At 60.7% G+C, this 229128-nt stretch carries 212 protein-coding genes, 8 tRNA genes, 2 pseudogenes and 2 riboswitches (2 of these 224 cut by a window edge); of the genes and pseudogenes, 93 read left to right on the forward strand and 129 right to left on the reverse strand.

Annotation, left to right across the window (positions count from 1 at the left end):
- Both SGN16_RS21360 and SGN16_RS21365 read left to right on the forward strand, forming a co-directional pair.
- A protein-coding gene (locus SGN16_RS21360; RefSeq protein WP_335945273.1) for a HAMP domain-containing sensor histidine kinase crosses the window boundary here: on the forward strand, positions 1-686 show its 3' portion. The gene continues 361 nt to the left of window position 1, outside the view; the window shows 686 of its 1047 coding nt (coding positions 362-1047); its start codon lies off the left edge, out of view; its stop codon occupies positions 684-686.
- A 248-nt stretch (positions 687-934) separates the two neighbouring features.
- On the forward strand, positions 935-1777 hold the full coding sequence (locus tag SGN16_RS21365) for an EF-hand domain-containing protein (RefSeq protein ID WP_335945274.1): 843 nt from the start codon (positions 935-937) through the stop codon (positions 1775-1777).
- Between the two features lie 123 nt (positions 1778-1900).
- On the opposite strand, the gene SGN16_RS21370 is transcribed toward SGN16_RS21365, so the two are convergent.
- The 8 genes from SGN16_RS21370 to SGN16_RS21405 form a co-directional block, all read right to left on the reverse strand.
- Positions 1901-2938, reverse strand: coding sequence for an AI-2E family transporter (locus SGN16_RS21370; RefSeq protein WP_210639872.1), 1038 nt, complete (start codon positions 2936-2938; stop codon positions 1901-1903).
- Positions 2939-3001: 63 nt separating this feature from the next.
- Positions 3002-3823 (reverse strand): DUF4892 domain-containing protein, encoded by an 822-nt coding sequence (locus SGN16_RS21375; protein WP_335945275.1) that lies wholly within the window; start codon positions 3821-3823, stop codon positions 3002-3004.
- 129 nt (positions 3824-3952) lie between these two features.
- Positions 3953-4804, reverse strand: coding sequence for an alpha/beta hydrolase (locus SGN16_RS21380; protein WP_335945276.1), 852 nt, complete (start codon positions 4802-4804; stop codon positions 3953-3955).
- Complete coding sequence (locus SGN16_RS21385; RefSeq protein WP_210639875.1) at positions 4801-5595, reverse strand: alpha/beta hydrolase; 795 nt, start codon at positions 5593-5595, stop codon at positions 4801-4803. The genes SGN16_RS21380 and SGN16_RS21385 overlap by 4 nt, the downstream gene beginning before the upstream one ends.
- Before the next feature lie 189 nt (positions 5596-5784).
- Positions 5785-6228, reverse strand: a complete 444-nt coding sequence (locus SGN16_RS21390; protein WP_210639876.1) for a hotdog fold thioesterase — start codon at positions 6226-6228, stop codon at positions 5785-5787.
- Between the two features lie 37 nt (positions 6229-6265).
- Positions 6266-6718, reverse strand: coding sequence for a phosphohistidine phosphatase SixA (gene sixA / locus SGN16_RS21395; RefSeq protein WP_335945277.1), 453 nt, complete (start codon positions 6716-6718; stop codon positions 6266-6268).
- Positions 6715-7062 (reverse strand): DUF4389 domain-containing protein, encoded by a 348-nt coding sequence (locus SGN16_RS21400; RefSeq protein WP_210639878.1) that lies wholly within the window; start codon positions 7060-7062, stop codon positions 6715-6717. The genes sixA and SGN16_RS21400 overlap by 4 nt, the downstream gene beginning before the upstream one ends.
- Before the next feature lie 30 nt (positions 7063-7092).
- Positions 7093-8118, reverse strand: coding sequence for an NAD(P)H-dependent glycerol-3-phosphate dehydrogenase (locus SGN16_RS21405; RefSeq protein WP_335945278.1), 1026 nt, complete (start codon positions 8116-8118; stop codon positions 7093-7095).
- Positions 8119-8317: 199 nt separating this feature from the next.
- Between SGN16_RS21405 and SGN16_RS21410 the strand changes: the two genes are divergently transcribed.
- From SGN16_RS21410 to fabB, 5 genes are all read left to right on the forward strand, one after another.
- A complete protein-coding gene (locus SGN16_RS21410) occupies positions 8318-10441 on the forward strand; it encodes a TonB-dependent receptor (RefSeq protein WP_335945279.1) in 2124 nt (707 codons plus the stop codon).
- A complete protein-coding gene (locus SGN16_RS21415; RefSeq protein ID WP_335945280.1) occupies positions 10442-11374 on the forward strand; it encodes an ABC transporter substrate-binding protein in 933 nt (310 codons plus the stop codon).
- The gene (locus SGN16_RS21420; protein WP_210639881.1) at positions 11371-13272 is read left to right on the forward strand and encodes an ATP-binding protein; all 1902 of its coding nucleotides are present in this window, start codon (positions 11371-11373) and stop codon (positions 13270-13272) included. Before SGN16_RS21415 ends, SGN16_RS21420 begins: the two co-directional genes overlap by 4 nt.
- A 236-nt stretch (positions 13273-13508) precedes the next feature.
- Positions 13509-14024 (forward strand): 3-hydroxyacyl-[acyl-carrier-protein] dehydratase FabA, encoded by a 516-nt coding sequence (fabA, locus tag SGN16_RS21425; protein ID WP_030138344.1) that lies wholly within the window; start codon positions 13509-13511, stop codon positions 14022-14024.
- An 11-nt stretch (positions 14025-14035) separates the two neighbouring features.
- Complete coding sequence (fabB, locus tag SGN16_RS21430; RefSeq protein WP_210639882.1) at positions 14036-15256, forward strand: beta-ketoacyl-ACP synthase I; 1221 nt, start codon at positions 14036-14038, stop codon at positions 15254-15256.
- Positions 15257-15454: 198 nt separating this feature from the next.
- Here the strand turns inward: fabB and SGN16_RS21435 are convergent, their stop codons facing one another.
- Together SGN16_RS21435 and SGN16_RS21440 are read right to left on the reverse strand one after the other, a co-directional pair.
- Positions 15455-15919, reverse strand: coding sequence for a DUF3859 domain-containing protein (locus SGN16_RS21435; protein ID WP_210639883.1), 465 nt, complete (start codon positions 15917-15919; stop codon positions 15455-15457).
- 131 nt (positions 15920-16050) lie between these two features.
- A complete protein-coding gene (locus tag SGN16_RS21440; protein WP_335945331.1) occupies positions 16051-17067 on the reverse strand; it encodes an amidohydrolase family protein in 1017 nt (338 codons plus the stop codon).
- A 120-nt stretch (positions 17068-17187) separates the two neighbouring features.
- On the opposite strand from SGN16_RS21440, the gene SGN16_RS21445 reads away from it, so the two are divergent.
- Entirely contained in the window at positions 17188-18048 is an 861-nt protein-coding gene (locus SGN16_RS21445; protein ID WP_335945281.1) for a pirin family protein, read from the forward strand.
- A 153-nt stretch (positions 18049-18201) separates the two neighbouring features.
- Here SGN16_RS21445 and SGN16_RS21450 read toward each other — a convergent pair whose 3' ends face one another.
- From SGN16_RS21450 to SGN16_RS21465, 4 genes are all read right to left on the reverse strand, one after another.
- On the reverse strand, positions 18202-18930 hold the full coding sequence (locus SGN16_RS21450) for a dienelactone hydrolase family protein (protein ID WP_210639885.1): 729 nt from the start codon (positions 18928-18930) through the stop codon (positions 18202-18204).
- A gap of 69 nt (positions 18931-18999) precedes the next feature.
- On the reverse strand, positions 19000-20904 hold the full coding sequence (gene htpG / locus SGN16_RS21455; protein WP_092348827.1) for a molecular chaperone HtpG: 1905 nt from the start codon (positions 20902-20904) through the stop codon (positions 19000-19002).
- 87 nt (positions 20905-20991) lie between these two features.
- Positions 20992-21453 (reverse strand): PaaI family thioesterase, encoded by a 462-nt coding sequence (locus SGN16_RS21460; RefSeq protein WP_210639886.1) that lies wholly within the window; start codon positions 21451-21453, stop codon positions 20992-20994.
- Positions 21450-21926 carry a PaaI family thioesterase gene (locus SGN16_RS21465; RefSeq protein WP_335945282.1) on the reverse strand — a complete coding sequence of 159 codons (477 nt, stop codon included), beginning with the start codon at positions 21924-21926 and terminating at the stop codon, positions 21450-21452. The genes SGN16_RS21460 and SGN16_RS21465 overlap by 4 nt, the downstream gene beginning before the upstream one ends.
- Before the next feature lie 157 nt (positions 21927-22083).
- Between SGN16_RS21465 and SGN16_RS21470 the strand changes: the two genes are divergently transcribed.
- On the forward strand, positions 22084-22335 hold the full coding sequence (locus tag SGN16_RS21470) for a hypothetical protein (RefSeq protein WP_210639888.1): 252 nt from the start codon (positions 22084-22086) through the stop codon (positions 22333-22335).
- Between the two features lie 69 nt (positions 22336-22404).
- On the opposite strand, the gene SGN16_RS21475 is transcribed toward SGN16_RS21470, so the two are convergent.
- From SGN16_RS21475 to sdhC, 11 genes are all read right to left on the reverse strand, one after another.
- The gene (locus tag SGN16_RS21475) at positions 22405-23142 is read right to left on the reverse strand and encodes a DUF599 family protein (RefSeq protein ID WP_256453559.1); all 738 of its coding nucleotides are present in this window, start codon (positions 23140-23142) and stop codon (positions 22405-22407) included.
- 234 nt (positions 23143-23376) lie between these two features.
- Positions 23377-24690, reverse strand: coding sequence for a branched-chain amino acid transport system II carrier protein (gene brnQ / locus SGN16_RS21480; RefSeq protein WP_335945283.1), 1314 nt, complete (start codon positions 24688-24690; stop codon positions 23377-23379).
- Between the two features lie 389 nt (positions 24691-25079).
- Positions 25080-25964: a succinate--CoA ligase subunit alpha gene (gene sucD / locus SGN16_RS21485; RefSeq protein ID WP_003179236.1), complete on the reverse strand. Its 885-nt coding sequence runs from the start codon at positions 25962-25964 to the stop codon at positions 25080-25082.
- A complete protein-coding gene (gene sucC / locus SGN16_RS21490; RefSeq protein WP_003179235.1) occupies positions 25964-27130 on the reverse strand; it encodes an ADP-forming succinate--CoA ligase subunit beta in 1167 nt (388 codons plus the stop codon). The genes sucD and sucC overlap by 1 nt, the downstream gene beginning before the upstream one ends.
- 196 nt (positions 27131-27326) lie before the next feature.
- Positions 27327-28763: a dihydrolipoyl dehydrogenase gene (lpdA, locus tag SGN16_RS21495; RefSeq protein WP_210639891.1), complete on the reverse strand. Its 1437-nt coding sequence runs from the start codon at positions 28761-28763 to the stop codon at positions 27327-27329.
- Between the two features lie 111 nt (positions 28764-28874).
- On the reverse strand, positions 28875-30098 hold the full coding sequence (odhB, locus tag SGN16_RS21500; RefSeq protein WP_092201798.1) for a 2-oxoglutarate dehydrogenase complex dihydrolipoyllysine-residue succinyltransferase: 1224 nt from the start codon (positions 30096-30098) through the stop codon (positions 28875-28877).
- Between the two features lie 44 nt (positions 30099-30142).
- Positions 30143-32974, reverse strand: a complete 2832-nt coding sequence (locus SGN16_RS21505; protein ID WP_122565957.1) for a 2-oxoglutarate dehydrogenase E1 component — start codon at positions 32972-32974, stop codon at positions 30143-30145.
- A gap of 262 nt (positions 32975-33236) precedes the next feature.
- Positions 33237-33941, reverse strand: coding sequence for a succinate dehydrogenase iron-sulfur subunit (locus SGN16_RS21510; protein ID WP_003204434.1), 705 nt, complete (start codon positions 33939-33941; stop codon positions 33237-33239).
- Positions 33942-33952: 11 nt separating this feature from the next.
- The gene (sdhA, locus tag SGN16_RS21515; protein ID WP_063324841.1) at positions 33953-35725 is read right to left on the reverse strand and encodes a succinate dehydrogenase flavoprotein subunit; all 1773 of its coding nucleotides are present in this window, start codon (positions 35723-35725) and stop codon (positions 33953-33955) included.
- Positions 35726-35728: 3 nt separating this feature from the next.
- Complete coding sequence (sdhD, locus tag SGN16_RS21520) at positions 35729-36097, reverse strand: succinate dehydrogenase, hydrophobic membrane anchor protein (protein WP_003204438.1); 369 nt, start codon at positions 36095-36097, stop codon at positions 35729-35731.
- Positions 36091-36465: a succinate dehydrogenase, cytochrome b556 subunit gene (gene sdhC / locus SGN16_RS21525; protein ID WP_003179220.1), complete on the reverse strand. Its 375-nt coding sequence runs from the start codon at positions 36463-36465 to the stop codon at positions 36091-36093. The genes sdhD and sdhC overlap by 7 nt, the downstream gene beginning before the upstream one ends.
- A 364-nt stretch (positions 36466-36829) precedes the next feature.
- Here sdhC and gltA point away from each other — a divergent pair, with 364 nt between their 5' ends.
- On the forward strand, positions 36830-38119 hold the full coding sequence (gltA, locus tag SGN16_RS21530) for a citrate synthase (protein ID WP_003172803.1): 1290 nt from the start codon (positions 36830-36832) through the stop codon (positions 38117-38119).
- Between the two features lie 312 nt (positions 38120-38431).
- Here the strand turns inward: gltA and SGN16_RS21535 are convergent, their stop codons facing one another.
- From SGN16_RS21535 to SGN16_RS21545, 3 genes are all read right to left on the reverse strand, one after another.
- The gene (locus SGN16_RS21535; RefSeq protein WP_210639892.1) at positions 38432-40090 is read right to left on the reverse strand and encodes a cation acetate symporter; all 1659 of its coding nucleotides are present in this window, start codon (positions 40088-40090) and stop codon (positions 38432-38434) included.
- The gene (locus SGN16_RS21540) at positions 40087-40398 is read right to left on the reverse strand and encodes a DUF485 domain-containing protein (RefSeq protein ID WP_335945284.1); all 312 of its coding nucleotides are present in this window, start codon (positions 40396-40398) and stop codon (positions 40087-40089) included. Before SGN16_RS21540 ends, SGN16_RS21535 begins: the two co-directional genes overlap by 4 nt.
- A 316-nt stretch (positions 40399-40714) precedes the next feature.
- Positions 40715-41569 carry a glycine betaine ABC transporter substrate-binding protein gene (locus tag SGN16_RS21545; protein ID WP_210639893.1) on the reverse strand — a complete coding sequence of 285 codons (855 nt, stop codon included), beginning with the start codon at positions 41567-41569 and terminating at the stop codon, positions 40715-40717.
- A gap of 425 nt (positions 41570-41994) precedes the next feature.
- On the opposite strand from SGN16_RS21545, the gene SGN16_RS21550 reads away from it, so the two are divergent.
- Entirely contained in the window at positions 41995-43293 is a 1299-nt protein-coding gene (locus SGN16_RS21550) for a serine/threonine protein kinase (protein WP_335945285.1), read from the forward strand.
- Positions 43286-44074: a VacJ family lipoprotein gene (locus tag SGN16_RS21555; RefSeq protein ID WP_210639895.1), complete on the forward strand. Its 789-nt coding sequence runs from the start codon at positions 43286-43288 to the stop codon at positions 44072-44074. The genes SGN16_RS21550 and SGN16_RS21555 overlap by 8 nt, the downstream gene beginning before the upstream one ends.
- A gap of 131 nt (positions 44075-44205) precedes the next feature.
- On the opposite strand, the gene SGN16_RS21560 is transcribed toward SGN16_RS21555, so the two are convergent.
- Positions 44206-45120 (reverse strand): DUF808 domain-containing protein, encoded by a 915-nt coding sequence (locus SGN16_RS21560; protein WP_210639896.1) that lies wholly within the window; start codon positions 45118-45120, stop codon positions 44206-44208.
- Positions 45121-45252: 132 nt separating this feature from the next.
- On the opposite strand from SGN16_RS21560, the gene SGN16_RS21565 reads away from it, so the two are divergent.
- Positions 45253-45861, forward strand: a complete 609-nt coding sequence (locus tag SGN16_RS21565) for a TetR/AcrR family transcriptional regulator (protein ID WP_335945286.1) — start codon at positions 45253-45255, stop codon at positions 45859-45861.
- Between the two features lie 61 nt (positions 45862-45922).
- On the opposite strand, the gene SGN16_RS21570 is transcribed toward SGN16_RS21565, so the two are convergent.
- Together SGN16_RS21570 and SGN16_RS21575 are read right to left on the reverse strand one after the other, a co-directional pair.
- Positions 45923-46381 carry a transposase gene (locus SGN16_RS21570; RefSeq protein WP_335945287.1) on the reverse strand — a complete coding sequence of 153 codons (459 nt, stop codon included), beginning with the start codon at positions 46379-46381 and terminating at the stop codon, positions 45923-45925.
- 213 nt (positions 46382-46594) lie between these two features.
- Positions 46595-47032 (reverse strand): heme-binding protein, encoded by a 438-nt coding sequence (locus SGN16_RS21575; RefSeq protein ID WP_210639899.1) that lies wholly within the window; start codon positions 47030-47032, stop codon positions 46595-46597.
- A gap of 265 nt (positions 47033-47297) precedes the next feature.
- Between SGN16_RS21575 and gcl the strand changes: the two genes are divergently transcribed.
- The 9 genes from gcl to SGN16_RS21620 all read left to right on the forward strand — a co-directional run bounded on the left by gcl (position 47298) and on the right by SGN16_RS21620 (position 58278).
- Entirely contained in the window at positions 47298-49073 is a 1776-nt protein-coding gene (gene gcl, locus SGN16_RS21580; protein WP_210639900.1) for a glyoxylate carboligase, read from the forward strand.
- Positions 49074-49209: 136 nt separating this feature from the next.
- Positions 49210-49992, forward strand: a complete 783-nt coding sequence (hyi, locus tag SGN16_RS21585; RefSeq protein ID WP_335945288.1) for a hydroxypyruvate isomerase — start codon at positions 49210-49212, stop codon at positions 49990-49992.
- Between the two features lie 160 nt (positions 49993-50152).
- Positions 50153-51043: a 2-hydroxy-3-oxopropionate reductase gene (locus SGN16_RS21590; protein ID WP_210639902.1), complete on the forward strand. Its 891-nt coding sequence runs from the start codon at positions 50153-50155 to the stop codon at positions 51041-51043.
- A gap of 145 nt (positions 51044-51188) precedes the next feature.
- Positions 51189-52469 (forward strand): glycerate kinase, encoded by a 1281-nt coding sequence (locus tag SGN16_RS21595; RefSeq protein ID WP_335945289.1) that lies wholly within the window; start codon positions 51189-51191, stop codon positions 52467-52469.
- Positions 52459-53874: a pyruvate kinase gene (gene pyk / locus SGN16_RS21600; protein ID WP_335945290.1), complete on the forward strand. Its 1416-nt coding sequence runs from the start codon at positions 52459-52461 to the stop codon at positions 53872-53874. The genes SGN16_RS21595 and pyk overlap by 11 nt, the downstream gene beginning before the upstream one ends.
- Before the next feature lie 123 nt (positions 53875-53997).
- Positions 53998-54900, forward strand: a complete 903-nt coding sequence (locus tag SGN16_RS21605; RefSeq protein WP_335945291.1) for an urea transporter — start codon at positions 53998-54000, stop codon at positions 54898-54900.
- A gap of 20 nt (positions 54901-54920) precedes the next feature.
- Entirely contained in the window at positions 54921-55745 is an 825-nt protein-coding gene (locus SGN16_RS21610; RefSeq protein WP_210639906.1) for an ion transporter, read from the forward strand.
- 94 nt (positions 55746-55839) lie between these two features.
- Positions 55840-56838, forward strand: coding sequence for a sulfate ABC transporter substrate-binding protein (locus SGN16_RS21615; protein ID WP_335945292.1), 999 nt, complete (start codon positions 55840-55842; stop codon positions 56836-56838).
- Between the two features lie 234 nt (positions 56839-57072).
- Positions 57073-58278 carry an MFS transporter gene (locus SGN16_RS21620; RefSeq protein ID WP_210639908.1) on the forward strand — a complete coding sequence of 402 codons (1206 nt, stop codon included), beginning with the start codon at positions 57073-57075 and terminating at the stop codon, positions 58276-58278.
- Positions 58279-58337: 59 nt separating this feature from the next.
- Here SGN16_RS21620 and SGN16_RS21625 read toward each other — a convergent pair whose 3' ends face one another.
- The 4 genes from SGN16_RS21625 to SGN16_RS21640 form a co-directional block, all read right to left on the reverse strand.
- The gene (locus tag SGN16_RS21625; protein ID WP_003223221.1) at positions 58338-58529 is read right to left on the reverse strand and encodes a PLDc N-terminal domain-containing protein; all 192 of its coding nucleotides are present in this window, start codon (positions 58527-58529) and stop codon (positions 58338-58340) included.
- Between the two features lie 71 nt (positions 58530-58600).
- Complete coding sequence (locus SGN16_RS21630; RefSeq protein WP_210639909.1) at positions 58601-59131, reverse strand: hypothetical protein; 531 nt, start codon at positions 59129-59131, stop codon at positions 58601-58603.
- Between the two features lie 142 nt (positions 59132-59273).
- Entirely contained in the window at positions 59274-59792 is a 519-nt protein-coding gene (locus SGN16_RS21635) for an ankyrin repeat domain-containing protein (RefSeq protein ID WP_210639910.1), read from the reverse strand.
- Positions 59793-59886: 94 nt separating this feature from the next.
- A complete protein-coding gene (locus SGN16_RS21640) occupies positions 59887-61713 on the reverse strand; it encodes a long-chain-acyl-CoA synthetase (protein WP_335945293.1) in 1827 nt (608 codons plus the stop codon).
- Positions 61714-62073: 360 nt separating this feature from the next.
- On the opposite strand from SGN16_RS21640, the gene SGN16_RS21645 reads away from it, so the two are divergent.
- Positions 62074-62352: a DUF3509 domain-containing protein gene (locus SGN16_RS21645; protein ID WP_025214961.1), complete on the forward strand. Its 279-nt coding sequence runs from the start codon at positions 62074-62076 to the stop codon at positions 62350-62352.
- Positions 62353-62482: 130 nt separating this feature from the next.
- On the opposite strand, the gene mtnC is transcribed toward SGN16_RS21645, so the two are convergent.
- The 5 genes from mtnC to aroC are packed head-to-tail and all read right to left on the reverse strand — an operon-like array spanning position 62483 to position 66623.
- A complete protein-coding gene (gene mtnC / locus SGN16_RS21650) occupies positions 62483-63166 on the reverse strand; it encodes an acireductone synthase (RefSeq protein WP_335945294.1) in 684 nt (227 codons plus the stop codon).
- Between the two features lie 4 nt (positions 63167-63170).
- Complete coding sequence (locus SGN16_RS21655) at positions 63171-63716, reverse strand: acireductone dioxygenase (RefSeq protein ID WP_210639913.1); 546 nt, start codon at positions 63714-63716, stop codon at positions 63171-63173.
- Between the two features lie 18 nt (positions 63717-63734).
- A complete protein-coding gene (locus SGN16_RS21660) occupies positions 63735-64355 on the reverse strand; it encodes a methylthioribulose 1-phosphate dehydratase (protein WP_210639914.1) in 621 nt (206 codons plus the stop codon).
- Positions 64352-65497 (reverse strand): MFS transporter, encoded by a 1146-nt coding sequence (locus SGN16_RS21665; RefSeq protein WP_210639915.1) that lies wholly within the window; start codon positions 65495-65497, stop codon positions 64352-64354. Before SGN16_RS21665 ends, SGN16_RS21660 begins: the two co-directional genes overlap by 4 nt.
- A gap of 34 nt (positions 65498-65531) precedes the next feature.
- Positions 65532-66623, reverse strand: coding sequence for a chorismate synthase (gene aroC, locus SGN16_RS21670; RefSeq protein ID WP_210639916.1), 1092 nt, complete (start codon positions 66621-66623; stop codon positions 65532-65534).
- A gap of 142 nt (positions 66624-66765) precedes the next feature.
- Between aroC and SGN16_RS21675 the strand changes: the two genes are divergently transcribed.
- Positions 66766-67731, forward strand: a complete 966-nt coding sequence (locus SGN16_RS21675) for an alpha/beta fold hydrolase (RefSeq protein ID WP_210645371.1) — start codon at positions 66766-66768, stop codon at positions 67729-67731.
- Positions 67732-67830: 99 nt separating this feature from the next.
- Positions 67831-68619: a hypothetical protein gene (locus SGN16_RS21680; protein WP_210639917.1), complete on the forward strand. Its 789-nt coding sequence runs from the start codon at positions 67831-67833 to the stop codon at positions 68617-68619.
- A 162-nt stretch (positions 68620-68781) separates the two neighbouring features.
- Here the strand turns inward: SGN16_RS21680 and prmB are convergent, their stop codons facing one another.
- Positions 68782-69690, reverse strand: coding sequence for a 50S ribosomal protein L3 N(5)-glutamine methyltransferase (gene prmB / locus SGN16_RS21685; protein ID WP_210639918.1), 909 nt, complete (start codon positions 69688-69690; stop codon positions 68782-68784).
- A 254-nt stretch (positions 69691-69944) separates the two neighbouring features.
- Between prmB and SGN16_RS21690 the strand changes: the two genes are divergently transcribed.
- The 5 genes from SGN16_RS21690 to SGN16_RS21710 all read left to right on the forward strand — a co-directional run bounded on the left by SGN16_RS21690 (position 69945) and on the right by SGN16_RS21710 (position 72876).
- Positions 69945-70535, forward strand: a complete 591-nt coding sequence (locus tag SGN16_RS21690) for a cysteine hydrolase family protein (protein ID WP_210639919.1) — start codon at positions 69945-69947, stop codon at positions 70533-70535.
- A 290-nt stretch (positions 70536-70825) separates the two neighbouring features.
- Positions 70826-71146: a hypothetical protein gene (locus SGN16_RS21695; protein WP_053124023.1), complete on the forward strand. Its 321-nt coding sequence runs from the start codon at positions 70826-70828 to the stop codon at positions 71144-71146.
- A 74-nt stretch (positions 71147-71220) separates the two neighbouring features.
- A complete protein-coding gene (locus SGN16_RS21700) occupies positions 71221-71778 on the forward strand; it encodes a Smr/MutS family protein (RefSeq protein ID WP_335945295.1) in 558 nt (185 codons plus the stop codon).
- A 78-nt stretch (positions 71779-71856) separates the two neighbouring features.
- Positions 71857-72402 carry a GTP cyclohydrolase I FolE gene (gene folE, locus SGN16_RS21705; protein WP_003204506.1) on the forward strand — a complete coding sequence of 182 codons (546 nt, stop codon included), beginning with the start codon at positions 71857-71859 and terminating at the stop codon, positions 72400-72402.
- Between the two features lie 102 nt (positions 72403-72504).
- Positions 72505-72876: a glutathione S-transferase N-terminal domain-containing protein gene (locus tag SGN16_RS21710; protein WP_335945296.1), complete on the forward strand. Its 372-nt coding sequence runs from the start codon at positions 72505-72507 to the stop codon at positions 72874-72876.
- Between the two features lie 128 nt (positions 72877-73004).
- Here the strand turns inward: SGN16_RS21710 and SGN16_RS21715 are convergent, their stop codons facing one another.
- On the reverse strand, positions 73005-74171 hold the full coding sequence (locus tag SGN16_RS21715; RefSeq protein ID WP_335945297.1) for a PLP-dependent aminotransferase family protein: 1167 nt from the start codon (positions 74169-74171) through the stop codon (positions 73005-73007).
- Positions 74172-74253: 82 nt separating this feature from the next.
- Here SGN16_RS21715 and SGN16_RS21720 point away from each other — a divergent pair, with 82 nt between their 5' ends.
- From SGN16_RS21720 to SGN16_RS21740, 5 genes are all read left to right on the forward strand, one after another.
- A complete protein-coding gene (locus SGN16_RS21720; protein WP_335945298.1) occupies positions 74254-74685 on the forward strand; it encodes a MarR family transcriptional regulator in 432 nt (143 codons plus the stop codon).
- Positions 74686-75029: 344 nt separating this feature from the next.
- Positions 75030-76379 (forward strand): NCS2 family permease, encoded by a 1350-nt coding sequence (locus tag SGN16_RS21725; RefSeq protein ID WP_210639922.1) that lies wholly within the window; start codon positions 75030-75032, stop codon positions 76377-76379.
- A 63-nt stretch (positions 76380-76442) separates the two neighbouring features.
- A complete protein-coding gene (locus SGN16_RS21730; RefSeq protein ID WP_210639924.1) occupies positions 76443-77072 on the forward strand; it encodes a LysE family translocator in 630 nt (209 codons plus the stop codon).
- Positions 77073-77200: 128 nt separating this feature from the next.
- Positions 77201-80926 carry a calcium-binding protein gene (locus SGN16_RS21735; protein ID WP_335945299.1) on the forward strand — a complete coding sequence of 1242 codons (3726 nt, stop codon included), beginning with the start codon at positions 77201-77203 and terminating at the stop codon, positions 80924-80926.
- Positions 80927-81107: 181 nt separating this feature from the next.
- Positions 81108-82688 carry a hypothetical protein gene (locus tag SGN16_RS21740; protein WP_335945300.1) on the forward strand — a complete coding sequence of 527 codons (1581 nt, stop codon included), beginning with the start codon at positions 81108-81110 and terminating at the stop codon, positions 82686-82688.
- Positions 82689-82784: 96 nt separating this feature from the next.
- On the opposite strand, the gene uraH is transcribed toward SGN16_RS21740, so the two are convergent.
- Positions 82785-83138: a hydroxyisourate hydrolase gene (gene uraH, locus SGN16_RS21745; RefSeq protein WP_058546670.1), complete on the reverse strand. Its 354-nt coding sequence runs from the start codon at positions 83136-83138 to the stop codon at positions 82785-82787.
- A gap of 412 nt (positions 83139-83550) precedes the next feature.
- On the opposite strand from uraH, the gene puuE reads away from it, so the two are divergent.
- The 6 genes from puuE (at position 83551) to SGN16_RS21775 (ending at position 89321) form a co-directional block, all read left to right on the forward strand.
- Positions 83551-84492, forward strand: coding sequence for an allantoinase PuuE (puuE, locus tag SGN16_RS21750; protein ID WP_210639929.1), 942 nt, complete (start codon positions 83551-83553; stop codon positions 84490-84492).
- Complete coding sequence (uraD, locus tag SGN16_RS21755) at positions 84489-85004, forward strand: 2-oxo-4-hydroxy-4-carboxy-5-ureidoimidazoline decarboxylase (protein WP_335945301.1); 516 nt, start codon at positions 84489-84491, stop codon at positions 85002-85004. Before puuE ends, uraD begins: the two co-directional genes overlap by 4 nt.
- Positions 85005-85072: 68 nt before the next feature.
- The gene (gene alc, locus SGN16_RS21760; RefSeq protein ID WP_335945302.1) at positions 85073-86068 is read left to right on the forward strand and encodes an allantoicase; all 996 of its coding nucleotides are present in this window, start codon (positions 85073-85075) and stop codon (positions 86066-86068) included.
- Between the two features lie 120 nt (positions 86069-86188).
- A complete protein-coding gene (locus tag SGN16_RS21765) occupies positions 86189-86692 on the forward strand; it encodes an ureidoglycolate lyase (RefSeq protein WP_018612495.1) in 504 nt (167 codons plus the stop codon).
- A gap of 51 nt (positions 86693-86743) precedes the next feature.
- Entirely contained in the window at positions 86744-88045 is a 1302-nt protein-coding gene (locus SGN16_RS21770) for a urate hydroxylase PuuD (protein ID WP_210639939.1), read from the forward strand.
- Between the two features lie 490 nt (positions 88046-88535).
- Positions 88536-89321: an outer membrane protein OmpK gene (locus SGN16_RS21775; protein WP_210639940.1), complete on the forward strand. Its 786-nt coding sequence runs from the start codon at positions 88536-88538 to the stop codon at positions 89319-89321.
- A 222-nt stretch (positions 89322-89543) separates the two neighbouring features.
- On the opposite strand, the gene SGN16_RS21780 is transcribed toward SGN16_RS21775, so the two are convergent.
- On the reverse strand, positions 89544-90698 hold the full coding sequence (locus tag SGN16_RS21780; RefSeq protein ID WP_210639942.1) for a patatin-like phospholipase family protein: 1155 nt from the start codon (positions 90696-90698) through the stop codon (positions 89544-89546).
- 36 nt (positions 90699-90734) lie between these two features.
- Complete coding sequence (locus SGN16_RS21785; RefSeq protein ID WP_335945303.1) at positions 90735-91667, reverse strand: lipid A biosynthesis lauroyl acyltransferase; 933 nt, start codon at positions 91665-91667, stop codon at positions 90735-90737.
- Positions 91668-91785: 118 nt separating this feature from the next.
- Between SGN16_RS21785 and minC the strand changes: the two genes are divergently transcribed.
- From minC to SGN16_RS21815, 6 genes are all read left to right on the forward strand, one after another.
- Entirely contained in the window at positions 91786-92523 is a 738-nt protein-coding gene (minC, locus tag SGN16_RS21790; protein ID WP_210639946.1) for a septum site-determining protein MinC, read from the forward strand.
- 201 nt (positions 92524-92724) lie between these two features.
- The gene (minD, locus tag SGN16_RS21795) at positions 92725-93537 is read left to right on the forward strand and encodes a septum site-determining protein MinD (protein WP_003179114.1); all 813 of its coding nucleotides are present in this window, start codon (positions 92725-92727) and stop codon (positions 93535-93537) included.
- Positions 93537-93791, forward strand: a complete 255-nt coding sequence (gene minE / locus SGN16_RS21800; RefSeq protein WP_003179111.1) for a cell division topological specificity factor MinE — start codon at positions 93537-93539, stop codon at positions 93789-93791. The genes minD and minE overlap by 1 nt, the downstream gene beginning before the upstream one ends.
- A 100-nt stretch (positions 93792-93891) precedes the next feature.
- Positions 93892-94527: an RluA family pseudouridine synthase gene (locus SGN16_RS21805; RefSeq protein WP_335945304.1), complete on the forward strand. Its 636-nt coding sequence runs from the start codon at positions 93892-93894 to the stop codon at positions 94525-94527.
- A 286-nt stretch (positions 94528-94813) separates the two neighbouring features.
- Positions 94814-96103, forward strand: coding sequence for a M18 family aminopeptidase (locus SGN16_RS21810; RefSeq protein WP_210639948.1), 1290 nt, complete (start codon positions 94814-94816; stop codon positions 96101-96103).
- 159 nt (positions 96104-96262) lie between these two features.
- A complete protein-coding gene (locus SGN16_RS21815) occupies positions 96263-96445 on the forward strand; it encodes a hypothetical protein (protein WP_210639949.1) in 183 nt (60 codons plus the stop codon).
- Positions 96446-96452: 7 nt separating this feature from the next.
- Here SGN16_RS21815 and SGN16_RS21820 read toward each other — a convergent pair whose 3' ends face one another.
- Entirely contained in the window at positions 96453-97184 is a 732-nt protein-coding gene (locus tag SGN16_RS21820; protein ID WP_210639951.1) for a UTRA domain-containing protein, read from the reverse strand.
- 349 nt (positions 97185-97533) lie between these two features.
- On the opposite strand from SGN16_RS21820, the gene SGN16_RS21825 reads away from it, so the two are divergent.
- The 6 genes from SGN16_RS21825 to SGN16_RS21850 all read left to right on the forward strand — a co-directional run bounded on the left by SGN16_RS21825 (position 97534) and on the right by SGN16_RS21850 (position 102932).
- Positions 97534-98601 carry an ABC transporter substrate-binding protein gene (locus tag SGN16_RS21825; RefSeq protein ID WP_210639955.1) on the forward strand — a complete coding sequence of 356 codons (1068 nt, stop codon included), beginning with the start codon at positions 97534-97536 and terminating at the stop codon, positions 98599-98601.
- A gap of 209 nt (positions 98602-98810) precedes the next feature.
- On the forward strand, positions 98811-99617 hold the full coding sequence (locus SGN16_RS21830) for an alkaline phosphatase family protein (RefSeq protein ID WP_335945305.1): 807 nt from the start codon (positions 98811-98813) through the stop codon (positions 99615-99617).
- 5 nt (positions 99618-99622) lie between these two features.
- Positions 99623-100459, forward strand: a complete 837-nt coding sequence (locus SGN16_RS21835) for an ABC transporter permease subunit (protein WP_178084325.1) — start codon at positions 99623-99625, stop codon at positions 100457-100459.
- Entirely contained in the window at positions 100446-101246 is an 801-nt protein-coding gene (locus SGN16_RS21840) for an ABC transporter permease (RefSeq protein ID WP_335945306.1), read from the forward strand. The genes SGN16_RS21835 and SGN16_RS21840 overlap by 14 nt, the downstream gene beginning before the upstream one ends.
- Positions 101243-102232, forward strand: coding sequence for an ABC transporter ATP-binding protein (locus SGN16_RS21845; protein WP_210639976.1), 990 nt, complete (start codon positions 101243-101245; stop codon positions 102230-102232). Before SGN16_RS21840 ends, SGN16_RS21845 begins: the two co-directional genes overlap by 4 nt.
- 46 nt (positions 102233-102278) lie before the next feature.
- Positions 102279-102932 (forward strand): HAD family hydrolase, encoded by a 654-nt coding sequence (locus SGN16_RS21850; protein WP_210639978.1) that lies wholly within the window; start codon positions 102279-102281, stop codon positions 102930-102932.
- 111 nt (positions 102933-103043) lie between these two features.
- On the opposite strand, the gene SGN16_RS21855 is transcribed toward SGN16_RS21850, so the two are convergent.
- From SGN16_RS21855 to SGN16_RS21865, 3 genes are all read right to left on the reverse strand, one after another.
- On the reverse strand, positions 103044-103844 hold the full coding sequence (locus tag SGN16_RS21855) for a DUF2182 domain-containing protein (RefSeq protein ID WP_335945307.1): 801 nt from the start codon (positions 103842-103844) through the stop codon (positions 103044-103046).
- A gap of 2 nt (positions 103845-103846) precedes the next feature.
- Complete coding sequence (locus tag SGN16_RS21860) at positions 103847-104482, reverse strand: DUF1326 domain-containing protein (RefSeq protein ID WP_335945308.1); 636 nt, start codon at positions 104480-104482, stop codon at positions 103847-103849.
- Between the two features lie 331 nt (positions 104483-104813).
- Positions 104814-105776: a zinc-binding dehydrogenase gene (locus SGN16_RS21865; protein WP_210639984.1), complete on the reverse strand. Its 963-nt coding sequence runs from the start codon at positions 105774-105776 to the stop codon at positions 104814-104816.
- 139 nt (positions 105777-105915) lie between these two features.
- Here SGN16_RS21865 and SGN16_RS21870 point away from each other — a divergent pair, with 139 nt between their 5' ends.
- A complete protein-coding gene (locus tag SGN16_RS21870; RefSeq protein WP_335945332.1) occupies positions 105916-107994 on the forward strand; it encodes a carboxy terminal-processing peptidase in 2079 nt (692 codons plus the stop codon).
- Positions 107995-108123: 129 nt separating this feature from the next.
- Complete coding sequence (locus SGN16_RS21875; RefSeq protein WP_335945309.1) at positions 108124-109911, forward strand: bifunctional diguanylate cyclase/phosphodiesterase; 1788 nt, start codon at positions 108124-108126, stop codon at positions 109909-109911.
- Positions 109912-110085: 174 nt separating this feature from the next.
- Here the strand turns inward: SGN16_RS21875 and SGN16_RS21880 are convergent, their stop codons facing one another.
- From SGN16_RS21880 to SGN16_RS21910, 7 genes are all read right to left on the reverse strand, one after another.
- Positions 110086-110394 carry a contact-dependent growth inhibition system immunity protein gene (locus tag SGN16_RS21880; RefSeq protein ID WP_335945310.1) on the reverse strand — a complete coding sequence of 103 codons (309 nt, stop codon included), beginning with the start codon at positions 110392-110394 and terminating at the stop codon, positions 110086-110088.
- Positions 110391-115040, reverse strand: coding sequence for an RNase A-like domain-containing protein (locus SGN16_RS21885; RefSeq protein WP_335945311.1), 4650 nt, complete (start codon positions 115038-115040; stop codon positions 110391-110393). Before SGN16_RS21885 ends, SGN16_RS21880 begins: the two co-directional genes overlap by 4 nt.
- 222 nt (positions 115041-115262) lie before the next feature.
- Entirely contained in the window at positions 115263-115664 is a 402-nt protein-coding gene (locus SGN16_RS21890) for a sel1 repeat family protein (RefSeq protein ID WP_335945312.1), read from the reverse strand.
- A complete protein-coding gene (locus SGN16_RS21895) occupies positions 115665-116036 on the reverse strand; it encodes a hypothetical protein (protein WP_003179080.1) in 372 nt (123 codons plus the stop codon).
- The gene (locus tag SGN16_RS21900) at positions 116033-116374 is read right to left on the reverse strand and encodes a helix-turn-helix transcriptional regulator (RefSeq protein ID WP_025215008.1); all 342 of its coding nucleotides are present in this window, start codon (positions 116372-116374) and stop codon (positions 116033-116035) included. The genes SGN16_RS21895 and SGN16_RS21900 overlap by 4 nt, the downstream gene beginning before the upstream one ends.
- 113 nt (positions 116375-116487) lie before the next feature.
- On the reverse strand, positions 116488-116943 hold the full coding sequence (locus SGN16_RS21905) for a YkvA family protein (protein ID WP_210639993.1): 456 nt from the start codon (positions 116941-116943) through the stop codon (positions 116488-116490).
- 299 nt (positions 116944-117242) lie between these two features.
- Positions 117243-117956 (reverse strand): FKBP-type peptidyl-prolyl cis-trans isomerase, encoded by a 714-nt coding sequence (locus tag SGN16_RS21910; protein WP_210639995.1) that lies wholly within the window; start codon positions 117954-117956, stop codon positions 117243-117245.
- A gap of 269 nt (positions 117957-118225) precedes the next feature.
- Between SGN16_RS21910 and SGN16_RS21915 the strand changes: the two genes are divergently transcribed.
- Both SGN16_RS21915 and SGN16_RS21920 read left to right on the forward strand, forming a co-directional pair.
- On the forward strand, positions 118226-120031 hold the full coding sequence (locus tag SGN16_RS21915; RefSeq protein WP_210639998.1) for a di-heme-cytochrome C peroxidase: 1806 nt from the start codon (positions 118226-118228) through the stop codon (positions 120029-120031).
- A 31-nt stretch (positions 120032-120062) separates the two neighbouring features.
- The gene (locus tag SGN16_RS21920; RefSeq protein WP_210640000.1) at positions 120063-121199 is read left to right on the forward strand and encodes a catalase family protein; all 1137 of its coding nucleotides are present in this window, start codon (positions 120063-120065) and stop codon (positions 121197-121199) included.
- 92 nt (positions 121200-121291) lie between these two features.
- Here SGN16_RS21920 and SGN16_RS21925 read toward each other — a convergent pair.
- The 4 genes from SGN16_RS21925 to SGN16_RS21940 form a co-directional block, all read right to left on the reverse strand.
- Positions 121292-121368: transfer RNA gene (locus SGN16_RS21925), tRNA-Asp, on the reverse strand.
- A 17-nt stretch (positions 121369-121385) separates the two neighbouring features.
- Positions 121386-121461, reverse strand: a tRNA-Val gene (locus SGN16_RS21930).
- A gap of 174 nt (positions 121462-121635) precedes the next feature.
- Positions 121636-121712: transfer RNA gene (locus SGN16_RS21935), tRNA-Asp, on the reverse strand.
- A 19-nt stretch (positions 121713-121731) separates the two neighbouring features.
- Positions 121732-121807: transfer RNA gene (locus tag SGN16_RS21940), tRNA-Val, on the reverse strand.
- Positions 121808-121967: 160 nt separating this feature from the next.
- On the opposite strand from SGN16_RS21940, the gene rdgC reads away from it, so the two are divergent.
- From rdgC to sugE, 3 genes are all read left to right on the forward strand, one after another.
- Positions 121968-122888: a recombination-associated protein RdgC gene (gene rdgC, locus SGN16_RS21945; RefSeq protein WP_003179064.1), complete on the forward strand. Its 921-nt coding sequence runs from the start codon at positions 121968-121970 to the stop codon at positions 122886-122888.
- Positions 122889-123035: 147 nt separating this feature from the next.
- Entirely contained in the window at positions 123036-124004 is a 969-nt protein-coding gene (locus tag SGN16_RS21950) for a bile acid:sodium symporter family protein (protein ID WP_335945313.1), read from the forward strand.
- Positions 124005-124120: 116 nt separating this feature from the next.
- Complete coding sequence (gene sugE / locus SGN16_RS21955; protein ID WP_212801308.1) at positions 124121-124435, forward strand: quaternary ammonium compound efflux SMR transporter SugE; 315 nt, start codon at positions 124121-124123, stop codon at positions 124433-124435.
- 106 nt (positions 124436-124541) lie between these two features.
- Here the strand turns inward: sugE and SGN16_RS21960 are convergent, their stop codons facing one another.
- The 4 genes from SGN16_RS21960 to SGN16_RS21975 form a co-directional block, all read right to left on the reverse strand.
- On the reverse strand, positions 124542-126416 hold the full coding sequence (locus tag SGN16_RS21960; protein WP_335945314.1) for an MFS transporter: 1875 nt from the start codon (positions 126414-126416) through the stop codon (positions 124542-124544).
- An 81-nt stretch (positions 126417-126497) separates the two neighbouring features.
- Entirely contained in the window at positions 126498-127646 is a 1149-nt protein-coding gene (locus tag SGN16_RS21965) for a TDT family transporter (protein ID WP_210640007.1), read from the reverse strand.
- Positions 127647-127749: 103 nt separating this feature from the next.
- Positions 127750-128061, reverse strand: a complete 312-nt coding sequence (locus tag SGN16_RS21970) for a cupin (RefSeq protein ID WP_335945315.1) — start codon at positions 128059-128061, stop codon at positions 127750-127752.
- A 69-nt stretch (positions 128062-128130) separates the two neighbouring features.
- Positions 128131-129324: an MFS transporter gene (locus tag SGN16_RS21975; protein ID WP_210640011.1), complete on the reverse strand. Its 1194-nt coding sequence runs from the start codon at positions 129322-129324 to the stop codon at positions 128131-128133.
- Positions 129325-129427: 103 nt separating this feature from the next.
- On the opposite strand from SGN16_RS21975, the gene SGN16_RS21980 reads away from it, so the two are divergent.
- On the forward strand, positions 129428-129967 hold the full coding sequence (locus SGN16_RS21980; RefSeq protein ID WP_210640012.1) for a TetR/AcrR family transcriptional regulator: 540 nt from the start codon (positions 129428-129430) through the stop codon (positions 129965-129967).
- Between the two features lie 251 nt (positions 129968-130218).
- Positions 130219-133689, forward strand: a complete 3471-nt coding sequence (locus tag SGN16_RS21985; RefSeq protein ID WP_335945316.1) for a NahK/ErcS family hybrid sensor histidine kinase/response regulator — start codon at positions 130219-130221, stop codon at positions 133687-133689.
- Between the two features lie 48 nt (positions 133690-133737).
- Here SGN16_RS21985 and rmuC read toward each other — a convergent pair whose 3' ends face one another.
- Together rmuC and SGN16_RS21995 are read right to left on the reverse strand one after the other, a co-directional pair.
- The gene (rmuC, locus tag SGN16_RS21990; protein ID WP_210645377.1) at positions 133738-135126 is read right to left on the reverse strand and encodes a DNA recombination protein RmuC; all 1389 of its coding nucleotides are present in this window, start codon (positions 135124-135126) and stop codon (positions 133738-133740) included.
- Between the two features lie 175 nt (positions 135127-135301).
- The gene (locus tag SGN16_RS21995) at positions 135302-135625 is read right to left on the reverse strand and encodes a sel1 repeat family protein (protein WP_210640017.1); all 324 of its coding nucleotides are present in this window, start codon (positions 135623-135625) and stop codon (positions 135302-135304) included.
- Between the two features lie 908 nt (positions 135626-136533).
- Here SGN16_RS21995 and SGN16_RS22000 point away from each other — a divergent pair.
- From SGN16_RS22000 to SGN16_RS22010, 3 genes are all read left to right on the forward strand, one after another.
- The gene (locus SGN16_RS22000) at positions 136534-136758 is read left to right on the forward strand and encodes a hypothetical protein (protein ID WP_007898912.1); all 225 of its coding nucleotides are present in this window, start codon (positions 136534-136536) and stop codon (positions 136756-136758) included.
- 275 nt (positions 136759-137033) lie between these two features.
- The gene (locus SGN16_RS22005; RefSeq protein WP_335945317.1) at positions 137034-137516 is read left to right on the forward strand and encodes a hypothetical protein; all 483 of its coding nucleotides are present in this window, start codon (positions 137034-137036) and stop codon (positions 137514-137516) included.
- A gap of 144 nt (positions 137517-137660) precedes the next feature.
- The gene (locus tag SGN16_RS22010) at positions 137661-138935 is read left to right on the forward strand and encodes an outer membrane protein transport protein (protein WP_210640020.1); all 1275 of its coding nucleotides are present in this window, start codon (positions 137661-137663) and stop codon (positions 138933-138935) included.
- Positions 138936-139024: 89 nt separating this feature from the next.
- Here the strand turns inward: SGN16_RS22010 and SGN16_RS22015 are convergent, their stop codons facing one another.
- The 3 genes from SGN16_RS22015 to SGN16_RS22025 all read right to left on the reverse strand — a co-directional run bounded on the left by SGN16_RS22015 (position 139025) and on the right by SGN16_RS22025 (position 141425).
- Positions 139025-139576 carry a glutathione peroxidase gene (locus SGN16_RS22015; RefSeq protein ID WP_335945318.1) on the reverse strand — a complete coding sequence of 184 codons (552 nt, stop codon included), beginning with the start codon at positions 139574-139576 and terminating at the stop codon, positions 139025-139027.
- Positions 139577-139759: 183 nt separating this feature from the next.
- Positions 139760-140968, reverse strand: coding sequence for an MFS transporter (locus tag SGN16_RS22020; RefSeq protein ID WP_135846723.1), 1209 nt, complete (start codon positions 140966-140968; stop codon positions 139760-139762).
- A gap of 52 nt (positions 140969-141020) precedes the next feature.
- Positions 141021-141425 carry a MarR family transcriptional regulator gene (locus SGN16_RS22025; protein WP_134925400.1) on the reverse strand — a complete coding sequence of 135 codons (405 nt, stop codon included), beginning with the start codon at positions 141423-141425 and terminating at the stop codon, positions 141021-141023.
- A gap of 370 nt (positions 141426-141795) precedes the next feature.
- On the opposite strand from SGN16_RS22025, the gene SGN16_RS22030 reads away from it, so the two are divergent.
- Positions 141796-142071, forward strand: coding sequence for a LuxR family transcriptional regulator (locus tag SGN16_RS22030; RefSeq protein ID WP_335945319.1), 276 nt, complete (start codon positions 141796-141798; stop codon positions 142069-142071).
- 58 nt (positions 142072-142129) lie between these two features.
- On the forward strand, positions 142130-142864 hold the full coding sequence (locus SGN16_RS22035; RefSeq protein ID WP_335945320.1) for a response regulator transcription factor: 735 nt from the start codon (positions 142130-142132) through the stop codon (positions 142862-142864).
- 4 nt (positions 142865-142868) lie between these two features.
- On the opposite strand, the pseudogene SGN16_RS22040 reads toward SGN16_RS22035, so the two are convergent.
- From SGN16_RS22040 to cobO, 11 genes and pseudogenes are all read right to left on the reverse strand, one after another.
- A pseudogene (locus tag SGN16_RS22040) lies at positions 142869-143183 on the reverse strand (transposase); the annotation flags it as partial.
- A 112-nt stretch (positions 143184-143295) separates the two neighbouring features.
- Entirely contained in the window at positions 143296-144033 is a 738-nt protein-coding gene (locus SGN16_RS22045; RefSeq protein ID WP_335945321.1) for an adenosylcobinamide-GDP ribazoletransferase, read from the reverse strand.
- 2 nt (positions 144034-144035) lie between these two features.
- Complete coding sequence (gene cobC, locus SGN16_RS22050; protein ID WP_335945322.1) at positions 144036-144611, reverse strand: alpha-ribazole phosphatase family protein; 576 nt, start codon at positions 144609-144611, stop codon at positions 144036-144038.
- Positions 144608-145663: a nicotinate-nucleotide--dimethylbenzimidazole phosphoribosyltransferase gene (cobT, locus tag SGN16_RS22055; RefSeq protein ID WP_335945323.1), complete on the reverse strand. Its 1056-nt coding sequence runs from the start codon at positions 145661-145663 to the stop codon at positions 144608-144610. The genes cobC and cobT overlap by 4 nt, the downstream gene beginning before the upstream one ends.
- Entirely contained in the window at positions 145660-146181 is a 522-nt protein-coding gene (gene cobU, locus SGN16_RS22060; RefSeq protein ID WP_210640056.1) for a bifunctional adenosylcobinamide kinase/adenosylcobinamide-phosphate guanylyltransferase, read from the reverse strand. The genes cobT and cobU overlap by 4 nt, the downstream gene beginning before the upstream one ends.
- A 132-nt stretch (positions 146182-146313) precedes the next feature.
- Complete coding sequence (locus SGN16_RS22065) at positions 146314-147765, reverse strand: cobyric acid synthase (RefSeq protein WP_335945324.1); 1452 nt, start codon at positions 147763-147765, stop codon at positions 146314-146316.
- The gene (gene cobD, locus SGN16_RS22070; RefSeq protein ID WP_210640060.1) at positions 147762-148754 is read right to left on the reverse strand and encodes a threonine-phosphate decarboxylase CobD; all 993 of its coding nucleotides are present in this window, start codon (positions 148752-148754) and stop codon (positions 147762-147764) included. Before cobD ends, SGN16_RS22065 begins: the two co-directional genes overlap by 4 nt.
- On the reverse strand, positions 148747-149655 hold the full coding sequence (gene cbiB, locus SGN16_RS22075) for an adenosylcobinamide-phosphate synthase CbiB (RefSeq protein WP_335945325.1): 909 nt from the start codon (positions 149653-149655) through the stop codon (positions 148747-148749). Before cbiB ends, cobD begins: the two co-directional genes overlap by 8 nt.
- Entirely contained in the window at positions 149652-150302 is a 651-nt protein-coding gene (gene bluB, locus SGN16_RS22080) for a 5,6-dimethylbenzimidazole synthase (RefSeq protein WP_335945326.1), read from the reverse strand. Before bluB ends, cbiB begins: the two co-directional genes overlap by 4 nt.
- Positions 150299-151699 (reverse strand): cobyrinate a,c-diamide synthase, encoded by a 1401-nt coding sequence (locus tag SGN16_RS22085; RefSeq protein ID WP_335945327.1) that lies wholly within the window; start codon positions 151697-151699, stop codon positions 150299-150301. Before SGN16_RS22085 ends, bluB begins: the two co-directional genes overlap by 4 nt.
- Complete coding sequence (gene cobO, locus SGN16_RS22090; protein ID WP_210640073.1) at positions 151696-152307, reverse strand: cob(I)yrinic acid a,c-diamide adenosyltransferase; 612 nt, start codon at positions 152305-152307, stop codon at positions 151696-151698. Before cobO ends, SGN16_RS22085 begins: the two co-directional genes overlap by 4 nt.
- Before the next feature lie 77 nt (positions 152308-152384).
- A riboswitch (cobalamin riboswitch) is annotated at positions 152385-152594 on the reverse strand.
- 153 nt (positions 152595-152747) lie between these two features.
- Here cobO and SGN16_RS22095 point away from each other — a divergent pair.
- Together SGN16_RS22095 and SGN16_RS22100 are read left to right on the forward strand one after the other, a co-directional pair.
- A complete protein-coding gene (locus SGN16_RS22095; RefSeq protein ID WP_335945328.1) occupies positions 152748-153332 on the forward strand; it encodes a hypothetical protein in 585 nt (194 codons plus the stop codon).
- A gap of 211 nt (positions 153333-153543) precedes the next feature.
- Positions 153544-154854 (forward strand): sorbosone dehydrogenase family protein, encoded by a 1311-nt coding sequence (locus SGN16_RS22100; protein ID WP_210640077.1) that lies wholly within the window; start codon positions 153544-153546, stop codon positions 154852-154854.
- A 44-nt stretch (positions 154855-154898) separates the two neighbouring features.
- Here SGN16_RS22100 and SGN16_RS22105 read toward each other — a convergent pair whose 3' ends face one another.
- The 5 genes from SGN16_RS22105 to SGN16_RS22125 form a co-directional block, all read right to left on the reverse strand.
- Complete coding sequence (locus SGN16_RS22105) at positions 154899-155435, reverse strand: C40 family peptidase (protein WP_210640079.1); 537 nt, start codon at positions 155433-155435, stop codon at positions 154899-154901.
- Positions 155436-155600: 165 nt separating this feature from the next.
- Positions 155601-156227 carry an NlpC/P60 family protein gene (locus SGN16_RS22110; RefSeq protein WP_210640081.1) on the reverse strand — a complete coding sequence of 209 codons (627 nt, stop codon included), beginning with the start codon at positions 156225-156227 and terminating at the stop codon, positions 155601-155603.
- Positions 156228-156439: 212 nt separating this feature from the next.
- Entirely contained in the window at positions 156440-157144 is a 705-nt protein-coding gene (gene hda, locus SGN16_RS22115; protein WP_003178999.1) for a DnaA regulatory inactivator Hda, read from the reverse strand.
- A 181-nt stretch (positions 157145-157325) separates the two neighbouring features.
- Positions 157326-158399 carry an AI-2E family transporter gene (locus SGN16_RS22120; RefSeq protein WP_210640082.1) on the reverse strand — a complete coding sequence of 358 codons (1074 nt, stop codon included), beginning with the start codon at positions 158397-158399 and terminating at the stop codon, positions 157326-157328.
- A gap of 32 nt (positions 158400-158431) precedes the next feature.
- Positions 158432-159490: a DUF2066 domain-containing protein gene (locus SGN16_RS22125; RefSeq protein ID WP_335945329.1), complete on the reverse strand. Its 1059-nt coding sequence runs from the start codon at positions 159488-159490 to the stop codon at positions 158432-158434.
- A 364-nt stretch (positions 159491-159854) separates the two neighbouring features.
- On the opposite strand from SGN16_RS22125, the gene purM reads away from it, so the two are divergent.
- From purM to SGN16_RS22145, 4 genes are all read left to right on the forward strand, one after another.
- Entirely contained in the window at positions 159855-160913 is a 1059-nt protein-coding gene (gene purM, locus SGN16_RS22130) for a phosphoribosylformylglycinamidine cyclo-ligase (protein WP_003204658.1), read from the forward strand.
- Positions 160913-161563: a phosphoribosylglycinamide formyltransferase gene (gene purN, locus SGN16_RS22135; protein ID WP_135846752.1), complete on the forward strand. Its 651-nt coding sequence runs from the start codon at positions 160913-160915 to the stop codon at positions 161561-161563. Before purM ends, purN begins: the two co-directional genes overlap by 1 nt.
- Before the next feature lie 8 nt (positions 161564-161571).
- Entirely contained in the window at positions 161572-162285 is a 714-nt protein-coding gene (locus tag SGN16_RS22140; RefSeq protein ID WP_134925419.1) for a DUF3108 domain-containing protein, read from the forward strand.
- A 397-nt stretch (positions 162286-162682) separates the two neighbouring features.
- Entirely contained in the window at positions 162683-162877 is a 195-nt protein-coding gene (locus SGN16_RS22145) for a hypothetical protein (protein ID WP_025215049.1), read from the forward strand.
- Positions 162878-163021: 144 nt separating this feature from the next.
- Here the strand turns inward: SGN16_RS22145 and SGN16_RS22150 are convergent, their stop codons facing one another.
- The 6 genes and pseudogenes from SGN16_RS22150 to SGN16_RS22175 all read right to left on the reverse strand — a co-directional run.
- The gene (locus SGN16_RS22150) at positions 163022-163561 is read right to left on the reverse strand and encodes a DUF2058 domain-containing protein (RefSeq protein WP_339101795.1); all 540 of its coding nucleotides are present in this window, start codon (positions 163559-163561) and stop codon (positions 163022-163024) included.
- A 26-nt stretch (positions 163562-163587) separates the two neighbouring features.
- Positions 163588-164421: a nucleoside triphosphate pyrophosphohydrolase gene (mazG, locus tag SGN16_RS22155; RefSeq protein ID WP_339101796.1), complete on the reverse strand. Its 834-nt coding sequence runs from the start codon at positions 164419-164421 to the stop codon at positions 163588-163590.
- Positions 164422-164485: 64 nt separating this feature from the next.
- Positions 164486-166732 (reverse strand): GTP diphosphokinase, encoded by a 2247-nt coding sequence (gene relA / locus SGN16_RS22160; RefSeq protein ID WP_339101797.1) that lies wholly within the window; start codon positions 166730-166732, stop codon positions 164486-164488.
- A gap of 101 nt (positions 166733-166833) precedes the next feature.
- The gene (gene rlmD / locus SGN16_RS22165; RefSeq protein WP_210640098.1) at positions 166834-168204 is read right to left on the reverse strand and encodes a 23S rRNA (uracil(1939)-C(5))-methyltransferase RlmD; all 1371 of its coding nucleotides are present in this window, start codon (positions 168202-168204) and stop codon (positions 166834-166836) included.
- Complete coding sequence (cysM, locus tag SGN16_RS22170; RefSeq protein ID WP_210640100.1) at positions 168204-169106, reverse strand: cysteine synthase CysM; 903 nt, start codon at positions 169104-169106, stop codon at positions 168204-168206. Before cysM ends, rlmD begins: the two co-directional genes overlap by 1 nt.
- Before the next feature lie 163 nt (positions 169107-169269).
- Positions 169270-169377 (reverse strand): annotated as a pseudogene (locus SGN16_RS22175) (DNA-binding response regulator); the annotation flags it as partial.
- Between the two features lie 198 nt (positions 169378-169575).
- On the opposite strand from SGN16_RS22175, the gene SGN16_RS22180 reads away from it, so the two are divergent.
- The 4 genes from SGN16_RS22180 to SGN16_RS22195 all read left to right on the forward strand — a co-directional run bounded on the left by SGN16_RS22180 (position 169576) and on the right by SGN16_RS22195 (position 174430).
- On the forward strand, positions 169576-172326 hold the full coding sequence (locus SGN16_RS22180) for a response regulator (RefSeq protein WP_339101798.1): 2751 nt from the start codon (positions 169576-169578) through the stop codon (positions 172324-172326).
- 66 nt (positions 172327-172392) lie between these two features.
- Complete coding sequence (locus SGN16_RS22185; protein WP_339101799.1) at positions 172393-173382, forward strand: 2-hydroxyacid dehydrogenase; 990 nt, start codon at positions 172393-172395, stop codon at positions 173380-173382.
- Positions 173383-173591: 209 nt separating this feature from the next.
- Positions 173592-174026 carry a hypothetical protein gene (locus SGN16_RS22190; protein ID WP_024619740.1) on the forward strand — a complete coding sequence of 145 codons (435 nt, stop codon included), beginning with the start codon at positions 173592-173594 and terminating at the stop codon, positions 174024-174026.
- Complete coding sequence (locus SGN16_RS22195) at positions 174026-174430, forward strand: META domain-containing protein (protein ID WP_339101800.1); 405 nt, start codon at positions 174026-174028, stop codon at positions 174428-174430. Before SGN16_RS22190 ends, SGN16_RS22195 begins: the two co-directional genes overlap by 1 nt.
- A gap of 58 nt (positions 174431-174488) precedes the next feature.
- On the opposite strand, the gene SGN16_RS22200 is transcribed toward SGN16_RS22195, so the two are convergent.
- Complete coding sequence (locus SGN16_RS22200) at positions 174489-174956, reverse strand: TlpA disulfide reductase family protein (RefSeq protein ID WP_210640107.1); 468 nt, start codon at positions 174954-174956, stop codon at positions 174489-174491.
- A 114-nt stretch (positions 174957-175070) separates the two neighbouring features.
- Between SGN16_RS22200 and arsC the strand changes: the two genes are divergently transcribed.
- The 3 genes from arsC to SGN16_RS22215 are packed head-to-tail and all read left to right on the forward strand — an operon-like array spanning position 175071 to position 176444.
- Entirely contained in the window at positions 175071-175424 is a 354-nt protein-coding gene (arsC, locus tag SGN16_RS22205; RefSeq protein ID WP_339101801.1) for an arsenate reductase (glutaredoxin), read from the forward strand.
- Positions 175421-176026 carry an NAD(P)H:quinone oxidoreductase gene (wrbA, locus tag SGN16_RS22210; RefSeq protein ID WP_210640111.1) on the forward strand — a complete coding sequence of 202 codons (606 nt, stop codon included), beginning with the start codon at positions 175421-175423 and terminating at the stop codon, positions 176024-176026. Before arsC ends, wrbA begins: the two co-directional genes overlap by 4 nt.
- Positions 176019-176444, forward strand: a complete 426-nt coding sequence (locus SGN16_RS22215) for a DUF2069 domain-containing protein (protein WP_339101802.1) — start codon at positions 176019-176021, stop codon at positions 176442-176444. The genes wrbA and SGN16_RS22215 overlap by 8 nt, the downstream gene beginning before the upstream one ends.
- Before the next feature lie 89 nt (positions 176445-176533).
- Here SGN16_RS22215 and SGN16_RS22220 read toward each other — a convergent pair whose 3' ends face one another.
- A complete protein-coding gene (locus tag SGN16_RS22220; RefSeq protein ID WP_339101803.1) occupies positions 176534-177208 on the reverse strand; it encodes a DNA-3-methyladenine glycosylase I in 675 nt (224 codons plus the stop codon).
- A 67-nt stretch (positions 177209-177275) separates the two neighbouring features.
- Positions 177276-178100: a tRNA 2-thiocytidine(32) synthetase TtcA gene (ttcA, locus tag SGN16_RS22225; protein WP_058542563.1), complete on the reverse strand. Its 825-nt coding sequence runs from the start codon at positions 178098-178100 to the stop codon at positions 177276-177278.
- Between the two features lie 293 nt (positions 178101-178393).
- On the opposite strand from ttcA, the gene SGN16_RS22230 reads away from it, so the two are divergent.
- Positions 178394-178996 carry a Yip1 family protein gene (locus SGN16_RS22230; protein WP_210640116.1) on the forward strand — a complete coding sequence of 201 codons (603 nt, stop codon included), beginning with the start codon at positions 178394-178396 and terminating at the stop codon, positions 178994-178996.
- Positions 178997-179154: 158 nt separating this feature from the next.
- On the forward strand, positions 179155-179649 hold the full coding sequence (locus SGN16_RS22235) for a SprT family zinc-dependent metalloprotease (RefSeq protein ID WP_210640118.1): 495 nt from the start codon (positions 179155-179157) through the stop codon (positions 179647-179649).
- A gap of 116 nt (positions 179650-179765) precedes the next feature.
- Here SGN16_RS22235 and SGN16_RS22240 read toward each other — a convergent pair whose 3' ends face one another.
- Together SGN16_RS22240 and SGN16_RS22245 are read right to left on the reverse strand one after the other, a co-directional pair.
- Positions 179766-180947, reverse strand: coding sequence for a CaiB/BaiF CoA-transferase family protein (locus tag SGN16_RS22240; protein ID WP_339101805.1), 1182 nt, complete (start codon positions 180945-180947; stop codon positions 179766-179768).
- Positions 180948-181134: 187 nt separating this feature from the next.
- Entirely contained in the window at positions 181135-182487 is a 1353-nt protein-coding gene (locus SGN16_RS22245) for a dicarboxylate/amino acid:cation symporter (RefSeq protein WP_210640122.1), read from the reverse strand.
- Positions 182488-182820: 333 nt separating this feature from the next.
- Between SGN16_RS22245 and SGN16_RS22250 the strand changes: the two genes are divergently transcribed.
- Positions 182821-183819 carry an AraC family transcriptional regulator gene (locus SGN16_RS22250; protein ID WP_210640124.1) on the forward strand — a complete coding sequence of 333 codons (999 nt, stop codon included), beginning with the start codon at positions 182821-182823 and terminating at the stop codon, positions 183817-183819.
- Positions 183820-183959: 140 nt separating this feature from the next.
- Here SGN16_RS22250 and SGN16_RS22255 read toward each other — a convergent pair whose 3' ends face one another.
- The 3 genes from SGN16_RS22255 to SGN16_RS22265 form a co-directional block, all read right to left on the reverse strand.
- Complete coding sequence (locus SGN16_RS22255) at positions 183960-185306, reverse strand: ATP-binding protein (protein WP_210640126.1); 1347 nt, start codon at positions 185304-185306, stop codon at positions 183960-183962.
- A complete protein-coding gene (locus SGN16_RS22260; RefSeq protein ID WP_210640128.1) occupies positions 185303-185980 on the reverse strand; it encodes a response regulator in 678 nt (225 codons plus the stop codon). Before SGN16_RS22260 ends, SGN16_RS22255 begins: the two co-directional genes overlap by 4 nt.
- A 105-nt stretch (positions 185981-186085) precedes the next feature.
- Positions 186086-186685 (reverse strand): hypothetical protein, encoded by a 600-nt coding sequence (locus SGN16_RS22265; protein ID WP_210640129.1) that lies wholly within the window; start codon positions 186683-186685, stop codon positions 186086-186088.
- 148 nt (positions 186686-186833) lie between these two features.
- Between SGN16_RS22265 and SGN16_RS22270 the strand changes: the two genes are divergently transcribed.
- Together SGN16_RS22270 and SGN16_RS22275 are read left to right on the forward strand one after the other, a co-directional pair.
- Positions 186834-187625, forward strand: coding sequence for a dienelactone hydrolase family protein (locus SGN16_RS22270; protein WP_210640132.1), 792 nt, complete (start codon positions 186834-186836; stop codon positions 187623-187625).
- An 89-nt stretch (positions 187626-187714) separates the two neighbouring features.
- Positions 187715-188440, forward strand: coding sequence for a 4'-phosphopantetheinyl transferase (locus tag SGN16_RS22275; RefSeq protein WP_339101806.1), 726 nt, complete (start codon positions 187715-187717; stop codon positions 188438-188440).
- A 113-nt stretch (positions 188441-188553) separates the two neighbouring features.
- Here SGN16_RS22275 and SGN16_RS22280 read toward each other — a convergent pair whose 3' ends face one another.
- Both SGN16_RS22280 and SGN16_RS22285 read right to left on the reverse strand, forming a co-directional pair.
- Entirely contained in the window at positions 188554-190164 is a 1611-nt protein-coding gene (locus SGN16_RS22280) for an ATP-binding protein (RefSeq protein ID WP_339101807.1), read from the reverse strand.
- Positions 190161-190883, reverse strand: coding sequence for a response regulator (locus SGN16_RS22285; RefSeq protein ID WP_339101808.1), 723 nt, complete (start codon positions 190881-190883; stop codon positions 190161-190163). The genes SGN16_RS22280 and SGN16_RS22285 overlap by 4 nt, the downstream gene beginning before the upstream one ends.
- An 857-nt stretch (positions 190884-191740) precedes the next feature.
- On the opposite strand from SGN16_RS22285, the gene SGN16_RS22290 reads away from it, so the two are divergent.
- Positions 191741-194632: a ribonucleoside-diphosphate reductase subunit alpha gene (locus SGN16_RS22290; RefSeq protein ID WP_210640141.1), complete on the forward strand. Its 2892-nt coding sequence runs from the start codon at positions 191741-191743 to the stop codon at positions 194630-194632.
- Between the two features lie 200 nt (positions 194633-194832).
- Here SGN16_RS22290 and SGN16_RS22295 read toward each other — a convergent pair whose 3' ends face one another.
- From SGN16_RS22295 to SGN16_RS22325, 7 genes are all read right to left on the reverse strand, one after another.
- Positions 194833-196311, reverse strand: coding sequence for a calcium-binding protein (locus SGN16_RS22295; RefSeq protein WP_339101809.1), 1479 nt, complete (start codon positions 196309-196311; stop codon positions 194833-194835).
- A 306-nt stretch (positions 196312-196617) separates the two neighbouring features.
- Positions 196618-197916 carry a flagellar hook protein FlgE gene (gene flgE, locus SGN16_RS22300; RefSeq protein WP_339101810.1) on the reverse strand — a complete coding sequence of 433 codons (1299 nt, stop codon included), beginning with the start codon at positions 197914-197916 and terminating at the stop codon, positions 196618-196620.
- A 30-nt stretch (positions 197917-197946) separates the two neighbouring features.
- A complete protein-coding gene (flgD, locus tag SGN16_RS22305; protein WP_210640150.1) occupies positions 197947-198669 on the reverse strand; it encodes a flagellar hook assembly protein FlgD in 723 nt (240 codons plus the stop codon).
- Positions 198670-198684: 15 nt separating this feature from the next.
- On the reverse strand, positions 198685-199128 hold the full coding sequence (flgC, locus tag SGN16_RS22310; protein ID WP_210640152.1) for a flagellar basal body rod protein FlgC: 444 nt from the start codon (positions 199126-199128) through the stop codon (positions 198685-198687).
- A gap of 3 nt (positions 199129-199131) precedes the next feature.
- Entirely contained in the window at positions 199132-199539 is a 408-nt protein-coding gene (flgB, locus tag SGN16_RS22315) for a flagellar basal body rod protein FlgB (protein ID WP_210640154.1), read from the reverse strand.
- Positions 199540-199879: 340 nt separating this feature from the next.
- The gene (gene cheR, locus SGN16_RS22320) at positions 199880-200707 is read right to left on the reverse strand and encodes a protein-glutamate O-methyltransferase CheR (protein WP_210640156.1); all 828 of its coding nucleotides are present in this window, start codon (positions 200705-200707) and stop codon (positions 199880-199882) included.
- 53 nt (positions 200708-200760) lie between these two features.
- Positions 200761-201687 carry a chemotaxis protein CheV gene (locus tag SGN16_RS22325; protein ID WP_210640157.1) on the reverse strand — a complete coding sequence of 309 codons (927 nt, stop codon included), beginning with the start codon at positions 201685-201687 and terminating at the stop codon, positions 200761-200763.
- Between the two features lie 78 nt (positions 201688-201765).
- Between SGN16_RS22325 and flgA the strand changes: the two genes are divergently transcribed.
- The 4 genes from flgA to SGN16_RS22345 all read left to right on the forward strand — a co-directional run bounded on the left by flgA (position 201766) and on the right by SGN16_RS22345 (position 204373).
- Positions 201766-202530, forward strand: coding sequence for a flagellar basal body P-ring formation chaperone FlgA (flgA, locus tag SGN16_RS22330; RefSeq protein WP_210640159.1), 765 nt, complete (start codon positions 201766-201768; stop codon positions 202528-202530).
- Between the two features lie 173 nt (positions 202531-202703).
- Positions 202704-203018 carry a flagellar biosynthesis anti-sigma factor FlgM gene (gene flgM / locus SGN16_RS22335; RefSeq protein ID WP_339101811.1) on the forward strand — a complete coding sequence of 105 codons (315 nt, stop codon included), beginning with the start codon at positions 202704-202706 and terminating at the stop codon, positions 203016-203018.
- A 48-nt stretch (positions 203019-203066) separates the two neighbouring features.
- The gene (locus SGN16_RS22340; protein ID WP_210640162.1) at positions 203067-203534 is read left to right on the forward strand and encodes a flagellar protein FlgN; all 468 of its coding nucleotides are present in this window, start codon (positions 203067-203069) and stop codon (positions 203532-203534) included.
- Positions 203535-203626: 92 nt separating this feature from the next.
- Entirely contained in the window at positions 203627-204373 is a 747-nt protein-coding gene (locus SGN16_RS22345) for a flagellar brake protein (RefSeq protein ID WP_210640164.1), read from the forward strand.
- Between the two features lie 63 nt (positions 204374-204436).
- Here the strand turns inward: SGN16_RS22345 and SGN16_RS22350 are convergent, their stop codons facing one another.
- The 5 genes from SGN16_RS22350 to SGN16_RS22370 form a co-directional block, all read right to left on the reverse strand.
- Positions 204437-205804, reverse strand: a complete 1368-nt coding sequence (locus tag SGN16_RS22350) for an MFS transporter (protein ID WP_210640166.1) — start codon at positions 205802-205804, stop codon at positions 204437-204439.
- A 70-nt stretch (positions 205805-205874) separates the two neighbouring features.
- Positions 205875-207116 (reverse strand): glutamine synthetase family protein, encoded by a 1242-nt coding sequence (locus SGN16_RS22355; protein ID WP_210645381.1) that lies wholly within the window; start codon positions 207114-207116, stop codon positions 205875-205877.
- A 341-nt stretch (positions 207117-207457) separates the two neighbouring features.
- On the reverse strand, positions 207458-208150 hold the full coding sequence (locus tag SGN16_RS22360; RefSeq protein ID WP_210640168.1) for a HAMP domain-containing sensor histidine kinase: 693 nt from the start codon (positions 208148-208150) through the stop codon (positions 207458-207460).
- Positions 208143-209750, reverse strand: coding sequence for a response regulator (locus SGN16_RS22365; RefSeq protein ID WP_339101813.1), 1608 nt, complete (start codon positions 209748-209750; stop codon positions 208143-208145). The genes SGN16_RS22360 and SGN16_RS22365 overlap by 8 nt, the downstream gene beginning before the upstream one ends.
- A gap of 275 nt (positions 209751-210025) precedes the next feature.
- Positions 210026-210102, reverse strand: a tRNA-Arg gene (locus tag SGN16_RS22370).
- 527 nt (positions 210103-210629) lie between these two features.
- On the opposite strand from SGN16_RS22370, the gene SGN16_RS22375 reads away from it, so the two are divergent.
- Positions 210630-210956 carry an Arc family DNA-binding protein gene (locus tag SGN16_RS22375; RefSeq protein WP_025215095.1) on the forward strand — a complete coding sequence of 109 codons (327 nt, stop codon included), beginning with the start codon at positions 210630-210632 and terminating at the stop codon, positions 210954-210956.
- Between the two features lie 123 nt (positions 210957-211079).
- Here the strand turns inward: SGN16_RS22375 and mgtE are convergent, their stop codons facing one another.
- Positions 211080-212522 carry a magnesium transporter gene (gene mgtE / locus SGN16_RS22380; RefSeq protein ID WP_210640171.1) on the reverse strand — a complete coding sequence of 481 codons (1443 nt, stop codon included), beginning with the start codon at positions 212520-212522 and terminating at the stop codon, positions 211080-211082.
- Between the two features lie 322 nt (positions 212523-212844).
- On the opposite strand from mgtE, the gene SGN16_RS22385 reads away from it, so the two are divergent.
- Positions 212845-213336 carry a cell envelope protein SmpA gene (locus SGN16_RS22385; protein WP_210640173.1) on the forward strand — a complete coding sequence of 164 codons (492 nt, stop codon included), beginning with the start codon at positions 212845-212847 and terminating at the stop codon, positions 213334-213336.
- 40 nt (positions 213337-213376) lie between these two features.
- On the opposite strand, the gene SGN16_RS22390 is transcribed toward SGN16_RS22385, so the two are convergent.
- The 7 genes from SGN16_RS22390 to ltaE all read right to left on the reverse strand — a co-directional run bounded on the left by SGN16_RS22390 (position 213377) and on the right by ltaE (position 219340).
- Positions 213377-213453 (reverse strand) — tRNA-Arg (locus SGN16_RS22390).
- Between the two features lie 72 nt (positions 213454-213525).
- Positions 213526-213602, reverse strand: a tRNA-Arg gene (locus SGN16_RS22395).
- A gap of 108 nt (positions 213603-213710) precedes the next feature.
- A tRNA-Ser gene (locus SGN16_RS22400) sits at positions 213711-213801 on the reverse strand.
- Positions 213802-213863: 62 nt separating this feature from the next.
- Positions 213864-214052: a carbon storage regulator CsrA gene (gene csrA / locus SGN16_RS22405; protein ID WP_003178872.1), complete on the reverse strand. Its 189-nt coding sequence runs from the start codon at positions 214050-214052 to the stop codon at positions 213864-213866.
- 184 nt (positions 214053-214236) lie between these two features.
- Complete coding sequence (locus SGN16_RS22410) at positions 214237-215478, reverse strand: aspartate kinase (protein WP_210640175.1); 1242 nt, start codon at positions 215476-215478, stop codon at positions 214237-214239.
- 89 nt (positions 215479-215567) lie between these two features.
- Positions 215568-218189 (reverse strand): alanine--tRNA ligase, encoded by a 2622-nt coding sequence (alaS, locus tag SGN16_RS22415; protein WP_210640177.1) that lies wholly within the window; start codon positions 218187-218189, stop codon positions 215568-215570.
- Between the two features lie 146 nt (positions 218190-218335).
- A complete protein-coding gene (ltaE, locus tag SGN16_RS22420) occupies positions 218336-219340 on the reverse strand; it encodes a low-specificity L-threonine aldolase (RefSeq protein WP_339101816.1) in 1005 nt (334 codons plus the stop codon).
- A gap of 264 nt (positions 219341-219604) precedes the next feature.
- Positions 219605-219772, forward strand: a riboswitch (FMN riboswitch).
- A 99-nt stretch (positions 219773-219871) separates the two neighbouring features.
- Between ltaE and SGN16_RS22425 the strand changes: the two genes are divergently transcribed.
- A complete protein-coding gene (locus SGN16_RS22425; RefSeq protein WP_339101817.1) occupies positions 219872-220381 on the forward strand; it encodes a 6,7-dimethyl-8-ribityllumazine synthase in 510 nt (169 codons plus the stop codon).
- Between the two features lie 122 nt (positions 220382-220503).
- Here the strand turns inward: SGN16_RS22425 and astE are convergent, their stop codons facing one another.
- From astE to SGN16_RS22465, 8 genes are all read right to left on the reverse strand, one after another.
- Positions 220504-221511 carry a succinylglutamate desuccinylase gene (astE, locus tag SGN16_RS22430; RefSeq protein WP_210640182.1) on the reverse strand — a complete coding sequence of 336 codons (1008 nt, stop codon included), beginning with the start codon at positions 221509-221511 and terminating at the stop codon, positions 220504-220506.
- Positions 221512-221523: 12 nt separating this feature from the next.
- A complete protein-coding gene (locus SGN16_RS22435) occupies positions 221524-221811 on the reverse strand; it encodes a hypothetical protein (protein WP_003178862.1) in 288 nt (95 codons plus the stop codon).
- A gap of 69 nt (positions 221812-221880) precedes the next feature.
- Positions 221881-223227: an N-succinylarginine dihydrolase gene (astB, locus tag SGN16_RS22440; protein WP_210640184.1), complete on the reverse strand. Its 1347-nt coding sequence runs from the start codon at positions 223225-223227 to the stop codon at positions 221881-221883.
- A 131-nt stretch (positions 223228-223358) separates the two neighbouring features.
- Positions 223359-224828: a succinylglutamate-semialdehyde dehydrogenase gene (astD, locus tag SGN16_RS22445; RefSeq protein WP_335943935.1), complete on the reverse strand. Its 1470-nt coding sequence runs from the start codon at positions 224826-224828 to the stop codon at positions 223359-223361.
- Complete coding sequence (astA, locus tag SGN16_RS22450) at positions 224825-225850, reverse strand: arginine N-succinyltransferase (RefSeq protein WP_210640186.1); 1026 nt, start codon at positions 225848-225850, stop codon at positions 224825-224827. Before astA ends, astD begins: the two co-directional genes overlap by 4 nt.
- A 54-nt stretch (positions 225851-225904) precedes the next feature.
- Positions 225905-226924 (reverse strand): arginine/ornithine succinyltransferase subunit alpha, encoded by a 1020-nt coding sequence (aruF, locus tag SGN16_RS22455; RefSeq protein ID WP_092201660.1) that lies wholly within the window; start codon positions 226922-226924, stop codon positions 225905-225907.
- 243 nt (positions 226925-227167) lie between these two features.
- Positions 227168-228388: an aspartate aminotransferase family protein gene (locus tag SGN16_RS22460; RefSeq protein WP_210640187.1), complete on the reverse strand. Its 1221-nt coding sequence runs from the start codon at positions 228386-228388 to the stop codon at positions 227168-227170.
- A gap of 359 nt (positions 228389-228747) precedes the next feature.
- Positions 228748-229128, reverse strand: the end of a protein-coding gene (locus SGN16_RS22465) for a GlxA family transcriptional regulator (RefSeq protein WP_335943897.1). The gene runs 600 nt beyond the window's last position; 381 of the gene's 981 nt are visible here — the last part of the coding sequence; the start codon falls outside the window, past its right edge — the gene reads right to left on this strand; its stop codon occupies positions 228748-228750.

Here is a 229128-nt window from a genome sequence, read left to right on the forward strand (position 1 = left end):
CTCGGGAAGCGCGACAGGCGGCCCATACGTTCAACCTGATGCAGCAGCGGATCCGCGAACAGGTGCAGCAGCGCTCGCGCATGCTCGGCGCGGTGTCCCATGACCTGCGCACCCCGCTTTCGCGGCTCAAGCTACGCCTGGAGCAGATCGATGACCTCAAGCTGCAAGGCCAGATGCGCCAGGATCTGAACGACATGATCGGCATGCTCGATGCCACCCTCACCTACCTGCACGAACAGCGCACCAGCGAAGCGTTGCAATGGATGGACGTGCAAGCCTTGGTGGAGTCGTTGAGCGAAAACGCACAGGACCAGGGTGCCGATGTGCAGGTCAGCGGTTTCTGCGCTCCACTGCAGGTGCAGCCGATGGCCCTGCGCTCGTGTCTCAACAACCTCATGGACAACGCCCTGCGCTACGCCGGCCATGCATTGATTACCCTGGAAGACAAGCATAAGCAGGTGCAGATTCGCGTCATCGATCATGGCCCTGGCATTGCGGCGGACAAACGCGAAGCCGTGTTCGAGCCGTTCTATCGCTTGGAAGGTTCGCGCAACCGCAATTCCGGTGGCGTCGGCCTGGGCATGACCATCGCTCGGGAAGCCGCCGAACGCCTGGGCGGGCAGTTGAGCCTGGAAGAAACGCCAGGGGGTGGGTTGACGGCGGTGGTCAGCCTGCCTCGCGCCTGAGAACACACCTCCCACCTGTGGGAGCGAGCTTGCTCGCGATGGCGCCAGCACATTCAACATGAATTGCAAGCTGACCCACCGTTATCGCGAGCAAGCTCGCTTGTATGTTTAGACTTGAAGGGGGGCCGGGGTTGATCCGAAGGTTTGTACCCCCACCGGTACAAACTCCACACACCCACGACAACTGTCCCGCCGACGCTGCATAAGCCGGTGCACCCACCGGCTATTCCAGCCCAAGGAGAGCGCCCATGATCGGTAGCGTCAGCAGTTACTCGACCTATACCAGCACCAGTAGTAACGCGACCAGCAGTGCCCGCAGCCAACAGTTTCAAAAGGAATTGCTTAGCAAACTCGACAGTAACGGTGACGGTTCGGTAGCTCAGGAGGAATTGAGCAGCGCCCTGTCGCAGAAGAGCGACGACGGTATCCTGGTCACCTTGAGCGAAAATTTCGGTGACCTGGACAGTGACAGCAGTGGTGACTTGAGCAGCGAGGAAATGGCTGCGATGGCTCCGCCACCTCCTCCGCCACGGGACCAGGCGCCGGATACCGAACTGGCCGATGCGCTGCTCAGCGCCTTGGACGCCGACGGTGATGGCGCGATCAGCAGCGATGAATTGAGCAGCGGCCTGACCAGCGCCGGCAGCAGTGCCGACAGTCAGCAAGTGTTCTCGGTCCTGGACAAGAATGAAGACGGTACCGTCAGTGCCGACGAACTCGCCGCCAGCCTCGCACCACCGCCTCCACCGCCGCAACAGGCCTCCAGCGAAGAGCTGTTCAGCCAGCTCGACAGCGATGGCGACGGCAGTGTGACCTCCAGCGAACTGACCAGCGCCCTGCAGGCCAGCGACAGCACCTCCACGAGCACCGACACCAGCGCGATGCTGATGAAAGCACTCGACGGCGACAGCAGCGGCGAGATCGACAGCGATGAGTTCAACAGCGCCTTGCAGGCCGGACGCAGCAGCGACAGCTCCACCGACCAGGCCAATGTCAGCCAAGCGCTGAACAAAATGATCGCCAACCTCAGCCGGCAATACTCGCTGGATAACGTCGCCACCGTGGGCAAACACCTGAACGTGGCGACTTGATTCACCCGTACACCTGGCCCTTCGGGAGCCAGGTTCGCCCATCTGGATCGAAGCTCACTTGTAGCGAGGGGATTTATCCCCCGCTACAGCAAGCTCCCTCGCCACAGGTGCTTGGCATTCAGACTACCGCGCCTGGCTCTTGCTCCAATCCGTCAGCAAGCTGTACGCCACCGCCAGCAAGGTCGGGCCAATGAACAGGCCGATGAAGCCAAAGGCAATCAACCCGCCAAACACCCCCAACAGCACGATCACCAATGGCAGGTTGCCGCCTCGGCTGATCAGATAGGGCTTGAGCACGTTGTCCACGCCACTGATGATGAAGGTGCCCCAGATACCGAGGAACACCGCCATTCCGTATTCGCCCTTCCACGCCAGCCAGGCCGTGGCGGGGATCCACACCAGGGGCGGCCCCATGGGAATCAGGCTGAGCAGGAAAGTGACGATGCCCAGCACCAGCGCCCCCGGCACCCCAGCGATCAGGAAGCCGATCAACGCCAGCACGGCCTGGGCCGCCGCAGTGCCGATCACGCCGTTGACCACTCGTTGCACCGTACCGGCCACCAGTTCGATGTAGTAACCGGCACGGTCACCAATCAGGCGCTCCAGCAACCCGTGGACGAATACCGCCAGTCGTGGACCGTCACGATAGAAAAAGAACACGAACACGATGCTCAGGGTCAACTCGAGAATGCCGCCGCCGATCTGCGCACTGCGGGCCAGCAGCCAATTGCCGACTTGCCCCAGGTACGGCTTGATGGACACCATCATCGCCGCACCCTGCTGGTCGATGCTGTTCCAGATACCCACCAGCCGCTCGCCCACCAACGGTACGCCGGCCAGCCAGGTCGGGGCTTCGGGCAAGCCATCGACCTGCACGTCCTTGATGAATGCTGTGGCATCGCGCACATGGTCGGCTAGGTTGAAACCAAGCCATACCAGTGGCACTGCCACCAACAGCATCCAGCCCATCGTCAGCAATGCCGCCGCCAGGGATTCACGGCCATTGAGCCAGCGGGTCAGCAGGCGCATCAGCGGCCAACTGGCAAACGCCAGCACCGCTCCCCAGAACAGCGCCGACCAGAACGGTGCCATCACCCAAAGGCTTGCGCCGAACAACACCAGGAGCAGGATTTGCACCAATAGCCGATCGTTATTGAGCATGTAAAGTCTCGAAAAATGGACAGGGCCCAGGGTCACGGCGTGAAGCCCGCCACCCGAAACAGCTTATCGCAGCAACTCAAAGTGCAGGCCCGCCGCATCGCCACGAGCATCTTCCATTCGCGCCGCCCGGACACCCTGGTCAATCAGCGCCTGACGCCAGCTCTCGGCCTGCGGGCCGGCGATACTGACGCGCAGGCCCGTGTCCAGGTTCAACGCCCGGGACAGCAGGCGCAACCAGGTCTCGTCCGGCTCACCGGCAAGACGCGGCAAGTCCAGCACCCCGGTGTCCTTGAGCTGACGTAACAGCGTGGCCGAGGTCGGTAGCAAATCCCCCAGCGTCGCGTTCGATTCGAACTGCTCGACATGCAGGTAGGCCTTGCGGTTACCGCGGGTGATACCGTACAGCGCGATCAGCGTGTTGTCCGCCGGTGGCGCCAGGCGCAACAACAGATAAGCCTGACCATTGTCGGCACCGTAGAGCTTGGAGTTGCCGAAGACTTCGTTGGCCCACAGGCTGCTTTCGCCGCAATCACGGGCCTGGCACCAGAACAGCAACTCGGCACCCTGTTTCTGCAACGCTTCGCGAGCGGCAGTAAAGGCCTGGGTGGCGGAGTGCTCCGGTGGCAGCTCATAAGTGACCGACGTGACATTGCCACGGCCATCGACCTGGCCGTCGAAGCGCAACTGGCCACTGATCTTGCGGATCGAGCCCATGGGGTAGACACGTTCCAGGTCGCTGGTTTGCCGGTAATCGACGATCTGCGCATCGGCCATGCGTGGCACCCGTTCCAGATCGTGACTGCCGGGCACATCGACGGCAAACGACCTCGGACTGAAGCATGCCAGCGCCAGCAGGGCGAGTGAATAATGAATGGATAATTTCATCGGAGCGGCTTGGCCTGAGTCTCGACGACGAAACGGACGTCTTCGAGGTGCCGCGAGGCGGGTAAACAGAGATCTGTCATGGTTGTCTCCCTTTCAACCCGCCCAGCCTCGACAGTTGCCCGGCGCAAGTCAAGGAACGGTGAAGAACCGATTGAAACAGTCTGCTACAAGCGCCGCACCGGCTTCGTCGTTCAAGTGCAAATGATGGCCGCCGGGCAACTGCTCATGACTGAAGGGTAGACGTTCCAACAGCTCAGGGTGCTGGGCGAGCATGCCCTCGGCCGCCACCACCAGATGCGCAGGACAAGCGACCCGCGCCACGAACGCCATTGCCTGCTCATCGGTCAGGCGTAATGGCGATGGCAGGGTCAGGCGGTTGTCGGTGCGCCAGGTATAGCCCCCCGGCACCGGCATAAGGCCGCGCTGGGCCAGCAACTCGGCGGCCTCGCGGCTGACTGCCACCAAGCCCTTCATGCGCGCTTCGATGGCCCGGTCGAGGGTTTTGTAGACCGGCTTGCGTTTTTGCTGCAAATCCAATTGTGCTTGCAGGGCCATGCCCATGCGTTCGGCGGCGTTATCGCCTTTGGCTGTCGGAGGAATCACGCCGTCGATCAGGCCCAGGTGCGTCACCCGCTCTGGCAAGGAGCCGGCCAGCACCAGCGAGACAATGGCGCCCATGGAGTGCCCCAACAGGGCGAACCGCTTCAAGCCCAGTTGTTCGGCGACTTGCAGCACATCATGGGCATAGTCCCACAGGGCGTAGCCAGCACCGGGCGGCCGATGCCCGGAGTAACCGTGGCCGGCCATGTCCAGGGCAATCACCCGCAGGCCCGCAAGCCTTGGAGCCAGGCGGGCGAAGCTGTTGGCGTTGTCCAGCCAGCCATGCAGGGCAATCACCGGCCGCCCGTCTTCCGGGCCAAACAGGTGAGCCGCCAGTTCGATGTGGGGCAGGCTCAGGCGGACTTCTTCGACCCCACTCATCGGCTGTGCCCTTCCCAACGCTGGAACAGTTCCTTGAGCAGGTTGGCCGTGTCTTGAGGCCGCTCCAGAGGGAACATATGACCGCCGGGCATGCTCAGGGATTCGCCATGGGGCATGCGCCCCACCGAACGGGCGTGATGACGCATCACCACCCGACTCTGCCGACCGCGCACCACCGCCAGCGGCACTTTGAGCTTACGGGCCCGCCCCGGGCTGGTGTGGGGCACGCCACGGTAGATGCTGATTTCCGTGGCCGGGTCAAAGCGCAGCCGCAAGCGGTCACCGACTTGTCGCAGGCCATGTTGCAGGTAGGCGTCGAAACACTCCGGGTCAAAACCACGAAACAGTGTCTTGCCGGCGAAATACTGCCGGGCCGATTCCAGGTCAGCGAACTCTTCGCGACGCCCCAGGGTCCGGCCGGCCGGGGTCAGGCGGTCGATGAAACCCAGGCGCTTGGCGGCCAGGATGACCCACTGGTCGGCGCGGGTCAGCACCGGCGAATCGAGCATGACCACGCCACGGTACAACTGCGGGCAACGCAGAGCCGCGTGCAGGTGCAGGACACCGCCCAGGGAATGCCCAACGCCCCACACCGGCTCCGGTTGCTGCTCCAGGTGATGGATGAGTTCATCCACCAGGTTGTGCCAGTTGTCGTCCACCGGGAAACGCGGGTCATGACCGTGTAATTCCAGATGCGCAACCTGGTACTGCGGCGCCAGCGCGGCGAACAACTTGCCGTAGGTGGCCGAGGGAAAACCATTGGCGTGGGCGAAAAACACCTGTTGCGACATGACAGCCGATCCATTGCGAGAACTGGGCCTGATTGTCCGCAGAACCCAGCGACGCGGCAATGACCGTAACTGACAGGAATGATGACAGTCGGGGTTGGGCTATGGGGTTGTATAAGCTGCGAAACCTGTGGCGATGGGATAAATCCCCTCGCCACAAAAGCCTCGCCTGCCCCGACAGGTTAGCCAGCCTCAACGCGCCGGTGGTTGCTCGCCCAGCGGCACCACGGCCATGGTCAGGCGCGATACGCAGTTGACCTTGCCCTCGTCGTTGGTCAGGCGGATGTCCCAAACCTGGGTGGTACGGCCCAGGTGCACCGCCCGGGCCGTGGCCGTCACCCGCCCGCTGCGCACACCGCGCAGGTGGTTGGCGTTGATCTCCAGGCCCACGCAATAGAACTTGCTGGCGTCCACACACAGGTAGGCGGCCATGGACCCGACCGTTTCGGCCAGCACCACCGACGCACCGCCATGCAACAGGCCAAACGGTTGGTGGGTGCGGTGATCGACGACCATGCTGGCGGTCAGGGACTCCTCGTCGAAAGACTCGAAGCGAATGTCCAGAACTTCGCTGATGGTGTTCTTACCGGCGGCGTTCAGTTTCTCGATGTCGGGGGGGGTGCGCCACAGACTCATCGTTGCCCTTCCTCTGTTATTTTCAGGGAGCTCAATCCTATGGGTGCTTGATGCCCTTGAGCATCATCGCCCCCGCCAACGGCAGGTCGCCTTCCAGCTCAGCCAGGCCAGCCGTTTTCACCTGCTCGGGTTGTTGCAGATGACCGTGTTGCAGCAAGCCCAACAAGCTACCTACCAGTGGGTTATGGCTGACCAGCAGCACATCGCCCTGATCATCGAGGTGTTCCAGGACTTTCTGCGGCCGGGTGTCCGGCGTGAGCCAATCCACCGTGATCAGTTCCGGCTGAAGCCCCAGGGCTTCGCGCACCAGGCCCGCAGTCTGCTGGGCACGCAGGTAAGGGCTGGCATAAATGGCGGTCAGCGGCTGGCCGATCAGGTGCGCGGCACTGCGCAATACTTCTTCGCGACCATGGGCGGTCAGGGCCCGGTCGGGATCGGGGCGGGCGCCGTAAGGCTCGGCTTCGCCATGGCGCAGTACCCACAGTTTCATAGCTTTGGCTCTTCGTCACGAACCGGATGCGGGGCTGGCGCGACGACGTGAGGCGCCTCCCCCTCCGGCGCGCGCGGGGTCGGCCAGTCCGCGAACGGCCAGGGTTTCTGGTCGCTGTGGAAGGTGCCGAAGCGACCGATCTGGGCCAGGAACTGGCTCAGGCTATCGCCGAAGTTCATCAGGCTGGCGCTGGGTGCGCCGTAGATCAGCCGATAGATCAGTTGCACCAGCACCACGGCGCCAAGCATGAACTGCGCCACCTGCCAGACCAACAGATAAATGACCATCCACAACACACGCAGCAGGATGGATTCGTATTGAGGCTGCCCTTTCGGATCGTTCATAGCTCGCTCCTGCTTGCGCTCGATAGAGGCTCAGTTGAAACCGCTGGTGGAAATGAAATCGACGTCGGTCTTCGGTTCGCCACGCATCAACAGTTCGATCACCTGTTCCAGCGTGCGCCCTTCGAACAGAATCGCATGCAGCCCCGCGACCAGCGGCATGTACACCCCGGCCTCCTGGGACTTGGCCTTGAGCACCTTGAGGGTATTCACCCCTTCGGCCACTTCACCCAGGCGCGACACGGCCTCGTCCAGGCTCAGGCCTTGGCCAAGGGCGAAACCGACCTGGTAGTTGCGGCTCTTGGGCGAGGAACAGGTGACGATCAGATCGCCCACTCCGGCCAACCCCAGGAAGGTCATCGGATTGGCACCCTGGCTGACGGCAAAGCGGGTCATTTCCGCCAACGCCCGGGTGATCAGCATGCTCTTGGTGTTCTCACCCATGCCCAGCGCTACCGCCATGCCAGCGATGATTGCATAGACATTCTTCAGCGCCCCGCCCAGCTCTACCCCAAACCGATCGGCGCTGGCGTAGACCCGAAAAGTACGGCCATGGAGCGCGGCCTGGACCCGCTGGCACAGTTCTTCGTCTTCGCTGGCGACCACCGTGGCGGTCAAGGCGTGCTCGGCGATTTCCCGGGCCAGGTTCGGCCCGGAAATCACACCGATCCGCGCCTTGGGGGCGATTTCCTCGAGGATCTCGCTCATCAGCTTGAAGGTCTGGGCCTCGATACCTTTGGTCAGGCTCACCAACAGCTTGCCGCTCAAGCGCTCGGCATGCGGTGCCAGGACCGAGCGCAAGGCACTGGAGGGCAAGGCGACGAAGAACAGCTCGCAAGCATCGAGGGTCGCCTGCAAGTCGGTGACCGGCTCCACTTCCGGGCGAATCTTGATGCCCTTGAGGTAACGCGGGTTCTCACGGTTGACCCGGATGGCCTCGGCCTGCTCAGGGTCACGCATCCATTGGCGTACCGAGTGGCCATTCTCGGCCAGCAGGTTAGCCACGGCGGTACCGAAACTCCCCCCCCCCAGGACCGCAATCGGGCGCTGTTCAGTCATATGCAATCCGTTCATCCATACCAAGTGGCAATGCCGGGCATTATACGGAGCGGCCAGATCGCGACCAGCCCCGGCAACAATTACCCGCAGGTGTAGCAAGCTGACCACCAATTCCTAGGAAAATGCTGTCAACGTGAATGGAAAAGTCGTTCAGCTCAGTTAACATGCCCGCCATCCTTCCATTTTCAAAGGTTGTTCCGTGCCCGTCGGCCCCTCCCGTTCAGGTTCGTCACTGCTATTGGCGCTGATCATCAGCCCGCCAGTGCTGGCCGACGACTTGTTCGTGGACAGCCAGGCCCTGCCGCAAGTGCTGACCGCCACACGCCTGAAACAATCGCCGGCGGCGGTGCCGGGCAGCATGACCGTGCTCGACAGCGAATTGATCAAGGCCAGCGGCGCCCGGGACATCAGCGAACTGCTGCGCCTGGTGCCGGGCATGATGGTCGGCAACATCAGCGGCAACCAGGCCACCGTGAACTACCACGGCACCAACGCCAGCGAAGCCCGCCGCATGCAGGTGCTGATCGATGGCCGCTCGGTGTATCGCGCCGGCCTGGCCACGGTGGACTGGAGCGACATTCCGGTGGCCATGGAAGATATCGAGCGGATCGAAGTCTTTCGCGGGCCCAACACCGTCAGCTACGGCGCCAACGCGCTGATGGCAGTGGTCAACATCATCACCCGCGCGCCCGCCGACAGCCACGGCACCCGGCTGAAAATCACCCGGGGCCAGCGTGGTATCAGCGATTGGTACGCCAGCCAGGGCAGCGGCTGGGAGGGCGGCGATCTGCGACTTTCGCTGTCCGGCCAGGAAGATGACGGCTTTGACAGCGACCGCAACGGCGCCGATTACCGCGACAGTCGTCGCTTGAACCGCTTCAACCTGTCCGTCAGCCAGACATTGAACGAGCAGCAAAGTATCGATTGGCAATTGAACGCCAAGGACGGGACCAATCAGCGGCCCTACACCTACCATCCAGTGTTCGCTGGGATTACAGCCGCTGGCGACAATTCCGACGTCATTGCCAAAGACTACGCCGGTTCGCTGCGCTGGAACCTGGACCTGGACCCCGACCACAGCCTTTATGTACAGGGCTCGATCCAGCACTGGGATCGCCAGCAGACCTGGCGCGCCTGCGACGCCGAGGTGTCCTTCAGCCCGCAACTGACCGACCTGTGGCAGCTCAACCCTTACTATGCCGAGAAGCTGGCGCGCAATATTCCCAGCTACCTCGGCAGCGGCGCGCCAGCCGGCACGCCACAGGAACAAGCGCTGGCCAATCAGGTGCTCGACCAATGGCGCAACGGCGCCTCGCAAACCCTGTGCGGCGATATCGACCAGAGCGCCCGGGAGTCGCGCTACGACCTGGAAATCCAGGACACCCTGAGCCTGTCCGACAGCCTGCGCCTGGTCACCGGGGCGAATTACCGCTATGACCGGGCCGACTCCGAGACGTATTTCAACGGCACGCTGGACGACACCACCTGGCGGCTGTTCGGCCAGCTCGAATGGCGGGCCAGCGAACACTGGCTGTTGCAGGGCGGGGCGATGTTCGAAGACACCCAACTGACCGGCAGCTCATTGACCCCTCGGGTGGCCGTCAACTACCTGATCACCCCGCGCCATGGCCTGCGGGCGGTATATTCCGAAGCCGTGCGCTCGCCGGACATGTTCGAGAACAACGTCAACTGGAGCTATCAGGTCACCAACCTGCAACCCACCGCCTTCGGCCAGAGCAGTGCCCGGTACTTTGTCCGGACCCGCGGCCCGGGGAACCTGGAACAAGAGCACATGCGCTCTCGGGAACTGGGCTACAACGGTTATTTCATGGAGCTGGGCCTGACAGTCGATGTGAAGCTGTTCCATGACGAAATCACCGGCATGATCAGCGAGCCGCTGCGCAACAATCAGTACATCGCCAGCAACAGCAACGAATCGCAATTCTCCGGGGCCGAGACCCAGGTCGACTGGCGCCTGACCAGCGCCGACCGCCTGCGCCTGACCTACGCCTACGTCGACGCCCTGGCCAGCAACCCCCTCGACGAACAACTGACCGCTCGCAATAGCGGTTCGGTCGGCTGGCTGCGGGATTGGGGCCAGGGCTGGAACAGTGCGCTGTTCTATTACGGAGCCGACGCCCTGAACGGCTATCGCTTCGAACGGGTCGACACCCGCCTCGCCCGGCGCATCCCGCTGGGCAAGGCCAGCCTGGAACTGGCCGGGGTCATGCAACAACGCCTGGACAACCAGCCGACGACGTTCGTCGACAACCGCTATGACGACCGTCATGTCCTGTATTTCAGTGCGGAGTTGTCCTTCTAGATGTTCCGGGGCCAACCACGCAAGACGCCATTGCATGGCCGCCTGGCGCTAGCGCTATGCCTGGTGTTTGCAGGGCTGCTGGCGACGATCGAGGCACGCGCCGCCGACATTCTGCTGACCGGCGCCGAGGATAGCCCTGCCGTGCAGTCCTTTACCCAGGCACTAAAAGCCCTGCGCCCCGAGGACACTGTGCGGTTCACCCCACTGGCCGGCTTGCCGGCGCCGGACAAGTTGCCAGGCAATGTCCGCCTGGTCCTGCTCGACCTGCCCAGCCTCGACTGGCGCCTGCAAGAAACCCGCGGGCCGGCCACGCTGGTGCTGCGCATCAGTCGCCAGCAAGCCCGGGATCGCTGGGGCGAGGCGACACCCGTGCACCTGAGCCTGCTGTGGAGCGACCCACCCATGGTGCGCCAGCTGCGGCTGATCCGCGCAATCCTGCCGCAGGTGCGACGGGTGGGCGTGCTGTTCGACGGGCACAGCGAGTTTTTGCTCAAGGACCTGCGTCAGGCCGCTCTGCCGCTGGGCCTGGAGATCGTGGCCGAGCGCTGGGACGACACCAGCGACAGCCGCCCCTTGCAAAACCTGCTGGGCCAGAGCGATGTGCTGCTGGGCCTCGACGATCCCGACCTGTACAACCCCAAGACCGTGAAAAACCTCTTGCTCAGCAGCTATGCCCGGCAACGTGCGCTGATCGGGCCGAGCGCCGCTTTCGTCAAGGCCGGTGGCCTGGCCAGTACCTACAGCGACCAGGACGATTGGCTGGCGATTCTCGACGAGCTGCTCGACCGCCCCGCCACCACCTGGCCGCGCACCCTGTATCCGGCCCGCTTCAAAGTCCTGAGCAACCGGCAGGTCGCCCGCTCATTGGGGATCGAGCCGATTGACGCCGAATCCGTCGCTGCAACGTTGGCCGAAGGAGAACACCGCCCATGACCTTGCGTCGCCGTTGGGACATCAATACCCGCACCCAGCTCATCGCCCTCGGCCCGGCGTTGCTGCTGACCGTGCTGTTGATCAGCTTCTTTACCTTCGTGCGAATCCAGGACCTGCGCCAGGAACTCAATCACACCGGGCAACTGATCGCCAACCAACTGGCCCCTGCCACGGAATACGGGGTGATTTCCGGCAACAAGGAGGTGCTGGAAAGCCTGCTCGCCGCCACCCTGGCGACACCCCACGTGCGTTTCCTGGAGATTCAGGACAACACGGACAAGGTGCTGGTGTACGTCGAGCAGTCCGAACAAACCCACGACCGAGCTCAACAGGTAGAAGTGTTCCAGGCCCCGGTTCGCCTGCAACGTATTGCCCTGAACAATGATTTCCTGCAAGGCAACAGCACTTCAACCGAGGCGTCCGGCGAGGATTATCTGGGCCGGGTGATCGTCGGCATGTCCAGTGACGCCTTTAGCCAGCGCCAGCAGGAGATTCTGTTCAAAGCCGCCATCCTTGCGCTGTTCGCCCTGCTGTTCACCTTCCTGGTGGCGCGGCGCCTGGCGGCGAACCTGTCCCGACCGATCCGCGACATCGGCAACGCGGTCAAGGCGATCCAGCAAGGCGACTACAGCACGCCGTTGCCCATCGTTGACGACGGCGAACTGGGCGCCTTGTCGCGGCATATCAACAACCTGGCCGACGGGCTGGAGCAAGCCAGCCGGGAACAGCACCAGGCCATGGCGCAACTGATCAAGACCCGGGAAGAAGCGGAAAAAGCCAACAGCGCCAAGTCCGAGTTCCTGGCGATGATGAGCCATGAACTGCGCACGCCCATGAACGGCGTACTGGGCATGCTGCAACTGCTGGAAACCACCCGCATGACCGACGAGCAGCATGAGTACACGGCGCTGGCGTGCGAATCCACCGAGCACCTGTTGAAGGTGATCAACGACATCCTCGACTTCTCGCGCATCGAGCGCTCGGCCCTGGAGCTGGAGCACATCCCGTTCAACCTGGCGGAGCTGGTGGGCAGTTGCGCCCAGTCGTTCCAGCACAGCGCCGCACAACGCAAACTGGCGCTGGAGCTGCTGATTCCCGAGGACATGCAGGCCCTGCAGGTCCAGGGCGATCCGACGCGCATCCGGCAGATCCTAGTGAACCTGATCGGCAATGCACTGAAATTCACCGAGCAAGGCCGTATCACCGTGCAGTGTCAGTGGCAGGCCCTGGATCACGAACTGCTGTGGTTCACCTGCACGGTACGTGACAGCGGCATTGGTATTCCGACCGAAAGCCTGGAGCGCATGTTCGACGCCTTCCAGCAGGCCGACAGTTCGATTTCCCGGCGTTACGGCGGCACCGGCCTGGGCCTGCCGATCGCCCGCACCCTGGCCGAACGCATGGGCGGCACACTGCGGGCTCAGAGTGAAGAAGGCCAGGGGTCGGTGTTCACCCTCGAGATCCCGCTGGCCCGCTCGCGGCAAATCCCACCCCCGCTGGTGCCGCGACTGCCCAGCGGCAAGGGCGACGGCGAGGGCCGCAATGTGTTGCTGGTGGAAGACAACCCAGTGAATCAGACGGTAATCGAAGCCATGCTGCGCAGCCTGGGCTTCACCGTCAGCGTCGCCGTCGATGGCGCCCAGGCCGTGCGCAGCGCCGAAAGCCTGATTTTCGAAGCGATCCTCATGGATTGCCGGCTGCCCATTATCGATGGCTACGAGGCCACCCGGCAGATCCGTCAGTTGCCCGGTTGTGCCGAGGTGCCGATCATCGCCCTGACCGCCAATGCCTTGCAGGGCGACCGCGAAGCCTGCCTGGCGGCAGGTATGAACGATTACCTGGCCAAGCCGTTCAAAAGAGTTGACCTGCAGCAAATTCTGCAACGCTGGGTGCATTAGTAGCCGGTGTGACTGGCGTGAAAGGCGAAAGTGCGGCAGTCTTAGGCACCCGAACAAGCCTCGATTGGGGCTTGAATAAAAATTTCAGTGCACAGGTGTACATTCATTTCCCGTGTGCTGTGACTTTCACTACAACGCAATAGTCTATGAGTAGGCTGTCGATTCGAGGCATGAACGCCTCGATCGGCCGGGAAGATTTGCCCCACCCTGCCGCATGGGACTATTGAGGAGCTCGCATGACCAAACAAAACGCCTTTACTCGGGAAGACCTGCTGCGCTGCAGTCGCGGTGAGCTGTTCGGCCCTGGTAACGCGCAACTGCCCGCCCCGAACATGCTGATGGTGGATCGCATCACCCATATCAGCGACGAGGGTGGCAAGTACGGCAAAGGTGAATTGGTCGCCGAGCTGGACATCACTCCGGACCTGTGGTTTTTCGCCTGCCATTTCGAAGGTGATCCGGTGATGCCGGGCTGCCTGGGCCTGGATGCCATGTGGCAACTGGTCGGTTTCTTCCTCGGCTGGCAAGGCCTGCCAGGCCGCGGCCGCGCCCTGGGTTCGGGCGAAGTGAAGTTCTTTGGTCAGGTCCTGCCGACCGCCAAGAAAATCACCTATAACATTCATATCAAACGCGTCCTCAAGGGCAAGCTGAACATGGCCATTGCCGATGGTTCGGTTGCCGTGGACGGTCGCGAGATCTACACCGCCGAAGGCCTCCGGGTCGGCGTTTTCACCTCCACTGACAACTTCTAAGGGTTATCCGCATGCGCCGCGTCGTTATCACTGGTCTGGGCATCGTTTCGTGCCTGGGCAATGACAAAGAGACCGTCTCCGCTAACCTGCGTGCAAGTCGCCCTGGCATCCGGTTCAATCCGGAATATGCCGAAATGGGTCTGCGTAGCCAGGTTTCCGGCTCCATTGACCTTCCCCTCGAAGAGCTGATCGATCGCAAGATCTACCGTTTCGTTGGCCATGCGGCGGCCTACGCCTACCTGGCCATGAAGGACGCCATCGCGGACTCCGGCCTGACCGAAGAGCAGGTATCCAACCCGCGCACCGGCCTGATCGCCGGTTCCGGTGGCGCCTCCACCCTGAACCAGATGGAAGCGTTGGACATCCTGCGCGAAAAGGGCGTCAAGCGTGTCGGCCCGTACCGCGTCACGCGGACCATGAGCAGCACCGTTTCCGCCTGCCTGGCCACGCCGTTCAAGATCAAGGGCCTGAACTACTCCATCGCGTCTGCCTGCGCCACCAGCGCTCACTGCATCGGCAACGCCATGGAACAGATCCAGATGGGCAAGCAGGACGTCGTGTTCGCCGGCGGCGGTGAAGAAGAACATTGGAGCCAATCGTTCCTGTTCGACGCCATGGGCGCCCTGTCCAGCCAGTACAACGACACGCCGGAAAAAGCCTCCCGTGCCTACGACGCCAAGCGTGACGGTTTCGTCATCGCCGGCGGTGGCGGCATGGTGGTGGTCGAGGAGCTGGAACACGCCCTGGCCCGCGGCGCGAAGATCTACGCGGAAATCGTCGGCTACGGCGCCACTTCCGACGGCTACGACATGGTTGCCCCAAGCGGCGAAGGTGCCATCCGCTGCATGCAGATGGCCATGTCCACCGTTGACACACCAATCGACTACCTCAACACCCACGGCACTTCGACCCCGGTTGGCGACGTCGCGGAAATGAAAGGTGTGCGCGAAGTGTTCGGTGACAAGGCGCCAGCCATCAGTTCCACCAAGAGCCTGTCCGGTCACTCCCTGGGCGCCGCCGGCGTTCACGAAGCGATCTATTGCATGCTGATGATGGAAGGCAATTTCATGGCCGGTTCGGCCAACATCGAAGAGCTGGACCCGGAAGTGGCCGACATGCCAATCCTGCTCAAGACTCGCGAAGACGCCACCATCAACACCGTGATGAGCAACAGCTTCGGCTTCGGTGGCACCAACGCTACCCTGGTACTGAAGCGCTGGCAGGGCAAGTAAGCCCCGCAATCAACGCCACACACAAAAACGCCCCGACTGGTTCGGGGCGTTTTTTTGCCTGCTCTGTACATCACGAAGTGCCTGTGGAGTTTCCCTTGTGGAGTTTCCCTCGCTCGCGATAGCTATCTGTCAGGCAACATTGATGTTGAATATCAGGTCTCTATCGCGAGCAAGCTCGCTCCCACAGTTGACTCCAATTCAGCGCACGACAAACCGCTGCTGCACCAACAACCGATCGCCCTGGAACACCATGAACCGCCACTCTCCCGGCACCACCTCATGGCTTTCGGTGAACTCGTAGGCCATGACATCCTGAGGCGCGCCGGGCACCAGTTTCTGGATGACTTCGAATTTATCGTGGCGCACACCATCGGGAGTACGGATGCCGGGGGTGAAGTACAACAGGGTCAACGGCTGGTCATCGGCGACCTTGCCCGCCAACTGATAGCGCATACCAAACTTGGTGCCCAGCTTCGCCGGCACGCTTTCGGTCTGGCGGATCTGCTCGTTACTACGCCGCAGGACCCGCTCCCCCGATTGCAGCTCGGCTTTTGGCCCTTCGAAAACACCGTACTCCACCGGGCCTTCGACACGGACTTCTGCCTGAGCCAGGCCACAGGCCAACAACAGCGCGACAAATGCGCTTGAACGGGTGAGGTGCATAGTGCGCTCCTTGATTGAGATGAGCGCGAGGGTATGACGCGGGGGTGACAGGCTGATGACATAGCAATGTCCAGGGTGCCCGTCGTTGCCCTTGTGGCGAGGGGATTTATCCCCTCGCCACAAAGTCCTTTTTATCTCGGGACAGCGCGGGGCAATACCGCCAGGAAATTATCCCGCGCCACCTTGCGCGCAACGTCTTCCGGCAAGGCATCCAGGAAGGGATCGAAGCCGTGCAATTCCTTTCCGAGCTGGTTGAATCGCCCAACCACATCCGAACCCACCATAAAGCGCTCCGGGAAGCGCTCCACCAGCTTTACCCATTCGTCCCGGGGCTTGCCCGCCTCGTCCAGCAAGTATGGCGTGAGCACGCTCCAGGACAGGTCTATGTACAGATTGGGGTAGGACTCGAGCATCCGGGTCAGGGTCGGCAAGAGAAAATCCAGCTGGGTCTGGTGACGATGGATTTCCATGCTCGTGCCAGCGTGGGCCCAGATAAAGCGCGTGTGTGGATGATTACGCAGGGGTCCTTCGATTTCGGCCAAGTACAGCGGATTTTTCTCACGCTTGGAGGTGATGTTGGAATGCAGCATCACCGGCAGGTCGTTCTCGGCCGCCAGATGATAGATCCGCGTCATCGCTTCGTTGTTGGCCCGCGGGGTGTCGCCCGAGGTCAGCGCCGTGAGGTCGTCATGGCGGGTGAACACTTCGCCGATGCCTTGCCACAACCCAGGGTACAGATCGAGCATGCGCTGGATATGCGCGGCGGAGTTCTTGTCGTTGGGATTGAAACCCGACAGGAAGGGATGGAAATACGGGCGCTGCTCGACAGTCAGCTTGCCCACCGCCGCCGCGACAATCACATCGGTGGCGCTGTACCAGTAGGCATCGGCATCGTCACCGGCGTAATAGCGTGGACGCTTGGGTTCGTCCTCATGCCATTTCTTGGCCACCGGAACGCCGGAAATCATCACATGCTCGATGCGATTGTCCATCATCGCCTTGAGCAGCTTGGGCATGCCGGCGGTTTCCTGAAAGAAATCGACGTAATGCAGGTGCGCATCGCTGTAGGTGTATTCGCGGGCCATGGCGCCGCTGCTGAAAACGGCCAGCAGCCAGGCAACGATCAGGCGGGTCAGGGGCACGGGCAGTCTCCAAAGGCCATAAGCAGCGTAGACCCCGCCCGTCCAGCCTGGGTTCAAGCGGCATGTGCCGCGGCTGGCGACGACGGGTTATGCTTTGCCCATTCGCCGTTCATCCTGGAAGACACCATGACCACGCCCCTGACCGTTCGCCCCCGCGCCGAAGACGTCGAAGGCCAGCCGATTCTTCGCCCGCTGCCGTCCGCCAAGTGCCGCAACGTCGGACCTTTCGTGTTTTTCGACCACATGCTGAAAACGGCCTACCCGGCCGGTAAAGGCATGAATATCCGGCAGCATCCCCACATCGGCCTGTCCACCCTCACCTACCTGTTCGAGGGCAAACTCCAGCACAAGGACAGCCTCGGCTCTGACCAGGTGGTGGAAGCTGGTGATGTCAGCTGGATGACCGCCGGCAGCGCCATTGCCCATGTCGAGCGTACGCCCGAATCACTGCTGGGCAATGATTTCGTCATGCACGGGTTGCAAGTCTGGCTGGCCTCGCCCAAAGCCCATGAACAGGGTCCAGGGCACTACAGCCATCATCCGGCAGACAGCCTGCCAGTCAGCGATAACCTGGGGGTAGGCATCCGCATGATCGCCGGGTCAGGCTTTTGCCTGGAATCGCCGGTGCCAGTACTGTCGCCTACGCTTTATGCCGAATTGAACCTGCAAACCGCGACGACGTTGCTGATTCCCACCGAACATGAAGAACGGGCGCTGTATGTACTGAGCGGTGAGCCGCGGCTTGAAGGTGAACCGGTGGAACCTCATTCGCTAGTGGTACTGCCGGTTGGCGAAGAGATGACGCTGTTTGCCGACAGTGACTGCCATGCCGTGCTGTTCGGCGGTGCGCCGTTGGATGGGCCGCGCCGGATCAACTGGAACTTCGTCTCCAGCGACCCGGCCCGGATCGATGAAGCCCGTCGGCGTTGGGCAGCCGGGGATTGGCCGACCGTGCCGGGGGAAAGTGAGCGGATCGAGTTACCCTGAGTTCAGGGTTGCCTGGCAGGCCGCCATCGCGAGCAAGCTCGCTCCCACACTGGATCGTTGCCGTTCGCAAATGCTGCGAACACCTCGGTCAAATGTGGGGGCGAGCTTGCTCGCGATGACTTCATGCCAGACGACAAGAAACCAGATCCAGACTCAGCCCTTGAACACCTCATCCAACAAGTTATGCATCGACCTGAACGCCCGCCCGGCGACCTTGGCGTTGTACATCATCTTGCCTGGTACATTGGCCTGCGGGTCGGTGAACGAATGCACCGCGCCGCCGTAGCTCAGCAGTTGCCAATCCACCCCGGCAGCGTTCATTTCGTCTTCGAAGGCCGGCAGTTGCTCTTTGGGCACCAACGGATCGGAGGCGCCGTGCATCACCAACACTGAACCCTTGATGTTCCGGGCATCCGCCGGGTTCGGTGTGTCCAGGGTGCCATGAAACGAGATCGCAGCTTTGAGCGGTGCGCCGGTACGGGCCAACTCCAGGGCACAGCAGCCACCGAAGCAGAAACCGAACGTGGCGAGGTTCGACGCATCGACCTGCGCATCGACCTGATCCTGCAACTGCTCGAGCGCCGCCTGCATGCGTTTGCGCAACAGCGCCCGGTCGTTCTTGAGCGGCATCATCGCGGCCCCGGCCTCATCGGCATTGCTCGGGCGCACAGCCTGGCCGTACAGGTCGGCAATCAACACGACATAACCGTTGGCCGCCACTGACTTGGCGATCTCCTCGGCCCCCGCCCCTACGCCCATCCAATTGGGCGCCATCAGCAAACCTGGACGCGAACCCTGCTGGCTAATATCAAAGGCCAGGCGGCCTTCATAGGTTTGACCTTCGATCTGATAGACCAGCGAACGAACCGTAACCTGACTCATGACGGACTCCTCTTGAACCGAACACCAGAAATGAAAAAACCCGCCGAAGCGGGTTTTTCCTGCACTTGATTAAGCTGACAGTTCAACCAACAGCTTGTTCAGGCGGCGAACATACGCCGCCGGGTCTTTCAGGCTGTCGCCGGCCGCCAGGGCCGCCTGGTCGAACAGGATGTGCGACAGGTCGCCGAAACGCTCTTCGCTCTGCTCGTTGTCGAGTTTTTCCACCAGCGGGTGAGCCGGGTTGAATTCGAAGATCGGCTTGGAGTCCGGGACCTTCTGGCCACTGGCTTCGAGGATCTGGCGCATCTGCAGGCCGAGGTCCTGCTCACCGATGGCCAGGATCGCCGGGGAATCGGTCAGGCGGTGCGAAACACGCACTTCGCTGACGGCATCGCCCAGGGCCGTCTTGATCCGCTCGACCAGGCCTTCCTTGCTCTTGGCGACTTCTTCAGCGGCCTTCTTGTCTTCTTCCGAATCCAGGTTGCCGAGGTCCAGGTCACCACGGGCCACGTCGACAAAGCTCTTGCCGTCGAACTCGTTGAGGTAGCTCATCAGCCACTCGTCGATGCGGTCGGTCAGCAGCAGCACTTCGATGCCTTTCTTGCGGAAGACTTCCAGGTGCGGGCTGTTCTTGACCTGTGCATAAGTTTCACCGGTCAGGTAGTAGATCTTGTCCTGACCTTCCTTGGCTCGGGCCAGATAATCGGCCAGGCCCACGACTTGTTCGCCATCGTCACCCTGGGTCGAGGCAAAGCGCAGCAGGCCGGCGATCTTCTCTTTGTTGGCAAAGTCCTCGGCCGGACCTTCCTTCATCACCTGGCCGAAATTCTTCCAGAAGCTCTTGTACTGTTCGGGCTCGTTCTTCGCCAGTTTTTCCAGCATGTCCAATACACGCTTGGTCAGCGCCGACTTCATGGAGTCGATGATCGGGTCTTTCTGCAGGATTTCCCGCGAAACGTTCAGGGACAGGTCGTTGGAATCGACCACACCCTTGATGAAGCGCAGGTACAGAGGCAGGAACGATTCGGCCTGGTCCATCACGAACACACGCTGCACGTACAGCTTCAAGCCGCGTGGTGCTTCGCGCTGGTACAGGTCGAACGGTGCACGGGCCGGCACGTACAACAGCGAGTTGTATTCCAGCTTGCCTTCGACCTTGTTATGGCTCCAGCTCAGCGGGTTCTCGTAGTCGTGGGCGATGTGCTTGTAGAACTCCTGGTATTCCTCGTCCTTCACCTCTGTGCGTGGACGGGTCCACAAGGCACTGGCGCGGTTGACAGTTTCCCATTCCACTTCCGGCTTTTCTTCGCCTTCGGCAGCGGTGACTTCCTTCGGCAGCTCGATCGGCAGCGCGATATGGTCGGAGTACTTCTTGATGATGTTGCGCAGGCGCCAGCCATCGGCGAACTCGTCTTCGCCGGACTTGAGGTGCAGCACGATGCGGGTACCGCGATCAGCCTTGTCGACGGTGGCGACTTCAAACTCGCCCTCGCCCTTGGACGACCAATGCACGCCTTCGCTCGCGGCGAGGCCGGCACGGCGGCTGAACACTTCGACCTGATCGGCAACGATGAACGCGGAATAGAAACCAACGCCGAACTGACCGATCAGGTGGGAATCTTTCTTCTGGTCGCCGGAGAGGTTTTTCATGAAGTCGGCGGTGCCAGATTTGGCGATGGTGCCCAGGTGCGTGATCACTTCTTCGCGGCTCATGCCGATGCCGTTGTCTTCGAGGGTGACGGTTTTCGCGTCCTTGTCGAAGCTCACACGGATTTTCAGCTCAGCGCCGCCTTCCAGCAGTTCAGGCTTGGACAGGGCTTCGAAACGTAATTTGTCGACAGCGTCAGAGGCGTTCGAAATCAGCTCGCGAAGGAAAATTTCCTTATTTGAATACAGCGAGTGAATCATCAGGTGCAGCAGTTGCTTCACCTCGGTCTGGAAGCCCAGGGTTTCCTTTTGAGTTTCCACGCTCATGGTCATCAAACTCCAAGTGGATGGTGGTGTCCGCCTCGCTGAGATTGGCGGCGGGATGTCCTCAAGGTGGGGGCAACGGTGATGATTTCAAGAGCGATCGGTTTTTGCCGGCTCCTGGATTTTGAAATGCGCCCGGGCGGTGGCAATGGGTTCCGCTTCGGCGTCCTGCCAAGCGGTGATCGCGACATTGGCCACCCGTCGGCCCTGACGCCAGACCTGGCACTTGGCATAGGTGTCGCGAAACTGCCCGGCGCGCAGGTAATCCAGGGAGAAGTCGATGATTTTTGGCACGCCCGGTGCGCCCGTGGTAACCAGTAGATAAACGGCAGCCGACAGTTCCATGAAACCGGCAATAACCCCGCCATGGATCGCCGGCAGTAAAGGGTTACCAATGTTGTCTTTGTTGGCCGGCAGGCGAAACAGCAGCCCGTCGCCCTGGCGCGAGCATTCCACGCCAATGAGTTGCGCATAGGGGATCGAGGCCAGCAGCAGCGTGTAGTCGCCCTGCTCACAGGCCTGGCGCAGTTGTTCCGGGGTGACATCGCTCATGGCTTGTCCACCACAGCCGTCGGGCCGCCCGTTCTGATGCCCCTGGCGTGCTGGCCCAGGCGCATGAAGGTGCCCACGACATGGGCGATGGGTTGCTCGGGGTCGTCCTGATAGGCGAAACCACGGCTGAAGATCACGTCCGGGGTGACTCGGTAGCATTGGGCGAAGCCGTAGACATCCTTGTGGGGCTCGGCGGCGTGCATGTAGTCGATGCGCAGGTCCAGGGTCGGACAGACCTCGAACTGCGGCAGCACACACAGGGTCGACATGCCGCATGCGGTGTCCATCAGCGAAGTCAACGCGCCACCATGGATGATGCCTGAGAGCGGGTTTCCGACGATCCGGGGGCTGTAGGGCAGGATCACAGTCAGCCCATCGCGACTGGCGCTGTGCAGTTTCAAGCCCAGTACCTGGCAATGCCTGAGTGCGGATAAAAAGCGTGTCGCACGCTCAAAAACGGGATCTTCGGCCATTCGGTTAACGCTCCAGTGAGTGACAAGACCTGACAACAGGCGCGATCCACAAAGTTCCATCGCAGTGCAAAGTTATATATCTGTTACGTAACAGGAACTTAATCCGAGGGCCGGCGTTCAAAAGGCCAGTAGTTATTTCCATAAGGAGAAACACCCCATGCGTAAGACTTTTGCTATTGCCTTGATGTTGGCCGCCTCCCTCGGTCTCGCTGCCTGCGATAAAAAATCCGAGGACAAAGCTCAAGATGCCAACCAACACGCTGAGCAAGCTCAGCAAGACATGAACAAAGCACAGGATAAAGTGAACGACGCGGCGAAAGAAAACGCCGAAGCCGCCAAAGCTCAGGCTGAATCGAACGAAGCCGCTGCGAAGGAACAAGCACCTGCTACCGCGCCTAAAACCAACTAATACGGTTTTAGTGACAAAAGGAAACCCGCCTGGTGCGGGTTTTCTTTTGCCTGGGATTTAGCTGATCGATCAGGCGGCCTCTTTACCGACTTCAGGCGCTGGCGCTTCTGTCGGGGTATAGACCATGACGTCGAGAACGTCGGAGTGAAACTCGCGCTGATACAACACAAACACCACACCAGCACTCATCAGCATGAATAACCAGGGGCTGACGAACCACGCCAACATGGTCATGCCGAAATAATAAGAACGCAGGCCGAAGTTGAACTGGTTGGCCGCCATGGAAATCACCCGCGCCGCCCTGAGTGCAAAGGCCTTGCGCTCCTGCTCCGAGACATGACGCTCGCCGATCATCGGCGCCGAACCGATCAGGACCGCCGCGAAGTTGTATTGACGCATACACCAACTGAAGGTGAAAAACGCGTAGACAAACACCAACGCCAGGCACAGCAACTTGACCTCCGCCATCCCCTGGGAAGCCTGCTGCACCATCGGCAGGTCCGCGAGCAACGACACCGCCCGATCGGACGCCCCGAGTACCGTCAGGATACCGGCCAGGATAATCAGCGTACTGGAGGCGAAAAATGACGCGTTGCGCTCCAGGTTACCGATCACGCTGGCATCGGCGATGCGGTTCTCGCGCAGCAACATGCGGCGCATCCAATCTTCGCGATACAGGTGCATCACGCTGGCCAGGCAGGCGGTGTCGCGAGCTTTCCAGGTGGCATAACGGGTGTAGCCGCCCCAGCAGATGATGAACCAGGCGGCGGCAAGCAGATGAATCAAGTTGGCTTGGATGAATGACATTCGATTTCCTGTGACGAAACAAACTCTGCGGCAATAATATCAGCGAACCCTGTGGGAGCGAGCCTGCTCGCGATAGCGATATAACTTTCACTTCTATGCCGACAGTTCTGACGCTATCGCGAGCAGGCTCACTCCCACAGTCCACGGAAAAAGACACTGCCCCCATAAAAAAATGCCCCGTATCGATTGATACGGGGCATTTCGGTTGTAACCGGTGGACCTGCCTGTAGCGGCTTAAGCCAAGGCTTCGCTGCGCTTGCCCAACAGTCGATCACACACCACAGCCAGCGCCAGGGTCATCACCGAAGGCACCAGCCAGGCCAGGCCTTGCTCGCTCAGCGGCAGATGGGCCAGTTGCGTCGGCATCCAGTCCGCCAAGCCGGCGCCCTTGAGCGCATCGATCAGGCCAAACAGGAACGACACCAGCATCACCGGACCGACAATGCGCCCCTGCTCGTGCCAGAAGTCCTTGCAGAAGCTCAAGGCCACCAGAGCGATGCACGGCGGGTAGATCGCGGTCAGGACCGGGATCGAGAAAGCGATCAGCTTGGTCAGGCCCAGGTTGGACACCAGCAGCGAAAACGCTGCAAGGATCACCACCAGGGTCTTGTAGGACAGCGGCAGCACGCGGCTGAAGTATTCGGCGCAGGCGCAAGTCAGGCCGACCGCGGTCACCAGGCACGCCAGGGAAATCAGCACAGCGAGGAAACCGCTGCCCAGACTGCCGAACGTGTGTTGCACGTAGGCGTGCAGCACAGCGGCGCCGTTGGTCGCGCCCGCCGCCACTTCATGGCTGCCCGAGCCGAGGCGAAACAGGCTGACGTAGACCAGCGCCAAGCCCACTCCGGCAATCAGCCCAGCGATGATGGCGTAACGAGTGATCAAGGCGGGCGACTCGACGCCTCGGGAACGGATCGCGTTGACGATGACGATGCCAAACACCAAGGCGCCCAGGGTATCCATGGTCAGGTAACCATTGATGAAACCTTGGGAGAACGGTGCCGCCACGTATTCAGGGGTGGCCACGCCGATGTCGCCGGCGGGCAAGGCAAACGCAGCGATGCCCAGCACGGCCAGGGCGATGATCTTCAGCGGCGCCAGGAAGCGCCCGACGGTGTCCAGCAGACGGCCCGGATAGAGCGAGATGAAGAACACCAGCAGGAAATACACCGCACTGTAGAGCAACAGCGCCAGCGGGCTTTCGCCGGTCAACGGCGCCAGGCCGACTTCAAACGAAACGGTGGCGGTACGCGGCGTAGCGAACAACGGGCCGACAGCCAGGTAGCACACCGCTGCCAGCACGCCGCCGGCGACCTTGCCGATGGGACTGCTCAAGGCATCCATCGCACCACCGACCTTGGCCAACGCAACGACCGTGATGACCGGCAGGCCGACCGCCGTGATCAGAAAGCCCAGCGCCGCCATCCAGACATGAGGCCCGGACTGCAAACCGACGATAGGCGGGAAGATGATGTTGCCAGCCCCGACGAACAGGGCAAATGTCATGAAACCAAGTGCCAGGATGTCCTGGCCTTTCAACACTTTCATTAAGGAAACCACACTACTGAATCGGAATTTAGAGAGGGATTTCCCCGAGGGTAGAGGGAAATGCTGCCGATCCGTATAGGACCGACCCGTTTAGCGCGTCGCTTCCTTGTGGGCAGCGGCCGCAAAATGGCTGCTAGCCTAACGAATTTAGCGATAAAACGCACTGTAAAGGGGCAAACTATCCGATGCACGACGTCCCCGTGTCGCGTTTTTGCATGTAAATGGTTGGCAACTGTCATTCCGTCATCGCGAGCAAGCTCGCTCCCACAATGAAATGCGCTCGACTGTGGGAGCGAGCTTGCTCGCGATGAGGCCCTCCCCGGTACCAGAAACGACAAAGGCCACCCGAAGGTGGCCTTTGTTGCTGGAACAAAAAAGTCAGCCGAAGCTTACTTCTTCATTTCCCAGCCAGTCAGCTCGGCCAGGGCCTTGCCGATGTCTGCCAGCGAACGCACGGTTTTCACGCCCGCGTCTTGCAGTGCAGCGAATTTCTCGTCTGCAGTGCCTTTGCCGCCAGAGATGATTGCGCCAGCATGGCCCATGCGCTTGCCCGGAGGAGCAGTCACACCTGCGATGTAGGAAACAACCGGCTTGGTCACATTGGCCTTGATGTAGGCAGCGGCTTCTTCTTCAGCGGAACCGCCGATCTCACCGATCATCACGATCGCTTCGGTCTTCGGGTCTTCCTGGAACAGTTTCAGGATGTCGATGAAGTTCGAACCTGGGATCGGGTCACCGCCGATGCCGACGCAAGTGGACTGACCGAAACCGGCGTCAGTGGTCTGCTTAACGGCTTCGTAAGTCAGGGTGCCGGAACGGGAAACGATACCGACCTTGCCTGGCAAGTGAATGTGACCTGGCATGATGCCGATCTTGCATTCGCCTGGAGTGATCACGCCTGGGCAGTTAGGGCCGATCAGGGTGATACCCAGCTCGTCGCACTTGACCTTGGCTTCCAGCATGTCGATGGTCGGGATGCCTTCGGTGATGCAGACGATCAGCTTGATGCCGCCGAACGCTGCTTCAAGGATGGAATCCTTGCAGAAAGGAGCTGGAACGTAGATCACGCTGGCGGTGGCGCCAGTGGCAGCTACAGCGTCTTTCACAGTGTTGAAGACAGGCAGGCCCAGGTGCTCGGTGCCGCCTTTGCCAGGAGTTACGCCGCCAACCATCTTGGTGCCGTATTCGATGGCTTGCTGGGTGTGGAAACTACCTTGCGAACCGGTAATACCCTGGCAGATAACCTTGGTGTCTTTATTGATCAGGACGCTCATTATTTGCCCTCCGCAGCTTTAACGACTTGTTGAGCAGCGTCGGTCAGGCTGGTAGCAGCGATGATGTTCAAACCGCTTTCTGCCAGTACTTTAGCGCCCAGCTCAGCGTTGTTGCCTTCAAGGCGAACAACAACCGGGATTTTCACGCCGACTTCTTTCACGGCGCCGATGATGCCTTCGGCAATCATGTCGCAACGAACGATGCCGCCGAAGATGTTGACCAGTACTGCGGCGACGTTAGTGTCGGACAGGATGATCTTGAACGCTTCGGTAACGCGTTCCTTGGTAGCACCGCCGCCCACGTCGAGGAAGTTGGCTGGCTTGCCGCCATGCAGGTTGACGATGTCCATGGTACCCATGGCCAGGCCAGCACCGTTGACCATGCAGCCGATGTTGCCTTCCAGGGCTACGTAGTTCAGTTCGAACTTGGCAGCGTGCGCTTCGCGCGGATCGTCCTGCGACGGATCGTGGAAAGTCTTCAGCTTAGGCTGACGGTACATGGCGTTGGCGTCGATGTTGATCTTGGCATCGAGGCAATGCAGATCGCCGTCGGCCTTGATCACCAGCGGGTTCACTTCCAGCAGGGCCAGGTCGTGGTCCTGGAACAGCTTGGCCAGACCTACGAAGATCTTGGCGAACTGAGTGACCTGCTTGCCTTCCAGACCCAGCTGGAATGCCAGCTCGCGGCCCTGGAATGGCTGTGCGCCAACCAGTGGATCGATGGTGGCCTTGAGGATTTTCTCAGGGGTGTCGTGAGCGATTTTCTCGATGTCCACGCCACCTTCGGTGGAAGCCATGAACACGATGCGGCGGCTCGAACGGTCAACGACCGCGCCCAGGTACAGCTCTTTAGCGATATCAGTGCACGATTCAACCAGGATCTTGGTGACTGGCTGACCGTTGGCGTCAGTCTGGTAAGTCACCAGACGCTTGCCCAGCCACTGCTGTGCGAAGGCTTTGGCGTCTTCTTTGCTGCGAACCAGCTTGACGCCGCCCGCTTTACCGCGACCACCGGCGTGAACCTGGGCTTTGACGACCCATTCGCTGCCGCCGATTTTGTCGCAAGCTTCTGCTGCCGCTTCCGGGGTGTCTACCGCGTAACCGGTGGATACTGGCAGGCCGTATTCAGCGAACAGCTGCTTACCCTGATACTCGTGAAGATTCATGCTTATTACCGTCTTCGTTAGGTACTGCGCATTCGGTGCTGCACCGTTCTGGTGCCGCACCACCTGTGACTGCTGCTTGCGTAGCTTTCCAGTTAACCGGTGCAGCTACGCAAGGCTGCGTCCAGCGGATATTCCGCGGTGAGTCTTGCTCGCAAGGCTCACGACGGGCCATACCGCCGTGGTTTCTTATTGTCTATTAACGCTTCTTGCGGTTGGCCACGTGGATGGCGCCGCCATTTACGGCCAGGGCCGCTTCGTGCAAGGCTTCGGACAGGGTCGGATGGGAGAAGACCATCATGCCCAGATCTTCAGCGCTGGTGCCGAATTCCATACCGATCGCGCCTTGCTGTACCAGCTCGGCAGCGCTTGGGCCAATGACGTGAACGCCCAATACGCGGTCCGTCTTGGCATCGGCGATCACTTTCACGAAACCACCGGTATCGTTGGCTGCCATGGCACGGCCACTGGCGGCGAACGGGAAGGTGCCGACGTTAACTTCAACGCCTTCGGCTTTCAAGGCCTGCTCGGTTTTACCGACCCATGCGATTTCCGGGTGGGTGTAGATAACCGATGGGATCAGGTCGTAGTTCATCTGGGCTTTGTGGCCCTTGATGCGCTCGACAACCATGATGCCTTCTTCGGACGCCTTGTGCGCCAGCATCATGCCGCGTACCACGTCACCGATGGCGAAGACGCCCGGGACGGCGGTAGCGCACTGATCATCGACGTGGATGAAACCACGTTCGTCGATCACGACGCCGCTGTCGGCAGCCAGCAGGTCGGTGGTCACCGGACGACGGCCGACCGCAACGATCAGCTTGTCGAAGGTGATGGTCTGTTCGCCGTTGGCGTCGGTGTAGTTCACCAGGACTTCTTCACCATTGACCTTGGAACCGGTCACGCGAGCGCCCAACTTGATGTCCAGGCCTTGCTTGGTCAGGGTCTTCAGCGCTTCCTTGGAAACCGCGGTGTCGGCGGCCATCAGGAAGGTGTCCAGGGCTTCAAGGACAGTCACTTGCGCGCCCAGGCGCGACCAGACCGAACCCAGCTCCAGGCCGATCACACCCGCGCCGATCACGCCCAGGCGTTTTGGCACGGATTGGAATTCCAGGGCGCCGGTGGAGTCGACGATCACTTTCTGATCGACTGGAGCCGGTGGAATGTCGATCGGACGCGAGCCTGGTGCCAGGATCACGTTCTCGGCTTCGATCACTTCAACCGAACCGTCTGGCTTGGTGACTTCGACTTTCTTGCCGGCCAGCAGCTTGCCGTGGCCCTGGATCGAGGTCACGCCGTTGGCCTTGAACAGGGTGGCAACACCGCTGGTCAGGTTCTTGACGATGCCAGCCTTGCGGCCAACCATCGCAGCGACGTCCATCTTCACTTCGCCGGTGGAGATACCGTGGACGTTGAAGCTTTCTTTCGCTTCCTTGTACTTCCAGGAGCTGTCCAGCAGCGCCTTGGATGGAATGCAACCGACGTTCAGGCAAGTACCGCCCAGGGCCAGTTTGCCCTCGCCATCGGTGTATTTCTCGATGCAGGCAGTGGTAAGGCCAAGTTGCGCGGCCTTGATGGCTGCTACATAGCCGCCAGGGCCCGCACCAATCACTACCACGTCGAATTTCTGAGTCATGAGTCATTCCTTTTCGAATCAAACCGGACGGCCACTTGTGGCGACCGTCGTGGGGACGAAACCGGTTGTTTCAGCAAGAGGCCGGTCGACAGACCGGCCCTCACGGCGAAATCAGATGTCCAGCAGCAGACGCGCAGGATCTTCAAGCAGGTTCTTGATGGTAACCAGGAACGTCACGGCTTCTTTACCGTCGATCAGGCGGTGATCGTAGGACAGTGCCAGGTACATCATTGGACGGATAACGACTTGACCGTTGATCGCCATAGGACGCTGCAGGATGTTGTGCATGCCCAGGATTGCCGCTTGCGGCGGGTTGACGATCGGGGTCGACATCATCGAACCGAATGTACCACCGTTGGTGATGGTGAACGTACCGCCGGTCATCTCTTCGATGGACAGCTTGCCGTCACGGGCCTTCTTGCCGAAGGTGGCGATGCCGCCTTCGATTTCGGCCAGGCTCATCAGTTCGGCGTTACGCAGTACCGGAACCACCAGGCCACGGTCGCTGGAGACCGCAACACCGATGTCGGCATAGCCGTGGTAAACGATGTCGGAACCGTCGATCGACGCATTGACGGCCGGGAAGCGTTTCAGCGCTTCGGTGGCAGCCTTGACGAAGAACGACATGAAGCCCAGGCGTACGCCGTTGTGGGACTTCTCGAACAGGTCCTTGTACTTCGAACGCAGGGCCATGACTTCGGTCATGTCGACTTCGTTGAAGGTGGTCAACATCGCCATGTTCGACTGGGCTTCGACCAGACGCTCGGCAACCTTGGCGCGCAGGCGGGTCATCGGAACGCGTTTTTCCACGCGGTCACCGGCAGCGAACACCGGAGCAGCGGCGGCAGGCGCGGCTGGCTTGGCCGGGGCAGCGGCTGGAGCGGCTTTCTTGGCGGCAACGGCTGCAACCACGTCTTCCTTGGTCACACGACCACCCTTGCCGGTGCCGGCAACGGAAGCGATGTTGATGCCGTTCTCTTCGGCGATCTTGCGCGCAGCAGGTGCCGCGACTGGATCGTCTTCACCATCGGCAGCTGGAGCAGCTGCTTGAGCGGCAGCCGGTGCAGCAGCGGCGGCTGGAGCGGCGGCAGCAGCGCCGCCCTCTTCGATCGAACCCAGGACCTGGTTCGACAGAACGGTAGCGCCCTCCTCGGCAACGATTGCGCCCAGCACGCCGTCTGCTTCGGCCAATACTTCCAGTACGACCTTGTCGGTCTCGATGTCGACGATCAGGTCGTCACGCTTGACGGCCTCGCCTGGTTTCTTGTGCCAGGTGGCAACGGTGCCATCGGCAACCGATTCCGGGAATGACGGGGCTTTGATTTCGATAGCCATTATCTGTGGGTCCTTAAAATTCGGTTTCAGTCAGCGCGAAGGCGTTAAACAGTGAAGGCATCTTGCAGCAGTTTTTCCTGCTGTTCGGCGTGCATCGACGCATAACCACACGCAGGTGCAGCGGAAGCATCACGGCCGGCATATTCCAGGCCCAGGGCCTTGTTATGGTTGCCAATGCTGCGACGCAGGTGATGCTGGCTGCTGTACCACGCGCCTTGGTTCATCGGTTCTTCCTGACACCACACCACGTGGGTGAGGTTGGTGTAAGGCGCGATGGCCTCCATCAGGTCTTCTTCCGGGAACGGGTAAAGCTGCTCGATACGCACGATGGCGATGTCTTCGCGGCCTTCGGCACGACGTTTTTCCAGCAGGTCGTAGTAGACCTTGCCGCTGCACAGGATCAGGCGAGTCACCTTCGCCGCGTCCAGGGTGTCGATTTCCGAAATGACGGTCTGGAAGGAGCCTTCGGCCAGATCCTCGAGCGTGGAGATCGCCAGTTTGTGACGCAGCAGCGACTTCGGTGTCAGCACGATCAACGGCTTGCGCAGCGGACGGATGACCTGACGACGCAGCAGGTGGTAGATCTGTGCCGGGGTGGTCGGTACGCAGACCTGGACGTTGTGCTCGGCACACAGTTGCAGGTAACGCTCCAGACGTGCCGAAGAGTGCTCCGGCCCCTGCCCTTCATAACCATGTGGCAACAGCATGGTCAGACCGCAGAGACGGCCCCACTTGTGCTCGCCGCTGGTGATGAACTGGTCGACAACCACCTGGGCACCGTTGGCGAAGTCGCCGAACTGGGCTTCCCAGATCACCAGCGCATTCGGCTCGGTGGTGGAATAGCCATATTCGAACGCCAGGACGGCTTCCTCGGACAGCAGCGAATCGTACAGGTCGAAACGTGGCTGGCCTTTGTACAGGTGCTGCAGCGGGATGTAGGTGCTGGCGTCTTTCTGGTTGTGCAGCGCCGCGTGGCGGTGCGAGAAAGTACCGCGGCCTACGTCCTGGCCGGTAATGCGAATCGGGTGACCTTCGAACGCCAGGGTCGCGTACGCCATGGTTTCGGCGTAACCCCAGTTGATCGGCAGGCCGCCGGCTTGCATCTTCTGCCGGTCTTCGTAGATTTTCGCGACCTGGCGCTGGACCACGAAGCCTTCCGGAATCTCCAGCAGCTTGGCGGACAGTTCCTGCAAGGTCTTGAGGTCGAAACGGGTGTCGTGACGCGCAGTCCAGGCGTGGCCCAGGTACGGACGCCAGTCCACGAACAGCTCTTTGTTCGGCTCTTTGACCAGGCTTTTTACAACATGCAGGCCGTTGTCCAGGGCATTGCGATATTCATCGACTTTTTCCTGGACGCGCTCTGCATCCAGCACGCCGCCTTGGGTCAGGCGCTCGGCATACAGCTCACGGGTAGTGCGCTGCTTGGCGATCTGCTGGTACATCAAAGGCTGGGTGCCGCTAGGCTCGTCGGCCTCGTTGTGGCCGCGACGACGGTAGCAGACCAGGTCGATCACCACGTCACGCTTGTACTGCATGCGGTAATCAATGGCCAACTGGGTCACGAACAGCACGGCTTCCGGGTCATCGCCATTCACATGGAGAATCGGCGCCTGGATCATTTTCGCGACGTCGGTTGCGTACTCGGTGGAACGCGAGTCCAGCGGGTTGCTGATGGTGAAACCGACCTGGTTGTTGATCACGATGTGCACGGTGCCGCCGGTCTTGAAACCGCGGGTCTGCGACATCTGGAAGGTTTCCATGACCACGCCTTGACCGGCGAATGCCGCGTCACCGTGGATGGAAATCGGCAGGACTTTTTCACCGGTCGGGTCGTTGCGACGATCCTGACGGGCACGGACCGAACCCTCGACCACTGGGGAAACGATTTCCAGGTGGGATGGGTTGAAGGCCATGGCCAGGTGCACTTCGCCACCTGTGGTCATCACGTTGGACGAGAAACCCTGGTGATATTTCACGTCACCGGAGCCCAGCTCGACCTTCTTCTTGCCTTCGAACTCGTCGAACAGCTCGCGCGGGTTCTTGCCGAAGGTGTTGACCAGCACGTTCAGGCGACCACGGTGGGCCATGCCGATGACAACTTCCTTGGTGCCGTAGGAACCGGAACGCTGGATCAGCTCATCGAGCATCGGAATCAGGCTTTCGCCGCCTTCCAGGCCGAAACGCTTGGTGCCCGGGTATTTGGTACCCAGGTATTTCTCCAGGCCTTCACCGGCGGTAACGCGCTCGAGCAAGTGGCTCTTGATGTCGGCGGAGTACGTCGGACGGCCACGAACGCTTTCCAGACGCTGCTGGAACCACTGGCGCTGCTCGGAATCGGTGATGTGCGTGAATTCAGCGCCGATGGTGCGGCAATATGTCTGCTGCAACGCTTCGTGAATTTCGCGTAGGCTCGCTTCCTCTTTGCCGATGAACAGGTCGCCGGCACGGAAGGTCGTATCAAGATCGGCATTGGTCAAGCCGTAGTGAGTGATCGACAGGTCTGCAGGTGCAGGACGCTGCCACAGCCCCAGCGGGTCAAGCTGGGCTGCCTGGTGGCCACGCATCCGGTAGGCCTGGATCAGTCGCAGCACTTCAACTTGCTTCTTCTCGTGCTCGCTGCTCACGCTGCCGGCAGACACCGGTTGAGCGCGGCGCTGGTTCTTTGCCAGCAACACGAAATGATCGCGAATCGTCGAGTGCGAAACATCAGTGGCAGAGTTACCGTCAGCCGGCAACTTCTGAAAGTAGGTGCGCCATTCTTCTGGCACAGCGTTAGGGTCGTGCAGGTAGAGCTCGTAGAGCTCTTCCACATAGGCAGCGTTACCACCGGAGAGGTGGGCACTGTTCCACATGCGCTGCATCACGCTTTCTTGCATGCTTGGTCACCCTCGATTAGGGGAACACCACCGGCGAAAACACCGAGCAAACTTGCAGAAGTCCGAGTGCAGCGACTAAAACAAGCCACTTAGGATCACGCTGATAGTCCGGGTACCAGCCCGGATGCCCCTGCTTGTCTCATTTCTTCAAAATAAGAACTGCCGCTTTGTGAGCGGCTGTTCTGGTTATAGCCCTGACGCGGGTTGAAGCCCGCGCCCTGGCCTTTACGGGTACAACGGTCCTACGGGTACAGCAGCTGAATCAAACGCCGCTTTGCAGCAGCATGTTACGAATGTGACCGATGGCCTTAGTCGGGTTCAGGCCTTTTGGACAAACGTTGACGCAGTTCATGATCCCGCGGCAGCGAAACACGCTGAACGGGTCATCCAGCGAAGCCAGACGCTCGGACGTCTTGGTGTCACGGCTGTCTGCCAGGAAGCGATAAGCTTGCAGCAGGGCGGCCGGGCCCAGGAATTTGTCCGGGTTCCACCAGAACGATGGGCACGAGGTCGAGCAGCAGGCGCACAGGATGCACTCGTACAGACCATCGAGCTTCTCACGCTCTTCTGGAGTCTGCAGACGCTCGATGGCCGGAGCCGGCGTGTCGTTCTGCAGGAATGGCTTCACCTTCTCGTATTGCTTGTAGAAGATGCTCATATCGACGACCAGGTCACGAATAACCGGCAAACCTGGCAGCGGACGAACGATCAGCTTGTTGCCCTTGACCACGGCAGACAGTGGCGTGATGCAGGCCAGGCCGTTCTTGCCGTTGATGTTCATGCCGTCGGAGCCGCAAACGCCCTCGCGGCAAGAACGACGATAGGAGAAACCCTCGTCCTGCTCTTTGATCAGGGCCAGCACGTCCAGCACCATCAGGTCTTTACCACCGGTATCGACCTGGAAATCCTGCATGAACGGCGCAGCGTCCTGATCAGGGTTGTAGCGATAAACACTGACTTGCAACATAGCGGTCACCCTTAATAAGTCCGGACTTTTGGTTCGAAAGTCGGAACAGTCTTCGGCGAGAAGTTCACGGCACGCTTGGCGACGCGTTTCTCACCCGGGAAGTACAAGGTGTGGCACAGCCAGTTTTCGTCGTCACGGTCCTCGAAGTCTTCGCGGGCGTGAGCGCCACGGGACTCTTTACGCACTTCTGCGGCGATGGCTGTGGCTTCGGCCACTTCCAGCAGGTTCTGCAATTCCAGCGCTTCGATACGGGCAGTGTTGAACGCCTGCGACTTATCGTTGATCTTCACGTTGGCGATTCGTTCACGCAATTGCGCCAGCTGGGCGATACCTTTCTGCATGTATTCGCCGGTACGGAACACACCGAAGTAGTTCTGCATGCAGTTTTGCAACTCGCGACGCAGGGTCGCCACGTCTTCGCCTTCGGTACGCTCGTTCAGAGCGGACAGACGCGCCAGGGCAGCTTCGATGTTGGCGTCGGTGGCATCGTCATATTCGATACCGTCGGACAGCGCTTTTTCCAGGTGCAGGCCGGCAGCACGACCGAAGACCACCAGGTCGAGCAGCGAGTTGCCGCCCAGGCGGTTGGCACCGTGGACCGATACGCAAGCCACTTCACCCACTGCGAACAGGCCAGGGATGATTTCGTCCACGCCTTCGGCGTTCTGGGTGATCGCCTGGCCGTGAATGTTGGTGGCAACGCCGCCCATCATATAGTGGCAGGTTGGAACGACCGGAACCGGCGCGACAACTGGGTCGACGTGAGCGAAGGTCTTCGACAGCTCGCAGATGCCTGGCAGGCGGCTGTGCAGCACTTCCTCACCCAGGTGGTCGAGCTTGAGCATCACGTGGTCGCCATTCGGACCGCAACCGTTGCCAGCGATGATTTCTTTCACCATCGAACGGGCAACCACGTCACGACCGGCAAGGTCCTTGGCGTTCGGAGCATAACGCTCCATGAAACGCTCGCCGTGCTTGTTGATCAGGTAACCACCTTCACCACGGCAACCTTCGGTCACCAGTACACCGGCGCCGGCGATGCCGGTCGGGTGGAACTGCCACATTTCGATGTCTTGGACTGGCACGCCAGCACGCAGGGCCATACCGACACCGTCACCGGTGTTGATCAGGGCGTTGGTGGTGGAGGCGTAGATACGGCCAGCACCGCCGGTCGCCAGTACGGTAGCCTTGGCGCGGATGTAGGTGGTCTCGCCGGTTTCGATGCAGATCGCGATCACACCGACGAAGGCGCCGTCCTGGTTCTTCACCAGGTCAACGGCGTAGTACTCGTTCAGGAACGTGGTACCGGCTTTCAGGTTGCCCTGGTAAAGGGTGTGCAGCAGCGCGTGACCGGTACGGTCGGACGCCGCGCAAGTACGCGCAGCCTGGCCGCCCTTGCCGTAGTCCTTGGACTGGCCACCGAACGGACGCTGGTAGATACGACCTTGCTCGGTACGCGAGAATGGCATACCCATGTGGTCCAGCTCGAACACCGCAGCCGGGCCTTCCTGACACATGTATTCGATAGCGTCCTGGTCACCGATGTAGTCGGAACCCTTGACGGTATCGTACATGTGCCAGCGCCAGTCATCGTTCGGGTCGGCCGAAGCGATGGCGCAGGTGATGCCGCCCTGGGCGGACACAGTGTGCGAACGGGTCGGGAAAACCTTGGTGATCACGGCAGTCTTGTGACCGCCCTGCGCCAGCTGCAGCGCTGCGCGCATGCCGGCACCGCCACCACCAATGATGATGGCGTCGAAAGAAATCGTTGGAATGTTAGCCATGGATCAGATACCCCAGAGAATCTGCACACCCCAGACGAAGTAAGCGAACATCGCAACGCCGCATACTGCCTGGAAGAGGAAACGTACGGCAGTCGCCGACTTGCCAAACGCCATCGGCGTCAGGTAGTCGGTCGCGATGGTCCACATGCCGACCCAGGCGTGAGCGCCCAGTGCGACAAGTGCCAGCAGACTGAAGATACGCATCCAGTTGTTTGCGAACAGTTCATGCCATTGGGCATAGCCCAGGCCCGGGTTTGCTACGACATATCCGATCAGGAAAATGAAGTAAGCCGCGAGAACGACCGCAGACACACGCTGCGCCATCCAGTCATAGAGGCCCGAACGCGAAAGGTTCGTGACGTTGGTTACCATATCCAGACTCCTGCCAGAACGATCAACACCGCAGACACGGCGATAATGATTTTTGAGCCCAGCTTGCCGCCTTCCAGCGTCTCACCGATGCCCATGTCCATGATCAAGTGGCGCACACCGGCGACCAAGTGATACAGCAAGGCGGACAGGATGCCCCAAATCACTAGCTTGGCTAGCGGACTGGTCAGACACGCTTTCACCTGACCGAAGCCTTCTTCCGAGTCGAGCGACTTGTCCAATGCATAAAGCATGATGGCCAGGCTGACGAAGAGAATGACACCGGAAATTCGGTGAAGAATGGACGTGTAAGCAGTGACTGGGAGTTTGATGGTCCTTAGGTCTAGGTTTACAGGTCGTTGGCTTTTCACGGCTTTTTTTCACACTGAAGAGCCCCTAACAATCAGGGCAAAGTTGTTGGGGCGCGCACTGGTCAGGTACTCACCACCCAGGGAGTGACGACCCCCAAGAAAGCAGGCCCAAAAGCCCCTGGCGGTCGGTGGCCGAGTATAGACAGTTAGGCTACTAATGACAACGCGTTCACCTTCCCCTAATAGCGCATTGCACATATCCGGCAAAAGGCGTAAACGGCAGGTAATTTCGCGGAAAAAGTCCGGTTAAAGCCTTCTGGAGCAAGACTTTAGGCAAATTGACATTCGGATTTATCTCACTATAGTGGTGCGGGCCCTGCGTGGGGGGTCTGTCTGATGATTTCAAGCATTAATAGGAGGCCACATGGCTGACAAAAAAGCGCAGTTGATCATCGAGGGCGCAGCCCCCGTCGAGCTGCCCATTTTAACCGGCACCGTTGGTCCCGATGTAATCGACGTACGGGGCCTGACGGCCACGGGCCGTTTCACCTTTGACCCAGGTTTCATGTCGACCGCTTCGTGCGAGTCGAAAATCACCTATATCGACGGCGACAACGGCATCCTGCTGCACCGCGGCTACCCGATCGAGCAACTGGCTGAAAAATCGGACTACCTGGAAACCTGCTACCTGCTGCTCAACGGCGAGCTGCCAACCGCAGAGCAAAAGGCCCAGTTCGTCAGCACCGTGAAGAACCACACCATGGTTCACGAGCAGTTGAAGACCTTCTTCAACGGTTTCCGTCGCGATGCTCACCCGATGGCCGTCATGTGCGGCGTTGTCGGCGCCCTCTCGGCCTTCTACCACGACTCCCTGGACATCAATAACCCCCAGCATCGCGAAATCTCCGCGATCCGCCTGGTGGCGAAGATGCCAACCCTGGCAGCCATGGTCTACAAGTACTCCATGGGCCAGCCCATGATGTACCCGCGCAACGACCTGACCTATGCAGAAAACTTCCTGCATATGATGTTCAACACCCCGTGCGAGATCAAACCGATCAGCCCGGTGCTCGCCAAGGCCATGGACCGGATCTTCATCCTCCATGCCGACCACGAGCAGAACGCCTCCACGTCCACCGTGCGCCTGGCCGGCTCCTCGGGTGCCAACCCGTTCGCCTGCATCGCCGCCGGTATCGCTGCACTCTGGGGCCCGGCCCACGGCGGTGCCAACGAAGCGGTACTGACCATGCTCGATGAAATCGGCGATGTCTCGAACATCGACAAGTTCATCGCCAAGGCCAAGGACAAGAACGATCCGTTCAAGCTGATGGGCTTCGGCCACCGGGTCTACAAGAACCGCGACCCGCGCGCCACCGTCATGAAGCAGACTTGCGACGAAGTGCTCAAGGAACTGGGGATCAAGAACGATCCGCAACTCGAACTGGCCATGCGCCTGGAAGAGATCGCCCTGACCGACCCGTACTTCATCGAGCGCTCGCTGTACCCGAACGTCGACTTCTACTCGGGGATCATCCTCAAGGCGATCGGCATTCCAACCAGCATGTTCACCGTGATCTTCGCCCTGGCGCGGACCGTGGGCTGGATCTCCCACTGGAAAGAAATGCTCTCCAGCCCGTACAAGATCGGCCGTCCGCGCCAGCTGTACACCGGCTACGAGTCGCGTGACATCACCAAGCTGGAAGACCGCAAGTAAGGCCTGCCTTGCAGTAACGTCTTAAGCTGCACCGAAACAGCCCCTGCTTCTTATATAAGAGCAGGGGCTGTTTTGTTTGTGCCTCTTTTCATCTGATCCAGAAGCGGCATTGACAGGCCCGACGCCATCGCGAGCAAGCTCGCTCCCCCACAGTTGACCTGTTTTGAACACAGAACCCGCGTTCACTGCAGATCCCCTGTGGGAGCGAGCTTGCTCGCGATGGCGGCAGCCCTGCCCTCCCCTTAAACCCGGCACAAAAAAAAATACCCCAGCCTCTCGACCGGGGTATTTCTTCAAGCACTTACCGCAACATCAATGGTTAACCGCCCCACTCGCCCCCAGGCCAGTCTGCGAACGCACGAACTGCGGGAAGAACAGCGCCCGCTCGTTTGCGCCTTCAGCCGACTTGTCGGTGATGGAGAAGAACCAGATGCCGACGAAGGCAATCGCCATCGAGAACAGCGCAGGGTATTCATACGGGAAGATCGCCTTCTCGTGACCCATGATCTGCACCCAGATGGTCGGACCCAGCACCATCAGACCCACGGCACTGACCAGGCCCAGCCAGCCGCCAATCATGGCGCCACGGGTGGTCAGCTTCTTCCAGTACATCGAAAGCAGCAGTACCGGGAAGTTGCAGCTCGCCGCGATGGAGAACGCCAGGCCCACCATGAACGCGATGTTCTGCTTCTCGAACAGGATTCCCAGGGCGATCGCCAGCACCGCCAGGGCGATGGTGGTGATTTTCGACACGCGAATCTCGTCCTTCTCGTTGGCCTTGCCTTTCTTGATCACGCTGGCATACAGGTCATGGGACACCGCCGAGGCACCGGCCAGGGTCAGGCCTGCTACCACCGCCAGGATGGTGGCGAACGCTACGGCCGAGATGAAGCCCAGGAAGATACTGCCACCCACGGCGTTGGCCAGATGCACCGCCGCCATGTTGTTGCCACCGAGCAAGGCACCTGCCGCGTCCTTGAAGGCCGGGTTGGTGCTGACCAACAGGATCGCGCCGAAGCCGATGATGAAGGTCAGGATGTAGAAGTAGCCGATGAAACCAGTGGCATACAGCACGCTCTTGCGCGCTTCCTTGGCATCACTCACGGTGAAGAAACGCATCAGGATGTGTGGCAGGCCAGCAGTACCGAACATCAACGCCAAGCCCAGGGAGAAGGCCGAGATCGGATCCTTCACCAAGCCGCCAGGGCTCATGATCGCCTCGCCTTTAGGGTGCACCTTGACCGCTTCGGCAAACAGCATGTTGAAGTCGAAGTTGACGTGCTTCATGACCATCAGGGCCATGAACGAAGCACCCGACAGCAACAGCACCGCCTTGATGATCTGCACCCAAGTGGTCGCCAGCATGCCACCGAACAGCACGTAGAGGCACATCAGGATACCCACCAGGATCACCGCGACGTGATAGTCCAGGCCGAACAGCAGCTGGATCAGCTTGCCGGCACCGACCATTTGCGCGATCAGGTAGAACGCCACCACGACCAGCGAGCCACAGGCCGACAGACTGCGGATCTGGGTTTGCCCCAGGCGATAGGACGCCACGTCGGCAAAGGTGTATTTGCCCAGGTTCCGCAGGCGCTCGGCGATCAGGAACAGAATGATCGGCCAGCCCACCAGGAAGCCGATCGAGTAGATCAGACCGTCGTAGCCGGAGGCGAACACCAGGGCGGAAATCCCCAGGAAGGACGCCGCCGACATGTAGTCCCCGGCAATGGCCAGGCCATTCTGGAAACCGGTGATCCGCCCGCCCGCCGCATAGTAGTCGGCCGCCGACTTGTTACGCTTGGACGCCCAGTAAGTGATGCACAGGGTCGCGCCGACGAAGGCCACGAACATGACGATGGCCGAGACGTTGAGGGGTTGTTTCTGCACGGCACCGGTCAGGGCTTCAGCCGCCCAGGCGCCCGGAGCGAACGCTGCGATGCTCAATAGAGCCAGTAGACGCCGGATCATTGCTGAGCCTCCTTGAGAATCGCATTGTTCAGGTCGTCGAACTCGCCGTTGGCGCGTCGCACGTAAATAGCGGTCAGGACGAAGGCCGAGACAATCAGGCCGACACCGATGGGAATGCCCCAGGTGATGGTGGACTCAGGCGTGATCTTGGCCCCGAGAATTTGTGGCCCGTAGGCGATCAGAAGAATGAAGCCGGAATACAGCCCTAGCATGATCGCCGAGAGAATCCAGGCGAACCTTTCCCTTTTTCTCACCAGCTCCTTGAAGCGCGGGCTGTTTTGAATCGAGAGGTAAATGCTGTCGTTCATTGTTTTTATCCTCGCAGCACAGATTTAATTGGAACGACCCTACTCTATGCGGCTGCAGGCCAGGTTCCAGACGACCTTAGTATTAGAACGACATGACGGTTTTGCCAGTTTTCCGCACATTTATCATTTAATTCCCCTGTGGGAGCGGGCTTGCTCGCGAATGCGATCTGCCTGTGAATCAATTGCTGGCTGATACACCGCCTTCGCGAGCAAGCCCGCTCCCACGGGGGATTTGCATGCACTTGGGAATTGCAGGCACAAAAAAACCGCATGACGCAACGTCATGCGGTTTTTCGAGAAAGTTAAACCAGGCCGATTACTTGCCGGTCCACTCCTTCACGCGGTCCGGGTGCTTGGCGACCCAATCCTTGGCAGCGGCTTCAGGCTTGGCGCCCTCTTGGATCGCCAGCATGACTTCGCCGATTTCGTCTTTCGAAGCCCATTGGAATTTCTTCAGGAACGCGACCACTTCCGGCGCTTTGGCCTCCAGGCCCTTGCTGCCGATGCTGTTCACGGTTTCAGCCGCGCCGTAGACACCTTTCGGGTCTTCCAGGAAGCGCAGTTTCCACTTGGCGAACATCCAATGCGGCACCCAACCGGTGACGGCGATGGATTCGTTTTTCTTCTCGGCACGGGTCAGCTCGGCAATCATGCCGGCGCCGGAACTGGCCTTGAGTTGATACCCGGTCAGGTCGTAATCCTTGATGGCCTGCTCGGTCTTGAGCATAACGCCTGAACCGGCGTCGATACCCACGATGCGTTTCTTGAAGGAGTCGTCGGTCTTCAGGTCTTCGAGCGACTTGGCCTTGACGTACTCAGGCACGATCAAGCCGATTTTCGCATCCTTGAAGTTGGGGCCGTAATCGACCACCTGATCCTTGTTCTTGGCCCAGTAGTCACCGTGGGTGACTGGCAACCAGGCCGAGAGCATCGCGTCGAGCTTACCGGTGGCCACGCCTTGCCACATGATCCCGGTCGCGACGGCTTGCAGCTTCACGTCATAGCCGAGTTTCTGCTGGATGACTTCGGCTGCCACGTGAGTGGTCGCAACGCTGTCGGACCAGCCGTCAACGTAACCGATGCTCAGGGTTTTGGTTTCGGCGCTGGCCACAGTGGAGCTGATCGCCAGTACCAGTGCGGCACCTGCGCCCAAGAGTCGTCGCATCTTCATCGTTACTTCCCCGAAAGTGCTGCGCCCGACGGATGCCGGGCGGCGTCAACGTATTGTTATGGTGCACAGCGCCCCCATCACGCTCGCCTGCAAACCGGTTCGAACGCCAGTGGAGTACTGACCCGTCGATCATCAACCTGCGCTGATCTGGAACCTGCTCTGTCTGCGACGTTGAGGCAACGAGAAACGACATCAGAAAGCCAGCAGGCGATTTAAGGTGTTGCCATCGCAAATCCCGCCCGAACCTTGCATGCCTGAATCAGGCAACCACCAGATATCTAGCCGCGACCATGCGCGAACGTGTATCGTCCCGCTACTATCGCGCCCCGTCCGCGCCTGTTTTGTATACGTCATGGCACTTGGCTCTGCTTCGGTGGTCATAGCCTGCGAACCTCATTCGGCACCTTCCTCTTAGGGATTTCGTCATGCTCCGTTCCTTGCGCTTCGCTGCCCTCATCGGCGGCCTTATCCTGAGTGCGTCCGCGCTGGCGGCAGATATTGACGCCGCCAGCTATGGCTACCCGTTGACCAACCCGTTCGAGGCGACTATCGCCACCACGCCGCCGGACCTGCGCCCGGAGCTGCCGCTGATCGAGGACATCAACCAGGCCGACCACAGCCTGACTCTGCGCCCGGAACGTGAGTTCATCTTGCCGGACAACTTCTGGCCGGTGAAAAGCCTCACCTACCGCATGGCTACCCAGGACAAACCCGCGCCGCTGATTTTCCTGATCGCCGGCACCGGTGCGCGCTTTGACAGTAGCATCAATGAATACCTCAAGCGGCTCTACTACAAGGCCGGCTACCACGTGGTGCAGCTGTCATCGCCCACCAGCTTCGACTTCATGAGTGCCGCCTCGCGCTTCGCCACACCGGGTATTTCCAAGGAAGATGCCGAGGACATGTACCGGGTGATGCAGGCCGTGCGGGCGCAGAACCCGAAACTGCCGGTGACCGAGTATTACCTCACTGGCTACAGCCTCGGCGCCCTGGACGCGGCCTTCGTCGCGCACCTGGATGAAACCCGGCGCAGTTTCAACTTCAAGAAAGTGCTGTTGCTCAACCCTCCGGTGAACCTCTACACCTCGATCACCAACCTGGACAAACTGGTCCAGACCGAGGTCAAGGGCATCAACAACACCACCACCTTCTATGAGCTGGTGCTGAACAAGCTGACGCGCTACTTCCAGCAAAAAGGCTACATCGACCTCAACGATGCCCTGCTCTACGACTTCCAGCAGTCCAAGCAACACCTGAGCAACGAGCAGATGGCGATGTTGATCGGCACCTCGTTCCGTTTCTCGGCAGCCGATATCGCGTTCACCTCGGACCTGATCAACCGTCGCGGCCTGATCATCCCGCCCAAATTCCCGATCACCGAAAGCACCAGCCTGACACCGTTTCTCAAGCGCGCGCTGCAATGCGACTTCGACTGCTACCTGACCGAGCAGGTGATCCCGATGTGGCGTGCGCGCACTGACGGCGGCAGCCTGTTGCAACTGGTCGACCAGGTCAGCCTGTATGCGCTGAAGGATTACCTGCAGGCCAGCCCGAAGATTGCCGTCATGCACAACGCCGACGACGTCATTCTCGGCCCGGGAGACCTGGGCTTCCTGCGCAAGACCTTTGGCGACCGCCTGACGGTTTATCCATTGGGCGGCCACTGCGGCAACCTTAACTACCGCGTCAACAGCGACGCCATGCTGGAGTTCTTCCGTGGCTAAATATCTCCTGCTTATCGCCGCGTTAATGAGTGCCGGCCTGGTCCAGGCTGATAACAGCAAGGCCAATGCACCGGTGGTGGTGGACTCCGATGGTTTCAAGGAACCGTTGAGCAAACTCAAGTTCAACCCGGGCCTGGACCAGCGCGAATTCGAGCGCTCGACCCTCAACGCCCTGAACGTCTATGACCCGCTGGAATCCTGGAACCGCCGGGTCTACCACTTCAACTACCGCTTCGACCAATGGGTGTTCCTGCCCGTCGTTGATGGCTACCAATACATCACCCCAAGCTTCGTGCGCACCGGAGTGAGCAACTTCTTCAATAACCTTGGGGATGTGCCGAACCTGATGAACAGCCTGCTGCAATTCAAGGGCAAGCGTTCGATGGAAACCACGGCGCGACTGCTGCTCAACACCACCATTGGCATTGCCGGCCTGTGGGACCCGGCCACCGCCATGGGCCTGCCGCGCCAGAGCGAAGACTTCGGCCAGACCCTGGGTTTCTACGGCGTACCCGGCGGCGCGTACTTCGTACTGCCGATCTTCGGCCCTTCGAACCTGCGCGACACTTCAGGCTTGCTGGTGGACTACACGGCCGAATCGGCGATCAACTACCTGAACGTTTCCGAAGTCAGCGGCAACCACCCGGAACTGTTGTTCCTGCGCGCCGTGGACAAGCGCTACCAGACCAGCTTCCGCTATGGCCAGCTGAACTCGCCGTTCGAGTACGAGAAGGTGCGCTACGTGTACACCGAGTCGCGTAAGTTGCAGATAGCCGAGTAACACCCGATACACCTGAAACCAATGTGGGAGCGAGCTTGCTCGCGATAGCGGCCTGTCAGTCAACGCAGATGTTGAATGTCGGCCCCTCATCGCGAGCAAGCTCGCTCCCACAGTTGTTATGTGTTGCCGTCTCAGCCTTTCAGCGCCTTCCAGATTTTGCCGACCGCCAGCACACCCACCAATACCGCTGCCCCCGCGACAATCCCCGCCACCGCGTTGAGCAACATCGGCACGATAAACCCGGCACCGCCGGCACTGGCCGCCACAGCCTCGATCCAGTGATGCACCACCGGTACGCCATGGGTCAGGATGCCGCCGCCCACCAGGAACATCGCCGCCGTGCCGATCACCGACAGGCTTTTCATCATGTAGGGTGCGGCACGCAGGATAGCGCCGCCAATGCTTTTGGCGGCCTGACCTGGCTTCTGCGTCAGCCACAGCCCCAGGTCATCGAGCTTGACGATCCCGGCCACCAGGCCATAGACACCAATGGTCATGACGATGGCAATACCCGACAAAACGATGACTTGCTGGGTCAGTGCTGCATCGGCGACGGTGCCGAGGGTAATGGCGATGATTTCCGCTGACAGAATGAAGTCGGTGCGCACCGCACCTTTGATCTTGTCCTTTTCAAACGCCACCAGATCGACCGCCGGATCAGCCACGGCCTCGACCAGTTGTGCATGTTCGGCCTCGTCTTCGGCCGGGCTGTGGAGGAACTTGTGGGCCAGTTTTTCGAACCCTTCGAAACACAGGTAGGCGCCACCTACCATCAACAGTGGCGTCACCAGCCAGGGCACGAAGGCGCTGATCGCCAGTGCCGATGGCACCAGGATCAACTTGTTGATAAACGAACCCTTGGCCACCGCCCAGACCACTGGCAGCTCCCGCTCGGCACGCACACCAGAGACTTGCTGGGCATTGAGCGCCAGGTCATCGCCGAGCACGCCGGCGGTTTTCTTGGCGGCCATTTTGGTCATCAACGCTACATCGTCGAGCACAGTGGCGATATCGTCGATCAGCACCAGCAAACTGCTTCCGGCCATGGAGGGGCTCCTTGAATAATAATGCCGCGCAGCATACCGCGAGCGGCGGTGCCATGGGGGCATTCTTGAGCGCTGCGCGAGGCCGGTGCTACCATGCGCCACCGCCAGAACAGGCAAGGAACCCCTGGGTTTATGAGCACAATCCGCGAGCGCAACAAAGCATTGATCCTGCGTGCCGCCAGCGAGGAATTTGCCGACAAGGGCTTCGCCGCGACCAAGACCAGCGACATCGCGGCCAAGGCCGGCCTGCCCAAACCCAACGTCTATTACTACTTCAAGTCCAAGGAAAACCTCTACCGCGAGGTCCTGGAAAGTATCATCGAGCCGATCCTCCAGGCTTCGACGCCGTTCAATGCCGACGGCGTGCCGGGTGAGGTGCTGAGCCACTACATCCGCTCTAAGATCCGCATCTCCCGCGACCTGCCCTTCGCCTCGAAAGTCTTCGCCAGTGAAATCATGCACGGTGCCCCACACCTGAGCCCCGACCTGGTGGAGCAACTCAACGGCCAGGCCCGGCACAACATCGACTGCATCCAGACCTGGATCGACCGCGGCCAGATCGCCCCCATCGACCCCAACCACCTGATGTTCAGCATCTGGGCCGCGACCCAGACCTACGCCGACTTCGATTGGCAGATCTCGGCGGTGACCGGCAAGGAGAAGCTCGATGAAGCGGATTATGAAGCGGCGGCGCAGACGATTATCCGGTTGGTGTTGAAGGGGTGTGAGGTGGATCGCTAGTTTGAGACCGCGTCGTCTTCAATCGCGAGCAGGCTCGCGATGAAGGCAACTCGGTTACGGATCAAACCCAAATGGCATCCCACAGTGGATAGTCGCCAAATCGTTTGACCAGACCAGCCCGCAGCGGATTTGCCACGACATACCGAGCCAGGACTACCAGATCTTCTTCCCGGCGCAGGGCTCGATCATGGTATCCCTGCTGCCATAAGCTACCGCTGCGGCCTGAGGATAGATTCACTGCCCGAGTGCTTAAGGATTTGGTCTTTTGCATCAACTCATTCAGCGAACTCTGCTGAAGTTCTATCAACCAATGGAAATGATCAGGCATGACCACCCACGCCAACGATTTGGCCCACTCCTTTTCCTGGGCATGCCGAAACTGATCAACAACCAATCTACCCAGGGCGAACTCCTGAAAAACAGGTCTTCGGTCGATTGTGTTGGTGGTCAGCAAATAGATTCGATTCAACTCACCGTAGCGGCCAATGCGCAAACGATGTGAAGCGGGTAAATTAGGCATTCCGTTGCCTCCTTGATAGTCAGGTCATGAAAGGCTAGATCACTGAATGCTTGATCGAAGGAGGACTTTTTAGCTGTATGTGTCTGGTCTATCGCCATCGCGAGCAAGCTCGCTCCCACAAGGGATTCCGGTTTGTTCGCGAAATCCGGGTACACCGCAGAATCCTGTGGGAGCGAGCTTGCTCGCGATGGCGGTTGATCAATCACCACAAATTCAAGCTCCCCCCACATCCGCCCTCAACTGCACCGCCTCCACCGCCCTGACTGCCACCTGCTCATCCACATCCGAAACATCCCCACTGACACCAATCGCCCCCAACACCCTCCCATCCTGATCCCTGATCAACACCCCACCCGGTGCCGGTACAACGCTGCCCTGCCCCAGCCCATTCAAAGCCGCAAAGAACGCCGGGCGTTGCTGGGCGTCCTGGGCCAGCAGGCGTGAGCCTTTGCCCAAGGCGATGGCGCCCCAGGCCTTGCCGATGGCGATCTGTGGGCGAAGCAGGCTAGCGCCGTCTTCGCGCTGCAAGGCAATCAGGTGTCCGCCGCTGTCCAGGACCGCGACGGTCAATGGGGCCGCGCTGATTTCACGGCCTGCGGCGAGGGCTTGTCCTGCCAGGTTGACGGCGACTTTCAAGGTTAGAGCACTCATGGGGCTGTCCTTCTTTTGTGATGAGAGAGGCCTTGCGGGTGTCACTTCTCAGAAAACTGAGCACACAAATAGAGCACAGAAATCTACAATTTTGTATACAACAAATTCGCACTTAGTCAATAATCGACGAAATACCACAAAATTCCCAGCCTCTGACGAATGAAACAGCCGCTTGAGAAAATGGATTGACCTGTGCCGTCAGCCATGAATACACTCTGCGCAAAGCCACTTGTATACAATTACAAAACGTAAGAGGCACAAAACCATGAGCAAAATGAGAGCAATCGAAGCCGCCGTCCTGGTGATGCGCCGTGAAGGCGTGGACACCGCCTTCGGCATCCCGGGTGCAGCGATCAACCCGCTGTACTCTGCCCTGCAAAAGGTGGGCGGCATCGATCACGTCCTCGCTCGCCACGTTGAAGGCGCCTCGCACATGGCCGAGGGCTACACCCGCACCAAAGCCGGCAACATCGGTGTGTGCATCGGCACCTCGGGCCCGGCCGGCACCGATATGGTGACCGGGCTCTACAGCGCCTCGGCCGATTCGATCCCGATCCTGTGCATCACCGGGCAAGCGCCCCGCGCTCGTATGCACAAGGAAGATTTCCAGGCTGTGGACATCACCAGCATCGTCAAGCCGGTGACCAAGTGGGCGACCACCGTGCTGGAGCCGGGCCAGGTGCCGTACGCATTCCAGAAAGCCTTCTATGAAATGCGCTCCGGCCGGCCGGGCCCGGTGCTGATCGACCTGCCGTTCGATGTGCAGATGGCCGAGATCGAATTCGACATCGACGCCTACCAACCACTGCCCCTGGCCAAACCCGCGGCCAACCGCGTGCAGATAGAGAAAGCCCTGGCGATGCTTAATCAGGCTGAGCGGCCATTGCTGGTGGCCGGCGGCGGCATCATCAATGCCGATGCCAGCGAGCTGCTGGTGGAGTTCGCCGAGCTGACCGGCATCCCCGTCATCCCGACATTGATGGGCTGGGGCACCATCCCCGACGATCACCCACTGATGGTCGGCATGGTCGGCCTGCAAACCTCCCATCGCTACGGCAACGCCACGTTGCTCAAGTCGGACCTGGTGCTGGGTATCGGCAACCGCTGGGCCAACCGTCATACCGGCTCGGTGGAGGTCTACACCGAAGGCCGCAGGTTCATTCACGTGGACATCGAGCCAACCCAGATCGGTCGCGTGTTCACGCCCGACCTGGGCATCGTTTCCGATGCTGCTTCGGCCCTGGCGGTGTTCATCGACGTGGCCCGTGAGTGGCAAGCCGCCGGTAAGTTGAAGAACCGCAGCGCCTGGCTGCAGGACTGCCAGCAACGCAAGGCCAGCCTGCAGCGCAAGACCCACTTCGACAACGTGCCGGTCAAGCCACAGCGGGTGTACGAAGAAATGAACCAGGTGTTCGGCAAGGACACCTGCTACGTCAGCACCATCGGCCTGTCGCAGATCGCCGGGGCGCAGTTCCTCCATGTGTACAAGCCGCGCCACTGGATCAACTGCGGCCAGGCCGGACCGTTGGGCTGGACCATTCCGGCCGCGCTGGGGGTGGTCAAGGCCGATCCGAGCCGCCAGGTCGTGGCGTTGTCGGGTGACTATGATTTCCAGTTCATGATTGAAGAGCTGGCGGTGGGTGCGCAGTTCAAGCTGCCGTACATCCACGTCGTGGTGAACAACTCCTACCTGGGGCTGATTCGCCAGGCCCAGCGCGGGTTCGACATGGACTACTGCGTGCAGCTGTCCTTCGACAACCTCAACGCCCCGGAACTCAACGGCTATGGCGTGGACCACATTGCCGTGGCCGAAGGCCTGGGCTGCAAGGCGCTGCGGGTGTTCGAGCCGTCTGGCATCCAACCGGCGCTGCGCAAGGCCCAGGCGATGATCGAGGAATTCAAGGTGCCGGTGATTGTCGAGATCATCCTGGAGCGGGTCACCAATATCTCCATGGGCACCGAGATCAACGCCGTCAACGAGTTCGAAGACCTGGCGCTGGTGGGCAACGATGCGCCGACCGCGATTTCGTTGCTCGATTGAATGCCGACGCACTCCTGTGGAGCGAGCTTGCTCGCGATGACGGCGCTACATTCAACATGGATGCAAGCAGACACACCGCTATCGCGAGCAAGCTCGCTCCCACAGGGGGCCTGCCAACTATTTACAGGAGACCACCATGCCACGCTTTGCAGCCAACCTGTCCATGCTGTTCACCGAGCTGGATTTCCTCGCCCGTTTTGAAGCCGCCGCCAAGGCCGGGTTCACAGGTGTCGAATACCTGTTCCCTTACGACTACAGCTCTGCCGAACTCAAGGCGTTGCTCGACGCCAATGGCCTGACCCAGGTGCTGTTCAACCTTCCGGCCGGCGACTGGGCCAAGGGCGAACGTGGTATCGCCTGCCTACCGGACCGGGTCGAGGAGTTCCGCGCTGGTGTCGACCTGGCGATCGCCTACGCCAAAGTACTGGGCAACACCCAGGTCAACTGCCTGGCCGGGATTCGTCTGCAGAACTGCGATGCGGCCCTGGTGGAGAAAACCTTCGTCGCCAACCTGAAGTACGCCGCCGAAAAGCTGCAGGCCAAAGGCATCAAGCTGGTGATGGAAGCCATCAACACCCGCGACATCCCCGGCTTCTACCTGAACAACACCGCCCAGGCCCTGTCGATCCGCGAACAAGTGGGCAGCGCCAACCTGTTCCTGCAGTACGACATCTACCACATGCAGATCATGGAAGGTGACCTGGCCCAGACTCTGTCGACGCACCTGAACGAGATCAACCACGTGCAACTGGCAGATAACCCAGGCCGCAACGAGCCAGGCACAGGCGAAATCAACTATCGCTTCCTGTTCGAACACCTGGACCGCATCGGCTACCAGGGTTGGGTCGGCTGCGAGTACAAGCCGCTGACCAGCACCGAAGCGGGATTGGGCTGGTTGAAAACCCATAACGCGATCTGACTCAACTCTTTCCCCCTGTGGGAACGAGCTTGCTCGCGATAGCGGTTGTCCAGCCTGCTTCTTGGGTGAACGTGAAACCGTCATCGCGAGCAAGCTCGCTCCCACAGGAAAGCAGTTCCCCATTTGCTTGAAACAGCGATAAAAACAAGAGGATTTTCCCATGGCTAAAATCGGATTCATCGGCACCGGCATCATGGGCCACCCCATGGCCCTGAACCTGCAAAAGGCCGGGCACAGCGTGTTCCTGTCCCAGCACCACGACGCGGCTCCGGCCGATCTGCTGGCCGGCGGCGCGGTGGCGTTGGCCAACCCGAAGGAAGTGGCCCAGGAAGCCGAGTTCATCATCGTCATGGTCCCGGACACCCCGCAGGTCGACGATGTGTTGTTCCGTGCCGACGGCGTCGCGGCTGGTGTGGGGGCTGGCAAAGTGGTGATCGACATGAGTTCGATCTCCCCCACCGCCACCAAGGCGTTCGCGGCGAAGATCAATGCAAAAGGCGCGCAGTACCTCGACGCCCCGGTGTCCGGCGGTGAAGTCGGCGCCAAGGCCGCGACCCTGAGCATCATGGTCGGTGGCGACAGCGCCGCTTTCGAGCGCGCCCTGCCGCTGTTCCAGGCCATGGGCAAGAACATCACCCTGGTGGGCGGCAACGGCGACGGCCAGACCGCCAAAGTGGCGAATCAGATCATCGTCGCCCTGAACATCCAGGCCGTGGCCGAAGCCTTGTTGTTCGCCGCGAAAAACGGTGCCGACCCGGCCAAGGTCCGCGAAGCACTGATGGGTGGCTTCGCTTCGTCGAAGATCCTGGAAGTGCATGGTGAGCGCATGATCAAGGGCACCTTCGATCCGGGCTTTCGCATCAGCCTGCACCAGAAAGACCTGAACCTGGCCCTGCAAGGCGCCAAGGAACTGAACATCAACCTGCCCAACACCGCCAGCGCCCAGCAAGTGTTCAGCACCTGCGCGGCCATTGGTGGCAGCAATTGGGATCACTCGGCGTTGATCAAGGGCTTGGAGCATATGGCCAATTTTTCCATCCGCGACAAATAAGCCCTGCACTACCCCCTGGGAGCGAGCTTGCTCGCGATAGCGGTTTTACATTCAACAACGATGTTGGCTGGGCCACCGCTATCGCGAGCAAGCTCGCTCCCACAGGGTCCGCATCAACGCTAAGAATAAAAATCGGGAGCCCGTCATGTCGGTCGATCCGCAACAATTGCTGCGCGAGCTGTTTGCCACAGCCATCGACGCGGCCCATCCGCAGCACGTCCTTGAACCCTATCTGCCCAGCGACCGCAGCGGCCGGGTGATCGTTATCGGTGCCGGCAAGGCCGCCGCCGCCATGGCCCAAGTGGTCGAGCGCTGCTGGCAGGGCGAAGTCTCTGGCCTGGTGGTGACTCGCTACGGCCATGGCGCACCCTGTCAGAAAATCGAAGTGGTCGAGGCCGCTCACCCGGTGCCTGACGCCGCCGGCCTGGCCGTGGCCCGGCGGGTATTGGCAATGGTCAGCGATCTGCGCGAAGACGACCGCGTCATCTTCCTGCTGTCCGGCGGCGGTTCTGCCCTGCTCGCCTTGCCAGCCGAAGGCATCACCCTGGGTGACAAGCAATCGATCAACAAAGCCTTGCTCAAGTCCGGCGCATCCATCGGCGAGATGAATTGCGTGCGCAAGCATCTCTCGGCGATCAAGGGCGGGCGCCTGGGCAAAGCCTGCTGGCCGGCAACGGTCTATACCTACGCGATCTCCGACGTACCGGGTGACCTCGCCACGGTCATCGCCTCCGGCCCTACCGTGGCTGATCCCAGCACATCGGCCGAAGCCCTGGCGATCCTCAAGCGCTACCACATCGAGGTACCAGCCTCGGTGCGGCAGTGGTTGCAAAGCCCCGAATCGGAAACCGTCAAACCCGGCGACCCGGGCCTGGCCCGCAGCCACTTCCAGCTGATCGCCCGCCCGCAGCAATCACTGGAAGCGGCAGCGGTGAAAGCCCGTCAGGCCGGTTTCAGTCCGTTGATCCTCGGCGACCTGGAAGGCGAATCCCGGGAAGTGGCGAAAGTCCACGCCGGCATCGCCCGGCAAATCGCCCACCACGGCCAGCCCCTGGCAGCGCCGTGCGTGATCCTGTCCGGTGGCGAAACCACCGTCACCGTGCGCGGCAATGGCCGTGGCGGGCGCAACGCCGAATTCCTGCTGAGCCTGACCGACAGCCTCAAAGGCCACCCCGGCATCTACGCGCTGGCTGGCGACACGGACGGCATCGACGGTTCCGAAGACAACGCCGGCGCCCTCATGACCCCAGACAGCTATCACCGCGCTATCGAACTGGGCCTGAGCGCCAGCGACGAGCTGGATAACAACAACGGGTATGGCTACTTCGCCGCGCTGGATGGGTTGATCGTCACCGAGCCGACCCGCACCAACGTCAACGACTTTCGCGCCATCCTGATCCTCGAGAACCCCAAACATGACGCCTGACAAAAAGGTCAAGATCCTCGCGACCCTCGGCCCCGCCACCCGCGGCATCGATGATATCCGTGAGCTGGTACAGGCCGGCGTGAACATCTTTCGCCTGAACTTCAGCCACGGCGAGCATGCCGACCACGCCCAACGCTACCAGTGGATTCGCGAAGTCGAGCAGCAGCTCAATTACCCGCTGGGTATCCTCATGGACCTGCAAGGCCCGAAGCTGCGGGTCGGCCGGTTCGCCAACGGTAAGGTCCTGCTGCAACGCGGCCAGGCCCTGCGCCTGGACCTGGACCCGACGCCCGGTGATCAACATCGGGTCAACCTGCCTCACCCGCAAATCATTGCGGCCCTGGAGCCCGGCATGGACCTGCTGCTGGACGACGGCAAGCTGCACCTGCGGGTGATAGCCAAACATCGCGACGCCATCGACACCGAAGTGCTCAATGGCGGCGAACTGTCGGACCGCAAAGGGGTGAACGTGCCTCAAGCGCTGCTCGACTTGAGCCCGCTGACCGCCAAGGACCGTCGCGACTTGAGCTTCGGCCTGGCGCTAGGTGTGGACTGGGTGGCGCTGTCGTTCGTGCAGCGCCCCGAGGACATCCGCGAAGCCCGGGCGCTGATCGGCGACAAGGCGTTCCTGATGGCGAAGATCGAGAAGCCATCGGCGGTGACCCAGTTGCGGGAAATCGCCGAATTGAGCGACGCGATCATGGTCGCTCGCGGTGACTTGGGGGTCGAGGTACCCGCCGAGAGCGTGCCGCAGATCCAGAAAAACATCATCGGTACCTGTCGTGCCCTCGGCAAACCGGTGGTGGTGGCGACCCAGATGCTCGAGTCGATGCGTTTCTCCCCGGCGCCGACCCGTGCGGAAGTTACCGACGTGGCCAACGCCGTGGCCGAGGGTGCTGACGCAGTGATGCTGTCGGCGGAAACCGCCTCCGGTGATTACCCGCTCGAAGCCGTGCAGATGATGAGCAAGATCATCCGCCAGGTGGAAAACGGCCCCGATTACCAGTCGCAACTGGACGTGAGCCGGCCGAAAGCCGAAGCCACGGTGTCGGACGCCATCAGCTGCGCCATCCGCCGGATCAGCAGCATCCTGCCGGTGGCGGTGCTGGTGAACTACAGCGAATCGGGCAGCTCCAGTTTACGAGCGGCGCGGGAACGGCCGACGGCGCCGATCCTCAACCTCACGCCGAACCTGCAGGCCGCCCGCCGCCTGACCGTGGCCTGGGGCGTGCACTCGGTGGTCAACGATCGGCTGCGCCAGGTCGATGAGGTGTGCTCCACCGCCCTGGAAATCGCCCAGGCCCAGGGCATGGCCCAGCGTGGCGATACCTTGCTGATCACGGCGGGCGTGCCGTTCGGGCAACCGGGGTCGACCAATTCGTTGCGCATTGAGACGTTGCTTTAGCGCCTGTACTGGCCCCATCGCGAGCAAGCTCGCTCCCACAGGAGGGGTGTGAACCCCGCAAATCCTGTGTGGGAGCGAGCTTGCTCGCGATGAAGTCGACTCGGTCCATCAGACATACCAACCATGCCCAACCCCCACTGCCCCGACTGGGCCACCGCCCTGCTCAACGGCTTCAGCCAGATCTTCCTCCAGCGCCATCCGCTGTGTGGTCTGCTGTGCCTGCTAGCGATTCTGTTCAGCGCCCCGGCCTTGTTCGGCGGGGCGTTGCTGGGGGGCGTGGCCGGGTTGCTCACGGCCCAGCGGCGCGGTTACGCCAAGGCGGATCGGCAGGCTGGGCTGTTCAGCTACAACGGCATCCTGCTGGGGTTGCTGTTGAGCCTTGCCGTGCCCTGGTCAGCGTTATTGCCGCCGTTGATCATCGCCTGCGCGGGTCTCAGCGCGATGCTGACCCAGCAATGGCTCAAGCGCACCCGTGGCCCGCGATGCCTGTCGGCCTACACCGCCCCCTTCGTCGGGTTGGGCTGGTTGCTGTTGAGTTTCACCGCGCCACAATCCACGCCCACGTCGATAGAAATGACCATGCCCAACCTGCTGGCCGCGCATCTGAGCGGACTGGGCCAGGTCATGTTTCTCGGCCAGCCGGTGGCCGGAGCGCTGATCGCTACGGGCTTGCTGATCGCCAACCGGCGCGCCCTCGGCTGGGCCCTGTTCGGTTCGGCCGCAGGTCTTGCATTTACCTTGTTACATCACGACACCGCGCAAGCCCTGTCGGGATTGGGCGGCTACAACTCGGCCCTGGTGGCCCTGGCCCTGAGCCAACAGCGACGCCAGCCATGGCTGCCGCTGGCCGGTGTACTTCTGGCACTGCTGCTGGCCCCCGGCTTTACCGCCCTGGGCCTGGCACCGTTGACTGCACCGTTCATCCTCGCCTGCTGGCTGATCCAGGCCACCGGTCGCGCGTGGCACCAAGCCAGCCTCGACGCTGCGCCTTGCGCTCTGCGGGGCAATCACCCTAGGCTTCGCTGATTCTGATTCAGGCGACGGTTATGGACAGCAGCAACAATTGGCGTGAACGGCTCTACGTCATGATTTTCCAGAGCGACACGGTGGCCGGCCGGCGCTTTGACAGCGCCCTGTTGTTGATCATCCTCGCCAGCCTGGTGATCGTGATGCTCGACAGCATCGACAGCGTGCACAAAAACTACGCGCCCCTGCTGGCCGCCATTGAATGGGGTTTCACCTTCATCTTCATCGTCGAGTACGGCCTGCGCCTGTACTGCTCGCCCAAGCCCCTGCGCTATGCCTTCAGCTTCTACGGCCTGGTGGATCTGCTGGCGATCGTGCCGGGCATCCTGGCGTTGTATTACAGCGACGCCCAGTACCTGCTGATCATTCGAATCATCCGTATGCTGCGGATTTTCCGGGTGCTCAAGCTCAGCCCCTACCTCAAGCAGGCCAACTACCTGTTGGCGGCGCTACGGGGCAGCAAGCAGAAAATCATCGTGTTCCTGGTCAGCGTCTCGACCCTGGTGACGGTATTCGGCACGCTGATGTATGTCATCGAAGGCCCTGGCAATGGCTTCACCAGCATCCCCAAGGGCATCTATTGGGCTATCGTGACACTGACCACGGTGGGCTTCGGCGACATCGTGCCCAAGACACCACTGGGCCAAGTGGTGTCGTCGCTGGTGATGATCACCGGTTACTCGATCATCGCCGTACCAACGGGGATCTTTACCGCCGAACTGGCCACGGCCATGCGCGGTGATCAGCTCAAGCACGATTGCCCGGTGTGCAGTAAGAACAACCACGAGCAGGGCGCCGCTTTTTGCTCCCGTTGCGGGAACGCGCTGTTTAAAAAATTGGAATAAGCAAAGTTCTTTTTGATGCTTGAAGGTCTATAGGCTTGCAGCTAGTGTGCCGGCTAATTGCCCGAACCCCCGTTCAAATAAAAGGAATTGGTAAGTGAAGAACTTCTTTGGCGCCTCACTTCTCGCCGTCGGCCTGACCTTCGGCAGCCTGGCCCACGCCGCCCCGACCCTGCTTAACGTTTCCTATGACGTGATGCGCGACTTCTACAAGGACTACAACGCAGCCTTCCAGAAACACTGGCAGGCCGAGCACAACGAAAACATCACCGTGCAGATGTCCTTTGGCGGTTCCAGCAAGCAGGCACGCTCGGTGATCGACGGGTTGCCGGCGGATGTCATCACCATGAACATGGCCACCGATATCAACGCCCTGGCGGATAACGGCAAACTGGTGCCCGAGAACTGGGTCACCCGCCTGCCGAACAACAGCGCCCCGTTCACCTCGGCCACCGTATTTATCGTACGCAAGGGCAACCCCAAGGCGTTGAAAGACTGGCCCGACCTGCTCAAGGACGGCGTGCAAGTGATCGTGCCCAACCCGAAAACCTCCGGTAACGGCCGTTACACTTACCTGTCGGCCTGGGGGTATGTGCTGAAGAACGGCGGCGATGAAACCAAGGCCAAGGCCTTCGTCGGCAAACTGTTCAAGCAGGCTCCGGTACTGGACACCGGTGGCCGTGCCGCGACGACGACCTTCATGACCAACCAGATCGGCGATGTGCTGGTGACCTTTGAAAACGAAGCCGAGATGATCGCCCGCGAGTTCGGTCGCGATCAGTTCGAAGTGATCTACCCGAGCGTTTCCGCCGAAGCCGAGCCACCGGTGAGCGTGGTCGACAAAGTGGTCGAGAAAAATGGCTCCCGCGAAGCCGCCGAGGCCTACCTCAAATACCTGTGGTCGCCTGAAGGCCAGGAGATCGCCGCCGCCAACTACCTGCGCCCACGGGACCCGGCGGTGCTGGCCAAATACACCGACCGCTTCCCGAAAGTGGACTTCCTGTCGGTGGAAAAAACCTTTGGCGACTGGCGCACGGTGCAGAAGACTCACTTCAATGATGGTGGGATTTTCGACCAGATCTACAGCGGGCAGTAACGTCCCCTCCACATTGATCGTTCCTACGCTTCGCGTGGGAACGTATCCAATGGCGCTCTGGGTCAAAAAAGGACGCGCAGCGTCCCGGGCGGCATTCCCACGCAGAGCGAGGGAACGATCAGGCCTGTTTCATCATCAATAGCAAGCATGTCCGATATCAGTCACAAAGCCTGTTCCTGAGCCCCACAACTCTTTAGCCTCACGCCATCCTTTCAAGCTACTGACGAGATAGCCATGAGTGCCCATCCCTCCTCCGTGCCCGCCGGTACAAGCCTGACCCGCGGCATGGTCCTGTTGTTCGCCTTTTGCTGCGGGGCCATCGTCGCCAACATCTACTACGCCCAACCGATCATCGAACTGATCGCGCCGGATGTCGGTTTGAGCAGCACTATGGCCAGCCTGATCGTCTCGTTGACCCAGATCGGCTATGCCCTGGGCCTGTTTTTCCTGGTGCCGCTGGGCGATCTGCTGGAGAACCGCCGCCTGATGATCCTCACCACCGTGGTGGCCATTGCCAGCCTGTTGGGCGCCGCGTTTACCGATCAACCGAACGTATTCCTGCTGGTTTCGTTGCTGGTGGGCTTCAGTTCAGTGTCGGTGCAGGTCCTGATTCCCCTGGCGGCGCACCTGGCGCCGGAAGAGTCCCGAGGACGGGTCGTGGGTGGGATCATGGGCGGCCTGCTGCTGGGCATCCTGTTGGCGCGGCCGGTCTCCAGCGTAGTGGCCGACCACTTCGGCTGGCGGGCGATGTTCATGATTGCCGCCGTACTGATGGCGGCGATCAGCATCGTGCTGGCGTTGACCGTGCCCAAGCGTCAGCCCGATCACAGCGCCTCCTATGGTCAACTGCTGGGCTCGCTGGGCACCTTGCTACGCCAGCAGCCACTGTTGCGGCAACGGGCGTTTTACCAAGCCGGCATGTTCGCCACATTCAGCCTGTTCTGGACCGCCGTGCCGCTGGAGCTGTCACGCAACCATGGCCTGTCCCAGACTGAAATCGCCCTGTTCGCCCTGGTCGGAGCCATCGGCGCCATTGCCGCGCCCATCGCCGGTCGCCTGGCGGACGCCGGCCACACCCGTATCGCCTCGCTGCTGGCGATGCTGTTCGCCAGCCTGAGCTTCCTGCCGGCGTTCATCCATCCGCTCTACAGCGTCATTGGCCTGGCGGTGACCGGCGTGGTCCTGGATTTCTGCGTGCAAATGAACATGGTCCTGGGCCAACGCACCATCTATGCCCTCGATGCCAAGAGTCGCAGTCGGCTGAACGCGCTGTACATGACCAGCATCTTCATTGGTGGTGCGTTCGGCTCATCGATTGCCAGCGCGGTGTACGAACACGGCGGCTGGTTGTGGGTGGTGATCATCGGCAGTGCCTTCCCGCTGCTGGCCTTGCTGCGCTTTTTGAGTGCCTCGCAGAAGCCGTCCCTGGCAACGGCCTGACCCCACCCATAAAAAATGCCCGGGCGCTCATGGCGCCCGGGCATTTTTTCGTGGAACGATCAAATCCGCACGTTGCCTCGCGGCCCGGCGATCGCCCAGATGATCAGGCCCAGCACCGGCAACAGGATAATCAGCAGCACCCACAGGATTTTCATCCCGGTTTCCGCGCCGCTCTTGAGTACGTTGATGATCGCCCAGATATCGAGCGCCAGGATAATCAGGCCGATCAGGCCGTTGAAGGTGGAACCCATGGTGTCGCTCCCAAATGGTGGTAGGCACACTTAGGATAGCGGGCCCCTGGCGAGGGTTCCGTATTATTGCTTCAGATGTGAACCGCGACCTTGAGGGCTTCCAGGGCCGGCGCAGCGGCAATGCCAACTTCAGCACACAGCTCCAGCACGCGCGGCACATCGTTGCCGTACACCAGCACCATCTGCAATTCATCGTCGAGCAACTGGCTGAAGTTCATCAGCATATAACCGCCGTTTTCCTTGTTCAGGCTGCTCATCTGGATCTGGATGCGGTTGAGCGCCGTGAGGGCTTCGGTTTTCGCCAGTTGCTTGGGCTTGAGATTGAACGCCACGTCGGGGCCGAACGAGGCGACAATCTGTTCGAACAGCTCCACGTAGGTATCGGCCTGGAACAGCACGGTGTCCGGCAGGCTGCCTACCACCACCCATTCGCCCAGGGGAATAGGGAAAGTGTCGTCGTAGTTGATATCCGGGTTGGTCGCCAGAAAGGCCGCCGGATCGGCATAGGCCTGGGCCGCTTCGTCGGCGATTTTCGCAATGTCCGCATCGCCCAGGCAGCCGGAGCTGATTTTGCTGATGAGTTCGATGAGGGCGACTTTCATGGTGAGGTGGATCCTGTGGATAGGGTTTTGAGGGCGCGCAGGATAGCGCATCACATTGCCCGAGTCAGGCTCATGTGGAGAAGGGATTTATCCCCTCGCCACAAGAGCAATGTCACTCCAGAGTCACGGCCCTGAAGGAGGATCAGCCCAACAACTTTTCCAACTGCGCCGTGGTATCCACCGCGCCCATGGTCTTGGCCGCATCCAGGGCCGAGACGCCGTTGGCATCCTTGGCTTTCGGATCGGCGCCTTTGCTGATCAGGTAATCGACGATTGCCACGCGATTGAACATCGCCGCCATCATCAATGCGGTACGGCCATCGAAGGAGGAGCCTTCCACCTGCGCACCGCCCTCCACCAACGCCGTGACCACTGCCAGGTCACCCTTGAAGGCCGCGCCGGCAATCGGGCTCTGGCCATTGTCGTTGCGCACTTCCGGATCGGCCTTGTGTTCCAGCAGCACTTTCACGGTTTCCACATGCCCGTGGTACGCAGCCAGCATCAGCAAAGTGTCGCCCTTGTGGTTACGCAGGTTGGGCGGCAGGCCTTTGCTCAGCAAGGCCGCCATCATCGCGGCGTCACCCTGGCGTGCGACATTGAACACCTGCTCGGCAAACTCCGCAGCCTCTTCCGGGGTCATCTGACGGCTTGTATCGGACATGGGAAACTCCACTCAAGTCTTTGCAAAGCCGCTAGTTTCCCGAGGGACTCGAGACCTGTCATCCCTTTTCTCTCTGCCGCCTCCATAGCCAGAATCAATAGCGATACTGCCCACCCTGAATCTGCGTCGCCAGTTGCCGGTCTACCCGCACGTAGGTCTGGCTGCCCGGGAGCCAGGCGTAGACCGGCTCATCATCGGCAACGCAAGGGTCGAAGGCTTCGGCCTTGAGGCGGGTTTTCTGGTATTTGAAGGTGCCGGTGGTGTCCATTTTCACTTTAATGCGCAGGAACAATGGCACCGCATAGGCCGGCAGCTTGCACTGCAGGAATTGCAACAGCTCACTGAAATCCAGCACCGCCAGGGATTCCGCCGGGGTGATCGCCGCCATGCCGGCGCGGCCATTGGTGCCATTGATCTCCACGCCATAGGCCACCGCCTCGGCCACCTGCGGGTGTTGCAGCAAAACGTTTTCGACTTCCGTGGTGGAGACGTTTTCGCCTTTCCAGCGGTAGGTATCGCCGAGGCGATCGACGAACTGCCCATGGCCAAAACCAATGTTGCGCAGCAGATCACCGGTGTTGAAGTAGCGGTCACCGGGCACGAAGACGTCCCGGTAGATGGTCTTTTCGGTCTTGGCTGGATCGGTGTAGCCGTCCAGCGGCGCCTTGTCGTCGATCCGCGCCAACAGCAGGCCCGGTTCGCCCCTGGGGACTTTCTGCATGCGACCTTGCAGGTTGCGTAACGGCACGCCGCTGTCATGGTCGTAGCGCACCAGTTCCCAGCCCATCAGGGAAAACCCGACGGTGTTGTCGAAATTCAGCACATTGGTGAAGCCAATATTGCCGTCGCTGGCCGCATACAGCTCGCAGATATGCTCGATGCCAAAACGCGTCTTGAAGGTCGACCAGGCTCCGGGGCGCAGGCCGTTGCCGATCATCTTCTTCACACTGTGGTGGCGGTCTTCGCCGGTGGGCGGCTGGTCGATCAGGTAACGGCACAACTCACCGACATAACCCAGCGTGGTCGCCCGGTAACGGCGCACATCGTTCCAGAACTGACTGGCGCTGAACTTGCGCCGCAGCGCAAACCCCGAGGCGCCACAGATCGCCGCCCCCCAGCACACGCACAGGCCCGTGGCGTGGTACAGCGGCAGGGTGCAATACAAGATGTCATCGGGCTGCATGTCCAAGGCGATCAGGCCGAAACTGGTGGAGGTGCGCATCCAGCGTCCATGGCGAAAGACCCCGGCCTTGGGCAAACCGGTAGTGCCCGAGGTGTAGAGGTACAAGCATGGATCGTCGAAGAAGACGTGCTGGCTGCTGGCCGGGTTATCGCCTGGGTACCCTTCACTGCGACCGAGCAGGTCGATAAAACCGGACGGAACATCGGCGCTGTCTTGATCCGCCACCCACCAGGTACGAGCATTCGGCAATGCGGTTCGTCCGCGCACGTCGTTGAAGGCGGCGACCCGTTCATCCCCGACCACCACCGCGACCGGCGCCACCAGCGCCAGGCTGTGCACCAGCGCATCGCCCGTTTGCGAGGTGTTGATCATGGCACTGACCGCGCCGACCTTCGCCACCGCCAGCACGGCGATCAACAGCTGGGGCCGGTTCTCGATGAAAATCGCCACGCAGTCGCCCTTGCCGATGCCCTGGGCCAGCAAGTAGTGGGCAATACGATTGGCTTGCTCGTTGACCTGTGCATAACTCCACACCGCGTCGCCGAACAGCAACGCCGGACCCTGTGGATTACGTAGCGTGGCCTGTTCGAAACACCAGCCCAGGCCACAGGGTTGGGTCGGGTCCTGGACGTTGGCCAGTTTCATGCCTTTGATGATCCGCGCAACGGCTCTGGCAATGGCGGGCAACTTGCGCAGCATCATGCCCCAGGTAATAGCGTCGCTGGGTGTACGACTCATGGTGATCTTCCCCGGTCGACCTCGTGGGTCTCGGTTCTTGTTATCGGGCTGTAGTGATTCCGGATCGAAAGTACGCCAGCGATTCCGGCGCTGTACATGCGGTTTTTGCAATGTTTTGTATCCGCGGCCCAGGACAGGCGAAGGGTGAGCGCTACAAACTCAATTGGTTCCAAAAAAGATTGGAGAACCACGCAAAATGCAGGATGCACGATGGCCATTCATGCAAGATGCACGAAAGCAAAAAATCAGAAAATGATCAACTTATTGTTTTTAAAGGGTTTTTTATGCGGCACAAGGATGGCACAGACACTGCAACTACCCCTCCACGGTTTGCCATCAAAACCATGGAGCAGTCAAATTATGAACATGATTCAAGAAAAATTTTCGTCCCTGTTTTCCAACTACGAAGTGACTACACAGGCTCGCCCGGACGGCGGCATTCTGCTGACATTGCGCAATAGCGAAGGCAAACAGTTGAAGCGCTCGATTTCCTATGCGCAGTTGCATGCCGGTGACCAATTGTCCTGGGTGATCAGCGCCATTCGTCGTGACTTGGCGGAACAGGCCAGTGAGCTGCCGCAGATCACCCTGCTGCAGAGCCAGCATCGCTTCGCTTTGCCGACCTATCACAGCGCTTGATCTTCCTGTGGGAGCGGGCTTGCTCGCGAAGACGGCTGTCATTCAATAAAGAAGTTGAATGACACACCGCCTTCACGGCCAAGCCCGCTCCTACAATCCATGACCCGATTCGTTTTGTCGCCTGATGGCGTCAAAACGCTGAAGGGTCGATCCGCGCGAAACTGTCCACAGTGACATGCCCTGCCAGTTCCCCCCCTTCCCGTGCTAACCCGCACGTCGCCATGCCTGCATCGCGGGCCGCGTCCAGTTCCTGGACGATGTCGGACAGAAACAGAATCTCCCCCGGCGCGACACCCACCGCCGCGCTGATGCGCTGGTAGGACTGCACGTCCCGCTTGGGGCCCGACGTAGTGTCGAAATAGCCGCTGAACAACGGCGACAGGTCACCGGCCTCGGAGCAACCGAAAATCAGCTTCTGCGCCTGGATCGAGCCGGAGGAATACACGAACAGTTGCAAACCCTCCTGGTGCCACTGCTTGAGCGCCTGCACCGCGTCCGGGTAAACGTGGCCTTTCAATTGTCCAGCCTGGTACCCCTGCTCCCAGACCATGCCCTGCAACGCCTTGAGCGGCGTAGCCTTGCGGTCTTCGGCGATCCAGCCCAACAGGATCTCGATGATGCGCTCGACGTCAGCCCCCGGTTCAGCGCTGTCCTGGCGCACAGCGGCCAGTTGTTCAGCCACGTCGGCACGCGCGGCATTTTGCCGGACGAAATCCGGCAAATGCCTGGCGGCATAGGGAAACAGCACATCGAACACAAAACTCACCGCGCTGGTGGTGCCTTCGATGTCGGTGAGGATGGCTTTGATTGGCACAGGCTCAGTCCTCCAGGCGTGGGAAGCGGCTGGCGATGTCGTCGCCGGTGAACTTCGCGACCCAGCCTTCCGGGTTGTTGAACAGGCGGATGGCCACGAAATGCGGATGCTCGCCCATGTCGAACCAGTGTGGCGTACCGGCGGGCACCGAGATCAGGTCGTTCTTTTCGCACAATACGGCGTAGACGTAATCATCGATGTGCAGGGTAAACAAGCCACGACCGGCGACGAAAAATCGTACTTCGTCTTCGCCATGGCGGTGCTCATCGAGGAACTTGGCCCGCAGCTCGGCTTTTTGCGGGTGATCGCTATTGAGGCTGATGACATCGACCGTGACGTAGCCACGCTCAGTCATCAGGCGGTCGATCTGGGCCCGATAGGCAGCGATGACTTCGTCCTGGCTGGCGCCAGGCTGGATTTTGCTCGCCGCTTCCCAACGGTCGAAACGCACGCCTTTTTCAGCCAGGGTCGAGGCGATGTCTTCGAAATGGGTCAGCACCTTGTTCGGGATATCAGGGCTTGAGACGTGGTAGACGGATAGGCTGCTCATGGCTATGGCTCCAGCAGATTAACGGTTCAGGAGGGTGCGGGTCTTGAGCTCGCACTCGAACAGGAACTCGAACGCTTCGATCTGGCGCAGGGCATCGCTCATGCCCGCCCCCCAGGTGTACAGGCCATGGCCACGAATAAGGTAGCCGACGCAATCGGGATGCGCCTCGAGCCAGGGCTGGACCTTGGCGGCCAGGCGCGCGATGTCCTGGTCGTTGTCGAAAATCGGCACGCGGACCTGGGATTCGTGAGTCGAAATACCACTGAAGGCCTTTTGCAGTTCGTAGTCTTCGAAGTCGATGAAGGCTTCGGCGGTCAGGCGCGACAACACCGTGGCATTCACCGAATGGGTATGCAACACAGCACCGATCTGCGGCCGCCAGCGATACAACTGGGTGTGCAGCAAGGTTTCGGCGGAGGGTTTCTTGCCTGGCTCCAGGCTGTTGCCGTCCAGGTCGGTGGCCAGCACATCGTCGAGCCCCAGTTGCCCCTTGTGCTTGCCGGACACGGTCAGCAGGGCTTGGTCAGGGGCAAGCCGGGTCGAATAGTTGCTGCTGGTAGCCGGGGACCAGCCGCGGCCATACAAAAAACGCCCGGCGTCGATGATTTCCCGGGCGAGCTGTTCACGGGTAAGGCTCATGGCCTGTCCTCTTGCATACGTGTGGCAATGATAACGGCTGCAGCGAAGGCTGCGACGCTGGCGATGCTGAAAGTCCAAGTGGCGCCCAGGGCATTCCAGCTGTAGCCGGAGTACAACGCGCCCAAGGCCCCACCCGTGCCGGCCAGCGCCGCGTACAGCGCCTGGCCCTGGCCTTGCTGGCGTGGGCCGAAGCTACGTTGCACGAAATGAATGGCAGCGGCGTGAAAGCTGCCGAAGGTCGCCGCGTGCAGCACCTGGGCAAACAGCAGCACCCAGAGAAACTCGGCCAGTGACCCCAGCAGCAGCCAGCGCAACGCCGCCAGCAGGAAACTCGCCAGCAGGACTCGGCGCACGGAAAACCGCGCCAGGATCCGGCTCATCAACAGGAAGATCAACACTTCCGCCACTACCCCGACGGCCCAGAGCAGGCCGATCAACCCGCGGCTGTAGCCCAGGTGTTCAAGGTGCAGCGTCAGAAATGTGTAATACGGCCCATGGCTCACCTGCATCAAGCCCACGCAGGTGTAGAACGCCAGCACGCCAGGGTTGCGCAGTTGCCGCAAAAAGCCCTCCCCCGCCACTCGTGGCCCTTGCACCGGCTGGGCGTTGGGCACCCAGAAACTGGCGAACACGATGCCGGCCATGATCAGCACCAAGGCCTGTGGATAAATGTCCAGGCTCAGCCATTCGAACAGTCGCCCCAGCAGCACCACGGTGATGATGAAGCCGATGGAACCCCACAGGCGGATCTGACTGTAGCGCGACGCCTGCCCGCTCAAGTGGGCCAGGGTGATGACTTCGAATTGCGGCAGCACCGCGTGCCAGAAGAACGCGTGCAGCGCCATGACCATCGCCAGCCAGGCATAGCTTTTATCGATGAAAATCAACGAGAAGGTCAGCAACGTACAGATCGCGCCAAAACGCACGATGGCCAGGCGCCGGCCGGTGTAATCCCCCAGCCAGCCCCAGATGTTCGGCGCCACGCAACGCATCAGCATGGGGATCGCCACCAGCTCGCCGATGCGCGCCGCGTTGAACCCCAGGTGGTCGAAATACAATGCCAGGAACGGCGCCGTCGAACCGAGCAGGGCGAAATAGAACAGATAGAAACTGGAGAGCCGCCAGTACGGCAGTGCCGCCATGCTCGTCAGGCCACGGCGGTCGGCAGGCCAACCATCAAAGCTGCCCCAGCACCGGAGTGCTGACCCGAACGTCGGCGTTCTGGCCGCGATGACGCAGCAGGTGATCCATCAGCACGATCGCCATCATCGCCTCGGCGATGGGCGTGGCACGGATGCCAACGCACGGATCGTGACGGCCCTTGGTGATGACGTCCACCGGATTGCCATGGATGTCGATGGAGCGGCCCGGCGTGGTGATGCTGGACGTCGGCTTCAAGGCCAGGTGCGCGACAATCGGCTGGCCCGAGGAAATGCCACCGAGGATGCCGCCGGCGTTATTGCTGAGGAAACCTTGCGGGGTCAGTTCGTCCCGGTGTTCGGTACCACGCTGGGCGACACAGGCGAAGCCGGCGCCGATCTCCACGCCTTTCACGGCGTTGATGCTCATCAGCGCATGGGCCAGTTCAGCGTCGAGGCGGTCGAAGATCGGCTCGCCAAGGCCCGGCATCACACCTTCGGCCACCACGGTGATCTTCGCGCCGACCGAATCCTGGTCCCGGCGCAGTTGGTCCATGTAGGCCTCAAGTTCCGGCACCTTGTCCGGGTCGGGACAGAAGAAAGCGTTCTGCTCTACCGAATCCCAGGTCTTGAACGGGATTTCGATAGGGCCCAACTGGCTCATGTAGCCGCGAATAACGATGCCCTGGCTGGCCAGGTATTTCTTGGCAATCGCCCCGGCCGCCACACGCATGGCGGTTTCCCGGGCCGAACTGCGGCCGCCGCCACGGTAGTCGCGCTCGCCGTACTTGTGATGGTAGGTGTAGTCGGCGTGGGCCGGGCGGAACAAGTCCTTGATGGCCGAGTAGTCCTTGGACTTCTGGTCGGTGTTGCGGATCAACAGCCCGATGGCGCAGCCAGTGGTTCGCCCTTCGAACACACCGGAGAGGATTTCGACTTCATCGGCTTCCTGGCGCTGGGTGGTGTGGCGGCTGGTGCCGGGCTTGCGGCGGTCCAGGTCACGTTGCAGATCGTCCAGGGAAATGTCCAGGCCCGGCGGGCAGCCGTCGACAATGGCGACCAACGCCGGGCCATGGCTTTCGCCCGCGGTGGTAACGGTGAACAGCTTGCCGTAGGTATTGCCGGACATGCAGGGTGCTCCGTGAAATCGCTGAGAGACTCAACCTTGGATTCGTAAAGGCCGCCAGTATACGCAGGGTCCCCGAGTAGTTCATCCTCGAACCTTATCGGTGCCCGCCAGTCCAACCGGCACCTTCGTAACTAATGGCGTGATGATGTTAAGAGTGCTTGCCTTGAGCCTTACCCTGTTCACCGGCCTGCTTCCCGGCTTGGCCCAGGCCACCGTCCTGCAACGTCCCATCAGCCTTGTCACCGACAGTGGTGAACTTTTCGGCTCGTTGTTGCTGCCCAAATCCGACACACCCGTGCCAGTTGTCCTGATCATTTCCGGGTCCGGTCCTACGGATCGCGACGGAAACAACCCCGACGGCGGGCGCAACGACAGCCTCAAGCGCCTGGCCTGGGTGCTGGCCAAACACAACATCGCCAGCGTGCGCTATGACAAACGCGGGGTGGCGGCCAGCCTCGCGGCGACACCGGACGAACGCAACCTCAGCGTCGAAGCCTACGTGGCCGATGCCGTGGCCTGGAGCCGCAAGCTCGCCGCCGACCCGCGGCTGGGTCCATTGGTTATCCTGGGCCACAGCGAAGGCGCATTGATCGCCAGCCTCGCCGCCCCCCAGGCCAACGCTGCGGCGGTGATTTCGCTGTCCGGCAGCGCGCGGCCTATCGACCAGGTCCTGCGTCAACAGTTGAGCAGCCGCCTGCCAGCGCCGCTGATGTTGCGCAGCAACGAACTGCTCGACAGCCTCAAGGCCGGTCGACTCGACGAGAACGTGCCGCCACAACTGCAAGTGATTTTCCGCCCCAGCGTGCAGCCCTACCTGATCTCGCTGTTCCGCCAGGACCCGGCCCAAGCCTTTGCGGCCCTGAAGATGCCAGCCTTGATCATCCAGGGCAGCCATGACATCCAGGTCAGCGTCGACGACGCCAGGCAGTTGAAAGCAGCCAAGCCTGACGCCGAGCTGGCGTTGATCGAGGGCATGAACCATGTGATGCGCATCGTGCCCAACGACGTGAAACGGCAATTGGCCTCCTACAAGGATCCCAACCTGCCCCTGGCGGCCGAGCTCGGCGCACATATCTTGAGTTTTATTGACTCGTTACCCTCGCGTTAAGCGGTTTTAACCCTCCAGTCCTGGCAAAAACGGCCGATAAGTCGGTGTCGGACAGCGCATTGGCTGCCGAGGAGCCGGCCTGGACAGGATTTTGCCGATATGACTGACACTGAAACTTCACCCGACACTGCCGCCGAAACGCCCGCCGCTCCAGCCGCGGAGCTACCTTGGGCAGATGTACAAGCCGAGCACCACAAGATGCTCCGGCTGGCGCCGCTCAAGACCGACCGGGCCACCGGTGTGCGACCGCTGCGGTTTGTCGAGTTCAGCTACGCCGAGCGCCACAGCAAAGAGCGCAGCTTGCTGCGCATGAGCATTCAGTTGCCAGGCCAGCGGGTGCGCAAGGAACAGAATCACCTGGACGTCTGGGCCGATCACGTCGAAAAACGCCTGTTTTTTTCCCCGGACAGCCTGCAAGTCGAACCGATGAACCGTGGCATCGGTCGTTTCCTGGCCGCCCAGGGCATCACCTGGGCCAAGAAGCGCTGGTCGGGATACCGGGTAGACGGCAGCGACCTGAACAACAAGGACGCGCTGAACGAAGACACCCGCCTGCGTCGCGACCACTTCATGAAGGCCCATGGCTTCGAGGTGGTCTACGCCGACGCCCAGCACCTCAAAGGCAGCGTCAAGCCCACCCACGTTGGCGATCTGCTGGGGGACTGGAACACCGAAAAGCTGCAGTTCGTGGAAATCCTCGAAGCCGCGCAGATGCTGCAACAAGCCGAGCAGAACCTGGCGGAACAGGAAGTCAAACTCAAGAAACAGGAAGAAAAGGTCACCAAGTTCAAGCGCGAAGACGCCGGCCTGCGCTTCACCATCACCTGCCTGGTGGCGTTTGCCATGTTCCAGGCGGGATTGCTGATCTGGATTGCGACGCGGCACTAAACTCAACAGCGCAAAATACCCCTGTGGGAGCGAGCTTGCTCGCGATAACGGTGGGTCAGTCAATTTCAATACTGCTGACCCGCCGCCATCGCGAGCAAGCTCGCTCCCACAGGTTGCATGTCCAGGTTAACGGGCACTGAGGCGCGCCCGCCATCAATCGGATCAAACCCGCGAAGCAAACACCCCCTGGTACTGCCGGCACTGCTCGGCACTGAGCATGAACACTCCATGCCCGCCGCGTTCGAAGTCCAGCCAGGCGAAATCGACTTCCGGGTACAGCGCCTCGACGTGAACCTGGCTGTTACCCACCTCGACAATCAACAGGCCCTTCTCGGTCAGATGATCGGCTGCTTCGGCCAGCATCCGGCGGACCAGGTTCAAGCCGTCATCGCCACAGGCCAGGCCCAGCTCCGGCTCATGTTGGTATTCCTGCGGCATGTCGGCGAAATCCTCCGCGTCGACATAGGGCGGGTTCGACACGATCAGGTCGAAACGTTGCCCCGGCAGCCCCTCGAAACCATCGCCCTGCACGGTAAACACGCGCTCATCGACACCGTGACGCTCGATGTTCTGGTTGGCCACCTCCAGCGCTTCGAACGACAGGTCGGCCAGCACCACTTCGGCATGGGGGAATTCAAAGGCACAGGCAATGCCGATGCAGCCGGAACCGGTGCAGAGGTCGAGAATCCGCGCAGGTTCCTGGCCCAGCCAAGGTTCGAAACGCTTTTCGATCAACTCACCAATGGGCGAACGGGGAATAAGCACGCGCTGGTCGACAATGAAGGACATCCCGCAGAACCAGGCTTCACCCAGCAGGTAAGCCGCCGGAATGCGCTCTGCGATACGCCGGCGCAGCAAACGCTGCACGTGTACCAGCTCTTCGTCTTCCAGGCGGCAATCGAGGTAGCTATCGGCAATTTCCCAGGGCAGATGCAACGCGCCCAACACCAGTTGCCGGGCTTCATCCCACGCATTGTCGGTGCCATGGCCAAAAAACAGATCCTCCCCGTGGAAACGGCTGACGGCCCAACGGATATGGTCGCGCAGGGTACGAAGGCGGGAAGTGATCACGGCGGCAAACTCCAGAAAAATCGACGGGCGAGTCTACCAGCCAAACGCGGCAGCGCCCAAACCCTGCTCAAGGACGAAGGAAAAACACCGGCGCAAACGTAGGATTTATCCATTTTTTGCCCCATCCATTGAACAAGACGAGCATCTTGACAAGGCTGTAGGCCAGCAACGACGGCCCTTGTGATGGAAGCGATTCACAGAACCGCTCAGCCAGAGGACAATGTCGCAAAAGCCCCACTCGAAGGAGCCCCAGAATGTCCGTTCCAAAAACGATGTTTCAACTCAGCGGCCGTGGTTACGCGGCGGCCAACCTGAGTCAAGCGACACTGATCATCATCGATGCCCAGAAAGAATACCTCGCCGGCCCCCTGGCCTTGAGTGGCATGGATGCAGCGGTCGCGAACATCAAGCAATTGCTCGGCGCGGCCCGTGCCGCCAACCGTCCGATCGTGCATGTGCGCCACCTGGGCACCCACGGCGGGCTGTTCGATCCGCAGGGCGAACGCGGGGAATTCATTCCGGGCCTCGAGCCCCAGGGCGACGAAACCGTGATCGAAAAGCTGCTGCCCAGCGCGTTCCATGGCACCGAGTTGAAAAAACGCCTGGAAGACCTCGGCCCCCTGGACTTGATCGTCTGCGGGTTCATGAGCCACTCCAGCGTCAGCACCACTGTGCGCGCCGCCAAGAACCTGGGCTTTCGTTGCACCCTGGTGGAAGACGCCTGCGCCACCCGTGACCTGCCATACAAGGGCGGTGTACTCAGCGCCGAGCACGTTCAGCAGACCGAAATGGCGATCATGGCGGACAACTTCGCCACCCTGGCCCTGACCCGCGACTTCACCTGATTCTCCGTGATGAGCGGCCGTTCCCGCCGCTCATCCGCAAAAGCCTCTCATTTGCTGCAATTGCCCTGGTGTCCTGTATCACAAATACTGTTCCTTTTTGACGGCGTCTGTTTTCGTCATGCTGCGTTGCCGCTCCTCGCCATAGCGGGCCATGACTCGTCGTGGCGCCTTGCCTGACGACAACAGCCACTCGTCAAAAAAGGAACGTATTGGCGAAACAGGACACTACTGTCAGGAACAACCCGAACATCTTCCGGTCGAAGGGCCGATACCCATTGAGGAAGGTCGGAATGAAGTTATCCGATGGTTTTGACGCACGTCGCTTACGGCCCAAAGGCCCTAGCAACTGGCGGTTTCGTTTCGGCGCTGCGATCGCCGCGCTCCTGGCCACGCTCGGTGTACTGCTGGCCATGGCCGGTGCCGCCAGCCTGCTGGGGCGCCCGCCCGCACTGGGCGAGTTGAACGCCACCCCGCTGGGTTCGGCAATCATTCTGGCAGTCGGTCTTTTCGTATTGCTGTTGGGCGTCTGGCTCTGGCGCCGCTGCCGCCGCCGCGCTCGCCAATCCCTGGAGCTGGCCATGGCTCCGCATCTGATGAAAAAGCACGACTGACCCGCCATCCGACGTTTTGTCGCGCCTGATCCCCTCGGAGTTGGGTAAACTGGCCGGCCTTCGCGGAGGCTGACATGCAAGACGACGACTTTTCCCTGTTCAAAAGTGCGATCCAGGGCGTAAAACCGATCAAGCACGATCGCGCCGAAACCGGCAAACCCAAGGCTGACCGCGCACAGATCGCCAAGCTGCGTCAGGCCGCCACCGTGCGCACCGACGCCACGACCGTGGATGGCTTGTCCGATCAGTTCGTGATCGACGTCGGCCCGGAAGACGAGTTGATGTGGGCGCGCGACGGGGTGCAGGAAAGCCAGATACGCAAGCTCAAGGTCGGCCAGATTCCCTTCGAAGGCAGCCTCGACCTGCACGGCATGACCGTCGAAAAAGCCCGGGAAACCCTTTGGGCATTCCTGGCCGAAGCTACCAAGTTCGAAATCCGCTGCGTGCGCGTCACCCACGGCAAAGCCCTGCGCCTGGACGGCAAGCGGCCAATGATCAAGAGCCACGTCAACACCTGGCTGCGCCAGCACCCCCAAGTACTGGGCTTCACCTCCTGCCAGGCGAAACACGGCGGCGCCGGCGCGGTGTACGTAATGCTCAAGCGCACCATGATGGAAGGTCGCGACGAGTAGCGTCCCGATTGCCGAGCTTGCAGCGCCGTGTCCGCCACCGTACCCTTGCCCTTTGCGTAAAATCCCACAGGTAGTTTCATGTCTCTGGAACAGAATTACACCGCGATCCTCGGCCAACTCGGCGAGGACGTTTCCCGCGAGGGCCTGCTCGACACGCCCAAGCGCGCTGCCAAGGCCATGCAGTACCTCTGCCGCGGTTATGAACAGACCCTGGAAGAAGTCACCAACGGTGCCTTGTTCAGCTCCGACAACAGCGAAATGGTGCTGGTCAAGGACATCGAGTTGTACTCGCTGTGCGAGCACCACCTGCTGCCATTCATCGGCAAGGCCCATGTGGCCTATATCCCGAGCGGCAAGGTCCTGGGGCTGTCGAAAGTCGCGCGCATCGTCGACATGTATGCCCGTCGCTTGCAGATCCAGGAAAACCTCAGCCGCCAGATCGCCGATGCCGTCCAGCAAGTAACTGGCGCCTTGGGCGTGGCGGTAGTGATCGAGGCCAAGCACATGTGCATGATGATGCGCGGTGTGGAAAAGCAGAATTCCTCGATGATCACTTCGGTGATGCTCGGTGAGTTCCGGGAAAACGCTGCCACCCGCAGCGAATTCCTCAGCCTCATCAAGTAACCCGTCGCATGAAAAAACCGGCATTGATCGCCGGTTTTTTTTCGCCTGTGAAAAATCAGGTAAGCTGCGCGCCCTCTTCTTCCCTGCCGCGAGGCTTATACCGTGATTGTCAAAGCGCTTCGAGTTGGCCTGGGCCAGCTGATTATCTTCATCGACTTCATCACCCGCCCCAGCAAAAAACAGCGTCCGGCCCAAGCCCAGGCGCAGGTTGAACAAGACGCCCGCAGCCTGACGCTGTATCAGTTCCACGCTTGCCCGTTTTGCGTGAAAACCCGCCGCACCCTGCGCCGCCTCAACGTGCCGGTGGCCCTGCGCGATGCGAAAAACAATGAACAGGACCGCCAGACGCTGCTGGAGCAAGGCGGCAAGATCAAAGTACCGTGCCTGCGTATTGAAGAGAATGGCCAGACCTCCTGGATGTATGAGTCCAAGGTGATCATTGATTATCTGGATAAGCGGTTTTCTGCGGTCTGATAATTTTGTGGTGTGTTTGCGGGCCCCTATCGCGAGCAGGCTCGCTCCCACAATGAAACTGTAGGTAACTGGAGAGCCCTGTGGGAGCGAGCCTGCTCGCGATGGGGCCCGCCCAGTCACCGCATGACTCAAGCTGCTTTCACCGCCAGCGCCTCCCGCACCACCCCCGCCAACCGCTTGAGCCCTTCATCCAACCGCGCCGGATCAATGTGGCTGAAATTCAACCGCAAGTGACCCGGATGCTTATCCGGCTCAGGAAAGAACGGCTCCCCCGGCATGAACGCAACGTCAGCAGCCAGCGCGGCGGCGAGCAAGGTGCGGGTGTCCAGCGGTTGCTTGAGGGTCAGCCAGAAAAACAGCCCACCCTGGGGCACGTTCCAGTCCGCGATGTCGGCAAAATGCTTGTGCAGCGCAGCCTGGAAGCGGTCGCGACGATCCCGATAGAAATCCCGCAACTCACTCAAATGATGGCGGTACTGCTCGGTGCCGATCCATTGCAGCGCCTGCCATTGGCCGATGCGATTGGTGTGCAGGTCCGCCGACTGCTTGAGCCGCAGCAGGTGGGGAAACAGATCCGGACTGGCGATCAGATAGCCCACCCGCAGCCCTGGCAACAGGGTTTTCGATACGGTGCCGGTGTAGATCCAACTGGCCTTCTTCAAGCGACTGGCAATCGGCGTGGCGTTGCCGCCGTCGAAGGTCAGCTCGCGGTAAGGTTCGTCCTCGATCAGGGTTACGCCAAACTCGTCCAGTAGCGCCGCCACGGCATCGCGCTTGGCCTCGCTGTAGCGTACCGCCGAGGGGTTCTGGAAGGTGGGAATCAGGTAGATGAACGCCGGCCGATGCCGCTCCAGCCGAGCCCGCAATTGCTTCAGGTCCGGACCGTCGGCTTCCAGGGGCACGGTGATGCAGTCGGCGCCAAACAGCTGGAAAATCTGCAACGCCGCCAAATAGGTGGGCGCTTCCAGCATCACTTCAGTGCCGACGTCGATATGCAGCTTGGCTGCCAGGTCGAGGGTTTGCTGGGAGCCGCTGACCACCAGCACCTGGCTGGCCTCACAGGCCAGACCCAGGGAGCGCGCCTGAGCCGCCAAGGCTTCGCGCAGGGCCGGTTCACCTTCGCTCATGCCGTATTGGCCCATGGACACCGGCATGGCCGCCCATTCCACTTTCGGCAGCATGGCTTCGGCGGGCAGGCCGCCGGCGAACGACATCACTTCTGGGCGCTGCGCCGCCGCGAGGATTTCTCGAATCAAAGAACTTTTGAGGCGCGAGACACGTTCGGAAAAAGCCATGGGGGTCACCTGTAGCGGGTCGCTGGAATAATGAGTCAAACTAGTTGACCGAAATTACTCCGCCCTTCCTGGATACGTCAATATGCTTGACCTTAAAAATCCGACTTCCCAACAAATGGCCATGGAAGCGTTCTTCTTCGGCTACCAGGCGTTTACCGCCAAGGCCGATGAAATGCTCGAACGCCGTGGGTTGAGCCGGGTCCACCAGCGCATCGTTTTTTTTGTCGCCCGCTACCCGTCCCTGAGCGTGAAGGAACTGCTGGCCCTGCTCGGCGTGAGCAAACAGGCGCTGAACATGCCGTTGCGCCAGTTGATGGAAATGCATCTGGTGAACAGCGTCGCGTCTGAGACAGACAAGCGTAAGCGGCTGTTGGAACTGACCGCCGAGGGCGAGCGGTTCGAGCAGGCGTTGCGGCGCGAGCAGGTGAAATTGCTGGAGCGGGTGTTTGCCGAAGCGGGGGAGGAAGCGGTGGATGGGTGGTTGGCGGTGAATCTGGCACTGGGCAAGGCCTAGGCTCAGATTGGCTTTGCCTGGACTGGCGCTATCGCGAGCAAGCTCGCTCCCACAGTTGGAGTGCGGTGAGCACAAAATTTGTGTTTGACGGCGTTCCCCTGTGGGAGCGAGCTTGCTCGCGATGGCGCCCGCATGGGCGATATATCCCTATCGCCAGACATTTCGTCGACAACACAGAAAACATTATTTGCTTTATTTGTATACAAAAGCATAATTCGCTTCGTGCGAGTTCCTGACCAACCAGTCAACAAACATCGCCAGCCTTACCTGCCTCAGAGCCTCGCAACCACCCTCAGGGCGTGCGGGGCTGGAAATAACAATAAGACTCTTGAGGAGTACTCGCTGTGGAAAGCCGCAAACCCGAAGCCCAGACGCTGGACCTTTCGCCACCACTTCGCAGTGGCTGGCTGGAACGCCTCTTCAAACTCAGCTTGCATGGCACCACGGTGAAGACCGAGCTGATTGCCGGCCTGACAACCTTCATTACCATGGCCTACATCATTTTCGTCAACCCCAACATCATGGCCGACGCCGGTATCGATCATGGCGCCGCGTTCGTCGCAACCTGCATTGCCGCCGCCCTGGGTTGCCTGTTGATGGGTCTGTATGCCAACTGGCCGGTGGGCCTGGCACCGGGCATGGGCCTGAACGCCTTCTTCACCTACACCGTGGTCGGCACCATGGGCTACAACTGGGAAACCGCATTAGGTGCGGTGTTTGTTTCCGGCGTGCTGTTCATGATCCTGACCTTGTCCCGGGTGCGGGAGTGGCTGCTCAACAGCATTCCGGTGAGCCTGCGGTTCGCCATGGGCGCGGGGGTCGGATTGTTTCTCGGGCTGATCGGCCTGAAAACCGCCGGTATCATCGTCGACAGTCCGGCGACCTTGATCAAGCTTGGCTCGTTGCGCGAACCCGGTCCGCTGCTGGCTGCGGTGTGCTTCTTGATGATCGCCGTGCTCAGTTACCACCGCGTGTTCGGCGCGATCCTGATCAGCATCATCGCGGTGACCCTGGCCGGTTGGGGACTGGGGTTGGTGCAGTACAACGGCGTCATGTCGACGCCACCCAGCCTGGCACCGACCTGGATGGCCATGGACGTCGCTGGCGTATTCAACGTCAGCATGATCAGCGTGGTGCTGGCCTTCCTGTTCGTGCACATGTTCGACACCGCGGGCACGCTGATGGGCGTCGCCCAACGCGCCGGCCTGGTGAAAGCCGATGGCAAGATCGAAAACCTGTCCCGGGCCTTGAAAGCCGACAGCGCTTCCAGCGTATTCGGCGCCATGGTCGGTGTGCCGCCAGTGACCAGCTACGTGGAAAGCGCCGCTGGTGTGGCCGCGGGTGGGCGCACGGGGCTTACCGCCGTGACGGTCGGTGTGCTATTTATTGCCGCGATGTTCTTCGCGCCACTGGCCGGGATGATCCCGGCCTACGCCACCGCCGGGGCCTTGATCTACGTCGCCATGCTGATGATGGGCGGCATGGCCCACATCGAATGGGATGAACCGACCGACAGTATTCCGGCCATTGTCACGGCCATCATGATGCCCCTGACGTTCTCGGTCGCCGACGGCATCGCCTTGGGTTTCATCACCTATGTGGTGCTCAAGGCCGGCACCGGCAAGCGCAAGGAAATCTCTGTCAGCCTGTGGGTGCTCTGCGCGATCTTCATCGCCAAGTTCATCTTCTTGTAAGCGAGACACGTAACCACCCGCCTCACCCATTGGGTGAGGCTTTTGTCCATCAGGAGCAAAGCAATGAATCTGGAAACCTGGCTGTTGTTCAGCGGTGCCGCCTTGGTGGTGATCCTCATCCCTGGCCCGTTGTCATTGTTGATGATCGGCAACAGCCTGAACTACGGCCTGCGCCGCTCGTACCCGGCGTTCCTGGGCGGGGTGATCGCTTCGATCTGCCTGTTGAGCGCCTCGGCGTTGGGGCTTGGCGCGTTGTTGATGGCGTCGGAACAGCTGTTCAGCGCCCTGAAGATTGTCGGTGCGCTGTACCTGTTCTACCTGGCCTGGCAGAGCTGGCAGCAATCGCGCCAACCTGCCCAGGGCGCCGAAGTGCCCCAGGCTGCTGCCGTTCCACGTTTTCGCGCGCTGTTCGGCCGGGCGTTCGTGCTGGGCGCCAGCAACCCGAAAGACATCCTGTTCTTTGCCGCTTTCCTCCCGCAGTTCCTGAGCGCCGAGCAAGCGTTCCTGCCACAACTGTTGATCATGATCGCCACCTGGACCGTACTCGACCTGCTCTGCAAGCTGGCCTACGGCCTCGGCGCCCATGGCGCTGCTCGGTATTTGCGCACGGGCAAAGGGCAGAGCTGGTTCAACCGGATCAGTGCCGGGTTGTTTGGTGGCGCGGGCGCAGCGTCGTTGCTGTCCACCCACTGAGCCCTGCGTTCTGCGGAATGGCAGCCAGGCTTTTGCAAAACATGGCAACAACCCATCGATATACACCGTTCAGGAAAACACCTTAGATAGAGAGCCATTTACATCATCGTTGAACAAGGACGTTCACCATGAGCAAGGCTTTTTATCCCGGCTCCGTTTCCGACGACCGGGCCGTAGTCATTACGGACCTGGGTTTTCATGCCAATGAATACGCTGTCGAAACACTCGACTTCAGGTCCGTCGAAGGAGCGCAACTGAGTCCGGAGCACAAGCATCGACAGGCCCAGCTTGAAGTCGTGGATAAACTTTACGGCCCGCTGCACATCGGCTCCGTGACAATCACCCGTTGCGCCCTGAATGCGCTCGGCGCAACGACCGATGGGCAACCGCTGAACGGCGACAATACTTTTTTCCGCCATCCCAATCGCTTTTTCGTGAACTCGCTTCAGTTCAATGCAGGCGATATCGAAACACGTCTGAAACTGACCTGCGATGCGAACGACTACCGGTTGCCAACGTTGCTATTTGAAATGGCAAGCCAGCGTCCCCCCTGCGCGAGCCCATTGTTGAGTGAAGCCCCTGAAACACAGGCTGACCCCACCCACTATCGGAGCACGCTGGGAAAACTCCTGAAATCCGCGCAAAAGCTCGATAGCAGTGGGCTCATCCACGGAACATTCAGTTGGGTCAGCACCACCAGGAGCAACCTCCTCATTCCCACGGGCCTTGGACTTCAGGCCTTCGGAATCTATAGCGGCCTGCGAGGCCTGCAAGACGCCATCCGTAACAAGGATGCCTACCAGACCATTTTCAATGGGACCGGCGTGGCCGCCGAGGTCGCGTCTATCGGCGTCGAAGCCGCGGTGACCCGACAAGCCACTCAGATGATCAGGGCCGGCCATCGTTCCCTCGAGGATTTCGCTAAAACGACATTCGCCACACGGCTCGCGCGTGGAGGCGGCCTGATTGCCAGCGTCCTGACACTTCCTTTCGACATCATTTCCGCCGTCGACTCTTTCAAGGCTGCCGCCCACGCTACTGGCAAAGAAGCCACCGATCACTATGTCAGCGCAGCCTTGAGCGTCACCAGCGCCGCCATGACCCTGACCGTCGGCGTCGCCGCGCTCGCTGGGTTCAGTTCAGCCGGTCCCGTGGGCCTTGCCGCAGGGCTTATCCTGGTGGTGGGTTCACAAGTCTGGGGCGCCATACGTCAAGTCGATGAAATCGACGACTATATAGAGCTCACCGTACACGAGCGTCTCCGCACGGGTTGGTTGGCCTTCTGGACGATCGATCCCGACAAGGATATCCAGGAGCGCTACCTCATCGCCAAGGCGACCGCCGACCATACAAAGCTACTGCAGAACAATGCCCTGAACTTGCTTAGAGGCCCACTGAAGGACAGCACTGAAGCGATCGTAAACGGTACATTCACCGTGGAACTGGAACCGGTGACCTACAACACCTGGAGTTGGTGGACCGGTGAAAGATACCAGGCGACGGCAGTACGCCCGAGGATCAAAGACAGCGACGACCGGATCGATGCGCGCAAAGGCGTTACTGCCGGGACGCCGGGGGCAGTCATGGAAACACCGGCCGGACATAAAGGTATCCATTGGTACATCGGCGGTGGCAACGACACTGTTACAGGGGTCGAAGACAAGCCCAACGTCTTTCACTACGGGGCCGGTGTCAAAGAACTGAGCGGCGGCACGAAAGATGACGTTTTTATCTTCGAGGGCTCGACAGAAAACCTCAGTAGAAACCAAACCCCTCCAGCAAACCGGCTGGTGGGTGGCGTGGGCAATGACACACTCATTTTATCGGGCCGTAGCAGCAGCCATCAGGCGCCGCGCCAGGGTTATCGGGTCGACCTGGACGCCGGACAAGTGTCCATCATCACTCAAGCCAGTGGTGATACGCAGAGCAGATGTCATCGCCATGCAGTGCTTGAAAGCATTGAAAACGTAGAAATCCCCGAGGGCGGTGCCAATGTCATCAAGGGCACAGCCGGCTCGAACATCATCAAATCCCGCGGCAACGATTCGATCGAGGCCGGTGCGGGAGATGACCGGATTTTTATTCTCAATGGAAATAACCGCAACGCCGACGGCGGACCTGGCGAAGATGTCTATGCCATCGCTCATAAAGCAGGCGGTGTATCGATCACCGAAGACGGCGCAGACAACAGCGTCATCGCGCTGGACTGGAGAGCCGACCTGATTGAAAGCTGGCGGATTGAAGATAGCAACCTGGTCATTACTTCATGCTTCGATGCAAATGACTGGGAACTTCGCACAGTCACCATCAGGAACGTCTATGCACATAGCGATCATTCAAGAGCCCTGCAAAACGACAGGCTGACGTTCATTACCCAGGATGGCTACCACTTGGTTCCCGATCTGCCCGAGATGATCGAGCACAGCGGCCCGTTCGACATTGAAACAGTCATGGTGCAGCAAGGAACGCCGCGAACCCCGGCCATCCTGAACGATCGGATAGAACAGCAGATCGCCCACGACAAAGACACAAGCTATTTCGTTTCACGCCTCAACGAACTCACCACCCTCAGGGTCAGGCAAAAAAGCGCGTTTTCCACCACGCTCCATCTGGATTACGTCGACTCCGACCTGACGGGTATCGAGGCCCACTACAACGCCCATGTCACTCAGGAAGATAAAGGCGACACCATAAAATATGGTGAATGTGGACTGACGTTACACTTTGGCCCTCGCCGAATCATCTTGAAGAACCTGGCAAGTTCCGACGAGCGTTATAGCGCGCAAAACCCGAACACCGGACGGCGGGCATTTTCCGCCTTGGCTTTGCAACATACGTTCATCCTCATCATGAATGACGGCTCGTCCTACCGTCTGGTCCAGCCCTCGCCCGCCTATGGCGTGTTGCTGGACGAAACATTCATCGCCAAAGATCCGGTGAAATGGAAAACGGAAATTTCGCCATCTCTCACACCCACAAAAAAGAAATACGCCTATCTACGCCCCTTGGACAAAAAACCCTATTACATGGGCAATTGGGCAACCTGCGCCACGCTGACAGCCCCCACCGAACAGACGGGGATTGAAGTCCTGGTTGGCGAAGGCGCCACCTACCTTGTCCACCTGAGCCCGAACATGACGCTACGCCTGTCCACACCGGGCGCATTGGCCGGCGCCAATCCGCGGTTACCCCATGCCTCCACCTGGGAGCTCGATGCCACGCACCTGGGTCGAGTCGAAATAAAACTTTGCGCCAATGTGCTGCGGATTGGCACAACCACCATCCATCTTCCCGCCTATGAGGCTCAAGACCTTGTCGACCCGATACGAGTCATCACGGCACAAGGCGTCGTGCATGCCGTCGACAGCCTGTTTGAGCAGGTTTATGTAGAAGCGCTCGATGGCCGGTACTTTGCCCCTCTCGCCGATCCCGACACACCATGGCCCAGCGAACTGTCGAGCCTGAAGTCCGAAGAACTGAAGGTTCTTCACGTTGCCATCAAGGACGGGGCTCCCGGCACCTTGAGCTACAACCTCAAAACCCGCAGGTGGATCCTAGATACCGATAAATCCCGAGTCATTGAGACGGCGAACCTGAGAAAAACAGACCTGTGCGACCACGCCCTCAAGTTCTATCAAGATCTGGCTCGCGAAGGCCTCAACCAGACGCACCCCATGGGTGATGACACACTTCGTCTGTTGCGGGAAAAGTGCGTGGAACTGGTGGAAAACTTCACATTGGGAAACTCGGTGATATTTGCGCAAATGTTAGCGCTGAGCACGATCTTCGGCATAAGGCTCTCTCGATTGAGCTGGATCCTCTCATTGGGTGAGACGTCTGCCAAACATGCATAGCCTTGACGAATGGCTTCGAAAGTTTCTTTCAGGCGCCATATATATGTAGTGCACCTGCCTGTCGGTTTTCCATGAACATCCTTAAGCCCAAGGCCTGCCCGTCACAAGCGACATGGCAGGCCATTGGTTTCATGACCACATGGATCATCAAACTTCTTCGAACTAAGAACAGGCACTTTCAATGAGTCCAAGACGAAACACCCGACCCAATATTCCAAAGTCGTCCCCCGATACGCCTCACTCCAGTCGCGATACGACACCGGAAACAACGCTCAACAATCCCATGAGAGGAGAAGGAACCGATCAAGCGTCCCTCTCACCGACCGGACGACAGATCGAAGCCCCTGAGTCGCAGACCCCGACCGTCCAGATATCGGACATTGCCTCGCAGACAGCCATCCAAGGTGCCCCTATCCGGGTATCACTGGACAATTACTACCTTTCATCCGAGCTGGTGCCCCTGTTATCGGAGCCAGACGCGACCTCCGGAATCCGCACGTTCAAGACGCGCACCTACGTCGAGCTTGCAGAGGGGGGGACGGTGCTGCTGGGTCGCGATGCCGAACAGAATTACCGAGCCCGATCAAGCACTGAACTCGTCGCCTCCGGACCACGCCTGGAACAGGTGGAGGGCAGCCTCCTATGGCGTCAGATTGCGGACCAGGAGATGACTCACGGCAGTGATGCCGATCCGTACCACCGGCCAGCAGATGATGAGCCATCGGAAGCGGCTGCACCCAAGCGCCCGCGTACGGCGTCCGAGCAAAGCGAAACCACGCTGCAAAGCGCCCCGACATTCCAGAAAAACTGGGGGGTCGACCCCAAATTCACGCCATCGGAATTGATCACCATAGGCAATCTCCACTACAAGATGGTGACTCGCACCGAAGCGCGCGAATCCCCGATCATCTATATCCAATCCCCCGCTCATCCCACCTATAATTTTGACCTGCTGGACGCCATCCTCAGGCATACACCCGACGAGCAACCTCGCGGCGTCATACAATTGCCACCGGACAACCATTGGGAAATTGACGCCAGGCTTCCCTTTAAGAAACCGCTGACGGGCTACGTCAGGGATCGTTTTCCGGAAGTCACGACAGCCACCCTGGAAAACATCGCAAGGAAACAATTTGAACTCACCAACAACTCGCCGTTCGCCACCGCCGGAGGTTTGACAGCACTCAGGCAGATTTTCAGCAGTTGGGAAAACGCGACCCATTCGTTGCATCCACACTGGTCCGATCCGCTATTGATGCTGCCGATTCTTCCGACCTCTTCGGCGTCCAAAGGCGCTGCCCGCTCGATAGCCCTGCCCATCCCTTCCTCGACAGGAGTATTGGATCGACTGGATTTTGATCCCTTGCGGTTCCAGCGACAGTGGCTTTATTTCATGACGACGTATTCGCCTGTGGATTTCAAACGCTTTATGGCCGCCCTTCTGACCCGTAATGGCTATACAGTCATGGAACCCACCTCTTTCAATAGCTTTCCGGCGTTGGTATTTCAACGAACAGAGCATGACTATGTTTTTTTCATGAGCCTCCACCGCACCAGAATCCCGAAGATTTCCCTGCCAATGTACATGGACCCCATTACCGCCGGCACTCGCCTGGAAACCCAGGTTGGCGAAGCCGCTGCGAAAGTGGTCCAGGACGCCCACAACGCCAACAAAATCATCTGGCTCAAAGGCGGTACTGAAATCCGCCCGGGCATCGCAGACACGATCTTTATCATCCGGGATGACAACGCCAGGCTATGAGTCCGCCACGCAAAAAAAAGCCCGCAGTGTGAGCGGGCGAAAACCAAAGAAGCTTTATGCGCAGTCGCTTCCAGGACCAGGCAGTTGCTTGGGGGCTCAACTGCCTCGATAGGTTGAATAGGCGTAAGGCGAAATCAGCAGGGGCACGTGGTAATGCTCCTGCTCGGCCGAAATACCGAAACGCAGCACCACCACATCCAGGAACGCCGGTTCGGACAACTGGACGCCACGGGCGCGATAATAATCGCCGGCGTGGAATTGAATCTGGTAGACACCCGAACGGTAGTCATCCCCTTGCAACAGCGGTGCGTCGCAACGGCCGTCGCTGTTGGTCAGTGCGCTGGCGACCAGTTGCAGTTGCGAGCCTTCCACACGGTACAACTCGACCTTGATCGAGCTGCCCGGGCAGCCATGTGCGGCATCCAAAACGTGAGTAGTCAAACGTCCCATTGCTTGTGCGCGCCTCGCTGCGGTGCAGTCCGGCCCGACGCCTCCTGAATCAGTTGAAAGACAGACCGCACCGTTTCGGAGCACGAAACGCCACGGCGATGAGCGAATTAAGACACTTTAAAAGAAAATTGTACACAATAAAAAACACATATTTAGGCCACGGGCATTTGAACAATGCTTCATGACCAATCTTAAGCCAAACCAACAGATACGCTAGCCTTCCACTGATTAATTGACCAACTGGGCAGGTTTCTTGCAGTGTAGACGAACCCAGGACAGCGGTGAAAAATGCAAAAAATCAGGCTTACAAATCACACATAAAGTTGTATACAATCACCCCATCGTCGTGACGCCAGCTGTGACCCATCGCCCGGGCGCCACCTACATGGTTCGAACAAGAAGGAAGACTGCAGTGAGCGCTGACTACCCACGCGACCTGATCGGTTACGGCAGTAACCCTCCCCACCCCCAGTGGCCGGGCAATGCCCGCATCGCCTTGTCCTTCGTGCTCAATTACGAGGAAGGTGGCGAGCGCAATATCCTGCATGGCGACAAGGAGTCCGAAGCGTTCCTGTCGGAGATGGTCGCAGCGCAACCGCTGCAGGGCGAGCGCAACATGAGCATGGAATCGCTGTACGAGTATGGCAGCCGCGCCGGTGTCTGGCGGGTCCTCAAGCTGTTCAAGGAATTCGACATTCCCCTGACCATTTTCGCCGTGGCCATGGCCGCCCAGCGCCACCCGGACGTGATCCGCGCCATGGTCGCCGCCGGTCACGAAATCTGCAGCCACGGCTATCGCTGGATCGACTACCAATACATGGATGAAGCCCAGGAACGCGAGCACATGCTCGAGGCGATCCGCATCCTCACCGAGATCACCGGCGAACGTCCGCTGGGTTGGTACACCGGCCGCACCGGCCCCAACACCCGTCGGCTGGTGATGGAAGAAGGCGGCTTCCTCTACGACAGCGACACCTACGACGACGACCTGCCCTACTGGGAACCGAACACACCCACTGGCAAGCCGCACCTGGTGATCCCGTACACCCTGGACACCAACGACATGCGTTTCACCCAGGTGCAGGGCTTCAACAAGGGCGACGATTTCTTCCAATACCTCAAGGACGCCTTCGACGTGCTGTATGCCGAAGGCAGCGACGCACCGAAGATGCTTTCCATCGGCCTGCACTGCCGCCTGATCGGTCGGCCTGCGCGCCTCGCCGCCCTCAAGCGCTTCCTCGAATACGCCAAGAGCCACGAACAGGTCTGGTTCAGCCGCCGTGTCGACATCGCCCGCCACTGGCAGCAGACTCACCCTTGCCCGGGAGCGTCGAAACCAGGAGCTTCGAAATGACCGCCTTCCAGACCCTCAAGCCTTCCACCTTGAGCCGCGAAGCGTTCGTCAAAGCCTTCGCCGACATCTACGAACATTCGCCATGGGTGGCCGAAAAGGCTTTCGAGCTGGGCCAGGACTCGTCCATCGACCAGATCGAAACCCTGCACCAGCGCATGAGCGACATCCTGTTGAGTGCCGATCACGCCAGCCAACTGGCCCTGATCAACGCTCACCCGGACCTGGCCGGCAAAGCCGCCGTCCAGGGCCAACTGACCGAAGCCAGCACCAACGAACAGGCCGGCGCCGGTATCCACCAATGCTCGAGCGACGAGTTTGCGCGCTTTACCGAGCTGAACGAGGCCTATAAGGCCAAGTTCAAGTTTCCCTTCATCATGGCGGTAAAAGGCAGCAACCGGCATCAGATCCTCGCGGCGTTCGAAACGCGCATCCATCACTCGGTAGACACCGAATTCAAATGCGCGCTGGCAGAGATCAACAAGATCGCGTTGTTCCGACTACTGACCCTTTAGCGAGCAGCCCTGAGCCCCAGGATCCTGCAAGCATCCCCAGCCAACTTATTTAAAGGCAGACAAGAAGAATGAAAGCTTACGCCGTACCTTTCGAGAAGTTCGTCAACCTGGCCGACGCCCGCCTGGGCACCAAGATCATCTCGGTCACCGATGACTGGTTCGCCGACGCCAACCGTTTGTTCCAACCGACCCCGGCCGTATGGAAAGAGGGCGTGTACGATGACAACGGCAAGTGGATGGACGGCTGGGAGTCGCGCCGCAAGCGCTTCGAAGGCTACGACAGCGCGGTGATCCGCCTCGGCGTGGCGGGGTCGATCAAAGGCGTGGACATCGACACCTCATTCTTCACCGGTAACTACCCACCGTCGGCCTCCCTGGAAGCCTGCTTCCTGACTGACGGCGAGCCGGACGAAAACACCCAGTGGACTGAAGTGCTGTCGGCGGTAGAGCTGCAAGGCAACAGCCACCACTACCATGAGATCAGCAACGACCAGGCGTTCAGCCACCTGCGTTTCAACATCTACCCCGATGGCGGCGTGGCCCGGCTGCGGGTCTATGGTATTCCGTACCGCGACTGGTCGGCCGTGGGCGACAACGAACAGATCGACCTGGCAGCGGCCCTTAACGGTGGTCGCGCCCTGGCCTGCTCCGACGAGCACTTCGGCCGCATGAGCAACATCCTCAACCCAGGCCGTGGCGTCAACATGGGCGACGGCTGGGAAACCGCCCGTCGTCGCACCCCAGGCAATGACTGGGTAATCGTCGCCCTCGGCCATGCCGGCGAGGTCGAGAAAGTCATCGTCGACACCCTGCACTTCAAGGGCAACTACCCGGACAGTTGCTCGATCCAGGGCGCGTTCGTCAAGGGTGGCACCGACAGCCAGATCGAAACCCAGTCGCTGTTCTGGCGCGAGCTGCTGCCGAGCCAGAAACTGGAAATGCACGCCGAACACACCTTCGCCGAGCAGATCAAAGCCCTGGGGCCGATCACCCACATCCGCTTGAATGTGTTTCCGGATGGCGGGGTGAGTCGCCTGCGGGTGCTCGGCAAGGTCTCGAAATAAGGATGAACCCAATCGCGAGCAAGCTCGCTCCCACATTTGAAATGCATTCCCCTGTGGGAGCGAGCTTGCTCGCGATGGCGGCACGACAAACAACACAGAACTCAAGGTAAGAAGACCAGCATGCGCACACTCAAGATCGAACCGTTGACCAAAGAAGCCTTCGCCCCGTTCGGTGACGTGATCGAAACCGACGGCAGCGATCACTTCATGATCAACAACGGTTCGACCATGCGTTTCCATCGCCTGGCGACGGTGGAAACCGCCACGCCGGACGACAAGGCGATCATCAGCATCTTCCGCGCCGACGCGCTGGACATGCCGCTGACCGTACGCATGCTGGAGCGCCATCCGCTGGGCAGCCAGGCCTTCATTCCGCTGCTCGGCAACCCCTTTCTGATCGTGGTCGCGCCACTTGGCGATGCACCTGTATCAGGCTTGGTCCGCGCCTTCGTCACCAACGGCAGGCAGGGCATTAATTACCATCGCGGCGTCTGGCACCACCCGGTGCTGACGATCGAAAAGCGGGATGACTTCCTGGTGGTTGATCGCAGTGGCACAGGCAATAACTGCGATGAGCATTTCTTCAAAGAGGATGAGCTTTTGATCCTCGCCCCCCACCAATAAGAGAAGGTCCGATCACGCGAAGACAAGCGTGACGGGCGAGAGGTAAAGACTGTGGAAGCACATATGCTGGAATGGCTGAACCTGAGCGTGCGCTGGGTTCACATGATCACTGGCGTGGCCTGGATCGGCGCGTCGTTCTACTTCGTCTGGCTGGAAAACAACCTCAATCGCGTCAACCCCAGGGACGGCCTGGCCGGTGACCTGTGGGCCATCCACGGTGGCGGCATCTATCACCTGGAAAAATACAAACTCGCGCCACCGTCCATGCCGGACAACCTGCACTGGTTCAAGTGGGAAGCCTACTTCACCTGGATGTCGGGGATCGCGCTGCTGTGCGTGGTGTTCTATTGGAACCCGAGTGTCTACCTGCTGGCCCCCGGTAGCAGCCTGAGCGGCCCCGAAGGCGTCGCCCTGGGCCTCGGTTCGTTGTTCGTCGGCTGGTTCGTCTACTCCTTTCTCTGCGACTCGGCGCTGGGCAAGCGCCCTGCCCTGCTTGGCCTGATCCTGTTCGTGCTGTTGATCGCCGCGGCTTATGGGTTCAGTAAAGTGTTCAGCGGTCGCGGTGCCTACCTGCACGTGGGTGCGGTCATCGGCACGATCATGGTCGGCAACGTGTTCCGCATCATCATGCCGGCCCAGCGTGCGCTGGTGGCGGCCATCGCCGAGCACCGCACACCCGACCCGGCGTTGCCGGCCAAGGGGCTATTGCGTTCGCGCCACAACAACTACTTCACCCTGCCAGTGCTGTTCATCATGATCAGCAACCACTTCCCGAGCACCTACGGCAGCCAATACAACTGGCTGATCCTGGCCGGGATCGCCGTGGCGGCGGTGTTGGTCCGTCACTACTTCAACACCCGCCATGACAGCAACCGGTTTGCCTGGACGCTGCCGGTCGGTGCCCTGGCGATGATCTGCCTGGCTTATGTCACGGGGCCCAAGCCCATGCCCACCGCACCGGAGGTGGCCAAGGCCCCCGGCGTGATCGAGTACCAACCGTTGCCGGAAACGGCAGTGGGAGGTGGTGTGAAGCCGGCGACGACTCCAGTCGCACCGGCATCGGCGCCCACCCAGGCCACCAACGCCCAGGGCCCGTCGTTCGAGAAGGTCCACAGCGTGATCCAGGAGCGCTGCTCGGTCTGCCACTCGGCCAAGCCCACCAGCCCGCTGTTCAGCGCCGCGCCGGGCGGGGTGATGTTCGATACGCCGCAACAGATCCAGCAACAGGCCGCGCGCATCCAGGCCCAGGCTGTCACCAGCCAGATCATGCCCCTGGGCAACATCACCCAGATGACGCAGCAGGAACGTGACCTGATCGGTGCGTGGATCAACCAGGGCGCGCGGACCAACTGAGTCACGCCGTCCAACGCCGTCACCCGAAATACCGTTGACAGGCACCGGCTCACCACCGGTCGCCCGTCAGCGACTGCCTGCGCCTCAACAATAAAAACAAGAGGAAAGCACCAGATGATCCAGCCCCTCCATCACGCCCCAAATTCGCCGCACATGCGCCGTTGCAGGGCACTTGAGCCCGTCAAGGCAAGCCCGTATCCTGCGCGGCCGTTCGACGCTGGCTGACAACAAACAACCATCCGATCCTGACCGCCCCGCCAACTTATCCGGGTGCCGGCGGACAAAAACGCGCCCCTGAAAACCCCTTTACGACTGTTCGAAGAGCAGCTGGACGAGCCCTTTTCTGGCCTTGGCTCAGCTCTTGCTATCAGCACTGGCCACAAGCGAAAAGCTGACCGAACGGATGTTTTTATCCGTAGAAAAAAAGCGCCACACCAGAGCGCTGATCAGAAAAAGAAAGCGGTACCACTTACCTTTGGGAGCAAACCGAATGAAACGTACGTGCACCAGCCTGATACTCGCCGGATCCTTGCTAGCTGGGGGCCAGGCGATGGCCGATGACCTGTTCCAATGGCAGAACAACAGCCTCACCTACCTGTACGGCAAGGATTTCCAGGTCAACCCGCGCATCCAGCAGACCGTGACCTTCGAACACGCCGACGCCTGGAAGTACGGCGACAACTTCTTCTTCCTCGACCGGATCTTCTACAACGGCAAGGACGACAGCCAGTCCGGCCCGAACACCTACTACGGTGAGTTCAGCCCGCGCCTGTCGTTCGGCAAGATCTTCGACCAGAAGCTGGAACTGGGCCCGATCAAGGATGTGCTGCTGGCCATGACGTACGAGTTCGGTGAAGGCGACAACGAGTCCTACCTGATCGGCCCGGGCTTCGACCTGGCGATTCCCGGCTTCGATTACTTCCAGCTGAACTTCTACAACCGCCAGACCGAAGGCCCACGCGCCGGCGACAACGTCTGGCAGATCACCCCGGTCTGGGCCTACACCATCCCGGTGGGGTCATCCGACATTCTGATCGACGGCTTCATCGACTGGGTCGTGGACAACGACACCAATTCCAAGGGCACCTACCACGCCAACCTGCACATCAACCCGCAGATCAAATATGACCTGGGCAAAGCGCTGAAGCTGGGCGCCAAGCAGTTGTATGTAGGTGTCGAGTATGACTACTGGAAGAACAAGTACGGGATCGAAGACAGCGACGGCTTCAAGACCAATCAGAGCAACACCAGTTTCTTGCTCAAGTATCACTTCTGATCACCCACTTGATCCTGGGTACACAGGGATCCTTGTGGGAGCGAGCCTGCTCGCCATTGCGGTGGGTCGGCTTGCATTGATTTTGAATGTACCGCCGTCATCGCGAGCAGGCGCGCTCCCACAGGGGACCTGCGGTGGGCGCTGAAACTGAGCCCAATACATAAACAATGTGGGAGCGAACTTGCTCGCGATGGCGGCGGGCCTGCTTGCTTGCATCGCGCCTCAGGACAACCCCAAAAACCGGCTCAACGCCTCGCGCTGCGCCAGCGCATCCTGTCGCCCCAACTCGATCAGCTCGCTGCAGTACCCCGCCTCGAACAGCAAGTAACTCAGCACGCCGGCGCCGCTGGTCTTGGTCGCGCCCGGCCCGCGCAGGAATACCCGTAGCGGGCGGGGCAGCTCCTGGCGATGGCGAGCGGCGATTTCATCGATGGGCTGGCTTGGCGAAATCACCAGCACCTCCACGGGCGCCGCGCCCAAGGTATGGGCCGGCACATCACCGGGCAGCAGGTGACTGAAGCCGTTCAGGCGCTGAAGCAACTCGATGTCGCTCTCCAGGCTGTCAATGAACGTGCTGTTGAGCATATGGCCGCCGATCTGCGCCAGGGTCGGTTGCAGGCCCGTGTAGCTGCGATCCAAAGGATCTTGCCCACCAGCGGCACGCGGGTTGCCACTGACGCCGATGACCAGCACGCGATTGGCCCCCAAGTGCAAAGCTGGGCTGATGGGCGCCGATTGCCGTACGGCACCGTCGCCGAAGTATTGCGGGCCGATCTTGACCGGCGCGAACAACAAGGGAATCGCCGAGCTGGCCAGCAGGTGCTCCACCGACAACAGCGTCGGCACCCCGATACGACGGTGGCGCAGCCACGCATCGATGGTGCCGCGACCCTGATAAAAGGTCACGGCCTGGCCGGACTCATAACCGAACGCGGTCACCGCCACCGCCCGCAGTTGCTGCTCAACGATGGCTTGCTCGATACCCGAGGCGTGGAATTGGGCCTGGAGCAGTTCGCGCAACGGCGAACTGTCAATCAGCGCCACCGGCAACTTGGCCCCCAGGCCCAGCAGGCTGTGGCTGATGAAGCGCGTTGCCTGGCCCACCACGCCCCTCCAATCGCTGCGCATCACCTGATGGCTGCGCACCGCTTGCCAGAATGCCGTTAACCGTTCGACGGCGGTCTTGAAGTCCATCGCCCCGCTCGCCAGGCTGACCGCATTGATCGCCCCGGCCGAGGTGCCAACGATCACCGGAAACGGATTGCGCGCACCATCGGGCAACAATTCGGCAATTGCCGCCAATACCCCCACTTGATACGCCGCCCGAGCCCCGCCGCCGGAAAGAATCAAACCTGTAACCGGTTCAGCTGGGGTCATCGCAAGGCTCCGTGCTCAAGGTGATATCAAAAAAACTCAGCCGCGTTTTTCGTACAGCTTCGGCTCACCCGGCGGACGGCTCTTGAAGCGCCGGTGGGCCCAGAGGTATTGCTCGGGGCAATCACTCACCGACCGTTCCACCCATTGATTGATGCGGATGCAATCGGCTTCCTCGGTCTCGCCCGGGAAATTGTCCAGCGGTGCCTGGATCACCAGGCGATAGCCACTGCCATTGGCCAGGCGCTCCTGGATGAATGGCACAACCAAGGCCTTGCCCAGGCGGGCGAACTTGCTGGTGGCGGTGACCGTCGCCGCCTGGATGCCGAACAATGGCACAAAGATACTTTGCTTGGCGCCGTAATCCTGATCCGGCGCATACCAGATCGCCCGACCAGCGCGCAGCAACTTGAGCATGCCACGCACGTCATCACGCTCCACCGCCAGGGAGTCGAGGTTGTGCCGCTCGCGGCCCCGGCGCTGGATGTAGTCGAACAGCGGGTTCTTGTGCTCACGGTACATGCCATCGATGGTGTGCTGCTGGCCAAGCAAGGCCGCGCCGATTTCCAGCGTGGTGAAGTGCAACGCCATCAGGATCACGCCCTTGCCCTCGCGCTGGGCCTGCTTGAGATGTTCCAGCCCTTCGACATGGGCCAACTTCGCCAGGCGCGAACGCGACCACCACCAGCTCATGGCCATTTCGAAGAAAGCGATACCGGTGGAGGCAAAGTTTTCCTTGAGCAAGCGCTTGCGCTCGGCAGCGGATTTTTCCGGAAAGCACAGCTCCAGATTGCGCCGGGCGATGCGCCGTCGGTCGCCTGCCAGCCGGTACATCAGCGCGCCGAGGGCACGACCGACCCGCAGCAGCAAGGGATAAGGCAACTGGACGATCAGCCACAACAGCCCCAGGCCGCACCATAGCAGCCAGAAACGCGGATGAAAAAAAGCAGCTCGTAAACGCGGGCGATCCATTACAGCTTCCATAAAGACATGGGCCGCGCATTCTACATTGTTCGACCCGGGTTGCGGCTCGCGGACGATCTCGTTATAAGTCTCGGCACTTTTAGTGACAAGCCGTTGTACGCCGACCATGAGCCAAACCGAACCGCTAGACCAAGATCCCGTGTTCCAGCTGAAGGGCAGCATGCTCGCCATTACGGTGCTGGAGCTGGCCCGCAATGACCTGGAAAGCCTTGACCGGCAGTTGGCAGCCAAAGTCGCCCAGGCGCCGAACTTCTTCAGCAATGCCCCGCTGGTGCTGGCCCTGGACAAGCTGCCGGCCGGCGAAGGCGCGGTGGACCTGCCGGGCCTGATGCGCGTTTGCCGCCAGCATGGCCTGCGCACCCTGGCGATCCGCGCCAGCCGCATCGAAGACATCGCCGCGGCCATCGCCATCGACATTCCGGTATTGCCGCCGTCCGGCGCCCGCGAGCGTCTGCTGGAACTGAGCCCGGTCGAGCCGAAGAAAACCCCGGAAAAACCGCCGGAGCCCACCATCAAGCCTACCCGCGTCATCACCTCGCCAGTGCGTGGCGGGCAGCAGATTTATGCCCAGGGTGGCGATTTGGTCGTGGTGTCCTCAGTCAGCCCGGGCGCGGAACTTCTGGCCGATGGCAACATCCATGTATACGGCCCGATGCGCGGCCGTGCGCTGGCTGGCGTCAAGGGTGACACGAAGGCCAGGATTTTCTGTCAGCAATTGAGCGCTGAACTGGTCTCCATCGCCGGGCAGTACAAGGTCTCCGAGGATTTACGCCGCGACCCGCTGTGGGGGGCCGGCGTCCAGGTCAGCCTGTCGGGCGACGTGTTGAACATCATTCGGCTTTAACGGATACTGCCGCATTTTCCAAGCATCTCTAAAACGTAGCGAAAACGGCTTAAACGACGTAGGAAAAAGGATCAGGCAGTGTTTACCGGAGGTAGACCCCGCCCAGCATCCGATTCCAGCCAAGCCTGTCCAATTGCAGCAGTTTTCCAGAGATGTTTTTCAGGGACTGACAAAGTCCTTTTTCCTTAGGGGTGAAACACCTTGGCCAAGATTCTCGTGGTTACATCCGGCAAGGGTGGTGTGGGTAAGACCACCACCAGCGCCGCTATCGGTACCGGTCTCGCTCTGCGCGGCCACAAAACAGTCATCGTCGACTTCGACGTCGGCTTGCGTAACCTCGACCTGATCATGGGTTGCGAGCGTCGCGTGGTCTACGACTTCGTCAACGTGGTCAACGGTGAGGCCAACCTGCAGCAGGCCCTGATCAAGGACAAGCGCCTTGAGAACCTCTACGTGCTGGCCGCCAGCCAGACCCGTGACAAAGACGCGCTGACCCAGGAAGGCGTGGAAAAAGTCCTGATGCAACTCAAGGAAGATTTCGAGTTCGTAGTCTGCGATTCCCCGGCCGGTATCGAAAAAGGCGCCCACCTGGCCATGTATTTCGCCGACGAAGCGATTGTCGTGACCAACCCGGAAGTCTCGTCGGTACGTGACTCCGACCGCATGCTGGGCCTGCTGGCCAGCAAATCGCGGCGTGCCGAAAAAGGCGAAGAACCGATCAAGGAACACCTGCTGCTGACGCGCTATAACCCGCAACGGGTCAGCGACGGCGAAATGCTCGGCGTCGAAGACGTCAAGGAAATCCTTGCCGTTACCCTGCTGGGCGTGATCCCGGAATCCCAAGCGGTACTCAAGGCCTCCAACTCCGGCGTGCCGGTGATTCTCGACGACCAGAGCGACGCCGGCCAGGCGTACAGCGATGCCGTCGATCGCCTGCTGGGCAAAACCGTAGAGCATCGTTTCCTCGATGTAACGAAGAAAGGTTTCTTCGAGCGCCTGTTTGGAGGTAGGTAATGAACCTTTTTGACTTCTTTCGTGCCAACAAAAAGCCCAGTACCGCCTCGGTCGCGAAAGAGCGTCTACAGATCATCGTGGCGCACGAACGCGGCCAACGCAGTACCCCTGACTACCTGCCAGCCTTGCAGAAGGAACTGGTGGAAGTGATCCGCAAGTACGTCAACATCGGTAGCGATGACGTGCATGTGGCACTGGAAAGCCAGGGCAGTTGCTCGATTCTGGAACTCAATATCACCCTGCCGGATCGCTGATAGATCCTGCGGGAGCCACGGCGGCTCGGGCGCTTTGCTCCTTCTTTAGTTTGGAGCAAGTGCCCGCGCCGCCGTTGGCGTTTGTTACGAGACTGCTTCAATGCCCCTGTCCAATATCCGCATCATCCATCAGGACGCCGCCGTCCTGGTGGTCGACAAGCCGACCCTGCTGCTGTCGGTGCCCGGTCGGGCCGACGACAACAAAGACTGCCTGATCACCCGCCTGCAGGAAAACGGCTATCCGGAAGCACGGATCGTGCACCGACTGGACTGGGAAACCTCCGGCATCATTCTGCTGGCCCGTGACCCGGACACTCATCGCGAGCTGTCTCGGCAGTTTCATGATCGAGAAACAGAAAAGGCCTACACCGCGTTGTGCTGGGGCCAGCCGGCGCTGGACAGCGGCAGCATCGACCTGCCGCTGCGCTATGACCCGCCGACCAAGCCTCGCCACGTAGTGGACCATGAACACGGCAAACACGCCCTGACCTTCTGGCGCGTGCTGGAGCGTTGTGACGATTGGTGTCGGGTCGAACTGACACCGATCACTGGACGCTCGCATCAGTTGCGCGTGCACATGCTGTCCATCGGTCATCCATTGCTGGGCGACGGCCTCTATGCTCACCCGCAAGCACTCGCCGCCTGGCCACGCCTATGCCTGCACGCCAGCATGCTCAGCTTCACCCACCCGCAAAGCGGCGAGCGCCTGCGCTTCGAGTGCCCTGCACCGTTCTGAGGGATGTATCCGCAAGCAGGCCACAAAACCTGTGGGAGCGAGCTTGCTCGCGATAGCGGTGGGTCAGTTTGCATTGATGTTGAATGTGCCGGCCTCATCGCGAGCAAGCTCGCTCCCACATTGGAGCGCAGGCGTGCACAGAGCTTGTGTTCACCACAAATCCCTAGTGGGAGCGAGCCTGCTCGCGATGACGGTGGCGCATTCAACACGGATATCACCCGCCTCCCATCCTCCCCATCGACCACCAATACGGTAAACTCCCGCCCATTGCTGTCTGGAGCTATTTATGCGCGCAGAGTTGAACCAAGGCCTGATCGACTTCCTCAAGGCCTCCCCCACCCCGTTCCATGCCACTGCCACCCTTGCCCAGCGCCTGGAAGCGGCGGGTTATCAGCGTCTTGACGAGCGCGAGACCTGGGTCACCGAGGCCAACGGTCGTTATTACGTCACGCGCAACGACTCCTCGATCATCGCCTTCAAGCTGGGCCGCAATTCACCGCTGCACGACGGCATCCGCCTGGTCGGCGCCCACACCGACAGCCCCTGCCTGCGGGTCAAACCGCAGCCGGAACTGCAACGCCATGGGTTCTGGCAACTGGGCGTGGAGGTATACGGCGGTGCGCTGCTGGCGCCGTGGTTCGACCGCGACCTGTCCCTGGCCGGGCGCGTGACCTTCCGCCGCGACGGCAAGGTCGAAAGCCAATTGATCGATTTCAAGGCACCGATTGCCACTATTCCGAACCTGGCCATCCACCTCAATCGCGAAGCCAACCAGGGCTGGGCGATTAACCCGCAAAATGAGCTGCCACCGATCCTTGCCCAGTTCGCCGGCGACGAGCGCGTTGACTTCCGCGCTGTGCTCACCGATCAACTGGCCCGCGAACACGGCCTGAACGCCGACGTGGTGCTCGATTACGAGCTGAGCTTCTACGACACGCAAAGCGCGGCGGTCATTGGTCTGCATGGCGATTTCATTGCCGGCGCGCGCCTGGACAACCTGCTGTCGTGCTACGCCGGCCTGCAGGCCCTGCTGAACACCGACACCGACGAAACCTGCGTGCTGGTGTGCAACGATCACGAGGAAGTCGGTTCTTGCTCGGCCTGCGGCGCCGACGGCCCGATGCTGGAACAGACCCTGCGGCGCCTGTTGCCCGAAGGTGAAGAGTTCGTAAGGACCATTCAGAAATCCCTGCTGGTTTCGGCGGACAACGCCCACGGCGTGCACCCCAACTACGCCGACAAGCACGATGCCAACCATGGTCCCAAGCTCAATGCCGGACCGGTGATCAAGGTCAACAGCAACCAGCGCTACGCCACCAACAGCGAAACCGCTGGGTTCTTCCGTCATCTGTGCATGGCCGAGGAAGTGCCGGTGCAGAGTTTCGTGGTACGCAGCGACATGGGCTGTGGCTCGACCATCGGCCCGATCACCGCCAGCCAGTTGGGCGTGCGCACCGTGGACATCGGCCTGCCGACCTTCGCCATGCATTCGATCCGCGAGCTGTGCGGCAGCCATGACCTGGCGCATTTGGTGAAGGTGTTGAGCGCGTTCTATGCGAGTCGCGAGTTGCCGTAGCCTGCTTGAACCGCAGGCATGCTGTTGTGGCGAGGGGATTTATTCCCTCGCCACAACAGCGCTTGCCTCTGGATTGAGGGAGGTCGTGACATACATCATCCCCATCCGACAAAACCCCAACTAGACTGCCCTTATCCTCCCCCGACAAGGCTGTCTCACATGATCTCCATGTCTTCATTCAACGCCATGCTGGTGCCCGTCATCGCAGGCATGATCCTGCTGGCCATTGGCTTCAACTTCCGAGACAAGAATGTCGGGGTCTTTGCCATGTGGATCGGCATGTTGCTGATCCTCGCCACGGTGTTGTTCCGCATCCTGGCCAAACTCAACGAGTCGGCCTGACTTCCCCTCATGCGGCAGGCGCTTGCTCCGGCACGTCCACCCCGACATGAATCGCATCGTGGCGCCAGAACTCCAGGTCGCAATCGATCAGCCGCTGATGCTGGTCATAGTTGACCCGGGCAATCCGCAGCCCGGGGCTGCCCACCGAGACTTTCAGCGCCGCCGCGGCTTCGGGCTGTAAAGAGGTGGGCACGATTTCGAACCTCACCCGGCCGTAGTGCAAGTCGTAGTGGCGGGCGTATAGCTCGGTGATGGACTGATTGAGGTCGAACTCCAGAATGTCCGGAAAGTACTGCGGGTTCAGGTAGTGCTCGACGTACAACACCAAGCGCTCGTCGATACGCCGTACACGGCAGATCTGGATCACGCTGGACAGCGCCGGCAGTTGCAGCCAGGCACACACCGCCGCCGACGCCGGCTGCAGGCGCGCCGAGATCACTTGGGTAGAAGGCACCCGCCCTTGAGCGGCGACCATGGCGTGGAAGTGGCTACGCTGCATCAGGTTATAGGCCAGGCGTGGTGGCGAGACGAACCAACCCCGGCGCTCCTCCCGATAAATCTGCCCTTGGGCTTCGAGCTGCAACAAGGCTTCGCGCACGGTAATGCGCGTGGTCCCGAACAACTCACTGAGCTTGCGCTCGGCCGGCAACTTGCTACCGGGCGCCAATAATCCATGGTCGAGCTGCTCTTGCAGGACTTGGCCAATGGTTGTCACCGCTTTAGTTGTCTCGACGCGCATCAACGTTACCTATCTGGACTAGACCAGCACTATTTCAGGGCGAAATCGATGGCGCATCGATCCGCTTCTCGTTCCCGCAAGCCTAGGCACTGCACATGACTGGCAGATGACAGAACCGCCGAACGGTTGTTGCCCAAGCCTGCAAATTAACGGCCAAGTCCTTTCAGATCAGCTGTTTAACCATGGTCTACGCTTAATTCGCAGCCACTGCGCCCGAGCCTGACATTTCCTCACACCGCCAACACCGACATCAAAATGTCACAGGGCTTGCCTACATTGGCTCAGGTATTGCTGACCTAGACCAACACAACCGCAATCGCAGCGTTGAAAACGCCCATAGGAGCTTCGGATGAAACAGCTTTTCCTGGCATCACTGTTAGGCTCGACCATTGCCATGTGCACCGCCGCCATGGCTGCTGACACCGATCTGAAAACGTTGGAAGCCGCTGCGAAAGCGGAAGGCGCCGTGAACAGCGTCGGCATGCCCGATGACTGGGCAAACTGGAAAGGCACTTGGGACGACCTGGCCAAAGTCTACGGTTTGAAACACATCGACACCGACATGAGCTCGGCCCAGGAAATCGCCAAGTTCGCCGCCGAGAAAGACAACGCCAGCGCCGATATCGGCGATGTCGGCGCGGCTTTCGGCCCGATCGCGGTCAAGCAAGGCGTGGTTCAACCCTACAAGCCAAGCACCTGGGAACAGGTTCCAGCCTGGGCCAAGGATAAGGACGGCAACTGGGCGCTGGCCTACACCGGCACCATCGCTTTCATCGTCAACAAGAAACTGCTGCACGGCTCCGAAGCACCGACCAAGTGGGCCGACCTGAAAACCGGCAAATACAAAGTCTCCATCGGTGACGTGAGCACTGCGGCCCAGGCTGCCAACGGCGTGCTGGCAGCGGCCCTGGCCAACGGCGGCAACGAGAAGAACCTTCAGCCGGCCCTGTTGATGTTTGCCGAGATCGCCAAGCAAGGGCGCCTGTCCATGGCCAACCCGACCATCGCCACCATGGAAAAAGGTGAAGTCGAAGTGGGTGTGGTCTGGGATTTCAACGGCCTGAGCTACAAGGCCAAGATGGCCAATCCGGATGATTACGTCGTGCTGATCCCGTCCGACGGCTCGGTCATCTCCGGCTACACCACCATCATCAACAAATACGCCAAGCACCCGAACGCCGCCAAACTGGCGCGCGAATACATCTTCAGCGACGCCGGCCAGATCAACTTGGCCAAGGGCAACGCCCGTCCGATCCGCGCCGAGCACCTGACCCTGCCGGAAGAGGTCAAGGCCAAGCTGCTGCCCAACGAGCAGTACAAAGGTGTGACCCCGATCAAAGACGCGGATGCGTGGGAGAAAACCTCCAAGGCACTGCCGCAGATGTGGAATGAACAAGTAATCGTCGAGATGAAGTAAGGCGCTAGCTCCCGCTCGGATATCCACTGAGGATCCCTTGTGGGAGCAAGCACTGTGGGAGCAAAGCTTGCTCGCGATAAACGATGACACGGTCTCACAGTTGCACCGTGTCGCCAGCATCGCGAGCAAGCTTTGCTCCCACAGGCCTGCTCCCACATTGGCCGAGGTGAATCCGAGTTTCCTGGTATCTGTCCGGAGTCCCGCTACCCATGAAGCACAACGTCATCCTGGTGGTGCTCGACGGCCTCAATTATGAAGTCGCCCGGCATGCCATGGGGCATTTGCAGGCTTACGTCGGCGCAGGACGCGCGGCCCTCTACAAACTGGAATGTGAGTTGCCCGCCCTGTCCCGTCCGCTCTACGAATGCATCCTCACCGGCGTCGTGCCCCTCGACAGCGGGATCGTGCACAACAACGTCTCGCGCCTGTCGAACCAGCGCAGCATTTTCCACTATGCCACCCAAGCCGGCTTGAGTACCGCCGCTGCTGCGTATCATTGGGTCAGCGAGCTGTACAACGTGTCACCGTTCATCGCCGGCCGGGATCGTCATACCGACAACCCTGACCTGCCGATCCAGCACGGACATTTCTACTGGAATGACCACTACCCCGATTCCCACTTGTTCGCCGATGCCGAACACCTGCGTCAGCGCTACCTGCCGAACTTTTTGCTGGTGCACCCGATGAACATCGACGATGCCGGCCACCAGCACGGCCTGGACACCCCGCAATACCGCAACAGCGCGCGCTCAGCCGATATCAACCTGGCGGTCTACCTGCAAGCCTGGCTCGACGGCGGCTATCAGGTGCTGGTGACGTCCGACCACGGCATGAACAACGACCGCTCCCACAACGGCCTGCTGGCCGAAGAACGGGAAGTACCGCTGTTTGTCCTCGGCGACGGCTTCAGCCTCGATCCGGCTGCCACGCCCCGGCAGACCGAACTGTGCGGCACCATTTGCCAGTTGCTCGGCGTTGACCACGACAAACCCTACTGCCAGGAGTTACTCAAGTGAACGCCATGACGCGCGGCAAATGGCTGGCAGCGTTGTGCCTGGTGCCCTTCGCGATTTTCTTCATCGTGTTCCAGATCGCCCCGCTGCTCTGGGTGCTGATCAACAGCCTGGAATCGGAAGAGTTCGGCTGGGGCCTGGCCAACTTCAGCAAGATCTTCAGCTCCAAGTTCTACCTGCAAGCGATCCAGCACAGCCTGGAAATAAGCTTCTGGTCCAGCGTGTTCGGTATCGTCATCGCCGTGCTCGGCAGCTACTCCCTGCGCCGGGTCGATTCGCGGCTGCGCAACTTCGTCAACGCCTTCGCCAACATGACCAGCAACTTTGCCGGCGTGCCCCTGGCCTTCGCCTTCATCATCTTGCTGGGGTTCAACGGCAGCATCACGATCATGCTCAAGCAGGCGGGGATCATCGAGGATTTCAACCTGTACTCGAAAACCGGGTTGATCATCCTCTACACCTACTTCCAGATTCCCTTGGGTGTACTGCTGCTCTATCCGGCCTTCGACGCCCTGCGCGAAGACTGGCGTGAATCCGCCGCGCTGTTGGGGGCCAACGGCTGGCAGTTCTGGCGGCACATCGGCTTGCCGGTGCTGACCCCGGCGCTGCTGGGCACCTTCGTGATCCTGCTGGCCAACGCCCTGGGGGCCTATGCCACGGTCTATGCGCTGACCACCGGTAACTTCAACGTCCTGCCGATTCGCATCGCCGCCATGGTCTCCGGCGACATCTCCCTCGACCCGAACATGGCCAGCGCCCTGGCCGTGGTGCTGGTGGCGTTGATGACCGTGGTGACCATCGTCCATCAGTTGCTGCTCAAGAGGAGCTACCATGTCTCGCGCTGAATCGGGCTCCGTCGGGCTCTATCATCGGCTGGTGGTGTACCTGCTGTTCGCCATCCTGCTACTGCCTCTGGCGGGCACGCTGGTCTACTCCATCGCCAGCAGTTGGTCGGCCACCGTGCTGCCCAGCGGCTTTACCTTCAAATGGTATGTGCAGTTGTGGAGCGATCCGCGTTTTCTCCACGCCTTCGGTCAATCACTGATCGTCTGCGTCGGCGCGCTGGTGCTTTCGGTGGTGTTGATTCTGCCGCTGCTGTTCGTGGTGCATTACCACTTCCCCAGACTCGACGCGCTGATGAACATCCTCATCCTGCTGCCCTTCGCGGTGCCGCCGGTGGTGTCGTCGGTGGGGCTGCTGCAACTCTATGGCTCCGGGCCGCTGGCGATGGTGGGCACGCCGTGGATCCTGATCGGCTGCTACTTCACCGTCGCCCTGCCGTTCATGTACCGGGCGATCACCAACAACCTGCAAGCCATCAACCTGCGCGACCTGATGGACGCCGCCCAACTGCTTGGCGCCAGCACCTTCCAGGCAGCGCTGCTGGTGGTGCTGCCAAACCTGCGCAAGGGCTTGATGGTGGCGTTACTGCTGTCTTTCTCGTTCCTGTTCGGTGAATTCGTGTTTGCCAACATCCTCGTCGGTACCCGCTATGAAACCCTGCAGGTGTACCTGAACAACATGCGCAACAGCAGCGGTCACTTCACCAGTGCCCTGGTGATTTCCTACTTCTTCTTCGTACTGGTCCTGACCTGGGCGGCCAACATCTTGAACAAGGACAAAAGCCAATGAGCTACGTCAGCGTCCAACACCTGCAAAAAAGCTACGCCGGCACGCCGGTGTTCAGCGACATCAACTGCGAGATCGGCAAAGGCGAATTCGTCACCCTCCTCGGCCCTTCCGGCTGCGGCAAGTCCACGCTGTTGCGCTGCATTGCCGGCCTGACCGCAGTGGATGCCGGCCAGATTCTGCTGGACGGCCAAGACATCGTCCCGCTAAGCCCGCAGAAACGCGGGATCGGCATGGTGTTCCAGAGTTACGCCCTGTTCCCCAACATGACCGTGGAGCAGAACGTCGCCTTTGGCCTGCGCATGCAAAAGGTCGAGGCCGAGGACAGCCGCCAGCGGGTGCTGGAAATTTTGCGCCTGGTGGAACTGCATGATTTTGCCGCCCGCTATCCCCATCAACTCTCTGGCGGCCAATGCCAGCGCGTGGCCCTGGCCCGCTCCCTGGTCACCCGCCCGCGCCTGTTGCTGCTGGACGAACCGCTGTCGGCCCTGGACGCACGGATTCGTAAACACCTGCGCGAACAGATCCGTCAGATCCAGCGCGAGCTGGGCCTGACCACGATCTTTGTCACGCACGACCAGGAAGAAGCCCTGACCATGTCCGACCGGATTTTCCTGATGAACCAGGGAAAGATCGTACAAAGCGGCGATGCCGAAACCCTCTACACTGCGCCGGTCGATGTCTTTGCCGCTGGCTTTATCGGCAACTACAACCTGCTGGACGCCGACAGCGCCAGCAAACTGCTGCAACGTCCGGTGAACGGCCGCATCGCCATTCGCCCGGAAGCCATCGAGCTGAGCTACAACGGCCAGGCCGATGCGCTGATTCGCAGCCACAGCCTTCTGGGCAACGTGATTCGTTACCGAGTGGAGGCCCGTGGCGTGGAGTTGGTAGTGGATGTGCTCAATCGCTCGGCTGCCGATCTGCACCCCGATGGCACACGTCTGTCACTTTCCATCGATCCGTCGGCACTGTGTGAGGTAGCCTGATGGCTTTATTGATTTTGAAGCTGATTTTGAAAAGGGAAACGCGCTGATGGCCCTGGCAATTTTTGATCTGGACGAAACCCTGATCCACGGCGACTGCGCCACCCTCTGGAGCGAACAGATGGGGCGCCTGGGCTGGGTCGATCCCGAATCGTTCATGCAGCGCAACAACGCGCTGATGGACGCTTACAGCCACGGCAAGCTGAGCATGGAAGAGTACATGGACTTCAGCCTGGAACCGATGATCGGTCGTACCCCGGAAGAAATCGAGCACCTGGTGGCGCCGTGGGTGGAAGACTTCATTGAACCGATCATCTTCAGCGACGCCACCAAGACCATCGCCGAACACCGCAAGGCCGGCGACCGGATCCTGGTGATCTCGGCCTCAGGCACGCATCTGGTCAAGCCGATTGCCGAACGCCTGGGCATCGACGAGATCCTGGCGATCAATCTTGAAGTGACCCATGGGGTGTACAGCGGCAAGACCGAGGGCATCCTCACCTACCGCGAAGGCAAGATCGCACGACTGCTGGACTGGCTGGATGCCGAGGAAGAAAACCTGGAGGGCGCGAGTTTCTATTCCGATTCGCGCAATGACTTGCCGCTATTGCTGCGGGTGGACTTCCCCCACGTAGTCAACCCGGACCCGGTGTTGAAGGCCCATGCCGAACTGGCCGGGTGGCCAATCCATACCTGGAAATAAGCCCCTTTGTGGGAGCGAGCTTGCTCGCGATGGCGTTGGGTCAGCCGACATTGATTTAGCTGACACGCCGCCATCGCGAGCAAGCTCGCTCCCACAGGTTCAGTGTGGTTTCTACCCGAGGCTGGAGCCCAGCAGCAGCCACAGGCTCCAGCCAAGCAATAACACACCGCAGAGACGACTGAGCCAGAGTCCCTGCGACAGGTTTTTCTCCAGCAGGATGAAGGCACCGATCACTGCCACCCAGAGCAGGTTCATCACGCCGACCACGAACAGCAGGCCCATCAGGGCCCAGCAGCAGCCCAGGCAGTAAGCGCCATGGGCCAGGCCCATGCGCCAGCCGCCGAACACGTCGGGGCGCCAGTAGCTGAGAAGAAAGTGCAGCGGCCCGCGACAATGCTCAAGGCAGACCGCCTTGCCTGGCAGCCACTGATAGACGCCTGCGACCAGCAGCAGGCCGGCGCCCAACGCGGTACTGGTGACGCGCATCCCCGGACTGAGCAGGGATAGCTGCTCGAGCGCCCATTGCAGCGCCGTGGCGCCCAGGGCGAAGCCAGCCCAGACCAGGCCATAAGCGCTGCAGAACAGCAGCAAAGCCAGGTGTCGCTGCGGTGCCGGCATGCGTTTGCGCAGCATCTGCTGGTAGATCAGCAGCATAGGCACGGCGCTGGGCAGCATCATGCCGATCATCATCACCCCCCACATGGCGAACATCAGCAGAGCATCGCCCAGGCTCCAGGGCATGAGCATGCCGGCCATTGCCGCATCGGCCATGCCACCCGGCGCATTCATATCGCGAGCCATGCGCAGCAGCATCAGCCAGGCCAGGGCGGTCAGCGCGAGCAGGCAGAGCAGCAACAGCAACTGCTCGCCGGTCAGTCTCTTGCCCTGGGTCGCCGCCTGAGGCTCTGCCATCTTTACGGCTCTATGCCATGGCCGGTGAAGTGCACGTGGGCGAGGTGGCTATGACTGTCCTGGGATTGTAGCTTGAGGGCTGAATGCGTCTGATAGCTGCCGCTGGCGACTTCGGCCTCAAGGAACTCGAAGCCGTTGGGCAGGGACAGGCGGACTCGGTGAGGTGAACCGTCGATCGGGCTGCGGATCGGCTCGCCGCTGGCCTGCAGCACGCCTGGAATGTCCAGGTGCGCCAAGCGCTGGTCGACATCGATGGACAGGGTGATGGGCACGAACAGCGGTTCGAACACTTCAGTCATGGTGCTGCTGAACACCTGAAACACGTTGGCCCCGGGGTCGCTCTCCAGGCCAGAGAGGATGGTCAGCAGGGCCTGGCGTTGCGCCTCGTCGGCACGTTCATCGATGAACACCTGACAACTGCCATTGCCCTCATGGATGGCGCCCGGCCAGGCGAAGGTAGCGGCCCAGCACAAGCCTTCCAGCGCTACCTGATTGAAATACCCGCGCTCCACTCGCATCGACGCCACCGCCTGGCAGTGGCCATGGGTCGGTGGTGCATCGAATTGACAGGGGCAACCCCAATTGCAGTTGCAGGCAATGAATTCGACGCCCTGCATGCGCCATTCGGCGATGGCCATGATCAACCTCTTCACCTGGTGGGTGAAATGAAAGTTGCGGTTACCCCCATCCCTCCATTAATTAACGCTAGCAGGGCGCGCGCCTCGGATACGGGCTGCCGACCAAAGGTGAAAGCCATCGTCGATAGGGATAAGGGTGCCAGTCATGTAGGCGCGGGCCTGCCTATCCAGCCCCTTGAAATATGCCGCGCAACGCGGGAACTAGCGCCAGACCACAGAGTCCTGTGGGAGCGAGCCTGCTCACGATGGCGTTTGGCCAGCCAGCATTGATTTAGCTGACACACCGCCATCGCGAGCAGGCTCGCTCCCACAGATTCTTGCGACGCCCGGATTAGCTCAGGCTCTCATCGATCACCAACACCAACTTCCCAGACACCTTGTTGGTCGCCAGCTCCGCGAACGCCGCTTCGGCATCCGTGATCGCGAAGGTCTTGGCCAGTTGCGGGCTCAGGCGTTTGTCGGCAAACAGTGGCCACACCTGCTGCCCCAGCTCGCTGATCAGGTCGGCCTTGAACTGATCGTCACGGCTGCGCAAGGTCGAGCCGAGCAATTGGATACGCTTGCCCAGCATCTGCGCCAGATCCAGTTGCGCCTCGCGCCCACCCATCAGGCCAATAAGCACCCAGCGCCCGTCAACTGACAAAAGTTTCACGTTGAGCTGGGCGTAGTTGGCGCCCACCGGATCGAGGATCACGTCGAAGGGGCCGAAGTCGTCCAGACTCTCCAGGCCATCGGTGCGCACAACACCGCCCTGGGCCCCCAGCGCTTCGCAATAACTCAAGCGGTCAGCCGAACCGACACTCACCCAGCACGGATTGCCAAACGCCTTGCACAACTGGATCGCAGCCGAGCCGACGCCACTGGCCCCTGCGTGCAGCAGGACTTTTTCACCCGGCTTGAGCCCGGCCAGTTGAAACAAATTCAGCCACGCGGTGCCGTAGACCTCAGGCAGCGCGGCCGCTTCAGCCAACGTCAGGCCCTCGGGCACTGGCAAGACATGCCGGCTATCGACCACCACTTCCTCGGCCATCCCACCACCGGCCAGCAAGGCGCAAACGCGGTCGCCCACCTGCCAGGACGAACCCGGCCCGACCTCGCTGATTACCCCGGAACATTCCAGCCCCAGCACCTGGCTGGCACCGGGTGGCGGCGGATAAAGCCCGGCTTTTTGTAACAAATCGGCCCGATTCAGGCCCGCAGCCGCCACACGAATGCGAACTTGCCCGACATCACACGCCGGACTTGGCTCATCTGCCCATACCACTTGGCCTTCAACGCCTTGCAATGCTTTCACGGTGCCTCCATAGTGAGTCTCGACTGGGCCCGCTGCTTCAACGCCGGGCTTTCTTGCATTATGCGCCCGGGCCACATGGAACCGGCGACTTCAAAGACGGCCTAATATGCGTTATCAATTGTCCCTGCGTCGAATCAGCATGAAGCACCTGTTCCCCAGCACCGCCCTCGCGCTTGTCATTGGCCTTGGCCTGTTGCCGCTGTCGAGCGATACGTTCGCAGCCAACAGCTGGGACAAGCTTCAGCCCGATCGTGACGAGGTGATTGCCAGCCTTAACGTCGTGGAGTTGCTCAAGCGCCATCACTACAGCAAGCCGCCGCTCGATGACGCGCGTTCGATCATCATCTATGACAGCTACTTGAAGCTGCTTGATCCGTCGCGCAGTTATTTCCTGGCCAGCGACATCGCCGAATTCGACAAGTGGAAAACCCAGTTCGACGACTTCCTCAAGAGCGGCGACCTGAACGCCGGGTTCACTATCTACAAGCGCTACCTGGACCGCGTGAAAGCGCGTCTGGATTTCGCCCTTGCCGAGCTGAACAAAGGCGTCGACAAGATCGACTTCAATACCAAGGAAACCTTGCTGGTCGATCGCAAGGACGCCCCTTGGCTCAAAAGCACAGCCGAACTCGATGACCTGTGGCGCAAACGCGTCAAGGACGAGGTGCTGCGCATGAAGATCGCCGGCAAGGAACCCAAGCAGATCCAGGAAACCCTGACCAAGCGCTACAAGAACCAATTGGCTCGCCTGGACCAGACCCGCGCAGAAGACATCTTCCAGGCGTACATCAACACCTTCGCCATGTCCTACGACCCGCACACCAATTATCTGTCGCCAGATAACGCGGAAAACTTCGACATCAACATGAGCCTGTCCCTGGAAGGCATCGGTGCGGTGCTGCAGAGCGATAACGATCAAGTGAAGATCGTGCGCCTGGTACCCGCGGGCCCGGCGGACAAGACCAAACAGGTCAGCCCGGCGGACAAGATCATCGGCGTCGCCCAAGGCAACAAGGAAATGGTCGACGTGGTCGGCTGGCGCCTGGACGAAGTGGTCAAGCTGATCCGTGGCCCCAAAGGCTCGGTGGTGCGCCTGGAAGTCATCCCGGCCAGCAATGCGCCGAACGACCAGACCAGCAAGATCGTGTCGATTACCCGTGAAGCGGTGAAGCTGGAAGAACAGGCGGCGAAGAAATCGGTCCTCAACCTCAAGCAGGACGGCAAGGACTACAAGCTCGGCATCATCGAGATCCCGGCTTTCTATCTGGACTTCAAGGCGTTCCGCGCCGGGGACCCGGACTACAAGAGCACCACTCGCGACGTCAAGAAGCTGCTGACCGAGCTACAGAAGGAAAAGGTCGACGGTGTGGTGATCGACTTGCGCAACAATGGCGGCGGCTCCCTGCAGGAAGCCACCGAGTTGACCAGCCTGTTCATCGACAAAGGCCCGACCGTGCTGGTGCGTAACGCCGATGGCCGGGTGGATGTGCTGGAAGACGAAAACCCCGGGGCGTTCTACAAGGGGCCGATGGCCTTGCTGGTCAATCGCCTGTCGGCTTCGGCCTCGGAGATTTTCGCCGGCGCCATGCAGGACTATCACCGGGCATTGATCATCGGCGGGCAGACCTTCGGCAAAGGCACCGTGCAGACTATCCAGCCGCTCAACCACGGTGAACTGAAGCTGACCCTGGCCAAGTTCTACCGGGTTTCCGGCCAGAGTACCCAGCACCAGGGCGTACTGCCTGATATCGATTACCCGTCGATCATCGACACCAAGGAAATCGGCGAAAGCGCCCTGCCCGAAGCCATGCCGTGGGACACCATCCGCCCGGCGATCAAACCGGCCGTGGACCCGTTCAAGCCGTTCCTGGCTCAGCTCAAGTCCGAGCATGACACCCGCACGGCCCAGGACGCAGAGTTTGTCTTCATCCGCGACAAGCTGGCCCTGGCGCAAAAGCTGATGCTGGAGAAAACTGTCACGCTCAACGAAGCCGAACGTCGCGCCCAGCATGCCGACATCGAAGCCAAGCAACTGGTCATGGAAAACCTGCGTCGCAAGGCCAAGGGCGAAGAGCCGCTCAAAGAGTTGAAGAAAGAGGACGAAGACCTGATCACCGAACCGGAAAAAACCAAGCCGGAAGACGATGCCTACCTGAGCGAGACCGGGCGAATCCTGCTGGATTACCTGAAACTCAACACGGCCGTCGCCAAGCACTAAGATGATGGCCATTTAATGGTGTTGCTCGTCGCAGCGTCATCAAACTGACATCATTCTGTCGTGAAATACAGGACCGGGCGCCCCCTTAGGGGATCGCGCCCAGTCCTTTTTTTATCGCCAGAGATCGCCATGACCACGACAGAACAGCTGAGTGCATTGAGTTCGATCCTGGCTCAAAGCGGTTTGCACAGCCTGTTCCAGCCGATCATCTGCCTTTCCGAGCGGCGCATTGTTGGCTATGAAGCCTTGACGCGCGGACCGTCCAATAGCCCGTTGCACTCCCCCATCGCCCTGCTCTCCGTAGCCCGCCAGGCCGGACGTCTCAGTGAACTGGAACTGGCCTGCCGACGCAGTGCCTGCCAACGCTTCAATGAGCAAAAATTACCGGGCAAGCTGTTTCTCAACGTCTCGCCCGAGTCCCTGCTGGAGTCTGCGCACCAGACCGGACGTACGTTGCAATTGCTGCGGGACTTCGGCATTGCCCCCAGTCAGGTGGTGATCGAACTGACCGAACAAACCCCGATCGATGACTTCCAGCTCCTGCAAACCGCCCTGCACCACTACCGGGCCATGGGTTTTTCCATTGCCCTGGACGACCTTGGCGCGGGTTATTCGAGCCTGCGGCTCTGGTCCGAACTACGTCCCGATTATGTGAAGATCGACCGGCACTTCATCGACGGCATCCACCAGGACGCGCTCAAGCGCGAATTCGTCGGCTCGATCCTGAAAATCGCCCGGGCGTCCCGGGCCCAAGTGATTGCCGAGGGTATAGAACTGCAAGAAGAGCTGGCGGTGCTGATCGAAATGGGCGTAGACCTGGTCCAGGGGTATCTGCTGGCCCGGCCCCAGGAACAACCGTCGCGCGACGCCAGGGCGCTGATGCCCAAGCAGGACAACGGCGTGGCGGCGCTGAGCGATGAGATCAACGACCTCAGTGCGCTGCTCAACGAACAGCCGGCGGTGGCCCACGATACACCGACCGCTACAGTGCTGGAGGCGTTCCGGCGCCAGGCCAACCTCAACTCCCTCGCAGTGCTGGACGACCAGGAACAACCCTGCGGCATCGTCCATCGCCATTCACTCTCCGACGCCCTGCTCAAGCCCTTCGCCACCGACCTGTTCGCCCGCAAGCCCATCAGCCGCCTGATGAGCGATGATTTCCTCGCGGTAGAGCTGAACCAGTCGCTGCAACAAGTCAGCCGCCTCATCACCAGCCGCGCCCGACAACGCATCGAGGAAGACTTCATCATCACCCTCAACGGTGGCTACCTGGGCTTGGGCCGGGTCATCGACGTGCTCAAACTCATCACCGAGTTGAAAATCCAACAAGCCCGCTACGCCAACCCGCTGACCTTGCTGCCGGGCAACGTACCGATCCAGCAATGCCTCACGCGCCTGCTCCAGCAGCGCCAGGAATCGGTGATCTGCTACGTGGACATCGACAGCTTCAAACCCTTCAACGACATCTATGGCTATGGGCGAGGTGATGAAGTCCTGCTGTGCCTGGCCCAATGCCTGAACGAACGCATCGACCCCAGCCGCGACTTCGTCGGCCACATCGGCGGCGACGACTTCCTGCTGGTCCTCGGCCCGGAAGACTGGCGCAAGCGCCTGAACCAACTGCTCAGCGACTTCCAAAACCACTGCCGCCGCTTCTACCGCCCCGAACATCTGGAAGCCGGATGCTTTACCGCGCTGAATCGCCAGGGAGTCCGACAGGACTTCGCGTTGTTATCACTGTCGATTGGGGTGGTGCATTTACGGGCGGAGGCTTGTGAGGAACTGGACGCGAGCCAGTTGGCTGAACTGGCCTCGCAGGCCAAGCATCATGCCAAGGAGATTTTGGGGGGGAGTGTGTATCTGGTGGATGGGTTGGCTGGGCGGGAGCCTGTGGTGGGGTTGGGGTTGTCGGTTTGAGGGAGGGTTACCTTGTGGCGAGGGAGGTGCTTTCGGTCGTTCCCACGCTCTGCGTGGGAATGCTGCCAGGGGCGCTCCGCGTTCCGCTTTTGAAAGGTGACGCAGAGCGTCACGGGATGCATTCCCACGCAAAGCGTGGGAACGATCAAAAGGTCTTGCTTGGCAAGGCCTTTTTTATGAGCAAGAAACTTTTAAGTTGAGCCTATTAACGATATGAAGCAACCATGCTTCGCCCGTGCCCCAAGCGTTCCAATAGCTGTAATAACAACTCAACTCTCTTAATAGATACTCCCTCAACTCCAACTCATTTTTCTTCTTGCTGAGTAGTACATTGAGTTCCTTCTCAACAGCCCTCAGCTCCTCACTATCAGACGCTGTTAGAAAAGCATCAAGGGCTTGCTCGGCGGTCTCATATTCGACAGTCCAATCTTGGTGAAAATAAGATCCAAGAAAGTCATGTAGCTCAGGGAAATCTGCATTCATACTTCCGGAAATCCTGTTAGCAAAAAATACCCCATTGGTTTTTTTTGGTCTTTCTTCAATACCAGTAATACTTTTGATGCCGTCATGTAGTCGGTGCGACCATTTAGCAAGCTGGTTCCCACTGGCTGGGTGAAAGTATGCCTAATAGTCGTCTTTTCTTTCTTGCCTGCTAAGAATTTTTCGATTTTCTTTTCATTTGCAGCCAATGCCCTCGCTGCTGACAACTCAGCAGTAGGTCGATCGGGGAACGTAGAGGCGGCAGGGATATCTGGCTCTGCCTCCAGTCTTTGGGCTAGCTGTGCATTTGTCCTACCAATATGTTTCTCAATCAAATGCCCACCACGAGCCTCATGTGCCGCCAAACCTCCCCCAGGCACAATCTCGCTGAACGGTCCATCGGCCTCGATATCACCAGGACAATGACAGGCCAACCCCAACGGATCCACCCACCCCGTCGGGTTCAGGGTGTAGCGATACCCATTGAGCCCGCCCGCCAGTTTGCTCGGATCAGGCGTCAAATAGCGGCCGGTGTCGGGATTGTAGTAGCGGTGGCGGTTGTAGTGCAGGCCGCTTTCGGGGTCGAAGTATTGGCCCTGGAAGCGCAAGGGTTGCTCAAGCTGTTCGCCGCCGCCGTGAACCAGTTCGGTGGTTTTGCCGTAGCCGTTGTAGCGCGCTGACCAGACGATCTGGCCGCCGTAGTTGGTCAGTTCCTGGGGGGTGCCCAGGTGGTCGAGGTGGTAATAGAACGGGCAGGCGTTCAAGCCTTTGCCGTCGAGCATGACCAATGGGCGGAAGGTGCCGGGTTCGTAGAGGTAGCTGCGGTGGTGGCGTCGGCTGCTTTCGGCAACGACCTGGTCACCCTGCCAGAAAAATTCCGTGGTCAGGCCGTTCACGGTCTTGCTGATGCGCCGGCCAAAGGCGTCGTAGCGGTAGGTCGCTTCGTGGCCGTCCGGCATGCTCACGCCGATCAGGCGGTGCTGGCTGTCGTAGCGGTATTCGTTGACCAGGGCCTTGCCGCGGCGTTCGCGGATCAGGTTGCCGAAGGCGTCGTAGTCATAGTGACGGTCGCCCTCCGCCAGCAGACGGTTGCCCTTGCGGATGATCGGGCCAGTGCGGTCCTCCAGCAAGAGGTTGCCCGCCGGGTCGTGCATGAAGTGTTCTGGCGGCTCGCTGTGAGAGAAGTCGATGCGGGTCAGGCGATCCAGCGGGTCGTACTGGTAGTAACGGCGGTTTCGGTTGTCGGAAAGGGTCGCAAGGTTGCCCTTGGCGCTGTAGGTATAATCGCGCCAGAACAGTTGCTGCTGTTGGGTCTGCCACACCGTCTGGGCCTTGAGGCGGCCCTGTTCGTCGTAGTCGTATTCGCTGAGCAACAGGCCCTGTTGGCGCTGCCGTTCACGACCGCCGTCAAACCGATGCTCGGTCAGGCGTGTGCCGTTCAGGTCAATCGCGATCAGCACGCCGCCCAGGGTGTGGTGGTAATCGAGCGTGCTGTTGTCCGGCAGGCGCAGGTGGTTGAGCCGCCCGCCGATATCGTAGCGATAGCGCAGGGTGCCCCAGCCCTGGTGTTCGGTGATCAGCCGGTCATGGACGTCGTATTCGAACGCCAGTGGATGATCGGTACCGTCGTCGACATGGACCAGTCGGCCCAGCCCGTCGTAGCGGTACTCGATCGTCTGGCCGTCGGGCAAGGTCTTGATCTGCAGTCGCCCGGCCGCGTCGCGCTGGTAGCCCGTGACAAGCCGGGCGCCCTTCTCGCCGAACTCGGTTTTCTCCAGCAGGTGGCCGTTGAGGTCGTAGGCATAGGCGGTGCGTTGACCGTCGAAGTCGATCTGCTGTCGGATCAAACCATTGGGCGTGTAGTCCAGCTGATACTTTTCGCCGGATTCGTTTTCGATCTCTGTCAGCAACAACCGCGCCGAGTCGTAGCGATACTTGAGCTCGGTGCCGTCGGGGTTGAGGCGCCGGCTGATCAGGTGCAGGTCGTCGGCATATTCGTAACGGGTGATGCGCCCCAGCTCATCGCGCTCGGCGGTGACCTTGCCGTAGGCGTTGTAGCTCCAGGTGCGGCTGGCGCCGGTAGGTAAGGTCGTCTGGAGCAGCCGACCGACAGCGTCCCATTGGTAATACGTGAGGGCGCCGTGTTCGTCCTGGCGGCTCAGCAGACGCCCAAGGACGTCGTAGGAAAAACACCGACGACTGCCGTCGAGCAGGATTTCTTCCGTCAGTTGGCCGAGCCTGTTCCAGACCCATTGCTGAAAACTGCCGTCGCAGTGGCTGATCTCCACCAGTCGGCCCTGGCCGTCGTAGTGGTAATAGGTGACCTTTGCGTCGGGATCGATCTGTTCGGTAATGTCGCCCTGGTCGTTGCGTCGGTAGGTCCACACCGTTTTGCCGCGGGAACGGGCGTGCAGGAAACCGTTGCGGTATTCGTAGGACGTGGGCTCCTCGTTAGGCGGAATCAGCGCCACCAACCGGCCTGCTTCGTCGTAGCGGTATTCGGTGACAGCGCCCAGCGGGTCCTGCTCGGCGATCAGCCGGCCTTGTTCGTCATAGGCCTTGAGACGCTCGCCGCCATCGGGTTCGACCTTGCGCACCAGCCGCGCCCGGTCGTCGTGGACGTATACCTCCTGACTACCGTCGAGGTGCCGGACCGTGAAGCTGCCGTCCTCGCCCCAGGTGTACCGGCTGTCCATCTGCGCAAACGAGGCCCAATGCCTGACACAACGAGCCGTCCGGCCAACACCTTGCCACTCCCAGAAAAAACTCGCCCCGCCGGCCAGTTGCCGCTGGAGGATGACGTGCTGGTCGTCATAGTCGTAGCGTTCACTTTCACCGGCGGCGTTGGTCGCTTCGATGAGCCGGAAACGTCCGTCGTAGCGGTAGGACACCAGCGTCTGTTCGGTCCGCCAGGCTTCGTCCAGGGTGAGGGCCGGGTGGAAGCTCTGGTAATCGATGGCGATCAGGTGGCGCTGTTCGTAACGCAGGCTCAGGGCCCGTCCGGCACCGTTGTTCAGGCGGCAGATGTCACCATGGATATTGCGCTGGATCGTCAGGCGGTTGTCGTAGCGGTCGCTGAGACAGGTCAGGTGGCCATCGTGAAAATGCAGGAACGGTGCGTTTTCGCCGGGCTGGGCGATGATCAGTTCGTCCGGTTCACTTCCCAGGTAAATAGCGGCGCGGGCCAGGCTGTTGTGGATCGCCGGACGTTGGGCGCTGGGCAGCGGAAACGTCGTACGGCGGTTTTCCTGGTCGATCCAAATGACCTGCTCGCCTTCGAGTTGCAAACGCTGAGCCAGGGCATGGCTCCAACCGCGCCCGAGCCCCACGTCCAAGTCCACCGCGCTGGTGCGGTACAAACGGGTGAAGACAAATGGCAGGCGACCATCAAGGGTGCCGTCCTCCAGGGTCAGCAGCTCTTCGCCGGTGACCATCGACACCGGGCAGCCGCTGGTTTGGGTCTGGGCCGCGGTATCGGTGCTGTCGCCGTTGGGGTTTTTCGAGGGGCTGGGGGCGTCGTCGTGGGGGTCGTGTTTTTTCAGCGTGGTATTGCGCTGTGCGTCCCAGCGCAGCTGCACGCGGCCCTTTTTCACCCCGGCCGCGATGCCTCGTGCCGCCACGGTCTTGTAGCGGTCCACGTAGGTCATGAAGCCGTTGACCAGCGCAAAGATTGCTCGGATGAAACGCTGCACGGCGTTCAGCAGGGTTGCGCCGTGCCTGGCCAACCGCATTGACAGATAGGCTATCCCTGCGCCTGCCCCGGCAAAGGTCAAGGCCACGCCAATCAGCAAGTCGATCGCCAGTTGCACCGCCATGGTCGAGAGTACTTCGGCGGTTTCGCCGGCAACTTCGCTGGGCGGCAACATCTCCAGCCATAGGCTCGCGGTCCGCACCAGCAGGCACAACGCCGCTTCGTCGCTGGCCAGCAGTTGCAGCTTGGCCATCACCAGCGGTGTGTCTTGCGCCAGTTTCTTCAGTTGCTCAACGCTATCACCCAAGCGATCAACAAACTGGCTGGGATCCTTGAGGATGTCCGAGAGCAGGCTGATGCTGTCCCACACCCCCTCGATCGCCGCCCAACTGCCGGCGAGCAGGCCATTGCCCACCGAGGTCGCCAAGGATTGCTGGGACCACTGTGGCTTGAAGCCTTGCCACTCGCCGCGTAACCAGTCCGTCAGCTTGATGGTAAGGCTGTCGTAGGAAGAAAACAGATCGGTAAGCTGCGCAGTAGACACTTCGCCCTGGACGTGAACCCGATAGAATCGGCCCGCTTCGCCCGTAAAGGTCCCCAGGCCCTGGGCATCCAGGGGGACTGGCGTGACCTTGCCGCTGTCCACCGCCACCACATCCACCACGATGTCGCCCAGCGGAATGTCATACACCGACTCGAGCTTGCTCTCGATCGTCATCACCCCGCCCTGGGGACACTGGACAACGGTGGAGAGAAAGTCATCGTCGCCGGTGCTGACGGCGGTGGTGCTGTCGCCGAAACGGATCAGCCGCTCCATGCCCAGCAGCGAGGGCAGGTCGGCCGCCTGGCTGGCCCGGTCCGCCGCCCGGCTGTACCAGCGTTCGAGCTGTTCGCGGTAGACAGACAGGGTGTCCTTAAAACTGTCGAGTTGCTCCTCGATACGGCGCACCTGGTCCATCAGGACACGGCTCGTTCAAGGGCCAGCAGGAAAAAACGGTCGAACATGGGCAGACGTCTCGCAACGCTCAGGAAGCGCGAGACTTTGCCGGGGATGACTGGGGAAATAAGTCAGGAGAAGGAGACAGCGCGTGTAAGGCGATTCGCTAAATTCGCCCAACACGTAAAACGGTAGATGGCCGGCGGGAAAAGACTGTCTTTTCCAAGCGGCCTGTGGATAACGCTACAACGCAGAGTCCTTGAGCGTTTTGAGCTTGATCTCGGCCAACGGATGCCCGGCGTTCGCCGCCAAGGCCCACCAACGTGCCGCCTCGACCGGGTCCGGCGCCTTGCTGGCTGTACCGGCGAGGCTGATCACTCCGACCTGATAGGCGGCCTTGCCGTCACCGGCCAAGGCCGCCAAGCGCAGCAGGCGAATGCCTTCCTCCCGAGCTCCGAGCCCTTGGCCACGAAACGTCAGAATATGCCCGTAGAAACTTTGCGCTGCGACGTCGCCCAGGTTTGCCATCCGGGAGAACTGGCCCTCAAGCCAGGCCCAGCCACGCGGCTGGCGGACGAACCACGACCAATGAAACAAACGACGTGCCAGCCAGTAGCCGGCCCGAGCCTTGATACGCCAGAGCATTCAGGCCTCCGCCGATTCGGGGTACTCGTATTCGAACACCCGGACCACTTCCGACGCGTGCCAGGAAGCGGCGGCCACACCATCGGAGGGCCCGGAAAAACGTCCAAGGCGCTCAACGCATTCGAAAAAACCAGTGCGCGGCAACCGACTGGCACCCTGGCTGATGACCAACGAACTGCGCAACGGCTGTTCAGCCCTGGCATCCAGGGCGGCCAAGTGCTCCAGGGCCGCGGTCAAGGTTTGCATGGCTGGACTGGGCAACTGCAAGCGCTCCAGCAAGGCGCGGTACGTCAACAAATGGCGCTGGCGGCGCGCCTGGTCCAATTCACCCAACAACCCATCCCAATGCTGCCGACTGATGCGTACACTCACGATTCATCCCTCCAACCCGGCACCGTCAACTCCCAGGCCAGACTGCGCCGAATCGCGGCATCGGGCTGACGCTCGCCGCTCTCGATCAAGGCCAGATAAGACGGACTGATACCTACCGTGCGGGCCAACGCCTCAATGGCGATGCCCTTCCCTTCGCGCAAACTGCGTAATTGATCCAGACCAGGGAGAACCTGGCCAGGTGCCGCCGCGTGACGGACTGTAGCCTCGCGCGACGGTGCTTGCTCGATGCCTGCTGCCTTCAACAACGACTGGTACTGATCCCACGGTAAAACCGCGTATTCGGGCTCACCGTCGCGTGTGATTATTTGGATATCCATGTCTACCCCGTAGGACAACAACACTTAGCAAGACAGCTTTTTTCTTTAGAAGTGTAATCCTAATAGCGGCTAAGGTCGCGGGGCTATGAATCTCTGCTGGGAATGGCCCAGGATCAGGTTTTTTTCTCACCTTGGAGCAGGAGTTGTTCCGGGGTGTCGGGAAGTCTTTCCACCCGAGCCAGTTTCTCGGGTGATTGCCGATAGCGCCAGGCGCGGAAGGCTTCAAGCTCACTGTCGAGGGTTTTCATGATCCAGGCCAGTACGGCGATATCATCGATCATACCGAACACCGGCAGGAAATCAGGAATCGCATCCAGGGGACTGAGGAAATACATCAATCCCGCCACCACCGACAGCAGCGACTTGGCACTGACCGCCCGGTATTCGCCACGCCAGTAAGCCAGGCACAACGCCTGGAGCAAGCGCAGATCTTCCTTGAGCTTGCCCAACCGGCCGCCCTCCCGGGCACTTTTGCTGGCGACGGCAAACAGCAACGTCGGCAATCGACCGCGGGCCAGCAGACGGCCTGCCAAGGGCAGGAATCGCGCAAAATTCCACGGGGCCTTCATTTTTTCTCCCACTGAAATGTTATCCACACAAATTGTGGATAACCTTGTGAACAGAGCTGCATTTCAGCGCTGGAACCCCCGTTTCATAAGGGCCCGGCTTAGATCGGGCGTTTTTTACTCACATAAAAAAACCCAATATTTCATTGACTTGACCGCCTGACTGCGTCTAGCACAGCGCCTGTACTGCCTATGACTGTAGCCTGCCCTGAGCGTTCGGTTTTTTGGCATTTCCGCTGCCCAGATGCAACAACGCCCCGCATGAGCGAGGCGTTGTCGTTTTGTCGCTATAGCAGACGCGATTACTTGGCCGCGTCTTCTTTTGCCGGATCCTTGATCGCCAGCAGCTCCAGATCGAATACCAGGACCGAGTTGGCCGGAATGGCCGGGCTCGGGCTCTGGGCGCCGTAGGCCAGCTCGCTCGGGATGTACAGCTTGTATTTCTCGCCGACATGCATCAGTTGCAGGCCTTCGACCCAACCCGGGATCACGCCGCTGACCGGCAGATCAATCGGGCTGCCACGTTCAACGGAGCTGTCGAACACGGTGCCGTTGGTCAACTTGCCGGTGTAGTGGACAGTCACGACATCGGTCGGCTTAGGCTGCGGGCCATCGGCTTTCTTGACCACTTCATACTGCAGGCCGGAAGCGGTGGTGGTTACACCGGCTTTCTTGCCGTTTTCCTCGAGGAATTTCTTGCCGGCCGCTGCCGACTCTTCGCTCATCTTGGCCATGCGCTCTTCGGCACGTTTTTGCAGTGCGGCAAAGGCTTCGACCAGTTCTTCGTCTTTCAGCTTCTGTTCTTTCTTGCCGACGGCATCTTCGATGCCCTGGGCGACTGCTTTGGAGTCCAGGTCATCCATACCTTCCTGAGCCAGGCTTTTGCCCATGTTCAGGCCAATACCGTAGGAAGCTTTCTGCGCCGGGGTCTTCAGCTCTACGCTGGTCTGCGAGTCGCAACCCGCGAGTACCAGGCCAACCAGGGCCACCGCCGCCGCCAACCGATGCTGTTTCATGCTATTTCCTTGTTCATGCGCCTAAAGGGCAATCGAGTAAAGCCGCGAGCTTATCAGGCGGCCACGACCAATGGCTACCGGCATGTGAGCAGCAAAGCGCTGATAAGTTCACGTCCGCAAACGCTTTTTAATCCTGGGCCAATGAAGCATCTGTCATCTATTACGTACAGGGACAAATTGCCGCTTCCCACTGCCCCCAGGGTAATGGCCACTTGCCGGCCACGCCACGCTGAGGCATAAGGACATATCAAAAAAACAAGGACGTTACCGTGCGCCTTCTCTCTCGCCTCCTCTTGTTGCTCCTCGCGCTGCTGGCTGTCGCCGTGGCGGTGGTGCTTTATTACGTCGCCAATCCACGCCTGCCGTTCTATACACCAGCCCAGCAGGTGCATTACCTGGATCAATGGAGCGCCACCGAGCGCCAGACGTATTACTTCACGCCCCAGGGCACCCAGGTCAAAGGCCTGCGCTACGACTGGTTCACCGCCCTCGAATTGCCGTTCTCGCAGCAACGTTTCGCTTCGCCTGAGTACCTGGCGCGCTTCGGCTTCCTGGTCGACCCGGCGCAGAAGGCCTCGTCGGCCAACCCAGGCAACCTGCCGGTGGGTTTCGCCCGGCACCAGAACCCCGGCAGCACCGAGCAATTCCTGGATATCACCTGCGCCGCCTGTCACACCGGGGAACTGCGCTTCAAGGGCCAGGCGATACGGATCGACGGCGGTTCGGCGCAACACGTGCTGCCTTCCAGTGTTCCGACATTGCGCGGTGGCAGTTTCGGACAGGCGCTGGTCGCCAGTCTGGCTTCCACCTACTACAACCCCTGGAAATTCGAACGCTTCGCCCGTCAGGTACTGGGCAAGGACTACGATGCCCGTCATGAAGAATTGCGTGAACAATTCAAGACCTCGCTGTACACCTTCCTGCGAGTGGCCTGGAACGACACCCATCGCGGCCTCTACCCCACCGAAGAAGGCCCCGGCCGTACCGACGCCTTTGGCCGTATTGCCAACGCCAGCTTTGGCGACGCCATTTCAGCCAAGAACTACCGGGTCGCCAACGCACCGGTGGATTACCCGCAGTTGTGGGATATATGGACATTTGACTGGGTCCAGTGGAACGGCTCGGCCCAGCAACCGATGGCCCGTAACGTCGGCGAAGCGTTGGGCGTGGGCGCCACGCTGAATTTCTTCGACGCCCAGGGCAAGCCATTGCAGGGCGATGCGCGATACCCCTCCAGCGTGCGCGTGCGCGACCTGAACACGATCGAAGAAACCCTGCAACTGCTCAAGCCACCGGCGTGGCCGGAGGCGCTGCTTGGCGCGATCGATAAACCGCTGGCCGCCAAGGGCCGGGCGCTGTTCGCCGAAAACTGCGCCGGCTGCCATGTGCCCAACGTGGTCCAGGGCCCCGACAGGCCGGTCCAGCAACTGCACATGCTGCCGGTGAAAGCGATCGGCACCGACCCGGGCACCGCCGATAATATTGCCGACCACCGCTTCGACCTGACTAGCCTGCAGTGGGATCCGACCGAGCTGGCGAAGCTGGACGTGCAACTGCACCCCACTCCCACCGAGCCACTGGACCTGAGCCAGCTCTCAGTCGCCAAGGGCCTGGCCTACGTCACGGCATTCGTCGAAAACCGTGCTTACCGCGATGCCGGCGTCACCCCCGTCGAGCGCCCGGCCCTGGACGGTTTCGGCCTGCCCATCGGTGTGCGCGAACTGCGCGCCTACAAGGCCCGGCCGCTAGCGGGTGTCTGGGCCACGCCACCATTCCTGCACAACGGCTCGGTGCCGACGATCTATCAACTGCTGTCTCCCCAGGCCGAACGGGCGAGCACCTTCTATAAGGGCAGCTTCGAATACGATCCACGGCACCTGGGCTATCGCACTGAAGCCTTCACCAATGGTTTTCTCTTCGATACGCGGATAACCGGCAACCACAACAGCGGCCACGAATTCCGTGCCGGCGAGCGAGGTAACGGCGTGATCGGCCGCCTGCTGCAGCCGCAGGAACGCTGGGCGCTGCTGGAGTACCTCAAGGTGCTCGGCGGGCCACTGGAGTCGCAACTGTAATGATCACCCTCTCAGGCAAAAGGAATTTTCCATGCTGATCACGCTCTGGCTACGCCTCGGCGCCTTTTTGGGCAAGACGCTCCTGTGGCTGCTGGGCATCGGCCTGCTCGGCTGGGCGCTGACCAGCGCATGGTTCGCCTGGCAACACAGCGGGGCGGTTTCGGACAAAGAGCAGATTGCGCCCGGTGAGGCGGCGATGACCCAGGAGATCATCCAGACCGCGATCCGCATCGTCGATCAGCACCGGGAAGGCACACGCTACCTGCGCGACGCCCACGCCAAGGCTCACGGCTGCGTCATGGCCGAAGTCCAGGTGCCGAACGACCTGCCAGCCCCCTTGCGCCAGGGGGTCTTTGCCGAGCCTGGGAAGGTCTGGCAGGCGACGATCCGTCTGTCCAACGGCAACGCCTACCCACAGTTCGATAGCCTGCGCGATGCCCGAGGGATGGCGATCAAGCTGCTGGGCGTGCAGGGTAAACAACTGTTGGCTGACCGCCAGTCACAGGGCGAGCAGGATTTCGTGATGTTCAACCATCCGAACTTCTTCGTCAGTGATGTCGCCGAGTATCGTCAGAATGTGGCCGCCCAGGCCGATGGAAAAAAGGTGATGGCATTCTTTCCCAGCGCGGACCCACGCAGTTGGCAGATTCGCCATTTATTCATCGCCCTGGCGACCCTTTCACCGGCCCCGGCCAGCCCGACCCAGACCACATACTTTTCGGTATCGCCCTACAAGTTCGGCGCGGCCAACGCCAAGTTTCGCGTAGCCCCGGACCCCGATAGCTGCCCGGCCTATACCTTGCCGGCGCAAAACCAGGACCTGCCGAACTTCTTGCGTAGCGCGCTGAATCAGCAGTTATCCACAGACCGGGTGCCGGCGTGTTTTGTCTTGCAGATCCAGCGCCAGGATCCGAGCAAGTACATGCCGATCGAAGACACCAGTATTGAATGGCAGGAAAGTGACGCACCGTTCGAGACCGTGGCCCACATCAAAGTGCCGGCCCAGGATTTCGATACGCCCAAGCTGAACCTGGCCTGTGACAACCAGTCCTTCAACCCCTGGTTCGGCATTGAAGCCCATCGCCCCATCGGCGGCATCAACCGTTTGCGCAAAGCCGTGTATGAGGCGGTCAGCGATTACCGTCATAGCCGTAATGCCGAGCAGTAGATAACCGGTAAATGCCAGACAGCAAAAAGCCCGCTCGATTGAGCGGGCTTTTTGTTGGCAACCTGGCGTTCAGTGGGTCAGGTTGCCGAATATGGCGCAGCGGACGGGACTCGAACCCGCGACCCCCGGCGTGACAGGCCGGTATTCTAACCGACTGAACTACCGCTGCGCGTAACATTGAAAGCTTGGTGGGTGATGACGGGATCGAACCGCCGACATTCTGCTTGTAAGGCAGACGCTCTCCCAGCTGAGCTAATCACCCTGCACTTTCGATGCGGGGCGCATTCTCTCACAATTTTTTGTAACGTGCTGATTTAATTAGCAAAAACAGCAAAAAAGTGAGCGATGCCATCGCATTAACCGCAAACAGCAAAAAGCCCGCGTTAGCGGGCTTTCCGTTGGTCACCTGGCGTTCAGTGTTCCAGATAACCGAATATGGCGCAGCGGACGGGACTCGAACCCGCGACCCCCGGCGTGACAGGCCGGTATTCTAACCGACTGAACTACCGCTGCGCGTAACACGTTGAACGAATGGTGGGTGATGACGGGATCGAACCGCCGACATTCTGCTTGTAAGGCAGACGCTCTCCCAGCTGAGCTAATCACCCTTCGCTTTCGGTGTGGCGCGCATTCTACGGAGCACTCCCAAAGCTGGCAAGCACTTTTTAATTTAATTTTTTCAGCCCTTCCAAAGGCTTAGCGAAGGGTTGGCCTATGGCGCTGCGAAGAGAATAATGCCCCCCTTTGTATAAAGGAGAGACTCACCCCATGTGGTTCAAAAACCTGCTTATCTATCGCCTGACCCAAGATCTGCCTTTTGATGCCGAGGCGTTGGAAACTGCACTGGCCAGCAAACTGGCGCGTCCATGTGCAAGCCAGGAGTTGACCACTTACGGTTTCGTCGCGCCGTTTGGCAAAGGCGAAGACGCCCCCCTGGTGCATATCAGCCAGGACTTCCTGCTGATCGCCGCTCGCAAGGAAGAACGCATATTGCCTGGCAGCGTCGTACGCGACGCCCTGAAGGAAAAGGTCGAAGAGATCGAAGCCGAGCAAATGCGCAAGGTCTATAAAAAGGAACGGGACCAGCTCAAGGATGAAATCATCCAGGCGTTCCTGCCGCGGGCATTCATTCGTCGCTCGTCCACCTTCGCCGCCATCGCGCCAAAACAGGGCCTGATCCTGGTGAACTCGGCCAGCCCGAAACGCGCCGAAGACCTATTGTCGACCCTGCGCGAAGTCATCGGCTCACTGCCGGTCCGCCCGCTGACGGTCAAGATGGCCCCCACCGCGACCATGACCGACTGGGTCAAGACCCAGAAAGCCGCAGACGATTTCTTCGTGCTGGACGAATGCGAACTGCGCGACACCCACGAAGACGGTGGCATCGTGCGCTGCAAGCGCCAGGACCTGACCAGCGACGAAATCCAGCTGCACCTCAACACCGGCAAGGTGGTGACGCAACTGTCGCTGGCCTGGCAGGACAAGCTGTCCTTCGTGCTCGACGACAAGATGGTGGTCAAGCGCCTGAAGTTCGAAGACCTGTTGCAAGACCAGGCGGAGCAGGACGGCGGCGACGAAGCCCTCGGCCAACTGGACGCCAGCTTCACCCTGATGATGCTGACGTTCGGCGAGTTCCTGCCGGCGCTGGTTGAAGCGCTGGGTGGGGAAGAGATTCCGCAGGGGATCTAAACCGACGGTTAGGGCCCCTGTGGGAGCGAGCTTGCTCGCGATAGCGATTTGTCAGTCAACATTTCTGTGGCTGCCACACCGCTATCGCGAGCAGGCTCGCTCCCACATTAGTTTTGTGTGGTTCAACTTCATAATAAGGATCAGGTCATGCGTGCATTGGCTGCATTGAGTCGCTTTGTCGGGAATACCTTCGCTTACTGGGTACTGATTTTCGCCGTCGTGGCATTTGTGCAGCCGGCCTGGTTCATCGGCCTGAAAGGCGCGATTGTGCCGCTGCTGGGGCTGGTGATGTTCGGCATGGGCCTGACCCTCAAGCTCGATGACTTCGCCGAAGTCGCACGCCACCCGTGGCGCGTGGCCCTTGGCGTAGTCGCACATTTCGTGATCATGCCCGGTGTGGCGTGGTTGCTCTGCCAGGTCTTCCACCTGCCGCCGGAAATCGCCGTCGGCGTGATCCTGGTGGGCTGCTGCCCGAGCGGCACCTCGTCGAATGTCATGACCTGGCTGGCTCGGGGCGACTTGGCCCTGTCAGTGGCCATCGCCGCCGTCACCACCCTGCTCGCTCCACTGTTGACCCCGGCGTTGATCTGGCTGCTGGCCTCAGCCTGGTTGCCGGTGTCGTTCATGGAGCTGTTCTGGTCGATCCTGCAAGTGGTGCTCCTGCCGATCGTACTGGGCGTGGTGGCGCAACGGGTGCTGGGGGACAAGGTACGGCATGCAGTGGATGTGTTGCCGCTGGTGTCGGTAGTGAGCATTGTCATCATCGTCACCGCCGTAGTCGCTGCCAGCCAGGCGAAAATCGCCGAATCAGGCCTGCTGATCATGGCCGTGGTGATGTTGCACAACAGCTTCGGCTTTTTGCTCGGTTATTTCACCGGGCACCTGTTCAAGCTGCCGCTGGCCCAGCGTAAATCCCTGGCCCTGGAAGTGGGCATGCAGAACTCCGGCCTGGGCGCGGCGTTGGCCAGTGCGCACTTTTCGCCGCTGGCGGCGGTACCCAGCGCGCTGTTCAGCGTCTGGCACAATATTTCCGGGGCGCTGCTCTCGACGTATTTCCGGCGCATGAGTGAAAAACAGGACCGCGAAACCCTCGCCGCTCGGCAGACAGCCGACTGAAGCAGACTTGATCGAGTGGTCAGTAATTGGCACTATCCATCCAGCGCGGGGACGACCCCGCCACTCGATCGAGTGCCTAATCCGGGGACGACCCCATCCATCGATGGAGGTATGTGATGTCCTGGATCATTCTGTTTTTTGCCGGCCTGTTCGAAGTCGGCTGGGCGGTCGGCCTGAAGTACACCGACGGTTTCAGCCGCCCTCTTCCCACTGCACTGACAATCACCGCCATGGCGATCAGCCTCGGCCTGCTGGGCCTGGCGATGAAGGAATTGCCGCTGGGCACGGCCTATGCGATCTGGACCGGGGTCGGTGCCGTGGGCACGGTGATCGCCGGGATCATTTTGTTTGGGGAATCGATGGCGCTGGTTCGCCTGGCCAGTGTGGCGTTGATCGTTGCCGGGTTGATCGGGCTCAAGGTCAGCGCCTGAATTGACTTGTGGGAGCGAGCTTGCTCGCGATTGCAATCTATCTGCTGGCATTGATATCACAGGCAGACCGCTATCGCGAGCAAGCTCGCTCCCACAGGTTTTCGACCTATCGGACAGTCCCGCGCAACTCCCCCACCAGCGCTTGCAACTGCGAAGGCGTGGCCGCCTCGACCGCCACCGCCGAACCCGCTACCAGCGTCACCCGCGACCAGAACCGCCGAAACAGCCCCTTGGCCGGGTCGCGACTGAAGAAACTGCCCCACAAGCCCTGCAGCGCCAGGGGAATCACCGGCACCGGGGTTTCCTGGAGGATGCGTGTCAGTCCACTCTTGAACTCATTGATCTCACCGTCACCGGTCAATTTTCCTTCAGGGAAAATGCACACCAACTCACCGTCCTTCAGGTATTGGGCGATTCGCTTGAAGGCTTTTTCGTAGATATGAATGTCTTCCTGGCGCCCGGCAATCGGGATCGTCCCGGCTGTGCGGAAGATGAAATTCAACACCGGCAGGTTGTAGATCTTGTAGTACATCACGAAGCGAATCGGCCGACGCACTGCGCCACCAATCAGCAAGGCATCGACGAAAGACACGTGGTTGCAGACCAGCAACGCAGCACCTTCATCGGGAATCGCCTCCAGGTTGCGATGCTCCACGCGGTACATGGAATGGCTCAGCAGCCAGATCATGAAGCGCATGCTGAACTCGGGGACGATCTTGAAGATGTAGGCGTTGACGCCGATGTTGAGCAACGACACGACCAGGAACAACTGGGGGATCGACAGTTTTGCCAGGCTCAGCAACACGATGGAGACGATGGCCGAGACCACCATGAACAACGCATTGAGAATGTTGTTGGCGGCGATCACCCGCGCCCGTTCGTTTTCCACGGTGCGCGACTGGATCAGCGCGTACAACGGCACGATATAGAAACCACCGAAGATACCCAGGCCGAGGATGTCGATCAGTACCAGCCAAGCGTGGCCGAAGCCGAGCACCTCCAGCCAACCGTGACCATCGACGCTGTCGGGGATCCCACCGGAATGCCACCACAGCAGCAGGCCGAACACCGTCAACCCGAACGAGCCGAACGGCACCAGGCCAATCTCTACTTTACGTCCGGAGAGCCGCTCGCAGAGCATCGAACCCAAGGCGATCCCCACCGAAAACACAGTCAGGATCAAGGTCACCACGGTTTCATCGCCGTGCATCCACTCTTTGGCATAGGCCGGGATCTGCGTCAGGTAAATCGCGCCGACGAACCAGAACCAGGAGTTGCCGACAATCGAACGGGACACCGCCGGGGTCTGCCCCAAACCCAGTTTCAGGGTGGCCCAGGATTGGCTGAAGATATTCCAGTTCAGGCGCATTTGTGGCGAGGCCGCCGCCGCACGCGGAATGCTGCAGCTGGCCAGGTAACCAAGCACGGCAACGCCGATAATCGCGCTCGCCACTACCGCAGCGTAATGCGCCGAGGACATCATGATCCCGGCGCCGATGGTGCCCGCGAGGATCGCCAGGAACGTGCCCATCTCCACCAGACCGTTGCCGCCGACCAGTTCATCCTCGCGCAAGGCCTGCGGCAGGATCGAATATTTCACCGGGCCGAACAGCGCCGAATGCGTGCCCATGGCAAACAGCGCCACCAGCATCAGCGATAGATGGTCGAACAGGAAACCCACCGCGCCCACCGCCATGATGACGATTTCGCCGAGCTTGATCAGACGGATCAACGCGTCCTTGGCGAATTTTTCCCCAAACTGCCCCGCCAGCGCCGAAAACAGGAAGAACGGCAGGATGAACAGCAATGCGCAGAGGTTGACCCAGATCGAGCGGTCGCCGTCGATGGTCAGCTTGTAGAGAATGGCGAGAATCAGCGACTGCTTGAATATGTTGTCGTTGAACGCGCCCAAGGACTGCGTGATGAAGAACGGCAGGAAACGCCGTGTGCGAAGCAAGGTGAACTGCGAAGGGTGACTCATCTTCCATGTTCCTGAGTGGCGTGGACGCTTATTGGAATGAACGCTTTTCGATCCAGGCCACACATTACCTGTCTTTAGCGATTATTTCGCCAGCCCCGCAATGCACGGCGACACAAACAACTCACCGTGCCAGGCCCCCGCGAGCGTACGCCGCCCGACGATCAGCCACATCACCACCAGCATCGCCACCAGCACGCAACCGAACACGCGGAAAAACTCCAGGCTCAGCAGGTCCGCCAGCTTCAGCGTGGTCAGCGCATACACGCCCAAGGGGAAGGTAAAGCCCCACCAGCCAAGGTTGAACGGAATGCCAGTGCGCAGATACCGCACAGTGATGAGCAGCGCCATCAACATCCACCAGAACCCCAGCCCCCATAACGTGATGCCGGCCACCAGCCCCAACCCTGCGGCGATTTCACCCACGCCGGTCAGGCCATTGGCGGCGAAAATCAACGGTGCATCGCTGCCCAGCAGCAACATGCCCAGGGCGCCGGTGCCGATCGGGCCGAGGGCCAGCCAGCTCGAGGCGGCCATGTTTTCGTGGGGCAGTTTGTGCAGGGCCATGCGCAACAGCAGGATCGTCAGGATGCTGAACGCCACCGGTAGGGAAAAAGCCCAGAGCACGTAGCTGGTCACCAGCATGACCAGTTGCGAATGAGCGTCGACCAGATGCGGCGCCAGCAGCCCGCCACTGGCCGCCGCGACTTCGGCGGCCACCACCGGCAACAGCCACACGGCGGTCATTTGGTCGATGCGGTGTTCCTGGCGGGTGAACATCAGGAACGGAATCAGCACGCCGCAGGCCAGGGACATGGCCACGTCGATCCACCACAACGCTTCGGCCAACGGCAGCACACCGTCGCCCCAGCGCGGCAGCCCGAATACCAGAAAGCCATTGATGATCGTCGCCAAGCCCATGGGAATGGTGCCGAAAAACATCGAAACCGTTGAGTGGCCGAAAATCCGTCGCGCCTCGTCGAAGAACAACACCCAACGCGCCGCATACAAACCGGTGAACACCACGAACAACAGGATGTTGAACAACCACAAACCTTCACCCAGCAGGCGCAGGCCCGATACATTTGCGGGCCACTGCGCCAAGGCCAGCGCCAGCACACCGGTCCCCATGACCACGGCGAACCAGTTGGGTGTGAATTGGCGAATGGCTTCCAGCGGCCTGGGCAAATGGCTCAATGGTCGAAAGCGGGTCTTGGCAGTGCAGCATGTCATGGCGAACTCCTGTCCTCGGATGAGGTGGAGCCATGCTAGGTCCGAATCGAATATCTATATAACGGGTAATTTCTGTATGTGTTATCGGTTTTACAGATAACAATCAGATACTACCCTCGGTCTCGATCACCAGGATTCGCGCCTCTCCCAGCGGCTTGGCGACGTGCTCGGTGCCCACTGATGCGTAGAAAATATCCCCGACGTCCAGCAAGGCATCTTTTTCCACACCGTCCTCCCGATAGCACATCCGCACTTGCCCATCGAGCACCACGAAGACTTCCTGACCGTCATTGATGTGCCATTTGTACGGCTGATCGGTCCAGTGCAGGCGCGTAGTGATGCCGTTCATGTTGGCGATATCCAGCGCTGCCCAGGCCCGCTGGCCGGTGAAGGATTTGCTGCGGATAATTTTCAAAGGGATCGCCCGGAAAAATGCTGGGACGCCAAGACTAACCCACTACGAGCGGCGGCTGCACTCAGGGTTTCAGGGCCGAACACCCTCGCCTGCCGGTTTTACCGACTGACGCGATAACCCCAGCAATGCAGCGACCGACAACACGATCAGCACCGCGCCATAGCCATCGGTGGTCGGAATCAACCCGAACACCCGCGTCAGATTCCCGGCCAGCAACGATGGCAGGCTGAACGCCAGGTAGCTGAGGACATAAAACGCCGACATCAAGCCGGCCCGCTCGTGGGGCAAGGCCAGCGGCATGATGCTGCGCAACGCCCCCAGGAACCCGGCGCCGAAACCACTGCCGGTCACCAGCGTGCCAATGAAGAACAACGGCAAGCTGCCGCCGTGTACCGCGATCAGTACCAGCGCCAGGCCGATCACCAACAGGCTCGCGGACAGGCGCAGCATTTTGTCGGCTTCCTGGTTGCGCAGCGTGTAGATGGACAACGCGCCGGTGAGCGTCAACACCGCCACCAGCGCGCCGCCGATCAGATTGGATGTCGACCCGGTCGCGGCTCGCACCAGGGAAGGCGCCAAGGACAAATAAAAACCGCCCACCGCCCAGGCCGCCAGGTTCAGCGGCAGTACCAGCCACAAGGCCCGCCGCGCCTGGACCGGCACATGCAAGGTCGGACGCAGCGACTGCCAGGCACCGGGTTGCGGGCTGACGCTCTCCGCCAGACGCCAAAGGTAAATGGCTTGGGCCAGGAACAACCCGAGCAGAATCCAATACGTCAGTTGCAAGGGCAGCGGCGCGAACTCAGCCAACAGGCCGCAACCCAACGCCCCGCACGCCATGCCCAACAAGGGCGCGACGCTGGTAATCAGTGGGCCTTGTCGGCGGTCGAAGTCCAGCAAAGCGGCGCCAAGCACACTGGTGGCCATGCCCGTGGCGAACCCTTGGATCAATCGGGCGCCGATCAGCCAGGCGACACTGTTGGCGTTGATGAATAACAACATCGCCAGCATATTGAGCAACAGCGCCGCGAAGATCACTGGCTTGCGCCCCAGGTAATCCGACAGCGAGCCCACAATCAGCAGAGCCGCCAACAGACTGAACGCATACACACCGAAAATCAGCGTCAGGATCGCCGGGGAAAATTGCAAGTGTTCCTGATAGAGGTGATACAACGGCGTCGGCGCGCTGGACGCGGCGAGAAAACCGAGCAAGGTGATCGCCAGGAATATCAGGCTGGCACCGGTCGAAGCTGGACGAGACATGGGCACGCTCCACGAAGGCGGATACAAAAGCTAATTTTTTGCTTTTGCGGAGTGTGCTACCGGCGCGTGCTTAAAGCAAATTCTTTGTGTTAAGGTCCGATGCATGGCTATTAAAGAAGGTTTACGCCCCGGCGGCAGAAGCGCCCGGGTCCAAGAGTCGATTCATTCGGCGGTCCGCGCCCTGCTGCAAGAGCAGGACCGCGCCACCCTGACCGTGCCGCAAATCGCCGCGCGCGCAGGCGTCACGCCGTCCACCATCTACCGGCGCTGGGGCGATTTGCCGGCGCTGCTGGCCGACGTCGCCATCGCCCGCATGCGCCCCGACAGCGAACCGGCCAACACCGGCAGCCTGCGCGGCGACCTGCGCGCCTGGGCCGAGCAGTACCTGGACGAAATGAGCTCCGAGCCCGGTCGCAACATGATGCGCGACATCCAGGCCTGCGCCACGCCGGGGCATTGCGTGGGCATCCTCAGCGCCCAGTTGCAGATTATCCTCGATCGCTACCCCGATGAGCCGAACCCTGGCGTCGAGCGGCTGATCAATGTGGTGGTGGCGCCAACGGTGTTTCGCATCCTCTTCGCCACCGCGCCGCTGGCGGTTGAAGAGTTGTATCGGTTGGTGGATATCGCGTTGGGTCAGTAAGGCCGCCATCGCGAGCAGGCTCGCTCCCACAAGGGACCTGCGGTGAATACAAATCCATGGTTCACAGCAGATCCCTTGTGGGAGCGAGCTTGCTCGCGATGAGGTCCGCCAGGGCACCCCATAACCCAATGCTGATCGCAACCCGCGACACCCCGCCACGCCTCGACCTTGGTCGACACTGACGAACCCGAGCGGGCATGCGAGACTGTCCTGCCGGGCTTATGTCCCGGTGTCTTTGTCCGGGAGTTTCCATGTCGTTGTCCAGCGGGCTGATCGCCATTGTCGCCCTGGCCTATATGGCCATCATGTTCGCCATCGCCTTCTACGGCGACCGGCGCAGCACGCCGCTGCCGCCACGCATGCGCGCCTGGGTCTACAGCCTGTCGCTGGCGGTGTACTGCACCAGTTGGACGTTCTTTGGCGCCGTGGGGCAGGCCGCCGAACAGCTCTGGTCCTTCCTGCCGATCTACCTCGGGCCGATCCTGCTATTGGTGCTGGCGCCGTGGGTCCTGCAGAAAATGGTGATGATCAGCAAGCAGGAGAACATCACCTCTATTGCCGACTTCATCGCCGCCCGCTATGGCAAATCCCAATCCCTGGCAGTGGTGGTCGCGCTGATCTGCCTGGTGGGCGTGCTGCCGTACATCGCCTTGCAACTCAAGGGCATCGTGCTCGGGGTGAACCTGCTGATCGGGGCCGGGGCCGACGCCATGGGCACCCGCGCCCAGGACACGGCGTTGATTGTCTCGCTGATCCTGGCGCTGTTTACCATCGTGTTCGGTACCCGCAACCTCGACGCCACCGAGCACCACCGCGGCATGGTGCTGGCGATTGCCTTCGAATCCCTGGTCAAGCTGTTCGCCTTCCTCGCCGTTGGCGCGTTCGTGACCTTCGGCCTTTACGATGGCTTCGACGATCTGTTCAACCAGGCGATGCTCGCACCGCGCCTGGAGCAATACTGGAAGGAAACCATCAATTGGCCGTCCATGGTGGTGCAGACCGGGGTGGCGATGATGGCGATCATCTGTCTGCCGCGGCAGTTCCACGTAACCGTGGTGGAAAACATCGAACCCCAAGACCTGCGCCTGGCCAAGTGGGTGTTCCCCGCCTACCTGGCCCTGGCCGCGCTGTTCGTGGTGCCCATCGCCCTCGCCGGGCAAATGATGCTGCCCAGCTCCGTGCTGCCGGACTCGTTCGTCATCAGCCTGCCGCTGGCCCAGGCCCATCCGGCCCTGGCGATGCTGGCGTTCATTGGTGGCGCCTCGGCAGCCACCGGCATGGTGATCGTGGCAAGCGTGGCGCTGTCCACCATGGTCTCCAACGACATGCTGCTGCCCTGGCTATTGCGCCGCAACAACGCCGAGCGGCCCTTCGAGGTGTTCCGCCAGTGGATGTTGTCGGTGCGGCGGGTGAGCATCGTGGTGATCCTGCTGCTGGCCTATGTCAGCTATCGGCTGCTGGGGTCGACGGCAAGCCTGGCGACTATCGGCCAGATCGCTTTCGCCGCCGTGACCCAATTGGCCCCCGCCATGCTGGGCGCGCTGTACTGGAAACAGGCCAACCGTCGCGGCGTATTCGCGGGCCTCGCCACGGGGATTTTCCTGTGGTTCTACACCCTGGTGTTGCCGATCACCGCCCATAGCCTGGGCTGGTCGTTGAGCAGCTTTCCGGGCTTGGCGTGGCTGCACGGCAACCCATTGAACCTGCCGATCACCCCGCTGACCCAGGGGGTGGTGCTGTCCCTGGCCGGCAACTTCACGTTGTTCGCCTGGGTGTCCGTGCTGTCGCGCACGCGCGTGTCGGAACACTGGCAGGCCGGTCGCTTCATCGGCCAGGAAATCAGCGCCCGACCCAGCGCCCGCTCGATGCTGGCGGTCCATATCGACGACCTGTTGCAACTGGCCGCACGCTTCGTCGGTGAAGAACGCGCGCGCCAGAGTTTCATCCGCTTTGCCTACCGCCAGGGCAAAGGCTTCAACCCGAGCCAGAATGCCGACAGCGAATGGATCGCCCACACCGAACGCCTGCTGGCTGGTGTGCTGGGGGCCTCTTCGACGCGGGCGGTGGTAAAGGCCGCAATTGAAGGTCGAGAGATGCAACTCGAAGACGTGGTGCGGATCGCCGACGAAGCGTCGGAAGTACTGCAGTTCAACCGCGCCTTGCTGCAAGGAGCCATCGAGAACATCACCCAAGGCATCAGCGTGGTTGACCAGTCCCTGCGGCTGGTGGCGTGGAACCGTCGCTACCTGGAGCTGTTCAAGTACCCGGACGGTCTGATCAGTGTCGGTCGACCGATTGCCGACATCATTCGCTACAACGCCGAACGCGGCCTCTGCGGCCCTGGCGAAGCGGAAGTCCACGTTGCCCGGCGCCTGCACTGGATGCGTCAGGGCCGCGCCCACACCTCGGAACGACTGTTCCCCAACGGCCGGGTGATCGAGCTGATCGGCAACCCGATGCCTGGCGGCGGTTTCGTCATGAGTTTCACCGACATCACTGCGTTCCGCGAAGCCGAAAAGGCCTTGACCGACGCCAACGAAGGCCTGGAGCAACGGGTCGCCGAGCGTACCCGCGAATTGTCACAGCTGAACCTGGCGCTGACCGAAGCCAAAAGCACCGCCGAGGCGGCCTATCAATCCAAGACCCGCTTCCTGGCGGCGGTCAGCCATGACTTGATGCAACCGCTCAACGCCGCGCGCCTGTTCTCCGCCGCACTGTCCCACCAGCATGAGGGTTTGCCGAGCGAAGCCCGGCAACTGGTGCAGCACCTGGACAGCTCGTTGCGTTCGGCTGAAGACCTGATCACCGATCTACTGGATATCTCCCGTCTGGAGAACGGCAAGATCAACCCGGACCGCAAGCCATTCGTCCTCAACGAACTGTTCGATACCTTGGGCGCCGAGTTCACCGCGCTGGCCCAGGAACAAGGCCTGAAATTCCGCGTGCGGGGCTCGCGGTTGCGAGTCGACAGCGACATCAAGTTGTTGCGGAGGGTGTTGCAGAACTTCCTCACCAACGCCTTCCGCTATGCCAAGGGCCCAGTACTGTTGGGTGTCCGCCGACGCAAGGACGAGTTGTGCCTGGAGGTCTGGGATCGCGGGCCGGGCATCGCTGAAGATAAGCTGCAGGTCATCTTCGAGGAATTCAAACGCCTGGACAGCCACCAGACCCGCGCCGAAAAAGGCCTGGGCCTGGGCCTGGCGATCGCCGACGGGCTGTGCCGCGTGCTCGGCCATACCTTGCGCGTGCGTTCCTGGCCGGGGCGCGGCAGTGTGTTCAGCGTCAGCGTACCGCTGGCCAGCACGCAGGCAGTCGCACCCAGCCCGGTGGCCGAACTCAACGGTCACTTACCCAGCGGCGCCCAGGTGCTGTGTGTCGACAACGAAGACAGCATTCTGATCGGCATGAACAGCCTGCTGACACGTTGGGGTTGCCAGGTGTGGACGGCGCGCAACCGTGAAGAATGCGAACATTGGCTCGCCCAGGGCGGTCGACCTCAATTGGCCTTGGTGGATTTTCATCTGGACGACGGCGAGACCGGTACCGAGTTGATGGCCTGGCTGCGCACGCGCATGGGCGAACCGATTCCGGGCGTGGTGATCAGCGCCGATGGCCGGCCCGAAATGATCGCCCAGGTGCATGCGGCGGGCCTGGATTACCTGGCCAAGCCGGTGAAGCCGGCGGCGTTGCGGGCGTTGTTGAGTCGGCATTTGCCGTTGTAACAAACAAGCTGTGATTGTGTGCCACCTGTGGCGAGGGAGCCTTGTGTTTCAGCCCTGGGTTTTCGCGCTGGTTTCTTCAGGCAAGCCAGGCAACCCATCCGCGTCTTCCATCGCACGCTCAAGCAATTCGGCGGGCAAACTCTTGCTGGCCCGGGCGCCAAGCAACTTGAGCTGTTCGCTGCGGCTGATCAGGTTGCCGCGTCCTTCTGTCAGCTTGTTGCGCGCCGCGCTGTAGGCTTTGTCCAGCTGCTGCAAGCGACTGCCGATCTCGTCCAGGTCCTGGATGAACAGGACGAATTTGTCATACAGCCACCCCGCCCGCTCGGCGATTTCCCGGGCGTTCTGGCTCTGGCGTTCCTGTTTCCACAAGCTGTCGATCACCCGCAAGGTCGCCAGCAACGTGGTCGGGCTAACGATCACGATGTTGCGATCAAAGGCTTCCTGGAAAAGGTTCGGTTCGGCTTGCAGGGCCGCGGAAAACGCCGCCTCGATGGGTACGAACAACAACACGAAATCCAGGCTGTGCAGGCCATCCAGGCGTTTGTAGTCCTTGCCGGCCAAGCCTTTGACGTGGGCTCGCAACGACGCCACATGTTGCTTGAGGGCGTGCTGGCCAATGGCGTCGTCTTCAGCGGCCACATACTGCTGATAAGCCGTGAGGCTGACCTTGGAATCGACCACCACTTGCTTGTCGCCGGGCAGGTAAATCAACACATCAGGCTGGAAACGCTCGCCGTCCGGGCCCTTGAGGCTGACCTGGGTCTGGTATTCACGGCCCTTCTCCAGGCCGGCGTGTTCAAGCACCCGCTCCAGAATCAACTCGCCCCAGTTACCCTGGGTTTTCTGGCCTTTGAGGGCGCGGGTAAGGTTGGTGGCTTCATCGCTCAGGCGCAGGTTCAGTTGTTGCAGCCGCTCCAGCTCCTTGCCCAGGGAGAAACGCTCCCGCGCCTCAGCCTGATAACTTTCTTCGACACGTTTTTCGAAAGATTGGATGCGCTCTTTCAGTGGATCGAGCAACTGGCCCAGGCGCTGCTGGCTGGTCTCGGCGAAACGTTGCTCACGCTCGTCGAAGATTTTTCCGGCAAGCTCGGCGAACTGTGCCCGCAGCTCATCGCGCGAACCTTGCAGATCATCCAGGCGTTGCTGATGGCTTTCCTGCTGCTCGCGCAGCTCGGCGTGCAACGAAGCGGCCTGGGCATCGAGCCGGCGTAGCTCCGCTTCCTTGCCGGCACGTTCCAGGTTCCAGGCGTGGGCCGCATCCCGGGCATTGTCGCGCTCGATCTGCAACAACTCGACTTCGCGACAGGCGGCGGCGAGCTCGGCTTGCTTGGCGGCGTTGGCCTGGCTCAGGTCGCTGATTTCGTCACGGCAGGCATCGAGCTGGGCGTTGAGGCCGTCGTGGGCCATGTGGGCGGTGGCCAGGCGCTCTTCCAGCAGCGCCTGCTCGGTCTGCGCGGCGCTGGCCTGGCGTTGCAGGTGCCAGGCCAGCGCGAGCAACGGCACCGCAGCGCCCGCCAGGCCAAACAACAGGCTGGTCAAATCCATAGCCATGACAATTCCTGCCGATCAAATAAAGCCCGAAGGTTAACCAAGCGGCCGGGGGTTGCCCAGCTCAGTCTTCGATTTCACCCAGTGCCTGGCGGGCGCGCTGATCCCCGGCCCGGGCGGCTTGGCGCAGCAGGTCGTGGCCAATGCGCCGGTCCCGGGCGTTCCCGCACTCACGGCACATCAACTGCCCGAGGCGACTTTGTGCAGCCACCACGCCTTCACGGGCCGGTTGCTTGAGCAGGCGGCCGGCCAGATGTTTGACGCTGGGGCTTTCGCTCAGGCGCGGGCTGTCGAGCAGCCACTCGGCCACCCGCATCGAAATGCGCTTGGGTTGGGTAACACCAGAAGGTGTGGAAGTAACAGGATTTGATACTGAGCGAAACTTCATAAAGCACTGCGGGACAGATCAGAAGGCGCGCCACTCTACTCCTTTTTTCGCACGGGTAAAGTCGAAAAAAACCAGCACGCCCGTCCTAGAGCAAGCGCTTGGGACAATCCACAGAAGCTGTGGATAACTCAGTGGACAACCGACCCTGAACTCGCCGCAAGCCCTATGGAACGGGGCCTGCGCTTAAACTGACGATTTTTTCACCAGTAAAAAAAAGCGATGTTTTTCATTGACTTAAATTTTGGATACAGGCACCCACCCCAGATTGTTTGCACATGACAGTACGGTGACAAGCAGCCTGGCGAGTGTGCACAAGTAACACCCGAACTGGTTATAACGCTGGGATTTTTTGGCGCATACGGGGGTAAAAACCTGGGGATAACCCCGTGCGCGGCTGTTCTCTTGGCTGGCCGGCATCAGGGCTGTGCCCTATTTGAATATTTTTTAACCAGCGCCCTTCCCTTCCCGGGTTCGATCCGTTACTATCCGCGGCGTTAGTACCAAGCTGAAAGTCAATTCCGGGTCGAACACATCTCCGCGGTCAGCCTTCCCTCAAGAGAAGCCCTCACCGATAAAAAGAGACCGACCCCCTCGATGGTTTCCAGGTAACCCTTGCACCAACACAGCCTTTGACCCAATGCAAAGGGTGTTGCCAAGCTCACTACTCTGACCGAACCAACCTGCAGATTGATCAGGATCTTCACCCCGGGCCCAGAACCTTTGCCCTTGATGTGTTGCCTGCCCTCCTAAGTACCTACCTGCCAGCCCAAGCGCGCACTTTATATAGCGCTCAAACTGGCTGCTTTGTTCCAGTCGGGTTCTTCGTTCGACCAATGGTGGTCGACGTTACTGGAACGTTTTAACGTTGCACGGTTCTTAACCGTGTCATTTGTAGGAACACCCATAACATGTCTACTCAAATCCATACCCAAGATGCTATCCGCACCCTGACCAACGCTTTTGCTCCGATGAACTGCCTGATCATGGCCGCTCGCAAAGGCTGCTTCAGCTTCACCCTGGTCAACGAACACGGCATCGCACGTCACAGCGAACGCCTGTACCCCGATCAGTACTCCAGCGCCGAACCGCTGCAGGCCGTGATCGAGCGTACCCGTCAGGCACTGGTTGCCTGACACGCCGCGAAGGCTGCAACCCCAAAGGCCCCGCCGAAAAAGCGGGGCTTTTTATTGCCTGGGATTTATCAATCAAGCGTAACGGCTTAAGCACCGGGGGATATAACAGTTATAACCGTTCGCTGAAGATGTTTTAAAAACAGTCCTTTACAGCGGGAATATGACACTACACTTCAAGTCAAGCGGCATGAACCGCTTACGGCGGGGCCTGAACCGATCCACAGCTGCCAAGCCCACACCTTTCAGGCCCGCCCCTCTCACGCTTCGAGGGTTTTATGGGTATCGCTGCCAGCGAACTGTGTCGATATGTGATCCGCCCGACGCTCCTTTACCTGGAGTGTCACAGCACAACGGCGGAATCCTTGCTGCTGGGCATTGCCGCCAGCCAGTCGGCTTTGGGTTCGGCCCTGCATGACCGTCGCGGCCATGGCCTTTATCGAATTCCCGAGCCCCGCCACCAGGCGCTTTGGGACCACTACCTGGCGCTGGATCCGGAACGGGCCAGCCTGGTGCGCGGCCTGGCCAGCCAGCACGCCTTTCTCAGCGGGCCGCACCTGGAGTTGACCGTCAACCTGCGCTACGCCACGGCCATTGCCTGGCTGCTGGTGGAAGAACAAAACACCCCGCTTCCCGAAGCCGACGATCTGCTGGGCATGGCCCGGATCTGGCGTCAGACGTTTCACCCTCAAGGGCGCTTGCGCGATTTTACCTGCGCCTGGCAAAACTGTGTTTCACCGTTGAATCAGGTCGCTTGCTGACAGGAAATTTGGAAACTTCCTACAACGGCTGCGAATTTGGTCGGATTGTCCTACAAAACCGCTCTAAATCGAGCAAATCAGGCTATAGCGCTTGAACGAAAATGTTGGTAGTTTTCGCCTCGGTGATCATCAGGAGTTCTAACAATGAAAAAAATCATGCTCAAAACCACCCTTGGACTTGCCGTGACCTTGGCATCCAGCCAACTTTTCGCCAGTGGCTTTGCCTTGAACGAACAAAGCATCAGTGGCATGGGCACTGGTTTCGCGGGTCGCTCTTCCGCTGCCGACGACGCAAGCACTGTATTTGGCAACCCTGCCGGTATGTCGCGCCTCAAGCGCCAGCAAGTGACCGGTGGCTTCGCCGCCATTGACGCCTCCACCGACATCAACGATGCCAGCGGCTCCCAGTCCGGTACCAACAAGGGCGACATGGTCCCGCTCACCGGTGTGCCGATGGGCTATTACGTCAAGCCTATCGATGATCAATGGGCTTTCGGCCTGGGTGTTTACGCACCGTTCGGCCTGATCACCGACTACGAAAACAGCTTCCAGGGCCGTAACTTCGGCAGCAAGAGCGTAGTGAAAGTCGTGACCTTCCAGCCAACCGTCAGCTACGCCTTCAATGACAAGGTGTCGATTGGTTTCGGGCCGACTATCAACCGGATTTCCGGGTCGCTGGAGTCGGCGCTGACCACTCCGTTTTCGCCTAACGACGGCAATGTGCAGATCAAGGGCGACGACATTGGCTACGGCTATAACATCGGTCTTTTGGTCCAGGCGACCGACACCACTCGAGTTGGTCTGACCTATCACTCCAAGGTCAAGTACAAGCTTGAAGGCCACACCGAAGTGGACGCAGGTGCAGGTACGCCCGGGTTCTTGCTGAGCGACGGACGATACGACGCTTCTCTGGACATCACGACGCCTGAGTCGGTGGACTTTTCGGTCACCCAGCAAATCAATGATGCCTGGACCGTCTACGCCGGCAGCACCTGGACCCGCTGGAGCCGCCTGAAAGACATCACCGTGAACAACGACGTAACAGGCGGCGGCGCCCTGAACCCGACCCTTTTCGGCACCATCACCGAAGAACAGAACTGGCACGACACCTGGGCCTACGCCATCGGTACCTCCTACCAGTTGAACAAGCAATGGGTACTGCGTACCGGCCTGTCCTTCGACCAGTCGCCGACCAACAACACCGACCGCTCGCCTCGCATCCCAACCGGCGACCGGACCATCTTCAGCCTGGGTGCCGGCTGGAGCCCGACCGAAGACCTGACCATCGACGTGGCTTATTCCTACCTCAAGGAAGAGAAAGTCAGCGTCAACCGCAGCAACGCTCTGGGCCAGACCTACAGCGCCGAATACGAAAACAGCGCCAACGGTTTCGGTGTCGGTGCGACCTACCGCTTCTGATGACTCACGGCGGGCCTGAGCCCCTCGCCCGCTGAAACGAAAAAAGCCCCGCACTCTGCAAAGAGCCGGGGCTTTTTCGTGGCTGGCGGTCAGGGCTTGGACGCGATCGCCACCTCCACGGCCTTGATGAATTCAGGATCGTCAGGCTTGATCCGACTGGAAAAACTGGCGATCACCTTGCCCTGGCGGTCCACGACGTACTTGTAGAAATTCCATTTCGGCGCGCCGGATTGTTCGGCCAGGTGCTTGAACAACGGTATGGCATCAGCACCGCGCACCGGTTGCGGTTCGGTCATGGTGAAGGTCACGCCGTAATTGACGTAGCAGACCTTGGCTGTTTCCGCACCGTCCTTGGATTCCTGCTTGAAATCGTTGGACGGCACGCCCAGCACTTGCAAGCCTTGGTCCTTGTAGCGCTGGTTGAGCGCTTCGAGGCCTTTGAATTGTGGGGCGAAGCCACAGAAGCTGGCGGTGTTGACCACCACCAACGGCTTGCCGGCGAAGCGCTGACACAGGTCGACGGTCTCCTTGGCCCGCAGCTTGGGCAACGAGCCCTCCAGCAATGGCGGGCAATCGGCCGCCCATACGTGCCCGGTCACAGTAAGCAACAGAGCGGGAATAGCAAGCCAGCGCATCAGCATGTCGAAATCTCCTTGAAAGCACCTCAGACCACGACGTTACCCCGCAGCGCCTGACCCCGTCCACCGCTCAACAGTTGCCCATGCCCAATTGCATCAAGGCCAACCCACCCTGATGCCAGCCCCACCAGGCGAACGCCAGCAACAGGCCGGCGCCAACGGCAATCAACCATGGGCCGACGCGACTCATGCCGCACCGGCCTGGACTTGCAGGCGCGCCACCGGGCGTTCACGCACCGGCCAATTCAACGCTGCCGCCAACAGGCTGAGCAGGATCGACACCTGCCAGATCAAGTCATAACTACCGGTTCGGTCGTACACCACCCCGCCCAGCCAACCACCGAGGAACGAGCCCAATTGGTGGAACAGGAACACGATCCCACCCAACATCGAGAGATTTCGTACACCGAACAAGGTCGCTACCGTGCCGTTGGTCAACGGCACCGTCGACAACCACAAGAAGCCCATCGCCATCCCGAACGCATAGGCCGTGGTGGTCGTCACCGGCAGCCACAGGAACAAGCCGATCACCACCGCCCGCACCAGGTACAACCCAGTCAGCAGCCGCGGCTTGGACATGCGCCCGCCCAGCCAGCCAGCGGTGTAGGTGCCGAAGATGTTGAACAACCCCACCAGGGCGAGCACGGTCGTGCCGACGCTGGCCGGCAGGTGTTGGTCCACCAGGTAGGCCGGCAAATGCACGCCGATGAACACCACCTGGAAACCGCAAACAAAAAAACCAATCGCCAACAGCCAGAACCCGGAATGGCTGCACGCCTCGCGCAACGCCTCGGACAACGTTTGCTCATGCCCCATGAGCGGCGCCGGCACGTCCTTGAGCATGCTCACCAACGGCACGATCAACGCCACCAACAACCCCAACGCCAACAGGGCGGCAGACCAACCGAGCCAGCCAATCAGCCCCAGCGTACCGGGCAACATGGCGAACTGGCCGAAGGAGCCGGCGGCACTGGCGATGCCCATGCCCATGCTGCGTTTTTCCGGCGGCACGGCGCGTCCGACCACGCCGAGGATCACCGAGAACGAGGTGCCGGACAGGCCGATACCAATCAACAGACCCGCGCTCAACGACAGCGACCAAGGCGAGTCGGCCATGCCCATGAACAGCAGGCCGACGGCATAGAGAACGCCACCGATCAGCACCACTTTCGCCGCACCGAAGCGGTCGGCCAGCGCGCCGGTGAAGGGCTGCGCCAAGCCCCAGATCAGGTTCTGCAAGGCAATGGCGAAGGCAAACACCTCGCGCCCCCAGCCGAACTCGGCGCTCATGGGTGCCAGGAACAGCCCGAAGCCATGCCGCACCCCCAGGGATAACGCCAGAATCAGCGCGCTACCCACCAGGACCCAACCACAGGTACGCCACATCGATGTCATTCTTATTCTCCGCTCGCGGGTATATACCCGCTTATTATCGAACGAACCGGCGTCACGCCAGTTCATCCAGCAAGGCCAACAGCGCTGTGCGCTTCTCGGCGCCCAGCTTATCGATCAATCGTTGTTGCGCCGCTTCCCAGGCCGGCAACGCCGCCGCCAACCGGGCACGCCCGGCCTCGGTGAGTTCGACGATGCGGTTGCGCAAGTCTTCACCTTCGGCCAACGCCACCAATCCCTCGCCTTCCAACACCCGCAAGTTACGCCCCAGGGTGCTGCGGTCCAGGCCCATGGCCTCGGCCAGGGAGGAAATACTCGGCTGGTCCAGGCGCGCCAGGTTGCTCAGCAAAGAATACTGGGCAACGTTGATCCCGAAGCCATCGAGGGCGCCGTCGTAATACCTGCTGACGCCACGCGCGGCACGACGCAGGTTGATGCACAAACATTGGGAAGGAAGCATGGTGCGTGTATATACCCGGGGTTGGCTGAATGCAAATTTAAATGGCGATTTCACTTGGGTCATGTGCCCCAAGCCTCGCTTTCTCCTGGTTTTTTGCTTGATCAGCACAAACGGAATCGTCAACTTGAGGGAAATAATCCCACAAAATCAAGCGCTTTGGCTGACAGCCTTTTCAACCGTTACTCATTAGAGTCCCCCACCTGTAATGTCTGACAGGTTTCAGGTGCTTTGAATCAAGCTATAAACGAAACCGTGTTTCAGCCCTACCTCTGGGCTTGAAGACGGGTCGTGCGAACCATGCCATCAAGAAGTAGGAAGATTCCGCCACCCCCACGCCATCAAGTAATGATGATGAATGGGAGTTTCAGTCATGTACCACAGCACCGGGATTTCTGGACGTTCGGCGCCATACCAGGGCCATTACCACTCCACGGAGAACACCCCAGCTCAAGCGATCCGGCTCACCAAGCGGGAGAAGGAATTCCTGCAGTGGAGCGAAGCTGGCAAATCTTCGTGGGAGATTGCCGTCATCGTCGATTGCAGCGAGGCCAACGTCAATTATCACTTCAACAACATTCGCCGAAAATTCGGTGTCAGTTCGCGTCATCTCGCGGGGAAAATCGCGCGCGAACGAGGCTTGATCTGAGCGCTCCGAGGGCATCTCTGCAGCGGTCGGGATGTGCTTTGATCCTGTAGAGGCAGCAATGAATCTGAACCACACGCCTGAACACCGCGACATTTTCGGCCTCAGCACCTGTGACGATACGCGAGTGTCGCACAGGCCCCCTTCGGATAACCCCATACGCATCATCCTCGCCGACGATCACCCCGTCGTGCTGACAGGTATCGAAATGGTCCTCGCGGGGCCTGGGTTCTCAGTGGTTGCCAAAGCCCGCAACGCCGATGAACTGCTCCAGCACTTGGAGCGCACCCCCTGCGACCTGGTGATCAGCGACTATTCGATGCCGGATGGGCAGTTCCCGGACGGCCTGGCCCTGATGGGCTATTTGAAACGCCACTACCGTGCCTGTCCCCTGATCGTGATCACCATGCTACGCAATCCTTTCGTGTTGCAGGCCTTGCTCAATACCGGCGTGAACGGCTTGTTCGATAAACGCAGTCCCTTGAGGGAACTGAAACAGGCCATCCTCGGTGTCACCCTGGGGCGACGGTATGCATGCCCAGCGTTCCTCGAACTTTTACAAGAACAGTCCTTGACCGCCACCAGCTCGGACGTCAGTCAGGTGAGCCTTTCCGAACGGGAACTGGAGGTGGTGAGGTTGTTCGTGCGCGGGATGTCGGGCAGGCAGATAGCGGCCCAGCTCAATCGCAGTGAAAAAACCATCAGCCGACAGAAGCGCACCGCCATGGACAAGTTGGGACTTGGGCATGACGGTGGGTTGATAGAGTTTGCTCGGGTGAGTGGGTTAAAGGTTTGACTGGCCACCTAGGTTCATTTTGTTTAGCGGGGGTCGAAACCGGCGCAAAGCTGCCATCGCGATTACGGGGAATCTCCAGACGAAGCGGACCGTCGTCTGTCAGAACAGTCTTGCCGCTTTTACCGTTGCGCTGATTGTTCGACTCCTCAGGGAGCTCCGCGCCCAGGGCTCGCTCGATAAGCGCCTTCTTGAAGGCCATCGACGCGTCCTGAATCGCCTCGGCAGTCATTGGGTCTTTGACGAATTGATCAATCAGCTCCTTCAGGATCGAAGGGAGCTCGGTCTTGGCCTCCAAGGCCGTCTTCTTTTTGCTTGGCATACATGCGCTTCTTCAGCATGTTATTCCCGAACACAAAATTTCTGACAGTCCCGTCTTGGGATTTTCCGGGGGATTTTCCGGGCGAAACGGCCCCCATCGCGTTCCCGTCAACTCAGACCCACCCCAACCCCAACCCCACCAACACCGCCACCTCCAGCAACTCCAGCAACGCCCCAGCCGTATCCCCGGTGCAGCCCCCGAGCCTGCGCAGCATCATCCGCCGCAAGCCGACGAATACCGCCAAGGTCACGGCCAACGCACAGACACCCGCCCAACCCGCCACCAGCACGCCCCCCAGCGCGCACACCAACAACACCCACCACCCTGCACGCCGGGGCAGATGATCGGCAAGGGCCTGGCCCAACCCGCCGGCCCGCACGTAAGGCGTGGTGAGAAACAGGCCAAGCAACGCCGCACGCCCCAACACCGGCACGATGGTCAAGACCAACGCTTGCCCCTGCTCGATCAACGCCAGCAACGCGGTGAACTTGAGCAGCAGCACCAACACCAGGGTGATCACCGCGATGGGCCCGCTGCGTGGATCTTTCATGATCAGCAGCGTGCGCTCGCGATCGCCGAAGCCGCCCAGCCAGGCATCCGCGCTGTCGGCCAGGCCATCCAGGTGCAGGCCGCCGCTGAGCAATACCCACGCCGTCAGCAACAGCGCGGCGTGGAGCAACGGCGGCGCGCCGAGCAGCAGGGCATTGAGCAGCCACAGCAAAACACCGAACAACAGCCCCACCAGTGGATAGAACAGCAGCGAACGACCCAGTTGCTCAGGTTCAGGCATGCCTGGCAGGCGCACCGGCAGGCTGCTGAGAAATTGCAGGGCGATCCAGAAGGGCAACATCTTCAGCTAACCTCTGCCAGTACGGAGCCGGACGACACCTGAAGGGAAAACAGCGCGCCATGACCGACTTCGACATTAAGCAACTGCTCCCGAGGCAGGCCGCGGGCCTGGGCCAGCAGCAGGCGCATCACGCCGCCATGGCTGACCAGTAAGACCCGCTGACCGGCATAGGCCACGTGCAGGCGTTCGACTGCCGTGAGGACTCGATTGGAAAACGTCAGCACCGGCTCGCCTTCGGGAGGCGTGAAGGCATAGGGATCAGCCCAGAACCGGCCCAGTGCCTCGGCGTCGGTATCCATCAGTGCCGCCGCGCTGCGACCTTCCCAGGCGCCAAAATGCAGCTCTTGCAGGTCTTTGTCCAAGTGCACCGGTACGTTGAGCCGGGCGCCGAGTTGCTCGGCGAAACGGGCGCAGCGCTGCAGCGGTGAACTGACCAGGCGATCCCAGGGCCCGCCTTGAGCGACAGCCGTGTGCATCTGCTCCCAGCCCTTGGCGGTCAAGGCATCGTCGAGGCTGCCACGCAAGCCACCGCCCAGTTCGGTTTCGCCGTGACGCAGCAGGTCCAGGCGCAAAGTCATGCCGGGCGGTCCGCCACGGCCGCTTCGGCAAACGTCGCCATCTGCCCATGAAGATCACACGCCAGGCGCAACAGCGGCACTGCCAACGCCGCACCACTGCCCTCACCCAGGCGCAGGCCGAGCTCCAGCAGCGGTTCGGCACCGAGGGTTTCCAGCACGTGGCGATGGCCCGGTTCGGCGCCGCGATGGGCGAACAGCAGCCACGGCTGGCACGCGGGATTGAGCCGTACGGCCATCAGGGCCGCGACGCTGCAGATGAAGCCATCCACCAGCACGGCGACGCCCTGCTGGGCGCAGGCCAGGTACGCACCGACCAAGGCTGCGATTTCAAAACCGCCGAGGTTGAACAGGGTCTGCAACGGGTCGTTGCCCTGGGCAGCGTGCAACGCCAGGGCCCGTTCGATCACCTGGGTCTTGTGGCTGACACCCGCGGCGTCCAACCCCGTGCCCGGCCCCACCAGATGCGCCACCGGGCATTCGAGCAAGGCGCAGGCCAAGGCGCTGGCGGCGGTGGTGTTGCCAATGCCCATCTCGCCGCCGATGAACAATTGCGTTCCGGCCGCGACGGCACGCAGCACACTGTCGCGCCCGGCTCGCAAGGCCTGCTCGCCCTGGCTCACCGTCATGGCCGGGCCCTGGGCGAAATTCGCCGTGCCCGACCCGAGGTTCAGGTGCCGCACACCGGGCAGGTCCAGTGCAGGCGTGACGGTGCCCAGGTCAACCACTTCCAGGGACGCGCCCAGTTGCCGCGCCAGGACGCTGATCGCCGCACCGCCACTGACGAAGTTGAGCAGCATCTGCCCGGTGACTTCCTGGGGATAGGCCGATACGCCTTCAGCCACCACGCCGTGGTCGCCGGCGAAAATCGCGATCCACAGCCGATCCAGGCTCGGCTTGAGCTGCCCTTGCAGGCCCGCCAGTTGCACCGCCACCGACTCCAGTCGGCCCAATGAACCGGCAGGTTTGGTCAGCTGTTGCTGACGGGCCGTGGCCTGCTCCAGAACCAGGGTATCGAGGGGCTTGCATGGGTCCAGCCACCAGCGGTGAGTCATAACGCAGTACCTTTGAGAGTCAGGGGCAGGCCGGCGACGGTCAGCACGACGCGCTGACAACGTTCGGCCAAGGCTTGATGCAGCCAACCGGCTTCATCGACGTAACGGCGAGTCAACTCGCCCAGCGGCACGACACCCATTCCGGTCTCGTTGCTGACAAAAATGATTTCACCGGGCAGCGCGGCCAGGCAGTCCAGCAGCGCTTGGCGCTCGGTATTCAGTTGTTCGGGATCGTCGAGCATCAGCAGGTTGGTCAGCCAGAGGGTCAGGCAGTCCACCAACAGGCATTGCCCGGGAGCGGCGTTTTCCCGCAGCACGCGGGCCAGGGCCAAGGGCTCTTCCACCAGCGCCCATTCGGCCGGACGGCGGGCGCGATGCTGGGCGACCCGCTCGTTCATCTCACCGTCCAGGGGCTGGCTGGTGGCGATGTAAGTCACGGGTAATCGGCTGTCCGTGGCGAGCTTTTCCGCCAGGCGACTCTTGCCGGAGCGGGCGCCGCCGAGGATGAGTTGCAGCATGTTGTTTACCTTTCAAATGGCGGTGTTGCTGCCGGCCCCATCGCGAGCAAGCTCGCTCCCACAGGGGACTTATGTACACCGCAGATCCAATGTGGGAGCGAGCTTGCTCGCGATGGCGCCAGCCGAATCGACCTAAATCCCACAGAGTTCACGCAACACCCCGGTATCCAAATGCCGCTCCACCAGATCCGCCAACCGCTCGATGTCCCGCTCGCGCAAGCCGTGGTAATCCACTGTTTGCACGTCCTGCAACCCGGCCCACCGCAACAATGCGCTGCTGGCCTGGGGCGACTCGAACAGCCCATGCAGGTAGGTGCCGAACACCTGTCCGTCGAGGCTCTGGGCGCCGTCGCAACGGCCGTCTTCCAAGTGCACCGCGGCGTTTTCCAGGGCCGGGCCGGTGGTCACGCCCGCGTGAATTTCGTAGCCGCTAACCTCAGCCTCTTCCAAGGCCAATCGCCCGCGCACATTGCGCAGTTGTTTCTCATGTTCCAGGGTCGTTTCGAAGGCCAGCAGGCCCAGCCCGGCACTGGAACCCGCCGCACCTTCGAGCCCCAGCGGATCGTGGACCTGCTGGCCGAGCATCTGCAAACCGCCGCAGATGCCCAGCAACTTGCCGCCGTAGCGCAAGTGACGCTGGATCGCCGTGTCCCAACCGTTGGCGCGCAGGTAGGCCAGGTCGCTGCGCACGCTTTTCGAACCGGGCAGGATGATCAGGTCGGCCGGCGGGATGGTTTGGCCGGGGCCGATGAATTGCAGGTCGACCTGCGGGTGCAGGCGCAGCGGATCGAAATCGGTGTGGTTGCTGATGCGCGGCAAGACCGGCACCACCACTTTCAGCACTTGCTCGGCCTTGTCGATCTGACGTTGGTCGAGGCCGTCCTCGGCTTCCAGGTGCAGGTCCATCACGTAGGGCAATACGCCGATCACCGGTTTGCCGGTGCGCGCCTCCAGCCAGTCCAGGCCCGGTTGCAGCAAAGCGATGTCGCCACGAAAACGGTTGATGATGAAGCCCTTGACCCGCGCCTGTTCGCTGGGGGAAAGCAACTCCAGCGTGCCCACCAGATGGGCGAACACCCCGCCGCGATTGATATCGGCGATCAACAGCACCGGGCAGTCCACCGCCTCGGCAAAGCCCATGTTGGCGATGTCACCGGCGCGCAGGTTGATCTCGGCCGGCGAGCCGGCGCCTTCCACCATTACCACCGGATACGCCGCGCTCAAGCGCGCGTGGGAGGCCAGCACCGCTTGCATGGCGACGGCTTTGTAATCGTGATAAGCCACGGCGTTCATGGTGGTGACGGCGCGACCATGGATGATCACCTGGGCGCCGGTGTCGCTGTTGGGCTTGAGCAGCACCGGGTTCATGTCGGTGTGCGGCTCGAGCCCGGAGGCCTGGGCCTGCACCGCCTGGGCGCGACCGATTTCGCCGCCGTCGGCGGTCACGGCGCTGTTGAGGGCCATGTTCTGCGGCTTGAACGGCACCACGCTCACACCTTGGCGCGTGACCCAGCGGCACAGCGCCGTGACCAGAGTACTTTTGCCGGCATCGGAGGTGGTGCCCTGCACCATCACAGTGGTCATTGAATCTCCTTGGCGTAGGCTTCGAGCGCCTGTTCCAGACGCAAGAACTCGGCGTCATCCGCCGGAAGCCCGAAGCGCAGGCTGCTGTTGTTGGCAAACAAGCGCAGGAGAATGCCGCGATGGGCCATGAAATCGTGAAGGCCCACGGCATGTTCGGTGACCAGCCATTGGAACAATCCGCAGCCGCCCTGGGGTTTGAAGCCGTGGCGTTCCAGAGTCAGCGCCAGGCGTTGGCTGGTGGCTTCGCAGCGTTGCCGCTGGCGCGCGTGGGCCGCGGTGTCCAGCAGGCACGCCTGGCCCAACACCCGGGTCGGCCCGCTGACGGCCCATGGCCCGACTTGTTCGGCGAGCAACTTGAGCAACCGCCGCTCGGCCAAGACAAACCCCAGGCGGACCCCAGCCAAGCCAAAGAACTTGCCGAACGAACGCAGCACGATCAGCCCGACCTGATGGGTATGAGCGGCCAGGCTCAGCGGCGGCGTGATGTCCATAAAGGCCTCGTCCACCACCAGCCAGCCACCGCGCTGGGCCAGGCGGGCGTGCCAGTCGAGCAAGCGCTCAGGGTCCAGACTCAGGCCGGTGGGGTTGTTCGGGTTGACCACCACCAGCACGTCGAGGCTGTCGAGGAAGAAATCCACTTCCGACTCCAGCACTTCGCGCACGATGTAGCCGCTGCGGCGCCAGGCTTCGGCGTGCTCGGCGTAGCACGGCGAGAGCACGCCGACCTTGCCGGCCCGACGCAGACGCGGCAACAGCTGGATGGCCATCTGCGAACCGGCCACCGGCAGCACATCCAACGCACCGTAGTAATCGCAGGCGGCCTGCTCCAAGCCGTCATCGGTTTCCGGCAGGCGCGCCCAGGCTCGCAGGGGAATCGCCGGGACCTCGAATGGCCAAGGCGCCAGGCCGCTGGACAAGTCGAGCCAGTCGGCCTCGGCAATCCCGTATTGCCGGGCTGCGTTGCGCAGGCGTCCACCGTGCTCAAGCATAAAACTCAGCTCCCAGGCAGAGAATCAGCAACCACAACCATACCCCGCGCTGGACCAATTGCCAGCCGCGATCAATGGAATCGGCACTCGCCGGCACGCCCTCGCCCAGCGGTGGACGTTGGTGCAGTTCGCCGTGATACACCGCCGCGCCGCCCAGCTCGACGCCCAATGCGCCAGCACCGGCGGCCATCACCGGCCCGGCATTGGGGCTGTCCCAGGTCGGGCCCTGGCTGCGCCAGCATTTGAGCGCCAAGCGAGTTTGACCGAGCACGGCGTAGGTCAAAGCCACCAGTCGTGCGGGAATGTAGTTGAGCACGTCGTCGATTTTCGCCGCTGCCCAGCCGAAGCGCTCGAAGCGTTCGTTGCGATAGCCCCACATGGCGTCGAGGGTATTGCTCAGCCGGTAGAGCACCACGCCGGGCGCACCGGCCACGGCGAACCAGAACAGCGCGGCAAACACCGCGTCGCTGCCGTTTTCCAGCACCGACTCGGTGGCGGCGCGGGCCACAGCGGTTTCATCCAGTTCAGCGGTTTCGCGGCTGACCAGATAGCCAACACGCTTGCGCGCCTCGTCCAGATCGCCGCTGCGCAGCGCCCGGGCCACCGGCTCGACATGTTCACCGAGGCTGCGCAGGCCGAGGGCGCAATACAACGCGAGGATGTCCACCAGCCAGCCCACCATCGGTGCCCAGGACAGGGCTGTGACCAGCAAAGTCAACGGCACCACAGCGATGATCCACGCCGTCACCCCGTGGCTGCGCCAGCCACGGCCGCCGGAATTGAAGCGTTGTTCGATACGGTCGGCAAAGCCGCCGAATGCCACCAATGGATGCCAGCGCCGGGGCTCGCCCAGCAGCGCATCCAGCGCCACTGCGGCGGCACTGAGCAACGCCACACTCATGGGCTCACTCCCCAATGGTTTTCATACAGCAGTTCATTCAGCGAACGCGGTTGCGCCCAGCCTTCCAGGGCAAGCATCGGCGCCGGGTAAAAAGCCTCGACCGGGCCCAGGCAGAGGATCGCCAGTGGCTTGGCGCCCGCCGGCAGGCCCAGCAGATCGGCCAGGGCCTGGGGTTCGAACAACGACACCCAGCCCATCCCCAACCCTTCGGCGCGGGAAGCCAGCCAGAGGTTCTGGATCGCGCAGGACAGCGAAGCCAGGTCCATTTCCGGCAAGGTCCGCCGACCGAAGATGTGCCGCTCGCGATCCTCCATCAACGCCGCCACCAGCACCTCGGCGCAATCGTTGATGCCTTCGACCTTGAGCTTCATGAATTCATCGCTGCGCTCACCCAGGGCCTCGGCGGTGCGGATGCGTTCCTGTTCCACCTGTTCACGGATCTGCCCGCGCAAGGCGCGGTCGCTGATGCGGATGAACCGCCAGGGTTGCATCAGGCCGACGCTGGGGGCCTGGTGCGCGGCTTCCAGCAGACGGCGCAGCAAGGCCGGTTCGACCGTACCGCCGGTGAAGTGGCGCATGTCACGGCGCTCGGCGATGGCGCGGTAGATCGCATCGCGTTCGGCCTGGGAGAAAGCGGTATCTGTCATGGCCTCTTCGCGAGCAAGCTCGCTCCCACACTGGCTGGCGCTGCACTTGAGATCACTGGGTCCCCTGCGGGGGCGAGCTTGCTCGCGATAGCGGTCTCAAGTCCGGGCGCAAACAACGCGGCAATCGCCCTGGGATTGGACGGAAAATAAAAATGCACATAAGAAGCCGTCATCCGCCCCTGCCGGAAAACCGCCTCCGCTCCTCGCCCGCCATTCGGGCTATGGCCACGGGCAATCGGTTCAAGCTCGGTGCTGGTCAAGGAATGATGATAGGTGTGCCCACGCAGGGAACCTTCCGGCAAATCCACCGTTTGCAGCGCCAAGGCCGCCAGACGCTTTTGCATCTGCGCATCACCGGCGAGCAAACCCAGCAGTTCAGCACGGGTGCCGTCGACGTCGGTCAATGAATCGAGCAGATACAGCATGCCGCCACATTCGGCGAGTAACGGTTTGTCGGCGGCGTGATGAGCCCGGATCGCCGCCAGCATCGGCGTGTTCCGGGCCAACGCAACGTGGTGCAATTCCGGATAACCGCCGGGCAGATAGAGGCTGTCCGCCTCGGGCAGTTCGGTGTCATGGATCGGCGAAAAGAAGCTCAGTTGCGCACCCATGGCCCGCAGCAGATCAAGGCTGGCGCCATAGGTGAAGGCAAACGCTTCGTCCCGGGCCACGGCGATACGCACACCGTCGAGCCACGGCTGCGGGGTAATCAGCTCAGGCGCAGCGAACGCCACCGCCGGCGGCAGCGCCACTTCACAACTGCCGGCCAAGGCCTCGGCTGCCGCGTCGAGGCGCAGGTCGAGGTCATTCAATTCGCTGGCCTGGACCAACCCGAGGTGACGGCTGGGTAATTCGATACCGGTTTCCCGGGACAGCGCGCCGTACCAACGCAGACCTTCGGTCAGGCTGCCTTCAAGCAACTGCGCGTGGCGCAAGGTGCCGACGCGGTTGGCCAAGACCCCGGCGAACGGCAAGTCCGGCTGATAACGGGCCAGGCCCAAGGCCAGGGCGCCGAAGGTCTGGGCCATGGCTGTGCCATCGATCACCGCCAGCACCGGCACGCCAAAATGCCGCGCCAGATCGGCGCTGGACGGCGTGCCGTCGAACAAACCCATCACCCCTTCGATCAGGATCAGGTCCGCCTCGGCGGCGGCTTCCCACAACAGCCGGCGGCTTTCCTGCTCGCCGACCATCCACATGTCCAATTGATAGACCGGCGCGCCGCTGGCCCGCTCCAGGATCATCGGGTCGAGGAAGTCCGGGCCGCACTTGAAGACGCGCACCTTACGCCCCTGGTTGCGATGCAAACGCGCCAGGGCCGCGGTGACGGTGGTCTTGCCCTGCCCCGAGGCCGGGGCGGCGATCAGCACCGCCGGGCAGTGGCGAGCATCACTCACAGTTCGACGCCTTTCTGCGCCTTGATGCCGGCCTGGAACGCGTGCTTGATCATGCCCATTTCGGTGACGGTGTCGGCCAGCTCGATCATCTCCGGCTTGGCACCACGCCCGGTCACCACCACATGCTGCATCGGTGGGCGGGCTTGCAGATCACTGAGGACTTGATCGAGGTCGAGGTAGCCGTGCTTGAGGGCGATATTCAATTCGTCGAGCACCACCAGGCCGATGGACGGATCGCTGAGCAATTGCCGCGATACAGCCCAGGCGGCCTCGGCGGCGGCGATGTCGCGCTGGCGATCCTGGGTTTCCCAAGTGAAGCCTTCGCCCATGACGTGAAAGCGCACCTGCTCCGGGAAGCGGCGGAAAAACAGCTCCTCACCGGTGCTGCTGCGGCCCTTGATGAACTGCACCACGCCGCATTGCATGCCGTGCCCCATGGACCGCGCCAGCATGCCAAACGCCGAGCTGCTCTTGCCCTTGCCGTTGCCGGTCAGCACCAGCAGCAGGCCGCATTCGTTCGGCGAGTTGGCGATGCGCTCGTCGATCACGGCTTTCTTGCGCAGCATGCGCGCCAGGTGGCGTTCGTCGCGATCGGGGGTGTCGGTCATGGAAGCTCTCCGTTGAGATTGGATAACGGCGGGCGGGCATAAAAAGGACGGCAGCGAGCCTGGCATCGCCCACCGTGATGCCGTTGGATGGATCAGGCCGGTCTCCGGGCTCATGAGCGGCGCAATGCCGGGCTGTGCGCCTTCCCATGTCGGCGACACAGTGGCTTAGGCACAGCGTTGACTCATTTACCGTTGCGGGGGCAGCGCCGGGTTCGTGTGCACTCACCGGCTTCCCTGTTTCACTCTGTCGACCGTGGTCACAGAGCACCTGAAACAAGCGGCGAAGGTTAGAGGGTTGGGGGTGGAGCGTCAATTAAAGCCGCCTGTCGGGGCAATCATTGGCGCCCATCAATAAAGTGACGCCAATCTTGTGTGATTCTGCGGCAAGTGATATCAAAGCGACACTACGACCCGATATCACAAAAACAAGAGGGCAAAGCATGCAAGGGATGATCATCAGCAATCCAAAACTGGAATTCCTGCGCCCGGTGCTGGAACGTTGGTTTGACTGCATCGATCGCTACAACGCCGTGCGGGGCGATAACGACACGCCTTACTGGTTCGATGAAAAAGCCAACCTCGGCTTGCTGTCGGCTGCCGCCTGGATGGCGGAGATGGTCACGCTGCAAAACACCCCGACCCGCAAGCAGAATGAAGAAGGCGAACGCAACGTCAGCGCCGATTTGTTCATCGCCAGCACCGATGAGCGCGCCTTCATCCAGGCCACGCAACGCTGGCCCAAGGTCAACAACCTGAACCTGACCCAACCCCTGTCCGAGGCCGCCAGCGATGCCAAGCGCATCAGCTATTCCAGCGACCTGAAGCTGGGCTGCCTGTTCGTCGCGCCGCAAAAAGCCCAGCAGAGCGCCACGCCCGAAGAACTGCAGGACATGATCGACGACTTGCAGAAGGAAAACACCTGCGCCGTGGCCTGGTACTTTCCCTATGCCTACCGCAAGTTGCGAAACGAGGCCGGTCAATACCATCCTGGCATCGCCGTGCTGTTCAAACAGGCTCACGGTTGACTCAATCCACGCTAGAACCGCGGGAGAAACGGTGGGAGCGCGCTTGCTTGCGATAGCGGCGGGCCAGTCAATAACAATGCATCTGACGGACCGCTATCGCGAGCAAGCCCGCTCCCACAGGTCGCTTACCTGCTGACACGCGCCTGCAGTTGAACCATCGCATGCCTACGCTTCTCTATGAATAACTACATGCATTCATAGGGAAGCCAGCATGCTCAAGCCACCGCACCTCCTGATCGTCGCCCTTGCCACAGGGCTCGTCGCTTGTGGCGAGTCGTCCACGCTGCAAGTCTCCGACGGCACCGGTCCGGCGCCGAAACTGCCCGAACCGAACAAGACCCTGGTCCCGACCGTCAACATCGCCGAAGCGGTCGGCTGGCCCGACGGCGCCAAGCCCACCCCGGCTCAGGGCCTGCAGGTGGGCGCATTTGCCGAGGGCCTGGATCATCCGCGCTGGCTCTATGTATTACCCAACGGCGATGTGCTGGTGGCCGAAACCAATGCCCCGCCCAAGCCCGACGATGCCAAGGGTATCCGTGGCTGGGTGATGAAAAAAGTCATGGGCCGCGCCGGTGCCGGCGTACCCAGCCCCAACCGCATCACGCTACTGCGCGACACCAATCACGACGGCGTCGCCGAAACCCGAACGGTGTTCCTGGAGAACCTCAACTCGCCGTTCGGCATGACCCTGGTGGGCAATGACCTGTACGTGGCCGACACCGACCGGCTGATCCGCTTCCCCTACAAGGACGGGGACACGCAAATCAAGGCGCAGCCCACCAAGGTCGTCGATTTGCCGGGCGGCACCATCAATCACCACTGGACCAAAAACGTCATCGCCAGCCGCGACGGCAGCAAGCTGTACGTCACCACCGGCTCCAACAGCAACGTCGCGGAAAATGGCATGGAAGCTGAAGAAGGCCGCGCCGCCATCTGGGAAGTGGACCGTGCCAGCGGCAATCACCGCATCTTCGCCACGGGCCTGCGCAACCCCAACGGCCTGGCCTGGGAACCACGCAGTGGGGCGCTGTGGACAGCGGTGAACGAGCGGGATGAGATCGGCAGCGACCTGGTCCCGGACTACATCACCTCGGTCAAGGACGGCGCATTCTATGGCTGGCCCTATAGCTATTACGGGCAACATGTCGATGCCCGCGTCGAACCGCAGAACCCGGCGCTGGTGGCCAAGGCCATCGCCCCGGACTACGCCGTCGGCCCCCATACCGCCTCACTGGGCCTGACCTTCGCCGAAGGCAGCGCCTTGCCCGCGCCGTTCACCGAAGGGGCTTTCATCGGGCAGCACGGGTCATGGAACCGCAAGCCCCACAGTGGTTATAAAGTGATTTTCGTACCGTTCAACGGCGGCAAGCCGGTGGGCCAACCCGTGGATGTACTGACTGGGTTCCTAAACGCCGACGAAAAAGCCCAGGGCCGGCCGGTGGGCGTGGTGATCGATAAACAGGGCGGGTTGTTGGTGGCCGATGATGTGGGGAACAAGATCTGGCGGGTGTCGGCTAAGTAACGCCTACACACCCTTGTGGCGCGGGGATCTGTGGGAGCAACAACTCAGGGATTACGCGCCAGATGCTCCGGCTGCAACACCCGCTTGGCGCTCAGATAGGCTTTCTGCCAATAGGCCTTGGACAGGCTGTCGAGCTTGACCGTACCGCCAGTGGCCGGCGCGTGGACGAAACGGCCCTCGCCGACATAGATCCCGGCGTGGCTGACCTGGGAGCCGCCGTTGGTGGCGAAGAAGATCAGGTCGCCGGTCTGCAACGCGTCCTTGCCGACATCGGGAGCGCGCATGCCGATCATTTCTCGAGTGGAACGCGGCAGGGAAATGCCAGCAGCGTCACGATACACATAGCCGATCAAGCCACTGCAATCGAAACCCGAGTCCGGTGTATTTCCACCCCAACGATACGGCGTGCCCACCAGGCCCAGGGCGCGGAAGAGCACGTCTTCGGCGGCCGGGGAAAAGGCTTGCGAGGGAGCAAAGACCACCGGTGCCCGTACGGGGGCTGGCGGCGGCGGAGTGCGGCTAGCGCAGGCGCTGAGTAGCGCGGCGAAACACATGAGAGCGAGGCGGGCCGACGTCGACATATGCAGAACAATCCTGATCTGGATGCGGCTTTTCTGCCGTGGGCATGGAAACAAATCCGCCTGCGTAATACGCAGGCGGATTGCCATCAATCAATGATCAAGGATTCTAGCGACTATGCGGCAAACTTCAAGTAAGACTTTAAGTTTGCCTTACAAACCGTGTGCTTACTTGCGAGCAGTCATCACAGTCGGTGCCATGGCGAGGGCGCGCTTGGCTTCGATGAAAGTCTTGTTCCAGTAGCTGTCGCCCAGGCTGTCGATGCGCACGCCACCGCTGCGGCGGCTGCTGGAATGGATGAACTGGTTGTCACCCAGGTAGATCCCGGCATGGCTGACGCGACCACGACGACCGTTGGTGCTGAAGAACAGCAAATCACCGGGCTCCAGTTGATTGCGAGCCACCAGGGGGGCATTCACGTTGATCATTTCGCGAGTGGAGCGCGGCAGGTTCATGCCAGCCTCTTCGCGGAACAGGTAACCGATGAAACCACTGCAATCGAAGCCGGCTTCAGAGGTACCGCCAAAACGGTAGCGGGTACCGATCAATGACATGCCGCGTTCCAGGATGCTGTCGGCCAGCACTGGAAGCTGATACGGCTTGCTGCCGGCGAAGGCCGCCAGCTCTTTATCGGAGGCCATTTCTTCCTGGAACGCAACGGAGGAAGACTGGGCGGTAACGGAGTTCTTGACCTGTGGTTGTGGCGCTTGCTGGGACACTGGAGAGTGGGCAGCGCAACCGAACAACAGGGTAACGAGTGCGAGAGGCACGAGGGGTGCGAAGCGATTTAGCATGGGCACGACCGTGGCTGAAGTAGTAAAGATGGCGAGACTATGCCTTCTATCAACCTCATTTGCAAATTCAATCGATGCAAATGTGACTTCTCGGTTTTACGTTTACATCTAAGCGCTTAAGCCCGTTTTGACCGTCATGCAGCCTGCAGCCCAGCAGGGCCGCGGGTTTCGTCGCGCCAAAACAAGGCTATGAGCCACTACTTGCAACGGTTCTACCAGCCCAGGGTTTCTTTCAAAAAAGGAATAGTCAGCTTGCGTTGAGCCTGGAGGGAGGCCTGGTCGAGGCGTTCGAGCAATTCGAACAAGGCGCTCATGCTGCGGGTGCCACGGGTGAGAATGAAATGCCCGACTTCATCGGTCAGGTGCAGGCCACGCCGGGAAGCGCGCAGCTGCAAGGCGCGGAGTTTGTCTTCGTCGGACAGCGGGCGCATCTGGAAAATCAGCGCCAGAGTGAGACGGGACTTGAGGTCCGCCAGTTTTACCGGCAGCTCGCGCGGCGAGGTCGAGGCCGCAATCAGCAGGCGTCGACCGCTGTCGCGTAACCGATTGAACAGATGAAACAGCGCCTCTTCCCAATCGGCCTTACCAGCCACCGCCTGGAGATCATCCAGGCAGACCAGTTCGTACTGTTCCAGGTTGTCGAGGATTTCAACGCCGCGATCCAGCAACTCCGCCAACGGCAGATACACCGCCGGCTCGCCCAACTGCTCGAAGCGCAGGCAAGCCGCCTGCAACAAGTGCGTGCGCCCTACCCCATCCTTGCCCCACAGGTAAATCAGGCTCTCGGTCCAGCCGGCGTCGGCTTCGCAAAGCCGCTCGACATAGCCGAGTGCAGCGGCATTGGCGCCTGGGTAGTAGTTGATAAAGGTGGCGTCATCACGCAGACGCACACCTAGGGGCAGCTGAATCGGTTTCATGCGGACTGAACAGTTCCCAAGGAACCGTTAGTGGCCTCTGTGTGAAGTGCGCAAAGTTTATACCCGTGGCGCGGACCGCACAATGCGCCGGACCACGAGCAAAATCAAAGGTTTGCAACGCCAGGACAGCGACGCGACGGTTTCCCTGACGCCAGGACGGCCGTCACGCCCGCCATTCGCCCTACAGATCAGGGTCTTCGGCGCCGCTATAGATGTCCGAATCCTTGTACAAATCGTGCATATGGCGCACAAGCACCATGATCACCGCCGCCACCGGCAGCGCCAGCAGGATCCCGGTGAAACCGAACAACTCGCCACCGGCCAGGATCGCGAAGATCACCGCCACCGGGTGCAGGCCGATGCGATCGCCCACCAGCAACGGCGTCAGCACCATGCCCTCCAGGGCCTGGCCGACCATGAACACCGCAATGATGCCGATCATCGGGTACAAGTCGCCGCCAAACTGGAACAACCCGGCGACCAACGCCGCGCCAATCCCGATCACAAACCCCATGTACGGCACGATGGCCGCCAGCCCGGCGATCATGCCGATCAGCAGGCCCAACTCCAGCCCCACCAGCATCAACCCGGCCGCGTAGATGAAGCCCAGCGCCACCATCACCAGCAACTGCCCGCGCACGAACGCCCCGAGCACTTCGTGACATTCGCCGGTCAGGGTCATGATGCGTTCTTCACGGTGCCGTGGCAGCAGGCTGCGGATCTTGGCCATCATCAGGTCCCAATCCCGCAGCAGATAGAACGCCACCACCGGAATCAGCACAAGGTTCGCCAACCAACCGATCAACGCCAGACCCGAGGCCGTGGCCTGGCTCAACACCACGCCAACGATGTCAGTGGTCTGCCCCATGTGCTCGCTGATGGCCGCCTTGACCTTGTCGAACTTCCAGAAACCGTCCGCCAACCCCAGCTTCGATTGCACCCACGGCACCGCGCTGTGCTGCAACCAGTCGAGCATCTGCGGCGCCAGTTCGTACAGACGCACCAATTGTTTGGCGAGCATCGGTATCAGCACCAGCAACAGGGCGCTCACAATCAGCGTGAACAGCGCAAACACCGCCACCACGCCCCAGGTCCGCGACAGGCCGAGTTTTTCCAGGCGATCCACCACCGGATCGAACAGGTAGGCCAACAGCAACGCAACCAGGAACGGCGTGAGGATCGGATGCAGCAAATAGATAAGCGCAATCAGCAGGGCGACCCCACCCAACCAGAACCAACGCCGCGTATCGCCCATGAACCACTCCTAGCTATATAAAGAAAGAAAACCTACCAACGAAAGCGCAAGCTGGCAGTCGGTGCAGGCGTTGGCGCCGCGACCGGCGCCGAACCATCGACGGCTGGCTGGGCCACAGGCTCCGGCGCGACGGCCTCACCGGGCGGAATTTCCTGCAATTTCGCCAGGGCCAGTTGCGCTTTCAACTGTTCGGCGCTGCCATTGACCCGATAGACGATCCGGTCACCTTCAACCCGCTGCAATTGCCCACCAAACGGCTCGAGCAAACGCCCAAGCGCCGCATAACGCTCAAGGTTCATGCCCTGCACTTCCAGCAATTGTTCGGTGGCCACGCCCGGCTTGGCGACGAAACGCGGCGCCAGGCGCTGGCTCACCGCCAACATCACCGCATCGGCCAGGGCGGTAGGGTCGGCGCCCTGGGCTGTGCCCTGCTCGCGCTGATCCCCCAGCCACAGGCGCCAGGTCCCATGCCACTGGCCGCCCTCTTCCTTAGCGTGGACCGCCAGCAAGGCGTCCGCCGCGTAGCGCTCCGAGGCCTCACGCAGCGGAGCAGGATCGTTGCCCTCAAGGTTCGGCGCGGTGGCGACGATCTGTTCGCTCAGGTCAGCCAACGGCAGGCGCAGCGGCAGGCCTCGGTGCTGGGCGGCGCGGCGCAGCGGTGCGGCACTGGCCTGGGCGTCGCCCACCAGGCTGGAACCCTCGGTCGAGTCGTTCAACCACCAACCCAGGATCGACGGCCGGTTCGCGCCCCACAGCGACAATCCCGCCGTACGCAAGGCCCGGTCCGTGCTCACCGGATCGAAGTCGACCTTGAGGCTTTCCGGCGGGCCGGCGTCGTAGCCATATTGAAGAATGATCTGTTGCGGGTCCTTGCGGACCGCCGCCAGGCCAGGATTCTGCGCGGCCTTGGCGTCGCCGGTCAGGCGCAGCACCAAGGTGTCCAGGGCGCGCAGGGTCGCCTGGTTACGCTCCTCCGGGGTCTGGTTGCTGACCGGCTCGAGCACTTGATAAAGGCCATTGAGGGTTTCGGCATGGCTCGCCAGGCTGATCAGCGACAAGCAGCCCACAGACAAGAATTTGAACAAACGCATGGAAGATTCCCGGACATAACGGCTGGAACAGGCCGTGTGAAGAAGATTGAGCATGGCTGTGACCACAGCACCCGGCAAAACATTCACACGCCCGATGGAAGTTTCGCCCTGTCATCACCATAACCGGTTACCGCTACACCTTATACAGACGCGCTACACAGTACCAATATAAGAAATATCGGTTTTTTTCCGTGGATATGTCCCTGCCCGTCGGCGCGAGGATGGCCGCTGCCCCTCAAGCCTGATAAAATCGCGCGCCTTCGCAGACCGGCAATGGCTGGGCACCCGGAATAATTCGTACAACGGTTATTCAATGGCCCCGGCGTCGGTCGTTACCCAGAAATCCCCCCTAAAGGCCTGGATCATGAGCAAGCAACCCTCCCTGAGCTACAAGGACGCCGGTGTAGACATCGACGCCGGTGAAGCATTGGTCGAACGCATCAAGAGCGTCGCCAAGCGCACTGCGCGTCCGGAAGTCATGGGCGGCCTGGGCGGTTTCGGCGCCCTCTGCGAGATCCCGGCCGGCTACAAGCAACCGGTGCTGGTCTCGGGCACCGACGGCGTCGGCACCAAGCTGCGCCTGGCACTGAACCTGAACAAGCACGACAGCATCGGCATCGACCTGGTGGCCATGTGCGTGAACGACCTGGTGGTCTGCGGTGCCGAGCCGCTGTTCTTCCTCGACTACTACGCCACCGGCAAACTCAATGTCGACACTGCCGCCCAGGTAGTGACCGGCATCGGCGCTGGCTGCGAATTGTCCGGCTGCTCCCTGGTCGGCGGCGAAACCGCTGAAATGCCGGGCATGTACGAAGGCGAAGACTACGACCTGGCCGGTTTCTGCGTCGGCGTCGTGGAGAAGGCCGAGATCATCGACGGCTCGAAAGTCGCCGCTGGCGACGCCCTGCTCGCCCTGCCGTCCTCCGGCCCGCACTCCAACGGCTACTCGCTGATCCGCAAGATCATCGAAGTCTCCGGTGCCGACATCGAGAACACCCAGCTCGACGGCAAGCCGCTGGCCGACCTGCTGATGGCCCCGACCCGCATCTACGTCAAGCCGCTGCTCAAGCTGATCAAGGACACCGGCGCCGTCAAGGCCATGGCCCACATCACCGGTGGCGGCCTGCTGGACAACATCCCGCGCGTGCTGCCAAAAGGCGCCCAGGCGGTGGTCGACGTAGCAAGCTGGACCCGCCCGGCGGTGTTCGACTGGCTGCAAGAGAAAGGCAACGTCGATGAAACCGAAATGCACCGCGTGCTGAACTGCGGCGTGGGCATGGTCATCTGCGTGGCCCAGGAGCACGTCGAAACGGCCCTGAACGTACTGCGTGAAGCCGGCGAGCAGCCTTGGGTCATCGGCCAGATCGCCACCGCCGCCGAAGGCGCTGCCCAGGTAGAGCTGAAAAACCTTAAGGCGCACTGATGTCCGCAACCTGTGACGTGGTGGTGCTGCTGTCTGGCACCGGCAGCAACTTGCAGGCCTTGATCGACAGCACACGGACCGGTGACAGCCCGGTCCGTATCCGTGCGGTGATTTCCAACCGCGCCGATGCCTATGGCCTGCAACGCGCCAAGGACGCGGGGATCGACACCCGCGTCCTGGATCACAAGGCGTTCGAGGGCCGCGAAGCCTTCGACGCCGCACTGATCGAACAGATCGACACCTTCAATCCGCACCTGGTAGTACTGGCCGGCTTCATGCGCATCCTCAGCGCCGGTTTCGTGCGTCACTACCAGGGCCGCCTGTTCAATATCCACCCCTCGCTGTTGCCCAAATACAAAGGGTTACATACTCACCAGCGGGCGCTGGAGGCCGGAGACACGGAGCATGGCTGCTCGGTGCACTTTGTCACCGAGGAACTCGATGGCGGACCACTGGTCGTACAGGCAGTAATACCGGTAGAGTTGCACGACACGCCACAAAGCCTGGCGCAACGGGTTCACGCCCGCGAGCACCAGATCTACCCGATGGCCGTGCGTTGGTTTGCCGAAGGACGGCTGACCCTCGACGATCGCGGTGCCTCACTGGACGGCCAGTTACTCGCCGCCAGCGGCCATTTGATTCGATACTAGGAGATTTTATGCGTCGCGCCCTGCTCTTCGCTTGCGCTCTGCTGGCCTTGCCCCTGGCACAGGCTGCAGAACTTCAACCGTTCTCCGCCAGCTACACCGCCGACTGGAAACAGTTGCCCATGAGCGGCACCGCCGAGCGCAACCTGACCAAGGAGGCCAACGGCACCTGGAAGCTGAGCTTCAAGGCTTCGATGATGATCGCCAGCCTGACCGAAGAAAGCACGCTGACCCTGGACAAGGACACCCTGCTGCCACAGTCCTACCACTTCGAACGCGGTGGCCTGGGCAAAGCCAAGAAGGCCGACCTGGACTTCGACTGGAACACCAAGATGGTCACCGGCACCGATCGCGGCGATGCGGTCAAACTGCCGCTCAACCGTGGCATGGTCGATAAATCCACTTATCAGTTGGCCCTGCAGCACGACGTGGCGGCCGGCAAGAAAAGCATGAGCTACCAGGTCGTCGATGACGGCGAAGTCGATACCTATGACTTCCGCGTGCTGGGCTCGGAAAAGGTCGACACCAAGGCTGGCCAGATCGACGCGATCAAGGTCGAGCGCGTGCGCGACCCGACACAAAGCAAACGCATCACCGTGCTCTGGTTCGCCAAGGACTGGGACTACCTGCTGGTGCGCCTGCAACAAGTCGAGACCGACGGCAAGGAGTACAACATCATGCTCCTGGACGGCACGGTCAACGGCAAGGCTGTGAAAGGCAGCTGAACCACGCCGAAAACAAGAAGCCCCGCAGATGCGGGGCTTCTTTTTGCCTGGGCTTCCTGATCACCCAAATGAACCTGCGGGCAATGAACCTGTGGGAGCGAGCTTGCTCGCGATAGCGGTAGGCCAGCCAGCAGAGATGTTGACTGATACACCGCTATCGCGAGCAAGCTCGCTCCCACAGGTTTTTGCATTTACCGAAGAGTTACCTCCAACATGAAAACTTCTTCATGAACGCCCCCCTGCGACCGAATGCCGCGCACTACGTGGCCTGCAGGATTGCTGCGATTTTAATGAAAACTTCTTAACACGCCGAAGCATTTACTTAGCAGGCTATCCAAATCTATAACAAAGTCCTGCACACGCCTTGCTGCAGATAACAGAGATTGGAGCTTGCAAGATGACTGTGAAAGTAACTGAACGCGACGACGCCCACATGTCCCACGAAGGTATTGCCGCCGGTATCCGGATCTGGGATGTGCATCAACAGGATTTGCTGGTGGGGATGTTCCACTCCGAGACCGATGCCCATAGCTACAAGGCTGAGCTGGAACGCGAGGAAAGGCTGCGCTCGCGGGAGATGGCGGAATCGTAAGAATTGGCGATGAAAATCCTGTGGGAGCGAGCTTGCTCGCGATAGCGGTCTATCAGTGACAGAGATGTTTACTGATACGACGCTATCGCGAGCAAGCTCGCTCCCACAGGTTTTGTGTTTCAGCTCAATGGCATTGCGCCCTGCTTACCACATCAAATCATCCGGAATCTGATACGCCGCGTACGGATCATCCGCATCCACTTCTTCGGTCTGGGTGTTGAGCTGGACGATGCGCTTGGGATCGCGTTCCTGGATTTTCAGGGCCGCTTCGCGAGGGATCACTTCGTAGCCGCCGGCATGATGGACGATCGCCAGCGAGCCGCTGCTCAGCTTGTTGCGCATCAGGGTGTTGACCGAAAGGCGCTTGACCTTCTTGTCGTCGACGAAGTTGTAATAGTCCTCGGTGGTCAGCTTCGGCAGGCGCGAAACTTCGATCAATTGCTTGATCTGTGCGGCCCGGGCCTTCTGCTCGGCCTTTTCCTGCTGCTGGCGGTTGAGTTCCTGGTCGCGCTTGACCTTCTCGGCCATGGCCTCCTGGGCCGCGCGCTGCTGGGAGTCATCCAGCTCGATCTGGCCCTTGTGGGCCAGGCGCTGCTGCTTCTGTTTTTCTTTGCTGACCTGCTTGGCCTGCTTTTGGTTGACCAGCCCTGCTTTGAGCAACTGGTCGCGAAGGGAAAGGCTCATGGTGCTTACTCACTTAGGCAACGGCCTCAGCCACAGCTGGGCAAATTCTTTTCCTGACGTTTGGCTTCGCCCCACAAGGCGTCCAACTCTTCGAGGGTGCAATCTTCCATGGGACGGTGGGTATCGCGCAATGCCTGTTCGATAAATCGGAAACGTCGTTCGAATTTCCCGTTGGCCCCACGCAGGGCCGTTTCCGGGTCAACTTTGAGGTGGCGAGCCAGGTTCACCACACTGAACAGCAGATCGCCGATCTCATCGCTGATGGCCACCGGGTCATTGTCGGCCATGGCTTCGAGCACTTCGTCCAGTTCCTCGCGGACCTTGTCGAGCACCGGCAACGGGCCTGGCCAGTCGAAACCGACCTGACCGGCACGCTTCTGCAACTTCGCCGAGCGGGATAAAGCCGGCAAGGCCGCCGGCACATCGTCGAGCAACGACAACTGCTCCGGCGCCGAGGCTTTCTCGGCCCGCTCATCGGCCTTGATTTCTTCCCAGCGCTGCTTGACCTGTTCTTCGCTCAGGCGGGGGATATCCACAGGCGCGTACAGGTCACCGGTAGGAAATACATGGGGATGGCGGCGGATCAGCTTGCGGGTGATGCTGTCGACCACGCCAGCGAATTCGAAGCGGTTTTCTTCCCGGGCCAATTGGCTGTAATACACCACCTGGAACAACAGGTCGCCCAACTCGCCCTGCAAGTGATCGAAGTCGCCGCGCTCGATGGCATCGGCCACTTCGTAGGCTTCTTCCAGGGTATGGGGAACGATGGTCGCGTAGGTTTGCTTGATGTCCCATGGGCAGCCGTACTGCGGGTCGCGCAGGCGGTTCATCAGGTGGAGCAGGTCTTCAAGGCTGTACATCAATCCATCCCATCACAAAAAAAACCTGTGGGAGCAACCTCGCTCCCACATTTTTGGACTGCGCTTAACCCGGTGTCCGATTGCGCCGGGTCTCGATGATGTTCGGCAACTGGGAAATCCGCCCCAGCAACCGCCCCAGCGCATCCAGCCCCGGAATCTCGATGGTCAGGGACATCAGCGCGGTGTTGTCTTCCTTGTTCGAACGGGTGTTGACCGCCAGCACGTTGATCCGCTCGTTCAGCAACACCTGGGACACGTCGCGCAGCAGGCCGGAGCGGTCGTAGGCGCGGATGACGATGTCCACCGGGTAGGTGAGCACCGGCACCGGCCCCCAACTGACCTGGATGATCCGCTCCGGTTCGCGACCGGCCAGTTGCAGCACCGAGGCGCAGTCCTGGCGGTGAATGCTCACGCCTCGGCCCTGGGTGATGTAGCCGACGATCGCATCCCCTGGCAACGGCTGGCAGCAGCCGGCCATCTGGGTCATCAGGTTGCCTACGCCCTGGATCTGGATGTCTCCACGCTTGCCTGGCTTGTAGCCGGTGGCCTTGCGTGGGATCAGTTCCAGTTGTTCGTTGCCGCGTTCCGGCTCCACCAGTTGCTGGGCCAGGTTGACCAGTTGCGCCAGACGCAGATCACCGGCACCGAGGGCGGCGAACATGTCTTCGGCGGTCTTCATGTTGGCCTTTTCGGCCAGCTTGTCGAAATCCACCTGCGGCAGGCCCAGGCGACTGAGTTCGCGTTCGAGCAAGGTCTTGCCGGCGGCGACGTTCTGGTCACGCGCCTGCAGCTTGAACCAATGGACGATCTTCGCCCGCGCCCGGGACGTGGTGATGTAGCCCAGGTTCGGGTTCAGCCAGTCGCGGCTCGGCGTGCCGTGCTTGCTGGTGATGATCTCGACCTGTTCACCGGTCTGCAGGCTGTAGTTGAGCGGCACGATCCGCCCGTTGATCTTGGCGCCTCGGCAGTTGTGACCGATCTCGGTGTGGACCCGATAGGCGAAGTCCAGCGGCGTCGCGCCCTTGGGCAGGTCGATGGCGTGGCCGTCAGGGGTGAAGATGTAGACCCGGTCCGGCTCGATATCGACTCGCAGCTGTTCGGCCAGGCCGCCGATATCGCCCAGTTCTTCGTGCCACTCCAACACCTGGCGCAACCAGGAGATTTTCTCTTCGTAGTGGTTCGAGCCGGACTTGACGTCGGTGCCCTTGTATTTCCAGTGCGCGCAGACACCCAGCTCGGCTTCCTCGTGCATGGCGTGGGTACGGATCTGCACCTCCAGCACCTTGCCCTCGGGGCCGATCACTGCGGTGTGCAGCGAGCGATAGCCGTTTTCCTTGGGGTTGGCGATGTAATCGTCGAACTCCTTGGGAATGTGCCGCCACAAGGTGTGGACGATCCCCAGCGCGGTGTAGCAATCACGCATTTCCGGGACCAGCACGCGAACGGCGCGAACGTCGTAGATCTGGCTGAATTCCAGGCCTTTGCGCTGCATTTTGCGCCAGATCGAGTAGATGTGCTTGGCCCGGCCACTGATGTCGGCTTCCACGCCGGTGGCCTGCAACTCTTCGCGCAACTGGGTCATCACATCGGTGATGAAGCGCTCGCGATCCAGGCGCCGCTCATGCAACAACTTGGCGATCTGTTTGTACTGGTCGGGCTCCAGGTAGCGGAAGGACAAGTCCTCCAGCTCCCACTTGATATGGCCGATACCCAGACGATGGGCCAGGGGCGCGTAGATGTCGAACACCTCGCGGGCGACGCGGTTGCGCTTTTCGTCATCGGCGGCTTTCACCGCACGGATCGCGCAGGTTCGCTCGGCCAGCTTGATGAGCGCGACGCGCACGTCGTCGACCATGGCCACCAGCATCTTGCGCAGGTTTTCCACCTGGCCCTGGGTACCCAGGACCATGGACTGGCGCGGACTGAGGCTGGCACTGATGGCGGCCATGCGCAGCACGCCGTCGATCAGCTTGGCGACCACCGTGCCGAAGCGCTGGCTGACCACCGGAAGCTGGATCTGGCCTTCGCGCACGCCACGGTACAGCACCGCGGCCACCAGCGAATCCTGGTCGAGCTTGAGGTCGGCAAGAATCTCAGCGATCTCCAGGCCCGTCTGGAAACTCGAGGTGCCTTCGGACCACAGGTTCTTCGCCGCGTTGTGTTGCTGCTCGGCCTCACGAGCGAACTCGCAGGCGGCCTTCAAGGCTTCGCGATCCAGTGCCGTGTCGATACTGACCGCATGATCGAGCCAAGCCTCGAGATTGATACTGCCGTCAGTGTTGATCGGCTGGTGTGCTCTCACCTGTACCATCTTTACCTACCTTCCCTACGACGCAGATTCAATGCGTCAACATCGCTGCCCTTCGGTGTTCGTGTTTGCGCCCAGGACTGTGGCGGGTTTGCACGAACGGGTCAGTCGGACAAGCCATCCTGGCTCGCTTCAAATAACGCCATGGCCTCGACATGCGCCGTTTGAGGAAACATATCGAGAATCCCGGCACGTTTTAACCGGTAGCCCTGCTTGATCAATTCGACCGTGTCCCGGGCCAAAGTTGCCGGGTTGCACGATACATACACCAACCGTCTGGCGCCCAGGGACGCCAGCTTGCGCACCACCTCGAAAGCACCGTCACGGGGTGGGTCCAAGAGTACCGCAGAAAAGCCTTCGCCGATCCATTGCGCACCTGCCAGTGGCAGGGATAAATCGGCCTGAAAAAAGGCGGTGTTATTCAAATTGTTGCTGAGGGCATTCGCCGCCGCACGGTCCACCATGGTTTGCACGCCTTCGACGGCCACCACCTGGCGCACGCTCCTGGCCAGCGGCAAGGCAAAGTTGCCCAGGCCACAGAACAGATCCAACACCCGCTCCTCGGCTTGCGGCGCGAGCCATTGCAGCGCCTGGGCAATCATCGCCTCGTTGACCTCGGCGTTCACCTGGATGAAATCCCCGGGCCGATAAGCCAGCTCCAGGCCCCAGGTTTCCAAGCGATAACCCAGGGTTTGCGCTGGATCGACCGGTTGCGGTTCGCCTTCGCCATGCAGCCACAACTGGGCTTCATGAAACGCACAGAAGTCCTTGAGGATCGTCAGGTCGGCCTCCGACAGCGGCGCCATATGGCGCAGCAATACTGCGAGGGACGAACCGGCGAACAACTCCACATGCCCCAGCGCCTGGGGTTTGCTCAAGCGCCGGAGCATGTCCGGCAAGCGGCTCATGATCGGCTGCAAGGGCTGTACCAGCACCGGGCAGTCGCCGATGGCGACGATGTCCTGGCTGCCAACGGCACGGAAGCCCACTTCGAGTTTTTTCGCCTTCTGGTCCCAGCGCACCGCCACACGGGCGCGACGCCGGTAACCGAATTCCGCTCCGCTCAATGGCGCGGCCCATTCATCCGGCTCCACCGCGGCCACCCGCGACAATTGCTCGGCGAGCATGCGCTGTTTCAGGGCAAGTTGTTCGTCGTGGGGCAAATGCTGGACGCTGCAACCGCCGCAACGACCGGCATGGACGCAGGGTGCCGCTCGCCGCAGTTCACTGGACAGGAACACCCGCTCGGTGCGGGCCTCGACCACTTTGCCATGGGCGCCCAACACCCGCGCCTCGACCTCCTCACCGGCCAGGGCACCGATGACAAACCAGGTGCGCCCGTCGACAAAGGCAATGCCCCGGCCATCATTGGCCAGGCGCTCGATGGTCAAGCGCTGCTTTTTACCGGTGGGCACTTGCGGGGCCCGGCTTCCGCCGCTGGGCTGGAAGCGCAGGCCTCTCTCTTGCTTGGCCATCAGTTGGGCGCGTCGAAAATGCCGGTCGACAGGTATCGGTCGCCACGGTCGCAGATGATCGCGACGATCACCGCATTCTCAACTTCCCTGGACAGGCGCAACATGCCCGCCACGGCACCGCCCGAGGACACGCCACAGAAGATACCTTCTTCGCGCGCCAGGCGACGGGTCACGTCCTCGGCTTCACTCTGGGCCATATCGATGATGCGGTCCACGCGCTCGGCCTGGTAGATCTTCGGCAGATACTCCTCGGGCCAGCGACGGATGCCGGGGATCGCCGAGCCTTCCATCGGTTGCAGGCCGATGATCTGCACGTTCGGGTTCTGTTCTTTCAGGTAGCGCGAGGTGCCCATGATGGTACCGGTGGTGCCCATCGAGCTGACGAAATGAGTGATCGTGCCGTCGGTCTGGCGCCAGATCTCAGGGCCGGTGGTGGTGTAGTGGGCTTCGGGATTGTCGCCGTTGGCGAACTGATCCAGCACCTTGCCACGGCCTTCGGCCTGCATGCGCTCGGCCAAATCCCGGGCACCTTCCATACCCTCCTCCTGCGTCACCAGGATCAACTCGGCACCATAGGCCGTCATCGCCGCCTTGCGCTCGGCACTGGAGTTGTCGGGCATGATCAGGATCATCTTGTAACCCTTGATCGCCGCCGCCATGGCCAGGGCTATGCCGGTGTTGCCGGAGGTCGCCTCGATCAGCGTATCGCCGGGCCGGATCTGCCCGCGCAATTCGCCACGGGTGATCATCGACAGCGCCGGCCGGTCCTTGACCGAACCCGCCGGGTTATTCCCTTCGAGCTTGAGCAAAAGCGTGTTGCTGGTCACGCCGGGCAGGCGCTGCAAACGGACCAGCGGGGTGTTGCCGACGCAATCGGCGATGGTTGGGTACTGCAGAGTCATGGCGTATTCGCAATCCGGACTGCGGGGGCGCCTATCATACCGGCAAACCCCGCCAGGCCATATCACGCAAAGTGTGGTGGTTATGGCTTATAGGAATAAGCGAGCCAAGAGCCCACATCTACCCTGCCTGACGCGCCACCGCATTATGGCCGTTCTGGTATCAGGTCACGTCAAAGCCGCTGCTGCCCAGGTGCTCACGCGCATAAGCACCCAGCACGGGATCGTCTCCGGTGGACAGAATGCGCGGGTGGCCGGCGGAAGTGGGATTCATGGGCATCAGCAAAAAACTTTCAGTTGAGCGACTGTTCGAGATCGGCTCCACAGAGGCAACCACCGCGCTTGGTCATGGCAACGACATGGCGACATGAATTTTACGAAGATTGCCCGCCTGCAAATCGCTACACTGCGCAGGTACTGCGTGCCGGATGCTCGCAGAGCTCAATCAGACCGCTGGATGCAGGAGACAAGTGTGCTCAAGAAACTGGGAATCAAAGGCCGCGTGTTGTTGCTGACCCTGTTGCCGACCAGCCTGATGGCGCTGGTGCTGGGCGGCTATTTCACCTGGATGCAGCAAGCGGACCTGCACGCCCAGTTGCTGCAACGCGGCGAGATGATCGCCGAACAACTGGCACCGCTGGTCGCTCCAGCCATGAGCCGCCAGGACACCGATCTACTGGAGCGTATCGCTACCCAGTCCCTCGAACAGGCGGACGTGCGCGCCGTAACCTTCCTCGCCCCCGACCGCACACCGCTGGCCCACGCCGGCCCGACCATGCTCAACCGGGCCCCGGAGGGCAACAGTGCGCAACTGCTGCAACGCACGGGCAACGACGCCACGCGCTACCTGCTGCCGGTATTCGGCAAGCACCGCAACCTGGCCGGCGAACTGATCCCCGAAGAAGCCGATCGCCTGCTGGGCTGGGTCGAGCTGGAGTTGTCCCACAGCGGCATGTTGCTGCGCGGTTACCGCAGCCTGTTCGCCAGCCTGCTGCTGATCGGCGCCGGCCTGTGCCTGACCGCGTTGCTGGCCTTGCGCATGGGCCGCACGATCAACCGCCCGCTGAGCCAGATCAAGCAGGCCGTGGCGCAACTCAAGGACGGCCACCTGGAAACCCGCCTGCCGCCACTGGGCAGCCAGGAACTGGATGAACTGGCCTCGGGCATCAATCGCATGGCCGGCACCTTGCAGAACGCCCAGGAAGAATTGCAGCACAGCATCGACCAGGCCACCGAAGACGTGCGCCAGAACCTGGAGACCATCGAGATCCAGAACATCGAACTGGACCTGGCCCGCAAGGAGGCCCTGGAAGCGAGCCGGATCAAATCCGAGTTCCTGGCGAACATGAGCCATGAAATCCGCACGCCGCTCAATGGCATCCTCGGTTTCACCCATCTGTTGCAGAAAAGCGAACTGACCCCGCGCCAGCTCGACTACCTGGGCACCATTGAAAAATCCGCCGACAGCCTGCTGGGCATCATCAACGAGATCCTCGACTTTTCGAAGATCGAGGCCGGCAAGCTGGTGCTCGACAACATCCCGTTCAACCTGCGGGACCTGTTGCAGGACACCCTGACCATCCTCGCCCCTGCCGCCCACGCCAAGCAACTGGAGCTGGTGAGCCTGGTGTACCGGGACACGCCGCTGTCGTTGGTGGGCGATCCGCTACGCCTCAAGCAAATCCTCACCAACCTGGTGAGCAACGCCATCAAGTTCACCCGCGAGGGCACCATCGTCGCCCGGGCCATGCTCGAGGACGAACACGAAGACAGCGTGCAGTTGCGCATCAGCATCCAGGACACCGGCATCGGCCTGTCCAACCAGGACGTGCGGGCGCTGTTCCAGGCGTTCAGCCAGGCCGACAACTCGCTGTCCCGGCAACCGGGTGGCACCGGGCTGGGCCTGGTGATCTCCAAGCGCCTGGTGGAGCAGATGGGCGGTGAGATCGGCGTCGACAGCACACCGGGCGAAGGCTCGGAGTTCTGGATCAGCCTGCGCCTGCCCAAGACCCGCGACGATGCCGAGGACCTGCCCGGCCCGCCGTTGCTAGGCCGACGCGTGGCGGTGCTGGAGAACCATGAACTGGCCCGCCAGGCCTTGCAGCACCAGCTTGAAGACTGCGGCCTGCAAGTGACGCCGTTCAATACCTTGGAAAACCTGACCAATGGCGTGACCGTCGCCCACCAGACCGAGCAGGCAATCGATCTGGCCGTGCTGGGCATCACCAGTAACGACATGCCGCCGGAACGCCTCAACCAGCATATTTGGGACCTTGAGCACCTGGGCTGCAAAGTGCTGGTGCTATGCCCCACCACCGAACAGACGCTGTACCACCTCTCGGTGCCCAACCCTCACAGCCAGTTGCAGGCCAAGCCGGCTTGTACCCGCAAGTTGCGCCGTTCGCTCTCCGACCTGGTCAACCCGCGACCAGCCCGCAGCGAACCCCACGAACCGGTGGCCAGCCGCGCGCCGAAAGTGCTGTGCGTGGACGACAACCCGGCCAACCTGCTGCTGGTGCAAACCCTGCTCGAAGACATGGGCGCCAAGGTGCTGGCCGTGGAGAGCGGCTATGCGGCGGTCAAGGCCGTGCAGAAGGAAACCTTCGACCTGGTCTTGATGGACGTGCAGATGCCCGGCATGGACGGTCGCCAGAGCACTGAGGCAATCCGCCAGTGGGAAAGCGAGCGGCACTGCACGCCACTGCCGATCGTCGCCCTCACCGCCCATGCCATGGCCAACGAAAAGCGCGCCTTGCTGCAAAGTGGCATGGATGACTACCTGACCAAACCCATCAGCGAACGGCAACTGGCCCAGGTGGTGCTCAAGTGGACTGGCCTGGCCCTGCGCAATCAGTCGCCGGAACGCAACGGCGACGCCCACGGCGGCAGTGAACTGCTGGTACTCGATCACGAAGAAGGCCTGCGCCTGGCCGCCGGCAAGGCCGACCTGGCAGCGGATATGCTGGCGATGCTGCTGGCGTCCCTGGAAGCCGACCGCGAAGCGATCCGCCAGGCCAGCGAAGCCAACGATCACAACGCCCTGATCGAGCGGGTCCACCGCCTGCACGGCGCGACACGCTACTGCGGCGTACCGCAATTGCGCGCCGCCTGCCAGCGCAGCGAAACGCTGCTCAAGCAACAGGACCCCAAGGCCACCGCCGCCCTGGAAGAACTGGAGCGAGCCATCAATCGGCTGGCCAGCGAGGCGCGTATCAGCGTCTGATCCAGGGCAATGGCAGCTGGGGCAATGGCGGTTATGCTGGGTCCATTCCAATGCCAGGAGGCCGCCATGCGCGTGATTCTTTTCAGCAGCCAGACCTACGACCGCGACAGTTTCAGCCATACCCCGGCGCCCGCCGGCCTTCAATTGCAATTCCAACAGGCACGCCTGAGCCTGGACACCGTGGCCCTGGCCGAACGCCATGAAGTGGTGTGTGCCTTTATCAACGATGACCTCAGCGCCCCGGTGCTGGAACGGCTGGCGACCGGCGGCACCCGGCTGATCGCCCTGCGGTCGGCCGGTTACAACCATGTCGATCTGCTCGCCGCCAAACGCCTGGGGTTGGACATTGTCCGGGTGCCGGCCTACTCACCCCACGCCGTGGCCGAACATGCCGTGGCGTTGATCATGGCCCTCAATCGCTGCCTGCATCGCGCCTACAACCGCACTCGGGACGGCAACTTCAGTCTCCATGGGCTGACCGGTTTCGATCTGGTGGGCAAGACCGTCGGTGTGATCGGCACCGGGCAGATCGGCGCGACATTCGCACGGATCATGGCCGGCTTCGGCTGCCAGTTGCTGGCCTACGACCCGTACCCCAACCCGCAGGTCGAAGCCTTGGGGGCGCGCTACTTGCCCCTGCCCGATCTGCTGGCGCAAGCGCAGATCATCAGCCTGCACTGCCCGCTCAATGAACAAAGCCGGCACCTGATCAACGCCGACTCGCTGGCGACCATGCAGCGCGGCGCGATGTTGATCAACACCGGGCGTGGCGGCCTGGTGGACACGCCGGCCCTGATCGAAGCCTTGAAAAGCGGCCAGCTCGGCTATTTAGGATTGGATGTCTATGAAGAAGAGGCCCAGTTGTTCTTCAAGGACCGTTCCGACCTGCCCCTGCAGGATGACGTGCTGGCACGGCTGCTGACCTTCCCCAACGTGATCGTCACTGCCCACCAGGCGTTCCTGACCTATGAAGCATTGGCGGCGATTGCCATGACCACCCTGGACAACATCGCTGCCTGGGCGAAAGGCACACCACAAAACCTGGTAGATAGCTAAACCTTGAGCCAGCACAAACCCTGTGGGAGCGAGCTTGCTCGCGATAGCGGTGCATCAGCCAGCCTCGGTGTTGACTGACACACTGCCATCGCGAGCAAGCTCGCTCCCACAGGGGATGGAGTTTCGTCGGCCTGATCTCCAGATGCGCGCCATCGAGACCATCCCAAGCCATGCCCCGTGCTAGCATATCGCGCCTATTTGGAGGACCCATGGCCGAACACGATTTCCGCTACACCCTGATGAACCCACAGCACACCTTGACCGAGGTCCGCGCCCTGGCGCCAGGCCGTTACCAGGTCACCGGCAACGGCGGTTCGATCCAGGCCAACGATGTACTGCTCGTCACCCTCAAGGGCAGCAAGGACTTGTCCATGCGCCTGACCGTGGACACCGTTCGCCATCTGCTCAAGCCCATGGGTCAATGGACCGCGATGACCACCGGACCGGTGTTCGGCGAGCTGGCGATCCACACCTGGCAGGTCAATTGCGACAGTTGCGCCAAGGAACTGAGCTTCGAATTTGCCGTCGATGCCAAACTCGGCGTCAAGGCCCAGAAACCGGCCGCCACCGCGCGGATCGCCGAGCTGGGCTGGACCACCGTCGGTGAAAAGCACCTGTGCCCGAAATGCCAGGAAGCCGCTTGATGAAACGCCTTGCCCTGGCCGCGCTGATAAGCGCCGGCCTGATGGGTTGTGCCGCCGAGCCGGTGCAACTGCAACACAACCGCAGCTACATCCTGGAATGGATCGGCGAACGGCCATTGGTGGACTACAGCCACCTGACCATCACCCTCGGGGATGACGGCCGGGCTTATGGCAACGGTGGCTGCAACCACTGGTTCGCGCCCTACACCCAGCAAGGCCACCGTTTGAGCTTCGGCAAGATCGGCAGCACGCGCAAACTCTGCGCCCCAGCCCTGATGGAGCAAGAAACGCGCTTTTTGCAGGCGCTGGAAAAGGTCGAGCGCTGGGACATCTCGCCCATCGAGCAGATGCGCTTCTGGCCAGCCCAAGGCAAGCCGTTGCGGTGGTGGCCGGAAGAAGGCTGAACACTGGCCCCACTTGATCGTTCCCCTGCTCTGCGTGGGAACGATCACCGGCACGGGGCTATTTAAGCGCCTGCAACGCCTCAAGCTTGGCCATCACCCCCGCCGCCGTCTGCTCCCCCAGCAATTGCTCACGCACCTTGCCCTGGTTGTCGATGATGTAGGTCACCGGCAGTCCTTCGCTGCGTGGAAGGTCGAAGATTTCGGCCGGATCCCGGGCCAGCACGGTGAAACGAATACCCATCTTGTCGCTGGCGCTCTTGAGCTCCTCGCCCTGCACCTGGTCGAAGTTGACTCCGAACACGCCAACATTGCGGCCCTTGAGCTGTTCGGCCAAGGCATTGAATTCCGGGATTTCGGTACGACACGGCGCGCACCACTCGGCCCAGTAGTTGAGCACCACCCACTGTTTGTCCAGCCGCTGCGAGGCAATGGCCTGGCCGTTCTGGTCCACCCCGTAGTCGTTCCCGCAGCCGGCGAGCAACAAGATGCCGATGAATGTCAGTGCCGCCGTCAATCGCCTTGCCATGTGCCAATCCTTGTCTGAATGTGAACGCTGCCGCGCCCCCTCGCCTCTCTAACGTGCTAGGGGCCTCGCGGCACAGTAGAATAGCCGCCACCTTACGCAAGATGCGACCCGCTCATGACCGATCTGACGCTTTATCACAACCCGCGCTGCTCGAAATCCCGCGGTGCGCTGGAACTGCTGGAGGCCCGTGGCCTGACGCCTACCGTGGTCCGCTACCTGGAAACCCCGCTCGACGCCACTCAACTCGAGCGGCTGCTGGGCAAGCTCGGCATCACCGCCCGGCAGCTGCTACGCGCCGGCGAAGACGAATACAAAGACCTGAACCTGGCCGATGACAGCCTGAGCCAGGCCCAGTTGATCGCTGCCATCGCTGCCCACCCGAAACTCATGGAGCGGCCGATTCTTGAAACCGCAGACAAAGCCGTGATCGGTCGTCCGCCGGAGAAGATCCTGGAGATCCTGCCGTGAGCACACCGTACATCCTGGTGTTGTATTACAGCCGCAGTGGCTCCACCAACGAAATGGCCCGGCAGATCGCACGGGGTGTCGAGCAGGCCGGGATGGAAGCCAGGCTGCGTACGGTGCCGGCCATCTCCACCGAGTGCGAAGCGGTGGCACCGGACATCCCCGAGCAAGGCCCGCTGTACGCCAGCCTCGACGACCTGAAGAACTGCGCCGGCCTGGCCCTGGGCAGCCCGACCCGCTTCGGCAACATGGCCGCGCCGCTCAAGTACTTTCTCGACGGCACCAGCAACCTGTGGCTGACCGGCGCCCTGGTAGGCAAACCGGCCGGGGTGTTCACCTCTACGGCCAGTCTGCACGGCGGCCAGGAAACCACGTTACTGTCGATGATGCTGCCCCTGCTGCACCACGGCATGCTGATCACCGGCCTGCCCTACAGCGAATCGGCCTTGATCGACACCCTGGGTGGCGGCACACCTTACGGCCCGAGCCATCACGCCGGGGCCGACGGTAAAAGCGGCTTGAACGAACATGAAATCGCGCTGTGCCGGGCCCTGGGCTCGCGCCTGGCGAAAACCGCACAACTGCTGGAGAACGGCCGTGGCTAAGAAGCCGAAGATCCTGCCTCCCATCCAGTGGCTGGAACCGCGCGTGCGCATCGCCCGGACCCTCAGCCTGCTGTGCTTTTTCGGCCTGGTGGGGTTGCTCAGCGGGTATTACCTGCTGGTTGCCGACCTGCATGGCGCGCGCCCCTGGGTGATCTTGCTGATCGAATTGGTGCCGCTGTTGATCCTGGCGCCAGGCATGCTCACCGGCAGCGCCCGCGGGCATTCGTGGATGTGTTTCGTGGTGAACCTGTATTTCATCAAGGGCGCGTTGGCGGTCTATGACCCCAACCGGCAGCTGTTTGGCGCGCTGGAGATGGCGGCGAGCGTGGCGGTGTTCTGCTCGGCGTTGTTGTATGTGCGATGGCGGTTTCAGTTGAATCGGCGGTTGGCTGGCGAAGGCGAATCTTCCGTCGCCTGATACACCGCTATCGCGAGCAAGCTCGCTCCCACATTTGAAATGCATTCCCCTGTGGGAGCGAGCTTGCTCGCGATGGCCGCGACGCGGTCTCAATGATTCACTGTATAAGCCAGCATCATCGAAATCTGGCTCATTGGCCGTCCCCCACTCTCTTCATGCCACTGGTTGAAGGCATTCTGCACCGTCGCCAGGTCCCGCTGGCTGGTGGGGACTTTGTCGATGATGTCCTGGGCATTGAGCGCCGCCACGACGTCATAACTGGGCGTGAAGGTGTCCTTGCCTATCATGCGCAGGAAGCGCGGTGCCGACAGGCCGCCCAACTGATGACCGTGTTTTTTCAGGTAGGTCCACAGGCCGACGATGTCGGTCACCGGCCAGTCGGCGATCAGCGCGCCAAAGCTGCCCTTCTCATGGGCCACGTCCAATATCAGTTGCGCGTTGCGCGGCACGCTCTTGAGCTTGCCCAGGTGGCGGATGATCCGCGTATCCTGCATCAATCGCTCCAGATGCTCAGCGCCCATCAGCACGACTTTTTCCGGGTCGAACTTGAAGAACACTTCCTCGAACGCTGGCCACTTGGCGTCCACCAGGCTGTGCTTGAGCCCGGCGCGAAAGACCCGCAGCGCCATGGTCGAGAGGTAGCGGTCGTCGCTGATCTTGCGCAGTTGCGCCGGGGTCTTGGGAACCGGCAGACGGGCTTCCAGTTCAGCCGCCGAACCGAAGCGGTTCAGACAATACTCGTGCAGCCACTTGTAATCGCGCATGCCCCCTCCTGGGGTCGGAACTGAAAACGGCGCTCGCGAGCGCCGTGAATAGGAGCCCTTGCCCTCGTCAGAGGTTCACCACATTGACGAACCGCGGCGTGGCGTTTTCGTCGATGCGCAGGCTGGTGAAGTCGAACAGGTTACGGTCGGCCAGTTGCGATGGGACGACATTCTGCAAGCCGCGGAAGATGCTCTCGGTACGACCCGGGGTCTTGCGTTCCCATTCCTGGAGCATCTCCTTGACCACCTGGCGTTGCAGGTTTTCCTGGGAGCCGCAGAGGTTGCAGGGGATGATCGGGAATTGCTTGAAATCCGAATAGGCCTGGATGTCTTTTTCGCTGCAATAGGCCAGCGGGCGGATCACCACGTTGCGCCCGTCATCGGCGCGCAGCTTGGGCGGCATGGCCTTGAGCGAACCGTTGTAGAACATGTTCAAAAAGAACGTCTCGACGATGTCGTCGCGGTGGTGTCCCAGGGCCATCTTGGTCGCACCGATCTCATCGGCGAAGGTGTAGAGCGTGCCGCGCCGCAGGCGTGAGCACAGCGAACAGGTGGTCTTGCCTTCGGGAATCAGTTCCTTGACCACCGAATAGGTGTCTTTCTCGACGATGTGGTATTCCACACCCAGCGACTCAAGGTAGGCCGGCAGCACATGCTCGGGGAACCCGGGCTGCTTCTGGTCCATGTTCACCGCGACGATGTCGAACTTGATCGGTGCAACCTTTTGCAAATGCATCAGCACATCGAGCAGGGTGTAGCTGTCCTTGCCGCCGGACAGGCAGACCATGACCTTGTCGCCGTCCTCGATCATGTTGAAATCGGCGACCGCCTCACCGGCCTGGCGGCGCAGGCGCTTTTGCAGTTTGTTCTGGTTGACCGTAAGAGTGCCCATGACGCGAAATCCGTGAGGTGTGACGAAAGGCCGGCATTTTACGCAAAAAATCCGCCGTCGGCGAAGGCTGATGACGTGCGCTTTTGTGGCCGAGATGTACGCACAGACCCATCGGCGATTAACACCGTCGCCTACAGCGCGATTTGCTCTAAGCTCCCCATCCCCCTGGCGATAACTCCTTTCTATACTGCGACATAAGGTCGCACACATATTCAGACCTTTACTTACTTGGCCCTATTGGCCCGTAGGCGCTCCGTTGGGGGGCGATGGCAATAACAAAGGAGTGACTGACTATGATCCATCATGTCGTGGGGCTCTTTACCCACCCTGATCAAGAATGGAAAGAAATCCGTGGCGATCAGGAGGAAAGCATCAGCCACATGTACCTCACCCATACGCTGATCCTGGCGGCTATTCCCGCAGTATCGGCGTTTATTGGCACCACGCAGGTGGGATGGGTCATCGGCAATCGTCCGCCGGTGATGCTGACCCAGGAAAGCGCGCTGTGGATGACCGTCATGTCGTACCTGGCGATGCTGGGCGGCGTAGCGGTCATGGGTGCCTTCATCCATTGGATGGCCCGCACCTATGACGCCAGCCCGAGCCTGGCCCGTTGCGTCGCGTTCGCCACCTACACCGCGACTCCGTTGTTCATTGGCGGCCTGGCGGCGCTCTACCCACACATGTGGCTAGGGATGATCGTCGGCACGGCGGCGATCTGCTACACGGTCTACCTGCTCTATGTGGGCCTGCCGACCTTCATGAGCATTCCCCAGGACGAAGGATTCCTGTTCTCCAGTTCGGTGCTTGCCGTCGGCCTGGTGGTGCTGGTTGCAATCATGGCGTTCACGGTGATCGTCTGGGGGCTGGGCGTCGGCCCGGTGTATACCAATTAAACGATAGGGCTCTCCAATAAGAAGCTGGATCTGCCAACTCAGGCCGCCGCAAGGCGGCCTTCCTGCGTTTGGCGCTGGCGAAACGACCATTGGGCGCCTGAGCGATTCGCAACGGCTGACGCTTGCGGCATACTCAAGTTTCTGGAGACCCGTAAAGCATGCTCGAGCAACTCAATACCCGCGTCGAAGAGTGTTATCAACAAGCCGAATCCTTTTTCAAACGTCCTTTCAAACGCCCGGTGGTCAGCTTCAAATTGCGAGGCCAGAAGGCCGGTGTCGCGCACCTGCATGAGAACCTGCTGCGCTTCAATCCACAGTTGTATCGGGAAAACGCCGAAGACTTCCTCAAGCAGACCGTCGCCCACGAAGTCGCGCACCTGATCGCCCATCAGCTGTTTGGCGAACGCATCCAGCCCCACGGCGAAGAGTGGCAACTGATCATGCGCGGGGTGTACGAACTGCCGCCCAACCGCTGCCACACTTACGAAATCAAGCGCCGCAGCGTCACCCGCTACATCTATAAATGCCCTTGCGACGGCAGCGACTTCCCGTTCTCGGCCCAACGCCACAGCCTGGTGCGCCAAGGGCGGCGGTATTTGTGCCGTAGTTGTCGCAGCACCTTGGTGTTCAGTGGCGAGACGCGGGTGGAGTAAATTTCGTGTTGTTTGGGCCGGCCCCATCGCGAGCGAGCTCGCTCCCACAGGGGTTTGGTGAACGCCATAGATCCAGTGTGGGAGCGAGCCTGCTCGCGATGGCTGCCTGACAGGCGCTAAAAAACCACCCCACTGCGACGCAATTGAGCAATCCGCTCAACACTAAACCCCAACTCCCCCAACACCTGATCCGTATGCGCGCCCAGCTCCGCGCCAATATGCCGAGGCTCGGGCAGTCCTTGTGAAAACTTCAACGGACAAGCCATCTGCGCTTGATTCGAACCATCACCACGGGGCACCTGTGTCACCAGTTCCCGAGCCTGCAACTGTGGATGCCTGATAGCTTCCTCCAGGCTCAACATAGGCTCGACGCAGGCATCAATCCCGGCGAACAAGCTGCAAAGTTCGGCGAAATCATGTTTCTCGAACGCGGCTTGCAGCTCCTGCTTGAGCATGCGCTGTTGCTCGGGCCGGGACGACAGTCCCTGGGCCGCCAGTTCCGGTCGCCCCAGGGCCACGCACAGCGCCTGCATGAAGGCCGGCTCCAGGCTGCCCACCGACATCCAGCGACCATCGCGGGTGCGGTAATAGTCATAGAAACTGCCACCGTTGAGCAGCTGGTTTTCCCAACCCGGCTCGATACCGCAGGCCAGATAACCGGCACCGGCCATGGCGTTCAGACTGAACACACAGTCGGTCATGCTCACATCCAGGTATTGGCCCTGCCCGGTCTGCTGGCGGGCGATCACCGCCGCCAACAGCCCGATCACGCCGTGCAGCGACCCACCGGCAATATCCGCCGCCTGGATGCCCAGCGGCAGTGGACCGCTGTCGGCACGGCCGGTGTGACTGGCCAGCCCGGCCAGGGCCAGGTAGTTGATGTCGTGCCCGGCGCGATCCTTGTAGGGCCCGGTCTGACCGTAGCCGGTGATCGACACGTAGATCAGCCGCGGATTGATTGCCCTCAAGGCCTCGTAACCCAGGCCCAGTCGCTCCATCACACCGGGGCGGAACTGTTCCAGCAGGATGTCGTAGTCCGCCAGCAATAGCTTGATCACCTCCAGCGCCTGCGGCTGCTTGAGGTCCAACGCGAGGCTGCGCTTGTTGCGGTTGAGGTAGGCATGGCTGGCGGAGACGCCCTGGTCATGGGGCGGCAATATCCGCAACAGGTCCGCACGGGTCGGCGACTCGATGCGCAACACCTCGGCGCCCATGTCCGCCAACAACAGCGAGGCGAACGGGCCTGGCAGCAGCGTCGAGAAGTCCAGAACCTTGAGCGATGCCAGTGGGCCTTGCATAGGCGATCTCCGATGGATGATGACTGAAGACTAGGCAGGGGTTGGCGGCGGGGCAATTACCGCAGGTGTCAGTCTGGATGACCATTGCGCTCAGCGTGAGAGCTCTGGTGGCGAGGGAGCCTTCTCGACTGAAGAGTTCTTCCAATAAAAAACCCGCCGAAGCGGGTTTCCTGTTGCAGGCTGAAGATTACTTCACAGCGCCTGGAGCAGAGGATTCAGCCGCGACAATCTGCGCCGCCGCGATCTGCTCGTCATCTTCACGGACGTCGGAGATACCACGACCACCGGAAGCCAGTTCGGTATGCAACTGGTCTTCGTCCAGCTCCTTGACCCACTTGGCAACCACGATCGTGGCAACGGCGTTGCCCACCAGGTTGGTCAGGGCGCGGGCTTCGGACATGAAGCGGTCGATACCCAGGATCAGTGCCAGGCCGGCCACCGGCAAGGTACCCACGGCCGACAGGGTGGCCGCCAGTACGATGAAGCCGCTACCGGTCACGCCAGCAGCACCTTTGGAGGACAGCAGCAGCACCAGCAGCAGGGTGATCTGGTGAGTCAGGTCCATCGGGGTGTCGGTGGCCTGGGCGATGAACACCGCGGCCATGGTCAGGTAGATCGACGTACCGTCGAGGTTGAACGAGTAGCCAGTCGGGATCACCAGGCCTACCACGGACTTCTTGGCACCCAGGCGCTCCATCTTGATCAGCATGCGTGGCAGGGCCGATTCCGACGAGGAAGTGCCCAGCACGATCAGCAGTTCTTCACGGATGTAGCGGATCAGCTTGACGACGCTGAAGCCATGGGCGCGGCAGATGGCACCCAGTACTACCAGCACGAACACCACGCAGGTGATGTAGAAGCAGATCATCAACTGGCCCAGTTGCACCAGCGAACCGACACCATAGGCGCCGATGGTGAACGCCATGGCACCGAAGGCACCGAGGGGAGCCAGCTTCATGATCATGTTGATGATGATGAACATCACGTGGGCGAAGCGATCGATGAAGTCCAGTACCGGCTTGCCGTAGGCACCCAGGCGATGCAGGGCGAAACCGAAGATCACCGAGAACATCAGCACTTGCAGGATATCGCCGTTGGCGAACGCGCCGACGATGGTGTTCGGGATCACGTTGAGGATAAAGGCAACGATGCTCTGGTCTTTACCGGCCGAGATGAAACCGGCGATCTTGCTGGTATCCAGGGTCGATACGTCAATGTGCATGCCGACGCCCGGTTGCACGACGTTGACCACGACCAGGCCGATCAGCAGGGCGATGGTGGAGACGATTTCGAAATACAGCAGCGCGTAGCCACCGGTCTTGCCGACCGACTTCATGTTCTGCATGCCCGCGATACCGCTGACGACGGTGCAGAAGATGATGGGAGCGATGACCATTTTGATCAGTTTGATGAACCCGTCACCAAACGGCTTGAGGGCAACACCGGTCTGAGGGTAGAAGTGGCCGAGCAAAATGCCGATGGCAATGGCTACGATCACCTGGAAATACAGGGATTTGTACAGTGGCTGACGAGTCGTCATGGCAAACCTTCCTCAAGAGTCCCGTGGGACGACATCCACCTGTCATCCACGGCACCTCAATTGCGAACCCTCCTGCACTGGAGGGATTTGTTTTTTGTCGGCTGCACGCGGCAGACCTGCGTGCTGTATCGCAAGGCTCGTGCCATTTTTCAGAAAAGCCCTACAAGCGTTATTGCAGAAGGGCCCTGGGTTTATTCATGGGTTAAACACAGGGCTCGAATGTGGCGGATTTCCGCCCACAGGATGTTTATCGTTCCGGGATTTGGCGGATATCCGCCTTGTCGAGCCCCAGTGCCCTGCTACCATCGCCCGCTTAACGGACGGACTTCTGCCATGCGCCAACGCACGATCGCCAGCCACTTCGCCCGCGCAGCCCTGGGTGGCGCACGTCGGCAAGGCTTCGACTATTTTCCTGTGCTGCAACAACTGGGCATCAGCCCTGAGCTGTTGGATGAACCGCGGGCGCGCATCGCGCCGGAGCAGTTCGCTCGCCTGTTGCAGGCGCTGTGGCTGGCATTGGGGGACGAATACCTGGGATTGGCCCGGGCTACGAGTAAACCCGGGACGTTTGCCATGATGTGTCACACGTTGATCCACTGCCGGACCCTGGGCAAGGCTCTTCAGCGCGGCCTGTTGTTCTACAGCCTGTTCCCCGATGCGCCGAGCCTGGCACTGCAGACCGAAGGAGAACGGGTGCGCCTGGTGCTGGACGACGCCACGCTGTGTGACCCGGATCATTTCCTGAGTGAAAGCCTGCTGGTGATCTGGCATCGCCTGGGCAGTTGGCTGATCGGCCAGCGGATCGGCCTGGAACAGGCGACCTTCGGTTACGCCAAGCCCGCCCACGGCGCCGAGTACGACTTGTTGTTCCCCTGTCCGTTGGTGTTCGGAGCACCACGCTGCAGCCTGTCGTTTCACCGTCGCTACCTGGACATGCCATTGCTGCAGGACGAACGGACCCTCAAGCATTTCCTCGAGCACTCCCCCGCCGACCTGCTATCGCGACCGGACGACGGCCATAGCCTGAGCAGCCAACTGCGCCGCTTGCTCAGCCGCGACGCTGCGCGTTGGCCCGATCTGGACACCGTCGCCGCTCACCTGCACATCAGCCCCCAGACCTTGCGCCGGCATCTGCGCGAGGAAGGCACCAGCTTCCAGGAGCTCAAGGATCAGTTGCGGCGGGATATCGCCATCTACCACCTGGGGCGTGCAGATCTGTCGTTGCAACAGATCGCCGAACAGTTGGGGTTCTCGGAGCCGTCGGCGTTTCACCGGGCATTCAAGAAGTGGACGGGGGTGACGCCGGGGGCTTATCGGGAACAGGAAAACTGATTCTTGATTGTTTTTTGTGGTGTGCTGACTGGCTTCATCGCGAGCAAGTTCGCTCCCACAGGGATTTTGTGCACGTCGAAAATCCAGTGTGGGAGCGAACTTGCTCGCGATGAGGCCAATGACAATCCCAAGGATTCCCGTCAGACCCCAGGGAAATGAATCCTGAAAGCCGCCCCGCCCAGCTCCGAGTCGCCCAGGGTCAACCTGGCGCCGTAGCTTTCGATGATGTCCTTGACCACCGCCAGGCCGATCCCCTGCCCCGGGTGCTGGCGATCCAGCCGTTCGCCACGCTGGAGAATCCGCGCGCGCTGATCCGCAGGCACGCCCGGGCCGTCATCCTCGACGCATAATTCAATGCCGCCGAGGGTCTGGTGCACGCTGACGCGCACTTGCCCCAGGCACAGTCGATAGGCGTTTTCCAGCAAGTTGCCGAGCATCTCCAGCAAGGCCCCCTGTTCGATCGGCACCTGGCAGTGCTCAGGCAAGTCGAAACTGACGTTGACTCGTTTATCGCGATAAACCTTGTCCAGCGTGTCGCACAGGCTTTGCAGCACCGGGCGCAAGCGCACCTGATGGCGCACCAGCCCGCTCTTGCGCAAGCTGGCGCGTTGCAACTGGTAGCCGATCTGTTGGCTCATGCGTTCGATCTGGGTTTGCAGCACCCAGGCCTGCCCGCGGTCCTCGGGGCGCCGGGCCATGTCTTCGCTGACGCCCTGCAACACCGCCAGTGGGGTTTTCAGGCTGTGGGCCAAGTCATCGAGGGAGTCGCGATAACGGCTGCGTTGTTCTCGTTCGCTGTACAACAGGCGGTTGAGGGAGCCGGTCAGGCGCAACAGTTCCCGAGGATGCTCGGTACTGAGGCTTTCCCGGGCCCCGCTTTCGATTTCGTCCAGTTCCTGACTCAAGCGCCGCAAGGCCCGCAGGCCCCAGGTCAGGCCGATCCACAACAAGGCCAGCAACACCGCCAAGGCAGCGCCAAAGCCCAGGTAGAGGTTGTCCCGCAACCCTTGCAGCGTCACCTCGTAGTCGCGCACCGGCTGCAGGGTGACGATGCTGAACGCCGCGCTCTGGCCGCCGAGCAGCTTGATCTCGACGTCATAGACAAAAAACTCCTGGCCATCGTTCTCGCGGATGCGCGCGAACTGGTTGCCCTGGCCGTCATAGCGCGGCGTGTAGTTGATGTTTTCTTCCCGGGTGGCCTTGGATCGCCAGACCAACCGCCCCTCGCGGTCGTAGATGTAGCCCAGCAGACGGGCATCGGCGAGGTTGAAGCGCTCATCGGGCAGCTGCGCCGGCATCTTCAGTTGCTTGTTTTCCACCCGGGCGGCGGAAATCAGCGTGGTCACGTCCGAAGCCAGGCGTTGTTCGATGGACTCCTGCAACGCCAGGCTGAATGCGCCTTGCATGGCCGGCAACAACGCTAGCATGAACAGCACCGCCAGGGTCATGGCCGCCAGCATCAAGCGCAGGCGTAGCGAACGAATCACTGGCAGCGCTCGTTGAACAGGTAACCCAGGCCGCGCACGGTATCGATCGGTTTGAATCCGGCCGGCGCTTCCAGTTTACGGCGCAGGCGCCCGACCAGCACTTCGATGACATTGGGATCGCGCTCGTCGTCATCGGGGTAGAGCTGCTCCATCAGGCGGTCCTTGGCGACCACCTGCTGGTGATGGCGCATCAGGTACTCGAGGATGCGGTATTCGTAGGCAGTCAACGCCAGCGGCTCCTCGCCAAGGGACGCTTGCTTGCGGTTGAGGTCCAGCACCAACGGACCGGCGACGATGGTCGACTGGGTAAAACCACTGGAGCGGCGCAACAGGGCGTTCAAGCGGGCCTCCAGCTCTTCGAACTGAAACGGCTTGACCACGTAGTCATCGGCCCCGGCGGCGAGGCCTTCGACCTTGTCCTGCCAATTGCCCCGGGCGGTAAGGATCAGGATCGGAAACGTCTTGTCCTGGGAACGCAGCCGGCGGATCAGTTCCAACCCGCTGATGCCCGGCAAGCCCAGGTCGATCACCGCCAGGTCATGGTTGAATTCCCGGACCTGATACAAGGCCTCCTCGGCATTGGCCACGGCCTGCACCACATGGCCGCTGTCGGTAAGACGGGTTTGCAGGTGATGACGCAACAACGCTTCGTCTTCGACGACCAGTAATTTCATGGAGCCTCTCCCCAGGCAAATCAAACAATCCAGCGCTGCGCACCTCAACGAAAGACGCCGGATCGTCTTGGGCCGATCCGGCGCGATACGCTCAGCATCGACCGCTTAGAACGTGTAGTTGGCGGACAGGTAAGTCTGGGCGCTGCTGGTCAGGTCCAGCGAGCCAACCTTGTCGCCACCGTGCGGGCTCATCTCGGTGCTGGCGTTGCTGCGCAGGTAACGGTAACCCAGTTCCACCGAGGTGTTTTGCGAAATTTGTTGCAGGACGCCCCCCTGCAAGCCCACCGCGTAGCCGATGTCGCTGTCACGGCTGAAGCCGGGCGAGTCCTGGGTCAGCTTGGTCAGGCCCGCCGTGCCACCGCCGAACAGCTTGGTGCTGCTAGTGACCGGATAAAACACATCGTAGCTGCCCAGCAGGTTTTCCTGACGCAGTTTGATGCCGTTGTGGGTCCCCGAGACGTTGTCGTAAGTGGCGTAGTAGCGACCCTGGTCGTTTTGCTTGCCCAGGCGGACGCCATACGTGGTGTCCTTGCCAATGACGCCGTCGGCGTTGGGGTTGTTCAGGGCGGTGTCCAAGGCGTCGGATTTCTTCACCTTGTCGCTGGTCTGCCCGAGGGTCAGGCTGGCGAAGTTGTCATCGGCGTGGGCCATGGCACTGGCACCCAACACGGTGAACGCCAGCAGCAGTTTTTTCATCGCAGTCATGGTCAAGCTCCTTTGAAGCGTGGGTGTTTTGTGAAGTCGCAGTCACCTTAACCAGCGTTCCCTGAACACCCCTTGAACGTTCTCTGAACCTGCGCTGAATGAATCGGCTAGAGTGTCCTGTCTCACCACTTTATTAAGGAGATCCATCATGCGCAGGCTGCTTGCTGTTGTACTTCTGGCCCTGAGCGGCGCGAGCCACGCTGCCATCCAGACCCAGGAGATCCCCTACACCAGCGCCGACGGCACGAAGCTGATCGGTTATTACGCTTATGACGACGCCGTCAAAGGCCCGCGCCCGGGTGTCGTGGTGGTGCATGAGTGGTGGGGCCTGAACGATTACGCCAAACGCCGCGCCCGTGACCTTGCCGGCCTGGGCTACAGTGCGCTGGCCATCGACATGTACGGCGACGGCAAGAATACCGAGCACCCCAAGGACGCCATGGCGTTCATGCAAGCGGCGCTCAAGGACGGAGCGGCGGCCAGTGCGCGATTCCAGGCCGGTCTCGACCTGTTGAAGAAACAACCCCAGACCGATCCGGACAAAATCGCCGCCATCGGTTATTGCTTCGGCGGCAAAGTGGTGCTGGACGCGGCGCGCCAGGGTGTACCGCTCAAGGGCGTGGTGAGTTTCCACGGCGCCCTGGTGACCAACACCCCGGCCACGCCTGGCAGCGTCAAGGCCAAGATTCTTGTCGAGCACGGCGCGTTGGACAGCATGGTCACCGAGGAGAACGTGACCGCGTTCAAGAGCGAGATGGATAAAGCCGGTGCTGACTATAAGTTCGTCAGCCTCAAGGGCGCCAAGCACGGCTTCAGCAACCCCGACGCCGACCGCCTGAGCCATGGTGAACATGGCGGGCCGGACATTGGTTACAACAAGGAAGCCGATGAGAAATCGTGGGCGGACATGCAAAAGTTCTTCAAGAAACTTTTTAACTGACGCAGACCTTGTGGCGAGGGGATAAATCCCTCGCCACAAAAGCTCGGCCCCACTACCCAGCCTCCCACCAACCCGGCAAAATGCCTGGTATGAACGCACTCCCCGCTCTGCCCGCCTGCTGCACGCCTCTGGATGAACACTGGCTCCTGCCCAATGCTCTGCCCGATACAGTACTGCTGAGCACCCGCTTCGATCCATCGCTGCTGAGCGGCAATGACTTTTTGCACAGTGCCATCGAACCACCCGCAAGCATCCAGCGTTCAGTAGCCAAGCGTCAGGCGGAGTTTCTCGCCGGACGTGTCTGTGCTCGGGCGGCCTTGCGGCAGCTGGACGGCCAGACCTGCGTGCCGGCCATCGGCGAGGACCGCGCCCCGGTATGGCCGGCCCATGTCAGCGGCTCGATCACCCACAGCGCGGGTCGGGCGGCGGCAATCGTCGCCAGCAAAAATCACTGGAGGGGGTTGGGCATGGACCTGGAAAACCTGCTCGACGCCGAACGTGCCGAGCGCCTGGCTGGCGAAATCCTCACCCCGCCCGAGCTGCTGCGCATGGCTACCCTCGCGCAAGATGAGCGGGCATTGCTGGTGACCCTGACTTTTTCAGTGAAGGAAAGCCTGTTCAAGGCGCTGTACCCGATCGTCGGGCAACGCTTTTATTTCGAGCATGCCGAGGTGCTGGAATGGACACGCAGCGGACGGGTGCGGCTGCGCTTGCTGACGAACCTATCACCCGAGTGGCGCCACGGCAGTGAATTGCAAGCGCAGTTTGGGGTGAAGGATGGGCAGTTGTTGAGTCTGGTAGGGATCAAGGCCTGAACTCTGTAGTGCCTGGAAGGGCCTCATCGCGAGCAAGCTCGCTCCCACAAAGGACCGCACTCCAATAGTGTGCGAGCTTGCTCGCGATGGGGCCGGCACAGCTGCCACACCTATCAAGACCTGTCCTGATGCCTCGGCCAACTCAAGCTGAAACAGGCCCCGCCCAGACTCTTGCTCTTGCCCACCAAAGCTCGGCCGTCATGCCAATGGATGATCCGTCGCACAATCGACAACCCCAGCCCATGGCCGCCGGAAGCACGGGCACGGCTGTCATCCAGGCGCAGGAACGGTTTGAACACCCGCTCCCACGCCGCCTCCGGCACGCCTGGCCCGTCGTCTTCGACGTCCACCCGACAGCGCAACTGGCCCACTTGGTAGCTGACAGTCACCCGCGAGCTGGCGTGGCGCATGGCATTGCTCACCAGGTTCTGCAGGGCACGATGCAGGAAACGTGGCTCGGCCTCGACCCAGGCGCCATCGCAATCGGCGGCGGACAGGCATAGACCGCGTTCGACCGTGACCCCGGCCCGCAGCGGTCCCAGCTCTTCGATCACCTGACTGACCAACGCATCCAGATCGAGCCGCTGGAAGTTCAGGGCCGGCGAACCCTGCTCCAGTCGCGCGTAAGTCAGCATCTCGTCCACCAGCCGGTCCAGATCCTCGATGTCGTGGTCCATACCCGCCAGGTATTTATCCCGAGCCTGTGGCGTGGTGGCGCTGCCGAGCATTTCCAGGCCAAAACGCAGGCGCGCCACCGGGGTGCGCAATTCGTGGGACACCGCACGCACCAGCTCACGCTGGATCGCCAACAATTGCTGCAAGTGCTCGGCCATGCCATTGAACGCCGCGGCCAGTCGTCCCACCGAGTCGGCACCCCGAGCCGGCACGCGGGTCTCCAGGCTGCCCTGGGCAATCAGGGTCGCAGCCGACTCCAGGCCACGCAGGCGCCGCTCCAACTGGCGGACCAACAGATAAACGATCAACCCGATCAGGCTCAACCCCAGCGCCGCGATCAACACCAACCATTGCGGCGGATAAGGGTTCATCTGGTACAGCGGGCCGATCTCCAGCACCCACGGCGTGCCGACCATGCCGGCGAACACCCGGATCGAGTCGCCGCCCTTGCCCAAGGCCATCACCGTGTCGCCCTCGGACACGCGACGGCGCTGGTCTTCGTCCATGTCCGCCTGTACGACGGTCATCAGTCGCAAGTCGAAACCGAAGCCTTTTTCCTCCTTGAGCTGCGCGAGCCGTGCGGGCTGCTCGCCCACCGGGTAGCGCACCAATTCGTCGGCCAGCAGGTAAATGGTCGCCCGGGCCAGCTGCTCACTGATCTGCTGGACTTCCCCCACCAGCATCAGCTGTTCGCCATCGCTGACCAGCCGATAGACCTTCGCCGCATGGGGTCCGGTCTGCTCCACCAAGGCCTGGCCACGCAGCACACGAGTGCGCTGGCCGAGGTCCAGATCGGTCTGGGCAAAGGTCTGCAGGGCCAGGGGAATGCCCAGCAGGCGCTCCCACACCGCCAACGCCCGCCGTCGTTCGGTGTCGTTCATCGGCCGCAGGTTGTCAGCCATCAAGGAAAACGTGCCATGGGCCAGGCGCTCACGGTATTGCTCGCTGCGCGTCTGGTTGAGCAGATGCAGGGCCAGCACCCCGAGCACCGCCACCAGCACCAGCGCCGCACACATGCCACCATAAATACGCAGGAAGATCGAGTTCACGGCGCCGGGTCTACGCAAGCTTCAGGAACGAACAGGTAGCCTTTGCTGCGGATGGTCTTGATCAGCCGCGGATGGTCCGGGTCGTCACCGATCTTGGGGCGGATGCGCGAAATGCGCACGTCGATGGAACGGTCCTGGCCGTCATAGCCGATGCCGCGCAGGGCGGTGAAGATCTCTTCCCGGGACAGGGTGCGCCCGGCATTGGCCACCAGCAGCCACAGCAGGTCGAATTCGGCACTGGTCAGCTCAATACCGTTGCCTTGCAGCCAGGCTTCGCGCAAGGCGTTGTCCACCACCAGCGGGCCGAATTGCAGGCGCCGCTGCCTCTGCGGCGCGGCCGGCTCCGGCTCGCTGCGCCGCAACAGGGCCTGGATGCGCGCCAATAGCAAACGCGGGCGCACCGGTTTACAGACGTAATCGTCAGCGCCCAGGTCCAGGCCCTGGATCTGATCGGTGTCGTCGGTACGGGCAGTGAGCATCAGGATCGGCCCGTCGAAATGCCCGCGCACCTTGCGGCAGATGCTCAGGCCGTCTTCGCCGGGCAGCATCAGGTCGAGAATCACCAGGTCCGGCTGCTCGGCGATGATTCGCGCCGCCGCCACCGCGCCATTGCCTTCGATGGCAACGCGCAGCCCATTGCTCTCAAGGTATTCACGGGTCAACTCGGCAAGACGCAGGTCATCCTCGACAATCAATACCTGCCAGGCTTCTTGTTCCACTGAGGGACCTCTTACGCTGAGTACCTGATAAGAAAGGCGTACCGCCCACATCACGGACAAAGTACGCCCCTGTGGGAGCGAGCTTGCTCGCGATGGCGGTGTGTCAGCCAGCACTCATGCTGCTGGTCGGGCTATCGGGAGCAAGCTCGCACCCAAGCACGGCCCTGCGCCATCCCCCATCTTTTTGTCATGTAAAAGGAGGATAAGGATGCCAACGCACCGGCCGATTGTATAAACGCCGGCCCCATAGAAAACAAGCAGACAAATGCATTCGGTCACGCGGGATTTGTGTGTTAACGTCCGCGCCCGCAAAAATCACCGGGCTGTTTTCGCATCGTCAAAACGATGAAAAAAAGCCCACTCCAGCTAGGTCGCGGCCTACAGAGCAATTCCACGTTTCGCACACAAATTACGCACAGGCTTATCCACAGGTAGTACGTTGCATTCACCCCCCAAAACGCATTATCTTGTAGCCCGCCGCGTAAAAAACCCTACATGTAGGGTTTTAGGCCAAAAACCAAACACAAGTTGGACAGAGAATTCAAGCGCTTTTCTTGCTTCTGTCCACCTGAAACAACGCATTTTTCCCAAGCCCAGACCGCCCCTGCGGATGGCAACTGTTTCAAGGTCGAAAGTGACCGAAACGGTACGGGTGTTGCAGTCCATTACTGCCACCCTGCAATCCGGTTTCGAGCCCCGGCTCGAAACCCAGAACTTCGGATGGAAGCGGCACTAAACGCCTGCTTCCTACTGTCCCGAAGTTGTTATGCCCGGCGCCAGTCGGTTGTAGTGCTTCAGGACGGAACGGTGGGCACCGTGATGGTGCCCAAACAAACATAAAGAACGTGGAGACACCCATGCACACCGACACAACTCGCGAGAACCCGCAGGGCACCGCGCCGCTGGCCGCCGATTCGAGCCCGGATCTGTCCGCCACCGCGCCGGGCCAACTGCGCGTGATCAAGCGTAACGGCACTGTCGTTCCTTACACCGATGACAAGATCACCGTCGCCATCACCAAAGCGTTCCTCGCAGTTGAAGGTGGCACCGCAGCCGCTTCGTCGCGAATCCACGACACCGTGGCCCGTCTGACCGAACAGGTCACCGCGACCTTCAAGCGTCGCATGCCATCGGGCGGCACCATCCACATCGAAGAGATCCAGGACCAGGTCGAACTGGCCCTGATGCGTGCAGGCGAGCAGAAAGTCGCCCGCGACTACGTGATCTACCGTGACTCCCGGGCCAAGGAGCGCGCCACCCGCACGCCTGCCGACGCGCCGGTACAAGCTCACCCATCGATCCGCATCGCCCGCGCCGACGGCAGCCTGGCGCCGCTGGACATGGGTCGCCTGAACACCATCGTCACCGAGGCCTGCGAAGGCCTGGAAGAAGTCGATGGCGACCTGATCCAGCGCGAAACCCTGAAGAACCTCTATGACGGCGTCGCCCTCAAGGACGTCAATACCGCGCTGGTGATGACCGCGCGGACCCTGGTGGAACGCGAGCCGAACTACTCCTTCGTGACCGCCCGCCTGCTGATGGACACCCTGCGTGCCGAAGGCCTGAGCTTCCTGGAAGTCGCCGAAAGCGCGACCCACCACGAAATGGTCGACCTGTACGCCAAGGCGCTGCCGGCCTACGTGGCCAAGGGTATCGAATACGAATTGCTGAACCCGGTGCTGGCCGAATTCGACCTGGAAAAACTCGGCAAGGCCATCAACCACGAGCGCGACCAGCAGTTCACCTACCTGGGCCTGCAAACCCTGTACGACCGCTACTTCATCCACAAGGATGGCGTGCGTTTCGAACTGCCGCAGATTTTCTTCATGCGCGTGGCCATGGGCCTGGCGATCGAAGAGAAACAGCGTGAAGACCGCGCCATCGAGTTCTACAACCTGCTGTCGTCCTTCGACTACATGGCCTCGACTCCAACCCTGTTCAACGCCGGCACCCTGCGTCCACAGCTGTCGAGCTGCTACCTGACCACCGTGCCGGACGATCTGTCGGGCATCTACGGCGCGATCCACGACAACGCCATGCTGTCGAAATTCGCCGGTGGCCTGGGCAACGACTGGACCCCGGTCCGCGCATTGGGCTCGTACATCAAGGGCACCAACGGCAAATCCCAGGGCGTCGTGCCGTTCCTCAAAGTGGTCAACGACACCGCAGTCGCGGTCAACCAGGGCGGCAAGCGCAAAGGCGCGGTCTGTGCCTACCTGGAAACCTGGCACATGGACATCGAAGAATTCATCGAGCTGCGCAAGAACACTGGTGATGACCGTCGTCGTACCCACGACATGAACACCGCCAACTGGATCCCTGACCTGTTCATGAAGCGCGTCTTCGATGACGGCAAGTGGACCCTGTTCTCGCCATCCGAAGTACCGGACCTGCACGACCTGACCGGCAAGGCTTTCGAAGAGCGCTACGAGTACTACGAAGCCCTGACCGAGTACAACAAGATCAAGCTGTTCAAAGTCGTCCAGGCCAAAGACCTGTGGCGCAAGATGCTCTCGATGCTGTTCGAAACCGGCCACCCATGGCTGACCTTCAAGGACCCATGCAACCTGCGTAGCCCGCAGCAGCACGTGGGCGTGGTCCACAGCTCGAACCTGTGCACCGAGATCACCCTGAACACCAACAAGGATGAGATCGCGGTCTGCAACCTGGGCTCGATCAACCTGCCGAACCACATCGTCGACGGCAAGCTGGACACCGCCAAGCTGCAACGCACCGTGAACACCGCCGTGCGCATGCTCGACAACGTGATCGACATCAACTACTACTCGGTGCCACAGGCGAAGAACTCCAACTTCAAGCACCGTCCGGTCGGCCTGGGCATCATGGGCTTCCAGGACGCGCTGTACCTGCAGCACATCCCGTACGGTTCGGACGCTGCCGTCGAGTTCGCCGACAAGTCCATGGAAGCGGTCAGCTACTACGCGATCCAGGCTTCCTGCGACCTGGCCGACGAGCGCGGCGCCTACGAGACGTTCCAGGGTTCGCTGTGGTCCAAAGGCATCCTGCCGCTGGATTCGCAACAGATCCTGATCGCCCAGCGTGGCCAGAAGTACATCGATGTTGACCTGAACGAATCCCTGGACTGGGCACCGGTTCGCGCCCGTGTGCAGAAAGGCATCCGTAACTCCAACATCATGGCCATCGCACCGACCGCGACCATCGCCAACATCACCGGCGTGTCGCAGTCGATCGAACCGACCTACCAGAACCTGTATGTGAAATCGAACCTGTCGGGCGAATTCACCGTGATCAACCCGTACCTGGTTCGCGACCTCAAGGCCCGCGGCCTGTGGGACTCGGTCATGATCAACGACCTGAAGTACTACGACGGTTCGGTGCAGCAGATCGAGCGCATCCCGCAAGAGCTCAAAGCGCTCTATGCCACCGCGTTCGAAGTGGACACCAAGTGGATCGTCGACGCCGCCAGCCGTCGCCAGAAGTGGATCGACCAGGCTCAGTCGCTGAACCTGTACATCGCCGGCGCCTCGGGCAAGAAGCTGGACGTGACCTACCGCATGGCCTGGTACCGTGGCCTGAAAACCACCTACTACCTCCGTGCCCTGGCTGCCACCAGCACCGAGAAGTCGACCATCAACACTGGCAAGCTGAACGCTGTTTCCAGCGGCGGCAACCACGGCGACGATTCGGTCCTGGCTGCCCCAGCCGGACCGGCGCCAGTGCCAAAGGCCTGTGCGATTGACGAGCCGGATTGCGAAGCTTGCCAATAAGCTGAGCGAGTGGGCGCTGCAAGGCGCCTGCTAAAAGGAACCCCCGATAGACCGCTGGTTTATCGGGGGTTTTCTTTTGTGTGGGGGATATGCCAGATACAAAAAAACGGCGAGGCCTGGATCGAGGGCCTCGCCGTTTATGTTTTTCTCACCGCAACATCCGCCGAAAATCGACAGGTGCCGCAGTGGCCAGATGACGCTTAGACCGGAAGGGTGAAAGAGTCGCCGTTGTTGGTGAAGAACGTCTCGATGGTGTTGCTTCCTGCGTACCAGTCCTTCAGGAAAACACCGGAGTCCAGGTTACCGCTCTGGTAATCGGCCGCGTTGAAAATGTAGGCACCTGCATCGGTCTTGATAACCTGCACATCGTTGAGACTCTGGATATTCTTCAACCTCACAGTATCGACACCTGTCGTCCCGGTGTCTTCAATGGCAACCATGGTTTTGGAGTTGACTATGTAGGCATCCCCACCTTCCCCGCCATAGGCATCGCCAGACGCATTCATATTGAAAGTATCAAAACCCGCGCCACCATGAAGTTCATAGGCATAACCGGTTCCCGTCAGAATGTCGTTGCCATCGCCGCCATAGGCAATACCGGAGGAGACAGTCAACGTATCACTGCCGGCCTCGCCGTAAAGCACACTGCCAGCGTCGTTGCCGCTGCTGGACATGGTGTCATTGCCATTGCCGCCATAAAGCGTATCGGCCTGGGCGCCAGTGGAAGGCGTCAATGCAAGGGTACTGATATCCGTAACGGTGCCACCATAGATAAAATCATCGCCATCGCCGCCATAGAGCAAGTCGTTACCCGCCCCGCCTTCCAGCTTGTTCGAGTAGGCATTGCCCGTCAGCGTGTCGTTGAATTGCGAGCCGATCAGATTATCAATATTGGCCAACACGTCGCCTTGCGCATCACCACCCGATGCGGTTCCCGCCAGCAGGTCGATCTGCACCGCATCGCTGCTGGTCAGGTACCAGGCACCGTCACCACGGCCCAAGCCATTGAGCGTGTCGGCACCTGCACCACCGATAAAGTTTTCCGCAGCGGCGGTACTGCCGGTGAAAGTATCGGCCTGGGCAGTTCCCTGGAAAATCTCAATGGAGGTGTAGCTATCACCTGCCGCGACTCCCGTCACCAAAGGCGCACTCAGATCCAGCGTGATGCCTGAGCTCTCATTGGCAAAGCTCAACAAGTCCAAGCCGGTGCCGCCGTTGAAGATGTTGGCGCCTGCATCACCAACAAAGACATCACTGAAGTTGGAACCAGTAATGGCTTCAATGCTGCTGTAGGTATCCCCTGCGGCGATGCCTGTGTGGATGCCGGTTTGGGTGTTGATGGTCAAACCCGCAGTGCTGTCAGCGTAGCTGACGGTATCGGTTCCCTCGCCACCGATGAGTTGGTCCGCGCCAGCGCCACCGAACAGGGTATCGTTACCCGCGCCGCCAATGATGACGTTGTCCGAGGCGTTGCCGCGACCGACGAAATTGCCTGTGCCGGTGAAGGTCAGGCGCTCCACCTCAGAGGCCAGGGTCACGTTCACCTGATTGGTACGTACCTCATCGTCACCGCCACCGGCAAACTCACGCACGAACTGGCTGGCGGTGCCATTGATGATGTACACGTCATTACCGCCACCACCATAGAACTCAGTGGTGTCCAGAGCCGTGGTGAACACGTCGTCGTAGTTCGAACCGGTGATCCTCTCCTCGACGCAGTACCAATTTCAATGAAGGCGCGACAATAGGCGCACTGACAGCGTTATGGGGTTTCAAACTGGTATCCGTCCCTTGGTTTTCGTGACATCCCTGTCGTCAATACAGACTCGATGACAGTCGTATGGAAACTTGACGCTCGTTGAGCGATTTGGACTGAAGCGCAAGTTCCGCACCAGCCAGCCGACAGACGGTAGTTACCGGTGAAGAATTTCACGCATAAAAAAACCGACGCCTCAGGACGTCGGTTTTTTTGAAACAGCCAGCTATCAGGTCATCTGAATGATGGTCTGCATGATGGTGCTCTGGGTGGAGATGGTCTTGGCGTTCGCCTGGTAGTTGCTCTGGGCCTTGATCAGCTCGACCAGCTCATTGGTCAAGTTGACGTTGGACTCTTCCAGGGAGTTGGAGACGATCGAACCCAGGGTGCCGGTCTGTGGGGCATCGTAGCCTGGGATGCCCGAGGCGAAGGTTTCCTTCCAGCTGGTGCCACCTACAGGTTGCAGGCCTTGTTCGTTGGTGAAGCTGGCGAGCGCGATCTGGCCGATCGGCTTGGTCTGGTTGTTGCTGAAGTTAGCCAGCAATACGCCGCTGCCGTCGATGGTCAGGTTGGTGATCTGGCCAGTGGCGTAACCGTTCTGGGTCGGGATCGACCGCGCGGTATCGGCGTTGAATTGGGTGGTATTGCCCATGGAGATCGTGATGGTCGGTGCACTCGCGGCGCCGTTGGCGGCCCATACGCCGTTGGTTACGGTGCCGGGAACCCAGCCAGTCAATACCAGGTCGCTGTTAATAGTCGCTGGCGGGGTGCTGACCTGGGTCAACTTGCCGTTCGAATCAAAGGTCATGGTCGAAGGGATCGGTGCGGTCGCACCCGTCGTGGTCGGCAAGCTGCCATCCAGGTTACGACCATCGATCAGCGTATAGACATTCCAGGTGTTGCCAGCAGTCTTGACCATATATTGGTCCATGGAATGCTGGTTGCCCTGGGTGTCGTAGACCGGAGTGGTAAATTGCTTGGTGAACGTAGCGGTGTCGCTCGGATTGAACGCCGCGGTGATCGCCGTCGCCGTCGAGTTCAGGTTGATCGTCGACGAAACCAGGCTGGTGGCATTCGGCGGCAGGTTGGAGGTGTCGATGCGCAGGTCGGTCAAAATACCGTTGAGGATATTGCCGTTGGCATCCACGCCGTAGCCCTGCAGACGTGCAGTGCCATCACTGTTGGTGACGTAGCCTTCTTTATCGGTCTTGAAGGTACCGGCACGGGTGTAGCTCAGGGAACCGTCGTTATCCAGGACGAAGAAGCCCTGCCCCTGGATACCCATGTCGAGCACGTTGCCGGTGTTGTTGACGTCACCCTGGCCGAACTGCTGGGAAACGTTGGCCAGGCGCACGCCGTTGCCGACGGTCTTGCTGCCCGAACCCAGCTTGGTGGCCGAGTAGACGTCTTCGAATTCCGCGCGGGACGATTTGAAACCGGTGGTCGCCACGTTGGCGATGTTGTTGCCGGTCACGTCCAGCTGTTTGTTGGCTGCATAGAGACCGCTAAGGCCGATGTTAAAAGACATTTTCCACTCCTTTTGCCGGGTTAGTCGGCTCTACATACCAATAGTTTGTACTTTGGACAGGGCAATGCTGCCCAGCCCGGCAAGGTTGAGCATCAGTTCACCGCCCGTCTGGCTGATCGTCACGCTGCTGACCGTTGCCGGCAGGTTGGTGATCAGCGACGTCGCCTTGCCGTCGATGGTGGTCGCGGCCGTAAAGGTGTAGGTGCCCGCTTCGACCGTCGTGCCGGCGTCGTTCTTGCCGTCCCAGATGAAAGCGGCATTGCCGGCATTCTGGCTACCCATGTCGATGGTGCGGACAGTCTTGCCATCCTTGTCCACGATCTTGAGCGCAATGGAGGACACCGAAGTCGGCACCACCACCGTGCCGTTGAGGCTCTTGGAGGTATCGACCACGGCCTTGTTGCCTGGAGCAATGACCGAACGCCCGACCAGCGATGAAGCCTGCAAGGCCTGGGACGAGTTGTAGTTGCTGGCGAGGCCGCTCACGGTGTCGTTAAGGGTGGTGATGCCTTCCAGGCTGCTGAACTGCGCCAGCTGGGCAACGAATTCACCGTTATCCTGCGGCTCCAGCGGGTTCTGGTTTTTCAGCTGAGTGACCAGCAATTGCAGGAACGCATCCTTGCCCAGCGACTGCGAACCAGTGGCCGAGCTCGTTGCCGAGGACAGGCCATCGCTGGTGGTGCTGGTCTTGACCGAGGAGTTGGCCAGGATCTCGTTAAGGCTCAAACCGCTGGTAGTGTTGGTAACGCTCATGTGACTCGCCCCTTATCACTGACCGAGGGTCAGGACCTTCTGCATCATGGTTTTGGCGGTGTTCATCATTTCGGCGTTGGTCTGGAACGAACGACTGGCGGAAATCATGTCGGCCATTTCTTCGACGACGTTGACGTTCGGGTAGTAGACGTAACCCTTGGCGTCAGCCGCCGGATGGTTCGGCTCGTAACGGGCTTCGAGGTTGCTCTGGTCTTCGACCACGCCAAGCACTTGTACGCCCTGCCCGGCCGCGTCCTGCTCCTGGAACAGCGAGTCGCTGCCGCCGGACTGGCCGCCCTGGTACATGGTGGCAAATACCGGGTGACGAGCACGGTAGGTCTGGTCGATGCTCGACGAAACGGTCTCGGCGTTGGCGATGTTACTGGCGACGGTGTTCAGACGCGTGGTCTGGGCACTCATGGCGCTGCCGGCAATGTTGAATACGCTCGCGATCGACATGGCTTACTCTCCGCGAAGGGCCGATACCAGCCCTTTGAACTTGCTGTTGAGCAGCGTGAAACTGGCCTGGAAGTTCACGGAGTTCTCCGCGTAGTTGGACTGTTCCAGTTGAGCGTCCACGGTGTTCTGATCGATCGAAGGCTGCATCGGCGTGCGATACATCAGCGATTCGTCACCATTGCCCAGGCCCTCGGCTTCAATATGACGGCTATTGGTCATGTTCAGCGCGAAGGTGCCGTTCTTGGTCTTCTCGTTCTGCTCGGCGAGCACTTTGGAAAAGTCCAGGTCCCGAGCCTTGTAGTTCGGGGTATCGGCGTTGGCGATGTTGTTGGCCAGGACTTCGGCACGCTGGGCGCGGAAGCTCAGGGCCTGTTCGTGGATACCGAGCGCTTTATCGAAGCTGATGCTCATGTCGGAAACCTTTGGGTGACCAGAATGTACGTACGATGAACTTAGCAAGCGCCGTGCCACTTTAAAAAAGCCCATAAACCGGGGCTTTGCGGGCATCGGCAAAGCGGCAATGCCAGAAAAGCGGCAATCGGCTTCCGCTGGCTGCCGCTTTTCTGCCGCTTACCGAGGGCAATGAGTGTCAAATTGTGGAAGCGAGCTGGCTCGCGATGACGGTTTATCCGTTACATCGATTTGCATGTGTCGCCGCTAACGCTATCGCAGGGATTGGTGCTGATTGGAGGGAGGCGGGCATAAAAAAGGGAGCCCTGAGGACTCCCGCTTTTTGACAACCCAAAGCGAATCACTTCGCCTGGTAGATGATCCCCGGACTGCACTGGACCATCTGGTAATGATCCGGCAAACCGTTCAACGCCTCGGAAGCGCCGAGGAACAGGTAGCCGCCAGGCTTGAGGGTGCTGTGGATACGCAACAGGATGTCCTTCTTCACTTCGGCGGAGAAGTAGATCAACACGTTGCGGCAGAACACGATGTCGAACTTGCCCAGGCTGGCATAGCTATCCAGCAGGTTGAACGAGCGAAACTCCACCCGGTTCTTGATCGGCGCCTTGACCACCCAGCGTCCCGGCCCTTTTGGGTCGAAGTAGCGCTGCAGGCGATCGGGCGACAAACCACGGCCGATGGCCAGGCTGTCGTATTCGCCGGTCTTGCAGTTATTGAGCATGGTCCCGGACAAATCGGTGGCAACGATTTGCACACCACCTTTCAACTGGCCGATGTTGGTCCGCTCGAACTCGTCGATGGACATCGACAACGAATAGGGCTCCTGCCCCGACGAACAGGCCGCCGACCAGATCCGCAGGCGTTGGCCCGGGCTGGCCTTGATGGCAGCCGGCAGCACTCTGTTCTTCAACACCTCGAACGGATAGGTGTCACGAAACCACAGGGTCTCATTGGTGGTCATGGCATCCACCACCATCTCACGCAAACCGCTGCGCGGTTGGGTCTGGATACGCTGTACCAGTTCGCCCAACGATTTAAGGCCCTGTTGCTCCATCAACTTGTTGAGACGGCTCGACACCAGGTATTGCTTGTTTTCACCAAGCAAAATGCCACAGGCTTTTTCCAGGAAGACCCGGAACTGTTCGAAATCCAAATTACCCGTAGACAAGATACCGCCTCTTTCATTGTGTTGGCTTGCCGGGCGCACAACGCGCCCGAGCTTTATTCTGCTGCTTTGATACGATCGACGACTCGGGAGGCCAGGTCATCGGGCCGAAACTTGGCCAGGAAGTCGTCGGCGCCGACTTTCTTGACCATCGCCTGGTTGAAAACCCCCGACAATGAAGTATGTAAAATGATATGCAGCTTTTGCATACGCGGGTCGCTGCGAATTTCTGACGTCAGGGTGTACCCGTCCATTTCCGGCATTTCGATGTCGGAGATCATCATCAGGAATTCTTCTTCGGGCTTCTTGCCCTCGTCGACCAACTGGCGCAGGTAATCCAGCGCCTGCCGTCCATCATTCAACGCCACCACTTCAACGCCGACCGTTTGTAGACAACGGGTGACCTGCTTGCGTGCAACCGAAGAATCATCGACGGTCAATACCCGCAGCGAAATCGCCTTGTGCTGGGTTTCAGCATCCACCACCCCCACGGAAATCGCCTCCGGGGTCGGCGCCACCTCGGCGAGGATTTTCTCCACGTCGATGATTTCCACCAACTGGTTATCGACCCGGGTCACCGCCGTCAGGTAGTGATCGCGGCCAGTGCCCTTGGGCGGCGGATGAATCTCTTCCCAGTTCATGTTGACGATGCGCTCCACCGAGCGAACCAGGAAACCTTGGGTCTTGGTGTTGTACTCGGTAATGATCACAAACGGATTGCTCTGATCCAGCAATCGACCGGAACCGGTCGCCATCGCAAGATCGAGAATCGGGATGGTCGCTCCCCGAATATTCGCCACACCACACACGACGGGACTGGACTTAGGCATCAGGGTCAGCTTAGGACATTGCAGCACCTCGCGGACCTTGAATACGTTAATTCCATACAATTGCTGGCCGTCGAGACGGAACAGCAACAGCTCCAGGCGATTCTGACCGACCAGCTGTGTACGCTGGTTTACCGAGTCCATTACTCCCGCCATGCCCTGACTCCTACCTAACGCTAATGTGTCCGACGCGCATTCATCACTAAACGGCACGGGGCTTGCTATTCAACCGGCATGAACGCACAAACGACATTTTCTCGACGCCTGATCACTCACTGCCGCCATTGGCTCGGTGCACTGTTGGCTGTCTGCCTGTTCACTTCGGGCGGCCCTGCCCTCGCTGCTGTACCGGTTACCTTGCCTGATCTACTTATCGGCGTCACTCAGGGCTTTCTTGAATTCACCGTAGAAGACTATCTGGCTACCAGTCAAACCGAGGGTCGCTATGAAATCGAAGTCAACCAACTCGACCCGCGCCTGCGCATGCCGATGTGCGACAAGGAATTGACTGCTTCGCTGGAGAGCCCTGCAAGACCCCTGGGCCGGGTCACGGTGAAGGTACGTTGCGACAGCGCCGCGCCCTGGACAGTGTTCGTACCGGCTCAGGTGCGCCTGTTCCGCGAAATTGTCACCACCACCCGTCCGCTCAAGCGGGCCGGGATTGTCGAGCCTCAGGACGTAATCCTGCGCGAACGGGACATCAGTCAGATCAGCCAAGGCTTCCTGACCTCCGTCGACCAGGCGATCGGCCAGAAACTTGTCCGACCAATGGTCGCCGATCAAGTCGTCACCCTGGTGCACCTGGAACAGGCCGAAGTGATCCGCAAAGGCGACCAGGTGGTCATTACCGCCCGCAGTGGGACCCTGGCTGTGCGGATGCCAGGCGAAGCCTTGTCCAACGGGGGCATGCGTGAACAGATTCGGGTGAAAAACCTCAATTCCCAGCGGGTTATCAAGGCGCAGGTCATGGCCCCGGGCCAGGTGGAAGTGGCGATGTAGCGATCGGGTAGAAATGGGTAGAGAGCTGGCGCTTGACCCGGGTGTTCCCTAGACTGTGCCTTACGCAAAGGCAAGCGCAGACGTGCGCACGCTCATTGAATAAATGAGCCTAAAGTTTTTTGGGGGATGGCCGAAAACATGGCAAGCGTCCAAATACCCAGAGGTTTTTTACCATGGTCATCGATTTCAATCGTTTAAACAGTTCTTCACCGTTGACAGGCACTACGCGCACCAGCGCCAGCAAGGAAGCCGTCGAAGCCGACAAATCCGCGCCAGCCGAACAGGCCGTCACTGTCAGCAATGGGGAGTCGGTACACCTCAGCAATGAGGCTCAGCAGTTGCAGAAGGTCACGGACAAGCTGCGCGATCAACCTGTCGTAGACAACGCCCGCGTGGCCGAGTTGAAAGCAGCAATCGCCGATGGCAGCTATAAAGTCGACAGCAACCGCGTAGCCAGCAAACTGCTCAACTTCGAAGCCCAGCGCTAGCCCGAGGCCAGCGCCAGGCTTTTGGACGCTTAAGACCCAAGGCCAGCCATGCACGACACTAACTTGTTGCAACTGATTACCGACGACTTCGCTCCCGCACAACAATTGCTGGAGTTACTGCAGACCGAATCCCTGGCACTGCACGGTCGCGACATGCCCCTGCTGGAAACTATTCTGGCGCAAAAACAGGCATTGATCATTTTGCTCGATCAGCATGGCCGCAAGCGCAGCGAGATTCTCGCCAGCCTCAATCTGCCCGCCAATAGTAGCGGTCTTGAACAACTGGCCAGCCAATCCTCGGTCGGCGATCAGTTGCTGTCGCAAAGCCAAGTACTCAACGACCTGCTCGCCCAGTGCCAGGACGCCAATGCGCGCAACGGCCAGTCGATCCAGCTCCAGCAGGCCGCCACCGCCAACCAGTTGCGTATCCTCAATGGCGGCGAAATCCCGACGCTTTATGACGCCCGCGGTTCGACCGCCAAGATGGTCAAGCACCGCCCGCTCAGCCAGGCATGAAGCGAACGATGCCGACGCTCTATCAACGCGCGATACATGCTGGCAAAATGCCGGCTCTTTGTAGTCGTATTTTGCCTGGAGATTGACTCACCGTGTTCAATGCCTCAAACGCGGATGATGCTCCGCAGCCACCCAAGGTCCTCACCACGCCCCTGGAAATCGCCGGCAACCTACGGATGCTGCAAGATAGCCACGACCCCTTGATCATCACGTTCCACGAACGCACCCAGCGCTTCCAGAGCTATCTGGTGAATGTCGATCGCGAGAGCAACTCCATTGCCCTGGACGAAATGATCCCGCGCGATGGCGAACGCTTCTTGCTGGCGGGTGAGCCGTTTCGTGTCGAGGGTTTCCATGACGGCGTGCGCATCGCGTGGGAAGGCAACGGCCCCTTGACCATCGCCGAGTCCAGTGACGGTCGCTGCTATCGCGGTGCCCTGCCTGAGGAAGTGGTGTACCACCAACGCCGCAATGCCTTTCGCGCCGCCCTGAAACTGGCGCAACTGGTGGACGTAGAACTGGGTGGCGAAAAACTCAAGTCTCCGGTAAACGGCAAGCTGCTGGATATTTCCGCAACCGGTTGCAAGCTGCGCTTCGAAGGCGACATTACCGCGCGCCTGCAATTGGGTCAGGTCTACGAGCGTTTCATCGCGGCCCTGCCCTTTGGCAACATGACTGCGCCAGTGGAGCTGCGTTACCTGCATTTCGAAGAGAAGATCAACACCACCTTCGCCGGCGTGCGCTTCCACAATATCAGTGGCCTGGTGCAACGGCAGGTCGAGCGTTTCGTCTATCAACTGCAGCGCGAAGCCCGTCGGTTCGATAAAGACGACCTCTGATCTGCTTCGCCCATAAAAAACGGGCAGTCCCTCGCGGTGACTGCCCGTTTTTTTATGACCGGCTCAAGGCCGGGCCTGGGTAAAACTGGGTGCCTGCGGCTCGTCGGGCGCAGTGTCGGTTTCAGTGGCCGGCTCTGGGTCTGGCGCAGGCTCAAGGTCCGGATTGGCCGGCGCCTGCATCTGCTCCTGCACCACCTGCTCATCCACCCGCGGATCGAGACACGCCACCAGGGGCGAACTCGACATGCTGTCCGGCATCGCTACGTGATGTAGCGGTGCGTCGTCGACCTGATGCAAGTTGGTCACCGCCTTCGGCCGAATCCGCCATACCAGCACCAAGGCGAAGAAGGCAAAAAAGCCATACAGCATCTGGCTACCGAACATTTTCATCAGCACCCCGGCCACCAGCGGCCCGATACTGGCACCGACACCGTAGGTCACCAACAACATCGCCGTGAGCGATACCCGACGATCCCCTTCGACATGGTCGTTGGAAAATGCCACCGCCAACGGGTACAGGCAGAACTGCACCAACGAACAGAAAAATCCCGCGACAAACAGCACTTCCAGTGGCACCTTCGGCAGGATCGCCAGCGGCAGCGCACATACCACCAGGACCAGCGCAAAACACCGAATCAGCAAGGCCCGGTCGTAACGATCGGACAGCCAGCCCAGCGGCCACTGCACCAGCAGTCCGGCAAAGATGCAGCTACCCATGAACAGACCGACCTGCTCGGTCGACAAGCCCTGCTGAGAAGCGTACAGGGGCGCCAGACCATAGAACGAGCCGACGATCAGCCCGGAACCCAGTACCGTGCTCAACGACTGCGGCACACGCTTGATAAAGAAGCGCGGCTCCATCGGCGCCGGATGCAGTGCCGCCGGGTGAATTCGCCGGGTCAGCGCCACCGGCACCAGGCACAGGGCAAAACACAGTGCCACCAGCATCAACAGTTCCAGGCCGAGGGCCGGGTGCATGACCAGTATCAGTTGCCCAAGCACCAGCCCCAGGTACGAGGCGATCATGTAGCCGCTGAACACCACTCCGCGCTGCTTGGCATCAGCCTGCTCATTGAGCCAGCTCTCGATGACCATGTACTGGCACATCATGCCCAAGCCGACGATCATCCGCAGCACGATCCAGGCCGGCAGCCAATCCACCAAGCCATGGCCCAGCACCGCCGCACCGACGATTCCGGCGCAGGCCGAATAGGCACGGATATGCCCGACCCGGGCGATCAGCCGATGGCCGATCTTGCCGCCCAGCACCAGGCCGAAATAGTTGGCGGCCATCAGCGCACCGACCCACAGACTGTCCACGTGGTCGGCGGCCAGGCGCAAAGCCAGGTAAGTACTCAAGAGGCCGGAGCCGATCAACATCATCAGCGAGGCGAAATAAAGCGCTCGAAAAGGTTTCCAGATTTGGCGCATCGGCGTTCCGAGCGGCTCCTTGAGGTAAGTAAGGGCTATCCGTTGAAGATAGCCCGAATGCGACGGTTCGTTATGCCTGGGCCGCTAGGACACGCCGCTCCCAGGGCGTGATTTCATCAAAAAAGCTGGTCAGTTCCATGGACTTCGAAGCGACGTAGCCTTCGATGAACTCCGTACCGAACAGTTCCTTCGCCAAATGACTACGTTTCAGACGCTCCAGGGCAGCGTGCAAGGTACATGGCAGCGACAGATTATCTGGCACTTGGAATTCGCCCTGGATCGCGGCGCTTGGCTCCAGGCGATTTTCGATGCCATAGAGCCCGGCTGCCAGGCTGGCGGCAATCGCCAGGTAGGGGTTGGCATCCGCTCCCGGCAAGCGATTCTCGACCCGACGGGCCGCCGGCGAACTGGCCGGAATCCGCAACCCGGCCGACCGATTGTCATGGGACCAACAGGCATTGTTCGGTGACGCGAACGGATGACACAGGCGCTGGTAGGAATTCACGTTCGGTGCGAACAGCGCGGTAAAATCCGCCATGCCCGCCTGCTGTCCACCGATGAAATGCCTGAAGGTTGCGGTCGGTTCGCCCGCCGCGTCGCTGAACACGTTGCGCCCGCTGTCCAACTCGACGACGCTCTGGTGAATATGCATCGAACTGCCCGGCGTATGCGCCAAGGGTTTGGCCATGCAAACCACAGTCAGGCCGTGCTTGAGCGCCACTTCCTTGAGCAGATGCTTGAACAGGAAGGTCTGGTCGGCCAGCAACAAAGGGTCGCCGTGCAGCAGGTTGATCTCGAACTGGCTCACGCCCATTTCATGCATGAACGTGTCGCGGGGCAAGCCCAGCGCCGCCATGCATTCATAGACTTCACTGAAGAACGGTCGCAGGCCATTGTTGGAGCTGATACTGAACGCCGAGTGCCCCTCTTCGCGCCGGCCATCCAGGCCCACCGGCGGCTGGAATGGCCGGGTCGGATCCGGGTTGGGCGCGAACACGAAGAATTCCAGCTCGGTGGCCACGACCGGCGCCAGGCCAAGGGCGGCATATCGAGCGATGACGGCCTTGAGCTGGCCGCGCGTGGACAGCCGGGAGCTTTCGCCGGTCAATTCATCGGCGTCGCAAATCGCCAGGGCCCGGGGCTGTTGGCTCCAGGGCAGGCGGTGGATCTGTTTCGGGTCGGCCACCAGTGCCAGGTCGCCGTCATCGCTGCCGTAAAAGCGCGACGGCGGATAACCGCCCATGATGCATTGCAGCAGCACACCTCGCGCCATCTGCAACCGCCGGCCTTCGAGAAAACCCTCGGCGGTCATCACCTTGCCCCGCGGCACGCCATTCAAATCCGGCGTAACGCATTCAATCTCATCAATGCCCGTCAGTCGCTGCGCGAGTGAACGCTGGCCATCGGTCGTCATGACGCAATCCTTGTTATGTGCGAGCCGCGAACGGCAACCCGTACAAAATAGGCTTCGGCTGTTCGGAATATCAAGCACCCGGAAAGAATAAACACCGAACCTTGGATACATTGTGGGAGCGGGCTTGCTCGCGAAGCCGTTGGGTCAGCTTGCAGATGTTTTGCTGACCCACCGGCTTCGCGAGCAAGCCCGCTCCCACAGGGGGATTTGTGTTGGCAGGGTTATTTGCGCAGACAGGCTCAGGGCAGGTAAATCCGGAACACTCCGCCGCCCAGCACCCCGCCATTGGCAATCTCGGTGCGCCCGCACAAACCGCCACGCTGATGCAACCCGGCAATCCGCGCGGCAAAGTACAAGCCCAGCCCGGTGCTGCCACTGCTGTGGTTGATGCCTTGCACATACTCGGCCTGACGTTCGATCATCTCGGGCGGATAACCGTCGCCATCATCATTGATGGTCAGCACCAACTGCCCAGCCTCGTCGCTCACACTGACCAACAATGTCTGGCGGGCATGGCGAATGGCATTGTTGATGCAGTTGTCGAGCACCGAAGCAATCAGCTCGCGATCGAAAAAGCCCAAAGGACTGAGCGGGTCGACTTCGTAGGTAGCCATGATCCCGCGACTGCGGAACACGTCCTGGTGGCTGGCCAGTTGCGCCTCGATGAAATCATCCAGCTCATGGTAGGCCGGATGCAGCGGCAGTTGGTTGACCCCCAGCTTGTACAGCCCCAGCAGTTGCACCAGCAAGCCGTTGAGATGGGCGAACTCGAACTCCATGACCCCCTGCTCCGAGGTCTGCCGCTCGGGATCGGGCAAACGCTCGAGCCATTGCGTATGCGCCTGCATGAGCAGGGTCAGGGAGTTTTTCATGTCGTGCACGGTAGACGCGATCACCGTGGAGAAATCGAGTGCCTGTTCGCTGTCATTCATCGCCAAATGCCTTGCTTCGCAGTTTCTGATAACGCGCAAAACGCGCATCGGTGTCGGGCATCATGCCCACCAGTTTCAGACAGGTGCGGCATTCCTGCAGCAGCTCCGACTCCACGCTGGTGTCGGTACCATGCAGCAGGGACTGCGCCATGTTCAGGGCAATACTGATGTTCTTCGGTTGCATCTTCAGGGCGCGACGGAACAGCTCTCGCGCCTCGGGCAACGCGCCAGTCTTGTAGACGCGCACACCTTCGCGGTTCAGCTCGGCGGCAGCATTGCCTTGATTGAGGATGTTCGGATCGTCGGTCAGCTTGGCGATGCCTTGCATCACCGTCGGGTCGTCACCGTAGATCTCCGCGCAGTTCTTGAGCATCGATTCGCCGGCACTGGCCTGACCGAGCATTTGCAGCTGCTTGGCCACCAGCAATGCGGCTTCGGCACTCATGAACTGCTCCATGCCGTCAAGGCGCTGCAAAGCCTGTTCGGTGAGCTTTTCTGCGGTTTCGGCATCGTTGAGCAACAGGCTCGTGGCTTTCATCAACCGTGCCCGAACCTGTAGCCCCGGGTCGTTGAGGTTTTCCTTCGCCACGGCGCTGAGGGTGGTATTGATCTCCAGTCGGGTTCGGGTATCCAAACCCTTCTCGCTGCCCTTGCTGATCAACGCATGAGCCAGGCCCAGGTTGCTTTCCGGATCCTTGAAGCGCGACTGCGCGCCCTGCCCGACCGCCTGGCGGTAGGCCTTGGACGCCGTTTCGTAGTCTTCGTTGGTCATTGCCAGCTTGCCCAGCAGCGACTGCCGACGAACCGCCAGAGGCGACAGGCGCACCGCTTCTTCGAGTACGTGTTGCGCCTGCTTCGTATCACCTTCGGCCACCAGCACTTCAGCCATGCCGTCGTACAACGCCGGCATCATCGGAAATACCTTCAGGGCCTTCTCATAGACGTCCTTGGCCTGGCCGACCTGTCCGCGCTTGAACAGCAGCTTCCCCAGGCCCGCATAGGCCCACGGCAACGGGCGGTCGGCGAGGATGGTGTTGTACAGACGCTCCAGGGCTTCGTTCTGATTCAAGTCGCGCAGCGCGTCGGCCCGATAACGCAGGCACAACGGTCCATAACGTGGATCCTGCTTGCACAGGGCGATGCAGGCATTGAGCACTTCCATCGGCTTGCCGCGATCAAGGGCCTGCAGGATCGGCTTGAGCAGGGTCTTGCGCTGCTCCAACCGTTCCAGCCGCTGAGCCAGGCCAGAGCGATTGAACGGCTTGGTCAGGTACGCATCGGGCTCATGCTCCAAGGCACTGAGCACCATCGCCTGGCTGCTTTCAGCGGTCACCATGAGAAACACGCTTTCATGGCTGATCAGCTTCTCGACCATCAGGTCTTCAAGCACCTGCTGGCCGTTCTTGCGGCCGTCGCCCAGGTGATAATCCTGCAAAATGAAGTCATAACGCTTCTGCGAACACATGCGCAGCGCCACTTCACCGGTGTCAGCGGTGTCCACGTCCTTGACGCCCAGCTCACGCAGCATGGACCGGACGGAGCTGCGGAAATCCGAGAAATCATCGACGATCAGAAAACTTTTTTGGTGGTACGCCAGCATCGAGGATGTCCAGGCAAGTAAGAAAATAACCCAATGGCAAGCAACGAAACGCCGTCTCATAGCCCAGCAAGGCGCGCAGATAATAGCCACCAGCTACTTACGATCAAGGGTTTTGCGAACCTCTTGTCGTGGCTGTGTCATAGCGCACATTGCGAGCCGTTCCTGCACGCCGAAACGCCGGAGAAAACAGGGCTCGTCAGGTTATCGGCCGAAAATGGTGTTCCGTTAAGCCGATCGCATGGAAGAAGCCGGGAAGGGATTGCGGCGAGGAAATGTGGTGTCCCAGGGCAGGTTCGAACTGCCAACCTTCCCCTTAGGAGGGGGATGCTCTATCCAATTGAGCTACTGAGACACAAGTCGACCGCGAGAACCGCGGTACGAAGGACGGCGTGCATGTTAACGGTCAGCCCTGGGTTTGTCATGTCGTCCATGGTTTTTTAAGTGTAGGCAAAGGCTACCCTCGCCAGCTCTGGAGGTCGACGACACCGAGCAACCGATCGCCGCTCATCTGTCCCAGGCGAGCTCAAGCTAGTAAATCGGCCATTTGCCACTATCCTATACATACCAAGGACAGCAAACGCCTTTGCCCCGCTCCGGTTATCCGCCGGACGGTATGGCACATAGACACGATGCAGTGGTCACAGATGCAGACCTGTTGATTTTTTCAAACTAGTCCGCATTTTTTGATGAAGGGTACTGGCATAACGCCTTTACCCGGATCAATATTTGTCACAGAATTGGCGCCAATGATCTGGCAATTTTGAGGCATGATGCGGGCCTCTTAACAATTCAGGTTGAACATTTGGCTAAGGGCCTTGTCCTATCGACATCCTGCGGCCAATCCCGAGAACCGCTCCCCTGAACTAACCGGTTAAATATATGCGCCCATTGAAACAGGCAGTTTATTCCAGCCGTACGGCTGACAAGTTTGTCGTACGTCTGCCAGACGGAATGCGTGAACGCATTGCCGAGGTGGCTCGCAATCATCACCGCAGCATGAACTCTGAAATCATCGCGCGCCTTGAGCAAAGCCTTATTCAGGAAGGCGCGCTGGGTGAAGAGCTCAGCATGCGTCTGGACAGCCCGGAGCTGTCACTGCACGAGCGCGAGCTGCTGCAACGATTCCGACAACTTTCCCATCGCCAGCAAAACGCCCTCGTTTCGCTGATTGCCCATGATGTAGAAATGGCCGCAGACGCGTCCTGATCGCACCCAATATCTTGAAGCCAGCCTTGTGCTGGCTTTTTTTTGCCTGGCGTTTGGCCTTGAGCTGAATTTTCGAGCCCCATGAAAAAGCCCGCCAGATAGGCGGGCTTTTCGATGAGCGATTCAGAGCAGGAAAATCGTCGCCAATCCCAGGAAAATAAAGAACCCGCCGCTGTCGGTCACGGCGGTAATCATTACGCTGGCGCCCATGGCCGGGTCACGTCCCATTCGGGCCAGGGTCATGGGAATCAATACCCCCATCAAAGCCGCCAACAGCAAGTTGAGTGTCATCGCGGCAGTCATGACCACCCCCAACGACCAGCTGCCATAGAGCAGATAAGCGACCACACCGATCACGCCCCCCCAAATCACGCCGTTGATCAGGGACACGGCCAGCTCCTTGCGCATCAATCGCGAGGTGTTGCCGGTACTGACCTGGTCCAGCGCCATGGCACGGACGATCATGGTGATGGTCTGGTTGCCGGAGTTGCCACCGATGCCGGCAACGATCGGCATCAGCGCCGCGAGCGCCACCAGCTTCTCGATGGAACCCTCGAACAACCCGATCACCCGAGAGGCGACAAAAGCCGTAATCAGATTGATCGCCAGCCAGGCCCAACGGTTGCGCAGCGATTTCCAGACCGAAGCGAAGATGTCTTCTTCTTCGCGCAGACCGGCCATGTTAAGGACTTCGCTTTCGCTTTCCTCACGAATCAAGTCGACCATTTCATCGATGGTCAGACGGCCGATCAGCTTGCCGTTCTTGTCGACCACCGGTGCAGAAATCAAGTCATAACGCTCGAACGCCTGGGCCGCGTCATACGCGTCCTCGTCCGGGTGGAAACTCACCGGGTCACTGGCCATGACCTCGGCCACTTGCTTTTCCGGGTCATTGACGAGCAATCGCTTGATTGGCAGCACGCCCTTGAGCACGCCGTCGTAATCGACCACAAACAGCTTGTCGGTATGCCCCGGCAGCTCCTTGAGGCGACGCAGGTAACGCAAGACCACTTCAAGGCTGACATCCTCACGGATCGTCACCATCTCGAAGTCCATCAGCGCACCGACCTGCTCCTCGTCATAAGACAGCGCCGAGCGCACACGCTCACGTTGCTGGCCGTCGAGGGTTTCCATCAGTTCGTGGACAACGTCCCGAGGCAGTTCGGGCGCAAGGTCGGCGAGCTCGTCGGCGTCCATTTCCTTGGCCGCCGCCAGCAACTCGTGGTCATCCATGTCGGCGATCAGGGTTTCACGAACCGAGTCGGACACTTCGAGCAGGATGTCACCGTCACGATCAGCCTTGACCAACTGCCAGACCGTCAGACGCTCTTCCAGGGGCAAGGCTTCAAGAATGTAGGCGACGTCGGCGGAGTGCAGATCATCGAGCTTGCGTTGCAGCTCGACGAGATTCTGCCGGTGGACCAGATTCTCGACCCGGTCATGATGCGGGCCTTCCTGGCGATGCGTCAGGTCTTCTACGACTCGCTGGCGCTGCAGCAGCTCAACGACTTGAGCGAGGCGGTCCTGAAGGCTTTCCTGCGTTTTTTTTACTTCTACTTGGGTCATAGGCGAACTCCACTCCCAGCAGTGGAGCACGCCGGAAGGATCAATCAGTTAATTCATGATTGGCAAAACTTGATATTGAGTAACTACTGGGTAAGTCCATGGAGATATTCCAAAGCCCCGGCGGGGCTGACGGGCGCAATCATACACCGCTTGACGCTTTAAAACGTTAAAAAATCATGGCAAGAACAAGCGCTTGCGAGACAAACCTGAACGCAGGCTGAACCTATGTTTTTACGACGACTTATCCTGAAAAGAAAACACACGCCCCGGTAAAAATGCAGCAGCTACCCTTCCCTGATTCATCGTCAAGGAGGACGCTCGGATGCCTGCCAGCCGCTATCTGTTGTTGCTCGCCACCCTGCCCTGCCTGCCTTTGTGGGCCGCTGGGCAAACCGTGCATCGCTGCGAAAGTCTCGCGGGGCACGTTACATTCACAACGCTGAGCTGTAGTCCGGGAGAAAGCCTGTCGCTGCAGCAGATCCATTCGTTTAGCCCTGGCATGACCGAGCCGATACTGCCCGAAGCAGAATCCCGACAAACATCCGGCAACAAAACCACACGCAAGGAACTGACAGTTGTCGGCCAGTTCGAAGACCGCTGCGCCAATCTGATCGACGCCAGGCAACGCCGCGAAGCGATCATGAACCAGCGCATCATCGCCGGCATGAGCCAGCAGGATGTAGAGAGCGCCCTGGGCAAACCCGACTCAATCAAAATAAGGAATTCGAGCACACGGTATACCTACAAAGCGAAGAAAGGTCGCAGCGCAGAGATCGTGTTTGATGAAAGAGGATGCGTAAAAGGCAAATCGTAGACAGCAAAAAGCCCGCGTTTAACGCGGGCTTTTTGGTGTTTGGTGCACTCGACAGGATTCGAACCTGTGACCGCTCGGTTCGTAGCCGAGTACTCTATCCAGCTGAGCTACGAGTGCAAGTTGTGGTTTTATACCAGATCACAACTGGTTGAAGCCAAGTTATTTGCATTGCTGCAAACAACTCTTAAATGGTGCACTCGACAGGATTCGAACCTGTGACCGCTCGGTTCGTAGCCGAGTACTCTATCCAGCTGAGCTACGAGTGCATTTGTTGCCGCGCATTATAGGTCGTCGAATCTTTCTGTAAAGCGCTTTTTTCCAGTAATTTCAACAACTTACCGAAGAAGCCAGATTGCGTCGCACTAAATAAATAATGGCGGAGAACGGGGGATTCGAACCCCCGACACCCTTTTGAGGTGTACTCCCTTAGCAGGGGAGCGCCTTCGGCCACTCGGCCAGCTCTCCGCAACACGGGGCGTATATTAACCACCTTCATCCCCGTTTGCAAACATAAAAATCGATAAAAATTAATGGCTTGGTTCGTCGTCCTTCTCTTTCTTGATACGCAGGTAAATTTCCTCCCGGTGCACAGCGACCTCTTTCGGGGCGTTGACGCCAATACGCACTTGGTTTCCTTTGACGCCGAGCACGGTCACGGTGATCTCGCCATCACCAATAATCAGGCTTTCCGCACACCGACGAGTCAGAATCAGCATACCTTTCTCCTCACACAATTCAGTAAAGGGACAACAGTCTGCAAAAAAAAGGCATTGGACCGACAACCGAAACGGTCGCAGCCTATAGGCCTAGTATTGACCAGCGCGCGCAAAAGAACAGTTTTGGAACGCGCCATTCAGAAAAACAAAGGGCGCGGTCAAGCCGCGCCCTCAAGGCAACGCCTTACTCGCCCTGTCGGGCGGCAGCGTCGAGTTCGAAAGCCGTGTGCAGGGCGCGCACGGCCAGTTCCAGGTACTTCTCTTCGATCACCACGGAAACCTTGATTTCCGAGGTAGAGATCATCTGGATGTTGATGCTTTCCTTGGCCAGGGATTCGAACATGCGGCTGGCCACGCCTGCGTGGGAGCGCATGCCGACACCGACGATCGAAACCTTGGCGATCTTGGTGTCCCCGACCACTTCCCGGGCACCGATCTCGCTGGCGGTCTTTTTCAATACGGCTTCAGCAGCCTGGTAGTCGTTGCGGTGCACGGTGAAGGTGAAGTCGGTGGTGTTATCGTGCGCGACGTTCTGCACGATCATGTCGACTTCGATGTTCGCGGCGCTGATCGGGCCGAGAATCTTGAACGCCACGCCGGGGGTGTCTGGCACGCCACGGATGGTCAGCTTGGCTTCATCGCGGTTGAAAGCGATGCCGGAAATGATCGGCTGTTCCATGGATTCCTCTTCATCAATAGTAATGAGGGTGCCCGGACCCTCTTTGAAGCTGTGCAGAACGCGCAGCGGAACGTTGTACTTGCCGGCGAATTCGACCGCCCGGATCTGCAACACCTTGGAACCGAGACTGGCCATTTCCAGCATTTCTTCAAAGGTGATCTTGTCCAGGCGCTGAGCCACAGGCACTACCCGTGGGTCAGTGGTGTAGACACCATCCACATCGGTGTAGATCTGGCACTCGTCAGCCTTGAGGGCCGCCGCCAGTGCCACGCCGGTAGTGTCGGAACCGCCACGGCCGAGGGTGGTAATGTTGCCGTGCTCGTCCACGCCCTGGAAACCGGCGACAACCACAACGCGGCCAGCCTTCAGGTCGCCGCGAATTTTCTGATCGTCGATTTGCAGAATACGCGCTTTGTTGTGCGCGCTGTCTGTCAGGATACGAACCTGATTGCCGGTATAGGACACTGCCGGCACGCCACGCTTGATCAGCGCCATGGCCAGCAAGGCGATGGTCACCTGCTCGCCAGTGGAAACGATCACGTCCAGTTCACGGGGAACCGGTTGCTGATCGCCGCTGATTTGCTTGGCCAGATCGATCAGACGGTTGGTCTCGCCGCTCATTGCCGACAGCACAACCACCAGGTCATCGCCCGCATCACGGAATTTCTTAACCTTGTCGGCGACCTGTTCGATTCTCTCGACAGTGCCGACCGAGGTGCCTCCAAATTTCTGTACGATCAAAGCCATTTCAAAGCCGCCTCTGCCCGTGAAGGGCGCCCAATAATCACTCAACAACGGCCGGGCACGCTACTAGACCGCGAGCCCGGAGCGCTGCCTTAAATACCCTGCTCTACAAATGCAACGGTCTGGGCCAGTGCCGCATCCAGTGCGCCGACGTCGGTACCGCCGCCTTGCGCCATGTCCGGACGACCACCGCCCTTGCCGCCCACTGCCGCAGCGGCCTGCTTCATCAAATCACCGGCTTTGAGTTGGCCAGTCAGGTCTTTGGTCACGCCTGCGACGAGAACGACCTTTTCCTCATGGACACTGCCGAGCAGGATCACTGCGCGACCGAGTTTGTTCTTCAACTGATCGACCAGCCCCAGCAGGGCCTTGCCATCCTGGCCGTCGAGACGCACGGCCAGTACTTTCACGCCCTTGACATCCACGGCCTGGGCCGACAGATCGTCGCCTGCGGCGCTGGCAGCCTTGGCTTGCAACTGCTCGAGTTGCTTTTCCAGCAGGCGGTTGCGCTCCAGCACAGCCGACAGCTTGTCGATCAGGTTCTCACGGCTGCCCTTGATCAGGCTCGCCGCTTCCTTGAGTTGTTCTTCAGCCGCGTTGAGGTACGCCAGGGCCGCAGCGCCGGTGACCGCCTCGATGCGGCGCACGCCGGACGCCACGCCGCCTTCGCTGATGATTTTCATCAGGCCGATGTCGCCGGTCCGATTGGCGTGGATGCCACCGCACAGTTCAACAGAGAAGTCGCCCATGCTCAGTACACGTACGCTGTCGCCGTACTTCTCGCCGAACAACGCCATCGCACCTTTGCGCTTGGCGGTCTCGATGTCGGTTTCTTCGGTTTCTACCGGAGAGTTCTTGCGAATCTCGGCATTGACGATGTCTTCCAGCGCCTTGAGTTGCTCAGGCTTGATGGCTTCGAAATGGCTGAAGTCAAAGCGCAGGCGCTGACTGTCGACCAACGAGCCCTTCTGCTGGACGTGATCACCCAGCACCTGGCGCAATGCGGCGTGCAGCAAGTGCGTGGCGGAGTGGTTCAGCGACGTGGCGTGACGAACGTCGGCATCGACATGAGCGGCCACTGGGGCTGCGATCATCAGGCTGCCCGAAGCCAGCACACCGTGATGCAGGAACGCGCCGCCGGTCTTGGTGGTGTCACGCACGTCGAAACGCGAGTTGCCGGCCTGCAAGTAACCGCTGTCGCCGATCTGGCCGCCGGATTCGGCGTAGAACGGCGTCTTGTCCAGCACGATCACGCCTTCCTGGCCTTCGCTCAGGATGTCGACCGACTGCCCGTCTTTATAGATAGCCACGATCTTGGCCGAACCGGTGGTGCCGGCATAGCCGGTGAACTCGGTGGCCACGTCAACCTTGACCAGGCTGTTGTAGTCCATGCCGAAGGAGCTGGCGGAACGCGCACGCACCCGCTGGGCTTCCATCTCACGCTCGAAACCTTCCTCATCGAGGGTCAGGTTGCGTTCGCGGGCGATGTCGCCGGTCAGGTCCATCGGGAAACCGTAGGTGTCGTACAACTTGAACACCACATCGCCCGGAACCACGTTGCCCTTGAGTTCGGCCAGGTCCTGCTCGAGGATCTTCAGGCCTTGCTCCAGGGTCTTGGCGAATTGCTCTTCTTCAGCCTTGAGCACACGCTCGATGTGCGCCTGCTGGGACTTGAGCTCCGGGAAGGCTTCGCCCATCTCGGCCACCAGCGCCGCGACGATCTGATAGAAGAAGCTGCCCTTGGCGCCCAGTTTGTTGCCGTGACGGCAGGCGCGGCGGATGATCCGACGCAGCACATAGCCGCGACCCTCGTTGGACGGCAACACACCGTCGGCAATCAGGAAACCGCAGGAGCGGATGTGGTCGGCCACGACTTTCAGCGAAGCCTGGTTGTCGTTGGTGCAACCGATGGCCTTGGCCGAAGCGCTCAGCAGGCTCTGGAACAGGTCGATTTCGTAGTTGGAATGGACGTGCTGCAACACCGCACTGATCCGCTCCAGGCCCATGCCGGTATCGACCGACGGCGCTGGCAACGGATGCAACACGCCATCGGCGGTGCGGTTGAACTGCATGAACACGTTGTTCCAGATCTCGATGTAGCGGTCGCCGTCTTCTTCCGGCGAGCCGGGTGGGCCGCCCCAGATGTCAGCGCCGTGATCGTAGAAAATCTCGGTGCACGGGCCGCACGGGCCGGTGTCGCCCATGGTCCAGAAGTTATCGGAAGCGTAAGGCGCGCCTTTGTTGTCGCCAATGCGCACCATGCGCTCTGCCGGGACACCGACCTCTTTGGTCCAGATGTCATAGGCTTCGTCATCGGTGGCGTAGACCGTTACCCAAAGCTTCTCCTTGGGCAGGTTCAGCCACTTGTCGGAGGTCAGGAAGGTCCAGGCGAAGGTAATGGCGTCGCGCTTGAAATAATCACCAAAGCTGAAGTTACCCAGCATTTCGAAGAAGGTGTGGTGACGAGCGGTATAGCCGACGTTTTCCAGGTCGTTGTGCTTGCCGCCGGCGCGCACGCATTTCTGGCTGCTTACCGCACGGGTGTAGGCACGTTTTTCCTGGCCCAGGAAGCAGTCCTTGAACTGGTTCATCCCCGCGTTGGTGAACAGCAGGGTCGGGTCGTTGCCCGGAATCAAAGAGCTGGAGGCTACTCGGGTGTGGCCTTGCTCTTCGAAGAAGCGAAGGAAGGCTTCACGGATTTCTGCGCTTTTCATTAGGTTCTTCCACGGAGGCTGCGGCCAAAGGCCTGTGCAAAACGTCAACAGACGAAGCAACGGCAAAGGGCCGCATTATATCGGCCCTTCGCGCGGGGTACAGCGTGTTTATGCGATAGAAACGCTCAATTGGCGCGCTTGACGGGTCAGTGGCGGGAAAAATCGACGAAAGTGGCGATCACTTGGTCGATTTGCGCCCTGTCCACGTCCATGTGCGTCACCATGCGCAGGCGTGGTGCGGCACTGAGCTTGACGTCACGTTCAGCGGCAAAGGTCTTGATCGCCTCGGCCCGCTCGCCCATTTGCACGTAGACCATGTTGGTCTGCACCGGCTCGACCTCGTAACCCGCTGCCCGCAAGCCCTCGGCCAGGCGCTGGGCATTGGCGTGGTCCTCGGCCAAGCGCTGGACCTGGTGCTCCAGGGCATACAGCCCCGCCGCCGCGAGGATCCCGGCCTGGCGCATACCGCCGCCGACCATCTTGCGCAGCCGACGCGCCTTGCCGATCAACTCGACGCTACCGCACAGGACCGAGCCAATGGGCGCGCCAAGGCCTTTGGACAGACACACCGATACTGAATCGAAATATTGCGTGATCTCCCGAGCATCGACATTCAACTTGACCGCAGCGTTGTACAGCCGCGCGCCGTCCAGGTGCAGGGCCAGGCCATGCTCCCGGGTGAACTGCCGGGCCCTAGCCAGGTAATCCAGCGGCAGGACCTTGCCCTGCATAGTGTTTTCCAGGGCCAGCAAGCGGGTGCGGGCAAAATGGAAATCATCGGGTTTGATCGCCGCAGCGACTTGCACCAGGTCCAGGGAGCCGTCCGCTTGCACCTCAAGGGGCTGAGGCTGGATCGAACCAAGCACAGCTGCACCGCCGCCTTCGTACTTATAGGTGTGGGCCTGCTGGCCGACGATGTATTCATCGCCGCGCTCGCAATGGGCCATCAACCCCAGCAGGTTGCTCATGGTGCCCGTCGGCACGAACAGCGCCGCCGCGAACCCCAGGCGCTCGGCCAGTTCGGCTTCGAGTCGATTGACGGTAGGGTCTTCGCCATACACATCGTCGCCGGTCGGCGCACTGGCCATGGCATCGAGCATGCCGGCGGAGGGCTGGGTGACCGTGTCGCTGCGAAGATCGATAACACTCATGATTCTGGCCTCGGGTTCAGGTGGCGGGAAATCCCTTTCGAAGGGCAATTACTGCGGGCATGGCGTGAAATAATCAAGACCAGTGGAGGGAAAAGACACACGAGCCAACAGATTATTCGAAACACCTGTGGGAGCGAGCCTGCTCGCGATAGCGGAATTCCAGGCAGCATCGACGGCGACTGACACTCCGCTCTCGCGAGCAGGCTCGCTCCCACAAGGGGTTATGTGTTAAAAATCCTCCGCTGCCACAAACCATGGCGGCAAAAACGTTCTCAGGGCGGGGTGTAATTCCCCACCGGCGGTAATTGCACGCAACGTGCATAGCCCGCGAGCGCTTGGCGATACATGGTTTTCACGGTGTAGCGGCAAGGTCAGCAGACCCGGTGTGATTCCGGGGCCGACGGTCATAGTCCGGATGAAGAGAGAACGGGATTGGCACCCAAGGGCCGTCTGCGGCTATCTGCGCGCGCGTACCCTCGAATCCCCTTCGATTCATGACGCCCTGTTTTTCACACAAACAGGAACCAGAACATGCAACCCACTGCAATCGACAGCAAAAGCAAAATTCATCCGGGCGAGCGCGTCGCGTTCATCCAGGCCTGCTGGCACAAGGAAATCGTCGACCAGAGCCGTAAGGGCTTCGTCGCCGAAATGATCGTCCAGGGTTATCAGGAAAGCGACATCGACTTCTTCGAAGTCGGCGGCGCCTTCGAGATCCCGCTGCACGCCAAGCTGCTGGCCAAGTCAGGCCGTTACGCTGGCATCGTCGCCGCCGGCCTGGTGGTGGATGGCGGCATCTACCGTCACGAGTTCGTCGCCCAATCGGTGATCAGCGGCCTGATGCAGGTTCAACTGGAAACCGAAGTGCCGGTATTCTCGGTCGTGCTTACGCCGCATCACTTCCATGCCGGGGAAGAGCACCAGAAGTTCTTCTTCGAGCATTTCGTGCACAAGGGCCAGGAAGCAGCGAAGACCTGTGCCGATACGTTGCACAAGACCCGGGCGTTGCGGCGTAGTGAGCAGCGGGCGGTAGCAGTCTAAAAGTTGCAAAAAACCTGTGGGAGCGAGCTTGCTCGCGATAGTGGAGTGTCAGTCACTTTAAGGATTGACTGATACACCGCTATCGCGAGCAAGCTCGCTCCCACATTGGTTTTGTAGGGACTTCAGATCAGATTTTCGTCTGTCGCCGGCACGATCAGGATGCCGGCCCGCAAGCCATTCTTGACCTTGGGGTTGGGGAAGATGATCCGAGCCCCCTCCTCTTCGATCACCCAACGCGTCTGGGCGATGTCTTCGGCCAGCACATAGCCTTTGCCCAGTTCCGAGAAATTCTCGACGTCCGCCGGCAGGTTCAAGCGGAAGCTGTCGCTGTGCTTGATGATTTCCCGCGCCACGCTGAATAGCTGCAAGCCATCGAGCCCTTCATCCAGCTCAGGCTCGTTGCCTTCGATGATCCGTTGCAGGCGGGTTTCCAGCAGGCTGACGTTGACGCCGTCGTTCTGCCCGAACGGCCGGGCCTTGCCCAGTTCCAGGGTGAAGGATTCGGCACCGAGCTGATCGTAGGTGTAGGCACTGAACACAATGGACGGCTTGTTCTGCAGCAACACCGCTTCCATGCCCGCAGCACGCAGGCGCGCCAGCTCACGGCGTGAGTGCTGGCGACCTTCCTTCCACGGGTACAAGGCGAACTGCTCGATCTTCGAACCGCGAATAGCGGTGTGCAGGTCGTAATGCAAACGGCTGCGTTCTGGCCGACTGAAGAAACTCGCGGCCAGTCGCTCCAGTTCGCAAGCCCGCAACGCCTCGGCGCCGCCGCTCAGTTCATGGCGGCCGTTGAACAGCCGATTGACGTCCTGTTCGACAAAACGCTCACCGCGTCGGATGGCCTCGGGGTTGCCGAACAAAAACAGAATGCGTGCCCGCGGTTTCAAATGGCCTCGGGCAATGTCATGCAGTAGACGGTCGAGCAATTCGATGGGCGCGGTTTCGTTGCCGTGGATACCGGCCGACAGCAGCAGGTCCAAGCCGTTATCCCGGGCTTCGGGCGGCTTGACCTCCAGCGCGCCCTCGCTCAACCAGCGCATCCGTACGCCTTCGACAGTCAGTTGAGTCTTCTCCGCCGGTTCACGGCCGGCGAGGGTCAGTTCAAGCAGTTTGCCGAGGGCGAGCATAGCGCGGTTTCCTTAATGGTCGTGGCCGCAATCCGGGCCATGGACATGGTCATCGTCGCCGACGTCCGCCGGTTCCATTTCCAGTTGCAGGCTGACCAGGTTGGTCGCCAATGGACGCAACAACAGGTTGGCGTATTCCTCATCCCCTTCCTCGACATCGACGCCGATCAGCAACTGGCCGCGGCCGTCCTGCTGGATCCACAATTCCTTGCCTTGCCACATCACCGCAACGCGAGTGCAGGAGGTTTCCAGTTGGGTGCCGTCGGTGTCTTCAAGGATCAGTTGCAGAGTATCGCTCATGTTTTAACGTTCTCGTCTGGGGATAAGGCAACGCGCCCTGCTTTGACTGTAGTCAGGTCGCGCGCGCTTTCAATTGATCTGGAAAGGATAAACCGCGCCAAGTTTAAGGATTTGTGTCAGTTCATCCAGAGCCGCACGGCATTCGAGCAGTAACTGCGGGTCTGCCAGATCGTTTTCGGTCATGCGGTCGCGGTAGTGTCGCTCAACCCATTGGGTCAGCGAATCGTACAACGGCGCGGTCATGATAACCCCTGGGTTGACGGCCGCCAGCTCGGTTTCATTGAGGGCCACGCGTAACCTCAGGCAGGCTGGGCCGCCACCGTTCTGCATGCTTTGCTTGAGATCGAAGACCTTGACCTCGCGAATCACCCCGCCAGCGCCCGTCAGGCCTTGCAGGTATTGCCAGACGCGTTCGTTGCTGCGGCACTCTTCCGGCACGATCAACAGCATCGAGCCGTCGGGACGCGACAGCAGCTGGCTATTGAACAGGTAGGAGCGCACGGCGTCATCGACAGTCACCGCTGAACGTGGCACACACACCGACTGGAATTTCCCACCGACCTTGGCGAGTTTGCGGCTCAACTCGGCCAGCATCTTGTCGGTCTCGAGGAACGCATCCTCGTGGTAGAACAACACTTCGCCGTTGCCCACCGCGATCACGTCGTTGTGGAACACGCCCTGATCGATCACCGACGGGTTTTGCTGGGCATACACCACGCCCTCCTCCCTCAGCCCATGCAGACGCGCGACAGCCTGGGAGGCTTCCAGGGTCTGGCGCGCCGGGTATTTCTGCGGTGCGGGGTAACGGGTGTCAAAGGCACTGCGGCCGAATACGAAAAACTCCACGCCGGCCTCGCCGTAGGCGCGACAGAAACGGGTATGGTTAGCCGCGCCTTCGTCGCCGAACTGCGCCACTGCCGGCAAGGCGGCGTGATGGGCGAAGTGCTGCTGGTCAGCAAACATCGCTCCCAGCACGCGGCTGGTGGTCGGGTGTTCGATGCTGCGGTGGTATTTGCAGTTCAGGTTGGCGGCAGTGAAATGCACGCGACCGTCAGCGGTGTCGGCGCTCGGGCTGACGGTCGCGGCGTTGGCCACCCACATGCTGGAGGCCGAGCAACTGGCGACCAGCAGCGGCATCGCTTCTTTCGCGGCCTGCTGAATCACCTGCGCATCGCTGCCGGCAAAGCCCAACCGACGCAGGGCTGCTACGTCCGGGCGCTCCTGTGGCGCCAGCACCCCTTGCTGGAAACCCATGTCCATCAGCGCTTTCATTTTTGCCAGGCCCTGCAACGCCGCTTCCTTGGGGTTGGAGGACTGCTGGCTGTTGCTCTGGGACGCGACGTTGCCGTACGAGAGCCCGCCGTAGTTATGGGTCGGCCCCACTAGACCGTCAAAGTTGACTTCATAGGATTTCATCAGCGAGGCTCCACGAGAATCTGTTTTTTATAGGCATCAATAACAACTGCGGTGCGGCCATCGCGAGCAAGCTCGCTCCCACAAAGGATTGCGCAAAACCCCGTGGGAGCGAGCTTGCTCGCGATTGGGGCTCACACCATTCTCACGCCAGGGGTCAGGGCAGCCGGCATGACAAGGCTCGGGGTTTCCAGGGAAGCCACCGGGTAGGCGCAATAATCCGCCGCGTAATAAGCGCTGGCGCGATGGTTGCCCGAAGCGCCGACACCGCCGAACGGTGCGCTGCTGGCAGCCCCCGTCAGCTGTTTGTTCCAGTTGACGATACCGGCACGGCTCTCCAGCCAAAACTGCTGGTAACGCGTCTGGGAGTCCGACAGCAACCCGGCGGCCAGGCCATATTGAGTATTGTTGGCCTCGGCGATCGCCGCTGGGAAATCCGTGTAGCGAATCACCTGCAGCAACGGCCCGAACAGCTCCTCGTCAGGACGTTCGGCCACCGCTGTCACGTCCAGGATACCCGGCGTCAGCAAGGCCGCCTGGGCCTGGGGTTGGGTCATTGCCAACAGCGGCACGGCACCCAGGCCGAGCAAATGGTCTTGCGCATCCATCAAGGCTTTCGCGGCGCCCAGGGAAATCACCGAGCCCATGAACGGCGCCGGTTGCTGGTCGAAGGCTCCAACCTCGATGGTCGAGCTGACCGCCACCAGGCGCGCCAGCAAGGCATCGCCCCACGCGCCTTCCGGTACCAGCAGGCGGCGCGCACAGGTGCAACGCTGGCCGGCGGAAATGAAGGCGGACTGAATGATGGTGTAGACCGCCGCGTCGACATCGGCCACCTCATCCACCACCAACGGGTTGTTACCGCCCATTTCCAGCGCCAGGATCTTGTCCGGACGACCGGAAAACTGTTGATGCAACAGATTGCCGGTGCGACTGGAGCCGGTGAAAAACAGCCCGTCGATGCCCGGGTTGGCCGCCAGGGCGATACCGGTTTCCCGCGCCCCTTGCAGCAGGTTCAGCACGCCCGCCGGCAGACCGGCCTCGACCCAGCACTTGACCGTCAACTCGGCGACTTTCGGCGTCAGCTCGCTGGGTTTGAACAGCACGCAATTGCCGGCCAGCAGGGCTGGGACAATGTGCCCGTTGGGCAAGTGGCCGGGGAAGTTGTAGGGCCCAAACACTGCGACCACACCGTGAGGCTTGTGGCGCAGCACGGCGGTGGCGTCGCCCAGGGGGCCACTCTTTTCGCCGGTACGCTCGCGATAGCTCTGCACCGAGATAGCGACCTTGTTGACCATGCTGGTGACTTCGGTGGCCGCTTCCCACAACGGCTTGCCGGTTTCCTCACCGATGCAATGGGCCAGTTCGTCAGCGTGTTTTTTCAGGCTCGCGGCAAAGGCTTCCAGCACCTGGATGCGCTCGTCCAGAGAACGCCGGGCCCAGTCCGGGAAGGCCTGGCGCGCCGCCTGCACCGCCGATTCCACCTGCGCGGCCGTGGCCCCCTTGCCAGACCACAGCACCTGCTGGGTCACCGGGTTCAACGACTCAAATACGTCGCCCTGGCCTTCCAGCCAACTTCCTGCGATGTACAGCGAATTCATTATTTCGACTCCCGAGCAGCAGACAACGCGACGGCACGCACCTGATCGCCAGCGTTGAGTTGAAGACGTTTGGCGGTCAGCGGGTCGACCACCAGGGTGCCCGCAGCGAGGCGCGCCGGTGCGGCGGTAATGCGGCAGTCTTCGCGCTTGCGGTTATGAATCAGGAACGGCGTGGCATCATCGCCCGGCGTGCCGATGGCCAGGACCAGCGCCTGGCTGTCGCGAACCGCGCGGATCTTGCCGGTTTCACATTCCACCGCCGGGCCGGCGTCGAAGATGTCGACGTAACCCTGGTAGCTGAAGCCTTCGCTCTTGAGCATCGACAGCGCGGGCTCGGTGTCTGGGTGAACCTGGCCGATCACGGCCCGGGCATCTTCAGACAGAAAGCACGTGTACAGCGGAAACTTGGGCATCAGCTCGGCGATGAACGCCTTGTTGCCCACGCCGGTCAGGTAATCGGCCTGACTGAATTCCATCTTGAAGAAGTGTCGGCCCAGGCTTTCCCAGAACGGCGAACGACCGTTGTCGTCAGACATGCCGCGCATCTCGGCGATGATCTTGTTGCCGAACAATTGTGGAAATTCGGCAATGAACAACAGCCGCGCCTTGGCCAGCATCCGGCCATTGAGGCCGGTACGGAAGTCGGCGTGCAGGAACAGCGAGCACAGCTCGGAATTGCCAGTCAGGTCGTTGGCCAAAAACAGCGTCGGAATTTCCCGGTAGATATTCAGTTCCTGGGAGGCGCTGACCGTCAGGCCGACCCGGAAGTTGTACCAGGGCTCACGCAGCCCCACGGCGCCCGCAATGGCGGAAATACCGACCACCCGACCGTCGTCGTCTTCGAGCACGAACAGGTAGTCCGCGTCACCGCGCCCGGCTTCGCCGCGAAAGGTCTTCTCGGCCCAGCCGACCCGATGGGCCAGGCGCTCTTCGTTGGCCGGCAAGGTGGTCAAGCCAGTGCCAGTGCTGCGGGCCAGGGCGATCAGAGCGGGTAAATCGCTGCTGCGTACGGGACGAACGATCATGCTATCTCCTCAAACGGGCCGCTTGCGCCACCCGCGAAACTCAGCTGTAAGGCGTTAAACCGCCACCAGGCGCACGCTGGCACCTTCACCAACGCCCAAGGCCTCGGCCGCTTCCATGTCCAATGTCACAGGCTTGCCCGGCGCGTAGTCGAGCTCGAGCAGCACGGCGCGGTAATCCTGCAACTGAGCATTGGCCACCAGGTATTGCCGGCCAACGCCCTTGACCGGTTCGCCGATCTTGACCGGCACCACGCGGCTCTGGGCAATCGAGCGGATCCCCGAGACACGGGCATGCAAGGTCGGGCCACCGTCAAAGATGTCGATGTAATGATCGGTCTCGAAACCCTCGCGCATCAGGATGTCGAAGGTGATCTGCGCCCGCGGATGAACCTGGCCCATGGCTTCCTGGGCGGCGTCCGGCAACAACGGCACATAGATCGGGTAATGGGGCATCAGCTCGGCGAGGAAGGTGCGGCTTTTCAGCCCGCACAGGCGCTCGGCGGCGGCGTAATTGAGGTCGAAGAAATTGCGACCGATGGCATCCCAGAACGGCGAGTCGCCATTCTCATCGCTGTAGCCGACGATCTCGGTCACCACCGAATCGGCAAACCGCTCCGGATGGCTGGCGACGAACAGCAAGCGCCCGCGGGAATTGAGTTCCGACCATGGCGAGCCGACCAACTCGGGCACCACATAGAAACTGGTCAACAGGCTGTTGCCGGTCAGGTCGTGACATTGGGAGAGCACGTGGATCTTGTTGTGGATCTTCAGCTCACGGGAGGCGTGGACGAAGGTCTCGTTACGAAAGCTGTAGAACGGTTCGGAATAGCCGGCCGAAGCGACGATGGCCGAACAGCCTGCCAGCTTGCCGGTCGCAGTGTCCTCGAGGACAAAGAAATAGCTTTCTTCACCATTGAAGCTGACTTCGGCAGCAAACGAAGCTTCGCTTGCTGCGATCTTGTCGCTCAGGCGTTCCACGTCATCCGGCAAGGAAGTGACACCGATCGGACTGTCCGCAGCCAGACGCTGTACCTCGCCCAGATCAGCCATTTGCGCGGGGCGCATCACCAGCATGGTGTCACTCCTTAACTTGAAATAAACGGTTCGACCGTCGGGTCGATACACAGGAAAAAACTAAACGAACACACAAGCTCGCATTGCATCTGCGGCGGTATTCGATTTTTCAGTCACTGCAAGGCCCCTGTGGGAGCGAGCTTGCTCGCGATAGCAGCGGTACATTCAACCTCAGTGCAAGCTGAACCGGCGCCATCGCGAGCAAGCGCGCTCCCACAGGAATCCGGTTCAGCCTTTAGAGCATCAGGCTTGCGTCAGCTTCGCCGCAGCCCGCTCGAAGCGGTCCAGGCCGGCATCGATATCGGCGTCTTCCACCACCAGGCTCGGGGCGAAACGAATCACGTCCGGGCCGGCTTGCAGAATCATCAGGCCTTCCTGTTCGGCGGCGTTGAAAATGTCCTTGGCCTTGCCTTTCCAGGCATCGTTCAGCACGCAACCGATCAACAGGCCCAGACCACGCACCTGGGTGAACAGGCCGTACTTCTCGCCGATCTGCTCCAGGCGAACCTTGAACTTGTGATGCTTGGCTTTGACACCAGCAAGCACCTCAGGGGTATTGACCACATCGATCACCGCTTCGGCCACCGCGCAGGCCAGCGGGTTGCCGCCATACGTCGTGCCGTGAGTGCCGACGACCAGATGCTTGGCCAGCGCTTCGGTGGTGAGCATCGCCGCGATCGGGAAACCACCGCCCAGGCTCTTGGCACTGGTGAGGATGTCCGGGACCACGCCGTAATGCATGTAGGCGAACAGGTGGCCGCTTCGGCCCATGCCCGTCTGCACTTCGTCGAACACCAGCAGCGCGTCATGGGCATCGCACAGGTCGCGGGCACCTTGCAGGTAAGCCTGCTCGGCCGGCAGCACGCCGCCCTCACCCTGGATCGGCTCCAGCACCACGGCGCAGGTCTTGTCCGAGATAGCCGCTTTCAAAGCCGCCAGGTCGTTGTAAGGAACGTGGGTGATGCCGGTAATTTTAGGACCGAAACCGTCGGAGTACTTCGACTGCCCACCGACATTGACGGTGAACAGGGTGCGGCCGTGGAAGCTGTTGAGCGCAGCGATGATTTCGTATTTTTCGCTGCCGAAACGATCGAACGCGACACGACGGGCCAGCTTGAAGGCGGCCTCGTTGGCTTCAGCGCCGGAGTTGCAGAAAAACGCGCGCTCGGCAAAGGTTGCGTTGACCAGCTTATGGGCCAGGCGCAGGGCCGGTTCGTTGGTAAATACGTTGGACACATGCCACAGCTTGTTGGCCTGCTCGGTCAAGGCTGCGACCAGCACCGGGTGGGTGTGGCCCAGTACGTTGACTGCAATACCGCCGGCAAAGTCGATCAACTCGCGGCCGGACTGGTCCCATACGCGGGAACCGGCGCCACGCACCGGGATGAAGGCAGCAGGTGCATAGTTGGGAACCATAACCTGGTCGAAATCGGCGCGTTGTACCGCAGCTTGCTCAACGGACATCGGAGTCTCCTGAAAAGGAACACCCGCCTGAAACTGGCGGGCTTGGTGAGGATTGTAAGGACAGTTTTCAGCCCGGCCTTGCCGCCAAGCGACAACTTCTTATAGCGCCAACCCACGTTTTTCGCGGGTTTACGGCAATGCGACAAATAGCGTCGCAAAGGCGCAGTTTAAACGTTGCCAAGGGATTTGAGGGACCTGCATCCACATTTCCGCTGCCAGGCAAAAAACACCTGTGGGAGCGAGCTTGCTCGCGATAGCAGTGGGTCAGCTACAAAGTAGGTGGCTGATACACCGCCATCGCGAGCAAGCTCGCCCCCACAATTTTTTTGTGCTGACTGCCCTATCCGCAGTCTTGCCGCCTAGCCGCGCTCGGACGGCACCGACGACAATTCGAACGGGCTGCTGCTGCGCCGCTGGTTCCGATCTTCCCGCGGCGTGGCGCCGAAGAAGTTGCGGTAGGCGCTGGAGAAGTGTGGCCCCGAGGAGAAACCGCAGGACAGACCGATCTGGATGATGGACTTACTGGTCTGCATCAGCATCTGCCGGGCCTTGTTCAGGCGCAGTTCCAGGTAGTACTGGCTCGGCACGCGGTTGAGGTATTGCTTGAAGATCCGCTCCAATTGCCGACGGGACACGCACACATGCTGGGCGATTTCATCGGTGGTCAGCGGCTCTTCGATGTTGGCTTCCATCAGCAACACGGCCTGGGTGAGCTTCGGATGGCTGGAGCCGAGACGATT

The organism is Pseudomonas sp. G166 (assembly GCF_037027455.2).
GTDB lineage: Bacteria > Pseudomonadota > Gammaproteobacteria > Pseudomonadales > Pseudomonadaceae > Aquipseudomonas.

Bases quoted from the DNA above. Each gene is read 5' to 3' on its own strand.
- SGN16_RS21365 (WP_335945274.1), top strand. From the start codon at position 935: ATGATCGGTAGCGTCAGCAGTTACTCGACCTATACCAGCACCAGTAGT.
- SGN16_RS21370 (WP_210639872.1), bottom strand. From the start codon at position 2,938: ATGCTCAATAACGATCGGCTATTGGTGCAAATCCTGCTCCTGGTGTTG.
- SGN16_RS21375 (WP_335945275.1), bottom strand. From the start codon at position 3,823: ATGAAATTATCCATTCATTATTCACTCGCCCTGCTGGCGCTGGCATGC.
- SGN16_RS21380 (WP_335945276.1), bottom strand. From the start codon at position 4,804: ATGAGTGGGGTCGAAGAAGTCCGCCTGAGCCTGCCCCACATCGAACTG.
- SGN16_RS21385 (WP_210639875.1), bottom strand. From the start codon at position 5,595: ATGTCGCAACAGGTGTTTTTCGCCCACGCCAATGGTTTTCCCTCGGCC.
- SGN16_RS21390 (WP_210639876.1), bottom strand. From the start codon at position 6,228: ATGAGTCTGTGGCGCACCCCCCCCGACATCGAGAAACTGAACGCCGCC.
- sixA (WP_335945277.1), bottom strand. From the start codon at position 6,718: ATGAAACTGTGGGTACTGCGCCATGGCGAAGCCGAGCCTTACGGCGCC.
- SGN16_RS21400 (WP_210639878.1), bottom strand. From the start codon at position 7,062: ATGAACGATCCGAAAGGGCAGCCTCAATACGAATCCATCCTGCTGCGT.
- SGN16_RS21405 (WP_335945278.1), bottom strand. From the start codon at position 8,118: ATGACTGAACAGCGCCCGATTGCGGTCCTGGGGGGGGGGAGTTTCGGT.
- SGN16_RS21415 (WP_335945280.1), top strand. From the start codon at position 10,442: ATGTTCCGGGGCCAACCACGCAAGACGCCATTGCATGGCCGCCTGGCG.
- SGN16_RS21420 (WP_210639881.1), top strand. From the start codon at position 11,371: ATGACCTTGCGTCGCCGTTGGGACATCAATACCCGCACCCAGCTCATC.
- fabA (WP_030138344.1), top strand. From the start codon at position 13,509: ATGACCAAACAAAACGCCTTTACTCGGGAAGACCTGCTGCGCTGCAGT.
- fabB (WP_210639882.1), top strand. From the start codon at position 14,036: ATGCGCCGCGTCGTTATCACTGGTCTGGGCATCGTTTCGTGCCTGGGC.
- SGN16_RS21435 (WP_210639883.1), bottom strand. From the start codon at position 15,919: ATGCACCTCACCCGTTCAAGCGCATTTGTCGCGCTGTTGTTGGCCTGT.
- SGN16_RS21445 (WP_335945281.1), top strand. From the start codon at position 17,188: ATGACCACGCCCCTGACCGTTCGCCCCCGCGCCGAAGACGTCGAAGGC.
- SGN16_RS21450 (WP_210639885.1), bottom strand. From the start codon at position 18,930: ATGAGTCAGGTTACGGTTCGTTCGCTGGTCTATCAGATCGAAGGTCAA.
- htpG (WP_092348827.1), bottom strand. From the start codon at position 20,904: ATGAGCGTGGAAACTCAAAAGGAAACCCTGGGCTTCCAGACCGAGGTG.
- SGN16_RS21460 (WP_210639886.1), bottom strand. From the start codon at position 21,453: ATGAGCGATGTCACCCCGGAACAACTGCGCCAGGCCTGTGAGCAGGGC.
- SGN16_RS21465 (WP_335945282.1), bottom strand. From the start codon at position 21,926: ATGGCCGAAGATCCCGTTTTTGAGCGTGCGACACGCTTTTTATCCGCA.
- SGN16_RS21470 (WP_210639888.1), top strand. From the start codon at position 22,084: ATGCGTAAGACTTTTGCTATTGCCTTGATGTTGGCCGCCTCCCTCGGT.
- SGN16_RS21475 (WP_256453559.1), bottom strand. From the start codon at position 23,142: ATGTCATTCATCCAAGCCAACTTGATTCATCTGCTTGCCGCCGCCTGG.
- brnQ (WP_335945283.1), bottom strand. From the start codon at position 24,690: ATGAAAGTGTTGAAAGGCCAGGACATCCTGGCACTTGGTTTCATGACA.
- sucD (WP_003179236.1), bottom strand. From the start codon at position 25,964: ATGAGCGTCCTGATCAATAAAGACACCAAGGTTATCTGCCAGGGTATT.
- sucC (WP_003179235.1), bottom strand. From the start codon at position 27,130: ATGAATCTTCACGAGTATCAGGGTAAGCAGCTGTTCGCTGAATACGGC.
- lpdA (WP_210639891.1), bottom strand. From the start codon at position 28,763: ATGACTCAGAAATTCGACGTGGTAGTGATTGGTGCGGGCCCTGGCGGC.
- odhB (WP_092201798.1), bottom strand. From the start codon at position 30,098: ATGGCTATCGAAATCAAAGCCCCGTCATTCCCGGAATCGGTTGCCGAT.
- SGN16_RS21505 (WP_122565957.1), bottom strand. From the start codon at position 32,974: ATGCAAGAAAGCGTGATGCAGCGCATGTGGAACAGTGCCCACCTCTCC.
- SGN16_RS21510 (WP_003204434.1), bottom strand. From the start codon at position 33,941: ATGTTGCAAGTCAGTGTTTATCGCTACAACCCTGATCAGGACGCTGCG.
- sdhA (WP_063324841.1), bottom strand. From the start codon at position 35,725: ATGGCTAACATTCCAACGATTTCTTTCGACGCCATCATCATTGGTGGT.
- sdhD (WP_003204438.1), bottom strand. From the start codon at position 36,097: ATGGTAACCAACGTCACGAACCTTTCGCGTTCGGGCCTCTATGACTGG.
- gltA (WP_003172803.1), top strand. From the start codon at position 36,830: ATGGCTGACAAAAAAGCGCAGTTGATCATCGAGGGCGCAGCCCCCGTC.
- SGN16_RS21535 (WP_210639892.1), bottom strand. From the start codon at position 40,090: ATGATCCGGCGTCTACTGGCTCTATTGAGCATCGCAGCGTTCGCTCCG.
- SGN16_RS21540 (WP_335945284.1), bottom strand. From the start codon at position 40,398: ATGAACGACAGCATTTACCTCTCGATTCAAAACAGCCCGCGCTTCAAG.
- SGN16_RS21545 (WP_210639893.1), bottom strand. From the start codon at position 41,569: ATGAAGATGCGACGACTCTTGGGCGCAGGTGCCGCACTGGTACTGGCG.
- SGN16_RS21550 (WP_335945285.1), top strand. From the start codon at position 41,995: ATGCTCCGTTCCTTGCGCTTCGCTGCCCTCATCGGCGGCCTTATCCTG.
- SGN16_RS21560 (WP_210639896.1), bottom strand. From the start codon at position 45,120: ATGGCCGGAAGCAGTTTGCTGGTGCTGATCGACGATATCGCCACTGTG.
- SGN16_RS21565 (WP_335945286.1), top strand. From the start codon at position 45,253: ATGAGCACAATCCGCGAGCGCAACAAAGCATTGATCCTGCGTGCCGCC.
- SGN16_RS21570 (WP_335945287.1), bottom strand. From the start codon at position 46,381: ATGCCTAATTTACCCGCTTCACATCGTTTGCGCATTGGCCGCTACGGT.
- SGN16_RS21575 (WP_210639899.1), bottom strand. From the start codon at position 47,032: ATGAGTGCTCTAACCTTGAAAGTCGCCGTCAACCTGGCAGGACAAGCC.
- gcl (WP_210639900.1), top strand. From the start codon at position 47,298: ATGAGCAAAATGAGAGCAATCGAAGCCGCCGTCCTGGTGATGCGCCGT.
- hyi (WP_335945288.1), top strand. From the start codon at position 49,210: ATGCCACGCTTTGCAGCCAACCTGTCCATGCTGTTCACCGAGCTGGAT.
- SGN16_RS21590 (WP_210639902.1), top strand. From the start codon at position 50,153: ATGGCTAAAATCGGATTCATCGGCACCGGCATCATGGGCCACCCCATG.
- SGN16_RS21595 (WP_335945289.1), top strand. From the start codon at position 51,189: ATGTCGGTCGATCCGCAACAATTGCTGCGCGAGCTGTTTGCCACAGCC.
- pyk (WP_335945290.1), top strand. From the start codon at position 52,459: ATGACGCCTGACAAAAAGGTCAAGATCCTCGCGACCCTCGGCCCCGCC.
- SGN16_RS21605 (WP_335945291.1), top strand. From the start codon at position 53,998: ATGCCCAACCCCCACTGCCCCGACTGGGCCACCGCCCTGCTCAACGGC.
- SGN16_RS21610 (WP_210639906.1), top strand. From the start codon at position 54,921: ATGGACAGCAGCAACAATTGGCGTGAACGGCTCTACGTCATGATTTTC.
- SGN16_RS21620 (WP_210639908.1), top strand. From the start codon at position 57,073: ATGAGTGCCCATCCCTCCTCCGTGCCCGCCGGTACAAGCCTGACCCGC.
- SGN16_RS21625 (WP_003223221.1), bottom strand. From the start codon at position 58,529: ATGGGTTCCACCTTCAACGGCCTGATCGGCCTGATTATCCTGGCGCTC.
- SGN16_RS21630 (WP_210639909.1), bottom strand. From the start codon at position 59,131: ATGAAAGTCGCCCTCATCGAACTCATCAGCAAAATCAGCTCCGGCTGC.
- SGN16_RS21635 (WP_210639910.1), bottom strand. From the start codon at position 59,792: ATGTCCGATACAAGCCGTCAGATGACCCCGGAAGAGGCTGCGGAGTTT.
- SGN16_RS21640 (WP_335945293.1), bottom strand. From the start codon at position 61,713: ATGAGTCGTACACCCAGCGACGCTATTACCTGGGGCATGATGCTGCGC.
- SGN16_RS21645 (WP_025214961.1), top strand. From the start codon at position 62,074: ATGAACATGATTCAAGAAAAATTTTCGTCCCTGTTTTCCAACTACGAA.
- SGN16_RS21655 (WP_210639913.1), bottom strand. From the start codon at position 63,716: ATGAGCAGCCTATCCGTCTACCACGTCTCAAGCCCTGATATCCCGAAC.
- SGN16_RS21660 (WP_210639914.1), bottom strand. From the start codon at position 64,355: ATGAGCCTTACCCGTGAACAGCTCGCCCGGGAAATCATCGACGCCGGG.
- SGN16_RS21665 (WP_210639915.1), bottom strand. From the start codon at position 65,497: ATGGCGGCACTGCCGTACTGGCGGCTCTCCAGTTTCTATCTGTTCTAT.
- aroC (WP_210639916.1), bottom strand. From the start codon at position 66,623: ATGTCCGGCAATACCTACGGCAAGCTGTTCACCGTTACCACCGCGGGC.
- SGN16_RS21675 (WP_210645371.1), top strand. From the start codon at position 66,766: ATGATGTTAAGAGTGCTTGCCTTGAGCCTTACCCTGTTCACCGGCCTG.
- SGN16_RS21680 (WP_210639917.1), top strand. From the start codon at position 67,831: ATGACTGACACTGAAACTTCACCCGACACTGCCGCCGAAACGCCCGCC.
- SGN16_RS21690 (WP_210639919.1), top strand. From the start codon at position 69,945: ATGTCCGTTCCAAAAACGATGTTTCAACTCAGCGGCCGTGGTTACGCG.
- SGN16_RS21695 (WP_053124023.1), top strand. From the start codon at position 70,826: ATGAAGTTATCCGATGGTTTTGACGCACGTCGCTTACGGCCCAAAGGC.
- SGN16_RS21700 (WP_335945295.1), top strand. From the start codon at position 71,221: ATGCAAGACGACGACTTTTCCCTGTTCAAAAGTGCGATCCAGGGCGTA.
- folE (WP_003204506.1), top strand. From the start codon at position 71,857: ATGTCTCTGGAACAGAATTACACCGCGATCCTCGGCCAACTCGGCGAG.
- SGN16_RS21715 (WP_335945297.1), bottom strand. From the start codon at position 74,171: ATGGCTTTTTCCGAACGTGTCTCGCGCCTCAAAAGTTCTTTGATTCGA.
- SGN16_RS21720 (WP_335945298.1), top strand. From the start codon at position 74,254: ATGCTTGACCTTAAAAATCCGACTTCCCAACAAATGGCCATGGAAGCG.
- SGN16_RS21730 (WP_210639924.1), top strand. From the start codon at position 76,443: ATGAATCTGGAAACCTGGCTGTTGTTCAGCGGTGCCGCCTTGGTGGTG.
- SGN16_RS21735 (WP_335945299.1), top strand. From the start codon at position 77,201: ATGAGCAAGGCTTTTTATCCCGGCTCCGTTTCCGACGACCGGGCCGTA.
- SGN16_RS21740 (WP_335945300.1), top strand. From the start codon at position 81,108: ATGAGTCCAAGACGAAACACCCGACCCAATATTCCAAAGTCGTCCCCC.
- uraH (WP_058546670.1), bottom strand. From the start codon at position 83,138: ATGGGACGTTTGACTACTCACGTTTTGGATGCCGCACATGGCTGCCCG.
- uraD (WP_335945301.1), top strand. From the start codon at position 84,489: ATGACCGCCTTCCAGACCCTCAAGCCTTCCACCTTGAGCCGCGAAGCG.
- alc (WP_335945302.1), top strand. From the start codon at position 85,073: ATGAAAGCTTACGCCGTACCTTTCGAGAAGTTCGTCAACCTGGCCGAC.
- SGN16_RS21765 (WP_018612495.1), top strand. From the start codon at position 86,189: ATGCGCACACTCAAGATCGAACCGTTGACCAAAGAAGCCTTCGCCCCG.
- SGN16_RS21775 (WP_210639940.1), top strand. From the start codon at position 88,536: ATGAAACGTACGTGCACCAGCCTGATACTCGCCGGATCCTTGCTAGCT.
- SGN16_RS21780 (WP_210639942.1), bottom strand. From the start codon at position 90,698: ATGACCCCAGCTGAACCGGTTACAGGTTTGATTCTTTCCGGCGGCGGG.
- SGN16_RS21785 (WP_335945303.1), bottom strand. From the start codon at position 91,667: ATGGATCGCCCGCGTTTACGAGCTGCTTTTTTTCATCCGCGTTTCTGG.
- minC (WP_210639946.1), top strand. From the start codon at position 91,786: ATGAGCCAAACCGAACCGCTAGACCAAGATCCCGTGTTCCAGCTGAAG.
- minE (WP_003179111.1), top strand. From the start codon at position 93,537: ATGAACCTTTTTGACTTCTTTCGTGCCAACAAAAAGCCCAGTACCGCC.
- SGN16_RS21805 (WP_335945304.1), top strand. From the start codon at position 93,892: ATGCCCCTGTCCAATATCCGCATCATCCATCAGGACGCCGCCGTCCTG.
- SGN16_RS21810 (WP_210639948.1), top strand. From the start codon at position 94,814: ATGCGCGCAGAGTTGAACCAAGGCCTGATCGACTTCCTCAAGGCCTCC.
- SGN16_RS21815 (WP_210639949.1), top strand. From the start codon at position 96,263: ATGATCTCCATGTCTTCATTCAACGCCATGCTGGTGCCCGTCATCGCA.
- SGN16_RS21820 (WP_210639951.1), bottom strand. From the start codon at position 97,184: ATGCGCGTCGAGACAACTAAAGCGGTGACAACCATTGGCCAAGTCCTG.
- SGN16_RS21825 (WP_210639955.1), top strand. From the start codon at position 97,534: ATGAAACAGCTTTTCCTGGCATCACTGTTAGGCTCGACCATTGCCATG.
- SGN16_RS21830 (WP_335945305.1), top strand. From the start codon at position 98,811: ATGAAGCACAACGTCATCCTGGTGGTGCTCGACGGCCTCAATTATGAA.
- SGN16_RS21835 (WP_178084325.1), top strand. From the start codon at position 99,623: ATGACGCGCGGCAAATGGCTGGCAGCGTTGTGCCTGGTGCCCTTCGCG.
- SGN16_RS21840 (WP_335945306.1), top strand. From the start codon at position 100,446: ATGTCTCGCGCTGAATCGGGCTCCGTCGGGCTCTATCATCGGCTGGTG.
- SGN16_RS21845 (WP_210639976.1), top strand. From the start codon at position 101,243: ATGAGCTACGTCAGCGTCCAACACCTGCAAAAAAGCTACGCCGGCACG.
- SGN16_RS21850 (WP_210639978.1), top strand. From the start codon at position 102,279: ATGGCCCTGGCAATTTTTGATCTGGACGAAACCCTGATCCACGGCGAC.
- SGN16_RS21855 (WP_335945307.1), bottom strand. From the start codon at position 103,844: ATGGCAGAGCCTCAGGCGGCGACCCAGGGCAAGAGACTGACCGGCGAG.
- SGN16_RS21860 (WP_335945308.1), bottom strand. From the start codon at position 104,482: ATGGCCATCGCCGAATGGCGCATGCAGGGCGTCGAATTCATTGCCTGC.
- SGN16_RS21870 (WP_335945332.1), top strand. From the start codon at position 105,916: ATGAAGCACCTGTTCCCCAGCACCGCCCTCGCGCTTGTCATTGGCCTT.
- SGN16_RS21875 (WP_335945309.1), top strand. From the start codon at position 108,124: ATGACCACGACAGAACAGCTGAGTGCATTGAGTTCGATCCTGGCTCAA.
- SGN16_RS21880 (WP_335945310.1), bottom strand. From the start codon at position 110,394: ATGAATGCAGATTTCCCTGAGCTACATGACTTTCTTGGATCTTATTTT.
- SGN16_RS21885 (WP_335945311.1), bottom strand. From the start codon at position 115,040: ATGGACCAGGTGCGCCGTATCGAGGAGCAACTCGACAGTTTTAAGGAC.
- SGN16_RS21890 (WP_335945312.1), bottom strand. From the start codon at position 115,664: ATGCTCTGGCGTATCAAGGCTCGGGCCGGCTACTGGCTGGCACGTCGT.
- SGN16_RS21900 (WP_025215008.1), bottom strand. From the start codon at position 116,374: ATGGATATCCAAATAATCACACGCGACGGTGAGCCCGAATACGCGGTT.
- SGN16_RS21905 (WP_210639993.1), bottom strand. From the start codon at position 116,943: ATGAAGGCCCCGTGGAATTTTGCGCGATTCCTGCCCTTGGCAGGCCGT.
- SGN16_RS21910 (WP_210639995.1), bottom strand. From the start codon at position 117,956: ATGAAACAGCATCGGTTGGCGGCGGCGGTGGCCCTGGTTGGCCTGGTA.
- SGN16_RS21920 (WP_210640000.1), top strand. From the start codon at position 120,063: ATGCTGATCACGCTCTGGCTACGCCTCGGCGCCTTTTTGGGCAAGACG.
- rdgC (WP_003179064.1), top strand. From the start codon at position 121,968: ATGTGGTTCAAAAACCTGCTTATCTATCGCCTGACCCAAGATCTGCCT.
- SGN16_RS21950 (WP_335945313.1), top strand. From the start codon at position 123,036: ATGCGTGCATTGGCTGCATTGAGTCGCTTTGTCGGGAATACCTTCGCT.
- sugE (WP_212801308.1), top strand. From the start codon at position 124,121: ATGTCCTGGATCATTCTGTTTTTTGCCGGCCTGTTCGAAGTCGGCTGG.
- SGN16_RS21960 (WP_335945314.1), bottom strand. From the start codon at position 126,416: ATGAGTCACCCTTCGCAGTTCACCTTGCTTCGCACACGGCGTTTCCTG.
- SGN16_RS21965 (WP_210640007.1), bottom strand. From the start codon at position 127,646: ATGACATGCTGCACTGCCAAGACCCGCTTTCGACCATTGAGCCATTTG.
- SGN16_RS21975 (WP_210640011.1), bottom strand. From the start codon at position 129,324: ATGTCTCGTCCAGCTTCGACCGGTGCCAGCCTGATATTCCTGGCGATC.
- SGN16_RS21980 (WP_210640012.1), top strand. From the start codon at position 129,428: ATGGCTATTAAAGAAGGTTTACGCCCCGGCGGCAGAAGCGCCCGGGTC.
- SGN16_RS21985 (WP_335945316.1), top strand. From the start codon at position 130,219: ATGTCGTTGTCCAGCGGGCTGATCGCCATTGTCGCCCTGGCCTATATG.
- SGN16_RS21995 (WP_210640017.1), bottom strand. From the start codon at position 135,625: ATGAAGTTTCGCTCAGTATCAAATCCTGTTACTTCCACACCTTCTGGT.
- SGN16_RS22000 (WP_007898912.1), top strand. From the start codon at position 136,534: ATGTCTACTCAAATCCATACCCAAGATGCTATCCGCACCCTGACCAAC.
- SGN16_RS22005 (WP_335945317.1), top strand. From the start codon at position 137,034: ATGGGTATCGCTGCCAGCGAACTGTGTCGATATGTGATCCGCCCGACG.
- SGN16_RS22010 (WP_210640020.1), top strand. From the start codon at position 137,661: ATGAAAAAAATCATGCTCAAAACCACCCTTGGACTTGCCGTGACCTTG.
- SGN16_RS22015 (WP_335945318.1), bottom strand. From the start codon at position 139,576: ATGCTGATGCGCTGGCTTGCTATTCCCGCTCTGTTGCTTACTGTGACC.
- SGN16_RS22020 (WP_135846723.1), bottom strand. From the start codon at position 140,968: ATGACATCGATGTGGCGTACCTGTGGTTGGGTCCTGGTGGGTAGCGCG.
- SGN16_RS22025 (WP_134925400.1), bottom strand. From the start codon at position 141,425: ATGCTTCCTTCCCAATGTTTGTGCATCAACCTGCGTCGTGCCGCGCGT.
- SGN16_RS22030 (WP_335945319.1), top strand. From the start codon at position 141,796: ATGTACCACAGCACCGGGATTTCTGGACGTTCGGCGCCATACCAGGGC.
- SGN16_RS22035 (WP_335945320.1), top strand. From the start codon at position 142,130: ATGAATCTGAACCACACGCCTGAACACCGCGACATTTTCGGCCTCAGC.
- SGN16_RS22045 (WP_335945321.1), bottom strand. From the start codon at position 144,033: ATGTTGCCCTTCTGGATCGCCCTGCAATTTCTCAGCAGCCTGCCGGTG.
- cobC (WP_335945322.1), bottom strand. From the start codon at position 144,611: ATGACTTTGCGCCTGGACCTGCTGCGTCACGGCGAAACCGAACTGGGC.
- cobT (WP_335945323.1), bottom strand. From the start codon at position 145,663: ATGACTCACCGCTGGTGGCTGGACCCATGCAAGCCCCTCGATACCCTG.
- cobU (WP_210640056.1), bottom strand. From the start codon at position 146,181: ATGCTGCAACTCATCCTCGGCGGCGCCCGCTCCGGCAAGAGTCGCCTG.
- SGN16_RS22065 (WP_335945324.1), bottom strand. From the start codon at position 147,765: ATGACCACTGTGATGGTGCAGGGCACCACCTCCGATGCCGGCAAAAGT.
- cobD (WP_210640060.1), bottom strand. From the start codon at position 148,754: ATGCTTGAGCACGGTGGACGCCTGCGCAACGCAGCCCGGCAATACGGG.
- cbiB (WP_335945325.1), bottom strand. From the start codon at position 149,655: ATGAGTGTGGCGTTGCTCAGTGCCGCCGCAGTGGCGCTGGATGCGCTG.
- bluB (WP_335945326.1), bottom strand. From the start codon at position 150,302: ATGACAGATACCGCTTTCTCCCAGGCCGAACGCGATGCGATCTACCGC.
- cobO (WP_210640073.1), bottom strand. From the start codon at position 152,307: ATGACCGACACCCCCGATCGCGACGAACGCCACCTGGCGCGCATGCTG.
- SGN16_RS22095 (WP_335945328.1), top strand. From the start codon at position 152,748: ATGCAAGGGATGATCATCAGCAATCCAAAACTGGAATTCCTGCGCCCG.
- SGN16_RS22100 (WP_210640077.1), top strand. From the start codon at position 153,544: ATGCTCAAGCCACCGCACCTCCTGATCGTCGCCCTTGCCACAGGGCTC.
- SGN16_RS22105 (WP_210640079.1), bottom strand. From the start codon at position 155,435: ATGTCGACGTCGGCCCGCCTCGCTCTCATGTGTTTCGCCGCGCTACTC.
- SGN16_RS22110 (WP_210640081.1), bottom strand. From the start codon at position 156,227: ATGCTAAATCGCTTCGCACCCCTCGTGCCTCTCGCACTCGTTACCCTG.
- hda (WP_003178999.1), bottom strand. From the start codon at position 157,144: ATGAAACCGATTCAGCTGCCCCTAGGTGTGCGTCTGCGTGATGACGCC.
- SGN16_RS22120 (WP_210640082.1), bottom strand. From the start codon at position 158,399: ATGGGCGATACGCGGCGTTGGTTCTGGTTGGGTGGGGTCGCCCTGCTG.
- SGN16_RS22125 (WP_335945329.1), bottom strand. From the start codon at position 159,490: ATGCGTTTGTTCAAATTCTTGTCTGTGGGCTGCTTGTCGCTGATCAGC.
- purM (WP_003204658.1), top strand. From the start codon at position 159,855: ATGAGCAAGCAACCCTCCCTGAGCTACAAGGACGCCGGTGTAGACATC.
- purN (WP_135846752.1), top strand. From the start codon at position 160,913: ATGTCCGCAACCTGTGACGTGGTGGTGCTGCTGTCTGGCACCGGCAGC.
- SGN16_RS22140 (WP_134925419.1), top strand. From the start codon at position 161,572: ATGCGTCGCGCCCTGCTCTTCGCTTGCGCTCTGCTGGCCTTGCCCCTG.
- SGN16_RS22145 (WP_025215049.1), top strand. From the start codon at position 162,683: ATGACTGTGAAAGTAACTGAACGCGACGACGCCCACATGTCCCACGAA.
- SGN16_RS22150 (WP_339101795.1), bottom strand. From the start codon at position 163,561: ATGAGCCTTTCCCTTCGCGACCAGTTGCTCAAAGCAGGGCTGGTCAAC.
- mazG (WP_339101796.1), bottom strand. From the start codon at position 164,421: ATGTACAGCCTTGAAGACCTGCTCCACCTGATGAACCGCCTGCGCGAC.
- relA (WP_339101797.1), bottom strand. From the start codon at position 166,732: ATGGTACAGGTGAGAGCACACCAGCCGATCAACACTGACGGCAGTATC.
- rlmD (WP_210640098.1), bottom strand. From the start codon at position 168,204: ATGGCCAAGCAAGAGAGAGGCCTGCGCTTCCAGCCCAGCGGCGGAAGC.
- cysM (WP_210640100.1), bottom strand. From the start codon at position 169,106: ATGACTCTGCAGTACCCAACCATCGCCGATTGCGTCGGCAACACCCCG.
- SGN16_RS22185 (WP_339101799.1), top strand. From the start codon at position 172,393: ATGCGCGTGATTCTTTTCAGCAGCCAGACCTACGACCGCGACAGTTTC.
- SGN16_RS22190 (WP_024619740.1), top strand. From the start codon at position 173,592: ATGGCCGAACACGATTTCCGCTACACCCTGATGAACCCACAGCACACC.
- SGN16_RS22195 (WP_339101800.1), top strand. From the start codon at position 174,026: ATGAAACGCCTTGCCCTGGCCGCGCTGATAAGCGCCGGCCTGATGGGT.
- SGN16_RS22200 (WP_210640107.1), bottom strand. From the start codon at position 174,956: ATGGCAAGGCGATTGACGGCGGCACTGACATTCATCGGCATCTTGTTG.
- arsC (WP_339101801.1), top strand. From the start codon at position 175,071: ATGACCGATCTGACGCTTTATCACAACCCGCGCTGCTCGAAATCCCGC.
- SGN16_RS22220 (WP_339101803.1), bottom strand. From the start codon at position 177,208: ATGCGCGATTACAAGTGGCTGCACGAGTATTGTCTGAACCGCTTCGGT.
- ttcA (WP_058542563.1), bottom strand. From the start codon at position 178,100: ATGGGCACTCTTACGGTCAACCAGAACAAACTGCAAAAGCGCCTGCGC.
- SGN16_RS22230 (WP_210640116.1), top strand. From the start codon at position 178,394: ATGATCCATCATGTCGTGGGGCTCTTTACCCACCCTGATCAAGAATGG.
- SGN16_RS22235 (WP_210640118.1), top strand. From the start codon at position 179,155: ATGCTCGAGCAACTCAATACCCGCGTCGAAGAGTGTTATCAACAAGCC.
- SGN16_RS22240 (WP_339101805.1), bottom strand. From the start codon at position 180,947: ATGCAAGGCCCACTGGCATCGCTCAAGGTTCTGGACTTCTCGACGCTG.
- SGN16_RS22245 (WP_210640122.1), bottom strand. From the start codon at position 182,487: ATGACGACTCGTCAGCCACTGTACAAATCCCTGTATTTCCAGGTGATC.
- SGN16_RS22250 (WP_210640124.1), top strand. From the start codon at position 182,821: ATGCGCCAACGCACGATCGCCAGCCACTTCGCCCGCGCAGCCCTGGGT.
- SGN16_RS22260 (WP_210640128.1), bottom strand. From the start codon at position 185,980: ATGAAATTACTGGTCGTCGAAGACGAAGCGTTGTTGCGTCATCACCTG.
- SGN16_RS22265 (WP_210640129.1), bottom strand. From the start codon at position 186,685: ATGACTGCGATGAAAAAACTGCTGCTGGCGTTCACCGTGTTGGGTGCC.
- SGN16_RS22270 (WP_210640132.1), top strand. From the start codon at position 186,834: ATGCGCAGGCTGCTTGCTGTTGTACTTCTGGCCCTGAGCGGCGCGAGC.
- SGN16_RS22275 (WP_339101806.1), top strand. From the start codon at position 187,715: ATGAACGCACTCCCCGCTCTGCCCGCCTGCTGCACGCCTCTGGATGAA.
- SGN16_RS22290 (WP_210640141.1), top strand. From the start codon at position 191,741: ATGCACACCGACACAACTCGCGAGAACCCGCAGGGCACCGCGCCGCTG.
- flgE (WP_339101810.1), bottom strand. From the start codon at position 197,916: ATGTCTTTTAACATCGGCCTTAGCGGTCTCTATGCAGCCAACAAACAG.
- flgD (WP_210640150.1), bottom strand. From the start codon at position 198,669: ATGAGCGTTACCAACACTACCAGCGGTTTGAGCCTTAACGAGATCCTG.
- flgC (WP_210640152.1), bottom strand. From the start codon at position 199,128: ATGTCGATCGCGAGCGTATTCAACATTGCCGGCAGCGCCATGAGTGCC.
- flgB (WP_210640154.1), bottom strand. From the start codon at position 199,539: ATGAGCATCAGCTTCGATAAAGCGCTCGGTATCCACGAACAGGCCCTG.
- SGN16_RS22325 (WP_210640157.1), bottom strand. From the start codon at position 201,687: ATGGCGGGAGTAATGGACTCGGTAAACCAGCGTACACAGCTGGTCGGT.
- flgA (WP_210640159.1), top strand. From the start codon at position 201,766: ATGAACGCACAAACGACATTTTCTCGACGCCTGATCACTCACTGCCGC.
- flgM (WP_339101811.1), top strand. From the start codon at position 202,704: ATGGTCATCGATTTCAATCGTTTAAACAGTTCTTCACCGTTGACAGGC.
- SGN16_RS22340 (WP_210640162.1), top strand. From the start codon at position 203,067: ATGCACGACACTAACTTGTTGCAACTGATTACCGACGACTTCGCTCCC.
- SGN16_RS22350 (WP_210640166.1), bottom strand. From the start codon at position 205,804: ATGCGCCAAATCTGGAAACCTTTTCGAGCGCTTTATTTCGCCTCGCTG.
- SGN16_RS22355 (WP_210645381.1), bottom strand. From the start codon at position 207,116: ATGACCGCCGAGGGTTTTCTCGAAGGCCGGCGGTTGCAGATGGCGCGA.
- SGN16_RS22360 (WP_210640168.1), bottom strand. From the start codon at position 208,150: ATGAATGACAGCGAACAGGCACTCGATTTCTCCACGGTGATCGCGTCT.
- SGN16_RS22365 (WP_339101813.1), bottom strand. From the start codon at position 209,750: ATGCTGGCGTACCACCAAAAAAGTTTTCTGATCGTCGATGATTTCTCG.
- SGN16_RS22375 (WP_025215095.1), top strand. From the start codon at position 210,630: ATGCGCCCATTGAAACAGGCAGTTTATTCCAGCCGTACGGCTGACAAG.
- mgtE (WP_210640171.1), bottom strand. From the start codon at position 212,522: ATGACCCAAGTAGAAGTAAAAAAAACGCAGGAAAGCCTTCAGGACCGC.
- SGN16_RS22385 (WP_210640173.1), top strand. From the start codon at position 212,845: ATGCCTGCCAGCCGCTATCTGTTGTTGCTCGCCACCCTGCCCTGCCTG.
- csrA (WP_003178872.1), bottom strand. From the start codon at position 214,052: ATGCTGATTCTGACTCGTCGGTGTGCGGAAAGCCTGATTATTGGTGAT.
- SGN16_RS22410 (WP_210640175.1), bottom strand. From the start codon at position 215,478: ATGGCTTTGATCGTACAGAAATTTGGAGGCACCTCGGTCGGCACTGTC.
- alaS (WP_210640177.1), bottom strand. From the start codon at position 218,189: ATGAAAAGCGCAGAAATCCGTGAAGCCTTCCTTCGCTTCTTCGAAGAG.
- ltaE (WP_339101816.1), bottom strand. From the start codon at position 219,340: ATGAGTGTTATCGATCTTCGCAGCGACACGGTCACCCAGCCCTCCGCC.
- SGN16_RS22425 (WP_339101817.1), top strand. From the start codon at position 219,872: ATGCAACCCACTGCAATCGACAGCAAAAGCAAAATTCATCCGGGCGAG.
- astE (WP_210640182.1), bottom strand. From the start codon at position 221,511: ATGCTCGCCCTCGGCAAACTGCTTGAACTGACCCTCGCCGGCCGTGAA.
- SGN16_RS22435 (WP_003178862.1), bottom strand. From the start codon at position 221,811: ATGAGCGATACTCTGCAACTGATCCTTGAAGACACCGACGGCACCCAA.
- astB (WP_210640184.1), bottom strand. From the start codon at position 223,227: ATGAAATCCTATGAAGTCAACTTTGACGGTCTAGTGGGGCCGACCCAT.
- astA (WP_210640186.1), bottom strand. From the start codon at position 225,850: ATGATCGTTCGTCCCGTACGCAGCAGCGATTTACCCGCTCTGATCGCC.
- aruF (WP_092201660.1), bottom strand. From the start codon at position 226,924: ATGCTGGTGATGCGCCCCGCGCAAATGGCTGATCTGGGCGAGGTACAG.
- SGN16_RS22460 (WP_210640187.1), bottom strand. From the start codon at position 228,388: ATGTCCGTTGAGCAAGCTGCGGTACAACGCGCCGATTTCGACCAGGTT.